This window comes from Caballeronia arationis (assembly GCF_001544975.2).
In the GTDB taxonomy this organism is placed as follows: Bacteria; Pseudomonadota; Gammaproteobacteria; order Burkholderiales; family Burkholderiaceae; genus Caballeronia; species Caballeronia arationis.
In genome coordinates this window covers 1-226386 of the sequence record NZ_FCOG02000001.1, presented here as the reverse complement: position 1 = coordinate 226386, position 226386 = coordinate 1, and the positions used below count along the sequence as shown (strand labels likewise).

Genomic DNA, 226386 nt, shown 5'->3' with positions numbered 1-226386 from the left:
GACCTCTACATCACCCTCTTCGATCACACCGCGACGCACACGTATCTCGCGCGTACGGGCCTGCTCGGCGGCGATTTTCCGAACCACAACGACGTCTTCACGCCGGTTCCAGGCCAGACGTCGCTTTCGGGCGATGCCAAGACGCTTTCCATCGCGTTCGAATCGCCGGTGAAGGGCGGCGTGAAGGTCGTGAAGACCTACACGTTCACGCGCGGCAGCTACGTGATCAACGTCGATACGAAGATCGAGAACGTCGGCACCGCGCCGGTCACGCCGAAGCTCTACATGGAACTCGTGCGCGACAACACGCCGGTGGAAACGCCGCGCTTCTCGCACACGTTCATCGGGCCGGCTGTCTATACCGACCAGCATCACTTCCAGAAGATCGACTTCAGCGACATCGACAAGAACAAGGCGACCTTCGAGCCTTCCGCCGACAACGGCTGGATTGCGATGGTGCAGCATTACTTCGCGTCGGCGTGGATTCCGCAGCAGGGCGTGAAGCGCGACATCTACGTGCAGAAGATCGATCAGTTGTATCGCGTGGGCGTGCAGATGCCGGTGCAGACCATCGCGCCGGGACAAAGCGCCAACGTGCAGGCGCGTCTCTTCGCGGGTCCGGAAGAAGAGCGCATGCTGGAAGGCATCGCTCCGGGGCTGGAACTGGTGAAGGACTACGGCATGGTGACGATCATCGCCAAGCCGCTCTTCTGGCTGCTGGAGAAGATCCACAGCTATGTCGGCAACTGGGGCTGGTCGATCGTGCTCTTGACGCTGCTCATCAAGGCCGTGTTCTTCCCGCTGTCGGCGGCGAGCTACAAGTCGATGGCGCGCATGAAGGCAATCACGCCGCGCATGCAGCAGTTGCGTGAACGCTTCAAGAGCGATCCGCAGAAGATGAACGCCGCGCTGATGGAGCTGTACAAGACCGAGAAGGTCAATCCGTTTGGCGGCTGTCTGCCGGTCGTTGTGCAGATTCCGGTGTTCATCTCGCTGTACTGGGTGCTGCTGTCGTCGGTAGAAATGCGCGGCGCGCCGTGGATCGGCTGGATTCACGATCTGTCGCAGCAGGACCCGTACTTCATCCTGCCGGTGCTGATGGCCGTGTCGATGTTCCTGCAGACGAAGCTCAACCCGACGCCGCCCGACCCCGTTCAGGCGAAGATGATGATGTTCATGCCGATCGCGTTCTCGGTCATGTTCTTCTTCTTCCCGGCCGGTCTGGTGCTGTATTACGTGGTGAACAACGTGCTGTCGATCGCGCAGCAGTATTACATCACGCGCATGATGGGGGCGAAGAAGAAGGCGGCTTGACGCGCCCGTTGCTTCGCTTGAAAAAACGCCCGGACTCAGTCCGGGCGTTTTTGCTTTTGGGCCGGCGTTTGGTTACCGTTTCCCCGCTCCATAAAACTGTTCGATCAATTGCTCGACGAGATACCGATGATGCGGCGAAAGCGCCTCGATCTTCGACGCCAGTTCGAGCATCTCTTCCGACGCCGGATACTTTTCATCCCGTGCGAGCGGCTTCGGCACGCTCTGCGGATTGCCGCTCGGCGGCGGCCCGTAATGCAGCCAGTGCTGATCGACCTTGAACCACTCGGCGAGCGTCTGCAATTTATCGACGGTCGGAATCGAGCGCGCGGTGAGCCACTTGTGGGCAGTCTGCGGCGATACCGGTTCGCCGTGATAGCGCAGATTGAAACGCAGTGCGAGGTCCGTCGCGCCCCGCATCTTCTCGGGAGCGCGGGTCATTGAGAATTTGAGCCGATCCGAGAAATCGGCCTTTTCTTTTGCGGTTGGCATGGTCGCGATTGTGCGAGGCAAACGCTGACTGGCCGTCAACCATCTACGATAGATTTTGCGAACAACGTAACCGGCTTATCCTGTTTAAGAAAATGAACTGACGAATCAGCAATGAGCGCAGCGCGAACCGGACGCCCCGTCTCTAGGCGAGATCTACGCTTGGATTGTTTCAACTATCGCTGCAACGCCTCAGCGAAAGCGTATCTCAATTAAGATAAAGACAGAAAACTCCTGCACCATCCTGAGCGCCAGGAGCGCGAAAAGCCCCGCGATACAATGCGGGCACCGTCAATCCCGCACCAGAGCCCCCGCCGACCATGTTCAACAACGACTCCGATCCGATCATCGCCATCGCCACCGCTCCGGGGCGCGGCGGGATCGGCGTCGTGCGGCTGTCGTTCGGGCGCGCGGGCGAACCGGCGGCCTCGCATGCGATGCACGCGCTCTGCGGCCAGTTGCTGACCGCGCGCCATGCGAGTTACGTGCCTTTCCTCGACGGCAACGGCGAAGCGCTCGATCGCGGCATCGCGCTGTATTTCCCGGCGCCGCATTCCTACACCGGCGAGCACGTCCTCGAACTGCAGGGCCACGGCGGGCCGATCGTGCTGCAGCTCGTTTTGCAGCGGGCGATCCAGGTCGGCCGCGAATTCGGCCTGCGCCTCGCCGAGCCGGGCGAGTTCACGCGCCGCGCGTTCCTCAATGACAAACTCGATCTCGCGCAGGCGGAAGCCGTCGCCGATCTGATCGAAGCGAGCACGGAAGCGGCCGCGCGCTCGGCCGGACGCTCCCTCGACGGCGCGTTCTCGCGCGAAATCCACGCGCTTGTCGAGGACGTGATCACGCTGCGGATGCTGGTCGAAGCGACGCTCGATTTCCCTGAAGAAGAGATCGACTTTCTCGAAGCCGCCGACGCCCGCGGCAAGCTCGCGCGCATCCGCGAGCGGCTCGCGACGGTGCTCGCCGACGCGCGGCAGGGCGCGCTCCTGCGCGAAGGACTCTCGGTGGTGCTGGCGGGCCAGCCGAATGTCGGCAAGTCGTCGCTTTTGAACGCGCTCGCGGGCGCGGAACTGGCGATCGTCACGCCGATTGCCGGCACTACGCGCGACAAGGTCACGCAGACGATCCAGATCGAAGGCATTCCGCTGCATGTGATCGACACGGCTGGCCTGCGCGAGACGGAGGACGAAGTCGAACGGATCGGCATCGAGCGGACCTGGGGCGAGATCGAGCGCGCCGATGTCGTGCTGCATCTGCTCGACGCGCGCACCGGTGTGGGGCCCGAAGACGAGGCGATCGCCGCGCGCTTTCCGGCAGGCGTTCCGGTGGTCCGCGTGTCGAACAAGGCAGATCTGGCGGGCGTGGCGGCGTCGGTGACGCAAACCGAAGGCGACGATGCACGCGACGTGCGGCTGTCCGCGAAAACCGGCGACGGCATCGCCTTGCTGCGCGGCGAACTGCTGAAGATCGCCGGCTGGCAGGCGGGCGCGGAGAGCGTTTATCTCGCGCGCGAGCGGCATTTGATTGCGTTGCGCACGGCTGCGGAACATTTCGCGCTCGCCGCGGATCATGCCGATCAGAACGCCCAGGCCCTCGACCTTTTCGCCGAGGAGCTGCGGCTCGGCCAGGATTCGCTCAATTCGATCACGGGCGAGTTCACGTCCGACGATCTGCTGGGCGTTATTTTCAGCCGGTTTTGTATCGGGAAGTGACGGGCTGGCCTACGCTTGCGGCCGTCCTGCCTCGCGTAACTCCGCGCTGAGCCGTTCGCTCGCCTCTGGGCGCCCGTGAAACGCGGCCGGTGTGTTCTGGAACATCTCGATCCGGTACACGCCGTCGCACAGCGACAGCACCATCGTCTGCACCGCGTTCAGGTCCGGGTTCAAATCGTCCGCGCCGCGCGGCCACATTCCCGCGACGCCGCGCAACATCAGCGTGTGCCCGCCTGCCATGCGCCGCACCTCGCGCACTTTCGCGACGAAGCGCGGCGTCGGATGCTGCACGAAGATCGGTGCGAGATGCGCCTCGATGGCCGTGCGTCCGTCGATGGCGCTTCCGTCGAAGCCCACCATGCTGCCGCGCTCGCGGAACAGCGCGGCCATCGCAGGCGCGTCCTGGCGGTTCCAGGCACCGAGGAGCGCGAAATATACGCGTCGCGCGGCGCCGGTCCAGTCGTCGATGTCGCTCATGTCGCCCTCTTCCATGCCGCCGCGAAAATGCCCGCGCCCATCAGAAGCGCGCCGCCCGTGCGGTTCACCGCGCGCTGCACCGCTGGCTTGCGGATCGCCCGCCGCGCACCCGACGCCACGAGCGCATAAACGAACGAATTGGCCGCCGCGATGCCGACGAAGGTCGCCTCGAAAATCGCGATCTGCGACACGCTCGCCTGATGCGGATCGATGAACTGCGGCACGAACGCGACGAAGAAAATCAAACTTTTCGGATTGAGCGTCGTGACGGCATACGCGTGGGCGACGATGCGCGAGGTGCGCAACTCGTCGGGCGCCTCCATTTCGGCGGCATCGGCGTCCACGACAGGCGCGCGCCACAGCTTGAGGCCGAGGTAGACCAGATACGCCGCCCCGACCCATTTGACCAACATGAACCATTCGGCCGATGCCGCGAGCAGCACGCCGAGGCCCAGCATCGACGCCGTCATCGCCGTCAGGTCGCCGAGCGCGACACCGAGCGTCGTCGCCAATGCGTATTTGCGTCCGTGTCCGAGCGCGTAGGACACGACCAGCAAGACGGTCGGTCCGGGAATCGCCACCAGAATCGCCGAGGCGATGGCGAATGGCAGCCATTGTGCAAGGGTCATACGCGTCTCTCCGTGATGTTCATGCGCCGATTTATCCACGAAGCGACGAAGCTGACAAGCCTCGTCGCAACTGGCATGTTTCGTGACGGCTTCGCGAGTGCGTTTGATGCAGTCGTAGTCCCGCGGCATTCCGAAATATCGCCATGTTTTTGCTGACAAAGGTTGCAATGCACCAAGCGAACTGCACGGCGTTCAGTCAATGATTGATGCGCGAAAGCGTTGAATGGGGCCGGTCTGATTATTAGCAGTCTTTTTAAAAAATACCTGCGACATTCTGTCGTGTTGCGAGCGCACACAAGATGTGCTTGTAACTTGCAATTTCTGGTCTAGGATAAACGCTGCGGATTAAGCCTATTAAATAGATAGCTAATTCCCGATACAAATCCGCTTGGAGGCAATACATGAAGAAACGCGCCAGTGCTCTCATTGCGATGGTCGGTTTGTTCGCCGCGATTTCAGCGGCACACGCAGATAGCGTGATCCAGCCCCAGCAGACTTTCAAGTTCAAGCCCAATTCATACGGCTGCCTCTCGAAGGACAAATTCGATTCTGCGGACCAGCACGCTCAGGCGGGCGAACAGCAGAAGATGCAGCAATTCTTCGAAGGCTTTGAGTGCATTTCGACGCCCGTCGAATCGCATTTCCGCGTGTTGCGTGTGGTAGGCCACGATGTCGAATTCGTCAATGCGGCGAATAACGACAAACAAGGCATGTGGACAACCGATCGCTTCATTGATCAATAGCATCAGCGCGTTTAAATCGGCGATAAAAAAACGCCGATGCGATGATTAATCGCATCGGCGAAACACCCTCGTCGGAAAACTGAATAACCGGACTCGCGAAAATATTCAGACAACGCGCTTGCTGCGCCGGAATTGATCGAACAGAACCGCGAGCAGCAGAATGCCGCCGCGAATCAGGTATTGATAGAACGTCGGCACATTCATGAGGCTCATCGCGTCCTGCACCGAGCCCATGATCAGCACGCCGACCAGCACGCCGGATATCGTCGCGACGCCGCCCGTCAGCGACACGCCGCCCAGCACGCACGCCGAAATCACGCCCAGTTCCAGTCCGACCGACGTCTTCGGATCGCCGAGACTCATGCGCGACGCGAGCATCACGCCCGCGAAGCCTGTCACAAGCCCCTGCAGCACGAACACCGCGATCTTGATGCGCGTGACGGGCAGTCCGGCGAGCAGCGCCGCCTCGCTGTTGCCGCCGACCGCAAGGACGTTCTTGCCGAACACAGTCTTCTTCAGCAGAAAGCCGAACACGACAAAACCGACGATATTCGACCAGATCGGATATGAAATTCCCAGAAACGAGCCGCTGCCGAGTTCGAAGAACGATTCCTCGGAGATCATCACCGCGTCGCCGTGCGAGGTGATGTAGGCAAGGCCGCGCACGACTTCCATCATCGCGAGCGTGACGATCAGCGAGTTGATCTTGAATCGCGCGATCAGCACGCCGTTCACGAGCCCGACCGCGCCGCCCGCGATCACGCCCGCTGCGATGCCGAGCGTGACGCTGTGCGTCGCGGTGATGAGCGTCGAGGCGGTGACGCCGGAGAACGCGACGATCGACGCCACCGACAGATCGACTTCGCCGAGCGCGAGCACGAACATCATCGTGACGGAGATGGAACCGATCAGCGTGACCGAGAGCAGCAGGCCCTGCATGTTGCGCGAACTGAGAAAGCCGGGCACCGAGAGCGAAAGCGCAACGAACAGGATCACGAACACCATCACGATGCCGGACTTGTTGATGAGATCCCAGGTCCGCGCCGCGCGTGCACGCGCGCCGACGCTTTCTTTCGGGTTCGGTTGATTGGTGACGGGCGTATTGGTGGTTTGCATAATGTCTCTTCCGTGTCAGCTTGGCAGCGCGAGCTTGATCAGTTGATCGGGCGACGCCTCTGCTTTCGGCAAATTGCCGACGATCTTTCCTTCGCGCATCACGAGCACGCGATCCGCGACGCCGATCACTTCGGCCAGATCGCTCGACACGACGATGACCGTCCGCCCTGCTTCCGCGAGTCCGTACAGCAGGCCGTAGATTTCACTGCGCGCGCCGACGTCGATGCCGCGTGTCGGTTCGTCCATCAGGAAGACGTCGATTTGTTCCGCGAGCCAGCGCGACAGGATCACCTTCTGCTGGTTGCCACCGGACAGCGTGCCGATCGGCGTATTGCCGTTGCGTGTCTTGATGGCGAGCTTCGCGATGAAATCGCTGGTGGTGGCCGCTTCCTTCTTCGCGTCGAGAATGTGCAGCGCGTTGTGATGGCGGCGGCAACTGATATTGAGGTTGTCCGACACCGACGCGATCGCGACGATGCCTTCCTGCTTGCGATCCTCGGGACACAGCGCGACGCCGGCGCGCACGGCGTCGCGCGGCGTGTTGAAACGGCGCGTCTCGCCTTTCAGGACGATCTCGCCCGCCGCCGGTTTCACCGCGCCGTAGATCAGCTTCATCAGTTCGGAGCGCCCCGCGCCGACCAGCCCGAAGAACCCGAGGATCTCGCCCTTCCTCGCCTCGAATGACGCCGGTTCAGACAGGCCCGGCCCCATCAGCCCCTTCACCTGAAGCTGGACATCGCCGATGTCACGCGTGCGGTAGCCGTACACATCGCGGATCGAGCGTCCGACCATGCAGCTGATGAGCCGGTCGCGATCGAGCCCGTCGACTTCCTCGAAGGTTTCGATGCGCCGGCCGTCGCGAAACACCGTCACGCGGTCGCACAGCTCGTAGACCTCGTCCATCCGGTGGGTGACATAGACAATCGCGCGGCCCTCGGCGCGCAGCCCGCGGATGATCCGGAACAATTGCTCGGTCTCGCGCGACGAAAGCGAACTCGTCGGTTCGTCGAAGGCGATCACGCGCGCGTTGCGCATCAGCGCCTTGCCGATTTCGATCATCTGCCGCTGGCCGATCGACAAATGCTTCACCGGCATGTTCGGATCGATCTTCTCGCCGAGGCGGTCGAGTTCGCTGATCGCGCGCTTGACCAGCGCTTTCTCGTCGAGCACGCCGAAGCGGTTGGGCATCGCGCCGAGCATCAGGTTTTCCGCGACCGTCAGTTCGGGCACGAGATGCAGTTCCTGATAGATGATCGCGACGCCTGCCGCAATCGCCGCTTTCGTCGACGAAAACTGCTGTTCGACGCCGTCGAGCGACAGGCCGCCGCCCGCCGGCTGGTTGACGCCCGAGAGCACCTTCAGCAAAGTCGACTTGCCCGCGCCGTTTTCGCCCATCAGGCCGTGGACTTCGCCGGTGCGCACGCCGAGCGAGACGCCGTCGAGCGCGAGCACGCCGGGAAAGCGCACGGTGATGTTGTCGAGCGATAGATAGGGATCGGCCGTGGCCGTCACGGTATCCGTCATGGAAAACCTCGTGGCAGGAACAGAAAGCGGGCGCCGCCGTTCAACGCAAATGAGCGAGCGACGCCCGCGCGAAGAAACTCAGATACCGAGTTCCTTGCGCACTTCCTGCCAGTTGCTGCGCACCATCAGCTTGCCGGTGGTCTGCGTGTCGGCGGCCGGTTGCTTGCCGTTCTTGATCCAGTCGACGAGATTCTGCGTGCTGTCCTTGCCGTGCATCGTCGAACTCACCGCGATCGTGCCGTAGAAGCCCGTCTGCTCCTTCTTCTGGAACTCGGCGAACGCTTCGCCCGCGCCGTTGATGCCGACGCCGATCACGTCCGCGCCGGGAATCTTCAACTGCTCGGTCGCGCGCACGGCGCCCAGCACCGTTTCCTCGTTGATCGCGTAGATCACCCACTTCTTGATGTTCGGATGCTGCGACAACACCGGTGATGCCGCGTTGAAGCCGCCTTCGTCGTCGGTGGTCTTCTGCGGGGCGTCGAAGATGTTTTCCTTCTTGAAGCCGCCCTTGACGAGCGATTCGGTGGCGCCGTCGGTGCGCAGCTTCGCGGTCGGCAGCTCGTAGTTCGTGATGCGCAGCGCGCCGACTTCTTCCGGTTTCCAGCCGCGCCGCTTCATTTCGTCGGCGATCGCCGTGCCGACCTGATTGCCGATCTTGAACGCCGACATGCCAAGATGCGGCACGTTCGACAGCGGCTTGCCGGTCGAATCGACGAGCTGGTCGTCGACCGTCACGAACTTCATGTTGTAGCGCTTCGCGCGTTGCTGGATCGCCGGTCCGAGACGCACGTCGGGTGCGCAGATCACGAAGCCTTGTGCGCCCTGCGCGCCGAGATTGTCGATGGCGGCAAGCACCTTCTCGCCGTCCGGCGTGCCGATGTTCACGACCGAGAAGTTCTCCTTCTGTCCAAGCGCGGACGCAGCCTTCTGCTCGTTGATGAACCACGCCTGCTCGGGCATTTTCACGAGAAAGCCGACCTTGACGGGCTCGTCGGCGTGAGCGGACATTTGCGTCGCGAACGGCACGGCGAGCGTGGCGGCGGCAATCGCGGAGAGGGTCAGACGGCGAAGCTTCGGGTTCATGTTGTCTCCTTGGGTTGAATACGTGTTGCGGGCGCAGGCTTGTCAGCCCGTTCGCCTGCTTTGCAGCTGCTTCTCTCGGTCCTAGCTCGCCATGTAGGCGGTTTTTGTCGTCGTGTAGAAGTCGGTATTGTCGAACGGCACGTGATGATCGACGCCCGTCGTCGGCAGGTTCACCGTCACCAGGGCACTCTGGCTGTGGCGCCTGAAATGCGTTGCGTGCTGCAGCGAGCGCGTGCAGATGCCGGCGCACAGTGCACGCGGCGTCTCATTCGCGAGGTGCAGCGCGTGGGCGTCGTCGTCGGCGCGAATCACGACTGCGACCGGCCCGAAAATCTCCTCGCGCGCGATGCGCATCTCGGGCGTTCCGGTGAACAACGCCGGCTGCATGAAAAATCCGCGCGTCGGGCGTTCCAGCGGCTCGCCGCCGTGCAGCAAGTGCGCGCCTTGCTTCCTGCCGATCGCGATGTAATCGAGGCTCTTGCGGAACTGCTCTTCGTCGGCGAGCGGGCCGATGTCGACGCCCTTCTTCAGCGCATGATCGACGTCGAGCGTGGCGAGGCGCGCGAGCATCGCGTCGACGAAACGGTCGTGGATGCCCGCCTCCACGATCAGGCGCGACGACGCCGTCGCGCGCTGGCCGGCCGCGAAATAGGAGCCGTCGATGGCGGCGTCGACAGCGGTGTTCAGATCGGCGTCGTTGAGCACGACGAGCGGATTCTTGCCGCCGATGTCGAGCTGCACGCGCGTCTGGCGCGCGGTGGCAGCTTCACGAACCGCTGCCGCCGTCGCGGCCGACCCGGCGAAACTCACGCCCTGCACGAGCGGATTCGCGACGATCCGCGCGCCCGCCTGCCGCCCGCTGCCGAGCACGAGGTTGAACACACCGGCGGGCAGGCCCGAGCGACTGATGATGTCGGCGAGCGCCCACGCACAGGCGGGTACGCGCTCCGCCGGCTTGAACACGATGCAGTTGCCGTAGGCGAGCGCGGGCGCGATCTTCGACGCCGGAATCGCCAGCGGGAAACTCCAGGGCGTGACGACGCCGATCACGCCGAGCGGCTCGCGCGTGATGTCGATATCGATATGCGGGCGCACCCAACTGCGATGCTCGCCGCCGATGCGCAGCGCCTCGCCCGCGTAAAACCTGAAGATGTGCCCGGCGCGCGTGACTTCGGCGATCGCCTCGGGCAGCGTCTTGCCTTCTTCGCGCGCGAGCAGCCGGCCGAGCTCGGCACGGCGCGCAAGCAGTTCGCCGCCGATCGCGTCGAGCGCTTCGGCGCGCCGCGTGCCGCCCGATTGCGACCACTCGGGAAATGCGGCGCACGCGGCGTCGATGGCGGCGTCGGTCTGGTGGGCATCGGCACGCACGTATTCGCCGACGGGCTCGTCGAGATCGGACGGATTCAACGAGAGGCCCACAGTCGCGCCCGTCTCCCAGCCACCGTTCAGGTAGTGCTTGAAAAGCTCCGGGAGATGGGATTCGCGTTTCATCGGCTAAAGACGTAAGCGCTCGTGGCTGGAAGTGCTCGAAGCTTAAGCAGTCGCGCGATGACTTTCCAATCAGTTTTCGGCCCATCGCCATATCAAGGCTGGTATGGCATCATCGGCGCAACTCCACCTCCGGGCGACGCAATGGCGCAGAGTTATTCGAACTGGTTCGTGCGGGCGCGGCTGAAGACGCGTCAGTTGCTGCTGCTCGCCGCGATGGAGGAAGAAGGCAACGTGCGCCGCGCCGCCGACGTGCTCGGCATGACGCAGCCGGCGGCGTCGCGCCTCTTGAAGGAACTCGAAGACGTGCTCGAAGTGCGCCTCTTCGACCGCACGCCGCACGGCATGCACGCGACGCTCTACGGTGAAGTGATGATTCGCCACGCGCGGATGGTGCTCTCGAATCTGAGCCAGGCGCACGATGAGATCTCGGCGCTGCGCTCGGGACTCGTCGGCCAGGTGCAGATCGGCTCGATCGCGACCGCCGCCGCGACGATGGTTCCCGTCGCGATCTCGCGCGTGAAGGAGCGCTATCCGCACCTGCAGATCTGGCTTCAGGTGGAGACGTCGGACGTGATGCTGCCGCGCGTCGCCGAGGGCGAACTCGACATCATGATCGGCCGCGTGCTCGAACGACAGGGCCAGTTCAAGGACGCCGTACGCTACGAGCCGCTCGCCGCCGACGAACCGCTGTGTGTCGTCGCCCGCCCCGGCCATCCGATGGAGCTCACGACCGGCCTGACGCTGCGCGCCATCGTCAACGCGAGCTGGGTCTTGCATCCGCCGGGCAGTGTGCTGCGTCACCGGTTCGATCTCGCGTTTTCGCAAATCGGCCTCAATCCGCCGCAAAATGTCGTCAATACCAACAATTTTCTGGCAATTTCGAGCCTGCTCCTGCAAAGCGACATGCTCGCCGTCGTCCCTGCGGAAGTCGCGCAGCAGTACGAGGAATCCGGCGTGCTGAAGCGGCTGGCGATCGATTTGCCGTGCCGGATGGACGCTTTCGGTATCATCACGCGGCAAACGCAATTACTGTCGCCGGCGGCGACGGTCATGCTCAACGCATTGCGCGACGCGGCCGCCGAGGTGTACGGCACGTCCTTCGATACTTCATCTGCTTGAACTTTTCCACACCGGCCCGTGCGGCCGGTTTTCCGGTGTTGCATGGCCCTCAAATCGACGATTTACAAAGCGGAACTCCAGATTGCCGACATGGATCGGCACTATTACGGCGACCATTCGCTGACCATCGCGCGTCATCCGTCCGAAACCGACGAGCGGATGATGGTGCGCGTCGCGGCGTTCGGCATGTTTGCCGACGAGCGGCTCGAATTCTGCAAAGGTCTCTCCGACACCGACGAGCCCGATCTCTGGCAGAAGGACCTGACCGGGCAGATCGAGACGTGGATCGAAGCGGGGCAGCCCGACGAGCGGCGCATCGCGAAGGCGAGCGGGCGCGCGGCGCGCGTGATCGTGATCGCCTATGCGGGCCGCACCGCCGACATCTGGTGGCAAGGCGTCAAAGCCAAGGTCGAGCGGATGCAGAACGTGACCGTGTGGTCGCTTGCGGACGGCGTGGCGGAGTCGCTCGGCAAGCTCGCCGAACGCACGATGCGCCTGCAGATGACCGTGCAGGACGGCGAGGTGTCGCTCGGCAGCGCGACGGCCGATCCCGTCGCGGTCGAATGGACGGTGCTTAAAGAGGCGTCGAAGTAAGCGGAGGCGGCTTCACGCGTCGGGCGGCCCCTTCAGTTCGATCAGGTTGCCTTCCGGATCGAACAGATACAGCGACGGGCCGTAACCTTCCGCGCCGTATCGATTGGCTTCTTCGCCGATGCGCGCGCCGTTTTCGGCGAGATGCTTGCGCAGCGCGGCCGGATCGAACGGTTCGACGCGCACGCACAGATGATCCATGTTGCGGCCCGCGCCCGGCGCGCCGCTGTCCGGCCGGTCGATCTTCGCGCCGACCGCGAGCAGGTCGATCAGCGAGCGGCCTGCCCGCAACTGTACGAGGCCGAGATCACGCTGTTCCTTTTCGATGGGGCATCCGAGCGCGGCGCCGTAGAAGCGCACCATGTTGTCGAGATCGGCGCAGCGGATCACGACGTGATCGATTTCGCGGATGGTGAAGTGCATCGTCGCTCCTCGTTCCGGTGGTGCGGACGAGTGTAACGCCGTCGCTGGAACGGCTCACGACGCCTCGTCGCGCAAAACGCGCAGGCGAAAAAAAACCCGCTCGTTGCGGAGCGGGTTGAATCCATATCAGGAGGAGACATGGAGGAGACATTTCCAATAATACACAGCAGGTTGGTGCGACGCAATAGAAATTGTAGTAAAAACCCCTATGGCGCCGATTTGTCGCTTCTGCGAGACACTTCGCGCGGGCAAGCGCGAAATGACAGCGCAAGAACCGGCGCGTACGCTTGGAGGCGGCGCTCTACAGTGATCGCGTACCCAGAGCCATCGAGGTCGTGATGAATACCGCTTACCAAATCCCTTCCGAAACCGCCTTTTCCTCTGACGAAAGCCGCTGGCAGGCCGTCGTCGACCGCGACAGCCACGCCGACGGCGCGTTCTTCTTCGCCGTGCGCACAACGGGCGTCTTCTGCCGTCCCTCGTGCGCGTCGCGGGCGCCCCGCCGCGAGAACGTCGAATTCTTCTCGACGACGAGCGCAGCCGAACGCGCCGGCTATCGTCCATGCAAGCGCTGCCAGCCGACCAGCCTGCCGCGCGAACTCGCGATCGTCGAGCGGGCGTGCAAGGCGCTCGACGCCGAACCGCAGCAGCGCATGACGCTCGCGCAACTGAGCGACGCCGTGCACGTCAGTCCGTTTCACCTGCAGCGCCTGTTCACGCGGGTAGTCGGTGTTTCTCCGCGGCAATATCAGGCGGCGCGTCGAGCGGAAGCCCTGCGCTCCGGCCTGCAACGCGGCGAGAACGTGACGCGCGCCACCCACGACGCCGGTTTCGGCTCGCCCTCGCGGATGTACGAAGCGGCGTCGGCTGAGCTTGGGATGGCACCCTCGGTGTACCGGAAAAAAGGCGCCGGGCTCGCCGTGCGCTACGCCACCGCACCGACGCCGCTTGGCACCGTGCTCGTCGCCGCGACGGAGAAGGGCATCTGCAAGATCGCGTTCGGCGACGATCCGGAGACGCTCGCGCACGAGCTGGCGGCGGAGTTGTCGCAGGCCGAGCGCATCGAGGATCGCGAGCGCATCGAGCCGTTCATTGCGCAAATCCGCGCGTATCTGAACGGCACGCGCGAGCGCTTCGACCTGCCGCTCGACATCGGCGCGACCGCGTTTCAGCAGCGCGTATGGGACGCGCTGCGCCGCATCCCCTACGGCGAGACCCGCAGCTACACCGACATCGCCGACGCGCTCGGCTCGCCGCGCGCGGTGCGGGCGGTGGCGAACGCGTGCGCGTCGAATCCGGTGGCGCTTGCGATTCCGTGCCATCGCGTCGTGCAGAAAGGCGGCGGGCTGTCGGGGTATCGGTGGGGCGCGCCGCGCAAGGCGGCGCTCCTGAAGACCGAGCGGGAGCGCGGCGAAAACAAGTGATGCAAGCAGTACGACGAGTCACGCGCCCCGCGTCTCTACGCGGGACGCGCGGCGCGTAGCAATCGAAAAAACTCCCATCGGTCGCGCGCCGGGACCATGCAAAACCGGCACTGCGGTCCGCCTCACGAAGTTCTTGTCGGAGACCGCCTTGCAAGCGGCCGCAGAGCACCCGCGAAAACCCCGCAAACCCTTGTGGGAACTGGCTTCAAGCACGCGAAACACCGAGATGTTAAAGTGCCCGCTACTCAAAATATCGTATCGGGCCTGGTTTCATCGCACCCGGTCGCACGCGTCGCTCAATGCCAAACAAGAATTCCGTCCACCCCGCCACCGACGCCTTCCGGCATCGCCTCTCGGCGCTCGCCGCAGGTTCTTGCGCCGATGCGCTGCGCCATGGCCTGCGCGGCATCGAGCGGGAGAGCCTGCGCGTCACGCGCGAGGGCAAGCTCGCCATGACGCCGCATCCGCGCGCGTTCGGCTCGGCGCTGACGCATCCACAGATCACGACCGACTATTCGGAAGCGCTCGTCGAACTGATCACCGACGCGAAAGCCGATTCGGCAGCCGCGCTCGAACATCTCGACACGCTGCATCGCTTTGTCTATGGCAAGCTCGGCGACGAATTGCTCTGGAACGATTCGATGCCCTGCGAACTGCCGCCCGACGACGAAATCCCGATCGGCTGGTACGGCACGTCGAATATCGGCATGCTGAAGTACGTGTACCGGCGCGGGCTTTCGCTGCGCTACGGTCGCACCATGCAATGCATCGCCGGCATCCACTACAACTATTCGCTGAGCGAGGACGTCTGGCGCGCGTGGCAGTCGCTGGAAAAGGGCAATACGCTGTCGGCGGTCGATTTCCAGTCGGAGCGCTACTTCGCGCTGATCCGGAATTTTCGCCGCACGAGTTGGCTCCTGATGTACCTCTTCGGCGCGTCGCCGGCGCTCGAAGCGGGTTTCGTGCGCGGCAAGCCGCACACGCTCGACACCTTCGACGCCGACACGTTCTATCTGCCGCACGCCACGAGCCTGCGCATGAGTGATCTGGGCTATACGAACAATCCGGCGCAGTCGGCGCTCCTGCCGAGCTACGACAACCTCGACGCCTACCTCGACGTGCTCGGCCGTGCCGTCAGCCAGCCGTATCCGCCGTATGAGGCGATCGGCACGCAGCGCGACGGAGAGTGGGTCCAGATCAATACGAACGTGCTGCAGATCGAAAACGAGTTCTACTCGACGATCCGTCCGAAACGCGTCATCCAGCCCGGCGAGCGGCCGCTGCATGCGCTCTCGGCGCGCGGCGTGCAGTACATCGAAGTGCGCTGTCTCGACATCGATCCGTTCGAGCCGAGCGGCATTTCGCTCGAAACGTCGCGCTTTCTCGACGCCTATCTGCTCTATTGCGCGCTCGATGACAGCCCGCTCCTGCCGCGCGAGGCGAACGCCGAAGCCAACGACAACTTCAGCCGCGTCGCGAAGGAAGGCCGCAAGCCGGGGCTCGACCTCTCTCGCGATGGGCGCGCCGTGCCGATGCAGGCGTGGGGCACCGAATTGCTCGACAGGATCGCACCGGTCGCCGAGACGCTCGACGCGCTCAACGGCACCGACGAATACATGCGCGCACTCGCCACGCAACGCGCGCGGCTCGCCGATGTGGCACTGACACCGTCGGCGCGCGTGCTGCAGATCATGCGCGACAAGCAGCAGAGCTTCGGCGCGTTCGCGCTCGATCTGAGCGAGCAGCACGCCGCATTCTTCCGCTCGCGCCCGCTTCCCGAAGCGATCACGCGCGAACTGGATGAGCTCGCGGCGAAGTCTCTCGAACAACAAGCCGCCATCGAACGTGACGAAGCCGGCTCTTTCGACGCTTTTATCGCCGCGTACCGCGCTTATACGCTCAATCGCGTGAGCGTCTGAGTTTCAGGCGCGCCCGATCCCATATCGTCTTTTTTCCTTGCCTTGCCGCCCATCGGGCGGCAAGGCTTACCCCTTTTGCAACAGAGCGCAACCTGCCGAAACGCGCGGATCGCCGGTCGGGTCGAAAATTAGTGTCTTATCGATCAACGCTCTGAGGAGAAAAAATGAAAAAGACGATGCTATCGGCATCGGCGCTGGCGGCAATGGCGTCGATTGCGCTCGTCGTCGGCTGCTCGACGCAAGGCCAGGTCAGCGGCGAGACGATGGAGCAGGCGACCTCGCCGCTCACCTGCATGAACAAGGCGGAATGCGACGCGTGGTGGGGCCGCGCGCAGGTCTGGGTCACGAACCACTCCGAATACAAGCTTCAGACCGTCACCGATTCGATCATCCAGACGGCGGGCCCCTCTGGCGGCAAGCGCGCGCTCGCCTACCAGATCACGAAGACGCCGAGCAACGAAGGCACGGCGACCATCGGCTTCGCCGCTCACTGCGACAACATGCTCGGCTGCGAGCCGAATCCGTGGAAAGCGGGCGCGGACTTCAAGCAGTTTGTGCGCGGCGGCCCGTCGCCGCAGCCCGGCGCCGCGGCGACCAATCCCGGCAATGCGCTGCCGCCCGTCACGCCAGTTGCGCCGCCGCGCGCGCAGTCGAATCCGCCGGTCCAGCCGATGCCGCGCGCACTCGAAGCGCAGCCGGGACAATCGGGCCAGACGCTGACGCCGGAATAAAGCGCGCTGTAAAGAAAAGCGGCTCGGCAGCTTGAACGCTGCGGAGCCGCTTTTAAATGGAGTAGCGCGAAGATGAGCGCTCAATGGCCCATCGATGGCCCCGCGCCCTTTTTCGGCTTGGTCAGCCAGACGAGCACCGCCAGTCCGACGAATCCATAAAACGAAATCCGGAAGAAGTCGTTCGTCGACATCATGTACGCCTGCGCCGTCACGACGCGTTCGAGTTGCGCCGTAATCGACTGTCCGGCGAGCCCGAGGTCGGACAGCGCACCCGAATAGGCGCTCGTATTTGCCGAATAGGCGGTCACCGACTCAGTCAGCACCGCGTGGTGGCGAATCATGTCGTTCTCCCAGTACGTCGTGCTGACGGCCGTGCCGATCGCACCCGAAAGCGTCCGCAGGAAGTTCGACAGCCCCGCGGCGCCCGCCAGCCGGTCGTCGGGGACGCTCGACAGCGTGATCGTCGTCATCGGGACGAAGAAGCACGCCACGCCGATCCCCTGTATCAGCCTCGGGATCACGATCTGGTTGAAAGGCGTATCGAGCGTGAATGTCGAGTTCCAGTGCGACACGAACGCAAACACCAGAAACGCGAAGCTCGCCACCACGCGCAGGTCCAGCCGATGCATGTTGCGCCCGAGAATCGGCGAGATCACGAGCGCCAGAATACCGACCGGCGCCGTCGCGAGACCGGCGAGGCCCGGCGTGTACCCCATCACCGTCTGCAACCACAGCGGCAACACGACCACCGAGCCGAAAAAAGCGAGAAATCCGAGTGACGTGATCAGCACGCCCATCGCGAAGTTGCGGTCGCGAAAGAGCGAGAGGTCGATCACCGGCTCCTTTTCGGTCAGCTCCCACGCGAACATGAACGCGAGCGCGATGGCCGCGACGATCGCCAGCGTCACGATGAAGTTCGAACTGAACCAGTCGCGGTCCTTGCCCAGGTCGAGCATCATCTGCAGGCTCGCGACGCCGATCACGAGCAGCGAAAGTCCGACGGCGTCGATCCGCTGTTTCGATGTCTTCGTTTCGTGGCCGCGCAGCAAGAAGAAAGCGATCGCCGCCGAGAAAATCCCGATCGGCACGTTGATGTAGAAAATCCATGGCCAACTGAAGTTATCGGTGATGTATCCGCCCATCACCGGGCCGAAAATCGGCGCGACGATCACCGTCATCGCCCACAGGCCGAGCGCGAGGCCGCGCTTTTCGGGCGGATAGCTGCGCATCAGGATGGTCTGCGATAGCGGCACCATCGGCCCGGAAACGAGGCCCTGAAGCAGCCGGAACGCGATCAGCGACTCGAAGTTGTGCGCAAACCCGCAAAGCGCCGACGCAATCGAAAACAGTACGACGGAGATCGTGAAGAGCTTCACTTCGCCGACGCGTCGCGCGAGCCAGCCCGTGAGCGGCACCGCAATCGCCGACGCCACCGAATACGACGAGATCACCCATGTTCCTTCGCTCGTCGCGACGCCGAGACTGCCGGAAATCGTCGGCACGGCGACGTTGGCGATCGACGTGTCGAGGACTTCCATGAACGTACCGAGCGCGAGGCCCATCGTCAGGAGCGCGAGCACGCCGCCCGTGAGCGGTGCGGGCGCGCGCGGCGGGGCGTCGCTGCCGGGATGCGCTGCGGATGCTGCCATAGTCGAAAATCTCCAGCAAAAACGTTCTTGTTTTTGATGCAACGGCATTCTCTGCTCAGACAGGCATACACGCGCAAAACTTGCCCGTGCGGCCAGCATTCAGGCGCTGTCTTCCTCGCCGACCTCACATGCAGCAGACGCCGCGCCTGCCGGCACGTTCGCGATCAGGCGCGCGAGCAGGCTCGTCAGCGTATCGAGTTCGGCACGGCTGAAGTCCTTCAACTGCTCGTTCAGCACTGCGGCACCGATGGCGGGCAGCTGCGCCGCGGCGTCCGCGCCGCGCTGCGTCAGCTTGAGCTCCACGATGCGCCGGTCCGACTCGCTGCGCTCGCGCGTCACAAAGCCCTTCTTTTCCAGCCGGTCGAGCATGCGGGTCATCGACCCGCTGTCGTAAGACATCTCGCGCGACAGTTCGAGCGGTGTATGCGCGCGGCCGTCCGCAAGCGTCAGGATCACGCCGATCTGCTGCGACGTCAGATCGAGCGGCCTGAGCGCCCGGTCCGTGCGCGCGATCAGCACGTTGCGCGCCTTCGCCAGATAGTAGCCGAGGCTCGTCTGGAGCTGGATCGTCGAGGGGTCGTAGAGAGGTTCGCTGTTCATCAGTGTCGAGAATAGGGACGCTCGTGCGTCGTCAAAACAACGATCTCAAAAATGTTGCGGCAAGTATCTTGAAAAATACTTGCACAGTCAATATTATTTAACGCAACGAGTTATGCGCACGTTGCGCCGCCCGAAACATGTCTTGACCGCTTGCCCGCATCGCTCAGTCGATGCCCCAAGGATTCCCATGACCCGCTTTGCACGCACCGCCCGCCGACGCTTCGGCCATGTCAGCAGCACGATCGCCAGCGCTTCCCGTCACGTCGTTCCGCCTAATCTGACGTCGTGGAAACTCGCGCTCTACGTATTCGTGTTCTTGCTGCCGGGTGGGTCGTTCGTGGTGCTGGGCATGGGCTGGTTCGAGAACCGGAACCGGCGCCGTGCAGTGAAGCCCCGCCAGTCGCAGGCGCAGATGAAAACGCAGACGCAAGCACGCGTGCCGAAACTGCTGCCGGGCCCGACGCCCTGTTCGCACGGCGAGTGCTGAGAAGCGACTCGTAAACCGCCGTAACCTTTTGGCGCGATCGGGTAACCCACGCGCCCTTTCCAGCCGCTACGCTAACGTCTGCCTGACGCCCGCTTTTCGCGGGCGTTCTCCCTGTTCCGTTACCATCTCGGATCGTCGCGATTCCGCCTGCTTCAGCTCCGTTCGCGTCGCTCCGACAGGATCATCACGCAGATGCCGTTCAGCCAGACTCAGTCCGCCACGCCCCGCTTCACCGTCCGCTTCCCCGCATTGGCGCTCGCCGCCGCGATGACCCTGCTCGTCGCGGGCTGCGCGGTCGGCCCCGATTATCAGCGGCCGTCCGCCGCGGTTCCGGCAACCTACAAGGAAGCGCCCGAGGGCTGGAAGGTCGCGCAGCCGGCCGATCGCGCCGATCGCGGAAACTGGTGGTCCATCTACGACGATCCGCAACTCGACGAACTCGAAGCCCGGCTGAACGCGTCGAACCAGAGCATCGCTCAATTCGCGGCGGCGTATCGGCAGGCGCGGGCGCTCGTCGGTGAAGCACGCGCGGCCTACTTCCCGACCGTCGGCCTGTCGGCGTCCGGTTCGCGCTCCGGCACGGGCACCAACGCGCGCAACACGTCGACTGGATCGAACAGCACGTCGATCGGCAACAGCTTCAGCCTCGCCCTCGACGCCACCTGGGAACCCGACCTGTGGGGCAGCGTGAGCCGCTCGGTCAACGCGCAGGAGGCCGGCGAGCAAAGCGCCGCCGCCGATCTCGCGAACGCGCGCCTTTCCGCGCAGGCCACCCTCGCGCAGACTTACTTCCAGTTGCGCTCGCTGGATGCGCAGCAAAAGCTTCTCGACGATACCGTCGCCGCCTATCAGCAATCGCTCCAGCTCACGCAGAACCAATACGCGCAGGGCATCGTCGCACGCTCGGACGTGATTCAGGCGCAGACGCAATTGCAGTCGGCGCAGGCATCGGCGATCGATAACGGCGTGGCGCGTGCGCAGTTCGAGCACGCAATCGCGGTGCTGGTCGGCGAGCCGGCTTCGACGTTCTCGCTGCCCGCGGTGCCGCTCGACGCCACGCCGCCGTCCGTGCCGGCGCAGATGCCGTCCGCGATTCTCGAGCGTCGGCCGGACGTCGCCTCCGCCGAACGCAAGGCGGCGGCGGCGAACGAACAGATCGGCGTCGCGATGGCGGCGTTCTTTCCGACGCTCACGCTCTCGGCGTCGGGCGGATTCCAGAGCTCGGTACTGTCGCAGTTGCTGCGTGCGCCGTCGCGTTTCTGGACGCTCGGGCCGGACATCGCGGCGACCATCTTCGACGGCGGCCTGCGCCGCGCACAGACCGAAGCGGCGCGCGCCGCCTACGACCAGAACGTCGCGACGTACCGGCAGACGGTGCTCACCGCGTTCCAGGACGTCGAGGACAATCTGGCCTCGCTGCGCATCCTCGAAAACGAGATCGTCGTTCAGCAGCAGGCGGTCCAGTCGGCGCAGCAGGCGCTCGCGATCGTCAACAACCAGTACAAGGCCGGCACCGTCGGCTATGTGAATGTGCTGACCGCGCAGACCACGGCGTTCGTCGCGCAGCAGAAGCTCGCAAACATCGCTGGACAGCGGATGGTGTCGTCGGTGGGCCTCGTCAAGGCGCTCGGCGGCGGCTGGGACATCGGGCAGATGAATCGCGAGACGGGCGGCGTGGAAGCGCCGGCGCCCGTGGCAGCCTCGGCTGCGGCGGCAGGCGACGCGCCCGGCCGGACGACGGCGGCGACCGGCGGCGCAACCGCAAAAACGGCAGCCACCGGCTCCTAGCGAAGGCGGTCCGGACCCGCTGACGCGCGTTGCGCATTTTCCGGCGCACCCTTCGACGATGGCGGCTGCCGCGCATCCTGTGTGCATCCGCCGTGGAAAACCGGCGGCCGCCCCGTCCCATCATCCGAATAACCCCTTTTTCCCTCCCCTTATCCCCCGATCGTCGCCCGTCGCGATTCGCAATAATCACCGTCATCGAAATTAGGCAATTTGCCGGCGAGCACGGAGCGATAGCGCAGTGGCAGAAGAAAGCGATCTCGAAAAGACCGAGTCAGCTACTCCCAAACGTCTTGAAAAGGCGCGGGAGGAAGGCCAGGTCGCGCGCTCGCGGGACCTCGCCTCGTTCGCCCTGCTGGCGGCCGGATTCTTCGGTGTCTGGGGGCTGTCCGGTTCCATCGGCACGCATCTGCAGTCCATCCTGCGCGGCGCGTTCACGTTCGACCGCGCAACGGTTCTCGACACGCACCAGATGATGATCGGCGCAGCGAATTCCAGCAAGGAAGGCTTTCTGGCGCTCCTGCCCGTGCTCGCGATGACCTGTCTCGCCGCCCTCGCCGCACCGATGGCGCTCGGCGGCTGGCTCCTCACCACCAAGACGCTCGCGCCGAACTTCGGACGGCTTAATCCGGTGAGCGGCCTCGGGAAGATCTTCTCGGTGCAGGGCCCGGTCCAGCTCGGCATGTCGCTTCTGAAGACGATCGTCGTTGGTGGCATGGCCGGCTGGGCGATATGGAGCCGCAAGGCCGAGGTGCTCGGGCTCGTCACCAAGCCGCTCGACCTCGCGCTCGCCGAAGCGATGCACATGATCTTCGTGTGCTGCGGCATGGCGATCGCCGGACTTTTCGTGATCGCCGCGCTCGACGTGCCCTATCAGATGTGGTCGCACGCGAAGAAGCTGCGCATGAGCAAGGAAGAAGTGAAGCGCGAGCACAAGGAAAACGACGGCGATCCGCATGTGAAGGGTCGCATCCGCCAGCAGCAGCGCGCCGCCGCGCGCCGCCGGATGATGCAGGCGATCCCGACCGCCGACGTGATCGTCACCAACCCGACGCACTTCGCCGTCGCGCTCAAGTACACCGACGGGCAGATGCGCGCGCCGAAGGTCGTCGCGAAGGGCGTGGACCTCGTGGCGGCGCGCATTCGCGAGCTGGGCCGCGAGCACAACGTGCCGCTGCTCGAAGCGCCGCCGCTTGCGCGCGCGCTGTATCACAACGTCGAGATCAATCGCGAGATTCCGGGCGCGCTGTACGGCGCCGTGGCGCAAGTGCTGGCGTGGGTTTATCAGCTGCGCCGCTTCCAGGAAGGCGGCGGCGCGAAGCCCGACGAGCCGTCCGATCTCGACGTCCCGAAAGAACTCGACAAGGGCAGCGTCTCCGACGCCGACGCAGAACAGGAAGCCGCTGACGCGCTTTCTGCCGACAACACTACTGATGGAGCCGCAGCATGAACGCGCGCGCTGGATTTTTCGCCAAACGGCCCGACGCGCTCGGGAGCCAGAACCTGCGGGCGCTCGCCGGCCCGATCCTGATCTGCATGATCCTCGGCATGATGATTTTGCCGTTGCCGGCGTTCCTGCTCGATCTGCTGTTCACCTTCAACATCGCGCTTTCGGTGATGGTGCTGCTCGTCAGCATGTACACGCAAAAGCCGCTCGACTTCGCCGCGTTCCCGAGCGTGCTGCTCTTCTCGACCTTGCTGCGCCTGTCGCTGAACGTCGCGTCGACGCGTATCGTACTGCTCGAAGGCCACACCGGCCCCGACGCCGCCGGCCAGGTGATCGAATCGTTCGGGCACTTTCTCGTCGGCGGGAACTTCGCGGTCGGTATCGTCGTGTTCGTGATTCTGATGATCATCAACTTCATGGTCATCACGAAGGGCGCGGGCCGGATCGCCGAAGTGGGCGCGCGCTTCACGCTCGATGCGATGCCCGGCAAGCAGATGGCGATCGACGCCGACCTGAACGCCGGCCTCATCAACGAGCAGCAGGCGAAGAAGCGCCGCGTGGAAGTCGCGCAGGAGGCCGAGTTCTACGGCTCGATGGACGGCGCGAGCAAGTTCGTGCGCGGCGACGCCATCGCGGGCCTGCTGATCATGGTGATCAACATCGTCGGCGGGCTGATCGTCGGGATGCTCCAGCACGACATGGACTTCGGCCACGCGGCCACGAACTACACGCTGCTCACGATCGGCGACGGCCTCGTCGCGCAGATTCCTTCGCTCATCATCTCGACGGCGGCCGGCGTGATCGTTTCGCGCGTTGCGACCGAGGAAGACATCGGCACGCAGCTGACCGGCCAGTTGTTCACGAACCCGCGCGTCCTGATGATCACGGGCGTGATCATCGGCATCATGGGCCTGATTCCGGGCATGCCGCACTTCGCGTTCATGCTGCTCGGCGGCGGATTGATTTACGCCGCGCGCTCGATGAACAAGCGCGCCGCCGAAAAGAAGAGGACGGGCGCCATCACCGATGTCTCGCCGGCCGCTGCCGCGCCGGTCGAGAACGCGGAAGCGTCGTGGGACGACGTCGCGCTGATCGATCCGCTGGGCCTCGAAGTCGGCTACCGGCTGATTCCGCTCGTCGACAAGAACACAGACGGCGAACTGCTCAAGCGCATCAAGGGCATTCGCAAGAAGTTCGCGCAGGAAATCGGCTTTCTGCCGCCGGTCATCCATATCCGCGACAACCTCGAACTGCGTCCGAACGGCTATCGCATCTCGCTCAAGGGCGTTGAAGTGGGCGTCGGCGAGGCGTTCCCGGGTCAGTGGCTCGCGATCAATCCGGGACAGGTCTCCGCCGCGCTGCCGGGTACGCAGACGCAGGACCCGGCGTTCGGGCTGCCGGCCGTCTGGATCGATACGAACATGCGCGAGCAGGCGCAGGTCTACGGCTACACGGTGGTCGATGCGAGCACGGTAGTCGCCACGCACTTGAACCATCTCGTCGTCACGCATGCTGCCGAGTTGCTCGGGCGTCAGGAAGTGCAGGCGCTCTTGGATCGCATCGGCAAGGACACGCCGTCGCTCACCGACGACCTCGTGCCGAAGACCGTCTCGCTCACGACGCTGCAGAAGGTGCTGCAGAACCTGCTCGACGAAGGCGTGCCGATCCGTGACATGCGCACCATCCTCGATTCGTTGCTGGAGCACGCGCCGAAGATCGGCGATGCGTACGAACTCACGGCGGCGGTGCGTCTTGCGCTGGGCCGCGCAATCTCGCAGCAGTGGTATCCGGGCGGCGGCGATCTGCAGGTGATGGGGCTTGATCCGACGCTTGAGCGGGTGTTGTCGCAGGCGCTGTCGACGGGAGCGAATCCGGGGCTGGAACCGGGGCTCGCGCAGACACTTCTGAATTCGACGCAGAATGCGATCATGCGCCAGCAGAATCTCGGCTTGCCGCCGGTCTTGCTCGTGCAACATTCGCTGCGGGCGATGCTCGCGCGGTTCCTGCGGCGCAGCCTGCCGCAGTTGAAGGTGCTTTCCTATGCGGAAGTGCCGGATACGCGGAATGTGAAGGTGGTGAATCTGATCGGCGCGTAATGTGCCTCGGGCAAGGGTTCAACACCGTTGGATGTGCTTCTGCATCAGACGGCGTTGAACATCGCGGGCAGGGCAATCAACACTCCACGATATTCACCGCCAGCCCGCCCCGCGACGTTTCCTTGTACTTGGTTTTCATATCGGCACCGGTTTCGCGCATCGTCTTGATGACCGAATCGAGCGACACATAGTGCGACCCATCCCCGCGCATCGCCATGCGCGCGGCATTGACGGCCTTGACCGATCCCATCGCGTTACGTTCGATGCACGGAATCTGCACCATCCCGCCGACCGGATCGCAGGTCAGCCCGAGGTTGTGTTCCATGCCGATCTCGGCGGCGTTTTCGACTTGCGTCGGCGTGCCGCCCATCACGGCGGCGAGCGCGCCCGCCGCCATCGAACAGGCGACACCCACTTCGCCCTGACAGCCGACCTCGGCACCCGAAATCGACGCATTCATCTTGTACAGGATGCCGATGGCCGCCGCCGTCAGCAAGAAGTCGATCACGCCCTGCTCGTTCGATCCCGGCATAAACCGGTCGTAGTAATGCAGCACCGCGGGAATGATCCCGGCAGCGCCATTGGTCGGCGCGGTCACGACGCGTCCGCCGACCGCGTTCTCCTCGTTCACCGCGATGGCATAGAGATTGATCCAGTCGATCATCGAGAGCGGATCGCGCAGCGCCTGTTCCGGCTTTCCGGCGAGCGCGCGATACAACTGCGGCGCCCGGCGCTTCACCTGAAACGGGCCGGGCAGGTTGCCGTCGGCTTCGGGATTGCCGATGCCGCATCCACGCGCGACGCACGCCTGCATCACATCCCAGATGTGCAACAGACCCGCGCGAATGTCCTCGGCGCTGCGCCAGACGCGCTCGTTCTCCCACATCAACTGCGCAATCGACTTGCCCGACTCGACGCACATCGCGAGCAACTCGTCGCCGGTCTGGAACGGATACGGCAAGTGCTCGTGCGCGGTCAGCACCGCCGTGTTCGCCGCGCCCGCCGTCACGACAAAGCCGCCGCCCACCGACAGATAGGTCGCCTCGCGAAGCAGCACGCCGCCCGCATCGAAAGCATGCAGCTTCATGCCGTTCGGATGCTCGGCGAGCGCTTGTCGATAAAAGCCGATGTGCTCCTTCTGCACGAACGGAATCTCATGTTTGCCGAGCAGCCCGAGCTTCTTCGACGTGCGGACGGCCTCCAGCCGCGGCGTGATCGTCTGGGCATCGACGGTATCCGGCGCATCGCCCATCAGGCCGAGCATCACACCACGATCCGTGCCGTGGCCCTTGCCCGTCGCGCCGAGCGACCCATAGAGCTCGCATTTCACCGACGCAACCGCGTCGAGCAGTCCGTCGCGTTCGAGTCCTTGCACGAACATCAGCGCCGCGCGCATCGGCCCGACCGTATGCGAACTGGACGGACCAATGCCGATTTTGAAGAGATCGAAAACGCTGACTGCCATGACTGCTCCTGCGGGTCTGATCGCGAGTTGGATTGATTAGCGCGCCGGCAGCGGCAGACAGACCGCAAGCCAGGCGGGTGGCGTCGCGGCGAGCCGCAGCGCGACCGGCGCATAACGGCCGTCGAGACGCGCCGCCAGATGAAACAGTTCCGCCGCATTCTTCGGGTCCCACTGGCCCGAATAGCCCGGCAGGCCGGCTTCGCGCCGCTTGGCGTCGAACGGCACCGACGAATGCACGAACTCTTCGTGCGTCTTCGTGCCGAGCGCGTACGGCGTCAGCCAGTTGAGCGCGGCGGCGAGCGTCGCGTCCGAAGGCGCGCGGTCCGCGATCCAGTTGCGGTTGTGACGCCGCGCCGCGAGCGCCGCCGTCACGAGCGGCTGAAGGTCGTAAGTGACATAGTGCAGCGCATCACGTTCCGCGAAATCGACCGTCGAGCCATCCGGCGCGATGTTGTCCCCGACGTGTTCCACAAAAAGACGCTGTGCCGCGTTGATCATCTTGCGGTCGTCGATGGTGAACGCGCCCATCGCGATCAGCTTGACGCGGTGACTCTGCCAGTTGTTGCGATATGTGCCTTCGAGCGGCCGGTTCTGCTTGTCGATGTCCTCGACATAGCCCGCCACCATCTTCGAGATGAACGCGTTCGCCGCATTGCGCGTCTTGACCGGCAGCGCGCTCGCGGTCAGGTCGTAGGCGAGGATCAGCGACTCGAAATTCGTTTCGTCGATCGGATTGAAGCTTGGCTGATAGGTCGTGACCCACGCGAGCAGGAATCGCTCGACGAGCCGCAGATAGCGTTCGTCGCCGGTCGCGCGCCAGGCGAGCGCGGCGTCGCGCATCAGTCCCAGGTCCTTCTCCGCTTCGACGCTCTCGTCGTAGATGCCCTCGTGCGGCAGCGTGCCTTCAGTATGCAGCTTCGCGCGCGCTTTGGGCTGGTCGTTTACGTGCGACTGCACCATCTTCACGAGCGCCCTCACGCCGGGGTCGGCGTTGGTCCGCTCGCTCGACTGCATCGCGGGCGCGGCGCAGAAATTCATCGCGGCGTGCGCGCCCTGCGTCGCGATCGCGGCGAGCGCTGCAATCGCGGCGAGCGCGGCCTGCATTTGCCATCGGCGGCCCGCCTCGTTCCCCACTCGCACCTTCAGCGCCATGCGAACTCCCTTGATTGGCTTTGGTTCGGGGTGAGATGTTAGCCGGGATTGGGCGGCTGAAGCAAAAACCGCCCGAAGCTTCCGGGCGGTGTTGTAACGTCCACGTCAGTCGTTGTATTCCGATACCGGCACACACGAGCACATCAGGTTGCGGTCGCCATAGGCGTTGTCCGCGCGGCCGACCGGCGGCCAGTACTTGCGCTCGACGAGCGACTTCAGCGGATACGCCGCCTGCTCGCGCGTGTACTTGTGCGTCCACTCGTCGGCGGTCACGACGGCCGCCGTATGCGGCGCATGCTTCAGCGGATTGTCCTCGCGATCGGCGCGCTCTTCTTCGACCGCGCGAATTTCTTCGCGAATCCGGATCATCGCGTCGATGAAGCGGTCGAGTTCTTCCTTCGACTCCGATTCCGTCGGCTCGACCATCAGCGTGCCGGGCACCGGGAAGCTCATCGTCGGCGCGTGGAAGCCGAAATCGATCAGGCGCTTGGCGACGTCTTCCACCGAGATGCCGCTCGACTCCTTGATCGGCCGCACGTCGAGAATGCACTCGTGCGCGACAAGTCCGCCCGGGCCGCTGTAAAGCACCGGATAGTGCGGCGCGAGACGTTTCGCGACATAGTTCGCCGCGAGAATCGCGCTTTCGGTCGCAGCGGTGAGGCCCTTCGCGCCCATCATCGCGATGTACATCCACGAGATCGGCAGGATCGCGGCCGAGCCATAAGGCGCCGACGACACCGCGCCGATGCCGCTTTCGTCGCGCTGATAGCCGGTCGAGTGCTGGTTCGGCAGGAACTTCGCGAGATGCGCGCCGACCGCGACCGGACCGACGCCCGGTCCGCCGCCGCCGTGCGGAATGCAGAACGTCTTGTGCAGGTTCAGGTGCGAGACGTCGCCGCCGAACTGGCCGGGCGCGGTCAGGCCGACCATCGCGTTCATGTTCGCGCCGTCGACGTACACCTGGCCGCCGTGGCCATGCACGATCTCGCAGATTTCGCGGACGTTGCGCTCGAATACGCCGTGCGTCGACGGATACGTGATCATGATCGCGGCAAGATTCGCGGAATGCTTCCCGGCCTTCGCCTTGAGGTCTTCGATATCGACGTTGCCATTCGCATCGCACGCGACGACGACGACCTGCATGCCCGCCATCTGCGCGGAAGCCGGGTTGGTGCCGTGCGCGGACGCCGGAATCAGGCAGACATTGCGATGCCCTTCGCCGCGCGACTCATGGTACGCGTGGATGATGAGCAAGCCAGCGTACTCGCCTTGCGAGCCCGCATTCGGTTGCAGCGAGACGGCCGCATAACCCGTGCACGCAACCAGCATCTGTTCGAGCTGATCGATCATCGTGCGGTAGCCGACCGTCTGCTCGGCCGGCGCGAACGGATGGATCTGCGCGAATTCAGGCCACGTGACCGGCAGCATTTCCGAGGTCGCGTTGAGTTTCATCGTGCAGGAGCCGAGCGGGATCATCGTGCGGTCGAGCGCGAGGTCCTTGTCGGCGAGACTGCGCAGATAGCGCAGCATTTCATGCTCGGAATGGTGACGGTTGAAGACCGGGTGCGTCAGGAAATCGCTCGTGCGATGCAGTTCGGCAGGCAGCGAATCCTTGAGCGCGCCGTCGAGCGCGTCGATGTCGAAGGTTTCCGTCTTGCCCGCGACTTCCGCGAACAGCGCGAAGAGCTTCATCAGGTCGTCGCGGGTGGTGGTTTCGTCCAGCGACACGCCCACGTGCTGCGCATCCACATGGCGCAGGTTGATGTGCACAGCGGAAGCGGCCTGATGCAGCGCGGTCGTGTTCGCGCCGCTTTCGATCGTCACGGTATCGAAGAAAGTGTCGTTAGCCAGCGCGTAGCCGAGCTTCTGCGCGCCCGCCGCGAAGATCGACGCGACGCGGTTCACGCGCAGCGCAACCGTCTTCAGTCCGTGCGGGCCGTGATAAACCGCGTACATGCTTGCCATGATCGCGAGCAGCGCCTGCGCGGTACACACGTTGGACGTCGCCTTCTCGCGACGGATGTGCTGTTCGCGCGTCTGCAGCGCGAGACGCAGCGCGTGCTTGCCTTGCGCATCGACGGTCACGCCGACGAGACGCCCCGGCATCTGGCGCTTGAATTCGTCGCGCACGGCCATGTAAGCCGCGTGCGGACCGCCGAAGCCGACCGGCACGCCAAAACGCTGCGTATTGCCGATCGCGACATCCGCGCCCCATTCGCCCGGCGGCGTGAGGAGCGTGAGCGCGAGCAGGTCGGCGGCGGCAACCACGTAACCGCCTGCCGCGTGAATCGCTTCGGTGAGCGCGCGATAGTCGCGCACGTCGCCGTTCGCGCCCGGGTATTGCAGCAGCACGCCGAACGCATTCGCCGACGCCGCGTCCGCCGCCGGTCCGACCTTCACTTCCACGCCGATGGGCTTCGCGCGCGTCTGCACGACTTCGATGGTCTGCGGGAGCACGTCGGCCGCGACGTAGAACACGTTCGACTTCGGCTTGCCGACGCGTTGCAGGAGCGTCATCGCTTCGGCGGCGGCGGTGGCTTCGTCGAGCAGCGACGCGTTCGAAATTGCGAGGCCGGTCAAATCGATGATCATCTGCTGGAAGTTCAGGAGCGCTTCCAGGCGCCCTTGCGAAATCTCGGGCTGATACGGCGTGTACGCCGTGTACCAGGCCGGATTTTCCAGCACGTTGCGCAGGATCACGGCCGGCGTGTGCGTGCCGTAATAGCCCTGACCGATGTAAGTCCGGAACACCAGATTCTGATCCGCGAGCTTCCTGAGCGAAGCCAGCGCTTCCGCCTCGCTCTTCGGCTGCGTGAACGCGCCGAGCGGCAAGGTCTCCTGGCGGCGGATCGATTCCGGGATCACCGCGTCGATGAACGCCGCGCGCGAGGCGAAGCCGAGCGCGTCGAGCATCGCGCGCTGGTCGGCGGAATCGGGGCCGATGTGCCGCTCGGCGAATGCATCGTGGCATTCGAGCGCGGCGAGGGACAGGGATGAGCGGTTCATCAGGCGATCCGGAGTGTCGAGCTTCATGTGAATTCCTGCAGGTGCGGTTTCCGGCGGCTTTTACCCGTGAAAAGCCGCACCGTCGATTAAAAGATTATTCGCCGATCGACTGGCCGTAGCCTGCGGCGTCGAGCAGCTTGTCGAGACTGGCGTCCGCGGCCGGCTTGATCTTGAAGAGCCAGCTTTCGTACGGTGCGCCGTTGATCTGGTCCGGGCCGCTCGTCAGCGCGTCGTTCGCCGCGACGATTTCTCCCGAAACCGGTGCATAGATGTCGGATGCCGCCTTCACCGATTCAATGACGGCAATCGCGTCGCCGGCCGCGACGGTCTTGCCCGCCGCCGGCAGTTCGACGAACACGATGTCGCCGAGCGCTTCCTGCGCGTGATCGGTGATGCCGATCGCGAGCGTGCCGTCAGCTTCGGTGCGGACCCATTCGTGCGATTCGGTGTATTTCAGTTCGGCCGGGATGCTCATTGGATGCTCCTGTGCGTGGTTCTTGAGGGTATGGTTCGGACATGCGCACCGCCCGTGCGACGCGGCCTCGTCAAAGGCTCGCGAGCACCTTGCCGTTGCGCACGAAGGGCAGTTTTACCACGCTCGCGGGAAGTTGCTTGTCGCGGATCACGACCTTCACGATGTCGCCGGGATTCACGCTCGCCGGCACCCGGGCGAACGCGATCGATTCCTGCATCGAAGGGGAAAACGTGCCGCTCGTGATCTCGCCCTCGCCCGCCGGCGTGACGACTTTCTGGTGAGCACGAAGCACGCCACCGGCGCGGCCATTTTCCTTGTGCAGGATCAATCCGACGAAATTCGACTTCTGGCCGTCCGCTTCGAGCGCCGTACGTCCGATGAAATCGCGCGACGATTTCATGTCGACGGTCCACGCGAGGCCCGCGTCGAGCGGCGAGACGTTTTCGTCCATGTCCTGACCGTAGAGATTCATGCCGGCTTCGAGCCGCAGCGTGTCGCGCGCGCCGAGGCCGGCCGGTTTCACGCCTTGCGCCGCAAGCGCGTTCCAGAGCGCTTCGACGTGCGCCGCCGGAACGACGATCTCAAAGCCGTCCTCGCCGGTGTAGCCCGTGCGGGCGAGCATCAGTTCGCCGAAGGGCGTCGACGGGAAGGTCACGGCGTTGAACGGCTTGATCGATTCGGTTGCGGCACGCGTCTCCGGCACCACTTGCCAGACCTTTTCGCGTGCGTTCGGACCCTGCACGGCGACGATCGCCAGATCGCGGCGCGGCGTGATCGTGAGGCCGAATTCACCTTCGGCGTTCAGCTGGCCGAACCACGCGATGTCCTTCTCGGCGGTGCCCGCGTTCACGACGACGCGGAAATGGTCTTCGGAAAAGTAGTAGACGATCAGGTCGTCGATCACGCCGCCACGGCTGTTGAGCAGGCAGGAGTAAAGCGCCTTGCCGGGCGTGGTGAGCTTGTCGACGTTATTGGCGATCGCGAGCTTGAAGAAATCGCGGACCGGGCCGCCGTTGAAATCGACGACGCGCATGTGCGACACGTCGAACATGCCCGCGTCGGTGCGCACGGCCTTGTGTTCGTCGATCTGCGAGCCGTAGTTGACGGGCATGTCCCAGCCGCCGAAGTCCACCATGCGGGCATTGAGCGCGAGGTGAGCGGCGTGGAGGGGCGTGTGTTGAAGTTCGGTCATCGGGGCCTCGGTTCGCAAAAACAAAAAAGGCCATGCATCGACTTCACCGGCGGTTTCGGCTTTTCAGGCTGCGGTTTCGACCCGGCTCGCGCGAAGTCGCAAATGCAGCATGCAAAGCCCAAACCGCGTGGCGGATCGAAGCATGACCCCTCTGTCCTCGGTACCTGAGAGATTGCGCGGACCCTAGACGTCTGGTCCATCGCGCGCCCCTTCGGTGGGCACCAGCGTGAAAGCCGTGCCGCTCTCCAGAGTGCGAAGAAAACCGCTCGATGAGCGCATTTTCCTCGACGCGGTCGGTCCTTTTGCCTGAGAGTTTGCGGGTGTGCCCCTTCGGCGGCGCGGCGCGCAAAACCTGCGGCCACACGCTCTCCCGACGCGTGCGGCCGAATTTACGCGACCGTATTGGGCTTGTCAAACAGATTAGGAAACCGCCGAGTGACGGGCGCGCGCGGGCCTGAGCCGCGCGCTTTCACGTCAGATTCGGGCGAACGGCACACGCCGCCCTTCGGCGTCGCTTTGCATCGCGAGTTCGATGATCGTCATCACATCGACGGCGTCCTGCGCCGAAACCGGGAACGGCTTCTTTTCCTGAATCGACGCCGCCAGCGCGCGGTAGTAGTCGGCGTAGGCGCCGTCGCGGGTTGCGAATTCGTGACGCAGGTCGTGATCGCCGTCCACTTCGCGCAGGAGACCGGGCGGATTCTTCGCGAATTCGGCGTCGCCGGGACGCAGGCCCGCTTTCAGCTGATCTTCCTGCGTATCGAGCCCGTTTTTCACGTAACTGCCGCGCGTTCCGTGGACGGCAAACCGCGGCGGTTCGAGCGCCGCCAGCGCGGTCGCGTGCAGGACGACTTCCTTGTCGCCGTAACCGAGCAGCAGATGCACGTAATCCGGCGCGTGCGCGTGGTCGCGATGCTCCCGGACCGTCGCGAAAACGGTCTGCGGCGTATCGAACAGCGTAAGCGCCTGATCGATCAGATGCGGCCCGAGGTCGAACAGCAGGCCGCCTCCGCGCGACGTCTCCTCGCGCCAGCGCTGCGGCACTTTCGGGCGGAAACGGTCGAAATGCGATTCGAAGTGTGTCACGCGCCCGAGTCGGCCGCTTTCGATCAGCGCGCGCAGCGTCATGAAATCGCCGTCCCAACGCCGGTTGTGAAAGGGCGCGAACAGCAGACCGCGTTGCGCCGCGAGATCGGCGAGTGTGCGAGCGTCGGCGGCCGACAGCGTCACCGGCTTGTCGACGACCACGTGCTTGCCCGCCGCAAGCGCGCGGCGCGCGAGGTCGAAGTGCGTGTCGTTGGGCGTGGCGATCACGATGCACTCGATCTCGTCGATGGCGACGAGCGCATCGAAATCGGCGACGATCGCGGCCTGCGGATAATCAGCCTGCGCGCGCTCAGCCTGGCTCGTCGCGATGGCGGCGACCGTCGCGCGTCCGCAATGCTCGATGACGGGCGCGTGGAACGTCGCGCCGGCCAGGCCGTAGCCCATCACGCCGACTTTCAGTAGTGAACTCATGCGGGCATCCTCTTGCGTAGGTGTCTCGATATTGTGGCACGGCGTGCAATGCGGGACGGCATTTTTGACCGGTCGGTGTGCGTGCACAGGGGCCAGATCGGCGGCACGATTCGCCCGATTTATCCGTGTTAACATCGCGTCTCTCGAAATTGCGCGCCTCGACGACGCCCGGTTTCGCTGTCCATCCGGCGGTGTCAGCAGCCTTCCGCCCAACGCCTCTCAAAGTCCACACACGATGTCCGCAGGTCTGAACGCCGCGCAAAGCGAAGCGGTGCGTTATCTCGATGGTCCCTGTCTCGTGCTTGCCGGCGCCGGCAGCGGCAAGACGCGCGTGATCACGCAAAAGATCGCCCATCTGATCGAACGGCGCGGTTTCGAGCCGAAGCACATCGCCGCGCTCACCTTCACGAACAAGGCCGCGCTCGAAATGCGCGAGCGCACCGCAAAGCTGCTCGAAGGCAAGACGCTCACGACGCCCGGCAAGGAAGGCCGCAAGGTGCCCGTCAACCAGTTGACGATCTGCACCTTCCACTCGCTCGGCGTCCAGATCATGCGTCAGGAGGCGGCGCACGTCGGCCTGAAGCCGCAGTTCTCGATCATGGATGCCGACGACTGCTTCGGCATGGTGCAGGAGCAGCTCGGCACGACCGACAAGGGCCTGATCCGCAAGATTCAGTCGATCATCTCGCTGTGGAAGAACGCGATGGTGTCGCCCGATCAGGCTTCCGTGCTGGCGGCGAACGAGGACGAGCATCAGGCGGCGATCGTCTATCGCAGCTATGCGGCGACGCTGCACGCGTATCAGGCGCTCGATTTCGACGACCTCATCCTGCGGCCCGCGCAACTCTTCGCGGAAAACGAGCAAGTGCGCGACAAGTGGCAGAACCGCCTGCGCTATCTGCTGATCGACGAATATCAGGACACCAACGCCTGCCAGTACGAGCTGCTGAAGCTGCTGGCCGGTCCGCGCGCAGCGTTCACGGCAGTCGGCGACGACGATCAGGCGATCTACGGCTGGCGCGGCGCGACGCTCGAAAATCTCGCGCAACTGGGCAAGGACTTCCCGAAGCTGCATGTGGTCAAGCTGGAGCAGAACTATCGCTCGACGGTGCGCATTCTCACGGCGGCGAACAACGTCATCGCGAACAATCCGAAGCTCTTCGAGAAGAAGCTCTGGTCCGAGCACGGCATGGGCGACACGATCACCGTCACCGGCTGCAACGATGAGGAACACGAGGCGGAATCGGTCGTCTTCAGGCTGTCGGCGCACAAGTTCGAGCGGCGCGCGGCGTTTCGCGACTACGCGATCTTGTATCGCGGCAACTTCCAGGCGCGCATCTTCGAGCAGGTCCTGCGCCGCGAGCGGATTCCTTATGTGCTCTCGGGCGGCCAGTCGTTCTTCGACAAGGCTGAGATCAAGGACATCATCGCGTATCTGCGCCTGATCGCGAATCCCGACGACGATCCCGCGTTCATCCGCGCGATCACCACGCCGCGGCGCGGTGTCGGCAACACGACGCTCGAAGCGCTCGGCTCGTTCGCGGGTGCGGCGAAGGTGTCGCTGTTCGAGGCGGTGTTCATGGGCGGCATCGAGGCGCGGCTTTCCGCGCGTCAGGTCGAGCCGCTGCGCACGTTCTGCGAATGGATGCAGCGCCTCTCCGACCGCGCCGCCCGCGATCCGGCCACGACCGTCCTCGACGACATGATGGAAGCCATCCACTACGAGGCGTATCTCTACGACGCGCACGACGAGCGGCAGGCGCAGTCGAAGTGGCAGAACGTGCTGGAGTTCTGCGAATGGCTCAAGCGGAAGGGCACGAAGCCGGAGCCGTCGTCTGACGCGGAGCAGACCGGCTACGACAACGCCGACGGTTTCGGCGATGAAGGCAAGAACCTGCTCGGCCTGATCCAGACGGTCGCGCTGATGTCGATGCTCGAAGGAAAGGACGAAGACCCTGACGCGGTTCGGCTCTCGACGGTGCATGCGTCGAAGGGACTGGAATATCCGCACGTGTTTCTGGTGGGCGTCGAGGAAGGGATCATGCCGCATCGGGGCGGCTCGGAAGACGGTCCGGTCGATGAGGGGCGCATCGAGGAAGAACGGCGGCTGATGTACGTCGCGATCACGCGGGCGCAGCGCAGCCTGCATCTGAACTGGTGCAAGAAGAGAAAGCGCGCGCGGGAGACGGTGGTGTGCGAGCCGTCGCGGTTCATCCCCGAGATGCTGCTCGACGACGCGCCGCCACCGACCGAAGAGGAAGCGCCGATGACGCCGAAGGATCGCATGGCGATGCTGAAGGCGATGTTGCAGAAGTCCTGACTTCGGCTCGAAAACAAAAAACCCTGCCGGACCGCGCAGGGTTTTTTGTTTGTGCGTGTCACGCCGCCTACTTCGCCGCGCTCACCATATAGTCGACGGCGGCTTTCACATCGGCGTCGGAGGCGTTCGATCCGCCCTTCGGCGGCATCGCGCCCTTGCCGTGCAGCGCGTAGTTGTAGACCGTGTCCATCGGTTCCTTCAGGCGCTCGGCCCATGCGGCCTTGTCGCCGAACTTGGGTGCGTTCAACACGCCCGCTGCGTGGCACGCCTGACACACCTGCGTGTAAAGCGCCTTGCCCGCCTGCGAAGCATCCGCGCTCTGCGCACCTGCCGCCGGCACAGCAGCGGCCTGCGGCACGGAGGCCAGCGCGGCGACCGCCGCCGCAGCCTGCGAATTCTCCTGCGCACCCGATGCGGTTGCAGCCGGCGGGGCACCGCTCGCGGGCGCCGCGGCAGCTGCCGCACCCGGCGCCGGCTGCGCCGGTTCCTCGAGCTTGCCGCCACTGTTGTTCGCCATGTAGACGATTGCGCGTCCGATCTCGAAGTCGCTGTAGTCGTCGGGGCTCGTGCCGCCGCGCGCGGGCATCGCGCCCTTGCCGTTCAGCGCGTTGTGCAGGAGCGTGTCGTAGCCCTCGGCGATGCGCGGGGCCCAGTTGCCGGCGTCGCCGAACTTCGGTGCGCCTGCGGTTCCGGCTGCGTGACACGTCGAACAGACGGCCTTGTAGACCTGCTCGCCCGTCTTGAAGACACGTGGCGCGTTGGCGTCGCGGATGTCCACTTGCGCGACCGGCGCAATGCGCGAGGCGACGGAGGCATCGGAAAACAGATCGGTGCCCGCGCCGGTGCGCGTCGTGTTGTTCACGTACACAGCGAGCAGGATGATGATGACGATGGGGACGGCGAACCCGGCGATGACCGCTGCGATAAGCTGGCCGGGTGTTTTGATCGGGGCTCCGTGGGGTGCTTCACTCATGCTTGTCTCGTCTCCCGTTTTTAGTGTGAGTCCGTTCAGCGACAGCGTGACAGCAACGGCAACTTCCGTACAGCACGGACGATTATAGACGGAACGCTTAACTGACGGCACGCGCCGCCGGACGGCGGTTGCGGGCGTTTACCCGGAGCGCTAGAAGGCGCCGCGGCTGGCTGCGAACCGCTGCCGAAGGCCGCCAGATGGACGGATCGGCGGAAAACAGGTATCCTCTCGGACTCGCATCGGCGCTGCTTTCAGGCTTCTTTACGCTGAATCGTCCAGCGCCTTCGCTCCGAAGCGCCCGTAGCTCAATGGATAGAGTACTGCCCTCCGAAGGCAGGGGTTGCTGGTTCGATCCCAGCCGGGCGCACCAAAACAGCCGCAGTCAGCCGCTCCTTCGTACGTACGGAATCGCGTACGTTTACGCGAGCCTGTCGCGCGCGCTCAGTCTCTCCCACGTTACATCCCGAAAGCTCGGCAAATCCTACTTCCACGCTTTAAAAAAGCGCTTCGCGCCAGCACCCGCACGCCCCAGCACCGTCTCAAAAAAATGCAAAATAGCGCCTCGTCCAACGGGCGCATAGAACACAAAGCAAAAAGACCAACGAGAACAATCGACGAAAGCAGGGGATTCAACCATGGAGCAGGCGCAGGAACCCGCGCGCCGACCTTTTGCGTTCGCATGGTCGGGACACGGCAATCCCGAGCAGGAACAGGCGACGCTGCGCGTCTGGATGGGCAGCGCAGTGCTCATCGCGTACCTGGGCTACACGTGGTTCCGCCCGTCCGTCGATGCGGCGATGGTCGTCGTCTTCGTCGCGCTCTATGTGGCCTTTGGCGCGCTCAGTCTCCATGCCGTGCGGAGGATGGCCGGGCCGTCGCGCACGCGGCTCGTCATCACGACAGTGGCCGATCAGGCGCTGGTCGCGATCGTGATCGCCATCGGCGGACCGATCGGTCTGCCGCTGCTGTGGGTCGTGTTCTGGTTTCTGATCGGATCGGGCTGCCGTTACGGCAAGCAGACGCTCGCCCTCTCCTGCGCGACCGCGCTTGCCGCCATCGCGGCGCTCGCGGCGTGGCAGCCGTGGTGGGTCGCCAATCGTCCGGCGGCGCTCGGGGTCGCGCTGTCCGTGCTCGGCGCGTCGGTGTATCTGAGCGTGCTCGTCGACCGGCTTGGCAACGCGAACCGCGATCTCGCGCGCCAGGCGTCGACCGATCCGCTCACCGGCCTATTCAACCGCTATGCGCTGGAACAGACCGTCGGACGCGCGATGATGTCGATCTCCGAAGGCGACGACGACATGAGCGCCCTGCTCCTGATCGACCTCGACGGCTTCAAGGAAGTCAACGACACCTATGGCCACGCGACCGGCGACCTGCTGCTCAAGACCTTCGGCGCGCTCCTCTCGAAGCGCATCCGCAAGACCGACACCGTCGCGCGCCTCGGCGGCGACGAGTTCGTCGTGCTCGCGCGCCACGTGCCCGACCGGGCGGCGGTGCTCGCCGTCGCCGATGGCATCCACGCGATCCTTGCCGCGCTGACGTCGGTCGACGACCGGCCGGTGAGCGTCTCGGCGAGCATCGGGGCGTGCCCGATCTACGGCGGCGCGCCGGCGCAATATCGCGATATCACGGCGCTCATGCGTGCCGCCGATCGCGCGATGTACCGCGCGAAGACGCTGGGCCAGGGCCAGACCGTCTTCGCAGACGGCGGCGACTTCGAATAAGCGTCCTTTAAGCGACGCTCAGGCTTCCACGCTCGACCACGCCTGTTCGCGCAGCTTCGCGCGCAAGCGGGCGACGGCCTGGCTGTGCAACTGACACACCCGCGACTCGCTCACTTCCATCACCGCGCCGATTTCACGCAGGTTCAGGCCTTTTTCGTAGTAGAGGCTCATCAGGAGCTTCTCGCGTTCGGGCAGCTTGTCGATGGCATCGACAAGCGCCGAGCGCAGACTGCCGTCGAGCAGCGCAGACAGCGGGTCCGAACGGTCGACGCAATAGCGGTCGAGGAACGGCTCGTCGTCGGCGGAGCGGTCGAAGTCTTCGTAATAGATGAGCTGGCTGCCATGCAGGTCCTGCAGCATCGACTGATATTCGTCGAGCGGCATCTTCAGATGCTCGGCGATTTCGGTCTCGCTCGCGGAGCGGCCAAGCGACTGCTCGACCTTGTGCACCGCCGATTCCACCTCGCGCGAGGTCTTGCGCATGCTGCGCGGCAGCCAGTCGTTGGCACGCAGCTCGTCGAGCATCGCGCCGCGAATCCGCTGGCTCGCGTACGTCTCGAACTGTGCGCCCTGATCTTCCTTGTAGCGGTTCGCGGCGTCCATCAGGCCGATCATGCCGGCCTGGATCAGGTCGTCGAGATCGACGCTCGCCGGCATCTTCGCGACGAGCTGGAGCCCCAGCCTGCGCACGAGCGGCGCGTAGCGCGTCAGCACTTCGGATTGCGAGAGCTTTCCCTGGGCGTTGTACATCTTGATCCCCTCTTTCCCTATGTCACATCGACGCCGTGCTGCTCAACTCGCGAGCGGCCGGTGCCCCGGCGCGGCATTCGGACTGTCCGTCCCCCGCGCCCTTCATTGCTGTCATGCCTCTTTCGATGTCGTCCCGCCGGAGTGGCGCGGGCCGCATCGGCCAGTGGAGGAGTTCTGCTGCAATCTGCCGGTAGTCGCGCGCGGCCGGTGTCGCCGGGAAGGCTTCGACGGCACAGCGCGCGAGTTCCCGCGCCCGCGATACGCGCGCATCCTCCGCCACGTATCCGGCCTGTGCGAGCGACACGGCGAGATACCGGCTCGCGACGCCCGACAGGTTTTCGAACGCGGTGACCGCGTCGGTTGCATTCTGCACGTGATTCACCAGCACGCGAAACTGCCCGATGGCGTGCGCGTAGTGCAGGCGCTTCATGCATGCATAAGCCTCGGTGATCGCCGCCGCTGCGACGCGGGTCACGATCAGGAAGTCATGCGCCTGCGCCGCGAGCGACGACAGCGCGCCATTCCGGTCGAGCTGCGAGTCGATCAGCACGATGTCGGCGGGACCGTCGAGCAGTGCCCGGCACTGGCCCGCGTCGTGGCTGATACGTTCGTCGCGCGGCGCCGCCAGCAGCGAAAATCCGAACGGCGTGCGCGTCACCGCGTCCTGCAGGAAGCGCCGGCCCGACATCACCGAGGCGAGCGCGCCCGTATCGTTCAGTCCGAGCATCTTGCTGAGCGAGCCGGCGTTCTGGCGCTCGTCGATCACGAGGACGTCCCTGCCGTGGATCGCGAGGGCTGCGGCGAGATTCGCCACCGTCGACGTGCAGCCGATGCCGGCCGGTCCGCCCGCCACCGCGACGACGCGCGATCCCGCGTTCGTCAGAAGCCGTCTCAGACCTTCCGCCTGATCGAGCACGAACTTATCCAAAGTGAACCTCATGCAGTTCGGTGGACGCACGCGCCGACAGCGCGGACAACAAGGTGGGCACTTCTTCGTCCTGCGGCACGAAGGGCGACCCGTCGCGGGGAATGCAGAACGCGCTCTTGATCAGGAAACGCTTGGTCGCGACGTACAGGTTCTCCGGGACCTTCTGTCCCGTCGATACGTAATGCACGGGCAGCTTGTAGCGGATCACGGTGTCGAGCACGCCGCCGAGGTTCGTGGCTTCGTCGATCTTCGTCAGGATGCAGCCCGCGAGCGGCGGCTGGTCCGGCGTGCTCTGGTAGGCCTGCACGACTTCGTTGAGCGTGTCGCCGTGGCTCGTCGCGTTCAGAAGCAGGAGGCGCTGCACCGGATGACCGGCGCCGCACAGCATCGCGATCTGGTCGGAGACCATGCGGTCGCGCTGGCTCATGCCGATCGTGTCGATCAGCACGATATGTTTGTTGCGCAGCTCGGAGAGCGCGAGTTGCAGATCGGCGCCGTCCTTCACCGCGTGCACCGAGACGCCGAGAATCTTGCCGAAGATGCGCAGTTGCTCATGCGCGCCGATCCGGTAGCTGTCGGTCGTCAGGAGCGCGACCTTGCTCGCGCCGAAGCGCATCACGCAGCGCGCGGCGAGCTTCGCGGTGGTCGTCGTCTTGCCGACGCCCGTCGGGCCCATCAGCGCGAACACGCCGCCGCGATTCATCATCGCTTCTTCGCTGTCCATCACCGGCAGGTTCGATTCGAGCACCTGCTGCACCCATTCCATCGCGGCTTCGACGTGCTCCATTTCCGGCATGTTGTCGATCACCATGCGCACCAGTTGCGCCGAGAAGCCGGCGGCGAACAGGCGCTTGGTCAGCGCGGCGTTGCTCGGGCTGCGGCGCTGGCGGTCACCCCACAGGAGACCCGCGAAGTGCTCTTCCATCATCTCGCGCATCGACGAGAGTTCGTTCATCACCGTGTCGTTGACAACCTGTTCCATGCGCGCACGGATCGCTTCCGTGACGGCGGCGGCCGCGCTCGCCGGCAGGCCGGCGAAGGCGCCTTCCTGCGCCGGGCGCGCCGGGGACGTCGAATGCGATGCATCGGCGGAACGCTCCGGTTGCGGCATCTGCACCGGGACGATCTTCTGCGCGGCGCGGCGCGCGGCGACCTGCGCGGCTTCGCGCGCCCAGTCGGGCGTGTCGATCTTCAGCTGCTGCGGATGGTTCGGCTGGTGCACGCGGGCGGATTCCGGGCTCTCCGTCTTTTCGACGGCAGGCACCGGAACCGGCGTGCCGAGCCCCTTCGCGATCGCGCTGGCGGGCGTCAGGACGCGGTTCGACGGCGTCGGCGCGGCGGCCTGCTGGGCGACACGCCGTGCATGCTCGATCAGCCACGGATTGGATTCGGCCATCGTGCGCGGCGCTTCGTCGATGGCGACGCGGCGCTTCGGCGCGGGTTCCGGGTGTGCTTCGGTAGCGTCGTCTTCGTCTGCTTCGGGATTCGCACCGAAGACCGACGAGAACACGTCACCGCTTGCGTAGGGATTCATCGGGGCTGCATGGGCGCTGGCCTTCGCGGCCGGAGCGGACATCGACGGCGCGGCGGCATCGTCGGCGACGGGCGAGATCTTCGCCAGATCGCTGTCGGCGACGCTCACGATCTCGACGGTGCCGTCTTCCAGCGTGCGATTCGAGAGGACGACCGCATCGGGGCCCAGGGCTTCCCGGACGAGACGCAGTGCGTCCCGACTTGTGGCGCCGACGAATTTACGAATATTCAAGCTTGCCCCCGATGAGGTTTGACGACTTCGATCTTTGCTGAGGGGCCGCAGCGGTTAAGGCCGCAACCCGTTTTCCATGGAAGTCATTATTCCGAATGTCGGACTGGGACTATCTGGCGATAAGGGGTGAGAAAGCGGGGTAATTCGGGTGATGGGGATTTTTGGTCGTGCCGGCCGCGGGCCGCGCCGCAGGCGCTCGGGCGCCGCTCCATCGGGATTTGCGCCTCTGGCTGAATGCGGGCCGGTCGGCGTAAGCTGTCGGGTCGGATCATTGCCCGAACCATTCACGGAGATTTCACCGCATGGCGTCCGCAGTCGCTTCTTCTTCCTCCGATTCCCCGCAAACCACCGGTGCCCGGCTCGTCGTCGATGCGCTCGTTACGCATGGCGTCGAGCGCGTGTTCTGCGTGCCCGGCGAGAGTTTTCTCGCCGTCCTCGATTCGCTCCACGACGAAACCAGCCAGATCCAGACCATCGTCTGCCGTCACGAAGCGGGCGCCGCGAACATGGCGGAGGCGGTCGGCAAGCTGACCGGCCGGCCGGGCGTCGCGATCGTCACGCGCGGGCCAGGCGCGACGCACGCGTCGATCGGCGTGCACACCGCCTTCCAGGACTCGACGCCGATGATCCTGCTGATCGGCCAGTGCGCACGCGAGCATATGGACCGCGAGGCGTTCCAGGAAATCGACTACCGGCGGATGTTCGGGCAGATGGCGAAGTGGGTCGCGCAGATCGACGACGCGCGACGCGTGCCCGAATACATGAGCCACGCGTTTCACGTCGCGACGTCCGGGCGTCCCGGTCCGGTCGTGCTCGCGCTGCCCGAGGACATGCTGAGCGAACCGTGCCCGGCCGTTCCGGGCGCGCCGCGCTACCAGCGTGTGGCCGCGGCGCCCGCGCCGGCGCAGATGGAGCGGCTTCACGCGATGCTGTCCGCGGCCGAGCGACCGTTTGTGATTGCAGGCGGCAGCGGCTGGACCGAAGCCGCGACGCAGGATTTCGCGCGCTTCGTCGAGCAATGGCAGTTGCCGGCCGGCTGCGCGTTCCGCTTCCAGGACACGCTGAACAACGAGCACCCGAACTATGCGGGCGACGTCGGGCTCGGAATCAATCCGGCCCTCGCCGCGCGCATCCGCGAGGCCGACCTGCTGCTCGTGATCGGCCCGCGCCTCGGCGAATCGACGACGGGCGGCTACACGCTCCTCGACATCCCGAAGACGAAGCAGACGCTCATCCACATCCATCAGGGCGCGGACGAACTCGGACGCGTCTATTCAGCTGACCTGCCGATCGTCTCGGGGATGCCGGAAATCGCATCCGCACTGGCGGCGCTCGCGGCGCCTCCGGCGCCTAAGTGGTCGGGCACGGCCGTCGCTGCTCACGATGCCTATCTCGAATGGCGCAAGCCGCGCCCCATGCTCGGCGACGTGCAGCTCGGCGAGATCATGCGTCAGCTGAGCGAGCGCCTTCCCGCCGACGCCATCCTGACCAACGGCGCCGGCAATTACGCAACCTGGCTGCATCGGCATTACGCGTACCGGCATTTCCGCTCGCAGGTCGCGCCCACCAGCGGCGCGATGGGCTACGGCGTGCCGGCGGCAATCGCTGCGAAGTCGCTGCATCCCGAGCGCACGGTCATCGCGTTCGCTGGCGACGGCTGCTTCATGATGTCGAGCCACGAGATCGCAACCGCGATGCAGTACCAGTTGCCAGTGATCTTCATCGTCGTCAACAACGGGCAATACGGCACGATCCGCATGCATCAGGAGCGCCACTACCCGAACCGCGTTTACGGCACCGGGCTCACAAACCCCGACTTTCCTGCCTACGCGCGATCGTTCGGCGCGCATGGCGAGCGCGTCGAGACGACCGCCGCGTTCATGCCCGCGTTCGAGCGCGCGGTGAATTCGGGGCTGCCGGCGGTGATCGAAATCCGCATTCCGCCGGACCAGAGCACGCCGGGCGCGACGCTCGACCAGATTCGTCAGCAAGCGCGAAAACAGGCCTGACAGCCGGCCCTCGTCCAGCTTTCGATTTACTTGCGAGCCATTCTCATTGGCAGTAGAGTAGCCGCTCGATAAACGAATGGACGAGGGCGGCAGATGTTCAAGATCCTGGCATTGATGGCGGCGGTGGGTTTTTCGGGCGCGGCGTTCGCGAAGGCCGACTGCACGGCGCATCCGAAGAGCGAGTGGATGAAGGAATCGGACGCGCGCTCGCAGCTGGAAGCGCAGGGCTACAAGATCAAGAAGTTCAAGGTCGACGGCAATTGCTACGAGATCTACGGCCACAACGAGGACGGCAAGAAAGTCGAGATCTATTACGACACGAAGACGCTCGCCGTCGTGAAGTCGGAAGTCGAATAAGCGCCCGCGATGCCCGCCACGTATCCCGGCCGGATCAAAACCTGGGACCTCTGGGTGCGGCTCACGCACTGGACGGTCGCGGGCATTGTCATCTGGAATCTCTTCGGTCCCACCGACGAGGCGCATCGCGTGCTCGGCTATATCGCGGGCGGGCTCGTCGGGCTTCGGATCGTGTGGGGCTTCGTCGGCACGCCGCCCGCGCGCTTCTCGGCGTGGTGGCCAAGTCCCTTGCATCTCGCGGACTATCTGCGCTCGCTTGCCGCCGGCAAGCCGATGCATCATCTTTCGCACAATCCGCTCGGTGGCCTGATGGCGATCGCGCTGTGGTTCCTGATTCTCGCGCTAGGCGTGACCGGCTGGCTGATGCGCCTCGACGCGTTCTGGGGCGAGGACTGGCCGCAGGACCTGCATGAATATCTGTCGATCGCGCTCGAACTGTGCGTGTATGCGCATGTCGTCGCCGCGCTCGTGATGAGCGTCTGGACGCGCGAGAACCTGGTCGTCGCGATGCTGACCGGTTTCAAGCGCGACCCGCACAGCAAAAAGGCCCCGTAGAAACGGGGCCTTTTCTCAAAGCTGAAGCAGAACGAGCTTACTTGCCGCCCACGCTTTCCAGCGTCGTCCACTTGCCGCCAACGACCTTGTACAGCGTGATGCCGCCGTTCTTCAGGTCGCCCTTCGAGTCATACGCGAGCTTCGACGTCGTCACGCCCGGCATCTCCGTCTTCGCGAGGAACGGCAGGTACTTGGCCGGATCGGTCGAGTTCGCCTTCTTCATCGCGTTGAACATGGCCATTGCGCCGTCGTAGGCGTACGGCGAGTACGTCTGCACGTCTTCGTTGAAACGCTTCTTGTACTTCGCCGTGTATTCCGCGCCGCCAGGCATCTGGTCCATCGGCAGGCCAGCGAGCGACGCGACGGTGCCGTCGGCTGCGTCGCCGGCGATCTTCACGAACGTTTCGGTCTTCACCATTTCGCCCGCCATCAGCGGCGCGCGGAAGCCGAGCGTCTTCATCTGCCTGACCATCGGCGCGGCTTGCGAATCGGCGCCGCCGTAGTACACGAGGTCCGGATTCGACGCCTTGATCTTGGTCAGAATCGCCTTGAAGTCGACGGCCTTGTCGTTCGTGAATTCACGCACGACGATCGTGCCGCCTGCCGCCTTCGCGGCTTTCTCGAACTGGTCGGCGAGACCCTGGCCGTAGGCGGTGCGGTCGTCGACGATCGCGATCTTCTTCACCTTCAGGTTCTTCACCGCGAACTCGCCCGCGACCGAACCTTGCTGCGTGTCCGAGGTCATCATGCGGAACGTGGTCTTGTAGCCTTGCGTCGTGTATTCGGGCGCCGTTGCCATCGCGATCTCGGGGATGCCGGCGTTCGCGTAGATGCGCGATGCGGGGATCGTCGTACCCGAGTTGAAGTGGCCGAGCATGCCCTTGATGCCGTCGTCCACCAGCTTCTGCGCGACGGTCGTGCCCGTGCGCGGGTCAGCCTGGTCGTCGGCTGCGTTCAGCACGATGCGCACCGGCTTGCCGCCGATCACCGGCTTGGTCGCGTTGAAATCTTCGACGGCCAGCGTGATGCCGTTCTCGAAGTCCTTGCCGTAGTGAGCCTGCGCGCCCGTCATCGGAGCCGCGAAGCCAACTTTCACATCTTCTGCCTGCTGTGCAACTGCGGTCCCCGCGAGCGACAGGCCGGCAACTGCCATCGCCGCTGCCAGCTTGTTCATCGTGTGCTTCATAGCTTCTCCTAATACCAGTGTGGATGGCAGCTTCTTGCCGGGATCGCCGTGCCCGCTGCCGTTTGTTTGAGTCGAGCGCTCGAGGGTTTCTCAACCGATCGTCATCAAATTCGCATTGCCGCCCGCGGCCGCCGTGTTCACGCTCACCGAGCGCTCCGTCAGCAGCCGTTCGAGCGCGTAGTCCTCGCCGTCGTGACTGCCGTCGGCGAACGCCCCCGCCGCGACGCCCTGCACCGACACGATCGGCCCCGCGCGTTTCGCGACATCCTTCACGAGCGACAGCAGTTCATCGCTGTCGCCTTCGAACAGCACGGCGTCGAAATCGGCCGCGGCTTCTTTTTTCACCATCACATGCGCCTTCAGCGACGCCGGCAGCGATGCCGCCAGTTGCTCGCCCGCCGCGCCGGAGAACAGCGCCTTGTTGCCGGTGGCGAGCACTGCCGCGAACTGGGCGCGCGCGCCGCTCGCCGTCGATGCCACGCACAGCACCGTGCCGCGTGCGCCGAGCGTGTACGTGTTGCGCTCGCCGGTCGGCCCGGGCAGCACGGCGGTCGCGCCGGCCAGGACGTGCTGCAAGTAACCGTCGCAACGCGCGGCCGTCTGCGGATCGCGTTCCGCGAGCGACCAGTCGCGCAAGGCGGTCAATGCGGCGGACGGCGTATCGGTCGAAGCAGCGTGATCGACGACCAGCGCCTTCGCGAGCGACTGTGGCAAGCCCGTCGGACGCTTCGCCAGCAGACGCTGCAGGTACAGCGCACCGCCCGCTTTCGGCCCCGTGCCCGACAGCCCTTCGCCGCCGAACGGCTGCACGCCGACCACCGCGCCGATCACGTTCCGGTTCACGTAGATGTTGCCGACGTGCGCGCGGGAAATCACATGCGCGATGGTTTCGTCGATCCGCGTATGGATGCCGAGCGTGAGTCCATAACCGGTCGTTTTGATTTGGTCGAGGAGTTTATCAAGAGACGCGCGGCGATAACGCACCACATGCAGCACCGGACCGAACACTTCGCGCTTGAGTTCGTCGATGGAGTCGAGTTCGATCAGCGTCGGCGGCACGAACGTGCCCTGCGCGCAGCCTTCCGGCAGCGGCAGTTGCACGACCTTGCGGCCCTTCTCGCGCATCGAGGCGACGTGCGCGTCGATGCCACGCTTCGCGTCCGCGTCGATCACCGGCCCGACGTCGGTCGACAGGCGATCCGGGTTGCCCACCGCGAGCTGCTTCATCGCGCCCGTCAGCATGTCGAGCGTGCGGTCGGCGACGTCGTCCTGCAGGCACAGCACGCGCAGCGCGGAGCAACGCTGGCCGGCCGAATCGAACGACGACTGCATCACGTCCGCAACCACCTGTTCCGCGAGCGCCGACGAATCGACGATCATCGCGTTCTGGCCGCCCGTCTCGGCGATCAGCGGAATCGGCCGGCCGTCCGGGTCGAGGCGCTCGGAAAGCGTCTTGTTGATAAGGCGCGCGACGTCGGTCGAGCCGGTGAACATCACCGCACGCGTGCGCGGATCGGCAACGAGCGCCGCGCCGACCGTCTCGCCGTCACCGGGGAGCAGTTGCACCGCGCCCGACGGCACGCCAGCCTCGCGCAGGATGCGCACGGCTTGCGCGGCAATCAGCGGCGTCTGCTCGGCTGGCTTTGCGAGCACCGGATTGCCGGCGGCCAGCGCCGCGGCAACCTGGCCCATGAAGATCGCGAGCGGGAAGTTCCACGGGCTGATACAGACCACGGGTCCCAACGGACGATGCGTATCGTTCGAGAACTCGCCGCGAATCTGCGCGGAATAGTAGCGCAGGAAATCGATGGCTTCGCGGATCTCCGACACCGCATTCGCCAGCGATTTGCCCGCTTCGCGCACGACCAGGCCCATCAGCGTATGCATCTGCGCTTCGAGCAGGTCGGCGGCGCGCGCGAGGCAGTCGGCGCGATCTTCGACGGGCGTCGCCTGCCAGATCGGCGCTGCGGCGACTGCGTGCGCGATCGCTGCGTTCACCTGTTCCGGCGAGGCCTCGACGACCGTACCGACGACGTCGCGCAGGTCCGACGGGTTGCGCACGTCGCGCGGCGTGCCGTTGCCCGCATCGTCGCCTTCGAGCATCGGGACCGCGCGCCACTGGTTGTTCGCGCTCGCAAGCAGCGCCGACGACAACGACGCCAGCCGATGCTCGTTCGACAAATCGAAGCCCATCGAATTGAGGCGCTCGCTACCGTACAGCTGGCGCGGCAGCGGAATCTTCGCGTGCGGCGCGCCGAGCGGCGTGAGCCTCGACGCCTCGTCGATCGGGTCGACGACGAGTTCGCTGACGGGAATCGATTCGTCGGCAATCCGGTTCACGAACGACGTGTTCGCGCCGTTTTCGAGCAGGCGGCGCACGAGGTACGCGAGCAGCGTTTCGTGCGTGCCGACCGGCGCGTAGACGCGGCACGGGCGGTTCAGCTTGTCGCGGCCGGTGACTTCTTCATAGAGCGGTTCGCCCATGCCGTGCAGGCACTGGAATTCGTACTGGCCGGGATAGAAGTTCTGTCCTGCGAGGTGATAGATCGCGGAGAGCGTGTACGCGTTGTGCGTCGCGAATTGCGGATAGACGGCATCCGGCGCGCCGAGCAGCTTCTTCGCGCACGCGACGTAGGAAATGTCCGTGTAGATCTTGCGCGTGTAGACCGGATAGCCTTCGAGGCCGTCGACTTGCGCGCGCTTGATCTCCGAATCCCAGTAGGCGCCCTTCACGAGCCGGATCATCAGGCGATGACGGCTGCGGCGCGCGAGGTCGATCAGGTAATCGATCACGAACGGGCAGCGCTTCTGATACGCCTGCACCACGAAGCCGATGCCGTTCCAGCCCGCGAGTTCGGGATCGAAGCACAGCGCTTCGAGCAGGTCGAGCGAGATTTCGAGCCGGTCTGCTTCTTCAGCGTCGATGTTCAGGCCGATGTCGTAGCGGCGCGCGAGTTGCGCGAGCGAACGCACGCGCGGCAGCAGTTCATTCATCGTGCGTTCCTGCTGCGAGCGCGAATAGCGCGGATGCAGCGCGGAAAGCTTGATCGAGATGCCCGGGCCTTCGTAGATACCGCGACCGCCCGCCGCCTTGCCGATCGCGTGGATCGCCTGCTCGTAGGATGCGTAGTAGCGCAGCGCGTCCTCTTCGGTGGTCGCGGCTTCGCCGAGCATGTCGTAGGAATAGCGGAAGCCGCGCGCCTCGAACTTGCGGCTGTTCGCAAGCGCTTCCGAGATCGTTTCGCCGGTGACGAACTGCTCGCCCATCAGGCGCATCGCCATGTCGACGCCCTTCCTGATCAGCGGCTCGCCGCCGCGTCCGATCAGGCGCGTCAGCGCCGACGACAACCCCGTCTCGCTATTGGTCGTCACCAGCTTGCCGGTGATCATCAGGCCCCACGTCGCCGCGTTCACGAACAGCGACGGCGCCTGGCCCATGTGCGAGCGCCAGTCGCCCTTGCTGATCTTGTCGCGGATCAGCGCGTCGCGGGTCGCGCGGTCGGGAATGCGCAGGAGCGCCTCGGCGAGGCACATCAGCGCGACGCCTTCCTGACTCGACAGCGAGAATTCGTGGATCAGCCCCTCGACGCCGCCGCCCGTGTGCTTCGCGCGCAAGGCTTCGACGAGTTTGCTCGCGAGCGCCTGCGCTTCGGTGGCGATGTTCGCGGGCAGACGCGCCTGCCCGACGAGGAACGGCACGCACTCCGGCTCCGGCCGCCGGTAGGCCGCCGTGATCGCCGCGCGCAGGACCGACTGCGGCTGCACGTTCTGCGCGAAATCGAGGAACGGATGCGGTGCGCCGTCTTCCTCGCCTTCGACCGGCAGCGGCTCGCCCAGCTCGGCGCCGCCATTGGCACCCGACAGTTCGGGCGGAAGCTGGCCGTGCTCGATGCGTTCGAGATACGCGAAGATCGCCTGCTTGATCAGCCAGTGGGGAGTGCGCTCCAGACGCGTCGCGGCATCTTTCAGCCGGGAACGCAACAGATCGTCGACTTTGACGCCAAGGGTAGTGCTCGCCATATATCCTTCGTTTGGCCGAAGTGCCACCGGCCGATGACTAAAAAGTTGGCGCATCGTACTCCGCCGCAAAAAAAGGTGCAACCAACTTTTCGGACCGGGTTGCACCTCTTTGGGGCCCTTATGCCACAAGGCTTTGCCGGATACGGACCCTGTCTGGAAATGGCGAAAATCGACTAGTAGTTTCCCTAGTCTCAATATTCTCGGAGTTGCCCTAATCAAACGCGCGTTTCCCGCCGATATAACTGCCATGCGCGCCGATTCGAGCCGCGCTGAACGCAGTTTCGGGGAGAAAGACTATGAGCACGTGGATGGTGATCGGCTGCATCTGGGCGATGTGCGCGTTGTGCGTCGTGCTGTTCATTCGCGGGGCTCAGCCGCATATCGCGCATGAACGCGCCGATGCGGGAGAATCGCCCCGCTCTCCGGGGGATGAAGCTCCTCGCCTGAAAGCCGACCGCAGCAACGCCTGAAGCGCGCGACGCGTTCAGATATCGAGCGGATCGACCTCGACGGCCCAGCGCAACACGCCCCGGAGTTCACGCAACGCGGGCTGCCAGGCGCGCAACGCCGTCTGCAGCGCCGCGCGCGAAGCGCATTCCAGCAGCAGTTGCGCGCGATGCACGTTGAACACCTTCACGATGGTGAGCGGCACGGCATCGTAGACGGTCACGCGCTCCGCGCCCGGCAGCGCCGCGAACACGGCCGCTGCCTGCGCCAGAAAGGCCAGCGCGGCGTCGAGCGTGCGGCCTTCCGCGCGCAGCATCGCCTGATAGACAAACGGCGGCAGGTGCGCGTCGCGCCGTTCAGCGAGGGTCGAATTGGCGAAGCCGACGTAGTCGTGGCGCGCCAGCGCGTGATAAAGCGCGTGACGCGGATAGCGCGTCTGGATCATCACCTCGCCGGGCAAGCCGGAGCGCCCGGCCCGGCCGCTCACCTGCATCAATTGCGCGAAAAGTCGCTCGCTCGCCCGGAAGTCATGCGAAAAGAGCGCCGTATCGGCGTTCAGCACGCCGACGAGCGTCACGCGCTGGAAGTCGTGCCCCTTCGCGATCATTTGCGTGCCGACCAGAATATCGACTTCCCCCGCGTGGACGTCGGAGAAGAGCGCCTGCGCGCTGCCCTTGCGGCGCGTGCTGTCGGCGTCGATGCGCAGCACGCGGGCGCCCGGCACCGCGCTCGCGAGCGTCTCCTCGACGCGCTGCGTGCCGCGCCCCATCGGCGCGATATCGACGTTGCCGCAATCCGGGCATGACTTCGGAATCCGCGATTCCCAGCCGCAGTGGTGGCAGCGCAGCGACTGCTCGGGCTTGTGCAGCACCACATACGCGCTGCAGCGCGGGCAGCCGGCAACCCAGCCGCACGCGTCGCACGAGAGGATCGGCGCGTAGCCGCGGCGGTTGAGGAATACGAGGCTTTGCTCGCCCCGTTCCAGACGCCCCTTGAGCGCCGCAACGAGCGGCCCCGACAAACCGTCGATCGACGCCCGCCCGCGCCTGCGCTCCTCCTCCAGATCGACGAGCTTCACGGCAGGCAGCACCGCATCCGCAACGGCACGGCGTGTCAGCGAAAGCCGCGTGTAGCGGCCCTGCTCGGCCTGCCACCAGCTTTCGAGCGACGGCGTCGCCGAGCCCAGCACCACCGGAATGCCGAGTTGCTTCGCGCGGTAGATCGCCAGGTCGCGGGCGGAATAGCGCAAACCTTCCTGCTGCTTGTACGCGGGGTCATGCTCCTCGTCGACGACGATCAGCGAAAGCTTCGGCAGCGAAGCGAGGATCGCGAGCCGAGTGCCGAGCACGATTCGCGCGCGTCCGGTGTGCGCGGCAAGCCAGTTGCGCGCGCGCTCGCCCTCGGCGAGGCCGCTGTGCATCGTGACGATCGCGCCTTCCGGCAGCGCCGCGAAGCGCGTGCGGAAAGCGGCTTCGAACTGCGGCGTCAGGTTGATTTCGGGGACGAGCACGAGCGCCTGCGCGTCCGGCCGCCGGTGGAGCAAGCCGGCGAGCGCGTGCAGGTAGACCTCGGTCTTGCCGCTGCCCGTGACGCCGTGCAGCAGGAATGGCGCGAATTGGTGCGCAGCGGTGATCGCGTCGACGGCTTCCTGCTGCTCGTGCGTCAGGCAGGGAAGCAAGGCATCGTCGGTCAATGCGGACGGCTGGGCGGCGCCGGTGCTGTCGTCGGCCGTTTCCAGCACGACCCAGCCCTTCGACTGCCAGTCGTCGAGCGTCGCGCTCGCTTTCGGATGCAACGCGCGGGCGTCGGCCGCGGCGAGCGTCGGCTGGGCCGCGAGCGCTTCCGCGAGGCGCCGCAACGCGCTCGCGCGGACGGGAAGCGCGTCCGGCAAGGCCGCGCGCCCGGCAGGCAGCAGGCGATAGCGCTCTTCAGGAGCGAAGAGACGCGCCCAGCGCGACGCATCGCGCAACGCTTGCGGTAATGCGGGGAGGGCGACTTCGCCCAGTCCGCGCTGGTAATAGTCGGCGGCGAACGCGGCGAGCGCGCGCCATTCGTCCGCAAGCGGCGCGCAGGCGTCGCAGATGGCGTCGACGGCGCGTAGTTTCTCAGCCGGGACATCGCTTCGCTCGGTGACTTCGCAAATCAGCCCGACCACGTCGCGGCGCCCGAACGGCACGCGCACCAGCAAGCCCGGCGCGGGTTCCGGCGCCAGGTCGTAGCGATAGTCGAAGAGCGTCGGCAGCGGATGATCGAGCGCGACGCGGACGAAGACGGCACTCATTTCTCGCGCCGCCCGGCCGGGCCGCCGCTGCAGCACGCCGACGACAGCACAAGGCTTTGCGCCCCGCACTTAAAGTGAAACATCACAATCGGCGCTAAGTTCAGGATTATTTTTGAGAATTCGGGGCTTTCCACAGGCCTGTGGATAACTTTGTTGAGAACTTCGGTTGACAGTTCGAAAAAGAGGCATGCCCAGTGCCTCTGCATGCCTGCCCACATTTCGGGTCGCCGCCTTGATAACTCTTTTGAATCAATGGCTTGAGCGCCAAATAGAGGGGCTTTATTGAGCCTTTTCACCGATACGTCTGATGGCGCGCCGCAACGTAAAAATTGTGCATAAGTCAAGCCTTGACATTCGGGAAATGGCTGAGGGGCGGGCTTTCGAGACACGGAAAGTGCGTCGCAACAAACGGGCCCTGACGCGCTCGAATACCGCACCGCAACAAACGAACGCTCAGACGTAACTCTTTTGTCGAATGGCGCGGCTATGGCGATGCACTTCGTCGACCAGTTCCGCGACGTGCTCCGGCGGCGTGAACTGCGAGATGCCGTGGCCGAGGTTGAAAACGTGCCCCGGATGGTTGCCGAAGCTGTCGAGCACGGCCCGCGCTTCCGTGCGGATCGCGGCCGGGGGTGCGAACAGCACGCTCGGATCGATATTGCCCTGGAGCGCCACCCGGTCGCCGACTTTCGCACGCGCCGCCCCGAGGTTGACGGTCCAGTCGAGTCCGACCGCGTCAACGCCGATCGACGCGATTTCCTCCAGCCACAGGCCGCCGCCCTTCGTGAACGTGATCACCGGGATGCGCGCGCCGTCATGCTCGCGCTTGACCCCCGCCACGACCTTCGCGATGTAGTCGAGCGAAAACCGCTGATAAGCGCCGTCCGCGAGTGCGCCGCCCCAGGTATCGAAGATCATCACGGCCTGCGCGCCCGCTTCGATCTGCGCGTTCAGGTACGCCACGACGGCTTGCGCGTTGATGTCGAGAATACGGTGCACCAGGTCCGGCCGCGCATACGCCATCGACTTGACCGTGCGATGGTCGTCCGAACCACCGCCTTCGACCATGTAGCACGCGAGCGTCCACGGACTGCCCGAGAAACCGATCAGCGGCACCTTTTGACGGCCTTCGCCGTCGGTAAGCGCGCGGCGAATCTGGCTGACGGCGTCGGTAACATAGCGGAGTGTCGCGTCGATATCCGGCACCGCGAGTTTTGCGACGTCTGCTTCCGTGCGTACCGTGCGCTCGAAACGCGGACCCTCGCCCTGCACGAAATTCAGGCCGAGCCCCATCGCGTCGGGAATCGTCAGGATGTCGGAGAAGAGGATGGCGGCGTCGAGCGGATAGCGTTCGAGCGGTTGAAGCGTGACTTCGGTCGCGTAATCGGGATTTTTCGCGAGGCCCAGGAAGCTTCCGGCGCGCGCGCGCGTGGCGTTGTACTCCGGCAGATAACGGCCCGCCTGACGCATCAGCCAGATCGGCGTGTAGTCGGTCGGCTGGCGCAGCAGCGCGCGCAGGAAGGTGTCGTTGAGAAGGGTATGGGCCACGTCGCTCGGTGCTGGAAGGCAAAGAGCCATTCTACCGGAGCGGCCTCCGCTTTTTGTGATGGGCGGACGCGGGCCGCCAAGGGCTGGTTCGAGAAATCGGGGATCGCGTGCATTGTTCAAGTACCGCCTGCGTCGCTATGATCGACGGCCATACCAACCCACAAGAAGACCAATGAAGAACCTCCTCGTTTATCTCGTCGCGGTTGCGGCAGTCTCGTTCACCGGCAGCGCGTCTGCGCAGACGGTTCAGGCCGGAACCATCTCGGGCCGGCCCGCGGCCAGCGCGACGCCGGCGGTCGCCGCACCGGCGCCCTCGCGGCTCGACGACGTCCTCGCCCGCCACACGCTGCGCGTCTGCACGACCGGCGACTACAAGCCGTACAGCTTCCTCAAACCGGACGGACAGTTCGAGGGCATCGACATCGATCTCGTCGAAAGCCTCGCAAAATCGCTCGGCGTGAAGGCGGAGTATGTGAAGACGTCGTGGTCGAACCTGATGAACGACTTCGTCGCGAAATGCGACATCGCAGTCGGCGGCGTTTCGACGACGCTCGAACGCCAGAAACGCGCGTTCTTCACACAGCCGTACATGGTCGACGGCAAGACGCCGATCGTGCGGTGCGGCGACGTCGAGAAATATCAGACCGTCGAGCAGATCGACCAGCCGAACGTGCGCACGATCGTCAATCCCGGCGGCACGAATGAGCGGTTCGCGAAGCAGTTCTTCACGCACTCGCAACTGATCGAGTATCCGGACAACGTGACGATCTTCAAACAGATCCTCGATGGTCACGCCGACGTGATGGTCACCGACGCCTCCGAAACACTGCTGCAACAGAAGCTCAACCCGGGACTGTGCTCGGTGCATCCGGACAAGCCGTTCCAGTTCGGGGAAAAGGCCTATCTCGTGCCGCGCGGCGAGGCGCCGTTCCAGCAGTATGTCGATCAATGGCTGCACCTCGCGCGATCGACCGGCGAGTTTCAGGCGGTCGTCGACAAGTGGCTGAAGTGACGCGCTAGCGCAGCATCTCGCCGATGCGCGCCGCGACGCGCTTCATATACGCCGCCGCCGCCGGCGAATACGCCTGGATGCGGCCGAAGCCGTGCGTCATGTCGATGGCGTCGATGAGTTCGACGCGCCCGCCATTGGTTTCCAGGAAGCGCGCGAGTTCGAAGGCGTCGTCGTAGAGCGGATCGTGTGCGGCGGCGACGATCAGCGCCGGCGACGGCGGGCGCTCGAACGGCTCGGCGAGCGGGAACGCGCGGACATCATCGGCGGCCGGCGCCGCGCCGGACAGAAATTGCGTCCAGTACCATTTCATTTCGTCGTTCGTGAGCCCCGGACCGTTCGCGTTCGCGATGCAACTCGCGCTTTCGAACTGGCGGCGCATCGCCGGATAAAGCAGCAACTGCGCGCTCACCAGCCCGGCCACGCGCTCATTCGCACCACGCGCCGCGACGACGGCGAGATGCGCACCTGCGCTATCGCCGCCGACGGCGAGCCTGTCGGTGACGAATCCGAGCCGCGAACGATGCTCGGCGAGCCAGATCAGCGCATCGAGCGCGTCGTCGCAAGGCGCGGGAAAGGGATGCTCCGGCGCTAGACGATAGTCGACGCTGGCGACGGCGCAATTCGCGTCGATGGCGAGGCGGCAGGCCAGATCGTCATGCGTGTCGAGATCGCCGACGACCCAGCCGCCGCCATGAAAGTAGACGAGCAACGGCAGCGCACCGCTCGCGGCCGCAGGACGATAGATATGCGCGGCCAGTTCGCGCCCTTCGAGCGGCAGCGAGGTTTCCGTCACGGCAATTTCCGTGGAACGCGGCCGTGCGAACGTACGCGCCACGTCGCGAAAACGCTGACGCACCGCTTGCGCGTCGGCGTCGGGGAGTAGCGGCGGGAAGGCTTCGGCGACCGCGCGGTAGTAGCCGAGAAGGTCTGCGTCTATGGTCAATTCTTGTCTCCGTGTTTTCGCTTGCGGCCGATTTATTCCCTGTTTCCCGAAAATGCTTTTCGATTTCATTCGACCGTACGTTCGATTTTCCCGAAATTTTAGAGTTTTTGCACTAGTCTGAAAAATAGCAATCGGAGCACAACGCCAATTGACCCGGCGGTGATTTTCGGAGGTCAAACAATTTATATTCGAATTTGCCGGGAAATGCGCTTAGATATTGCCACTGCGCCTTATGCGACGCGGGTTACAACCTGAAACACTTTGTTACGGCGACCTCAGATCAATTCGCCCACAATCTCTTCAAACGGTTTCAACACGGATGTGTTGGGTGCGGTGTGTTAGAAAAGACCACGTGCCCGATAGTCGGCAAATGCCGAAACCCTCCTCTGGGACATCTTTGTTGGGGTCGTTCTTCGGTCCAACAAGCGGTATCGAAGTCGTTCCCACCTTTGGTCTCCTCGCGCTAACCCCGTAGCGTGTGGTTTTTAGCGGGCTCCAGGCCCGCTTTTTTTTCGTCCGGACAAACGTTTGCGCGATCCGTGAAACGAATCGCGCGTTTGTTGCGTATATCGATGTAAATGGAGAACGCGGCGCGTACTCCTCAATTCAAGCCGTTTTACTCTCCGCCACCTTCAATTCTTCGATCATCCGCGCGCGCATGACGAATTTTTGCGCCTTGCCGGTCACGGTCATCGGCAACTCGTCGACGAAGCGGATGTAACGCGGAATCTTGTAATGCGCGATCTGCCCTTGGCAGAATTCGCGAATTTCCTGCTCGGTCGCGTGCTCGCCCGGCCGCACCACGATCCACGCGCACACCTCCTCGCCGTATTTCTGGTCGGGCACGCCGAACACCTGAACCGACTGTACTTTCGGATGCCGGAAGAGGAATTCCTCGATTTCGCGCGGATAGACGTTCTCGCCGCCTCGAATCAGCATGTCCTTCAGCCGGCCGACGATGTTGCAGTAGCCTTCGGCATCGACCGTCGCGAGGTCGCCAGTGTGCATCCAGCCATCGACGATCGATTCGCGCGTCTTTTCCTCTTCGCCCCAATAGCCCTTCATCACCGAATAGCCGCGCGTGCACAGCTCGCCCGTCTCGCCGACCGGCACGATTTCGCCCGTCGGATCGATCACCTTTACTTCGAGATGCGGCTGGATGCGGCCGACCGTCGTCGTGCGCTTGTCGAGCGGATCGGTGGTCGAGCTCTGGAACGACACCGGGCTCGTCTCCGTCATGCCGTAGGCGATCGTGATCTCGCGCAGGTTCATCGTCGACACGACGCGCTTCATCGTCTCGATCGGGCACGGCGAGCCGGCCATGATGCCCGTGCGCAGGCGGCTCAGGTCGTATTTCGCGAAGTCCGGATGATCGAGTTCTGCGATGAACATCGTCGGCACGCCGTGCAGCGCCGTGCAGCGCTCCTCGTGGACCGCGGCGAGCGTCGCGGCGGGATCGAAGGCTTCCCCCGGGAAAACCATCGCGCAACCGGTCGAAACGCACGCCAGCACCGCCAGCACCATGCCGAAGCAGTGATAGAGCGGCACCGGAATGCAAAGCGAATCGTTCTCGGAGAGCCGCATCGCCATCGCGATATAGCGCGCGTTGTTCACGACGTTGTGGTGCGTGAGCGTCGCGCCCTTCGGATTGCCGGTCGTGCCACTCGTGAACTGGATGTTGATCGGTTCATGGGCATCGAGCTTGGCTTCGAGCGCGTCGAGCTTCGCCGCATCGAGATGCTCGCGGCCGCGCATCATGACGTCGCCGAAATTGAGCATGCCGGGCGTTCTGGTCTCGCCCATGCGGATCACCGTGCGCAGTTCCGGCAGCTTTCCGGCGTGCAACGCGTTGGGCTCTGCGTCGGCGAGTTCGGGAGCGAGCGTTTGTAGCATCTCCAGATACTTCGACGTCTTGAACTGCTCGGCCGCGATCAGCGCACGGCAGCCAACCTTGTTGAGCGCGTATTCGAGTTCGGCGAGCCGATAGGCCGGATTGATGTTCACCAGCACCGCGCCGATCCGCGCGGTCGCGAACTGGGTCAGCAACCATTCAGCGCGGTTCGGCGACCAGATCCCGACGCGGTCACCCTGTTCGATGCCAAGCGTAAGCAGCCCGCTCGCGAGGATGTCGACTTCGTCGGCGAACTGGCGCCAGGTCCAGCGGATGTTCTGCTCGCGGAAAGTGACCGCGGGACGGTCGGGAAACCGCGCGACCGTGCCGAGCAGGAAACGCGAGACGGTGGCGTCCGAGAGGGGAATGTCGGTCGAGCCGCGGACGTAGGAAAGGCCGTCGCGCGGTTCGATTTGCGCGCCGGCTTGCGTCGGTTGAATTGCCATCGATGTCTCCGCCATGAAGTGCTGCCCGGGGTTGCAGGCATTTTGGAAGACTATTTTGCATGGCAAAAGGAATGGCGGGCATTCAGTGTTACCCGCAACGGCTTTGCGACCGGCGCACGCAAGTGGCATCAAATCAGCACGTTACGCGCGAAACGGGAGCCGACGCACAATCGATATGCAGAAATGCGCGTGCCGGTCGGGCGTGCATCGGCAAGCAAAAAACAAAAAAGCAGCCCGAAGGCTGCCTTTTCGATCACGCGATGAGACCGCGCTCAATGCTGTGCGCGAAGCTTCCGCAGACGCTGAATTGCAGCGAGCTGAGCCGTCGCGTACGCCAGCTCCGCTTGCGCGGTCGCGTACTCGAGGTTCGAATCCGTGTTCTGCAACGCCTCTTCGGCACGCTTCTTCGCCTGCTCGGCTTTCGCTTCGTCGAGGTCTGCGCCGCGGATCGCCGTATCGGCGAGCACGGTCACGACGCCCGGCTGGATTTCGAGAATCCCGCCCGCGACGAACACGAACTCTTCCGAGCCGTCTTCCGCCTCGATGCGCACCGCGCCCGGACGAATGCGCGTGATGAGCGGCGTGTGGCCCGGCAGAATGCCGAGTTCACCCGCTTCGCCCGGCAGCGCGACGAACTTCGCCTGGCCCGAGAAGATCTGCTCTTCCGCGCTGACGACGTCTACTTTGATGGTTGCCATATCGACTCCTGTCGACGAGTGTTCGCGCTTTGGCGCTTACTCTCGTCCCATGCAAGGCTGGGTGAGCGTAGTTCGAAGACGCCGGCATGTGCCATGCGTCCGCTTCTTTACACCCGACCGTTACTGGATCTTCTTGGCCTTTTCGAAGGCTTCGTCGATCGTGCCGACCATGTAGAACGCCTGCTCCGGCAGATGATCGCACTCGCCTTCGACGATCATTTTGAAGCCGCGGATCGTTTCCTTCAGCGGCACGTACTTGCCCGGCGAGCCCGTGAACACTTCAGCGACGTGGAACGGCTGCGACAGGAAACGCTGGATCCGGCGAGCGCGCGCCACCGACAGCTTGTCTTCCGGCGACAGTTCGTCCATGCCCAGAATCGCGATGATGTCGCGCAGTTCCTTGTAGCGCTGCAGCGTCTGCTGCACGCCGCGCGTGATGTTGTAGTGCTCTTCGCCGATCACGTGCGGGTCGATCTGACGCGAGGTCGAATCGAGCGGGTCCACGGCCGGGTAGATACCCAGCGACGCGATGTCACGCGACAGCACGACGGTTGCGTCCAGGTGGCCGAAGGTCGTAGCCGGCGACGGGTCGGTCAAGTCATCCGCAGGGACGTACACGGCCTGAACCGACGTGATCGAGCCGGTCTTGGTCGACGTGATGCGCTCTTGCAGCTTGCCCATTTCTTCAGCCAGCGTCGGCTGATAGCCCACTGCCGACGGCATACGGCCGAGCAGTGCCGACACTTCCGTGCCAGCCAGCGTGAAACGGTAGATGTTGTCGACGAAGAACAGCACGTCGAGGCCTTCGTCGCGGAAGTGCTCGGCCATCGTCAGGCCGGTCAGCGCCACGCGCAGACGGTTGCCCGGCGGCTCGTTCATCTGGCCGTACACGAGCGCGACCTTGTCGAGAACGTTCGAGTCCTTCATTTCGTGATAGAAGTCGTTCCCTTCGCGGGTACGCTCGCCAACACCCGCGAACACGGAATAACCGCCGTGTTCCTTCGCGATGTTGTTGATCAGTTCCATCATGTTCACGGTCTTGCCCACACCGGCGCCACCGAAGAGACCCACCTTGCCGCCCTTTGCAAACGGGCAGATCAGGTCGATAACCTTGATGCCGGTTTCGAGCAGTTCCGTCGACGGCGACAGATCTTCGAACTTCGGCGCCTTCTGGTGAATGCCGCGCGTCACATCCGAGTTGATCGGACCGGCTTCGTCGATCGGGCGGCCGAGGACGTCCATGATCCGGCCGAGCGTCGGCTTGCCGACCGGCACGCTGATCGGCTTGCCCGTGTTCTTCACGATCGTGCCGCGACGCAGCCCGTCCGAAGCACCCAGACAAATCGTGCGGACCACGCCGTCGCCCAGCTGCTGCTGGACTTCCAGCGTCAGTTCCGAGCCTTCCAGAACGAGTGCGTCGTAGATGCCCGGCATTTGCGAGCGCGGGAATTCCACGTCGATCACCGCGCCGATGCACTGTACGATCTTGCCTTCTACCAAAGCAGTAGTACTCATCGCATTTCCTTTAGATACTGTTTGATTCAGCTCACGCGGTCATCAGACCGCAGCGGCGCCGCTGACGATTTCCGAGAGTTCCTTCGTAATCGCGGCCTGCCGGCTCTTGTTGTAGACGAGCTGCAATTCGCCGATCACGGTCTTCGCATTGTCCGACGCGGCCTTCATCGCGACCATCCGGGCCGATTGCTCCGATGCCATGTTCTCCGCGACCGCCTGATAGACGAGCGCTTCGACATAACGCACGAGCAGTTCATCGACGACGGTCTGCGCATCCGGCTCGTAGATGTAGTCCCACGACGTCTTCGGCGTGACGGAACCTTCTTCGTCGGCGCGATCCTTGAAGTCTTCCGCCGACAGCGGCAGCAATTGCTCGATCACCGCATCCTGCTTCATCGTGTTGACGAAGCGCGTGTACGCCAGGTACACCGCGTTGATCTTGCCTTCCGAATACAGGTCGAGCTGCACCTTCACCGCGCCGATCAGCTTTTCCAGATGCGGCGTATCGCCGAGATGCGTGACTTCCGACACGACCTTCGCCCGCAGACGATTCAGGAAGCCGAGACCCTTGCTGCCGATGGCCGATGCTTCGATCGTCGTGCCCTGCTGCTCCAGTTCCTTGAACTTCTGAACCGACGCACGCAGGATGTTCGTGTTCATGCCGCCGCACAGACCCTTGTCGGTCGTAACGAGGATGATGCCGGCCACTTTCGCGCCTTCGTTCTTCACCATGAACGGATGGCGGTACTCGGGCGTGGCTGCGCTCATGTGCGCCGCGATGTCGCGAACCTTGTCGGCGTACGGACGAGCGGCGCGCATGCGTTCCTGCGCGCGGCGCATCTTCGACGCGGCCACCATCTCCATCGCCTTCGTGATCTTGCGCGTGTTCTGCACGCTCTTGATCTTGCCGCGAATTTCCTTCATTCCAGCCATTGCTTACTCCTTGATCGAAGTGGCGCGGGGTGCTTCATCTTGCCTTGCGGCCCGAAGCGGCCCGCGCCGCTCCAAAGTCCCGATCAATGTTGAGATCAGTAAGCGCCCGACTTCTTGAAGTCCTTCAGCGCGGCATGCAATGCGCCTTCGTCGTCCTTCGACAAGTCTTTGTTGTCTTCGATGCGCTTGACCATGTCGGCGTGGCTCGTCTTCAGGTATTCGCGCAGACCCTTTTCGAACGGCAGCACCTGGCTGACTTCGAGGTCGTCGAGATAACCGTTGTTCGCCGCGAACAGCGCGACGGCCAGTTCCCACACTTGCAGCGGCTGATACTGCGGCTGCTTGAGCAGTTCCGTCACGCGACGGCCGCGTTCGAGCTGCTTACGGGTGGCTTCGTCGAGGTCCGATGCGAACTGCGCGAATGCGGCCAGTTCACGGTACTGCGCCAGGTCAGTACGAATACCGCCCGACAGCTTCTTCACGACCTTGGTCTGAGCTGCACCGCCGACTCGCGACACCGACACGCCCGCGTTGATTGCAGGGCGGATACCGGCGTTGAACAAGTCGGTTTCCAGGAAGATCTGACCGTCGGTAATCGAGATCACGTTCGTCGGAACGAACGCGGTCACGTCGCCAGCTTGCGTTTCGATGACCGGCAACGCCGTCAGCGAACCGCTCTTGCCCTTCACTTCACCGTTGGTGAACTTCTCGACGTAGTCTTCCGACACGCGAGCCGCACGTTCCAGCAGACGCGAGTGCAGATAGAACACGTCGCCCGGATACGCTTCACGACCCGGCGGACGGCGCAGCAGCAGCGAAATCTGACGATACGCCCAGGCTTGCTTGGTCAAGTCGTCGAACACGATCAGCGCATCTTGCCCGCGATCGCGGAAGTATTCGCCCATCGAGCAGCCGGCGTACGGCGAGAGGTATTGCATCGCAGCCGATTCCGAAGCCGAAGCCGCGACGACGATCGTGTATTCCATCGCGCCGGTTTCTTCGAGCTTGCGCACCACGTTCATGATCGACGAAGCCTTCTGGCCGATCGCGACGTAGATACAGAAGAGGTTCTTGCCCTTCTGGTTGATGATCGCGTCGATCGCGACGGCGGTCTTGCCGCACTGACGGTCGCCAATGATCAGCTCGCGCTGGCCACGGCCGATCGGCACCATCGCGTCGATCGACTTCAGGCCGGTCTGGACCGGCTCCGACACCGACTTACGCCAGATCACGCCCGGTGCAATCTTTTCGACTGCGTCGGTCATCTTCGCGTTGATCGGGCCCTTGCCGTCGATCGGGTTGCCGAGTGCATCGACCACGCGGCCGAGCAGTTCCGGACCGACCGGCACTTCGAGAATGCGGCCCGTCGTCTTGACGATGTCGCCTTCCGAAATGTGTTCGTATTCACCCAGAATCACGGCGCCGACCGAGTCGCGCTCGAGGTTCAGCGCGAGGCCGAACGTGTTGCCCGGGAATTCGAGCATTTCGCCCTGCATCACGTCCGACAGGCCGTGGATACGCACGATACCGTCGGTCACGGAGATCACGGTGCCCTGGTTGCGAACGTCCGCGCTCGCTTCAAGGCCCTGGATCCGGCTCTTGATCAGCTCGCTGATCTCAGAGGGATTGAGTTGCATTATTCGCTCCTGATAGTCAATTCTGTTGCGTGCCAGCTTCGGCGCGTCAGGCGGTCAGAGCCGTCTGCATGCTGGCGAGGCGCGCGCGGACCGAGGTATCGAGCACTTCGTCGCCAACCGTCACGCGTACGCCGCCGATCAGCGACGGGTCGATTTCGACGGTGGCTTTCAGCTTGCGTTGGAACTTGCGTTCGAGACTTGCGACGAGGTCGTTCAACTGTTCGCCTTCGAGCGGGAACGCGCTCACGATCAACGCGTCGGCCGCGCCTTCGCGGGCGTTCTTCAGCTCGTCGAACTGCACGGCGACTTCGGGCATCAGCGGCAGGCGATGGTTGTCGACCAGCATATGCACGAAGTTCTTCGCCTGCGCGTTGTCCTGCGCGAACGGCGACTTCACCGCGGAAAGCAGCAGGTCGCTGATCTGTTCGCGGCTGACCTTCGGGTTCGTGGCGACCGACAGCACTTCCGGCAGACGCGCAACCTGTGCCAGCTCCTCGACGAAGTTGGACCAGGCCGCGAGATCACCGGCTTCGGCCACGCGAAACAGCGCTTCTGCGTAAGGACGGGCGATGGTTGCAAGTTCAGCCATGATCAGAGCTCGGTTTTGAGTTGATTCAGCAGATCGGAATGCGCCTTCTGGTCGACTTCGCGCTTCAGGATTTGCTCGGCGCCCTTCACGGCCAAAGCCGCGACTTCGGCGCGCAGTGCTTCGCGTGCCTTCACGACTTGCTGGTCTGCGTCGGCCTTTGCCTGCGCAATGATGCGCGCGGCTTCGGCTTGTGCGTTGGCCTTGATTTCGTCGGCGACGGAGACCGCACGCTTTTCAGCTTCGGCGATACGCTGCTGGCCGTCATTGCGGGCTTGCGCGAGTTCCTGGTCGACGCGCTTGTGCGCGGCTTCGAGTTCCGTCTTGCCCTTTTCGGCGGCGGCGAGGCCGTCGGCGATCTTCTTCGAGCGCTCATCGAGGGCGTTGATCAACGGCGGCCACACGAACTTCATCGTGAACCACGCGAGGATCAGAAACACGACCATTTGCGCAAACAGGGTTGCGTTGAGATTCACGGTGTTTCCTTAAACGTTGCTTTTTCGGGAGAGTGAAACGGTAAGGCGCTCATCGACGATCTGCATCGATAAAGCGCCCTCATCCGTTCCGTCCTGCGTCTTCACGATGGGTCAGACGCACACTTCCGAGGAACCTCAGCCTGCGAGCTTCGAGAGCAGCGGGTTCGCAAACGCAAACAGCATTGCCACACCAACGCCAATCAGGAACGCCGCGTCGATCAGACCAGCCAAGAGGAACATCTTGGTTTGCAGCGGGTTCATCAGTTCCGGCTGACGGGCGCAAGCCTCGATGTACTTGCCGCCCATCAGACCGATACCGATACAGGCGCCGATTGCACCCAGGCCGATGATGATGCCGATACCGATGGCGGTCAGACCCTGGATGTTGGCGATGAAAGCTTGCATGATCACTCCTTTGATTAAAGACTTTGGAACTGGATTTATAAAAGACGAAACCGTGAAACCTGAGCTGATTCTGGGACTACTTAAAGCGTGTTAGTGCGTGTCATGCGCCTGGCCGATGTACACCAGCGTCAGCATCATGAAAATGAACGCTTGGAGCAGAACGATCAGAATGTGGAAAATCGCCCAGACCGTACCCGCGACCACGTGGCCGAGAAAGCCAAGTACAGAGGCGTCCGCGCCGAAGTGCCACATGCTGCCGAGCAGGGCGATCAGCAGGAAGAGCAGTTCGCCCGCGTACATGTTGCCGAACAGCCGCATGCCGAGAGAAACCGTCTTGGCGACGAACTCGATGATGTTCAGTGCAAGGTTCGGGATCCACAGCAGCGGATGCGCGCCGAACGGAGCCGACAGCAGTTCGTGAACGAAGCCGCCGGCGCCCTTGATCTTGAGGTTGTAGTAAATCATCAGCGCGAACACGCCGAGCGCGATGCCGAGCGTGCCGTTCAGGTCGGCAGTCGGAACGATGCGGTGATGCGGAATGGCTTCCGACAGACCCAGCCATTCGATCACGCGGCCCGGCAGGTCGACGGGGATGAAGTCGAGCGAATTCATCAGGGCGACCCAGACGAAGACGGTCAGCGCGAGCGGAGCGATGAAGCGGCGGTTGCCGTGGATCATCGACTTCGATTGATCTTCGACCATCTCCACGAGCATCTCGATCGCGCTCTGGAAGCGCCCCGGAACGCCGGACGTCGCCTTGCGGGCGGCGATGCCGAGAATCAGGATCGTGACCAGGCCGCAGACGATCGACCAGAACAACGTATCGAGATTCCAGACGTGGATGTCGAAAATCGACGTCTGATGGTGATTGGAAAGATTCTGCAAGTGGTGCGCAATGTACTCGGACGGATCCAGAGCGCGCGTTCCTTCGCTAGCTGCCATATCGTTAAAGCCACCCAAATTGTCAAAAATCTTTCGACGCCTGTCGATTCCCCGAGCCACCGCGTAGGCTTTGCGGCTCGCAGGGCGCAGGCCCGCGTGCAGGATATGGAATCCGCACGTATTTATTTGCTCTGATACTGTCTGCCCAACTGCTGGCGCGCCTCGTCCTGACCCACGCGCTCAGCGCCACACCATCGCAATCCAGTACGTCTTCAGCGCGACCAGATAGGTGACCAGAAGCGGCACCCACAATGCGCCTTTGTACCAGTACGCGATCGCGACAAACATTGCAATCGTCGCACCCATCTTGAGCGCCTCGCCGATCATCCAGCTCATGATGGTTTCGGCGCCACTCTTCGCTTTCAGGCGTGCCGCGAACAATGCGCTCGGCACCCAGCAGATCGCTCCTCCCAGGAAGGCGGACAGCGCGGCATCACCCGGCGGACTGTAGAACAGCCACCACGCCAGCGTCGCACCCAGGGACAAAACCATTTGCGCTGCCACGACCTTGTACGGCGTGACACGCGATGGACGACTCACTTCCGGACCAAACAGCGTCTCTGCCTGAGCCCGCGTGAGCGGAACGATATTGTTATCTTGCGCTTCGGCGTCCCACGAATCGTCAAACGAGTTGTGCGGCCGATTTCCGGATGTGTTCTCGTTAGCTTCAGATGGCGACCGGCGCCCGTCTTGCCCGCCTCGCGGCGCTCGATTCTGCTCTCGCACCGTCATCACACTATCTGCCAAAAAGTCCCGGTTCTCGACTACTTTCGCCCCTGCATTCGACAGCGCCATTACGCCGCGCTTTCTGGGTCGCCAAGCTGATAAATCCGGGGGATTGTAAGCGATTGTTGTCGGGGATTCAATAGTTTAGGTGCGTCAAAAGCCAAGCAGACGACTCTTAGAAATCAGTCGATCAACTGAGAATTTTCTTGCATTTATCGCCCGTTCGTGAAGGGTTGTAAGGCGCGGTTTTAGCTCATACAAGCCAGGCGCCGATCAGCGTTGCCACGATCCAGAATGGTATCGATACGATGTGAAACGGTGTCCACATGCCCTTCTCGCCGCAGAGTCGCACGGCGATCAGGTTGGCGAGCGATCCTATTGCGATACCGAAGCCGCCGACGCTCACGCCGAACGCGAGCGCGCGCCAATCCTTCGAGAACTCGGCGAGCATGATGGCGGCCGGCACGTTGCTGATGCCTTGTGACAGCACCGCGCCCGCCCCGTATGCGCGAAGGGGTGTGTGCAGGCCGATGCGCGCGATCGCGTCATGCACCCACGGCAACGCCGCGGCGCGGCGCAATACGATGAACATCAGCACGAAGATGAGCAGCAGCAGCCAGTCGATCTTCAGCACGACCTGCCGTCGCCACACCAGGAAGCCGATGACCACCGCGGCGAGAGCCGGCCCTGCATGATGCGCATCCGCAGACGCGACGAATACGACGAACGCCAGTGCCGCCACGATGCACAGCGTGCGGTCGACGCGATGCTCCTCGACGTCGCCGGAAAGGTCCAGTGGCTCGGCGCGGAACATGAAGGCCGTCAGCACGTACAGCATCGCCATCAATACCGCACAGAGCGGCGCGAGCGCCCACACGAACGCGCCGAACGACACCCCGCTCGTCTGCCAGAGAAAGAGATTCTGAGGATTCCCGAGCGGTGTCAGGACCGATCCCGCGTTCACCGCGAGAGCAATGAAGATGACGAGCCGTTTGATCGGAAGCGGCGCCAGTTTGTGCAGCGAAAGCGCCAGCGGCACGACGGCGAACAACGCGACGTCGTTGGTGAGGAGGGTCGAAAGTCCTGCGGCGAGCGCGATCAACAGGAACGCCAGCGTCCGCTCGCTGTGAATGCGATGCACGAGGCGATGCGCCATCCACATCAGGAATCCTGACAATTCGACGGCCTTCGTCAACATGAGCAAGCCGGCGAGCGTGAGCACCGTCTGCCAGTCGATCAGCGCGGGCAACGTGCCCCAGGGACGCGGGTGCAGAACCTGCAGTCCCGCGAGCGCGAGGATCAGAATCGCGAGGACGGGCTCCTTGCTGACGAGCGCCCACGCACGCGCGAACGTACGCGGCGCGGCGGCGTCCTTCGTGTTTGCGCTCGACAAGGCGCGATCAGGCGCGAGCGGCGTCGGCGGTGCCGCGCAGCCGGCTGAGAATGCCTTCGAGCGAATCGAGATCGCCGAAATCGATGGTGAGCTTGCCGCGCCCTCGCCCGCCGACCTTGATCTTCACGTTCGCCGACAGCAGGTCGGATAGCTCCTCTTCGAGCCTGCGCGTGTCGCGTCCACCATCGTTCGCGACGCGCGCCTTGGTCGCCGGCACTTCCTTCGTCGTCGACGTGACGAGCTTTTCGGTCTCGCGCACCGACATGCGCTTGTTGACCACCTGATTGGCCAGTTGAATCTGCGTCGCAGCGTCGACGGCGAGCAGCGCGCGCGCGTGGCCCATGTCGAGGTCGCCGGCGAGCAGCATCGTCTGGACCGGCGTCGCAAGGTTCAGCAGCCGCAAAAGGTTCGACACGGCACTGCGCGAGCGCCCAACGGATTCAGCCGCTTGTTCATGCGTGAAGTCGAATTCGTCGAGCAGGCGCTGGATGCCTTGCGCCTCTTCCAGCGGATTCAGGTCCTCGCGCTGGATGTTCTCGATCAGCGCCATCGCGGCGGCCGCCTGATCGGGCACGTTTTTGACGAGCACCGGTACCTCGTCGAGGCCGGCGATGCGCGCCGCGCGGAAACGTCGCTCGCCCGCGATGATTTCGTACTGCTCCGGCCCGATCAAGCGCACGAGGAGCGGCTGCATCAGGCCTTGCGCGCGAATGCTTGCGGCAAGCTCTTGCAGGCCGCCCTCGTCCATGCGCGTGCGCGGCTGGTACTTGCCCGCCTGCAGCTTTGACAACGGGAGCACACTCGGCACGCCTTCGCTGCGAACGGCCTCCGTGATGTCGACACTGCCGCCCAGCAACGCGTCGAGCCCGCGGCCCAAGCCTTTCTTTTTCATTACAGCGCTCATCTCGGTTCCTCCGGCAGCGTGTGCCGCGTCGAATGGGTGTGGGGTCAGAGCGCGCGCACGCGCTCCATCATTTCAGTGCCGAACTGCATGTAGGCCTGCGCGCCACGAGACGACTTGTCGAACACCACGCCTGGAAGGCCGTAGCTCGGCGCTTCGGCGAGACGCACGTTGCGCGGGATAACCACGTCGAACACTTTGCCGCCGAAATGTTCCTTCAACTGATCGGAAACCTGTTGTTGCAACGTGATCCGCGGATCGAACATGACGCGCAGCAGGCCGATCACCTTCAGGTCGCGATTGAGATTGGCGTGAACTTGCTTGATGGTATTGACGAGATCCGACAGACCTTCCAGGGCGAAGTACTCGCACTGCATCGGGATGACCACGCCATGCGCCGCGCACAGCCCGTTGAGCGTCAAGAGCGACAGCGCCGGCGGACAGTCGATCAGCACGAAATCGTAGTCTTCGATCACTTCCGCGAGCGCCGCGCGCAGCACATGCTCGCGATTGTCGACACCGACCAGTTCCACTTCCGCGCCGGCCAGCTCGCGGTTGGCCGGCAGAACATCGTAATTGACGGCTTCCGGGCGCTTGCGCGCATCGCGCAACGTGACACCATCCACCAGTACTTCATAAACCGTGTTCTCGCACGCTGCCTTGTCGATACCGCTGCCCATCGTGGCATTGCCCTGCGGGTCCAGATCGATCAACAGAACCCGCTGATCGAGCGCCGCAAGGCTCGCTGCGAGATTGACCGCTGTCGTCGTCTTTCCAACGCCGCCCTTCTGATTTGCGACGCAGAAGATTTTTGCCATCGTGTAGTGTCCTCGTTTCTTCGCTGCCAGAAGATCAGCGTTGGTTCAGCGTGCGTGGAGTACTTCAATACCGTTTGCGGCGCTCATTGCGGTGCAACAGCGATTTCAATCAAATGCCGTTCCGCATCGAGCATCGGTACGCGCAGACGCTCGATGTCGAGCACTGTCGCGCCTGCGGGAAGCCGTGCAATTTCGGCTTCAGGCCGTATGCCTTTCATCGCGAAAATTCGACCTTCGTCGGCAACCAGGTGACGCGCAAGTGTAACGAAATCGGTGAGCTCTGCGAACGCGCGCGACACGATTACATCGAATTTTCCGGGTACGTCGATTCCAGGCTGCAGACTCTCCACGCGTCCGGTGACCACGGACAGATTCGTCAGACCAAGCTGCACCTTCACTTGCGACTGAAATGCGGTTTTTTTATGAACAATATCGTTCACAGTGACTTGCCAGTCCGGCAAGACGATCGCCATGACGATCCCCGGAAGGCCGCCGCCCGAACCCACGTCGAGCGCGGTTGACGGTCCGCGCTTGGACAGCGAAAGAATGATCGCGAGGGAATCGAGAATGTGCTGGATCAGCATCTGGCGCGGATCGCGAATCGCGGTCAAGTTGTAGACAACGTTCCACTTGGCCAGCAATGCGACGTAGTCGATCAGCTTCTGCTGCAGGGCGTCGGACAACGTCAACCCCAGTTCGGCCGAACCATCCCTCAACAGCGCGTGAAGGGCTTCTGTACCGGGCTCTCTGCCCGCGCGGCCCGTCATTGGGCCGCCGGCGCGTTGCCGCTGCCGGTGTCCGTGATGCCAGCCGCAGCGCGACGTCCGAGGCCGCGTTTCAGGTGAACCATGAGGAGCGAAATTGCAGCAGGCGTGATTCCGGAAATGCGCGACGCCTGGCCAATCGTCTCCGGCCGGTGTTGTGTCAGCTTTTGTCGGGCCTCGAACGACAGCCCTCGCACCTCGGCATAGTCGATTCCCTCTGGAAGGCGCGTATTTTCCTGCGAGCCGTTCCGCTGAATCTCATCGGCTTGGCGATCGATATAGCCCTGATACTTCACACCGATCTCGATTTGCTCTTTGATCTGCGCGAGCAAGACCGGATCGTCTGCGAGCGCGGATTCCGGACCGCACGCGCCATCTCGAAGTGTGCAGATTCCCTCATAGGAAACACCGGGACGACGAAGCAAGTCCGCGAGACTGTACTCGTGATCGATCGGCTTCCCAAGGAGGGCGGTCGCTTCTGCGGAGGGAAGCGTCCTAGGATTGACCCATGTGGTGCGGAGACGCTCTGTTTCACGTGAAACAGCGTCACGTTTTCGACTGAACGCGTCCCAACGCACGTCATCGACGACACCAAGCTTTCGCCCGACCTCGGTTAGTCGCATATCGGCGTTATCTTCACGCAGGGAAAGGCGATATTCAGCGCGGCTAGTGAACATCCGGTACGGTTCGGAGACTCCACGCGTCACCAGATCGTCAACCAGTACACCCAAATAGGCTTCGTCACGACGCGGAGCCCACGCTTCCTTCCCTTGGACCTGCAACCCCGCGTTAATCCCCGCCAGAAGACCTTGCGCGGCGGCCTCTTCGTAGCCCGTCGTCCCGTTGATCTGTCCGGCGAAGAACAGGCCACCGATCGCTTTCGTCTCCAGCGATGCTTTCAGCGCGCGCGGGTCGAAATAGTCGTATTCAATGGCGTAGCCCGGCCGAAGAATGTGCGCGTGCTCAAGCCCGACCATCGAGCGCACGAGTTCGAGTTGCACGTCGAAGGGCAAACTGGTCGAAATGCCGTTCGGATAAAACTCATTCGTCGTAAGGCCTTCGGGCTCGAGGAAGATCTGATGTGCATCCTTGGACGCAAAACGGTGGATTTTGTCCTCGATGGACGGGCAATATCGCGGACCCACTCCTTCGATCACACCCGTATACATCGGGGAGCGATCGAGTCCTGCGCGAATAATGTCGTGCGTGCGCGCGTTCGTATGCGTCACCCAGCACGGCACTTGCTGCGGATGCTGCTCCACTCGGCCCAAAAACGAGAAAACCGGGATCGGATCGAGATCCCCGGGCTGCTCTTCGAGCTTGGAATAGTCGATTGTTCTTCCGTCGATTCGCGGCGGTGTCCCGGTCTTTAGCCGGCCTTGCGGAAGCTTTAACTCCTTGAGGCGCGCGGAGAGAGAAACCGCAGCAGGATCTCCCGCCCGTCCACCCGTGTAATTATTCAGACCGACGTGGATTTTTCCGTCGAGGAACGTACCGGCCGTCAGCACGACAGCGCGCGAGCGGAATCGCACACCAACCTGCGTCACAGCGCCTACCACCCGATCACCTTCCATAATCAAGTCGTCGACGGCTTGCTGGAACAGCCAAAGATCCGGCTGATTTTCCAGCCGATGCCGAATCGCTTGTTTATATAGCAGGCGGTCTGCTTGAGCGCGCGTCGCGCGCACCGCCGGTCCCTTCGACGAGTTGAGAATGCGGAACTGTATGCCCGCCTCGTCCGTTGCGGCCGCCATCGCGCCGCCCAGCGCGTCGACTTCCTTGACGAGATGCCCCTTGCCGATGCCGCCAATCGATGGATTGCAGCTCATTTGGCCGAGCGTCTCGATATTGTGGGTCAACAATAGGGTCTTGCAGCCCATTCGAGCCGAGGCCAACGCTGCTTCGGTGCCTGCGTGACCACCGCCAACGACGATCACATCGAATTCTGTCGGAAAAAGCATGAGATTTCGCGTGCGAACGACGCGAGCCTTGAAGAGAAATATCTCGCAATTATATCGCTTAAGCTTTAAGCCCGAATTTAGCCCGATCGGCTAATGATAAAAAAACGGCGTGTTTCACGTGAAACACGCCGTTCGATGTCAGGATCGGTCCAATTAAACTGCCTTCTTCGCGAGGCCCAGATAAGTTTCGATGACTCTCGGATTGTGCGCCAGATCGCTCGCCGGCCCTTCCATCGCAAATTCCCCGGTTTCCAGCACATATCCGTAGTCGGAAATCTGCAGAGCGGCACGGGCGTTTTGCTCGATCAGTAACGTCGCGACACCCGTTTCCCGAAGCGCACTGATGATATGGAAGATTTCCTTCACAATCAGCGGCGCCAAGCCAAGGCTCGGTTCATCGAGCATCAGCAGCTGCGGCTTCGCCATCAGCGCGCGCCCGACCGCGAGCATCTGGCGCTCGCCGCCGGAAAGCGTGCCCGATGCCTGCTTCCTTCGCTCCTTCAGTCGCGGGAACAGCTCAAAGACGTGCGGCAACTGATCGAGAAAATCTCGCTCGCCGGCGCGCTTGCGCCGATAGGCTCCCAGGATGAGATTGTCTTCCACGCTCATGCTTGCAAAGAGTTCGCGCTTCTCCGGCACCAAGCACATTCCACGTGAAACACGGCGCTCGATCTCCAGCGATGAAATGTCGTCACCGAGATACCGGACGACACCCTTCGCGTGTCCCGTCGAAGGCAAGGCGCCCATGATCGCGTTGAGCAAAGTGGATTTCCCCGCCCCGTTCGGCCCGATCACAGAAACGATCTGACCCGCGCCGACCGAAAGCCTGCCCTGATGCAATGCCTCGACTTTCCCGTAGCGGACGGACAAATCGCTGACCTGCAGAATCGGCTCGGCCGTGTTGATTGTTTGACTCATCTCACTCCACCCCACCCAGATACGCCTCGAGAACCGCCGGATCCTTCTGCACGTCTTGCGGCAGGCCTTCTGCGATCCGCGTGCCAAACTCCATGACGACCAGCCGGTCCGTGAGATTCATCACAAAATCCATGTCGTGCTCGACAAGCAGAACGCTCATTCCTTCCGCCTTCAGCTTCCGAAGCAGATCGGCGAGTTGCAGCTTCTCCTGATAACGCAGCCCCGCCGCAGGTTCGTCGAGAAGCAGCAGCGTCGGATCGCAGCAAAGCGCCCGCGCAATCTCCAAAATGCGCTGCTGTCCCAGCGCCAGGCTGCCGGCCTCGTCGTACAGATGCTTTTCCAGACCAACACGCGTGATCTGTTTCGCAGCCTCTGCCATCAGACGCGCTTCTTCGCCGGCGTTCAGCTTTGCGATGCTCCTCCAGACCCCCGTATTGCCGCGCAAATGCGCGCCGATCGCGACGTTCTCCAGCACGGTCATGCCCGGCAGCAGCTTGACGTGCTGGAACGTACGCCCGATGCCGCGCTTCACGATTTCACGTGAAGTCAGAGAGTCGATTCGCTCGCCGTGGAAAGTGATCGAGCCGCTCGTCGCCTGAAGTACGCCTGTGACGAGATTGAATGTCGTCGACTTGCCCGCGCCGTTCGGACCGATCAGTCCGATGATGTCGCCCGCTTTGACTTCGAAGCTCACGTCGTTGACCGCGACCAGGCCGCCAAACTCCTTGCGCGCTTTGTCGACGACAAGCAGGCGTTCGCCCGTTACCGGTTTGCTGCGCTGCGGCAACGATTCCGCATGGTCCGGCACGTGCGCGCGTGGGCCACGCGGAAACAGCCGCGACACGAACGGCCAGACGCCTTGTCGCGCGTACTGGAGCAATAGAACCATCAGCACGCCGAACACGATGATTTCAAAGTTGCCGTTCGCGCCGAGCAGTTTCGGAAGCAGTGTCTGAAGGTAGTCCTGCAGAACGGTGAGAATCGTCGCGCCGAGAACCGCACCCCAAACATGCGACACCCCCCCCACCACCGCCATGAACAGGAACTCGATGCCGTGATTCAGGCCGAACGGCGTTGGATTCACCGCGCGTTGAAGATGCGCGTAAAGGAAGCCCGAAATCGCCGCAAGCACCGCCGCATAGACGAAGATCACAACGCGCATCCAAGCCGTGTTCACGCCCATCGCTTCGGCCATCGTTCCGCCGCCGCGCAGCGCGCGAATAGCGCGGCCCGGACGGCTATTAAGCAGGTTCTGAACAGACACGACCGACAGCAGCACGACCACCCAGATCAGGTAGTAAATGCTGCGACCCGATTCCAGATGCCAACCGAACAGGTTCAGCACAGGAATGCCGTTGATGCCGTCGTACTTGCCAAGCAATTCGAGATTCCCGAACAGGAAGAACAGCGACAGACCCCAGGCGATTGTGCCGAGCGGCAGGAAGTGGCCGGAAAGGCGCATTGTGACCATGCCAAGCAGCAGCGCGACGAAAGCCGTGAGCACAATGCCGACGATCAACGCTAGCCACGGCGACACGCCGAACTGCGTCGTGAGAAACGCCGTCGTGTAGGCCCCGACGCCCACGAATGCCGCCTGCCCGAAGCTCGTCATCCCGCCGATGCCGGTCAGCAGCACGAGGCCGATCGCAACGATGGAGTACAGCCCGATGTAGTTGAGCAGCGTGACCCAGTACTCGGGCACGCGGATCGGTTGCGGCAAGACCGGCAGCGCGAACACCACCAGCAGGAAAACCCAAAAGAACTTGTTCCGGATCAGGAATTTCATCGCTTCACTCCTCTTCTTCTTCCGAATGCGGACTCGCCAGACTCCGCCACAGCAGCACCGGAATGATCAGCGTGAAAACGATCACCTCCTTGTAAGCGCTCGCCCAGAACGACGAATAGGATTCGAGCAGGCCGACGAGCAGCGAACCCGCCGCAGCGAGCGGATAACTCACCAGACCGCCGACGATAGCCCCCACAAACCCCTTCAGGCCGATCAGGAAGCCGGAGTCGTAGTAGATCGTCGTGATCGGGGCCACCAGGACGCCGCAGAGCGCCCCGAGACCGGCTGCCAGCGTGAATGCCAGCCGCCCGGCCTGCGTCGTTCCTATCCCCACCAGACGCGCGCCGAGCCGGTTCACCGACGTCGCCCTGAGCGCCTTGCCCGAGATCGAGCGATCGAAATAGAAGTAAAGCGCGACGATCAGCACAATAGCCGTGCCGACCACCCACAGGCTCTGGCCCGAAACCGATACCGTGCCGAACGTGAAGTTCGCGTCCGAGAACGGCGTCGTGCGCGATCCTTCCGCACCGAACATCACGAGTCCAAGGCCGACCATCGCGAAGTGCACCGCCACCGCGACGATCAGCAGCAGGAGCGTGCTCGCCTCCGCGATCGGCTCGTAAGCGAGCCGGTACACGAACGGCCCCATCGGCACGACGATCAGAAGTGTGAGCGCGATCTGCGCGACCATCGGCAAGGTCTGCATCAAGACGCCCTGCGTGAGCGCATAGACCGCGATCGGGAACAGGAGATACTTGCCCGCGAGCGCCACGAGCGTGCGCGCGATGTGCCGATATCGCGACGGATGCCGCACGATGCGCGCGAGTTCAGCGACGAAGCAGCCCGCGCCCATCGCCAGCAGCAGATAGCACGTCGCGGGGAGCTTCTGGGTCTGCAGCGCGGCGAGCGTGAGCGCGCCATATGCGACGAACTCGCCCTGTGGAATGAAGATGACGCGTGTCACGGAAAACACGAGCACCAGGGCGAGCGCGAGCAACGCGTAGATTGCGCCCGTGGTGATCCCGTCTTGCGCGAGGATCGCCGCAATCGATAAGTCCATACTTCCTCTTTGAAATCGGCCGGCTCCCGGTTGCTGCGGATAGCAGCTGGGCGAGCGCGGCAAAACATGGGAAAGCGGCGCGCCGATCCCCCGGTGCGCCGCTTTCGACAACGAGACGCGCCTGGTCAGCGACGCGTCTAAAACGCGTCAGTCGTTCTGCAGCTTCCACTTGCCGTCGACGATCTGCACCATCACGCGTGCGCGGTCATCGAAACCGTTGTGATCGGTCGGCGTCATGTTCATGATGCCGTGCGCCACGGGCAAGTCCTTCAGGCTTTCCAGCGACGCGCGCAGCGCCTCGCGGAACGCTTCCGTGCCCGGCTGGGCCTTCTTCAGCGCCTCGGGAATCGCGCGCTGGAGCATCTGGCCCGCATCCCAGGCGTGGCCGCCGAACGTCGACAGCGAGCCTGCGCCATAGGCCTTCTCGTACGCATTCTTGTACGCAGCCGATGACTTCTTCACCGGGTTGCTGTCCGGCAACTGATCGGTCACGAGCACCGGACCGGCGGGCAGCAGTTCGCCTTCGCAATCCTTGCCGCACACGCGCAGGAAGTCGTTATTTGCGACGCCATGAGTCTGATAGACCTTGCCCTTGTAACCGCGCTCCTTGAGCGCCTTCGCCGGCAGCGCGGAAGGCGTGCCCGCGCCCGCGATCAGCACCGCATCCGGATTCGCGCCCATCGTCTTCAACACCTGGCCAGTCACCGACGTATCGGTGCGGTTGTAGCGCTCGTTCGTGACGATCTTCAGCTTGTGCGCCGTGGCAGCCGCGCTGAACACGTTGTACCAGCCGTCGCCGTAGGCATCCGCGAAGCCGATGAAACCGACCGTCTTCACGCCGTGCTTTTCCATGTAGCTCGCGATGGCGTCGGCCATCAGTGCGTCGTTCTGCGGCGTCTTGAAGACCCACGCCTTTTTCGCGTCCATCGGCGAGATGATCGCCGCCGATGCCGCCATCGAGATCATCGGCGTCTTCGCCGACGACGCCGCGTCGATCATCGCGAGCGAGTTCGGCGTCACGGTCGAGCCGATGATCGCGTCGACGTGATCTTCGTCGATCAGCTTGCGAGTGTTCTGCACGGCGCGGCTCGTGTCGGAGCCGTCGTCGAGCACGATGTATTCGACCGACTTGCCGCCGATTTCCTTAGGCAGGAGCGCAATGGTGTTTTTCTCGGGAATGCCAAGCGATGCCGCCGGCCCCGTCGCCGAAAGCGTGACGCCGATCTTCACCTGCGCGAACGCGGCGCTTGCGCCGGTGAGTGCGAAGCCCGCGACCGCGAGCGCAATGCCCGTGCATACCCAGTGTTTTGTCTTTTTCATGACCTGTCTCCAAACGCGAATTGCTGTCGCGCACCCCGACGGTGCGCTGCTGCGAGTTGTTATCGAGTTGCCGCCCTTGCTGCTGCGTCAATCTATGTAGCGCGTGAAAGCGTGCCTAGCATCGTTTTCCCTGACCGCGCACCCTTTCCATAACTGCCCTTCTCTCACTTCACGGGCCCGCTTTGCTGAATGCGTACGGGCTTCTCGTTACGCAGAAAAAAAGGCGCGTATGAAGCAACGCGCCTTGTTCTCCAGGTTCAATTCATCGTGTCGGCGTGCTCAGTTGCTGACGAGCTTCCACTTCCCGCCGACGATCTCGACCATCACGCGTGCGCGCTGATCGAGGCCCGAGTGATCGTTCGCGCTCATGTTGACGATGCCATGCGACACCGCAAGATCCTTCGTGCTTTCGATGGCCGCCCGCAGTGCCTCGCGAAACGCCGGCGTACCCGGCTGCCCCTTCTTCAGCGCGAGAGGAATCGCGCGCTGCAGGATGAGACCCGCGTCCCATGCGTGACCGCCGAAAGTCGAAACCGAGCCCGCGCTGTTCGCTGCCTCGTACGCCTTCTTATAAGTAAGCGCTGCGCTCTTCACGGGATTCGAATCGGGCAGTTGCTCGGCAACCAGCAGCGGCCCCGCCGGCAGGAACGTGCCCTCGCAATCCTTGCCGCACACGCGCAGGAAGTCGTTGTTCGCGACGCCGTGCGTCTGATAAATCTTGCCCTTGTAGTTGCGCTCCTTGAGCGTCTTCTGCGGCAGCGCGGCCGGTGTGCCGGCACCGGCGATCAGCACCGCGTCCGGATTCTGCGAGACGATCTTCAGCACCTGCCCCGTCACCGACGCGTCGTTGCGCGCAAAGCGCTCGTTCGCGACGACCTTGATCTTCGCGAGATCGGCGGCCTTGCCGAACTCCTTGAACCAGCTCTCGCCATAGGCGTCGGAAAAGCCGATGAACGCCACCGTCTTCACGCCATGATTCGACATGTGCTGCGCGATGGCCGTCGCCATCAGGATGTCGTTCTGCGGCGTCTTGAAGACCCACGCGCGCTTCGCGTCCATCGGCTCGACGATCGAGGCCGCCGCGGCCATCGAGATCATCGGCGTGGACGTTTCAGCGGCTACATCGATCATCGCGAGCGAGTTCGGCACGACGGTCGAGCCGATCAGCGCATCGACGTGATCTTCGCTCGTCAGCTTGCGCGCGTTCTTGACGGCCTGTGTGGAATCAGTGGCATCGTCGAGCACGATGTATTGCACCTTTTGTCCCGCGATTTCCTTGGGCAATAACGCAATCGTATTTTTCTCCGGAATACCGAGCGACGCAGCCGGACCCGTCGCGGAAACGGTCACGCCCACTTTCACGTCTGCGAAAACCTGCGTGCTCATGAAAACCGAACTACCCGCTGCGATCATCGCCGCCGCGGTCCAGCGCAATGCGAACTTCATGCCTTTCTGCCCCGTGATTATTCGTGTGATTAAAGACGGATTTGCGGAATTGAATCACCGACCATTCGGTCGGCGAATGGCGAGTGTAGCGGAGGCGAGCCGCGCGTAGCAAGCGTTTTGAAGGGATTCTGGCCGCTCGCAGCTGCTTTTGAAAATGCCGCGAAATCCGCCGAAAATGATAAGGGAAAACGCGCATTAACCGGCGTCGAATTCAGCCGACAAAAGATAAAACGAAAAGGCGAAAAACAAATAAAAAAGCGCTGTTGGAATCATCCAACAGCGCTTTCGGTCGGGCACTTAGTGCCTCGTTGTCTCCTCGTTCTCCACCTCAAAAATTCGGTGCAACAGAACTAGGACGCATAGTAAATTGCGAAACGGTCTGTCACAACCTAGCATTTACCCTAGTGGTGCATAAAAGCACCTTAAATGGGCGATGTTTTATCGGCACCCGCTAAACGCAGATAATCCTTTTCGGCAGTTTGATTCGGATCGCCAAAGATTTCCGGTTATCCCTGCAACGGCCGCACACGCGCGATGATCTCGCCGACGATGCCGCGCCGGAAAGCCAGCACGCACGCAATGAAGATGAGCCCGGTCACGATCGTCACGGATTCGCCGAACGAGTTGAACCAGTCGACGCCGGTGATTCTTGCGAGTGCGCTGCCGATATCGCCGAGGCGGTTCTCCAGCGCCACGATGATCGCCGCGCCGAGCAGCGGCCCGAACATCGTGCTCATCCCGCCGACGAGCGTCATCAGCACGACGAGACCTGACATCGTCCAGTAGGCGTCACCGAGCGTCTCGAATCCGAGCACGACCACCTTTAGCGATCCGGCGAGCCCGGCCAGCCCCGCCGACAGGATGAACGCCAACAGTTTGAAGCGTGCGGTGTCGTAGCCGAGCGAGATCGCGCGCGGCTCGTTTTCCTTGATCGCGATCAGCACCTGCCCGAACGGTGAGTGCACGATCCGCACGATCAACGCAAACGCCAGCACCATCACGACGAGCAGCACGTAATAGAGCGTCAGGTCGGAGCCAAGGTCGATCGCGCCGAAGAGCTTGCCGCGCGGCACGCCTTGCAGGCCATCTTCGCCGTGCGTGAACGGCGCTTGCAGGAACACGAAGTAGACCATCTGCGCGAGCGCCAGCGTGATCATCGCGAAATAGATGCCCTGGCGCCGGATTGCGAACAGCCCGACGACGAGCCCCAGTACCGTCGCGACCGCCGTCCCCGCGATCACGCCGACCTCGGGTGTGAAACCGAGTGTCTGGATCACGTAGCCTGTGGTGTAGCCGGCGCTCGCGAGGAACATCGCGTGACCGAACGAGAGCAGCCCCGTGTAGCCGATGAGCAGATTGAACGCAGCTGCGAAGAGCGCGAAACACAGCACCTTCATCATGAACACGGGATAGACGCCCGCGAACGGCGCGGCGATCAGGCCGATCAGCAACAGCACATAAAGCGCTTTTCTCTGCATCATTTTTCCTTGCCGAAGAGTCCTGCAGGGCGCACCAGGAGGACGAGCGCCATGATGACGAAGACGACCGTCGCGGACGCTTCCGGATAGAACACGCGCGTCAGGCCTTCGATCACGCCGAGCAGCAGCCCGGTAAGAATCGATCCCATGATCGACCCCATGCCACCGATCACGACGACCGCGAACACGGTGATGATCATCGACTGGCCCATCAGCGGCGACACCTGGATCACCGGCGCCGCGAGCACGCCTGCAAACGCCGCGAGCGCCACGCCGAAGCCGTAGGTGAGCGTGACCATCAACGGCACGTTGATGCCGAACGCCTCGACGAGCTTCGGGTTTTCCGTGCCCGCGCGCAGGTAGGCGCCGAGACGCGTCTTCTCGATCACGAACCAGGTCGCGAAGCAGACGATGAGCGATGCCACCACGACCCACGCCCGATAGTTCGGGAGGAACATGAAGCCGAGGTTGGTCGCGCCTGACAGGAGCGGCGGCACGTCGTAGGGCTGTCCCGAAGAGCCGTAGACGGAGCGGAACACGCCTTCGATCACGAGCGTGATGCCGAAGGTGAGCAAGAGGCCGTAGAGGTGATCGAGCTTGTAGAGCCAGCGGAGCATCGTGCGTTCGATCACCATGCCGAACACGCCGACGATCACCGGCGCGAGCAGCAGCATCGCCCAGTACGGCACGTTGAAGTACGAAAAGCCCATCCAGGTGAGCATGGCGCCCAGCATGAACAACGCGCCATGGGCGAAGTTGATCACGTTGAGCAAGCCGAAGATCACCGCGAGCCCGAGACTCAGGATCGCGTAGAACGAGCCGTTGACCAGCCCGAGCAGCAACTGGCTCATCATCGCGACGAGCGGAATGCCGAAAATTTCCATCGAATCTGCCGTCAGAGTGGTTTTGGCGCGAAAACGGCGGCAAGCGGCCAGCTACAGCCGCGCACCGTCCCGTCCCGCTCTTGCACTACCCATGCAGAGCTGTCGACCAGAGTTGGCGCTGTAGATCAGAGTTGGCGCTTCGACGCTTGCCCTGATCCCATGTGCCTGCTCTGGTCTCATGCAAAGCTACTTCCAGAGCTTGCAGCGCGACTCCGCCTTCGTGCCGAATGCCTGGTCGCCGGGAATCGTCGCAGTGACCTTGTAGTAGTCCCACGGCTCCTTCGATTCCGACGGCTTCTTCACTTCCATCAGGTACATGTCATGGATCATGCTGCCGTCTTCGCGAATGTAGCCCTTCGCGTAGAAGTCGTTGATCTTCGCCTTGTGCAGTTGCTCCATGACCTTGTCGCTGTCGGTCGTGCCCGCTGCCTGCACCGCCTTCAGGTAGGTCGTGACCGCGGAGTAGTCGGCGGCCTGCAGGCTCGACGGCATCTTCTTCATCTTGCCGAAGTAGCGTTGCGCCCACTTGCGCGCCGCGTCGTCCTTGTTCCAGTACCAGCTGTCGGTCGCGACGAGGCCTTGCGTCGTTTCGAGTCCCAGGCTGTGGATGTCGTTGATGAAGATAAGAAGCGCGGCGAGCTTCATCGTCTTCGTGACGCCGAATTCCTTCGCGGCCTTGATCGAGTTGATCGTATCGCCGCCTGCATTTGCCAGGCCGAGCACCTGCGCCTTCGAACCTTGTGCCTGCAACAGGAACGACGAGAAGTCCGACGCCGACAGCGGATGACGCACCGCGCCGAGCACCTGTCCGCCGTTGGCCTTCACCACGTCGGACGTATTCTTTTCCAGCGCCTTGCCGAACGCGTAGTCGGCGGTGAGGAAGTACCACGACTTGCCGCCCTGCTTGGTCACTGCCGAGCCCGTGCCCTTTGCCAGCGCCATGGTGTCGTAGGCATAGTGGACGGTGTACGGCGAGCACTGCTCGTTGGTCAGGTTATCCGCGCCCGCGCCGATGTTGATGTACGGCGTCTTCTTCTCTGCCGCGACCTGCGCGGTGGAAAGCGCCGTCGCCGAGTTGGTGCCGCCGATGATCACGTTGACGCCGTCGCGGTCGATCCATTCGCGCGAACGCGAGGCAGCGATGTCCGCCTTGTTCTGATGGTCAGCGTAGACGAGTTCGATCGGCTTGCCGTTGACCTTGCCACCGAAGTCGGCGATCGCCATGCGGATCGCTTCGAGGCCGCCTTGACCGTCGATGTCGGCATAGAGACCCGACAAGTCGGTGACGAAACCGATCTTTACCGTATTGCCGTCGGCGGCTTGAGCGCTGCCCGCCGTCAATGCAACGCCCGCCGCCGCAGCCGCAAAGCAAAGGGAAGAGAGGCGCGCGAGAGTCTTCTTTTTCATTCCAGTCTCCATGGGTTTATGGTTGTTGCTTGTGCGCTTCTGGCGCATGCACACATGCGATCCCGTCTGCGGGCATGCGCATGCGGCACCGGTACTGACGCTACTGCGAACCGTTGACGATCACACCCCGAGCAGTTCGTGCAGCACCGGCATCTTCGCTTCGAGTTCCCCTGCGTTGAAATGCTCGACGATATTCCCGTGCTCCATCACATAGAAGCGATCGGCGAGCGGCGCCGCAAAGCGAAAATTCTGTTCCACCATCACGATCGTGTAGCCGCGCGACTTGAGCATCAGGATCATGCGCGCGAGCGCCTGCACGATCACGGGCGCGAGTCCTTCCGAGATCTCGTCGAGCAAGAGCAGGTTCGCGCCGGTGCGCAGGATGCGCGCGACCGCGAGCATCTGCTGTTCGCCGCCCGAAAGCCGCGTGCCCTGGCTCGCGCGGCGTTCCTTGAGGTTCGGGAACATCGAATAGATCTCGTCGAGCGACATGCTGGCCTTCTCGTCGCCGACGAGCGGCGGCAACATGAGGTTTTCCTCGCACGAGAGGCTCGAAAAGATGCCACGCTCTTCAGGGCAATAGCCGATGCCGCAATGCGCGATCTTGTGCGTCGGCATGCTGATTGTCTCGCGGCCGCCGACGCGGATCGATCCGGTGCGGCGGCCCGTGAGGCCCATGATCGCGCGCAGTGTCGTGGTGCGCCCGGCGCCGTTGCGCCCGAGCAGCGTGACGACTTCGCCGCGATTCACCTTCAGGTCGACGCCATGAAGGATGTGCGACTCCCCATACCACGCCTGAAGCCCCGAGATTTCGAGTGCGGGATCGTTGCCCGCTGCACCGCGCGTATCGAGCGGGCGCCGTTCCTCCACGATCGTGCTCATGCGTGCGCTCCCGTCAGCGCGGCGTCGGCGCTGCCCATGTAGGCTTCCATCACGAGCGGATTCTTCGACACTTCCGCGTAGTTGCCTTCGGCCAGCACCTCGCCGCGCTGAAGCACGGTGATGGTGTCGGAGATGCCCGCGATCACGTTCATGTTGTGTTCGACCATCAGGATGGTGCGGCCCACCGAGACCTTCTTGATGAGCGCTGTCACACGATCGACATCTTCATGGCCCATACCTTGCGTCGGTTCGTCGAGCAGCATCAGTTCGGGCTCCATCGAAAGCGTGGTCGCGATTTCGAGCGCGCGCTTGCGTCCGTACGAGAGTTCGACCGTCTTCGTGTCCGCAAAGTCGGTGAGCCCCACTTGCGTGAGCAGGTCCATCGCGCGGTCGTTGAGGCTGTCGAGCGAGCGCTCGCTGCGCCAGAAATGAAATGACGTGCCGAGCTGCCGCTGCAATCCGATGCGCACGTTCTGCAACACGGTGAGGTGCGGAAAAACGGCGGAGATCTGGAACGAGCGGATCACGCCGCGCCGCGCGATATGCGCGGGACGCTCGCGCGTGATGTCTGCGCCGTTGAAGACGATCTGTCCGGCCGTCGGTTCGAGAAACTTCGTGAGCAGGTTGAAGCAGGTGGTCTTGCCCGCGCCGTTCGGTCCGATCAGCGCGTGGATCGAGCCGCGGCGCACGCGCAGGTTCACGCCATTCACGGCGGTGAAGCCTTTGAATTCTTTTGTGAGGCCACGCGTTTCCAGAATCGTGTCGCCGAGAATCATGTCCCCTTCCATGCGAAATGAGGCGGCAGGCAAAGTGTTCGCCCGCGCGTTATTTTTGGTTTCTTCGCGCGTGCCCGAACGTGCGTTACTCAGGATCTTCGGTGCTTTCGCCGCGGATTTCGTGCTGCACAAACACAGCACGCGACAAACCGGGTATGCATTGGCTCGGTGCCATTGTCGCGCCAATGATGCAGCGCAATCATCGGGATTTGCACTTAGTAAGATGGGACGATTAGAGCGCTTATTCCAGCCCCGGCCGTACACCTTCAGGTGTCGCCGCGCAAATGCGAGCGGCCCCTCGTGCGGGGCCGTTTTGATAGTGGCGCGACGATTGCTGACGCCAGCCGGTCAGCAACCTGTCGCGCGCGTCATGCAAGCGCGGTCGCGATCACTTCCTGCACATCGACATGGCGCCGGTCCGCGCGGATCATTTCGCTCGCGCGCTCGGCGATCATGAGCGTCGGCGAGTTGGTGTTACCCGACGTGATGGTCGGCATGACCGATGCATCCACGATGCGCAGTCCGCGAAGCCCGATTACGCGCAGGCGGCTGTCGACCACGGCCGCGGGATCGTTGTCGGCGCCCATGCGGCACGTCCCGACCGGATGGAAAATGGTCGTGCCGATCTTGCCGGCGGCTTGCGCGAGTTCCTCGTCGGTCTGGAAAGCGGTGCCCGGCAGGATCTCCTCCGGCGAATAGCGCGCGAGCGCCGGTGCGGCCGCGATGCGCCGTGTGAGCCGCAACGCGTTGGCCGCGACTTCCCTGTCGCGTTCCGTCGACAGGTAATTCGGCGCGATCAGCGGCGCCACGTGCGCATCGGGCGACCCAATGTGCACGCTGCCGCGCGAAGTCGGACGCAACGGACACACCGACGCCGTGAATGCATTGAACGCATGCAGCGGTTCACCGAAGCGATCGAGCGAAAGCGGCTGCACGTGATATTCGAGGTCCGGCCGCGTAATCGACGCGTCGTTCACATTCGACTTCGCGAACGCGCCGAGTTGCGACGGCGCCATCGACATCGGCCCGCTACGCGTGAGCGCATATTGCAGTCCGATGAAAAGCTTGCCCCACCAGTGTGCGGACAGCGTGTTGAGCGTGCGCACGCCGTTCACCTTGTAGGCCATGCGCAATTGCAAATGGTCCTGAAGGTTTTCGCCGACGCCGCGCAGATCGCGCACGACATCGATACCGAGCCGCTGCAGCCGCGCGCCATTGCCGACGCCGGACAGTTCGAGGATTTGCGGCGAATTCACCGCACCCGCGCTCAGGATCACTTCGTAGCGCGCTTTCGCGAGGTAGTCGACATCGCCGCCGCGATAGTCCACACCGACGCAGCGATTGCCTTCGAAGATGAGCCGCTGTGTGTGGGCGCCCGTGATCGTCGTCAGGTTCGGGCGCTTCATTGCGGCGCGCAGGAAGGCCTTCGACGCATTCCAGCGGATGCCGCTCTTCTGGTTCACGTCGAAATAGCCGACGCCCGTGTTGTCGCCGCGGTTGAAGTCGTCGGTGGCGGGGATGCCGGTTTGCTGCGCGGCCTCCGAAAACGTCTCGAGGACTTTCCATTTGAGCCGCTGCTTCTCGACCCGCCACTCGCCGCCCGCGCCGTGGAATTCGTTCGCGCCGCCGTGGTGATCTTCGCTGCGCCTGAAAACCGGCAGCACGGAATCCCACGACCAGTTCGGATCGCCCGTGATGTGCGCCCACTCGTCGTAGTCTTCGCGCTGGCCGCGCATGTAGATCATCCCGTTGATCGACGAGCAGCCGCCGAGCACGCGTCCGCGCGGATACGAGAGCGCGCGGCCATCGAGACCCGGCTCCGCTTGCGTCTTGTAGAGCCAGTCCGTGCGTGGATTGCCAATGCAATACAGATAGCCGACCGGCACGTGAATCCAGTGATAGTCGTCCTTGCCGCCGGCTTCGAGCAGCAACACGCTCACTTCCGGATCTTCGCTCAGGCGGTTCGCCAGCACGCAGCCGGCCGTTCCCGCGCCGACGATGATGTAGTCGAACTCGCCTTCGAGCTTTCGCACGTTCTGTTTCACCCTTGTCTCCTTCGATCCTACAGGGTTCATGCCCTTCGCCGCGCGAACAGGCGAAGGGACGTGTTCTCCTACTTCGCAACCGGCATCGTGAACTCCGCGCCCTTCGCGATGCTGTCCGGCCAGCGCTGCATCACGCTCTTGTAGCGCGTGTAGAAGCGGACACCTTCCTCGCCGTACGCGTGGTGATCGCCGAAGAGCGAGCGCTTCCAGCCGCCGAACGAGTGCCACGCCATCGGCACCGGGATCGGCACGTTGATGCCGACCATGCCCACCTTGATCTGCCGCGAAAACGCGCGCGCGACGCCGCCGTCCGACGTGTAGCACGACACGCCGTTCGCGAACTCATGCCGGTTGATCAGTTCGACTGCGCTCGCAAAGTCCGGCACGCGCACGACGCACAGCACCGGCCCGAAGATTTCTTCCTTGTAGATGGTGCTGTCGGTGCTGACATCGTCGAAGAGCGTGCCGCCGAGGAAGAAGCCGTTTTCGTGTCCATCGACCTTGTGCCCGCGGCCATCGACAACCAGCTTCGCGCCGCACTTCGCACCCGCATCGATGTAGCCTTCCACTTTCGCCCGATGCGCCGCAGTGACGAGCGGCCCCATCTCCGCGTCGCGCTCCATCCCGTTCTTGATGACAAGCGATTTCACGCGCGGCACGAGGCGCTCGATCAGCTCATCGGCGATATGGCCGACCGCGACCGCCACCGAAATCGCCATGCAGCGCTCGCCGGCCGAACCGTAGGCCGAGCCCATCAGCGCATCGACGGCCTGGTCGAGATCGGCGTCGGGCATCACGACGAGGTGATTCTTCGCGCCACCCAGCGCCTGCACGCGCTTGCCGTGTTTCGTGCCCTCCGCGTAGATGTATTCGGCGATCGGCGTCGAGCCGACGAACGACAGCGCCTCGACATCGCGATGCGCGAGCAGTGCATCGACGGCGGTCTTGTCGCCATGCACCACGTTGAACACACCATCGGGCAAGCCGGCTTCCCTGAGCAGTTCGGCAAGGCGAATCGACGCGGAAGGGTCGCGCTCCGAGGGCTTCAGCACGAAGGTGTTGCCCGTCGCGATGGCGATCGGGAACATCCAGCACGGCACCATCATCGGGAAGTTGAACGGCGTGATGCCGGCGACCACACCGAGCGGCTGCCGCAGGTTCCAGTTGTCGATGCCGCCGCCGATCTGATCGGTGAAATCGGTTTTGAGCAGGTTCGGAATGCCGCACGCAAACTCCACGATCTCGATGCCGCGCATCACTTCGCCGTAAGCGTCCGTGAATACCTTGCCGTGCTCGCGCGTGATGATTTCGGCGAGTTCGTCGTGATGCCTGTCGAGTAATTCCTTGAACTTGAACATCACGCGAGCGCGCTTGATCGGCGCGGTCTCGCTCCAGGCGTGGAACGCAGCATGGGCGGCGGCCACCGCCGCATCGACTTCGGTGACGCTCGCGAGCGGAACGCGCGATGTCACCGCGCCCGTCGCGGGATTGAAGACGTCGCCGAAGCGGTCGCTCGTACCTTCGACTCGCTGTCCGCCGATGAAATGCGTCAGCGCTGCGGCGCGCGTTTCGCTGTTATGTGTCTCGCTCATGTGCTCCTCCTTGTATCGACCATGCAGGATGATTGCTGGAAGCCGGTCTTTGTCCGATGGGTAAGAGCGTACCGCCGCAGCCGTCCCCAAATCCAATGAGATATGTTCAACAGAGATATAAGACACGCTAATATCAGCGCATGGACTACACCCTGCTCCGCGCATTCGTTACGGTGGCCCGCGAAGGCAATCTCACGCGGGCTGCGGCGCACCTGCATCTGACGCAGCCCGCCGTGAGCCTGCAAATCAAGAATCTGCAGGAGTTGCTCGGTATCGGGCTGTTTTCGAGAACCTCGCACGGGCTGCTGCTCACGCGCGACGGCGAAGCGCTCCTGCCGCACGCCGAGCGCGCGCTCGCGGCCGCGAACGAAGTTCAGCGCGCCGCTGCTGCGCTGCGGCATGAAGTGCGGGGACGGCTGCGCATCGGCACCATTCTCGATCCGGATTTTCTGCGGCTCGGCGGATTCCTGCGGCAACTCGTCGAAACCTACCCGCAGATCCAGACGGCGCTCAGGCACGGCATGTCCGGCTGGGTGCTGGAGCGCGTGAAGGCGCGCGATCTCGACGTGGGGTTCTACATCGGCGATCCCGATACGGACGACACGCGCGACGCCGGGCGGTTTCACGTCGTGACGCTGACGTCGTATCTGTACCGGGTGCTGGCGCCGGCGGGCTGGCATAACCGCGTCAACAAGGGAAAGCGCGACTGGGCGGCGCTCGCCAAGCTGCCGTGGATCTGGACGCCGCCCGAATCGGCGCACAACCGGCTGCTCTCGCGCGTGTTTGCAGCGGCGGGCGCAACGCCCGTGATCGTCGCGGAAGTGGATCAGGAGCCGTCGATGCTCGATCTCGTGAAATCGGGGGTCGGCCTCACGCTCGCCCGCGATTCGATCGCGCTCGCGCAGGCGCATGCGCACGCGCTGACGATCGTCGAAGGGATGACCGTGCCGACGCAGCTGTCGTTCATCGCGCTCGCCGAACGCCGCGAAGAGCCCGTGATCGCGGCCGCGCTGCGCCTGATCGAGGATCAATGGTCGATGTAGGCGCCGGTTCAAGCGCCGGTCATCGAAACTTTGCTAGTCTGAGTCTCTTTCTCCAACCGGCTTCGAGGAGTCCTCGCCCATGGCACGCAACATCGAAATCAAGGCCCGCGCGCATCAGTTCGACGCGCTTCGCGAACGTGCCGCTGCACTCGCCTCCGACGCGCCGCTCATTTTTCGCCAGCAGGACTTTTTCTACGACGTCCCGACCGGACGCCTCAAGCTGCGCCAGTTCGACGACGGCACGCCGTCCGAACTGATCTTCTACCAGCGCGACGACCGCGACGGCCCGAAAGTCTCCTACTACTCGCGCAGCCCGGTGACGAATGCCGAGGCGATGCACACGCTGCTCGCGCAGGCGCTGACAACGCGCGGGATCGTCTCGAAGGAGCGCCACGTCTATCTGGTCGGGCGCACGCGCATTCATCTGGACCGTGTCGACGGTCTCGGCGATTTCATCGAACTGGAAGTGCTGCTAGGACAGGACGACGACGAAGCCGCCGGCGAGCAGGAAGCGCACGACATGTTCGCGCGGCTGGGCGTCGCGCAAAACGACCTGGTACCGGTCGCTTACGTCGATCTGCTCGCGCAGCCGGCCTAGGTTCGGGAATCGGCTGCGTCGCCGGAGAGATGTCCGAGCGGCAGCGGACCGTTGCGCTTGAACGTGGTCAGCACGATGTTCGAGCGCACGCTGTCGACGCCCGGCACGCGCATCAGTTTTTTCATCACGAACGACGAGAGCGCGGAGAGGTCGGGCGCGACGATGCGCAACAGATAGTCGGCGTCACCGACGGTCGCGTGGCATTCGAGCACTTCCGGCAGCGTTTCGATCTGCTGCTGGAACTGCTCGATGACCGAATCGCCGTGATGCTTGAGCTTGAGGCTGGTGAACGCCGTCACGCCGAGGCCGAGCTTTTCCGGACGCAACATCACGCGGTATCCCTCAATCACCCCTGTCGATTCGAGCCGTTGCAGGCGACGGCCGATCTGCGACGGTGACAGCGGCACTTGCTCGCCGAGCTGCTGATGTGTTGCGCGTCCGAAGCGTTGAAGAACGTCGAGAAGCGCGAGATCGAAGTGATCGAGATCAATCATGAGGATTCTGTGCATTTATCGGCTGAATGCGCGAGTTTAATGCACTGCGGCTGTCGCCGGAGACCTCACCCTACATTCGCAAGCTTCGTAACGTCCGTATTACCAACGGTAACAAGCCTGAAAGCGTTCGAAACAGCCAATAATCAGGAAAAATGGGTGTTTCGAAAGCAAAATAGAGAGTGTTCGAAAGATTGAAATGCCGCCTGGCTTTCACCCGGAAAGGCCTGTTCTCGCTCGCTCGTAAGCTTCCCACGCCGCCCGGGCTTTAGGGTCTAATCGCTCCGCCGGCATCGATGTGGCACGCTGTACAATCAGCAGCGCATAAGGCCTGGACAGTGCGCTCGCCTCGTCGCACAGACTCAACTCGTCGCCGCTCGACGGCGAGCGATTGCGCCAGAAATTGATCGCAGCTTCGAGTTCGTGAATCGGGATGTCAGGCATGTCCGGACAGAAAGTAATCGGTGCACGACTTCTGCGGCCCTGAGCGCCGCGGCGTGCCGCCTTTGACGTAAGCGTTTTGATCTGGCCCGAACCCGCGCCGCCGCGTCGATCCTTCTCGCCGGCCTGGCGCCCGTCCGAGCTCAACCCATTGTACTTGAGCGACTTTCATGCGAATCCTTCTGATCGAAGACGACCGCCCCATCGCGCGCGGCATCCAAAGCAGCCTCGAACAATCCGGCTTCACCGTCGACATGGTTCACGACGGCATCTTCGCCGAGCAGGCGCTCGCGCAAAACCGGCATGAACTGGTGATTCTCGATCTCGGCCTGCCGGGCATAGACGGCATGACGCTGCTCGCGCGCTTTCGCCAGAGCAACCGCCATACGCCGGTCATCATCCTCACTGCGCGCGACGAACTGCACGACCGCGTGCAGGGCCTGAACAGCGGCGCCGACGACTACATGCTCAAGCCGTTCGAGCCGCAGGAACTGGAAGCGCGCATCCGTGCCGTGATGCGCCGAAGCGGTCCGCACGGCGATGTGCCGCGTCCCGAAGTCACGCTGGGTGGGCTGCGTCTGTCGGGCGTCGACCGTCGCATCTTCAACGACGAAAAGCCGCTCGAACTGTCGCCGCGCGAATTCGCGGTGCTCGAAATGCTGCTGTTGCGCCATGGCCGCGTGGTCAGCAAGGCGCAGCTTCAGGATCACCTGACGCATTTCGGCGGCGATCTCGGCGATACGGCGATCGAAGTGTATGTGCACCGGGTCCGCAAGAAGCTCGAAAACACGCGGGTCGAGATCGTGACGGTGCGCGGCTTCGGCTATCTGTTGCAGGAAATCCGGCAGGCCGCGTAAGCGCCTGTCCGTAGAACGCCTTGCGATTTCCCTCCCGGCGCGCGAGCGACGAACGTTTCGCTCGCGACGACTGGCTTCACCTGGCGCGTACGAAGGTGACCAGTAATTCCCCTCCGCCGAGCCTCCGGCGATCCCTGCTGCGCCGTCTCGCGGCGCCGCTGTCCTTGCTCGCGCTGATGAGCGGCCTGATGGCGTACTGGCTCGCGTGGCAGTACACGCAGCACGTCGTCGACCGCTCGCTCGCCGATCTCGCCACCGCCATCTCGCGGCAGATCCAGCTGGCGGGGGTCGATGCGCCCGTGACCGTGCCGCCGCTCGCGCAGGCAATGTTCTCCGATCCCGTCGAGCAACTGATCTACCGCATCAGCGACGGCGAGAACGAAATCGCCGGTGAGCCCGACTTGCCACTGACCGGCACCAGCGTGCGCCGCATCCACTACGCCTACGTCTTCGAAACGCACTATCAGGGCATGAGCGTGCGAGCGGCACAGGTGCGTGTCGACCAGCCGCACGGCAATCCGATCGTCGTGGAGGTCGCGCAGCGCGTCGGCTCGCGCTACCGGATCGCGGTCGAGTTCCTGGTCGCGATCATGATGCCGCTTTTGCTGCTGCTGCTCGCGGGCTGGGTGATCGTGTGGCGCGTCGTGAACCAGCAGCTCAATCCGCTGACCGATCTCGCCGATACGCTCAATCAGCAGACCCACACCTCGCTCGAACCCGTCGACGAAACGCTCGTGCCGGTCGAAATCCGGCCGCTCACGAGCGCGATGAACGCGCTGCTCGACCGTCTGAAGACCGCGCTCGATGCGCAGCGCAAGTTCATCGCCGATGCCGCGCATCAGTTGCGCACGCCGCTCACCGCCGTGAAGCTGCACGCCGAGCAGGCGATGATCGCCCGCGATCCGGCGAAGGCGCTCGATGCGGTGAAGGAACTGCGGGCGTCGGCGGATCGCGCGGTGCGGCTCTCCAATCAGTTGCTATCGCTCGCGCGTGCGGAGCCGGGCGAACAGGCCGCGCGCTTCGTCGATTTCGACCTCGCCGCGCTCGCGTTCGAGACCGGTGCGGAATGGGTGCCGCGCGCGCTTGCCGCCGGCGTCGATCTGGGCTTCCAGCGCCTCGACGATCCCGACAACGAAGATCCGCTGATCGTGCGCGGCAACGTCGTGCTGCTACGCGAGGTGATCGCGAACCTGATCGACAACGCGCTCAAGTACATCCCGCCGTTCCGCCAGGACGGCGCGCGCGTGACGGTGAGCGTGACTGCATGGCGCGACCAGGCGGGCCACCAGTTCGGCGAGATCGTCGTGGAAGACAACGGCCCGGGTGTGCCGCACGACCAGCAGCCCGATCTCTTCAAGCGCTTCTTCCGCGGCGATGGGCAAACCATCGAAGGCGGCGCCGGTCTCGGCCTTGCGATCGTCCACGACATCATGGTGCTGCACGGCGGCAGCGTGCATTACGAAAATGCGCCGGAAGGCGGCGCCTGCTTCATCGTGCGCATGCCGTTGAAGCCTCGCGTTCCGGCAGCGGCGCCCGCCGCATAAAAAAATGCCACGGCATCGCTGCCGTGGCATTCGCTTCCGACGAAAACCGGGAATAGCGCCGAGGGCCGAAGCCCCGGCGAAGCGCCTTACTTCTTCAACGCCAGCATCGTTCCCCGGCACTTCTTCGATCCGCAACGGCACTCGTATTCCTTCTTGAGCTTCTTCGTGATGCGACCGTCGATGACGAGACCGTAGTCGTAGTACAGCTCTTCATCCGGCTGGATGTCGCGAAGCGCGTGAATGAATACGCGGCCTTCCACTTCCTCCGCTTCGCAATTCGGCGCGCAGGAGTGGTTGATGTATTTCGCACTGTTGCCGTCGATCTTGCCGTCGATCACGCGGCCATCGTCCAGCGCGAAGTAGAACGTGTGGTTCGGTTCCTCCGGATTGTGCGGATGGCGGCGAAGCGCCTCTTTCCACGAAATGCGCTCGCCCTTGTATTCCATCACCTGCTCGCCCGCCGCAATCCGCCTCGCGGCAAACACGCCCTTGCCATGCACGCCCGAGCGGCGAACGGTGACCCTGCGTGAACTCATCGAATGAATCCTTAAATAACGATCGGTGGGGAGGGTTGAATGAAGCCCGTGCCGCCGCGTCGCGCGCGCGCCTCGTCAGGAGACGCGGAGGGCGTGCATTGGCCAGGCGGGATGAAAAAAACGCGGCGGCCTGATAGGCGCCGCGTTCATCTTGCCGGACGCATGGTGCGCCCGAACATTCGGCATCGTACACGGTAGCCGCATTTGAATTCAACCGTCCGCGGCACGGCCTCGATCGATGCGTATTGCAACGACTCAGCGTTGCCCGAACGAGATGTCGCCGAAGAGCGCCTTCTGGTCGCGCGGTTGCGAGCGCCAGTACTGCGGCGGCGCCTCGACGGTCGAGCCCAGTTGCGCGGCCGCGTGCCACGGCCAGCGCGGGTTGTAGAGCAGCGCCCGGGCGAGCGCGATGAAATCGGCCTGGCCGCTCTCGATGATCTCCTCGGCGTGCATCGGATCGGTGATGAGACCGACGGCGATCGTCGGAAGGCTCGTCGCTTCCTTCACCGCCTTCGCGAACGGCACCTGATAGCCGGGTTCGAGCGGAATCTTCTGCAGCGGCGACACGCCGCCCGACGAAACGTCTATCCAGTCGACGCCCCGCTTCTTCAGTTCGTTGGCGAACGCGATGGTGTCTTCGATTCCCCAACCGCCGTCGACCCAGTCCGACGCCGACACGCGCACGCCGATTGGCCGGTCGTCCGGAAACACGGCACGAATGGCGTCGAAGATTTCGAGCGGAAAGCGCATGCGGTTTTCAAGCGAGCCGCCGTATTCATCGGTGCGCTGGTTCGCGACGGGCGAGAGAAACTGATGCAGCAGATAGCCGTGCGCCGCGTGCAGTTCGAGACCGTCGATACCGAGCCGCGCCGCGCGTTTGGCAGACGCCACGAACGCTTCGCGCACGCGGATGAGACCAGCGGTATCCAGCGCGAGCGGCGGCGTTTCGCCGTCCTTGTGGGGAATCGCCGAGGGCGCGTGCGGCATCCAGCCGCCTTCGGACACCGGGATCAACTGCCCGCCTTCCCACGGCACGTGGCTCGAACCCTTGCGGCCGGCGTGCGCGAGTTGCATCGTGACGGCGATCTTCGAATGCTTGCGGATCGCGGCGAGCACCGGTTTCAGCGCGGCTTCGGTGGCGTCGTCCCAGAGGCCGAGGTCGCCGGGCGTGATGCGGCCATCGGGCTCGACGGCGGTGGCTTCGATGAACAGCATCGCCGCACCCGAGAGCGCGAGATGACCGAGATGGATCATGTGCCATGCCGTTGCTTCGCCGCGTTCGGCCGAATACTGGCACATGGGTGACACGAGGATCCGATTGGGAAGCGTGACGCCACGCAGCGTGGCCGGGGAAAACAACGCGCTCATGACGATATCCGGTGAGGAGAAAGACCTGAATCAGCGATCGAGAATAGCACTTCGTTTTCCTTCCTGCAGGCCACGCGTGCCTGCCTCGAAGCGCGTGCGGCACTTCAGTCGTCGTCGCTCTGGCTGCGCGGCGTATCGAGCCGGTTCGCCCACGACTCGACCTTGCCGCTTTCGAGGCGCTTCGCCGCCGTCTTGCGCCACGACGGAGTCAGTGTTTCAAGCATCGTCATCTGTTCGAGCGATGCGCGGTCGTCGCGATCGACGTAGAGCACGCGCAACAGCCTGTCGACGCTCCATTCGGGATGCGGCCGCGCCAGCCGTTCGACAGCATCGCCCGCGCCGGCAACGCCCGGCTCCAGCACGCGGTAGTACCAGCCCGTGCGGCGCGTGTCCTGCACGCGACGCGACATGTCTTCGCGAAAGAAACGCAGGTTGAGCTTCCAGCACGGCTGTCGCGGCTGCGACACCTGCACGATCGCCGTGCCGATGCGATACACATCGCCGACACAGATGCAGCTTTCATCGATACCGCGCGTCGAAAGGTTTTCGCCGAACGCGCCGGGCGCTTCGAAGCGTTCGAGTCCCGCGTGCCCGGCGCTCCATTCCTCGCGCCATGCCGCGTAGTGGTCGAATGCGTAGTGAAGCAGCGCCTTCTCCGGGCCACCGTGATGCTTGCGTTCGAACTGTTCGTCGCCGTCGATGCCGGTCTCGCCGATTTGCACGCGCTCCGGCACGGGCGTCTTGTGGATCGCACTTCGCTTGCCCTGTGTTCCGAGCGGCGCGGCTTTGCCGACGAGCACGGCATCGAGAATGATCTGCATGAACTGGCCGATGACTGAGGATTGCCTAGCGCTGGCGGGTGAAGTCGAACTGGTCGAGCCATTCGCCGAACATCGAGCGCGCCGCGCGCTCGAGCCCCGGGCCGAAGCGCGCGGTCTCTTCCCGCAGACGCGGCGCGCTGGTCCCGCTTTGCGCGATATCGCCGGGATAGGCGACGAGCCAGTTTTCGAAGCGGTCCGCGAGCACTTCCGGGTGGCACTGCAACGCGAGAACGTGTTCTCCCCACGTGAATGCCTGGTTCCGGCACGCGGGCGTCGATGCCAGATGCGTGGCGCCGTCGGGAAGATCGAAGGTGTCGCCGTGCCAGTGGAAGACCGGCGTCGAGACGCCGTCCGCTTCCAGATGCCGAAGCGGCGAAGCGCGTCCGGCTTCCGTCAGCGTGAGCGGCTGCCAGCCGAGCTCCTTTTCCGCCGCGGGATAAACCTTCGCACCGAGCGCGCGTGCGATCAGCTGCGAGCCGAGACAAATGCCGAGCGTCGGCAGCCCTGCCGACAGACGCTTTTCCAGCATCGCGAGCAGTGGTACGAGGTGCGGATAGCTAGCGTCGTCATACGCGCCGATGGGGCCGCCGAGCACGACCATCAGCGACGGATCGAGCGGATTAGGGGCATCGATGCGGCCGCGGCCGACGTCGAGATAACGCACGAAATGGCCGCGATCGCCGAGTACCAGTTCGAGATTGCCCAGATCTTCGAAATAGACGTGGCGAATCGCCAGGACTTCATGTTTCATCGGCAGGATTCCGTGGCTTTGGGGCTGCGGGTTGAGTCTGCAAGTCGGTTGGCGAATGGACAACCGGCCGCGGCCCACGAATGGGGGCGCGACCGGCACAGTCTAACCGACTCGCAGCAAGCACACATGCCTGCCGGACGGACAACGTTCTCGCCAGGCTTACGCGACCTGGGCGAAAATCTTCCAGCTCTTCTTCTGCGTGGCGATGTCCGCTTCTTCGTATACCGAACAATCCAGACGCAGGTCGGTATCGGCCATCGAAATCTGCAGAAGCGCGCAGCGATGCGGCGTCTTCTTTGGATTCTTGCTTGCCTCGAAGTGCGAACAGGACAGGCACATGCGGTGCGCCGGAATCTGCTCCTGCGTTTCCAGCTGGCGGATCGTCTTGAGCAGCGTCCGGTAGAACGCGGCCTGTTCGTCGTCGCGCAACGTGCCGACAGCCTTCGCGAGGAAGTCCGGCCATTGCAGCGCGCGCTTGGCCGCCGTGCGGCCGCGTGCCGTCAGACGAACCGCGAGCGCGCGGCCATCGTCGATCGCGCGGCGCTTTTCGACCAGGCCCTTGCCTTCCAGCGTGCTCACCGCATCGCTCGTGGTCGCGGCGGTGAGTGCCGTTTCGCGCGCGATCTCGCCAAGCCGCATCGGCCCCTTGCGCTGCATCAGCAGCACGAGAATTTCACCCTGGGTCGGCGTCAGCCCCGCGCCTTCCGCCCATTCCCATGCCTGGCTGCGCATCGCCGTGCTCAGCCGCAGCAGGCCATGGGTCACCCGCCCCGTCGCCTGCTCTCCGTAAACGCCTTCGCTCATAGTCTTCGCTTCTTGTTCCGCTTATGTGTTTTGACAGCGGGCGACCCGCAAACATCCGCCGGCGTCAAGCATGCCCGCCCGGCGAAAGACCGCTGGCTTCACCGCCAGCCGTTTCCGGCCAACGGTCCCACTGTCTCAAAATTCAGGCGTACCAATCCAACTTCGTACCGCCCGATGGGACGTTGCAACTCTCTTCGCGCCTTATCGTGCTCTTGCTGACGCTTTGCTCTGCCGGCCAGTAACGATGCCAGCAAAGTCGACATTCTAAGCGACACGGAACAAACGTACACCTTAGTTATTCACGCAACACTGTGGATAACCCGTGGGAAAACACGCTGTTCCGATGTGGGCGGATTCTTGATAACTCGCCATCCATCTCGGCGCGTTCCTGTGATATCCCTGGATCCCTCTCGCAATGCGTGCCTGTCCGGCCTACTTTTCCATGCGCTACCACTTTGACTTTACAAGGCTTTTTCCAGTTGTCCACAGAAAATGCCGAAGCTTGTTAACTACTATTACGTATGTATACGGCTTCTTGGACGTAAACCTTAAAAGCTTTCTGTCGGCAACGGCGCTTACCCTTCGGCTGGAAGAATTCGTAAAAAAACCCGCTCGAAAGCGGGTTTGTCCGTCGAGGATGCTTCGCGCCTGATGACGCTACTGGCGCCATTGCAGACACTGCTGACGCACCGCTTCGTGCAGCGACTTTTCCTTGTCGAAGACGCCGCGCAGCCACGTCGCATCGTTGTTGTTGCCGCGCGCGATGTCGCCGACCATCTTCAGCGCCTCGGTCGAGCCGAGCGCTTCGGCGTGCGGTGCGAGGACATCGAGCGTCTCGAGGATGTCTTCGGTGATAGTCCGGCGTTCGCCCGTCTGCGGGTTGATGCAGACGCCTTCCAGTCCGAAGCGGCACGCCTCGAAACGGTTGAAGGTGTAGACGAGGTAGTCGTCTTCCTTGAGCGTGAGCGGCTTGTCGAGCAGCAGGTAGCGGGAAAGCGTCTGGATGTAGCACGCGATCGCGGCCGCCCGGTCGACGGACAGCGGCGTATCCATCACCCGCACTTCGATCGTGCCGAAACCCGGCTTCGGCCGGATGTCCCAGTAGAAGTCCTTCATGCTGTTGACGACGCCCGTGCTCACCATCTTCGAGAAGTATTCCTCGAAGCTGTCCCAGGTGAGCGCGAACGGCGCGCGGCCCGAAAGCGGAAACGCGAACACCGAATTCAGGCGCGCCGAGTGAAAACCGGTATCGACGCCCTGAATGTACGGCGACGAAGCCGACAGCGCGATGAAATGCGGAATGAAGCGCGACATCGAATGGAGCAGGAACAGCGCGCTGTTCGGATCCGGGCAGCCGATATGCACGTGCTGGCCGAACACCGTGAACTGCTTCGCGAGATAGCCGTAAAGCTCCGAGATGTACTGGAAACGCGGCGTATCGAAGATCTGCCGCTCGCTCCATTGCTGGAAAGCGTGCGTGCCGCCGCCGCACAGGCCGACGTTCAACTGGTCGGCCGCGGCGACGAGCGTGTCGCGGATCTTGCGCAGGTCGGCGACCGCCTGCTCGTGCGTCGTGCAGATGCCCGTCGACAGCTCGATCATGCTTTCCGTGATCTCGGGCGTGATGTTGCCCGGAATCTTTTCGTCCTTGATGAGACGCATCAGGTCGGAAGCCGCCTTGGTCAGGTCGTAGTCGTGCGTATTGACGACCTGGATTTCCAGTTCGACGCCGAACGTGAACGGTTCAGAGTTGATGAAAGGTTCGAGTGACATGACGCCTCTTGGTTAAGCGATGCTTTTCAATGACTGCATCGGTTTCATTCGCGCCGCTCGCCGACGGCCGACAGGCTCCGGTAGACGACAAACGGCGCCACCACCTGCAGCACGACGATCGAACACAGCACGATCGCGCGAAGCTTCGGGTCGTAGTCGGGATAAAGCACATACATGTCGTCGACGAGCAGATACGCGAGCGCGGACATCGGCGTGAGCGATACGCCGAGCGCCGCGCCCTGCTTCCAGTTCAGCCCGCTCGGCTTCGCGAAGATCAGGACGCCGGCCAGCTTCCCGACGAAACGCGCCGCGATCAGCGCGAGCGCCGCAACTCCACCGAGCACGATATCGCCCCATTCGAACGCGGTCAGCGTCAACGCGAACAGAATCACCGTGAGGAGCCACCCGGCCGAGCCGAAATGCGCGGGCCAGAGCTGCGGACGCTCGTCCGCGTTCTTCACGATGATGCCGGCGGCGAGCAGTGCGAGGATCGTCGAGAGCTTGAAGAGATGCGCTACCGCGATCGCGAGCAAAACGAGCCCGAACAATGCGACGAATGAATGCTCGTCGTTCACGTTCAGGCGCCGGTACAGCAGGTTGCAGGCGCGCGCGAGCAGGAACGCGAGCACGAGCGAGCCGATCAGCAGATAGAGCGGCTGGACGATGGTCGCGAACGTGTTGCCGTAGATTTCCTGATGCAGCACGCCCGCGGCGAGCTTTTCCACGACAACCGCATACATGCTGTTGAGCGCGGTCAGTGTAAGGAGACGCTGTGTCACCTGTCCTTCGGCGCGCAGTTCGGTTTTCAACTGGATCACCATCGCAGGCGAGGTCGCCATGGCGATAGCCGCGATCACGACGGACTGCATCGTCGGGACGTTGCAGAGCATCAGCGCGATCAGGACGAAACCGAACGTGAGCGTCGATTCGGCGATGCTCGACAGGATCAGATACGGGTTGCGGCGGATCCAGCGCAGGTCGAGCCGGCTGCCGAGTTCGAACAGCAACAGGCCGAGCGCGACGTCGAGTAGCGGGCGCGACAATCCGGCGGCGCTCACGTCGATCACGCTGAATCCCGCATTGCCCGCGATCAGGCCGATCACAGCGTAGCCGGTGATGCGCGGCAGACGCCAGGCGCGCCACAGCAGCTCGCCGCACAGGCCTGCGGCGACGAGCGCGACGCCGGCCCAGAAGATGGCGTCGGGCACGAGCGGCCAGGCGGGTAGAAACGAAAATGCCGAATTCATCGTGTTGGCTTCTCCTTCACAGCTTCCAGCAGATGGAGCACGTGCGCTTTCTGGTGACTTGCGCGTGTACGGCGAAACGCCCGCGGACAAACCGACTCGTCCGGCATATCGAGCGTTGGTTCAGAGCGTTGGTTCACTCAGGCGAAACGAAATTCGAACCGAACACGGCGTCACGGACAGGCCGTGCGTTGATTAGGGTGTGCGTCGGCCGCGCTGCGAGACCAGAGGCGCCTTTCGTCGACACGACGGCGGCAACGCACGGTCCCGGCTCGGAATGCATGGCCGGACACAGTGAACGATGGCGTCGGCATTGGTGATCAGATTCTGACCGCACGACCATCGTTCCGTTGAAGGCGGACACCGCGCGAACGGTATGCCGCAGGAAGAAGGGCGATTGTGCCATAGGTCGAAACGCATGACAGCGCGCTGCCAGCTGATTGAATCGATGCGGTAAAACGGACCGTTTCTCGCGACTGAAACAGGGAAAAAGGACCGCACACCGATGCGAATCGCTGGTTTGTCCCTGCCGATACCCCTCGCTTTAGAGGTTTACATGTTTACCGTATGTATACGTAGTAGCAGTTAACAAGGATCTCCCATTTCTGTGGATAACTCGGGTTTACCGCGTCCGATCAATGGTTTGGAGAAAGCAAAAGCGGATCGCGAAGTTGTGAGCCGACACCCCGCAACTCGGAACAACTTTGTCGCGCGGCGCGGTGCGCGCAAGTTGTCCCGTTTACGCCCACACGCAGTTCACAGCGCTTTCGATTCTTCTTCGCACGGTTATCCACAGGTCGTGGTGGATAACTCCGTATCACAGCTTCGCACCGTTATGTCAAATCGCCGTGGCGCAGCGCGCGCAAGAGAAAACGCGCGGGATCGAGCGCTTCGGCCAGTTCGCGTTCGATCGGCCAGGGATCGCCTTCGATCTGCGAGGCGATCAGTTCCGCAGCGAGCGCCGACCACACGAGACCGCGCGACCCGAACGCAAATGCGCCATAAAGACCCGCGGCGCGCGGCAAATCGAGCGGCCACGCGCCCGAGAGGCGTTTTGCATCGGCACGCGCTGCGGTTTCGTCGGCGAGCTGGCCGATCATCGGCATGCGGTCGCTCGTCACGCAGCGAAACGCGACGCGTCCTTCGACGTGCCGCGTCGGGTCGATGCTGGCTGCAGGCAGCATCCGCGCGATGCGCTCGATGTTCTCCCGATGACCGGCCGCGCGGATTTCGCGGTCGGTGCTGTCGATGTCGTAGGTCGCGCCCGTCAGCGTGCGACGCGGCGCGAGGGGCACCGCGTAGCCGTCGCCGATCACCGGCACCCGCAATGCGTCGAGCGGCGTGTCGTCGAGCACGGTCAGCTGGCCGCGCACGCTGCGCGTCGGATCGCAGTGGAGGGCGGCGAGGCGCTTAGCATCGTGGGCGTTCGCGAGCACCACGACCGGCGCCTGCGCGATCAGCGCTCCGGCGGTATCGAAGGCGCGCCACGCGTTGCCGTCATGCTCGATGCGCGCGACTTCCGTGCCGAAGCGGCGCGTGAGCCGTTCGCCCGAGATCGCGCATTGCGCCGCGCAGACCGCAGCCGGCGAAATGGCGCCGCCGTGCGGGAAGAACCAGCCGCCGCGCGCGACCTCGACGCCCGCGATCAGCGACGCGTCCGTCGGCGTCGTCGCGACGGCGTAATCCTGCGGTAAGCCGAAGCGTCCGATCGCATCCGCGATGGCGAGTGCGTCATCGGGCGAATCGGCGATCTGGAGCAGTCCGTCGCGCGTGCGCCGGAGTTCGTGGCCCGCGCCTTCGAGTTCGGTCCAGTGGCGCAGTGCGTAGAGAAACGCCGCCCGCGTGAGCCGCGCGGCGATGCTGTCGTCGCGCCAGACGATCGGATGAAACACGCCCGCCGGATTGCCGGACGCGTCGCGGGCGACCTCGGTGTTGCGGTCGACGAGCGTCACGCGCCAGCCGCGCGCAGCGAGGCGCGCGGTCACCGCACAGCCGGCCAGACCTGCGCCGATCACGACGGCGTGGCGGTCGCTGTCGATACTGGCCGGAGCCGGCGGCTCGTGACGACGCACGCGCCAGCGCGGCGCGAAGCGGGCGGTCAGGATCGCTTTCACCGCAGGATCGCAGACGAAACCGGCCGCTTCCAGCGAGCGCTGCAACATCGGCTGCGGTTCGGCGGCAAGCGTCGCGTTATCGCCGGCGATGCGCGCCAATGGCTTGCAGACCGCGCGCGGATCGACGCTGTGCTCGGTTCGGAGATTGAAGGCGTCCGCGCGCAGCCAGAGCTTGCTCAGCACGTCCGGGTTCTCGCCGATGGCAAGCGTCAGCACGACGCGTCCAGCTTCGAACTCCAGGCGATGCACGCCAGCGACGCGCATCGGCCATGCGTTCGAAAGCAAGTCCGTCAATGGTTCGAAGTCCGCGGTCGGTGCGTGGTCGAGCGTTGAGAGCGACCCGGCCGATACGAAATGCAAACGCTCGCATCGCGCGGGATCGGCGCGCCATGCGGCCCACGCTGCGAGGAACGCGCGGCCATCGCCGAACTGCGTATCGACGATCGCGAAAGTGCGTCCTCGCGCCCAGGCGCGCGGCAAATCATGGGCTTCCAGGAGGGTATCGGTCATTCAATCGGTGCGATGCGGCGCGCGGGCCGCGTGGAAGGTGGGAAGCAGGGCGGCTTCACGAAGAAGCCATGCGCTGCATCGCGTCGCGTGCGGCGGCATCGATCAGCAAGGGCTCGAGCGCGTAGCCCGCCGCGCGCCATGCGGACAGGCCGCCCGCGAGCGGCGCGACATCGGCGAAGCCATGCGCCTTCAGCGCTTCGCTCGCGAGTGCGGCCGAGATCTCGTTGGGGCAGTCGCAATACATCACGAGCTTGCGGTCCCGCGGCAGAGAGGCGAGTTGCGGCACGACGTCGCCATCGCGCAGCGCGAGGGCACCGGGAATCACGAACGGATCGACCGCGCGTCCCATCTCGCGGCGCACATCGACGATCACGGGCGGCGGCTCGCCTTCGAGCAGCGCGCGCAACTCGCCGATGTCGATGCGTGTCACGCGCAGGCGACGGATCAGCGACATGCGGCGCCACCAGCGCACGGCGACATACAGCGCGAGCGCCACGCCGACGACCGCGATCGCACCGCGTCCGAGCCAGTCGAGCCACGCGAGGATCGTATCGACGGCGGTCGCGAACATCGTCCCGAGCGCGACGCCGAGCACGGCCCACAGCGCGCAGCCGATCGCATCGTAGAAAAGGAAGGTGGCGAAGCCGACGCCCGTCGCGCCCGCCACGGGAATCGCGAGAGTCGAGAGGCCGGGGATGAACTTGGACACGGTCAGGACCCGCACGCCGAAACGTCCGAAGAAGCCGAGGCTGCGCGCAACGCAGGTATCGCGCGACATCGAGAGCGTGCAGAGAAAGCGCAGCACGCGCGAGCCATAGCGCTGGCCGAGCCAGAACCAGAGGATGTCGCCGATCAGCGCCGCCACGACAGCGACCACGACGATGGCGATCAAAGGCAATTGGGGAAGCCACGCAAAGGGCGAAACGGGGCCTGGATCGAGGCTTGCTGCAGCGGTGATCGCACCCGTCAGAACCAATGTGGGTAAGGCTGGGAGGGGTAGTCCCAGTGACTCCAGCAGAACGTTGGCAAAAACCAACGGCAATCCGTATTCGACGATCAGCTCGCGTAGCATGGACTGGACCCAGGGACAAAACGGCTGCCAAAAGGCAAAACAGGCTCAAAAATTAAGGGTAAATCTTTGAAACCCTTATCCTGATTGGGTTTGCGCTGCGTTATGATACCAAGCGCCGCATGGAGAGACGGCAGTACGGGAATGGTGTGAAGCGCGAAGCCAGATCAGTGGCCGGGGGCGCCGCAATGCCGCTACCACTCGACTGCATGGCCCGCGCACGTATAATCGGCGCGTTCGCGCTGTTCGTGTCAACCTAAACTGATAAAGGAACCTTAATGAACAAACAGGAACTGATCGACGCCGTGGCCGCTCAGACCGGCGCCAGCAAGGCTCAAACCGGCGAAACGCTGGACACGCTGCTCGAGGTGATCAAGAAGGCTGTATCGAAGGGTGACGCAGTGCAGTTGATCGGCTTCGGCAGCTTCGGCTCGGGCAAGCGCGCAGCGCGCACCGGCCGCAATCCGAAGACCGGCGAATCCATCAAGATTCCGGCGGCCAAGACCGTCAAGTTCACGGCTGGCAAGGCGTTCAAGGACGCAGTAAACAAGCGTTAAGGTCTATTGCCGATCGTCGGCGACCGGCTGTCGGTTGACTGACCGGGCCGCCCTGACGGGCGCCAGGCAGCAAGTTGTACCAGTTGGAAATGACCCGCCGCAGCCGGCGGGTTTTTTTTGCCTGCGAATCGGCGCGAGCGAGTCCTTGCACTGGCGTTAGCGCCTAGTGCATGGGATGTCCGCAATCGCAGTCGTCGCCATGATCGTGATCGTGCTCATGTTCCTCGATGTCCCATGAAGGGAACGGGTCGCTGAACTGCTTCCATCCCTCGGGCCCAAGTGCCCATTCCTCGTCGGTGAGAACGCAGGCATCGAACTTGTCGTGCCACGCGTACACATCCAGATCGATGCCGATCAAAACCAGTTCCTGACGACGGTCGCCGACTGTCATGTCGTCGGGATCGCCGTGCCAGTCGGCGACGATTTCCGCTTCCAGTTCTGCATCGCCCGTCGGCCATTCGCTGCGATCCTGCGCCGCCCACCAGATGCCCGCCGGATCCTGACGGCATACGCCACCGGCTTGCGACAGCGACCCGCCGATATCGTTGCGCGTCGCGAGCCAGAAGAATCCCTTGGCGCGCAACACGTGCGGCCATTCTTCGTTCAGCAGCGCCCACAACCGTTCTGGATGAAACGGCCGGCGCGCGCGATAGACGAGATGCGCGACGTCTGCCTGCCCGGCCTCGGGGTCCGTGTCGAGCTGATCGTGCAGCGTCATGAGCCAGCCGGCAGCGCTCGCGGTTTCGTCGAAATCGAAGCGCTCGGTATTCACGACCTCGCTTACCGGCACATCGGCGAAGCGCGCGTCGAACAATACGGCGCGCGGGTTCAGCGCCTGCAGGACCTGCTTGAGTCGCGCAAGCGCTTCGGTCGAGACGAGATCGACTTTGTTCACGACGATCACATCGCAGAATTCCACCTGCTCGACGAGCACCTCGACGATCGTGCGATCGTCGTCTGCGTCGTGATCGCTGTCGCGCTCGATGAGCGATCCCGTGTTTGCGTAGTCGCGCAGAAAGCTCGATGCATCGACGACCGTCACCATCGTGTCGAGGCGTGCGATGTCCGGGAATGCGACTTCGCCTTCGCTCTCGGCAAGCGCGAGATGCTCGGCGACGCGAATCGGATCCGTCGCGCCCGACGACTCGACGACGATCGCATCGAAACGGCCTTGCGCAGCGAGCCGTTCGATCGTGACGGCGAGATCGTCCGCGAGGACATGGCGCTCGCATCCTTCCGACATCTCGGCTTGTCCGGCATCGCCCCGATCGCTGACGATCGCAGCGATTCGCACACCCTCGCCGTTGGTGAGCAGGTGATTCAGGAGCGAGGTTTTGCCCGCGCCGAAGAATCCGGAGAGCACGGTGACTGGCAATGGCAGAGAGTTCATCGCAATGAGGGAAGTGAGAGTGGGGCAAAGGCGCGCAGGGTGGACGCGTGGCGTCGCCGGGCGCGAGCGCGCGTCAGGGCTCGAAGAGGGAATTGTGCATCAAAACGCGGGGGACGCAGTCGCCTGAAATCGCGCAATCTCCCGCAAGGCCGTGGCGGCCTTTCTGTCAGCGCGAAGCCTGGAGCAGCTTCCAGCGGCTCAGGATGTCGATGATCTGGCGGGAGTACTTGTCGCGCAGCGCCGGGGTCTCGGAATGGTAGGCGCCGACGGCCTGCCACGTATTACCGTACTTGTTCATCTTCTGGCGCAGGTGCCACGCCGCGACGTAGACGCTCTTGCACGGCTCCATCAGCGTGCCGCTCGAAATGCCGTACTGCGAAAGCGTGTTGAGATGGATCGAGTTGATCTGCATCAGGCCGTAGTCGGTCGAACCGTTGGCGTTCTTGTTGATGGCATCGGGCTTGTTGTGTGATTCCTGCCACGCGATGGCCCGCAAGATGAGCGGGTTGACCTTCTGATACTTGGCGGCTTCGTCGAAACAGTCCGCGTGCGCGGATGCGGCCGCCGTCCAGGCGCCGAAACCTATCGCAAACCATCGCAGGAATTTTTTCATCGTATTTCCATCCACTCGCCCGCTCGGAGCGCAACACCATCTCTGCCGCACGGAGGAACGCCGGGCAACACTGCCGCCGCGCGTCGTGCGCCATCGGGAAAAACCCGCCTCGACACCCGCCTCCTGTGAACTGCATCCGCCCGTATCATAACGGCAGACTATTGCCCGGATAAGTTAGCCATCAGACATACGCAGGGAGTCGCGCGCCAAAACCCGGCAGGGGGGCCCAGGGGGTGGATGAAAGATAGCCGATCCATCGGGAAAAAGCTGGTCTGGCGCGCACCAGTTGTAAACGTCTGAATAATAAGCCCTCCGGAGCGGTTAAAATTCACGCTTTCGGCATAAATGCGTGGCAAATCCGCAAGGCCTTCCAGTTGTCTGACGGCAATCTTCGCGGAAGCTTGAGGCGTTTCAGTGGTTTGGAAGCGGCCGCGCACAGCCGACTCATTGTGACAATGCAGACATTAAAAGCTGCTAAGGTTCACGTTTTTAGGATGCGGGCAACGACGGCGGATCAGGCCTGAAATCGTTGTCGGCTGGCGCTTTCGGCAGGTTTGACGGCACGTTGCAGCCGGCTTCGGGCGTAGGCGCCCTGGCCTTGAAATCACACTCCATGAGAAGAAAACGTATGGCACTGCGTCGCACCGCGACGGCACTGCTGGTGGCAGGACTTGTCACGGCGCAAATTGCACACGCGCAGGTGACGCTGAATTTCGTCAACGCGGATATCGATCAGGTCGCCCGCGCGATCGGAGCGGCGACCGGCAAGACGATCATCGTCGATCCGCGCGTGAAAGGGCAGTTGAATCTCGTGTCGGAAAATCCGGTTCCCGAAGATCAGGCGTTGAAGACGCTGCAGTCCGCATTGCGGATGCAGGGCTTCTCGCTCGTGCAGGATCATGGCGTGCTGAAGGTCGTGCCCGAAGCCGACGCGAAGCTGCAAGGCGTGCCGACTTTTGTCGGCGACTCGCCGTCCGCGCGCGGCGACCAGGTGATCACGCAGGTTTTCTCGCTGCGCAACGAGTCGGCGAACAACCTGCTGCCGGTCTTGCGCCCGCTGATCTCGCCGAACAACACGATCGCCGCCTATCCGGCCAACAACACGCTCGTCGTGACGGATTACGCCGACAACGTGCGGCGCATCGCCAGCATCATCGCGGGCATCGATACGGCCGCCGGCCGCTCGGTCGATGTCATCCAGCTGAAGAACGCGAACGCGATCGATATCGCCGAGCAGTTGAACAAGCTGCTCGACCCGGGCGCGGTCGGCAGCAACGATGTCACGCTCAAGGTGACCGTCACGCCCGACCCGCGCACCAATTCGCTGATGCTGCGCGCATCGAGCGAAACGCGCCTGCGCGCGGCCAAGCAGCTCGTGATGAAACTCGACTCGCCGACGACGCAGCCCGGCAACATGCACGTCGTCGCGCTGCGCAATGCCGACGCCACGCGCCTCGCGAAAACGCTGCGCGGCATGCTGGGCAAGGGCGGCGGCGGCAACGACACGTCGAGCAATACGTCCGGCGGCTCGAATGCGTCCAACGCGTTCAACCAGAATTACGGGTCGTCGAACTCGACCGGCGTCTCCGGCACGCCGCCGCTGCCGGGCGGGTTGTCGGGCAGTTCCGGCTCGGGCTCGGGCAACAATCCGATGTCGGGCGGCGGCACGACGAAGGACAGCGGCTTTTCGAACAAGGACAGCGACACGAGCGGCGACCAGCAGGGCGGCATGATCCAGGCCGACTCCGCGACCAATTCGCTGATCATCACCGCATCCGAGCCGGTTTACCGCAACCTGCGCTCGGTCATCGACCAGCTCGACGCGCGCCGTGCGCAGGTGTACATCGAGGCGCTGATCGTCGAACTGTCGGCGACGACGAGCGCGAATCTCGGCATCCAGTGGCAGGGGCTCCTGATGTCGAATGGCGGCAACAACGCGATCTACGGCAGTTCGAGCTTCGGTTCCGGCAATTCCAACATCGTCGACCTGACGCTTTCCGGCAACGCGATCGCGCAGAACCCGTCGGCGCTGTCGGGCACGACCGGGCTGCTCGCGCAGGGCCTGAACGTCGGCCTGCTGCACAAGTTCGGCAACTTCTTCGGGCTTGGCGGCCTCTTGCAGGCGCTGTCGACGTCGTCGGACGCGAACATCCTCTCGACGCCTAACCTGATCACGCTAGACAACGAGGAAGCGAAGATCGTCGTCGGCCAGAACGTGCCGGTGGTGACGGGCTCGTACGCGACGCCGACCGCCAACACGGCCACGTCCGTGACGGCGTTCAACACGTTCGACCGGCGCGACGTCGGCGTGACGCTGCACGTGAAGCCGCAGATCACCGATGGCGGCATCCTCAAGCTGCAGCTCTATCAGGAAGATTCCACCGTCGACGCGACGACGACCAACAATCCCGGCGGCGTGACGATCAACACGCGCTCGATCCAGTCGACCATCCTCGCGGACGACGGCGAGATCGTGGTGCTCGGCGGCTTGATGCAGGACCAGTACAACGCGGGCAACAGCAAGATTCCGCTTCTCGGCGACATTCCGTGGATCGGCAGCCTGTTCCGCAGCGAAAACAAGACGCGCACGAAGACCAACCTGATGGTGTTCCTGCGCCCGGTGATCGTGCGAGACCAGGCGACGTCCGGGCAGATCGCGACCACGCGCTACGACTATCTGCGCCAGCAGCAATACGGCTCGACGACCGACAACCGCCTCATTCGCGACAAGGACGTGCCGGTGATTCCGCCGCCGCCGCCGGGTCCGAGCCAGGGCGCGGTACCCGCGCAGAATCTGTTCAACTGGAACGACACGACGCGTTCGCAGAACGGCAGCACGACGCTGCCGCAGGACCCCCACGCAGGACCGGCGCCCGGCGCGCCGCAGATGCAGCAGGCGCCACAGGCGCCGCAAGGCCAGCCGCTGACGCCGGGCGCGAACGGTGTAAGCAACTACGCGGTGCCGAACAACAACTCGGTCCCTGGCATGCCAATCAATAACGACGTGGGGGCGCGGCCGTGAGCACGGCACAGGCGCCGGGCGGCGCGACCGTCACCGGCAGCGGCGTTCCGTCGCCGCTTGCCGCGCGGCTCGTGCCGTACGGCTTCGCGCGCACCGGGCAGATTCTGGTCGCGCACCAGCACGCGGAAAGCATCGAAGTCTGGATCAGCGACAAGACCAGCGACGCCGCACTCGCCGAAGTCGCCCGCAATTTCGGTGCGCTCACGATCGTGCGCGTGAAGAGCGACGAACTGTCGGCGGCGATCAATTCGGCGTATGCGCGCAACGACGGCAGCGCGGCGCAGGTGGTCGGCGAGGTGGAAGGCGAGGTCGACCTGTCGCGCCTGATGCAGGACATCCCGGAAGTAGAGGACCTGCTCGAATCGGAAGACGACGCGCCGATCATCCGCATGATCAACGCGCTCCTCACGCAGGCCGCGCGCGAGCAGGCGTCGGACATTCATATCGAGCCGTTCGAAAATGCGTCGGTGGTGCGGTTTCGCGTCGACGGCACGCTGCGCGACGTCGTGCGCCCGAAGAAAGCGCTGCATGGCGCGCTGATCTCGCGGATCAAGATCATGGCGCAGCTCGACATCGCGGAAAAGCGGCTGCCGCAGGACGGGCGGATCACGCTGCGAGTCGGCGGCCGGCCGGTCGACGTGCGCGTCTCGACGCTGCCGACCGGCCACGGCGAGCGCGCTGTGCTGCGTCTGCTGGAAAAGGATGCGCAGCGCCTGAATCTCGAAACGCTCGGCATGGCACGCGACACGCTCGTCCATTTCGACAAGCTGATCGGCCGTCCGCACGGCATCGTGCTCGTGACCGGCCCGACCGGCTCCGGCAAGACGACCACGCTCTACGCCGCGATGTCGCGCCTGGAGACGACCACCACCAACATCATGACGGTGGAAGATCCGATCGAATACGACTTGTCGGGCATCGGCCAGACTCAGGTGAACGAGCGGATCGGCATGACGTTCGCGCGCGCACTGCGCTCGATCCTGCGGCAGGACCCGGACATCATCATGATCGGCGAAATCCGCGACCTCGAAACGGCGCAGATTGCCGTGCAGGCATCGCTGACGGGCCACCTCGTGCTCGCGACGCTGCACACGAACGACGCCGCGTCGGCCGTCACGCGTCTCACCGACATGGGCGTCGAGCCGTATCTGCTGGCTTCGTCGCTGCTCGGCGTGCTGGCGCAGCGGCTCGTGCGGCAGTTGTGTCCTGTGTGCAAGGAAGCGCGCGTCGAAAACGGCGTGACGCACTGGCATCCGGTCGGCTGCGATCGTTGCGGGCAGTCGGGTTACTCGGGACGTCGCGGCGTGTACGAACTGCTGCTGATCGACGACGCCCTCCGGCCGCTGATCCACCGCAACGCCGCCGACGCCGAGATTCTCGCCGCCGGCCGCGCGCAGGGAATGCGCACGCTGCGTGAGGACGGCAATCGCTGGCTCGAATCGGGCGTGACGTCGCTGGAAGAAGTGCTGCGCGTGACGGGCGGAGACTAGCGCGATGCCGGCTTTTCGTTTCGAAGCGATCGATCAGGCGGGCAAGACGCAAAAAGGCGTGCTCGATGCCGACAGCGCCCGCGCCGCGCGTGGCCACCTGCGCACGCAGGGGTTGACGCCGCTCGTCGTCGAGCCAGCGGGCAGCCGGACGCGCGGCGAACGCCAGCAGCGTTTGTCGCTTGGACGGCGGCTGTCGCAGCGCGAACAGGCCATTCTGACGCGCCAGCTCGCGAGCCTGCTGATCGCCGGGCTGCCGCTCGGCGAGACGCTCGCGGTGCTCACCGAGCAGTCGGAACGCGACTACATCCGCGAACTGATGGCCGCGATTCGCGCGGAAGTGCTCGGCGGCCATTCGTTCGCGAACGCGCTCGCGCAGCATCCGAAGGATTTTCCCGAGATCTATCGCGCGCTGGTCGCGGCGGGCGAACATACCGGCAAGCTCGGGCTCGTGCTGTCGCGTCTCGCGGACTACATCGAGCAGCGCAACGCGCTCAAGCAGAAGATCATCCTCGCGTTCACCTATCCGGCGATCGTCACGCTGATCGCGTTCGGCATCGTCACGTTCCTGCTGAGTTACGTGGTGCCGCAGGTCGTCAATGTGTTCGCCAGCACCAAGCAGGCGCTGCCGGTCCTGACCGTCATGATGATGGCGCTCTCCGGCTTCGTGCGCAGTTACTGGTGGGCGGTGCTGATCGGCGTCGTGCTGCTTGCGTGGATCATCAAGAGCATCCTTGCGCGCCCCGGTCCGCGGATGGCGTTCGACCGGTGGCTGCTCACCGCGCCGCTCGTCGGCAAGCTCGTGCGCGGCTACAACACGGTGCGCTTTGCGAGCACGCTCGCGATCCTGACGGCCGCCGGCGTGCCGATCCTGCGCGCGCTGCAGGCGGCGGGTGAAACGCTCAGCAACACGGCGATGCGCGAAAATGTCGACGATGCGATCGTGCGCGTGCGCGAAGGCACGTCGCTGTCGCGCGCGCTCGGCAACACGAAGACGTTTCCGCCGGTGCTCGTGCACCTGATCCGCTCGGGCGAAGCAACCGGCGATGTCACGACGATGCTCGACCGCGCGTCCGAAGGTGAAGCGCGCGAACTCGAACGTCGGACGATGTTCCTGACGAGCCTGCTCGAGCCGCTCCTGATCCTCGCGATGGGCGGCGTCGTGCTGGTGATCGTGCTCGCGGTGATGCTGCCGATCATCGAACTGAACAATATGGTGCAGTAATGAACGCCCTGCAAACCCGCCTTCTCACGCTCGCCGCTCTGGCCCTTTTCTGCGTGACGATGACCTACTGGGTCGTCACGCTGAGTTCGCGCAAGACCGCGCCGTCGCCCGCCGCCGAAGCGGCGCGCGCGCCATCGGTAGAACAGGCGGCGACGATTTTCGGCGGACAGTTGCAGACGCAGGCCAACCAGGACGTGCATCTGTTCGGCATTCTGGCGCTGCAGCACGGCGCGGCCGCGATCGTCAGCTACGGCGGGGAGCCGGCGCGTGCGATCTCGCTTGGCGGGCCGCTCACGCAGGGCGTGAAGATTTCCGAAGTGCGCGCTCGCTCGATCATCATCGACCGCAACGGCGTGAAATCCGAGGTCTTTCTGCCCCAAAACGCCCCCGGTCCGACGATTTATGTGCGCTGACAAGACCCGGGTCAAGGCGTTTGAAAGCGGGCGCCGGCCGGACCTATAGAATGCTCTCCTGCCCACGCGCGCAAATCCGCGCGGGGCGTTTCCCTGGCGCATCGGGCGCCCTTCGAACGAACAACATCTTCATCGAAACGAGGTAGTAGTCATGCAAATGTGGACGAAACGCCGCATGGAACTTTCGACGGCGCAGGCACGCCGCCAACGCGGGTTCACGTTGATCGAGATCATGGTGGTGATCGCGATTCTCGGCATTCTCGCCGCGCTGATCGTGCCGAAGATCATGAGCCGTCCGGACGAAGCCCGCCGAGTCGCGGCCAAGCAGGACATCGGCACGATGATGCAGGCGCTCAAGCTGTATCGGCTGGACAACGGCCGTTATCCGACCCAGGAGCAGGGCTTGCGCGCGCTGATCGAAAAGCCGAGCACCGAACCTGTGCCGAACAACTGGAAGGACGGCGGCTATCTGGAGCGCCTGCCGAACGACCCGTGGGGCGGCCAGTATCAGTATCTGAATCCGGGCGTGCACGGCGAAATCGACGTATTCAGCTACGGCGCCGACAGCAAGGCGGGCGGCGAGGGCAACGACGCCGACGTCGGGTCCTGGCAGTAAGCATCGGCGAGCGAGTGTGAGTGAACGGGTAAGGCCCATCCGCGTGACAGGCAAGGCGCTCCGGCACACCGGGGCGCGGGGTGAGGCTCAACCTCAGGCCGGCTTCACGCTCCTGGAAATGCTCGTCGTGCTGGTGATTGCGGGCTTGCTCGTGTCGCTCGCCTCGCTGCAGCTCACGCGCAATCCGCGCACCGATCTCAACGAAGAGGCGCAACGGCTCGCGCTCCTGTTCGAATCCGCCGGCGACGAAGCGCAGGTGCGTGCGCGGCCGATCGCGTGGCAGCCGGTCAACGGCGGCTTTCGCTTCGACGTGCGCACCGACGACGGCTGGCGTCCCTTGCGCGACGATCTGTTTCGCGCGCGCCGCTGGGAAGGCGGCGTGACGAACGTCGAAATCCAGTTCGCCGGCACCGACAAGTCGGTCGGCCGGCTCGTTTTCGGTACCGAAGCCATCGACGCGCCAATGGAAATCACGCTCGTCTCGCCGGTCGGGCGCGCGACGATCGTCGGCACCGGCAACGGCCGCTATCAGGTGCGGTGATGCGAGCCTCGACGCCCGTCCGTGCCCCTTCCCGCGGCTTCACGATGATCGAGGTGCTGGTCGCGCTCGCGATCATCGCGGTGGCGCTCGCGGCGTCGCTGCGCGCGGTCGGCTCGCTCGCAACCGGCGAGGCGGACCTGCATCGGCGGCTGCTCGCCGGCTGGAGCGCGGACAACGAACTCGCGCAGTTGCGGCTTTCGCGCGCGTGGCCCCCGATCGGCTCGCGCAGCTTCGACTGCTCGCAGGGCAATCTGCGGCTCGTCTGCACGCAGCGCGTCTCCGCGACGCCGAATCCGATCTTCCGACGCGTCGAGATGTTCGTCGCGACGCCGGGACGCCCCGGCAATCTCGCGCAAATGGTTACGGTGGTGGCGAATGAAACGAACCGTTCGCTCTGACGTCCGCGCCCGCGGTTTCACGCTGATCGAGATGATGATCGCGATCGCGATTCTCGCGGTGATCGCGGTGCTGTCGTGGCGCGGGCTCGACCAGGTGATTCGCGGCCGCACCACGATCACGAATGCGATGGAGGACGAGCGCGTCGTCGCGCAGCTGTTCGACCAGATGCGCATCGACGCGCGTCAGGCCGCGACCGACGACCAGGCCGGCCAGCCGGCGATTTCGATGAGCGCCAACCGCCTGCAGGTCGTGCGCGGCATGTATACGCCGGGCGGGCCGCCGCGGCTGCAGGTCGTGCGCTACCGGCTGACGGACGGGCGCATCGTGCGTTTCGCGTCGGCGCCGCTTGCGAACGTCGGCGAGGTGCGCCGGGCGCTCTTGGCCGCCGACAGCGCCGACGGCTGGAGCGCCGTGCCGCTGATGGGCGGCGTAGGATCGTTCGCGACGCGCGTCTACATCACGCAGCAAGGCTGGACGACGCAGATGGGCGAAGTGGCGTCCAAGGTCACAGAGAACGACAACAACGTGAAAGTGCCGCAACTCGGCGACGGCCCGCTTCCGCGTTCCGTCACGGGCGTTCAGGTCGCGGTCGGCGCGGGCAATCTGCAGGCGCCGATCACGCGCGTCTTCCTGGTCGGAGAATGACGATGACGGGCAGAACGCGTTCGGACAAACAGAGCGGCGTCGCGATCATCAGCGCGCTGCTGGTGGTCGCGCTTTCCGCGATTCTCGTCTCGGGCATGCTGTGGCGGCAGGAAGTGCAGATTCGCCGGATCGAGAATCAGCGGCTGCTCGCGCAGGCCAACTGGATCTCGCGCAGTGCGCTCGACTGGACGCGGCTGATCCTGCGCTCGGAGGCGGACACGTCGCCGACCGTGACGTATCTTGGCGGCGTGTGGGGCGTGCCGATCGCGAAGACGCGACTTTCGGACTTCCTCGGACAGATCGGCGAGGTGCGGGCGCAGCAGGGCGCGCAGACGTATCTGTCAGGCTCGATCGAGGACGCGCAGGCGAAGTTCAACCTGCGCAATCTGGTTTCGACGCCGACGCCCGGCGTGCTGACGATCAACGTCCAGCAGATCGCGGCGTTCCAGCGGCTCTTGACGCTCCTCGGGCTGAACGGCTCGCTGGCGAAGACCACCGCGCTGCAGATTCGCGCGGGGCTCGCGCAGTCGGCGACGCGGTTTCAGGTGGCGTCGGGGGCGGCGGCTTCGTCGCCGGAAGCGGCCATGGCGGCGATTGCGCAGGGCGGGGGCACGGGCGGCGGCAATTTTACCGACGATCCCGGCCTGAAGGACGCCGACAGCAACGCGCCCGTCGCGCCGTTGCAGGTGATCAGCGTCGATTCGCTGCTCGACGTGCAGGGTTTCACGCCGGACGCGGTCGAGCGCCTGCGCCGGTTCGTGACCGTGCTGCCGACGACGACGGCCGTCAATATGAACACGGCGCCGCCCGAGGTGATCGCGGCGGTGGTGCCGGGGATGAATTTGTCGCAGGCGCAGGCGTTCGTCGCGCGCCGCGAGACCGTGTTTTTCCACGATGTCGGCAATGTTCAGCTCGCGCTGAACGGGGCAGGCGTCAAGACAACGTCGATCGATCCGATCCTGCTCGACGTCACGACGCGCTATTTTGTGATCCACGGGCGCGTCGAGCACGAGCGCGCGCAGGTGGATCGCACGACACTGATTTATCGCGACCCGACGACGCACACGACGCGCATCGTCTATGTCCGCGACCAGCAATGACTGATTCACCGCATGTTTGAACGTCCAATGATGAGAGAGAGCGGCCCTTGAGCACACTGATCGTCCAACTTCCGCCGCGCGATCCGGCGGTGCGCTCGGAAGAGTGGCAACTGCCGGAGCTGCCGTTTTTGCTCGTCGACAAGCGCGGCGAGACGCAGCGCGCCGGCCGCGCGTCGCTCGGGCTCCTGCCGCGCGCGAGCGCGACGGTGCTGATCGTCGCCGCGCGCGACCTCTTGCTGCTTGCCGCGGCGCTGCCGCCCCTCAAGGGGCAGAAGCTGCGGCAGGCGTTGCCGAACGTCGTCGAGGATCAGCTGATCCAGGATCCGCAGACCTGCCATATCGCCGTCGATCCGGTCGCGCTCGAAGGCGGCCGGCGCGTGGTCGCAATCATCGATCGCGGCTGGTTCCGCTTCGTGCTGAGCGCGTTCGCGGCAAGCGGGCATCGCAACGTGAAAGCCGTACCGGCGATGCGCTGCCTGCCGGCGGCGGCGACGGCGGTGCCGGTAACAGCGGAAGGTGCGGAAGCGGACGCACCCGCTCAAACCGCGCCGCTCGCGCTCGATCCGTTCATCGCCGGCGTGCTCGGCCACGTCGTCTCGACAGCGCCGGCGCTGCTTGCCGAGGTCGCCACGCCTGCTGCCGCCGCGCCCGCCGCGACGGCGGCGGCGTCACCGCTCGTCGAGATCGCGATTGCGCGCGGCGAGCACTCGGCGCTCGGCGAAGGTCTCGCGCTGCCTGCAACCGCCGTCATGCAGACGCTTGCCGCGCTAGCAGGCGATCACCCGGGCGCCCTGTACACGCTTTCCGATCTGCCTGGCGACGAGCCGCGCCTGGCCGCTGCATCGGCGACGGGCGCTTTCCATGGCGCGCAAGCGCTTCCGTTCGAGCAGTTCGCGCGCAACGCGCTCGCCAGCCGCTTCGATCTGTGTCAGTTCGAGTTTGCCGCGCAGCCGTGGCGCCTCGACCGCGCGACGATGCGGCGCCTGCGCGTGCCGATCGCGCTGGTGGCGGCGTCAGTGATCGTGTCTGTCATTGGTGTGAACGCGCAGTGGCTGCAGCTCGCGCGCCAGCGCGACGCGATCCAGGCGCAGGAAACCGAGCTGCTGCTCAACGCGTTCCCGAAGACGACGGTCGTCCTCGATGCGCCCGACCAGATGTCGCGGCAGCTGGAACGCATGAAGGTCGCGGCGGGCGAGCTTTCGCCTACCGACTTTCTGTCGTTGACCGACGGCCTCGCGCGCTCGCTCGGCCCGGTGCCGGTGAACGGCATCGTAGGGCTCGACTATCGCGACCGTCGGCTGGAAGTGACTTTCAAGCCCGAAACGAAGGTGGACCCGGACCTGCAGAAGCGCCTTGCGGCGAACGGTTTCTCGGGCAGCATGGACAGCGGCACCGGCAAATGGACGATCAGGAGCGGTCAGTGAAAAAGCAAATCGGCGATTTGTGGGCCGAATTCTGGGACGGCCGGACGCAGCGCGAAAAAACATTGCTGATGTGGGGCGGGCTCGTGGGGGCCATCGCGATCGTGTATCTGGTGCTGTGGGCGCCGGCTTACGAGGGGCGCGCGCGTCTGCGGGAAAGCCTGCCCGGCATGCAGCGCCAGCTCGCGCAGATGACCGCGCAGGCGAACGAGGCGCGCTCGCTTGCCGGCGTGGTCGAAGGCGTGATGCCGACCGGGCAGGTGCTGAAGGATGCGCTCGCGAAGTCGCTCGCCGACAGCGGCATGCCGCCGACGCAGGTCCAGCTTGTCGGCGCGGCGATCCAGATCCAATTGAAGAACGCGTCGTTCCCGATGTGGACGGCGTGGCTCGACGACGTGCGCCGCCAGTACAAGGTGCAGGTCGCCGAGACGCACATCCAGGCGCTCAAGCCGGACGGGCAGGTTGACCTGACCGCGTCGCTGCAGCCGGCGAGCGCGAAATGAGGGACGGCAACGCGAGCGGCAGCAACGAGAGGCCGCGCCCATGAGCTACTGGACGCGCCGCGCGCGCGCCGCGCTGCCGCCCATCATGGTGGCGGTGCTGTCGGTGCTTTTCACGCTGCTCGCAATGATGCCGGCCGCCTGGATCGTGCCGCAGTTCTCGAAGACGACGGGCGGCCACGTCAATCTCGTCGATCCGGCCGGCTCGCTCTGGCAAGGGTCCGCCTCGCTGATGCTGGCGGCGGGCCCGGACGGCAGCGGCGCAACGCTGCTGCCGGGGCGGATCGAATGGACGACGGCCTTCTGGCCGCTTTTCACCGGCCGCGTGCACATGACGATGCGCCAGACGCAGGCGATGCCCGATGCCGTCACGGTCGACGCGGCGCCGCGTGGAGCGACGGTGTCGCCGGGCGCGATCGTCGTGCCGGCGGCGCTTTTGAGCGGGCTCGGGGCGCCGTTCAACACGCTCGACATCGACGGCGACGTGCGCCTTTCGTGGACCGACTGGCGCGTGCTCGGGCGCAAGACGTATGGCCAGCTCGTCGTGTCGCTCAACGACATCGGCTCGCGCGTGTCGCGCGTGAAGCCGCTCGGGTCGTATCGGGTGGTATTGCAGGCGCAGGGAGCCTCCGCGACGATCGATCTCTCGACCGGCAAAGGCCCGCTGATGCTCGACGGCCACGGCACGCTTTCGCCGCAGTCGACCGAGTTCCACGGCACGGCGAGCGCCGCGCCGGAAGCCCGCGAAAACCTCGCGGGCCTGCTCAATCTGCTTGGACGGCACACGGACCCGAATACGGTCGCGCTGGCGTTCGTGCGCTGACGGAAACGGCAAGGCGCGTTCGATAAGCGAGCGCGCCGACGCCGTTTCAGAGCCCCATCACGCCCGGCACGCGCCCGTCGGGCCCGTAGAAGCCCGATTTCGCAGGCGCGATGCGCAGTTCCGCGAGCGCGCGCCGGTTGTATTCCATGCGCGTGCGGATCAGGACGCCATTGCTGTTATTGCCTTGCCGCGCGCGTGTGGCGGCGGCCCGCAGCAGATTCCAGTGGTCGACGAGCCGTTCGTCCGCGGCGACCGCCGCTTCCATTCCCGCAAAGCCGGTGGCGAATCCGAGCGCGGCAAGCTGCGCGTCGCGCTGCTTCTCCAGCCCGGCGATCTGCTCGGTCAACGCGGTTTTCTGCTCGATGATCGGCGGCAGTGCCTCTAGCGGCGACGCCGCGATCAACGCCTTCTCTTCAAAGGCAAGGAGCGACTCGAACGCCTCGACGGCGGCGAGTTCATCGATAACAGTGGCAAGCAGGGCGTCTTTCATTGCGACTCGCTAAAACGCTCGACCGCAATCGCGCGGTCAGGGTCAAAAAAGCCGCCCGGCAGCACCGTCATGACGATGCGAGAGAGTCTTGCTTCACCGCGCGCGTTTTACCGCTCGCGGCGCTTTCGCTCGTCTCAGCCGCCGGTCGGCGGGGTTTTCGTTTGCAGCAGGTCGCGGGCGTTGCCGAGCAAGCCGTCGGCGATCTTGCCCGAGTCGATCGAGTAGCTGCCGTCGCGAAGCGCGGCCTTCATCGACGCGACTTTCGCCGTATCGACGTCAGACGCGTTCGAAGCGCGCAGGTCCGCCGACAAGGGCGACAGGCTCACCGTCGACTGCGGCGTGCTCGCCGTACCCGACTGCTGCGTGGTGCTCACGGCACCTTTTGCATCGCTTTGCGATGCGCGTTGCGTACCTTCTTGAAGGGCCGCGAGACTGGTGTTGCTATTCGAATCGATTTTCACGATGTGCATTCCCGAACGAGTTGATTCCTTTATCGGCGTGACAGTGTAAAAACTTTAACCTGCCTCGCGTCCCGGAACCGCCCGGTCGGACACCGCGTCCATCAAAGCCTTGTCCAGTAAGGCTTTCGCGCATTTTTAACCATTTGCAACAAATTGCAACAAATGCGCGGTACCGCTCATTCGAAGCCTTCAGAGCCGGATTTCGACCGTCTGGCTGTCCTTCACGACGCCGGTGATGATCTGCCCGGCGGACGTTTTCACGCGAACCTGCTGGCCGGGCGCGGCGTTGTTCATTGCGCTGCCCTCGGCGGAAATGGAGAAGCCGGAGCCGTCGGCTACGACGCGCACGTTCTGCCCGATCGACACCGATGACGCGCCGCGCAGCATGTCCGTACGCAGCGGCAGGCCGGCGGGCACGCGCGAGAGCGCGACAGCGCCGACGGCCTGGGTCGGATCGGTGACGACGGCCTGCGGCATCGAGGTCAGGTCACCGTCGCGGGCGAGCAGGTCGGCGCTCGACAGCACTTCGCCCGGCGCGATGGCGCGTGCGGCGAGGTAGTAGGTCGCGTTGATCGAGACGCGCACTTGTAAATAGAGCGTCCAGGGATGCTCGCCTGCGCAGCGCACGCCGACGGTCGTGCGGCCCCAGAGGCGGGCGCCCGTCGGCATGAACGGATCGAGCGACGTGCAGGGCGCGAGGCCGCGCGGGAACACCGGCATCACCGTGATATCGGGCTTGCCGGGCAGGCCCGCCGCCTGTTGCTGGACGAAGGCAAGCGCAGCGGCGCGAATGGCCTCGCCGTCCTGCGTGGCCTGGGCGTTCGGATTCGGATTCGGATTTGGGCTGGCCGCGCTGGCCGTGGCGATGCGTGCGGGGACCGGAGCCGCGCGCGTCGCGACGGGCGCTGCCGCCGCGGCAGCAATCGGCCGCGCCGCGTTGGAGCCGGCAGCCTTCCCGGAAGCCTGCGCGCTGTCGGGCACGACCACCACGGGCGTCACCTCGCGCGCTGCCGAGACGGACTGCACGCGCGGCAGGCTGGCGGGAGTGGCGGAACTTGCGTTCGGTGCCCGATTTGCGACGGCCGGCGGGCTTTTCGCCTCGCCCGGTCCCGGAATCACGATCATGCCGTTCGCGTCCGACATCGTGTCGTCGGCGGCTTCGGCGTGCGCGTCGAGCGCGCGGGCGGCGCTCTGCATGGCGGCGTCGGCCGCGGTCGCGGCGGCCGTGTAGCCGCGCGGCCGCGGCGTATTCATCGCAGACACGGCCGGAGCGTTCGATACCGCAGGCGTCGTCGCCGTCTCCGACATGCCCGCGTTCTTCGCCATGGCGGTCAGCGCGGCTGGATTCGTTTCGGCGTTGCCGGGAATCATGATCGGCCCGCCTTCCTGCGCGATGACCTGTCCGGCCATGCCGAAGGCCAGCGCGACGCCGCTCGCGAGCGAACGCGCCGAACGGAGCGACCGGCCGGACTTGTGCCCGGCGTGGCGCGAAGCCATCCCGACGATAACCCCGGCGTCCGGCCGATGCGAAGCGGACCTGCTCATTACATCTCTCCCTCGGCACAAGCGGCCAAACCATCACTTCCCGGGTCTTCCCATCCATGCGGCGAAAGCGGAACCCGGGCCACGAGAAGAATTCTAGATATCGGCCGCCGCGCTCAAGCCCCGAATAGAGGCCCGCTTCCCCGGTTATTCGTCTGATTGGATCTTGCGGTGCGCTCCTAAGATTCGTCACATGCAAAAAGGTCTCGCGAGCCGCATCGACGTGAGACCGGATGAGGAAAAGGTCTAGGAAACGCGAAAGGAGCGACCCGGGAATGCTGGACAAACTCGACAAGGAACTGGCGTTCGGCCGCGAAGCGCTGAACGTGCGCGCTTACCGGCAGGAATTGCTGTCGTCGAATATTGCGAACGCCGACACGCCGGGCTACAAGGCCCGCGACGTCGACTTCGCGAGCTCGCTCGCGGGCGCGCTGAAGAAGACGGGCGGCTCGACGGCGGGCACCGCGACATCGAACTCGGCACCGCTCGCGATGGCGCAGCCCGTCAGCGTGTCGAGCGGGATGTCGATGGCGGCGACCGCGACCGGCCACATGGCGGGCACGACGACGCTCAAGTCCACGGGCGGCTCGACGGACGACTACGGCCGTCTCGCGTACCGGATTCCGAGCCAGCCGTCGCTCGACGGCAACACGGTCGACCTAGACGCCGAGCGCGTCCAGTTCGCCGACAACGCACTGCACTTCGAAGCCGGCATGACGGTGATCTCGGGGCAGATCAAGTCGATGCTCTCGGCGATCACGTCGAACGGCGGACAGTAAAGGAAGGAAAAGCGATGCCATCCCTGATGAACATTTTTAACGTTGCCGGCTCGGCGATGTCCGCGCAGGCGCAGCGCCTGAACGTGACGGCGTCGAACCTGGCGAACGCCGACAGCACGACCGGCCCCGACGGCCAGCCGTACAAGGCGAAGCAGGTCGTGTTCGCGGTCGATCCGCTCGGTGGTGCGCGCACGGCGTCCGGGCAACAGGTCGGCGGCGTGCAGGTGACGGGCGTCATCGACGATCCGACTCCGATGAAGACGAGCTACGACCCGAGTAATCCTGCCGCCGACGAAAACGGCTACGTGACGCTGCCGAACGTCGATCCGGTGCAGGAAATGGTCAACATGATTTCCGCGTCGCGTTCGTATCAGGCGAACGTCGAGACGCTCAATACCGCCAAGCAGCTGATGCTCAAGACCCTGACGATCGGCACCTGAACCCAAGGACAACCACGTGACTACCAGCACCTCGATCGGCAGCAACGGCACCACTGTGTCGCAGACGCTGCTCGACACCATGAACGGCACTTCGTCGTCTTCTTCGACTTCGTCGACGACGAGTTCCAAGACCGGTACCCAATCCGCGTCGGATTTGCAGAACACGTTCCTCACGCTGCTCGTGACGCAGCTGAAGAACCAGGACCCGACCAACCCCGCCGACAGCTCGCAGATGACCTCGCAGCTCGCGCAGATCAACACGGTGACGGGCATCGGCCAGTTGAACACGTCGCTCAGCTCGCTCGCGACGCAGCTTTCCGCGGGCCAGTCGACCCAGGCGGCGCTCCTGATCGGCTCGACCGTGCTGGCTTCGGGCAGCGACGTGACGGTGTCGAGCGGCAAGTCGTCGAGCTTTGGCGTGCAGCTCGCGAACGATGTCAGCGACCTGAACCTCGTGGTGAAGAACTCGGCGGGCCAGATCGTCAACACGATCAAGCTCGGCGCGCAGTCGGCCGGCGTGGTGCCGGTCACGGGCTGGACGCCGACAGATACGACCGGCGCGACGCTGCCGGACGGCAGCTACACGATCACCGCGCAAGGGACGATCAACGGCGTCGCGGCCACCGCGACGACGCTCTCCGCCGCGCAGGTGCAAAGCGTCGTGCAGCAGGCGGACGGCACGACCGGGCTCAAGCTCGCGAACGGCAAGACCGTCGGGCTGACGAGCGTCGCGTCGATCCTCTAAACCTCATCAACCGAATTTTCGAAATTTCCGAGCGGAGACCGTCATGGGTTACCAACAGGCATTGAGTGGATTGTCGGGCGCATCGAGCGACCTCGACGTCATCGGCAACAACATCGCGAACGCGAACACCGTCGGCTTCAAACAGGGCCAGGCGCAGTTCGCGGACATGTACGCCAGTTCGATGGCGACGGCCGTCAGCAACCAGATCGGCATCGGTTCGCGCCTTTCCGAAGTGCAGCAGCAGTTCTCGCAAGGCACGATCACGACCACCAACCAGGCGCTCGACGTCGCGATCAACGGCAACGGCTTCTATCAGCTGTCGAACAACGGCTCGACCGTCTACTCGCGCAACGGCGTGTTCCACCTCGACAACACCGGCAAGATCGTCAACAGCGCCGGCCTGCAGCTGATGGGCTACGCGGCGGATTCGAAGGGCGTCGTCAACAGCGCGAGCACCGTGCCGCTGACCGTGCCGACCTCGAACATCGCGCCCTCGGCGACCACCAAGGTCCAGACCCAGTTCAACCTGAATTCGCAGGACGCGACGCCGACCACCACGCCGTTCGACGCAACCGACGCGAAAAGCTACAACACGTCCACTTCGGTTGATGTGTACGACTCGCTCGGCGGCACGCAGAAGGTGTCGGTCTACTTCGTGAAGAACTCGACCGGCTCCTGGGACGCGTACTCGGGCTCGGGCGATCCGGTCACGAACGCCACCAAGATCAGCACGCTCGCCTTCGACACCTCCGGCAACCTGACCTCGGGCGGCAAGGTCTCGTTCTCGATTCCGAACGGCGCGGACGGCGGCGCGACCAACCAGACGATGACGATGGACTTCACGGGCACGACGCAGTACGGCGCGAAGAGCGGCGTGACGAACGTGATCCAGGACGGCTACACGTCGGGCGAACTGACGGGCTTCTCGGTCGGCACCGACGGCACGCTCACCGGCAATTATTCGAACGGCAAGACGCAGGCGCTCGGCCAGATCGCGATCGCCAACTTCAACAACCAGAACGGCCTGCAGAACCTCGGCGGGAACGTGTTCGCACAGACTTCCGCTTCGGGCGCGCCGCAGGTGTCGGTGCCCGGCTCGACCAACCACGGCACGCTGCAGGGCGGCGCGGTCGAGAATTCGAACGTCGACCTGACGAGCGAACTGGTGAACCTGATCACCGCGCAGCGCAACTATCAGGCGAACGCGCAGACGATCAAGACGCAGCAGACCGTCGACCAGACGCTAATCAACCTGTAAGCAGCACGGCTGACACGAGAGAGAGCTTCACATGGACCGTCTGATCTACACCGCGATGACGGGCGCCGCACAGGCGCTCGAGCAACAGAGCGTGGTGGCCAACAATCTCGCGAACGCATCGACGACGGGTTTTCGCGCGCAACTCGCCGCGTTCCGCTCGGTGCCGATGACGTTCGAGAACGAGTCGGCGGATGGCACGACGCGCAGCTTCGTGCTGTCGTCGACGCCCACGGCGGACTACACGCCGGGCCCGATCCAGCAGACCGGCAACCCGCTCGACGTCGCGGTCCAGGGTCCGGGCTGGCTCTCCGTGCAGGCCGCAGACGGCAGCGAGGCGTACACGCGCGCAGGCAACCTGCACGTCGACCAGAACGGCCAGCTCGTCACGGCGAACAACCTGCCGGTACTCGGCAACGGCGGTCCGCTCTCGATTCCGCCGGGCGCCCAGGTGACGATCGGCAAGGACGGCACGGTCTCCACGCTGATGCCGGGCGATCCGCCGACGGCGATTGCGATCGTCGATCAGCTCAAGCTCGTGAACCCGGATTCGTCGACGCTCTCGCGCAGCGACGACGGCCTCTTTCGCACCGCCAGCGGCGATCCGGCCGATGCCGATCCGAGCGTCGTGGTGGCGCCGGCATCGCTCGAAGGCAGCAACGTGAACCCGGTCGCGGCGATGGTCTCGATGATCACCAACGCGCGGCAGTTCCAGATGCAGACGAAGCTGATGGAATCGGCGGACCAGAACGAGCAGTCGGCCAACAAGCTGCTCAACTTCAGCTAATCGCTGACCAAGCGCACACAGGACATAACGCAACATGAACCGCTCTCTTTATATCGCCGCGACTGGCATGAATGCGCAGCAGTCGCAGATGGACGTGATTTCGAACAACCTCGCCAACGTAAGCACCAACGGCTTCAAGGGCTCGCGCGCGGTGTTCGAAGACCTGCTGTACCAGACCGTCCGTCAGCCGGGCGCGAACTCAACGCAGCAGACCGAACTCGCTTCCGGCAGCCAGCTCGGCACCGGCGTGCAGCAAGTTGCGACCGAGCGTCTCTACACGCAGGGCAACCTGCAACAGACCGGCAACTCGAAGGACGTCGCAATCAACGGCCAGGGCTTCTTCCAGGTGACGATGCCCGACGGCACGACCTCCTACACGCGCGACGGATCGTTCCAGACCAACGCACAGGGCCAGCTCGTGACGTCGAGCGGCTACCAGGTCAACCCGGCCATCACGATCCCGCAGACCGCGACGTCGATCACGATCGGTTCCGACGGCACCGTCTCGATCACGCAGCAGGGCAGCACGGCGAGCGTGCAGGTCGGCGCAATCCAGGTCGCGACCTTCATCAACCCGGCCGGTCTCAATGCGCGCGGTGAAAACCTGTTCGCGGAGACGGGCTCGTCGGGCGCGCCGAACGTGACGCAGCCGGGCCTGAACGGCGCCGGTACGCTGCAGCAGGGCTATGTGGAAGCGTCGAACGTGAACGTCGTGCAGGAGCTGGTCAACATGATCCAGACCCAGCGCGCGTACGAGATCAACAGCAAGGCCGTGACCACCTCGGACCAGATGCTGCAGACGCTTTCCCAGATGCAGGTTTAAGGCTCGCCGGTTTCGAGCCTCGCAAGATCAGACGGACCATCAAGATGTCGCTTACCTTTTCAATTGCCCGCGCTTCACGTCGTGCTGCGCGCCTCGCCCCGGCGCTCGCGCTCGGCGCGGCGCTCGCCGCGTGCGGCCTCGTGCCGAAGGAGCCGATCGTGCAGCAGCCGATGACGGCCCGCCCGCCCGCGCCGCCCGCGAACACGCAGAGCCCCGGCGCGATCTACAACGCGGGCTATGCCGGCCGGCCGCTGTTCGAAGACCAGCGTCCGCGCAATGTCGGCGACATCCTGACCATCGTGATCTCGGAGAACGTGAACGCGACGAAGTCGTCGGCGGCCAACACCAACCGCGCGGGCAACGGCTCGTTCGCGGTGCCGGTCTCGCCGGGCATCTTCGGCGGCCTCTTCAACAACACCACGCTTTCGGCGTCGGGCGCGAACAAGTTCACCGCGACCGGCGGCGCCAGCGCGGCCAACACGTTCAACGGCACGCTGACGGTGACCGTCACCGGCGTGCTGCCGAACGGCAACCTGCAGGTGAGCGGCGAAAAGCAGATGCTCATCAACCAGGGCAACGAATTCGTGCGCTTCTCCGGCGTCGTCAACCCGACGACCATCTCCGGAAGCAACACGGTCTTCTCGACGCAGGTCGCGGACGCGAAGATCGAGTACTCGGCGAAGGGCTATATCGACGAAGCGCAGAACATGGGCTGGCTGCAGCGCTTCTTCCTCAACCTGGCGCCGTTCTGATCATGAATATCCTCACCAAACTTCTCGCCGTTGCGCTCGCTGCGCTCGCCGTGGCGGCCGCCTTGCCCGAGCGGGCGCATGCCGAACGCCTGAAGGACCTCGTGTCGTTCCAGGGCGTGCGCGATAACCCGCTGATCGGCTACGGCCTCGTCGTGGGCCTCGACGGCACCGGCGACCAGACGATGCAGACGCCGTTCACCACGCAGAGCCTGACCAACATGCTAGGCAACCTCGGCATCACGCTGAATTCGGCCAGCACGCAGAACATGCAGCTTAAGAACGTCGCGGCCGTGATGGTGACGGCGACGCTGCCGCCGTTCTCGCGTCCCGGCGAAGCGATCGACGTGACGGTTTCTTCGCTCGGCAACGCGAAGAGCCTGCGCGGCGGCACGCTCCTGATGGCGCCGCTGAAGGGCGCCGACGGCCAGGTCTACGCGATGGCGCAGGGCAACCTCGTCGTCGGCGGCGCGGGTGCGAGCGCGAACGGCAGCAAGGTACAGGTGAACCAGCTCGCGGTCGGGCGCATCTCGGGCGGCGCGATCGTCGAGCGCGCGGTGCCGAACGCCATCACGCAGGCTGGCGGCACGATGCAGATGGAACTGCGCGAGATGGACTTCGACACGACGCAGAAAATCGTCGCCGCGGTGAACAACCAGTTCGGCATGGGCACGGCGATCGCGCTCGACGGCCGCACGATCCAGTTGCGCGCGCCGAGCGACGCGTCTGAACAGGTGTCGTTCATGGCGCAGTTGCAGAACATCGACGTGAAGCCGGCGCAGGCCGCCGCGAAGGTGATCCTGAACGCGCGCACCGGTTCGATCGTGATGAACCAGATGGTCACGCTGCAGAACTGCGCGGTGGCGCACGGCAACCTGTCAGTCGTCATCAACACGCAGACGGCGGTGAGCCAGCCGGGCGCGTTCTCGAACGGCCAGACCGTGGCCGCCAAGCAGTCACAGATCCAGTTGAAGCAGGAAAGCGGCGCGCTGAAGATGCTGTCGGCGGGCGCGAATCTCGCGGATGTCGTGAAGGCGCTCAACGCGCTCGGCGCGACGCCGGCCGACCTGATCTCGATTCTGCAATCGATGAAAGCGGCGGGCGCACTGCGCGCCGACCTCGAAATCATTTAAGGACGACAGCCCATGAACTCGAACGCGAGCGGTATCGCCAGCAGTGCCCTGGCATCCACCGACACGAACGGCGGCATCGGCAATCTGTCGAATCGTTTTGCACTCGACGTGCAAGGGTTCGACGCCATGCGCGCGCAGGCGAACGCATCGCCGCAGCAGGGGCTGCAGGCGGCGGCCAAGCAGTTCGACGCCGTCTTCACGCAGATGATTCTGAAGAGCATGCGCGACGCGACACCGTCAGACAGTCCGTTCGATTCGAATGAAAGCAAGTCCTTCACGTCGATGCTCGACCAGCAGTTGTCGCAGCAGATGTCGTCGAAGGGAATCGGCGTCGCGGACATGATGCTCAAGCAGCTGATGCGCAATGCCGGGACCTCGGACGGCGGCGCGGGTGCCGGCAGCATGTCGGGCGGCGCGGGCGGCGATCTCAACGCCAATGCCGGCAACATCGCGGCGATGAACGCGATGGCGAAGGCCTACGCGAGCGCGGCAGCGTCGAAGAACAACTCGCTGCAGTCCGGCTCCGGCTACACGGCGAACAGTGCGCTCGAACCGCCCGCGCGCGGGAACGGTTCGGACAAGGTCAATGCGTTCGTTGACCGCCTCGCCGTGCCGGCGCAGGCCGCGAGCGCGGCGACGGGCATCCCGGCGCGCTTCATCATCGGCCAGGCGGCGCTGGAATCGGGCTGGGGCAAGCGCGAGATCAAGAATTCCGACGGCTCGACGAGCCACAACATCTTCGGCATCAAGGCGACGAAGGACTGGACCGGAAAGACCGTGAGCGCCGTAACGACCGAATATGTGAACGGCCAGCCGAAAAAAGTGGTCGAGCGGTTCCGCGCGTACGATTCGTACGAGCACGCGCTCACCGATTACGCGAGCGTGCTGAAGAACAATCCGCGCTATGCGCCGGTCGTCGAAGCGTCCCGCGACGCTGCCGGGTTCGCGCACGGCATGCAGAAAGCAGGCTACGCAACCGATCCGCAGTACGCGAAGAAGCTGATTTCGATCATGCGGCAGATCGTGTGATTGCGAGTATTGGCGTGACGCTTGCTTTATTGGCGCTGCACCATGATGGATTCGGCGAGGCGCAGCGGTATTAGTCGGACGTGACAGTCCGTATCGGCACGCGGGCCGGGCGTGCTGCAACGGGCCTTGCGAGTCGGGCAAAATATGGACGCGCAAACGTTACACGTCCAATCGGCGTCGAAAAGAGAGAATTTTTCGCGGCAGGCCCTTAATTTTCTATCGGATCTGCCGCTAATCCTGAATACCGAGGTACCGGATCGACACAATCCGGCCTGACGCGCGATGCCTGAAAACGTGGCCCCGCGCGAGCAAAACGAACACGGCTCGCACCATGAACAACAATCAGACGCACGATCACAACGTAGCTGACCAGGTCGACCCAGTCGATTTCGGCCGGCGCACGCCGCTCGAAATCGGCGTATCGCTACGCAATCTGGTCAATCGCGGGGATTTCCTGACGGCCGAATATGTCGGCGGTCAGATCGTCACGCGCCTTCTGGATGTCGACGTGACGGCGCATACGTTCACCTTCGACTGGGGCGGCGTGGCCGACCAGAATCACGTCGTGCTCGCTGCACCGAAGCTCATTTTTCACGCGACGCCGGACGGCGTTCGCGTCGAGTTCTCGACGGGCACGCCGCGCCAGACCATGTTCGACGGCCGTCCGGCCTTCGAGGCCGATTTTCCGACGGTGCTCTACTACATGCAGCGTCGCGAATATTTCCGCGTCGAGGCGCCGGTGCTCGATCCGTATATCTGCAGCGGCGAATTGCCGAGCGGCGAGCGTTTTCGCTTCGAAGTGCACGATCTGTCGCTCGGCGGTGTCGCGCTGCGCACCATGGACGATCGCGTCGCCGACCTGGAGATGGGCATTACGCTGCACGACGTCGACCTGCATTTCAGCACGCCGGGAAAGGTGACGCTCGATCTCAAGCTCGTGTCGCATCGCGAATCGACGACCGCGAAGGGTGATCGACGCTTTACGCTCGGATTCAAGTTCGTTTCGTTGCCGGGATCGGCGGAGAATACGCTGCAGCGGTTGATCACGCAGCTGGAAATGAAGCGACGCTCGCTGGCGAAGTGAGGGAAGCGTCCGGCTTTGGGCGCCGTTCCATATGCTCGAAGTCGATGACGAATTGCGCGCCGGGCGACTCATGGGGTTGACCGGCTTTCCAGCAGGTTTTCGAGTTTCGCGGCCGACAGCGCGGCCATTCCTTGATTCGCCATCCGAAGTAATCGCGGCACGTGTCAGCGTCGCGCGCCATCTCGCCAAAACGCGCCTGACCACCGTCATTTGCGCGAATTAGCCTCACATTCCCCCTTTTTTTCCCGAATTGCCCGCCCGCCACGGTGCAGATAATGGCTCTATCGCGTCTTGCGCTCTGAATCAGCGAGAGCCATGCGCGGCGGTTCAGGACCCGGAGCGAGGCATCACCGTTCGCGCTCAACTTTGTACGCATCCGGCCGATATATAGAGCAGTTCTCGTCAAGCGGCGGCCGAGTGACGCCGCCCCACCAGGATTCACGCATGTCCAACAACATTTTCAACATCGGCGTCAGCGGTCTCAACGCAGCCCAGTGGGGGCTGACGACGACGGGACAGAACATCAGCAACGCTGCCACGCCCGGCTATTCGCTCGAAAAGGTTTCGTACCAGGAAGCGTCCGGCCAGTACACCGGCTCGGGCTATCTCGGCAGCGGCGTGCAGACGGCCACCGTCACGCGCTCGTACAGCCAGTACCTGACGACGCAACTGAACAACACCACGTCGACGAGCAGCGCCGCCAGCACCTACTACTCGCTGATCTCGCAGTTGAACAACCTCGTCGGCGATCCGACCAAGGGAATCTCCGCGGGCATCAGCAGCTACTTCACCGGCATGCAGTCGGTGGCAAGCTCGCCGAGCAGCACGTCGGCGCGTCAGGTGCTCGTGAGCTCGGCGCAAACGCTCGCTGACCAGATCACCACGGCCGGCACCCAATACGACCAGTTGCGCCAGAGCGTCAACACGCAACTGACGAGCGCCGTCACGCAGATCAACAGCTATACGCAGCAGATCGCGGATCTGAACAAGCAGATCAACATCGCGAGCGCGCAGGGCCAGCCGCCCAATCAGCTGCTCGATCAGCGCGACCTCGCCGTGCAGAACCTCAGTTCGATGGTCGGCGTGCAGGTCGTGCAGACCGACGGAAACTACAATGTGTACATCGGCAACGGGCAGCCGCTCGTCGTCGGTGCCAAGCAATACGGCTTGCAGGCGGTGACGTCGGCGTCCGATCCGAGCGAACTGGCGATCGCGTTCAAGAGCAGCGACGGCTCCGCCCAGACGCTCGCGCAGACGCAGTACGTTTCGGAGTCGGCGCTGTCGGGCGGAGTCGTGGGCGGCCTGCTCGATTTCCGCAGCCAGACGCTCGACCCGGCGCAGGCGCAGCTCGGCGCGATCGCGACGAGCTTCGCCGCGCAGCTGAACCAGCAGAACGAACTCGGCATCGACCTGACCGGCAACAAGGGCGGCGCGCTCTTCACGGCCGGCAGCCCGACCATCTACGCGAACGCGCGCAACACCGGCACGGCGGACGTCGGCGTCTCGTTTGCCGATGACACCCAGCCCACGACGGGTGATTACACGCTCTCGTTCGACGGCTCGAAGTACACGCTTGCGGACCGCGCGACCGGCACGGCCGTCGGCAGCTTCAGCTCGCCGGCGACGAGCGGCACGATCAACGGACTCAAGATCTCGGTGTCGGGCGCGATGAACGCGGGCGACTCGTTCACGATCCAGCCGACGCGCGCGGCGCTCGACAACTTCGCGCTCTCGAACAGCAGCCCTTCGGCGGTGGCGGCGGCGTCGCCGGTGCTCACGTCGGCGGCAACGGGCAACGCGGGGTCGGCATCGATATCGTCGCCGAAGGTGGTCGCGGGCTACACCGCCAGCGCGATCAACCTGACGTATGACTCGGCAGCAGGCGGATTCACGTCAAACGTCGATGTCACGCTGCCCGACTCTACCGTCATGACGGCGGGCCAGACGATTCCCTACGATTCGTCGAAGGGGTTGACGGTGACGTCGAACGGCGTCACGGCGACCATCACCGGCAAGCCTGCCGACAACGACGAGTTCGACGTAACGCCCAACGCGGGCGGCACGAGCGACGGCAGCAACGCGCTCGCAATGTCGAATCTCATCACGACGAAGTCCATGAACGGCGGCACCGACACGCTCACGAGTTCCTACGCGAACTACGTGAACCAGATCGGCAACGACACGAACCAGCTGAAGAGCTCGAGCACGGCGCAGACCGCGCTGCTCAACCAGGCGACGTCGGCGCAGCAAGCGGTTTCCGGCGTGAACCTGAACGAGGAAGCGGCGAATCTGATGCAGTACCAGCAGCTCTATCAGGCGAACAGCAAAGTGATCCAGACAGCGTCGTCGCTGTTCCAGACGCTGCTCGGCATCTTCAACTGAGGCACATAGCGATGCGCATTTCCAGCTCCCAGTACTTCACGATGAACGTCCAGACGATGAGCGATCAGCAGAGTTCGCTCGCGTCGATGTACGCGCAGATTTCATCCGGCAACCGGCTGCAGACCTCGTCCGACGATCCGCTCGGCGCGGCGCAGGCGGTGCAGTTGACTATCAAGACCGCGGCGCTCTCGCAGTACGCGACGAACCAGAGCACGGCGCTGTCGTCGCTGCAGCAGGAGGACTCGACGCTCTCCAGCGTGAGCGACGTGCTGCAAAGCATCCAGACGCAGATCGTGCGCGCGGGCGACGCTTCGCTCAACGACTCGAACCGTTCGTCGATCGCCGACCAGATCAAGGGTTACCGCGATCAGTTGATGAACCTCGCGAACACCACCGACAGCAACGGCAACTACATATTTGCCGGATTCAAGAGCGGCTCGGCGGCGTTCACGGACAACCCGTCGGGGGTCGGCGCGAGCTATTCGGGCGACCTCGGACAGCGTCAGGTGCAGGTGAACGACGGCCGCACGATCAGCGTCGGGGATACTGGCGCGTCGATTTTCCAGAGCGTGTCACCGACGGAAAGCACGCCCGTGTCGGCTGCGGGCAGCGCGAACAAGGGCTCGGGCACGATCAGCAGCGTCAGCGTGACCGACACGTCGAACGCGGCTAACGCCAATAGCTACACGATTTCGTTCGCGGTTTCGTCGACGGGTAACACGACGTACACGGTGAACCCGTCGCCGGACGGGTCGCCGGTCACCCCGGTGGCGTACACGGGCAAGACGGATGTCACGCTCGGCGGTGAGAAGGTGACGCTGGACGGCACGCCGTCAGATGGCGACACGTTCAGCGTGGGGCCGGCCGCATCGTCGGGCACGGATATCTTCGCGACGCTCGACAATCTCGTGAACGCGCTGAAGCAACCCACCGGCACGGACGCGCAGAAGGCCACGCTTTCCAACGCGCTGACCACGGCGAGCACCAAGGTCGACAACTCGTTCAACAACGTGCTTTCCGTGCAGGCGACGGTGGGTGGACGCGAGCAGGAAGTCACGGCGACGCAAAGCTCGATGCAGACCACGGCAACGCAGACGGCGAGCAATCTCGCGGATCTGACGAGCATCAATCTGGTGTCGGCGATCAGTCAGTACGAGTTGACGCAGAACGCGCTGCAAGGAGCCCAGATGGCGTTCTCGCAGATTCAGAAGATGTCGTTGTTTGATTACATCAGCGGGTAAGGGGTTTCGCTGGCGCTCGGGGGTGTTGAACGCCGTTTGATGCGCCAGCGTTTTTGGGGAACTTGCTTTCTTGGCGGTCTATTAGCTCTGCCCCTGTCCGGGGCGGGACTTACTTTCTTTGCTGCTGCAAAGAAAGTAAGCAAAGAAAGCAGCTTTTCAGACATCGGTATTAGGAGGTGACCACAGTTGCGGTACCGAGTGGACCAGCACCTAAGTGTCGCCCTCAAAAGACCCAAGCAGCTGGGCGCGCGCACGCACTGACACCACTCGCATTCCAACAAAGTGGTATGCACTTCGCTCCGGTCCGCCCGCGCTTCGCTCGGACGTAGGGCACAACAGAACACCATCGGATAGCAACGCTTCCAGATCACAATAATCAATCAAAAGCCCCCGGCCCCAGGCCGCGAGCCTGAACCGCGGGGCCAAAGGCACGTGACGTCTGAGCGAAGCGAGGACGGATGAATGATGGCTGTGCCAATCTGTTCACTGCGCAATGACGCAGTGCGTGCCGCGCACCAAGCCCGGTTAGTCCTTGAGGGCGACACTTAGGCGCTGGGCCACTCAGTACCGCAACTGTGGTCACCTCCTAATACGAATGCCTGAAAAGCTGCTTTCTTTGGTTACTTTCTTTGCAGCAGCAAAGAAAGTGACTGCCGCCCCGCACAGGGGCAGAGCTAATAGACCGAAGGCAAAGCAAGTTTCATAGAAGCGGAAGCGCATCAAACCAAGACCAGTGCCCGGACGAACCCAAGCCCTCACATAGCCCCGGCAACGCGCCCCATCTGCCCGATACCACTTTCAAAAACCCGCTGAAAGAACGGAATCAGATTGGGAATCATGAGCTGGATAAGCAGCAATCCGACGAGCATCGTCACCGGAAACCCGACCTGGAAGATACCGATCTGCGGCGCCGCTCGATTGAGAATGCCGAGGGCAAGATTGGAGATCAACAGCGCGGCGACAACGGGCAACGAAAGCAGCAGACCCGTCGAAAACACGCTCGATCCATATGACGCCACAGTCCGCCAGCCCTGCGCGTGCACGGCCGCGCCAAGCACGTTGGCCCCGATCGGCACGCTCTGGAACGAATTGACGAGCGCACTCATCATCTGCAGATGGCCGTCGAAAAGAAGAAAGGCGAGCGTCGCAATGGTGTTCAGATAGCGCGAAATCACCACCGCATTGCCTCCGGCGCGCGGATCGTAGAGCGACGCGAACCCGAGCCCCATCTGCTGCCCGATGAACTCGCCCGCCGCATCGATCGCGGCGAACGCAATCTGCATCGTCATGCCGAGCGCCGCGCCGATCAGGAACTGGTTGATGATGATCCACACGCCATCCGCCGAGAACACGGTGACTTGCGGCATCGCCTCGAGCGTCGGCGCGACGATCAGCGCAATGAAACCGGCCAGGCCGATCTTAACGCGCATCGGTGTCGCCAGATGGCTCAGAACCGGCGCCGTCGCGATCAACGCGAGAATGCGCACGAACGGCCACAGGAAGGACGTGAGCCAGACGTTGAGCTGCGCGTAGGTGACGGAGAACATCGGAGCGGGATCAGCCGGTGATCGCCGGCGTGATCGTGAAGACGTGGCGCATGTAGTCGAGCAGCGTCGCGAGCATCCACGGTCCGGCGATCACGAGCGTCACCGCCACCGCGATCAGCTTCGGAATGAACGAGAGCGTCGATTCGTTGATCTGCGTGGCCGCCTGAAAAAGACTCACCACCAGACCGACGACCAGCGCGACCAACAGAAGCGGCGAGGCGAGCAAGAGCGCAACGTACATCGCCTGATGCGCCATCGACATGACGGATTCGGGTGTCATCGTCCTTCTTCCTTGATTTGAAACCTAAACAAAACTCTGTGCCAGCGAGCCGATCAGCAACTGCCAGCCATCGACGAGCACGAACAGCATCAGCTTGAACGGCAGCGCGATCGTCGCGGGCGACACCATCATCATGCCCATCGACATCAGCACGCTCGCCACCACCATGTCGATGATGAGGAACGGAATGAAGATCGTGAAGCCGATCTGGAAGCCCGTCTTCAGCTCGCTCGTGACGAACGAGGGCACGAGCAGCGAAAGCGGCACGTCTTCGGGACCGTTCATCGGCGGCGCCTTCGAAATCTTCGCGAAGAGCGCGAGATCGGTCTCGCGCGTCTGGCGCAGCATGAATTGCTTGAACGGCCCGACGCCGCGCTGCATCGCCTGGTCCATCGTGATCGTGCCGTCGGAAAAGGGCTTGTACGCGTCGTTGTAGGCGCGGTCGAGTACCGGCGACATCACGAAAATCGACAGGAAGAGCGCAAGGCCAACCAGCACCTGGTTCGGCGGCGTGCTCGACGTGCCGAGCGCCTGCCGCAACAGCGAGAGCACGATGATGATGCGCGTGAAGCTCGTCATCATCAGCACCATCGCGGGCAGGAACGACAGCATCGTGAGCAGCAGCATCGTCTGGACGCTGAGCGAATACGTCGTGCCGCCGTTCGGACCCGGGCTCGTGTTGAAGGCGGGCAGGCCCGCCGTGCTTTGCGCGAACGCCGCGTAGGGAAGGGCGGCGATCACCACCGGCAACGCCAGCTTTACACCACGCGCGATAAAACGACTGACCTGCATTTACTTGCTCCCGCCCGCGAATTTTTGCAGACGTTTTGTGGCTTCGCCCGCGAGGGCGTCGCGAAACCGTTGACCGAACGTGCCTTGCAACGTTTGCGTGGGCGCCGGCGTTTCGCCGCCGGTCGCGAGTGCGTCGGCCGATCCCGCGGGCATCGTGTGCAAGATCCGCACGTTGCCCGGACCCGCGCCGACGACGAGCCACGTATCGCCGATCTCGACGACCGCGACGCGCTCCTTGTTGCCGAGCGACGCACCGCCCACCACCTTCACGAGCCCGGTGCGCTTGCCGCCGTGATAGCCGAACTTGCGGGCGAGCCACGCGCAGCCGAACACGAAGCCGATGACGATGACGAGACCGAAGAGCGTCTGCAGCACCGCGCCGAAACCGAGCGACGGCACAGCCGTGCCCGCGCCGACGCTCGATGCGATCTGCGCGGCATGGTTGACGGCGTTCATGTCGGCGGCACGTGCGAGGAGCGGCACGGCAGCGGCGAGCGCGACGGCGAGGCGTTTCATCGATTCAGCTTCCGGATGCGTTCGGACGGCGTGATGATGTCGGTCAGGCGAATGCCGAACTTGTCGTTCACCACGACCACTTCGCCCTGCGCGATGAGGCAGCCGTTCACGAGCACGTCCATCGGCTCGCCGGCCATGCCGTCCAGTTCCACGACCGAGCCCTGCGCCAGCTGCAGCAGGTTGCGGATCGCAATCTTCGTGCGCCCGAGTTCCACCGTCATCTGCACGGGGATGTCGAGGATCATGTCTATGTCGTTGCGCGTCGAGGGCGCAGCGGCCTTCGAGAGCGGCTGGAACACGCCGGCCGTCGATGCCGCCGGCGTCTCGTTGCCATTCTGCTCGGCAAGCGCGCTTGCCCAGTCGTCCATCGCCATTTCGTCCTCGGTCTTCAGCGTATTCAGCGTGTTGCCAATACCGGCCGCGCCGGGCAACGTGCCTTCTTCCATCAAGTCACTCATATCCACCTTCCTTCAGCGTGTCCGTTGCGCTGATCATCTTTTGCACGCGCAACGCATATTGACCATTGAAAATTCCGTAACCGCATTCCATCACCGGCACGCCATCCACCTTCGCGACCACGGTTTCGGGCACGTTGATCGGCAGCACGTCGCCGACCCGCATGTTCAGGAGCTGCTCGAACGAGGAGCGGATTTCCGCGAGATCGACGGTCACTTCGACTTCGGCCGTCTGCACCTGCTGCGAGAGCACGCGCACCCAGCGGCGGTCCACTTCGAGCGCTTCGCCCTGGATCGGCGAGGAGAGCACGTCGCGGATCGGCTCGATCATCGAGTACGGCATGCAGATGTGCAGCGTGCCGCCCGTCGTGCCGAATTCGATCGAGAACTGCGTGACGATCACGATCTCGTTGGGCGTTGCGACGTTCGCGAACTGCGTGTGCATCTCCGAACGCACGTGCTCGAACTGCAGCGGCCGCACGCTCTTCCACGACGCGGAGTAGTGCTCGAACACGAGGCTCAGCAGCTTGCTGATGATGCGCTGCTCGGTCTGCGTGAACTCGCGGCCTTCGACGCGCGTGTGAAAGCGACCGTCGCCGCCGAACAGGTTGTCGACGACGAAGAACACGAGGTTCGGGTCGAAGACGAAGAGCGACGTGCCCCGCAACGGCTTCACATGAACCAGGTTCAAGTTGGTCGGGATCGGCAGGTTGCGGGTGAATTCGCTGTACTTCTGCACCTTCACCGGACCGACGGAGATTTCCGCCGAACGCCGCATGAAGTTGAAGATGCCGACGCGCATGAGTCGCGCGAAGCGGTCGTTGATGATTTCGAGGCCGGGCATCCGGCCGCGGACGATGCGTTCCTGCGTCGCGATGTTGTACGGGCGCACGCCGGCCGGCTTGGTTTCGTCGGAAACCTGGTCGACTTCGCCGGTGACGCCCTTGAGGAGGGCATCGACCTCCTCCTGCGACATGAACTCTTCGTGGCCCATCGATGTTCCTTTGCGCTGTGCTGTGCTGTTCGCGGGTGCCGTCGGCTTACTGGACGACGAATTCGGTGAACAGCACGTCGTCGACGCGCACAGGCTGCTCCGCCGTGCCAGCCGTCATTTCGATCGCGGTGCGCAGTTCGCCCGCGAGGGTGCGCTTGCCTTCGACGGTCGCGAGGTCGTCCGGGCGCTTGCCCGAGAGCAGCAGCAGCACGCGGCTGCGGATTTCGGGCATGCGCTCGGTGAGCGCCGCCTGGATTTTTTCGTCGTGCAGCTTGAGCGTGAGGCCCGTGCGCAGGTAGTGCATCGCGCCGTCGTCGGACTGCAGGTTGACGGTCAGCGATTCGAGCGGGAAGAACACGGGCGGCGGCACCGGCGCGGGTTTCGCGGGTCCGTGCGAGCCGAACTTGTTGATCGCGAAATACGCGCCGCCTGCGCCTGCGCCGAGCAGCACGGCCGCGCCGACCGCGATGACGATAATGCGCTTGAGCTTGCCGCTCTTCGCGGGAACGATGGATTGCTGGTTTGCGGTGGTGGTTGCCATGAGTGCGTACCTCTTTCTGTAGCCTGCATTGTTCGCGAAAGAGGCTGGCGGCGATGGGTCGAACAGAAGGGAGATTTGGGGCTAACTCGCGCGTTTAAGGTTTGCTGGCGCTTTGGGGACGCTGAGCGGCCGGTTTCGCCGTGCGCGTTCGGGGAGACGCGGGCTGCGCCGGTCGCCGGGCAGCTCAAACGACAATGGGCGCCTCGGCGCCCATTGTCGTTTGCAAATCGGATTGCGGCCTGCAGGCGCCGCGTCGATCAGGCGAAGGTATCCACCAGTCCGACCGTGCGGCGCAGCGGCATACTCGCCGTCGATCCGGCTTCGCCCGCGCCGCCGAGCGCCCCGACGCCGCGGCCATCCCGGCCGCCACGGCCCGAGCCCTGGTTCGCCTGCTGGTTTGACTGGCCCGACTGGCGCGCGAAACCGTCGTTCACGCTCGCGCTGCCGAGGCTGATGCCGTTCGCTTCCATCGCTTCGCGCAACTTCGGCAACGCCGCTTCCACCGCCTCGCGCACCTGCGCGTGCTGCGACACGAAGAGCGCGTGCGCATGGTTGTCGGCGACTTGCAGCGTCACCTGCAACGGTCCGAGATCCTTCGGATTCAACGTCAGTTCCGCACTCTGCTGGTGCGCATTCGACAGGAACACGACCTTCTGGCTGAACGCGTCGTCCCAGCCGGAACCGCCGACATGCGGCGCAATCGCCGCGCTCGTCGCGGATGCCAGCGTTCCTTGCACGCCCGACGCGCTCGTATTCGCGGTCGCTGTCGCCGACGCCGCCGCCAGCGCGCTCGCGTGCGCCGCTGCGTCAGCGGTCTGCTTGTAGGCTGCCGTGCCGTCGTCGGGCTGGATTGCGAGCGCCGCTGCCTGCGTGTTCGCGACGGCCGCCGCGTCGGCGGGTGTGGCCATAGCGGCGCTCTTGCCGTCGCCAAGCGCATTGCCCAGGCCGGTCGTCCGGTTCGAGCGGGCGAAGCCCGTGCCGGCGCCATCGGCAGTATTGGCGGAAGCCGTCGACGCCGCAGCGTTCGCCGGCGCCGCAGCCGGTGCATTGTTCAGCGCGGCGAGCGCCGCCTGCAACGCGTCCTGCGCGGATTTCGGATCGGCGGCGGATTTGCGTGTCGCGGACGTCGCTTTCGTGTCGCCGGTGGCGGTCGCATCGGCCGGTGCCGTCGCGGTGGTCGTCGTCTCGTCCGCCGTGCTCGCCAGCTCGGCCAGCGCCGCGTTCGCATCGGCTGCGGCGTCCGCGCGATTCTTCGCCGCCGCGGCCTGGGCGGCGGCCTTCGCCTGCGCATCGCCAGCGGCAGGCGGGGCGTCATCCTTCGCGTTCGCGCTGTCGGCGGACGACGGCTTGTCGCTCTTTTGTGCACCCTCGCTCTTGCCGGTCTGATCGCTCTGGCCGGCGGCTTGCGCCTGATCCGCGTCGCTCGTCGAATCCGACGCGGCGGTGTCGTCGTCGGGCTTGGGCGCGTCGTGCACGCTGCTGCGAGGCGCCGACGACATCGCCGACGATGCCGCGTCACGCGCCGCCTGGGCCTGCGCGTTCGCCTTGTCGGTCATGCTCTGCAGCGTCAGGCCGAAGGACGCGGATGCGCTGTTGTCGCGCGACGACGACACCGCTTTGCTCTTCGACACTGGCGACGCCGCGCCAACCGGCGCGCTGCCAAACGATACGGACGACATGTTTTCCCTCTTGAATTCTGTTTGATTATTCAGCCGCGTCCTGCGCGTCAGGCCTTTTCGGCCCGCATGCGCAGGATCTTTGCGGCGTGTTCGTCGGCGTCGCGCTGTTCGACGCGCGCCGCCTTCTTCTGGAGCACCGCTTCGCCGCGGGCCGCCAGCACTTCGTACGAGCCGAGCTTCTGCTTCTTCATGCGCCACTCGGGCTTGGCCGCCTCCAGCCGCTGCTCGCCCGCCGTGAGGAGCCCGCGTTGCTGGCCGATCGCGGCGTCGAGCGTATCGACGAAAGCCTGGAAGTTGCGCAGCGTCTGCGCCGTGGTCCCTTGCTGTGCCGACGCCGTGAACCGCGCGTGATACTCGTCGCGATAGGCGATGAGCGAATTCAGCTGCGCCTCGATCTCGTTGCGCTCCTGCTGGAGCTTGCCGAGTTTCTTGGTGGCGGCATCGAGTTCTTCTTCCGCGAGATTGATCAGCGTCTTGATCGGCAGATGTTTGGACATGAGCTTCAGTTTCCTCAGCTTCCTTGGTCGAATAACTGGTCGAGTTGGGCGAGGCTCGGCTCGAACGGCGCCTGTTCGCGGAATCCTTGCTGCAGGAACGCTTCCATGCGCGGATAGAGCGCGATCGCGCGGTCGAGCAGCGCGTCGCGGCCGCTCGAATATGCACCGACGTTGATCAGATCGCGATTGCGTTGATAACGCGAGAGCATCTGCTTGAACATGCGCACCCGGTCGAGGTGCTGGTCGTCGATCAGCGCGGTCATGGCCCGGCTGATCGACGCCTCGATATCGATGGCGGGATAGTGGCCGGCTTCCGCCAGTGAACGCGACAGCACGATGTGGCCGTCGAGAATGGCGCGCGCCGAATCGGCGATAGGGTCCTGCTGATCGTCCCCTTCCGTCAATACGGTATAGAACGCAGTGATGGACCCGCCGCCTTCCGGTCCGTTCCCCGTCCGTTCAACAAGTGCCGGCAATTTGGCGAAAACAGACGGCGGGTAGCCCTTCGTGGCGGGCGGTTCGCCGATCGCGAGCGCGATCTCGCGCTGCGCCATCGCGTAACGTGTGAGCGAGTCCATCAGCAGCAGGACATGCTTGCCCTGGTCGCGGAAATACTCGGCGAGCGAGGTCGCGTAGGTCGCGCCCTGCATCCGCAGGATCGGCGAGACATCCGCCGGAGCCGCCACGACCACCGACCGCGCGAGACCGTCCTCGCCCAGAATCTGTTCGATGAATTCCTTCACTTCGCGGCCGCGTTCGCCGATAAGGCCAATCACGATCACTTCGGCGCTCGTATAGCGCGCCATCGTGCCGAGCAGCACCGATTTACCGACGCCCGAGCCCGCGAACAGGCCCATGCGCTGCCCGCGTCCGACCGTCAGCAGCGAATTGATCGCGCGCACGCCGACGTCGAGCACCTTGTGGATCGGCTCGCGATTCAGCGGGTTGATGGTCGGCGCGGAGAGCGGCGCATCGACGCGGGCGCCGAGCGGCCCAAGCCCGTCGAGCGGACGGCCCGACGCGTCTACCACGCGGCCGAGCATTTCCCAGCCGACCGGCAGACGCTTCGCGCCCGCCATCGGATCGTCGATCGGCGCGCTTTCCAGCGGATAGACGCGCGCGCCGGGCAAAAGGCCCGCGACTTCGGTCGTCGGCATCAGGAAGAGCTTGTCACCCGCGAAGCCGACCACTTCGGCTTCGGCCATCGGAATCGAACTGCCGGCGGGCAGCTCGATCATGCATTCGGAGCCGACGCCGAGCTTCAGCCCGACCGCTTCCAACACGAGGCCGGCTGCGCGCGTGAGGCGTCCGCACGGACGCAGCGGGCGGGCGATGCCGCTCCGTGCCTTGAGCGCGTCGAGCTGCGCGCGCCAGCCGTCGAGATGCGGATTGCCGGCCAGATCGGCCAGTTGCACGATGGTTTGCGCCGCGCGTTCCTCGACGCTCGGTGCGGCGGCTTCGCCTTCGTTCAGAAGGGGCCCGAACGACGCGCGCGCGATTTCCTGTTCGAGTTCGCTCAGTCCGTCCTGCGTGATGCGACGCGCAGGTGCGCTCGGATGCAGATGTGCGTGCTGATGCGAGTTCACCACGGCTGGGTCCTCCCGAGTGCCGCCGCGACGCGCTCCCAGCGCGTGACGTTGGTCGCGTCGATTTCGCCGGTCGCGGCGTGCGCGCGGCAACCGCCGCGTTCGATCGCGGGATCCGTGCGCACGCTCCAGCCGGCGGCCTGAAGTTCTTCCTGCAAATACGCCTCGACGACCGGCAGATCCGCCGGATTCACCGTCAGGTGTGGCGCGCCGGCGAGCGCCGGTTCGGCGGCGATCACTTCGCGGGCAACGGCGAGAAGCGCCGTCGGATCAAGCGCGATATGCTGCTGCACGACCTGTTGCGCGATGTCGAGCGCGAGCGCAGTCAGCGATTCCGCGACCACTGCGTCGGCGGCCTGGAGCGCCGTCTTGAACGTGTCGGCGAGATCGGCGAGGCGCGCGGCTTCTGCCAGCGCTTCCTTGCGTCCTTCCTCGAAGCCCTTCGCGAGGCCCTGCTCGTAGCCGGCCTGATATCCCATCGCCTGTCCGGCGACATGCCCCTGCGCGAGCCCTTGCGCATGCGCGTCTTCCTGCACGCGGCGCAGATGGGCTTCGAGCGCGGCCTGCTCGGCGGCGCTGTTGTCGACCGTCACCGGATCGAACGACGCCATCTCCCAGCGCTGGTACGCCGAAAGTTGCGGCTTGTGCGCTTTCTGCGCGCGAGCAGTATCAGACATATGCATCCTCCGCCTTGCCGCCTAGCTGGATCTGGCCGTTTTCGGCGAGATTGCGCACGATCTGCAGGATCTTGCGCTGTTGCTGCTCGACTTCCGACACGCGCACCGGGCCGCGCGAATCGAGGTCTTCCGCGAGCAGTTCGGCCGCGCGCTGCGACATGTTCGACAGGAACTTCTGGCGTAGCGCGGGCTGCGCGCCCTTCAGCGAGACGATCAGCGTCTCGGATTCCACTTCCTTCAGCAGCAACTGGATCGCGCGGTCTTCGAGGTCGAGCAGGTTCTCGAACACGAACATCTGGTCGATGATCTTCTGCGCCAGTTCCGCGTCGTATTCCTTGACGTTCTCCAGCACGCCTTCCTCGTGATTGCTCGACATGAAGTTGAGGATTTCCGCCGCCGTGCGGATACCGCCCATCGGCGCGCGCTTCAGGTTGTCGGAACCGGAGAGGAGCGTGGTCAGCACGTCGTCGAGTTCGCGCAGCGCCGCCGGCTGGATGCCGTCGAGCGTCGCGATGCGCAGCAGCACATCGTTGCGCAGGCGTTCGGTCAAAAGCGACACGATTTCCGACGCCTGGTCGCGGTCGAGGTGCACGAGGATCGTCGCAATGATCTGCGGGTGCTCGTTCTTGATCAGTTCCGCGACGGCGCCCGAGTCCATCCACTTCAGGCCCTCGATGCCGCTCGTGTCGCTGCCCTGCAAAATGCGGTCGATCAGCGCGCCGGCCTTGGTTTCGCCGAGCGCCTTCGTCAGCACGGAGCGGATGTACTCGTTCGAATCGAGCGAGAGCGCCGTGTGTTTCTCGGCTTCGCTGACGAATTCCGTCATCACGTTGTCGAGCTGCTCGCGCGTGACGTTCTTGAGCGCCGCCATAGTGGCGCCGATCTTCTGCACTTCGCGTGGCGCGAGGTACTTGAAGACTTCGGCGGCTTCTTCCTCACCGATCGACATCAGGAGGAGGGCGGATTTGTTCAGGCCTTCAGCGTTCATCGGACACCCAATTCTTTACGACCGTCGCAACGATTCTCGGATCCTGGCGCGCGACCATGCGTGCGTAGTCGAGATTGCGTTCGAACTTGGCCTTGCTGCTTTCATGACCGAGGAGACTGACCTCGGCATCCTTGTCTTCTTCCGCCGTCTTGGTGTCGGGCATCGAAGGGCCGTCGAGCAGCGACAGCTCGTCCGGCGGCGTGAGCGCGGCGGGCGGCTCGGGCGGCGGGAACGCGCGACGCATCGCCGGCTTCACCATGCTGAAGTACAGGAACAGCGCCACGATGCCGATGCCGAGATACTTCGCGAGCTGGATGCCGCGCGCGATCATGTCCGGCGTACGCCACCACGGCACGTCCGGCATGACGTTGGTGTCGCCCGAGAAGGTGCTGTTCACGACGTTCACCGAGTCGCCGCGCTTCTCGTCGTAGCCCATCGCGTCCTTCACGAGTTGCTGGACCTGCGCGAGTTTCTCGGCCGACAGCGGGGTCATCGTGACGTTGCCCTTCGCGTCGACCTGCTTCTGGTAGTTCACCACCACCGCCACCGACAGCCGCTTGATGCCGCCCGTCGCCTGTTCGAAGTGGCGCACGGTGCGGTCGACTTCGTAATTGGTGGTCGTGTCCTTGCGCAGGTTGGTCGGCGTGGTTTTCACGGCCGCGCCCGTCGCGTCGGACGCCGGCGCCACGATCGGCGCGGAGGCAGGCTGTGGCGGCTGGTTCGACAGCGCGCCCGGCACGCCCGAGGCGCCGGCGCCCGAACTCTCGCTCGATTCGCTCGATTGCTGGCTGCGGATCGACGTCGCCTGCGGATTGGCGTTCGGGCCGTAGCTCTCGGCGGTCTGCTCGAGTTTCGAGAAATCGACGTCCGCGCTCACCTGCGAACGGGCGTTGCCCGACCCGAAAAGCGGCGCGAGGATTGCATCGATGCGCTTTTGCGTGTTGTGCTCGATCTGCTGGACGTATTTGAGCTGCGAGGCGTCGAGACCGCTGACGGCGCTTTGCTGCGTGAGCAGGTTGCCGTCCTGATCGACGATGTTGACGTTTTTTACCGGCATGTCCGGCACGCCGGAGGAAACCATGTGCGCAATCGCCAGCACCTGGCCTTCGTCGAGCACGCGTCCCGGATACAGGTTCACCATCACCGAGGCGGTCGGCAGTTCCTTCTCGCGGACGAAGACGGTGGGCTTCGGAATCGCGAGATGCACGCGCGCCGTCTTCACCGACGAGATCGAACCGATCGTCTTTTCGAGCTCGCCTTCCAGCGCGCGCTGATAGTTGACTTGCTCGGCGAACTGGCTGATGCCGAACTTCTGGTTGTCCATCAGCTCGAAACCCACCGAGCCGTTTTTCGGCAGGCCCTGGCTCGCGAGCCGCAGTCGCGTCTCGTGGACCTGCTCGGACGGCACCAGGATCGCGCCGCCGCCGTCGGACAGGCGGTACGGGATGTTGCCCTGCTGGAGCGCGGCAACGATTGCGCCGCCGTCGCGATCCGACAGATTGGAAAACAGCACGCGGTAGTCGGGCTGGCGCGACCACAACACGAGGCCGGCCACCACTGCCGCCAGGAAGGCGACCGCGACGATCAGCGGCATGCGCGGGTTCGAGCGGAATTGCGACAGCATCGGCATGCGCTGCGCGAGGCCGCCGAAATCGGCGCCGCCGAGGCTTGCGGCGGGCGCAGCGCTCCCGAGCGCGCCGGGCTGGGCGCCGGCCAGGCCCATTCTGGCGTCGGGCGTGATCAGGGAATTGTTGGGCGTATCCATTGCGTCGATGCTCTCCGAATCTTGTCGTCGTCCCGGTCGCGCCTTGAATCACGCGCCCATTGGAGACTTTCACGACAGGATTATCCGCAGACGGAAGCAAGTCGATTCGGCAAACAGAGCCGGGTTTTACCCCTTCTTTCACCGCTTTGGAAAACGCCCCGCTGCTATTCTTTTTTGCAATCGGTCGTACCGTATCGACGAACCGCCCAGACAGCGAGCAGATGTATACGCATTCCTCGTCTGCGGCTCGGGACAGCCCCGGTTCGAAGTCCTGCTTCACCCTCGATATGCCGCGTCCGGTTCCACTGTCATTCGGAGCAAACATGAATTCTTCCATCAACCCGCTGGGTTCCGCGCTCGCAGCACTGCATTCCATGGCCGCGCAGGCAACCGGCGGTACCGGCGCAACTGTCGCCACGGGCAGCGTGACGGGCACTTCGTCGTCGGGCGCGGTCAGCGCGGGCGGTTTTGCCGACGCGCTCAAGTCGTCGATCGAAAAGATCAGTGACAACCAGACCAAGGCACTCGGCGAGGCGCACGCGTTCGAAGTCGGCGCGCCGAACGTGTCGCTCAACGACGTGATGGTGGACATGCAGAAGGCGAACGTCGGCCTGCAGTTCGGTCTGCAGGTCCGTAACAAGCTCGTTTCCGCTTACAACGACATCATGCAGATCTCGGTCTGAACGTTCGCCCCGGGGACTCGCCGCGCCTCGCGCCGAGAGCCGGTTCGCCTTGTGGCCTAAAGCTTTTGCGCGTTTTTCCGATAACCCCGATAACAGCACGATGAACGGCAACGCAGGCGGCGCGCGGGGCCCGGCATCGGCGGCATCGATTCACACCGGGAACGCCCCGGCCGGCGCCTCGCAAAGCACGTTCGTTCGTGCGGCGAGACGCAAGGATCGCGGTGAGGCGTATCGGACGCATAAGGAGAACCACAGATGTATTCCCCAGGACACGCTGGAGCCAGCGCCTATGCGCGCGTCGGCCTTCAGACAGGAGTGACCGGCGCAAGCCCGCACCGGCTGATCGTGATGCTCTATCAGGGCGCACGTCAGGCGATCGCGCAGGCGCGAATGCATCTGCAGCAGGGCAATGTCGAGGGGCGGGGCATCGCCATCGGCAAGGCGATCAGCATCGTCGAGACCGGTTTGCAGCAGGCGTTGAACAAGGAGGCGGGCGGCGAGATCGCCGAGCGGCTGGACGCGCTGTATACATATATGACGCACCGGCTTCTGGAGGCGAACATGCGCCAGGACGAGCGGTTGCTGGTGGAGGTCGACGGCCTTCTCGCGACGCTCGAGGAAGCGTGGATAGGAATCGGACCGGAAGTGGCTCAGGCGGCCGCGGCGAACGCGGCGGCGCATGCCATATAAGAATGAAGACAACTGAAGAATATTTCGAGCATTACGAGGCCATTGCGGCACTTTCCGGCCAGATGCTCGTTGCCGCACGCAGCGGCGAATGGGGCGAGCTGAAGTCGATGCAGGTGGCGTACCGCCAGCTCGTCGATCGCCTGAAAGAAGTGGACAGCGGCTCCGAACTCGACGAAACCGCAAAGGCGCGCAAGCTCGATCTGGTGAAGCGGATTCTCGCCGACGACGCCGCCATCCGCGATCTGACGTCGCCGTCGCTCGCGCGCCTGTCGGCGCTGTTCACGACGAACAGCCCGGCGCGCGTGCTCAAGAAGATCATCGGGTTGCGCTAGACAACGCGGCAGCGGCGCCGCCACGCGGCTCCGCAGTCGAGCGCAACCCTGTTGCATGGGACCAGAGCAAGCGCTCAAGCGCCAGCTCTGGTCGACAAGGAAACCGGCATGACGGGACTGGACAACGCGATTTCGACGCTCCTCGCCAGCCGGGCCGAGCTGCTCCTGTCCGCGATCCGTCCGTCGCCGGGCGCCACCGCCGGCCAGACGACGACCCAGACCGGCACGTCCGAACTGCTCGTCGAGGCGCAGCCAGGCACGGGCGGTGCGCAGAACGGCGCGTCGGGCGCGGCCGGGGCGTCGGCGCAGACGGCGCTCAGCACCGTCGCGCGCACGCTCGATGCCATCTCCCGCTTCGGCGGCGGCGCCACGCCGGCGCTTACCGGCAACACCCCCCTCTGGCCGACCGCGCCGCGTGCAGCGAGCGCCTTCGCCGCGCTTTCCAGCGGCTTCTTCGACCAGGCATTTTCCTCGCCTTCCACGCTCGGGGCAGTCGCGAATGCGGCCGCCGCCCGCGCCGCGAGCGAGCCGGCGCCGCCGCTGCCCGCCAGCGTGCTGGCCGCGGCGCTCTCGAAGACGGTCGGCGAAAGCGGTCTTTTCTACGAATCCCATCTCGTCGAGTGGCTAGCTGGCCAGCGCCCGGCGGCCTCGCTCGTGGGCGAGCCGCAAGCGCGCGTCGATCCGCGCGCACTGGCGCTTCCTCTCGACGTCCCCGATCAGCCCGCCGACGCCGATGTCTGGCTCGACGACCCGGCCGCGCCGCAACGTTTTCCCGGTGCGGCCGGCCTGCCCGACGGCGCCGACCTGCCGTCCCTGCAGGGGACGGCGCACGCTTTCGTGCCGCCGCGCAACGCGGAACAGGCTGCGGCGCTCGCGCATTCGTTGCGCGATGCGCCCGCTTCGGTGTTTTCTCCGGCGGGATCGACGGCGGGGAGCGCGGCGGCGCCGGCGCCGAAGGAGTCGGCCGTGCAGGCCGCGCTGATGGCGGGAATCCATCCATCGACGATTCCGCTCGTGCGCCAGCAACTTGACCTGCTCGCGAACGACCAGTTTCGCTGGTCCGGCGAGGCGTGGCCGGGCGCGCGCCTCGAATGGGAAATCGCGCCGCAGGAACGGGACGCGCGCGCACCGGACGCCGGCGTGTCTGCCGAGCGGCCGTGGCGCACGCGCGTGACCTTGTCGCTGCCGACGCTCGGCACCGTCGACGCCGATCTGGTGCTGACCGGCGACAAGCTCGTGGCTCGGATCAACGCGGGCGCGCACGGCGCGGCGCGCCTTGTCGCGGACGGCGAGGCGTTTCGCGAGCAGCTCGCGGCGGCGGGCATCGGACTGGCGGGGCTGTCGATTCGCGCGGTGGGCGGTGCGGGCGAGGGCATCGACGCCGGGACGTCTCCGGGCGCTGCTCGCCCATCGAAGCCGGTGCCGTCGCCGCTCGAGCATCTGTTTCGGGCGCCGGGCCGTTCCAGAGGGGCGGGATCGTGAGCGCCCCGAACTATCCGTCCGACGTCCGCAAGCAGGCGACCGCGCTTGCCTATGACAACCCCAACCGCGATGCGGCCCCGCGCGTGGTCGCGAAAGGCTACGGGATCGTTGCGGAGATGATCGTGCAGCGCGCGAAGGAAGCGGGGCTGTATGTGCACGAATCGCCGGAGATGGTGTCGCTGTTGATGCAGGTCGATCTCGACGCGCGCATTCCGCCCGCGCTGTATCAGGCCGTGGCCGAATTGCTGGCGTGGCTGTATCGGCTGGAAAACGGCGATGCGGCGGGGGAGTCCGCGCCCTCGCCTGCACCCTTGTCCCCGACGAGAAACCCCCGCTTGCCGCGCTGACGAGCCGCTCGTCGCGCGCCTACGCCGTAAACACCCGCGCGACCTGCGACGCGTGATCGAATCGTCCGGGCAGCGTGCCGTAGACACGACCCGTTTGCCCGCACGTATGCCCAAGCCTCGTCTCGATGAACGCGTCGGCGACCGCTTCCGGCGCATGTCGCGCGAGCAGCACCGCCTGCGCCGTCAAAACCAGTTGCTGGGCGATCCGCCGCGCCGATGCCTCGCGCGTCGCCGGATCGTCCGTGAGTGCGCGCACGAGCGCGTCGAGCGCCGGAGCCAGGGCCGGATGCTCGCGCGCCGTTTCCTGCCACGACGCGAACAGCGCGTGCGCGGCCTCGGTCTCGCGCTCGAACGCCCGCAGCACGTCGAGACACATCACGTTGCCCGAGCCCTCCCAGATCGAGTTGACGGGCGCCTCGCGATAGAAGCGCGCCATCGGCCCGGTTTCGACGTAGCCGTTACCGCCCCACACTTCCATCGCCTCGCCGGTGAATTCGAGCGCGCGCTTACAGACCCAGAACTTCGCGGCGGGCGTGACGAGCCGGCGCCACGCCCGCTCCTCGGGCGCGCCGCCGGCCGTGGCGCTCGTCCCGAACGCGCTCGCGAGCCGCATGAAAAGCAGCGTGGCGGCTTCGGATTCGAGTGCCAGGTCGGCAAGCACGTTGCGCATCAGCGGCTGGTCGACGAGCTTCGCGCCGAACGCGCTGCGATGTCGCGCGTGGTGGATCGCCTGCACGAGCGCGGCGCGCATCAGCGCCGCGCTGCCGATCACGCAGTCGAGCCGCGTGTAGTTCGCCATTTCGATGATCGTCGGCACGCCGCGCCCTTCTTCGCCGATCATCACGCCGTATGCGTCGAGAAATTCCACCTCGCTGCTCGCGTTCGACCGGTTGCCGAGCTTGTCCTTCAGGCGCTGCACTTCCACCGTGTTCCTGCTGCCGTCGGGGGCGAAGCGCGGCACGTAGAAGCACGAGAGCGCGTCGCTTTCGCCCGCGCGCGCGAGCACCAGGTGCGCGTCGGATTGCGGCGCGGAAAAGAACCACTTGTGCCCGATCAGCCGGTATTCGCCGCCGCGCCCGGGCGTGCCGGCCGCGTGGGCGCGGGTGCGGTTGCTGCGCACGTCCGAGCCGCCCTGTTTCTCCGTCATGCCCATGCCGACCAGCATCGAACGCTTGCCTTCGGAAAGCGGAATGTCGCGCGGATCGTGCTCGCGCGACAGCAAGGCGTCGCGCAGGGTCGCATAAAGTGCCGGCTCCTTTTGCAGCACCGGAATGCTGGCGAAAGTCATCGTTGGCGGACACAGCGAGCCGGATTCGAGTTGGCCGTGCAGGAAATAACCGGCGCAGCGCGCGGCCATCGCGCCCGCCTTTTCCCGATGCGCCGCCTCGAACGGAAGCGCGTGGAGCCCCTCGCGCCGCAAGAGCGCGAGCAGTTCGTGCCACGCGGGATGAAACTCTATGGCGTCGATGCGCTCGCCGCGCGCGTCGTGGGTGTGCAGTTCGGGCGAATGGCGGTTGGCGAGATCGGCGAGCGCGAGCACGTCGGGCTGCGTCAGCGCGCGGCCGTGACGCGAGAGCGCTTCTGCATGCCATTCCGCGCCTTCGCGCGCGAGCGCGGCGACGAGCGCCGGATCGGCCGAAAACATGTCGTAGCCGGCGAGCGGCGGACTCTGGTTGAAGACATCGTGCGTCTCGCCGAAGCGCGGCGGTCGTGAAGGCGTGCTCATCGTCGGTCTCCCGTCGGCAAGAGTGGGCGCTGACTCCGGTCCCATGCGCCTCACTTTGGTCCCATGCAAGGTAGTGGCTGTCTTTGCGAGAAACGCCGCGCTGCCATGCCGGCAATGTCACGGCGCCTGAAAAGATTCACGCATCGCCGTGATCAAACGGACTTAATGCGCGCGACCGTTCATCTCGAATTTAAGAATCATAGGCGGCGCATTCGTTCGATGCCTAGAGGAAAGACTCGCCGAAAAGCCTTTCGAAATCCATGCGCCGCGCGGGCGCTGAGCCCCGTCGCTGAAAGGCGTGGCGCACGCGAATGCGAAGTTGAGGTAAATCCGATTTTTTATTTAGACAACCTGAACTAAGGAATGCCGATCCTATAATCAGCGCCGCTTAAATGGGGCTGCTGTGCAATCACGCATTTCGAGGAAAGCATTTCATGAGCATTAACGTTATTCAATTGGTACAAGGCGCTTTGACCGAAAGCGTGTTGCAGCAGCTCGCGACACGCATCGGAGTGGCTCCCGAGTCTGCGAAGCGTGTGGTCGGCCTGGTGGCCCCGGCGCTGGTCGGGTCGCTGATGAACAAGGCGGCGTCGCCGGAAGGTGCGCGGGGGCTGTTCGCCGCGGTCATGTCGCCGGACACGAACGCGAACATCGTCGAGCAGTTGCCGGCGCTCGTGCAGGGCGACGGCCTGCAGAAGCTGCTCGGCCTCGGTACGCGTCTCGCGGGCGCGGTGGCGCCGGCCGAGCGTCTCGAAGCGCTGAGCGGCTCGGTCGCTCAGCAGACCGGCGTGGCCGCCAGCGCGACGCATGCGCTGACGGGCGTGGTCGGCACGACGCTGCTCGGCATCCTCAAGCACTACTTCACGCAGCACAACGGTAATGTCGGCGCGTTGCCCACGCTGCTCGGCCATCAACTGCCGTTCGTGAAGCCGAACCTGAACGACTCGGTCGCGAGCGCACTCGGTCTCGGAAGCGCAGGCAGTTTCCTCGCCGGCGTGGGCGCGCAGATGAAGGCGGTGTCGTCGCATCTGGAGCATCCGTCGGCGCAGAACGCGCGCGTGTCGGCCGTGAACAACTCGATCGACAAGATCGTCGTGCAGGAAAAGGCCAGCAAGAAGAAGTGGTGGTGGCTCGCGGTGCTCGCCGCGCTCGCGCTTCTGGCGGCGCTGCTCGGCCGCGGTTGTGTCGGCGAGAAGCAGCAGACCGCGGCCGAGCCGGCTCCGGCGCCAGCAGTCACCGCTTCGGAAGCATCTGCAGTGGCGGCCGCGTCGGCGGCTGTCGCTGCGGCGCCCGCTTCGGAAGCCGCTTCGCAACCGGCCGTCGTGCCGACGAAGGACGCGACTCTCACGTTCTCCGTCGACAAGGCCGGCATGCCCGCGCTCAACGCGACGGTTGGCAGCGAAGGCGAGAAGAAGACCCTGCTCGACGCGCTGACGGCGAAGTTCGGCGAGGGCAAGTTCACCGCGAACGTGACGGTCGATCCGGAGACGAAGCCGGCATCGTGGCTCGACAAGCTGGACGGCCTGCTTCCGCTGATGGCGCTGCCGGGCGCGGAAGTGAAGCTCGCGGGCGAGAAGATCGAACTGAGCGGCACGGCGGCGGATGCGAAGCTCGGCTGGCTCGACAAGCTGAAGAACCTGTTCGGCGCGGGCTTCACGATCGGCACGTTCGACGTGAAGCAAGCCGTGGCGAGCGCGAAGGACTCGTTCCTGAACGCGTTCAGCACATTCAAGGCGGACGACTGCGCGGCAACGGATGTCGCCAAGGTGCTGAACCTCCAGGTCATCAACTTCTCGACGGGCTCGGACGTGCCGCCGCAAGACGCGCAACTGGCGCTCGCGAAGTCGGCTGAACTGCTGAAGAACTGCACGACGGCCGGCAAGACCGTGAAGATGGAAATCGGCGGCTATTCGGACAACGTCGGCCGTGCCGAGTCGAATGTTGCGCTCTCGAAGAAGCGTGCGGAAGCGGTGCGCGCGTACCTCGTGAAGCACGGCGTTCCGGCCGAATCGCTGATGGCGCAAGGCTACGGCGACGCCAACCCGGTCGCGGACAACTCGACGGCAAGCGGCCGCTTTGCAAACCGCCGCATCGAGTTCAAGGGACAGGAATAAATAGCCAGACGGGCGATGCTTCGCATTGCGCGTGATTGAAAACGCCGTCCGCGTCGAGCGGGCGGCGTTTTTTCGTTCAGCGCGGCTTTGGGCTCGGATTGCGCGACGGAAACCGTTCCGCCGACAGGAAATCCTGACCCAGATTCGCGGGCAAAGTCTCGCGCACGACATCGAGCCACGCGCGCGCCGCATGCGACAGATAGCCGTTGCGCCTCCAGCCGACGGCCATGTCCCAGTGAATCTCTGGCGCGACGACCGGGCGGCAGGTGAACGTGTCTGCGTCGAGGCGGCGGCAGTAGGGCGCCGGCAGCAGCGCGATACCGACACCCGCCTGCACCAGCGCCGCCATGAAGTCCCAGTGGCCGCTGCGCCCGACGATCGTCGGCGAGAAGCCCGCTTCGCGGCAGGCGTTCAGCACGACGTCAGAGAGCGCGAGGCTTTCGCCGTAGAACACGAACGGCTCGCTGGCGAGGTCCGCGAGCGCGACTTCCGCTTCCTGATCCCAGCGCGAGCCTTTCTGCGCGACTAGCCAGAGAAGCTGTCGGCTGACCGGCAGCACGTCGAACATCGCGAGGTCGACGGGTTGCAGCACGCCACCGAGTTCCAGTTCGCCGTCGAGGAGCGCGGCCTCGATCGCTTTCGATCCGCGTTCGAACAGCTTCAGCTCCACCTTCGGATAACGCTGCCGGAACGCCGCGATCGCGGGCGTGAAGAGCGAGCCGCCCATCGGCGGGATGCCGATCGTCAGCGTGCCGCGTCCGAAGGTGCCGAGATCGTTGAGCTCGGCTTCGAGAAGCGCGTGCGCGGCAAGGACGTCGAGTCCGCGCTGATAGACGATCTGGCCGGCGTCGGTCAGCACCATCTGGCGCCCTTCGCGCAAGAGGAGCGGCGAGCCGATTTCGTCCTCGAGCGCCTTCACCATCTTGCTGATGGTCGGCTGCGTCACGAACATCTGCTCCGCCGCGACGGTAAAGCTTTTCTGCTTCACGACTTCGACGAAATATCTCAGCGCCCGCAGCTCCATTCAGCTCTCCATGATTCCGAAATGGAATGTTTCAGATAAGTTTAAGTCATTTTTATTATGTTTAAGGGCACTCTATACTCGGCCTACAGGTTAACCCTAATCCGACGTATCGAGGCCCCACCATGTCCTTTGTCATCGCTGTCTTATCGAACGCCATCGGCTCACAGGGCGCGATCGGCCGTTTCATGCGGATCGCGCTGCAGAGCGCGGCGCTTGCGGCCATCTGGTTCGTCGCCGATGTCGTCGCGCGCAAGCTGGCGCTGCCGGTGCCGGGGGGCGTCGTCGGCTTGCTGGCGCTGCTCGCGCTCCTCTTTTGCGGCGGCGTCGCGCCGCGCTGGGTGAAAGCCGGCGCCGACTGGCTGCTCGCCGACATGCTGCTGTTTTTCATCCCCGCTGCGGTGGCGGCCGTGCAATACGGCGGTCTCTTCATGGAAGACGGCTGGCGCCTCGCGCTCGTCGTGGTCGGCGGAACGCTGATGGTGATGGTCGCGGTGGCATTCGCCGTCGATCGCGCTGCGCGCCTCGAACGACGTCTTGCACTGCGCCGCGCGATCGTCGCGCGCCACGCGGCGCGGGCGTGATGCTTGATTGAGCACCGGAACCAGCCAGCCATGAGCCACTTCTACGCCTCCCTGTTTGCCGACGACGCCGCGCGTCTCATCGCAGCGGGCTGTTTCGTGCTGACGATCGCGCTCTATTTCGGGTCGAAGCGTCTCTACGCACGTTTCCGGAGTCCGTGGCTTACGCCGATGCTGGCCGTTCCGGTCGTGCTCGCGTTCGTCGTGGTGCTCGCACGGATTCCGTATCCGGTCTACTTCGCCGACACGCGCTGGCTCATGTGGCTGCTCGGACCGGCGACCGTCGCGTTCGCCGTGCCGATCTACGAATACCGCCATCTTCTGAAACGGCACTGGATTTCGCTCTCGGTCGGCGTGACGGTCGGGATTCTGGTCGCGGTCGGCGGGTCGCTCGCGCTCGCGAAGCTGCTGCATCTGTCGCCGGAATTGCAGCGCAGCCTCGCGACGCGTTCGGTATCGACGCCGTTCGCGCTCGCCGTCTCCGACAAGATTCACGCGCCCAAGGATCTCACCGCGCTTTTCGTGATCGCGACGGGCGTCTGCGGCATGCTCTTCGGCGAGATCGTGCTCGCGCTCGTGCCGCTGCGCACGCGGCTCGCGCGCGGCGCGCTGTTCGGCGCGGCGGCGCACGGCGTCGGCACCGCGAAGGCGCGCGAGCTCGGCAGCGAGGAAGGCGTCGTCGCGAGCCTGACGATGATGATCGCGGGCGTCGTGATGGTGCTGATCGCGCCGCTGCTTTCCATCCTGCCGTTCTGAGCGGCGCGCTTCGCGCCCTCAAACACGCCGCGCATTTTTGCTACAATCGCCATTCGCTTCCGAGGAGCGTTGCGACGGTTTCAGCATCAGCGAAGCCGCCAGGCTCGGAGCATTCAATCCGGACGGTTCGAAGGCGTGTTAAGCGCTCGTTGACCCGCCGCATCGAACGGCGCTCACGTCAACATTTCTAGCTTATTTAGAAAGGAGGGCGTGATGAACGCCGCAGTCATCGATTCCAAGACTTCCAACGATTACGTCGTCGCCGACATGGCGCTTGCCGCCTGGGGCCGCAAGGAACTCAACATCGCCGAGACGGAAATGCCCGGTCTCATGCAGACGCGCGAAGAGTACAAGACGCAGCAGCCGCTGAAGGGCGCGCGCGTCGCCGGTTCGCTGCATATGACGATCCAGACGGGCGTCCTGATCGAAACGCTCAGGGCGCTCGGCGCCGACGTGCGCTGGGCATCGTGCAACATCTTCTCGACGCAGGATCACGCCGCCGCCGCTATCGCCGCGGGTGGCACGCCGGTGTTCGCGTTCAAGGGCGAATCGCTCGACGAATACTGGGAGTTCTCGCACCGCATCTTCGAATGGCCGAACGGCGAATTCGCCAACATGATCCTCGACGATGGCGGCGACGCCACGCTCCTGCTGATTCTGGGCTCGAAGGCCGAAAAGGACCGCTCGGTCATCGCAAAGCCGACGAACGAAGAAGAAGTCGCGCTGTACAAGTCGATCGCGAAGCATCTGGACGCAGATCCGGTGTGGTACTCGACGCGCCTGAAACACATCCAGGGCGTGACCGAAGAAACCACGACCGGCGTGCATCGCCTGTACCAGATGGAAAAGGAAGGACGCCTGCCGTTCCCGGCGATCAACGTCAACGATTCGGTCACGAAGTCGAAGTTCGACAACCTGTACGGCTGCCGCGAGTCGCTCGTCGACGGCATCAAGCGCGCCACGGACGTGATGATCGCGGGCAAGATCGCGGTCGTCGCGGGTTACGGCGACGTGGGCAAGGGCTGCGCGCAATCGCTGCGCGGCCTGGGCGCGACCGTGTGGGTCACGGAAATCGATCCGATCTGCGCGCTGCAGGCGGCGATGGAAGGCTATCGCGTCGTGACGATGGAATATGCCGCCGACAAGGCCGACATCTTCGTGACGGCCACCGGCAACTATCATGTGATCGCCCACGATCACATGAAGGCGATGCGCAACAACGCGATCGTCTGCAACATCGGCCACTTCGATTCGGAAATCGACGTCGCGTCGACGCGCCAGTACACGTGGGACAACATCAAGCCGCAAGTCGACCACATCATTTTCCCGGACGGCAAGCGCATCATCCTGCTGGCCGAAGGGCGCCTCGTGAACCTCGGCTGCGCGACCGGCCACCCGTCGTTCGTGATGTCGAACTCGTTCACGAACCAGACGCTCGCGCAGATCGAACTGTTCACGCGCGGCGGCGAGTACGAGAACAAGGTCTACGTGCTGCCGAAGCATCTCGACGAAAAGGTCGCGCGCCTGCACCTGTCGCGCATCGGTGCGGACCTGACCGTGCTGTCGGAAGAACAGGCGGGCTATATCGGCGTCGACAGGAACGGCCCGTTCAAGCCGAACCACTACCGTTATTAAGCGGTTTACGGTAGCGCCGACGTAGGCAAAAAGCGGGCGAGGGCGGCAAGCCTTCGCCCGTATTCACGAATGCCGTAGACAACAATTCACCGGAGAATCATCGATGACCGTGCTGCTGACCTGGCTGATCAATGCGCTCGCGCTCCTGATCATCACCTATCTCGTGCCGTCGATCCACATTCGCAATTTCGGCACGGCGCTGATCGTCGCGATCGTGCTGGGCCTGATCAACGCGGTACTGCGCCCGGTGCTGATCCTCTTGACGCTGCCAGTGACGGTGCTCACGCTCGGGTTCTTCATCCTCGTCGTGAACGCGCTCTGTTTCTGGCTGTGCGCGACGCTGCTGAAAGGCTTCGAGGTGTCGGGATTCTGGTCGGCGTTCTTCGGTTCGATTCTCTACAGCATCGTGTCGTGGCTGCTGTCGGCGCTGATCTTCGGGCAGCGCAACTTCGGGTGACGTGACGTCTATGTCGCCCGTACATTGATCATCATGAAACCGATCGAACTTTCATTCGAATTCTTCCCGCCGAAAACGCAGGAAGGCGTCGACAAACTACGCGCTTCGCGCGCGCAACTCGCGCTTCTCAAGCCGAAGTTCGTCTCCGTGACGTTCGGCGCGGGCGGCTCGACGCAGCAAGGCACGCTCGACACCGTGCTCGAGATGAAGCAGGAAGGACTGGAGGCGGCGCCGCATCTGTCGTGCATCGGGTCGTCGAAGGAGAGCCTCAAGGCGATCCTCGGACAGTACCGGGAAAACGGCATTCGCCATATTGTCGCGCTGCGCGGCGATTTGCCTTCGGGCATGGGCGAGGTCGGCGAACTGCGCTACGCGTCGGAGTTGGTGAGCTTCATCCGCGCGGAACATGGCGACTGGTTCAACATCGAAGTGGCCGCGTATCCGGAATATCACCCGCAGGCGCGAACGCCCAAGAGCGATCTCGAGAACTTCGTGCGCAAGGTGCAGGCGGGCGCGAACTCGGCGATCACGCAGTACTTTTATAACGGCGACGCGTATTTCCGGTTCATCGACGAAGCGCGCAAGCTGGGTGTCGATGTGCCGATCGTGCCCGGCGTGATGCCGATCACGAACTTCACGCAGCTAATGCGTTTTTCGGAGATGTGCGGCGCGGAAGTGCCGAAGTGGATCGCGCGCCGGCTGGAAAGCTATGGCGACGACCGCGAGGCGATTCGCAATTTCGGACTGGATGTGGTGACGGATTTGTGTCGCCGCCTCATCGACGAAGGTGCGCCGGGGCTGCATTTCTATACGCTGAACGGCGCGGCTGCGACGAAGACGATTTGTGAGCGGTTGAATCTGAAAGGGGTTTGACGCACTGCCAGTTTTGCCCGCGCGGCGTTCGCCGCGCGGTTCCTGTGTTCTCTCGTTTCCGTTCCAATTCCCCCGCTCGTTTCACTTTTTCAGCCCGTCGTATCGCACGCCGCAACCGATATTTCGCGCTCCGACCTATCACCTCCGCGCATCGTCGATAACACAACCGTATCGAAAAGCGCTGCCACGAAAAAATCCTCGAAAAATCAACCGCACGCGCGTAATTTGTTCGTGCTACGGTAGCGCCCGAATTCGCCGTCGAGCCCGTTTTTCGCGCACCTATCCGCGCACCGGGGCGCTTGAAAATCTTCGATAAGAAAGCGTTCCTTACAGATGCCCGCGGAAAAACGCCACGCGCGGAAGACCCGGAGCCGGACGGCATTCACCGCGTATGTTTCGCACATCGCCCTGTTAGCCGTACTTTGCCGCGCCAGGACAGGTCACTGCGGATTTCACGCGAAATCCGCTGCCTTGTTCGGGTCGGTAAAGCTCAGTAATATCGCGTCACGCTGGAACAAAGCCAGCACCGAACCTGGAGGAAACATGAAAAAAGATGGCCTGTTGCGAGCCGCTCGTGTGTCGATGCTCGTAGGCGCCGCCGTCACGGCATCGCTCTTTGCAGCGACCGCCGCCAACGCCGCAATCCCGAACAAGACGCTCGTGTATTGCTCGGAAGGCAGCCCGGCCGGTTTCGATCCCGCTCAATACACGACGGGCGTCGATTTCACCGCGAACACGTTCACCGTGTACAACCGCCTCGTCGAATTCGAGCGCGGCGGCACGAAAGTCGAGCCCGGTCTCGCGGAAAAGTGGGAAGTCTCGTCCGACGGACTGACTTACACCTTCCATCTGCGCCACGGCGTGAAGTTCCAGACGACGTCGTTCTTCAAGCCGACGCGCGAATTCAACGCGGATGACGTGCTCTTCACGTTCAACCGCATGCTCGATCCGAACCAGCCGTTCCGCAAGGCGTACGCCGTGCAGTTCCCGTACTTCACCGACATGGGCCTCGACAAGCTGATCACGAAGGTCGAAAAGGTCGATCCGTACACGGTCAAGTTCACCCTGAAGGAAGTCAACGCGCCGTTCATCCAGAACCTGGCGATGGAATACGCGTCGATCCTCTCGGCCGAGTACACCGACAAGCTGCTGAAGGACGGCAAGGCCGCCGACATCAACCAGTATCCGGTCGGCACGGGCCCGTTCATCTTCCGCAGCTACACGAAGGACGCGACGATCCGCTTCGATGGCAACCCGGACTACTGGAAGCCGAGCGAAGTGAAGGTGTCGAAGCTGATCTTCTCGATCACGCCGGACGCCGCCGTGCGCGTGCAGAAGATGAAGAACAACGAGTGCCAGGTGATGAGCTATCCGCGTCCGGGCGACATCGAGACGCTGAAGGCCGCATCGAATCTGGACACGCCGTCGCAGCCGGGTTTCAACGAGGGCTACGTCGCGTACAACGTGACGAAGAAGAACCTCGGCAACACCGACGTGCGCCGCGCGCTCGACATGGCGATCAACAAGAAGGCGATCATCGAATCGGTGTATCAGGGCGCGGGCCAGGCAGCCACCGCCCCGATGCCGCCGACGCAGTGGTCCTACGACAAGAACCTGAAGGCGCAGGCCTACGACACCGCGAAGTCGAAGGAACTGCTCGCGAAGGCAGGCTTCCCGAACGGCTTCGAAATCACGCTGTGGGCGATGCCGGTCCAGCGCGCGTACAACCCGAACGCGCGCCTGATGGCGGAGATGATCCAGGCCGACTGGGCGAAGATCGGCGTGAAGGCGAACATCGTCTCGTATGAATGGGGCGAGTACCTGAAGCGCGCGCACGCGGGCGAGCACGACGCGCTCCTGATCGGCTGGACGGGCGACAACGGCGACCCCGACAACTGGCTCGGCACGCTGCTCGGCTGCGACGCGGTGAAGGGCAGCAACTTCTCGAAGTGGTGCTACAAGCCGTTCGACGACCTCGTCTCCAAGGGCCGCGTGACCAACGACGTCGCGCAACGCACGAAGGCGTACACCGACGCACAGCAGATCTTCGGCCAGCAACTGCCGTTTTCGCCGATCGCGCACTCGACCGTCTACCAGCCGGTCAGCAAGAAGGTGACGGGCATGAAGATCGAGCCGCTCGGCTACGTCCGTTTCGACGGCGTCGGCATGCAGTAAGCTTGAGAGCGGTACGCTTTTTGCACTAACTCATAACTAGTCGAAAAGGTCCGGCGACAAGGGTCACGAGCCCGCGTCGCCGTTCGCATTTTTCCTCCCCCAAAGAGACGACCATGTTCCGATTCGTTTTGCGGCGCATTGGGATGGTGATTCCGACGTTCATCGGCATCACGATCCTCGCGTTCGCACTCATCCACCTGATCCCGGGCGACCCCATCGAAGTGATGATGGGCGAGCGCGGCGTGGACCCGGCGGCACACGCCGAAGCAATGAAGCGGCTCGGGCTCGACCAGCCGTTGCCGCTTCAATATCTCCACTACGTCGGACATGCGCTGAAGGGCGACCTCGGCATGTCGATCATCACGAACACGAGCGTGATGGGCGAGTTCATGGCGCGCTTTCCCGCCACCGTCGAGCTGTCGATCTGCGCGATGATCTTCGCGCTCGTGGTCGGCCTTCCGGCGGGCGTGATCGCGGCACTGAGGCGCGGCACCGTCGTCGATCACGGCGTGATGGGCACGGCGCTCACCGGCTATTCGATGCCGATCTTCTGGTGGGGCTTGATCCTCATCATGTTCTTCTCCGCGAAGCTCGGCTGGACGCCGGTGTCGGGCCGCATTGCGGTCGAATACGACATTCCGCACGTCACGGGCTTCATGCTGTGGGACGCGCTCTTCTCCACCGACGAAGGCGCGTTCAGGTCGGCCGTGAGCCACCTGATCCTGCCGACCATCGTGCTCGGCACGATCCCGCTCGCGGTGATCGCGCGCATGACGCGTTCGTCGATGCTCGAAGTGCTGCGCGAGGACTACATCCGCACAGCGCGCGCGAAGGGTCTCGCGCCCGCGCGGGTCGTGGTCGTGCATGCGCTGCGCAACGCGCTGATTCCCGTCGTCACCGTGATCGGCCTGCAGGTCGGCACGCTGCTCGCGGGCGCCGTGCTGACCGAAACGCTGTTCTCGTGGCCGGGCGTCGGCAAGTGGCTGATCGACGCCATCTCCCGGCGCGATTATCCGGTCGTGCAGGGCGGCATCCTGATGATCGCGACGCTCGTGATTCTGGTGAATCTGGTCGTCGATCTGCTCTACGGCGTGTTGAACCCGCGCATTCGCCACACGAGGTAAAAACATGTACCCCCACGCTCACATTCGTTCGCTGCCCCCCAAGGGGGCGCATGTCTCCCTTGAGACGGCTCGGCGGGAGGCATGATGGCCGACATCCAAAACAATCTCCCCCCGCAAGCCGTCACGCCGCCGCCGAGCGGACGCCTCGTCGCGGGCCGCGAGTTCTGGGCGAACTTTTCGCGCAATCGCGGCGCCGTCGTGGCCGGTTTGATCGTGCTCGTGCTGATCTTCGTCGCGATCTTCGCGCCGCTGATCGCGCCTCATAGCCCGATCGAGCAATATCGCGACTACGTCAAGATTCCGCCCGCGTGGATTCAAGGCGGCAATCATCAGTTCCTGCTCGGCACCGACGAAGCCGGCCGCGACATCCTCTCGCGCCTGATGTACGGAGCGCGGCTATCGTTCTGGATCGGCTTCGTGTCGGTCGTGCTCGCGCTGATTCCGGGCGTCGTGCTCGGCCTCTGCGCCGCGTTCTTCAACTGGCTCGACACGCCGATCATGCGCGTGATGGACGTGCTGCTTGCGCTGCCGTCGCTGTTGCTGGCGGTGGCTGTCGTCGCGATCATCGGACCGGGACTCGTCAACACGATGCTCGCAATCGCGATCGTCGCGCTGCCGGGTTACGTGCGGCTCACGCGCGCGTCGGCGCTCGGCGAACTGCAGAAGGAATACGTGACGGCATCGCGCGTCGCGGGCGCGGGCACGGTGCGGCTCATGTTCTCGCAGGTGCTGCCAAACTGCGCGGCACCGCTGATCGTGCAGGCCACGCTGGGCTTTTCCTCCGCGATCCTCGACGCCGCCGCCCTCGGCTTTCTCGGCCTGGGCGTTCAGCCGCCGGCCGCGGAGTGGGGCGCGATGCTCGCCTCGGCGCGCGACTACATCGAAAGCGCCTGGTGGATCGTCACGATGCCGGGTCTCTCGATCCTGGTCTCGGTGCTCGTCATCAACCTCCTCGGCGACGGGCTGCGCGATGCGCTCGATCCGAAACTCAAACGGATGGCATGACATGAGCGATCTACTGACTATCCGCAATCTCGAAGTTCGCTTTGGCGGCACGCAGGCGGTCGACCGCATCGACCTGTCGGTCAAGCCGGGCGAAGTGGTGGGCGTGGTCGGCGAATCCGGCTCGGGCAAGAGCGTCACGATGATGGCGCTGATGGGCCTGATCGATGCGCCGGGCGTCGTCACCGCCGACGAGATCACCTTCGACGGCAAGAATCTGCTGAAGGCGTCGGCGCGCGAGCGTCGCCGGATCATCGGCAAGGACATCGCGATGGTGTTCCAGGACGCGCTGTCGAGTCTGAATCCGAGCTACACCGTCGGCTATCAGATCAAGGAAGTGCTGAAGCTGCACGAGGGCCTGCGCGGCGACGCGCTGAACCGCCGCACGCTGGAGCTGCTCGACCAGGTCGGGATTCCCGACGCGAAGAGCCGCGTCGATGCGTTTCCGCACCAGATGTCGGGCGGCATGAACCAGCGCGTGATGATCGCAATGGCGGTCGCGTGCAACCCGAAGCTTCTGATTGCCGACGAGCCGACCACCGCGCTCGACGTCACGATCCAGGCGCAGATCATGGAACTGCTCGTGCAGTTGCAGAAGGAGCGCGGCATGGCGCTCGTGCTGATCTCGCACGATCTCGCCGTTGTGTCGGAAGTGGCGCAGCGCGTGGCTGTGATGTACGCGGGCGAGATCATCGAGACGAATTACGTGCCGACGATCTTCAGCGAGCCGCATCATCCGTACACGGAAGCGCTGCTCGCCGCGATTCCCGAGCACAGCCGCGGCGCCGAGCGTCTCGCGGCGTTGCCGGGCATGGTGCCGGGACGCGACGACCGTCCGAGCGGCTGTCTTTTTGCGCCGCGATGCAAGTATGCTGTCGATGATTGCTGGAAAGGCCGTCCGGCGCTGTTCCAGCTCGACCCGAACGACCCGGCCGTGCGGGCGCGCTGCATCAAGCCGCTCAACATGCAGGCCGTAGAAGCCTAGGAGGCGCGCGATGAACGCGGTCCCTCAAGACCTCACTCACAACAAAGACATCGTCCTCGCCGCCGACAAGCTCGCGAAGCACTATAGCGTCAAGCGCAGCATGTTCACGCAGGGCACGGTGAAGGCGCTCAACGGCGTGTCGTTCGCGCTCGAACGCGGCAAGACGCTCGCCGTGGTCGGCGAATCGGGCTGCGGCAAGTCGACGCTCGCACGCCAGCTCACGATGATCGAACTCCCGACCGCGGGCCGTCTGCTGATCGACGGAGAAGACGTCGCCGGCGCCGATGCCGCGAAGATCGCCGCGTTGCGCCAGCGCGTGCAGATGGTGTTCCAGAACCCGTTTGCATCGCTCAATCCGCGCAAGACGGTTGCGCAGACGCTCGGCGAGCCGCTCGCAATCAACACGAAGCTCACGGCCAACGAACGCGCAGAGCGCATCGCGCACATGATGCGCACCGTCGGGCTGCGGCCCGAACACGTGTCGCGCTATCCGCACATGTTCTCGGGCGGCCAGCGCCAGCGCGTGGCGATCGCGCGGGCGATGATCCTCGAACCGCAGATCGTCGTCGCGGATGAGCCGGTGTCGGCGCTGGACGTATCGATCCAGGCGCAGATCCTGAATCTCTTCATGGATCTGCAGGTCCAGTTCGGCACGAGTTATGTGTTCATCTCGCACAATTTGTCCGTCGTCGAGCATATCGCCGACGACGTGATGGTCATGTACTTCGGCGGCGTCGCTGAACTCGGCGACAAGAAAACGATCTACGCGCACCCCCGTCATCCGTACACGCGCGCATTGATGTCGGCGACACCTGCGATCTTCGAGGAAGACCGCACGATCAAGATCAAGCTGCAGGGCGAGATGCCGTCGCCGCTCAATCCGCCGTCGGGCTGCACGTTCCACCAGCGCTGCCCGTATGCGATCGAGCGATGCCGCAATGAAGAGCCGGTCCTGCGCTACGTGGATGGACGGCACGTCTCGTGTCACCGCGCCGAGGAGGTGGGGGAAGCCGATGCCTGAATTGCGGGCGGCGCGCACGATCACGCGCCGCTTCGCGTTTGGCGCAGTGGCAGCGGTGCTGGCGCTGGCCTGCGCGCCATTTGTGCTTTTCGCGCCTGACGCGTGGGCCGTGGGTGGCACGCCTCCCGCGGCCGTGCAGCCGCGCGGCGCGTCCCCGGTACAGGCGCCGCCGCCCGCGCGCACCGACCGTTCCGATGGCACCACGGCAAGCGGCCCGGTGCGCGCCCAGCCGCCGCGGATGCCGTTCTACGTCGCGACCAAGGGTCAGACGACGCTCTATCTGCTGGGCACGCTGCACGTCGGCTATGCGAACGACTATCCGCCGGACCAGCCGTTTCGCAAGCCGATTCTCGCGGCACTCGATGCCTCGCCGGTTCTGGCGCTCGAAATCTCCCCCGACGATCTGCTCTTCTCGCAGGAAGATGTGCAGCGCTACGGCATGTGCCGCAGCGAGTGCCTGCTCGACTATCTGCCCGATTCGATGTGGAAGGAGGTCGAGGCACGCATGCGCAGCAATCCGGCTGCGCTCGCGCAACTGCGGCACACGCGGCCGTGGCTCGCGTCGATGCTGGTCGAGACCTACGACACGCTCAAGGCCGGTTTCCTCAGCGAGTACGGCACCGAGGCGCAATTGCAGAACGTCTATTTGCGGGCGAAGGGAAGGATCGTCGGACTGGAGACGCTCAACGAGCAAATATCGACGTTCACGCGGCTAACGTCGGCGCAGCAGCGGGAAATGCTCGCGCAGGATCTGGTGCAGACACCGGCGGAGAATGTCGCCGACGTGAAGGAGCTGCATCGGCTATGGCGCGTCGGTGATGCGGATGCGCTCAAGGCCTGGGACGACACCAAGGGGCAGAAGCTCGCGCGGTCGAAGGCGCTCGCGGCTGCTGTCGACAACCGCGTGGTGTATGAGCGCAACCGGCGGTTCGTCACGCGCATGCTGGCATTGGCCGCGCCGAACAAGCCGTTGTTCGTGGCCATCGGCGCGCTGCATCTCGGCGGGCAGCGCGGCGTGCTCGAATTGCTCAGGCGGCATGGGTTTGTGGTGGAGTCGGGTTAGAACGATCGCTGCATTGCCTCGAGAGGACCATTTGCTGGCGTCATTTCGTCCATTTAGGACGATACGTATGGATATGACTAATTTGGACGATGACCGTGGCGAACATTCAGCGCGCGTCTATCTAACCAAGGAGTCTCGTTCATGCCTGAAGTGATTACGGACAGCCCGGATCGGCAAGGACACCGCGGGGGTTTCGTGCCGGTCAGATGCTCGACCTTGACGCGGTAGCGAGCGACCATGATTCGCACTTTTCTGTGTATGGGCGACAGGGCCGGAGAGGCAGTAATCGTTGAGGGATTGGAAACCAGCACCTATTCGCACGACGGCGCGCGCCTGAAACTCGTCACCGTCTACATGCAGACGTACTGTCACGCGTGCAAGAAGACGGGCTTCATTTGCCCGTCCGGCCCGCGGCTGCCTGGAACAGCTGAAAACGGAAAACTCTGGGCGTTGAGCGGCGATATCAATATTTGCGACTGCAAGCCAGCGCCGGTATTTTGGGCGCAGCGCAATATGACAATGCGCCTTACCGGGGAAGACATAGCGCACTTGAGCATGTCCTCTGCGGCTTCGCTGGATGAGCGCAGTGCCCGTCATGAATTCAACGAGAAGTTTGTGTTGCTCGACGAGAGTGGCGTTCCGGTCGCGTTCACAGCTTATGCAGTCGAGCGCGAATCCGGACATGTTGAACATGGCGTGAGCGATGCGGATGGGCACACGCATGTGCTCGCGCAAACGCAGTCTGCCGAGCGCGTGAAAATCTATGTGGAGTAGATGAAATGAGCGCAGTCATGGGGCCGAATGGCAAGCCGTTGCGATGGGTTGCGGACATGTTCACCACGCCCGTGATCGATCACCGTCCGAAAGAGGTTTTGATCTGTGCTCATCCAGATGTCGCCGTCCAGGTGGCTGATTTCATCGTCGGTGAAATGAAGCGAAATCCGTTCACCGAAGCTGGACGCGAGATTGCGGAGGCGAACAGTTACGATGTGGCAAAGGAAATGAAGGAATGGAATGCCTTGCCGTGGTACGCCAAATTGGGTGGGTCACCTGATTTCGGGAGCACCGCCGTAGGGAAGAAAGCCGAAGCTTATGCGCTATGGGCGGAATGGGTGGGACCAAAATGCAAATGGGATCACAAGCCGCAAATAAAAAACATGCTCGAAGGCCGAGGCGGAAGCGCGTTATTTAATCGTGGCTGGCAAAAGTATGGACAGCACGATTATTTTTACGACATTTGGTCGAACATTCACTTTGGCTATGTAGGGATCGCAATTGGCTTCGATGAGGCCGAACTTATTAACGGAGCCGGTCTGGCTCAGATTGGAAGCGATGCGATTCGCGATTTAGGCCGGCGACGCTGGCCAACGACGCAAGACCATCCGAAAAACGGACCTTGGCCCGCAAGCGCTGACGACGTTCCCGATCATATTTCGATTCAGTTGGGCATCGATTTGTTCGCCGAGACGAAGCCGCATGCGCTTACGGCGGATAGCTTGTTGCGAAAGGTCTCTGCCGTACCCGTTCCTTGGGGAAAGGGGCAGGATGTAGCGAAGCGGTTGCATCGGTGCTCCCAATGACCACGCGGAGGGTTCTGTCCCACTTGTTCGTGGCGCTGTGCGTTGCCTTCTTCCTGTGGACGCTGTTCTGGCTCATTTGCCGTCCAGTAGTGATATTGCATTACGACGAAGGCGCCCGCGAACCTGTGGTGTATTTTTTCAATAACAACCACAGCATAACCAAAGACGAACTTCGCCCAGGACAAGTCGAGCGCTTTTATTCAGAGCTTTTCCCAGAAGCGGATTCATTCATGGACATTAGTCTTCCGATGTCGAGTCGCGATGGCGTCGAGATAAAACCGCCCTTTAGCCGTGTTGATGTCTACATCAATGGCGCGGCGAAGATCGAAAAGGTGGAAACCAAGTTTGGATTCTTCGACCGGTTCGGGGCACGATGAGCGCGCGCCGGGTCGCGCGCCATCTATTCCCGGCGCTCTGCACCGCACACCTGGTATGCGTCCGGTTCTTGTTGAACGAGTCGAGATGAAATATGAATTTCTTGACCGGTTCTAGCGGAGCCTCAGTGGTAATCGATGTCTTGTGAGAGCCTTTCGCCCCTTTCGGGGCGAACCGCGCAACCTACAAAAACATCAACCAGTTCAACAACAAAATATTCACAACCAGCAAAGACAAAGCCGTCGGCACCTGCACCTTGATTACGGCATTCTTGTCAGGCAACTCCAGCAATGCAGCCGGCACGATATTGAAGTTCGCGGCCATCGGCGTCATCAGCGTGCCGCAGTAGCCGGAGAACATGCCGATCGCGACCATCGTCGCCGGATTGCCGTGGAACACGCCCACCAGAATCGGCACGCCGACACCGCCCGTCATCACCGGAAACGCGGCGAAGCCGTTGCCCATCACCATCGTGAAGAGCGCCATGCCGACGCAGTACACGGTCACCGCGACCAGCCGGTAGTCGAGGTTCACATAGGCCGTCGTCACGTGCGCGACCGCCTTGCCGACGCCCGCATCCGAGAAAACCAGCCCGAGCATGCCGAGCATCTGCGGCAGCACGGCCGCCCACGAGAGCGCATCGATCAGCCGTCGCGCTTCCTGCATCGATTGCCCGACGGTATCGCGCGTCATCACACAGGCAATCGCGAGCGCGATCACGCAGCCGATGCCGAAACCGATCAGCGTCACGTTCTTCAGTTCGATCAGCGGCGTGCCGCCGAACACGAGATGGCTCGCGCCAAGCGTCACGATCACGGTCACGACCGGAATCGTCAGCGCGGGAATGAAGAGCTTGTTGCCGAGGCGCACCGCGCTCTGGCGGCGCGTCTCTTCGGAGAGCATCCTGGGCTTTGCGCCGGTCACGCCGCCAAGGCCGGCGATCAGCGCCATCGCGATCACCAGCACGCCGACCACTGCAGGCGGCAGCAGGTCGCCGATCAGGAAGACGAGTGCATAAACCAGCCAGAACGTGCCGGCCGTGAGCCGCCGCGGATGCGACTTGTCCGTCAGGATCATCCCGCCGACGACCACCAGCACGATGCCGACCAGATAGAACAGATAGTTGATCGTGAGCGTCATGCCTTTTCTCCCGCGACGTTCCGGGTCAGCGCATCGAGTTCGCGCGCGAGTTGCCGGTCCAGCAGCCACAGCCGGAAGCCGTGGATGAGAAACGCGCAGATCGCGGTCGGGATGCCCCACACGGCCACATGCAGCGGCTCGACGACGATCCCCGCTTCCTTCAGGAAGGTGACCATCAGCACGATCGCGCCGAACGCGACGAAGATGTCCTCCCCGAAGAAGAGTCCGACGTTGTCGGTTGCGGCGGAATATGCGCGCAGCTTGAAGCGGATCTGGTCGGAGAGCTTGCCGTAGCGCGCTTCGGTCGCGCCCTCGGCCATCGGCGCGAGGAGCGGCCGCACCATCTGTGGATGACCGCCAAGCCCGGTCAGGCCAACGGCCGCCGTCAGTTCGCGAATCAGCAGATAGACGATCAACAGGCGCCCTGCCGTGGCCGCCTTGATGCCGGAAATCCAGATTTGCGCGCGTTCGCGCAGTCCGTGGCGCTCCAGAAGGCCGATCACCGCGAGCGGCAGAAGAATGATCAGCGGGATGTTGCGGGTCTTGAGAAAGCCGGTGCCGATCGCAGCGAGAATGCGGTCGAGCGGAAAATGCGCCGCAAAGCCAGTGACGATCGCGGCGGCAGCCACGATCAGCATCGGATTGAAGCGCAGGATGAAGCCTGCGATGATGACGGCCACGCCTATCAGCGGCCATAGATTGACTGCGGTTGCCATGAGATCTCCAAACGGTTCGACGTCATGTCCCGGACACGGGACGCGTTCCCGATGCGAGCGCACGAGCCACGCGCCGCACCGGTGTGCCAAGCAGCTCTGACGGCCGCTTTTTGCTAAAACGCCCCGCGAAACCGGCGGGGCGTTCAATGCTTCATTGCCTCGTGACTTCCGTACCGGGCAATCAGTTGCCGTGCGCGGCGCGCACGTCGATACCCGCGTGGGCGAGCGCCGAGCGGATGCGCCGCGCGAACGCTAGCGCGTGCTCGCCGTCCCCGTGCAGGCAGATGGTCTGTGCGTGGAGCGGCACCCATTCGCCACTCACGGCCTTCACGCGCTGCTCGCGCACCATCGCGAGCGTGCGGTCGAGCACGATGTCTTCGTCGTCGAGCAGCGCGCCCGGCTCCTTGCGCGGCACGAGCGATCCGTCCGCGCGGTAGCCGCGATCGGCGAACACTTCTTCGATCGCGACGATCCCCGACTTGCGTGCGGCCTCGACGAGCCCGCTGTTCGCAAGCCCGAACACCATCAGCGAAGGGTCGAAGTCGTGCACGGCGGAGACGATGGCGTCGGCGATTTGCGGGTTGCGCGCGGCCTGGTTGTAGAGCGCGCCATGCGGCTTGACGTGCGCGATGCGTCCGCCTTCGGCCTGTGCGATCGCCGATAGCGCGCCGAGCTGGTACAGCACACCCGCGTAGATCTCTGAGGGCGGCAGGTCCATTTCCTTGCGGCCGAAGTTCTCGGGATCGTTGAAGCTCGGATGCGCGCCGATCGATACGCCCTTTTCGACCGCCCAGCGCACGCAATCGCGCATCGCGGTGGCGCCGCCCGCGTGCCAGCCGCACGCGATGTTCGCGGAACTGACGAGGTCGAGCAACGCTTCGTCGGAGCCGCAGCCTTCGCCGAGATCGGCATTGAGATCGATTTCCATGACGTTCACCTGGTCCTTTCCGTTCATCGGGGGCTCCGCGCGCACCGCTCTTCGTGCATCGCGATCGCGGTCTGCACCTGTTTCACGTACATCCGTTCGTCGGCGAGCGCGTGGCGCGCTTCCTCCACCGACGTCTCGATGAACCGTACGCCGCTATTCAACCGCGCTTGCGCGAGCTTCCACAGGTCGGCCTGGATCACGGCGCCGATCTTCGGATAGCCGCCGGTTGTCTGCGCATCGCCCATCAGGACGATCGGCTGGCCGTTCGGCGGCACCTGGATCGTGCCGGGCAGCACCGCGTGAGAAAGCAGGTCGGTCCCGCCCTTGCGCTCGAGCGCCGTGCCCGCGAGGCGAAAGCCCATGCGGTTGCTGTTCGGCGTGATCGTCCACTCCTCGTTCCAGAAGTTCGCCTGGGCCGCGTCGGTGAAGCTCTCGTATTCCGGACCGCGCAGGACGCGGATCGGAATCGACCATGCGACACCCGCCGCATGCCGCCCGCGCCGCAACGGTTCGTCGACGAGCACGAACTTGCACCACGCGGGCGCCTTCACGCCGAACGCAGGTTCCTCCGGCGAAAACGCGATGCCCTGATGCGGCAGCGGCACACCGACCGGCAGCCGGTCGCCGTCGGTGAGTGCGCGGCCGCCGAGTCCGCCGAAGCACGCGCCGAGGTCGGTGCTGCGCGAGCCGAGCATCGGCAGCACGTCGATGCCGCCCGCCACGCACACGTAACCGCGCATGCCGCGCTTCGCCACCCGCAAGGTCAGTTCCTGTCCCGCCCGCACCGGCAGGCTCCACCACGAAAAGACCGGTTCGTCGTCGAGCGTCGCGCCGAAATCCGTGCCGGTGATCGCGACACGCGTCGCGTGCCTGAAGCGCAGCACGGTTGGCCCGAACGTCACTTCGATGCCCGCCGCGTCCGGAGCGTTGCCGACGATCCGGTTGCCGATTTCGAGCGACAGCGCGTCGAGGGCCCCGCCCGAACTGACGCCCAGATGCCGGTAGCCGTGCCGGCCGAGGTCCTGCACGGAGGTGAGCATGCCTGCGCGAATCACGTCGATCATGCCCGCACCTCCAGCGCTGTGAAGCGCACGCGGTCGCCGGGCTGCATCAGCGTCGGCGGGTTGCGCGCCGGGTCGAAGAGTTTCAGGTCGGTGCGCCCGAGCAACTGCCAGCCGCCCGGCGACGCCGCCGGATAAATGCCCGTCTGCTCCCCGCCGATGCCGACCGATCCGGCCGGCACTTCGAGCCGCGGCTCTGCGCGGCGCGGCATGCAGAGCGACCGGTCGAGTCCGCCCATATACGCGAAGCCCGGCTGGAAGCCGAGGAAGAAGACGACGTACTCCGCCTGCGTGTGCCGCTTCACGACTTCATCGACCGACAAGCCCACGTGCTTAGCTAGGGTCCCGAGATCCGGTCCGTCGGTCCCGCCGTAGCGCACCGGGATCTCGATCTCCGCCGCGCCGGATTCGACGACGGCCACGGTGTCCCAGCCGTCGTCCAGCTGCTGCGCGAGACTTTGGTAGTCGGCTTCGAGCGGATCGAACACGATGGTCAGATTGTTCATGCCCGGCACGACTTCGACGACGTGCGGCCACAGCCGCGCGCTGTCCGCGAGCGCCCACATGCGGCGCTGGCAGTCGAGCGTCGCGGGCGGCGGTGTCGTGCAGACGAGGGCGGTGTCGCCGAGCGGATGAATGCGTGGTCGTGTCATGCGTGCTTTTCGGGTGAGCGGGGCGCACATGAGGATGCAGAGCGCCGTCGCAGAATGTACATTATCAATAAATTATCAACAAATTATCTATCAGCGTTTCTTCCGATGCGCTTCGAATTCAGTCGATACGCTACACTCCAACGCACAGAAAACCGGTCGAGAACCATGCCGCGCCATCCCACCAAGATCGTTTCCTCCGAGCATCTGGTCTCTGAATCGAGCGCCGAACTGTCCGAACTCGAGTACGGACTCATCATGGCGAGCAACGCGTTCAACCGCTGGATGGTGCGTTGCATGTCGGCGGCGGGCGCGAAGGACATGACCGCGGTCGAGGTATCGCTGCTGCACCACGTGAGCCATCGGGACCGCAAAAAAAAGCTCGCCGACATCTGCTTCGTGCTGAACATCGAGGACACGCATGTCGCTACGTATGCGCTCAAGAAACTGGTGGCGCGCGGCTACGTCAAGAGCGAAAAGACCGGCAAGGAAGTGTTCTTTTCCGCGACGCCCGCCGGCCGGGAGCTATGCGGCAAGTATCGCGAAGTGCGCGAGAGTTGTCTGATCACGACGCTGCGCGAAAGTGGCCTGACGAACGAACAGATCGGCGAAGCGGCGCAACTGATGCGCAATGCGTCGGGTCTTTACGACACCGCCGCGCGCGCCGCTGCCTCGCTTTGATCTTTGATGCAAGTGCTCCGGTCATCACCGGAGCAAACGCTTCAATAAATCGCGGCTTCGGTGACGACCGTATCGAGCGGCATGTCGTGCGCTTCATGCGGCAGCGAATCGCACTTGCCCGCTTCGAACGCAACGCCGATTGTCACCGGCTTCTTCGACGCCGGCCACGCGGCGAGCGTTCGATCGTAATAGCCGCCGCCATATCCCAGCCGATACCGGTCTCCATCGAAGCCCACGCAGGGTATCAATAACAGATCCGGCACGACCGCGCGCTCTTCGAGCGGCACCGGAATGCGATAGCGGCCCGCTTTCATCGGCGCATGCTCGCGCCACGCGTGAAAGAGCATCGGCGCATGCTTCTCGACGACAACCGGCAGCGCCGCACTGCGCGACTCATCGAGCGCGAGCCACACGGCGAGCGCATTGCGCGCATCGAACTCGCCCGCAACCGGCCAGTAAAAGCCGATGCACGACGCCTCCGGATGCCGCGCGATTGCCGCCATCAGACGGCGCGCGAGCGCCTCATTTCGCGCCGCGTGATCGGCCTCTTCGCGTTGCGCTTCGCGGCTTGCGAGCAGCGTTGCGCGCAGCGCGCTTTTCGGTTCTGGAGAAGGGTTGCGTGCTATGCTTTCGACCAATTCGCGCTCCTGAAATAACGATGTCAAAACGCCTCAATCGAGTATATCTCGCGGTCGGTTCGGCGCTCGCGACGCTCAGTTTCGTCGCTTGCAGCACCGCTTCCGCCGTCCGCCCGGACGCCGACTTCATTCCCTCGTCCGACGACCGCCTCTTCATGCAGCTGCGCGAAGCTGCGCGCAACAACGACGCGGGCAAGGCCGCTGCGCTCGCGGCGCAGATTCCGGAGTATCCGGCGCCGGGATATATCGAATACTTCACGATCAAGCCGCAGCTGTTCGACTCGCAAGGCCACGCACGCGTCGATGCGCCCGACGAGCCGGTGCTCTCGTTCCTGCAGCGTTACGATGGCCAGGCCATCGCGGACCGCATGCGCAACGACTATCTCGTGGTGCTCGGCGGCCGTCACGACTGGCGCAACTTCGAGCAGCAGTATTCCCGCTTCGTGCTCAATGACGACACGCAGGTGAAATGCTACGCGCTCGAAGCGCGCGCGGCACGCGGAGAAAATGTGGCGGACGCCGCGCGCGCCTTGCTCATCGATCCGAAATGGTATGGCGATGGCTGTGTCGATCTGATCGGCGCGCTGGCTCGCAACCAGCAATTCTCAAGCGATGACGTCTGGCAACAGATTCGTCTCGCGTACGAGCAGAACTATACGAACACGGGCGCGAAGATCGTCGATGCGCTCGGACAGGAACGTCCCGATCCGACACTCTTAGACAACGCCACGAGCACGCCGCCGCTCTATCTCGCGCGCGGCGTGATGCCGAACACGCCGGCGCACCAGTTGACGCTCGTCGCGATCACGCGCATGGCCCGCAACGATCCCGCGATGGCCGCCGCCACGTTCAGCTCGGTCGCGCCGAGCCTGACCGCGCCGGAGCGCGCGATCGGCTGGGGCACCATCGGCTATCAGGCAGCGATCAAGCGCATGCCGGGCGCGGCGGACTGGTACCGGCTGTCGGTGAATGCGCCGCTGTCGGTTCCGGCTTATGAATGGCGCACGCGCAGCGCGTTGCTCGCCGGCGACTGGAACATGGTGCGCTGGTCGGTCGAACAGATGCCGCCCACGCTGCGCAGCCAGCCCGCGTGGATCTACTGGCACGCCCGTGCGCTGAAGCAGGCCGGCGACGCCGCGACGGCCGCACAGGAATTCCAGTCCATCGCGGACCGCTTCGACTTCTACGGTCAGCTGGCTTCGGAAGAACTCGGCCAGAAGATCACGATCCCGCCGCGCACGTCCGTCTCCGACGCCGAGATCGCGCAGATGCAATCGGTGCCGGGCTTCGCGCTGTCGCAGCGTTTCTACGCGATGAACCTGCGCCTCGAAGGCAACCGCGAATGGAACTGGCCGCTGCGCACGATGAGCGACCGGCAACTGCTCGCCGCCGCGCAGTACGCGCGCCGCATCGAACTGTTCGACCGCACGGTCAACACCGCCGACAAGACCAAGACTGAGCACGACTTCTCGCTGCGCTATCTGTCGCCTTTCCGCGAGATCGTCGAGCGCGATGCGCAGAACACCGGACTCGACGTCGAATGGGCGTACGGGCTGATCCGGCAGGAATCGCGCTTCATCATCAACGCGCGCTCGGAAGTCGGCGCGGGCGGACTGATGCAACTGATGCCGGGCACGGCGCAGCTCGTCGCCAAGAAGATCGGCCTCGGGACGGTTTCGCGTGCGCAGATGAACGACATCAATACGAACATCCTGCTCGGAACCAACTATTTGTCGATGATCTACAATCAATTCGACAACTCCCCGGTGCTCGCCACAGCGGGCTACAACGCCGGTCCGGGACGTCCGAACAAGTGGCGCGGCGACCTCACGGCGCCAGTCGAAGGCGCGATTTTTGCTGAAACGATTCCGTTCTCCGAGACGCGCGACTACGTGAAGAACGTGCTGTCGAACACCGTCTACTACGCGGCGCTGTTCGAAGGCCGTCCGCAATCGCTGAAGGCACGGCTCGGCTACATCGCGCCATAAGCCTTTCTCACGAAGGCCGCGCGTTTGAACACTCCGTTCAACGGAAAGACGCGCGGCCCGATTCTCGCGTAAAGCCGCCGCCATCCATCAGAGGCGAATATGCGACATCAGAAAGTAGCGCTGATCGGCGGTTCGGGCTTCATCGGCAGTCATCTCGTCAACGCGCTCGTCGAGCTCGGCAAGAATGTGCGCGTCGCGACGAGGCGGCGAAACAATGCCGCGCATCTCACCCTGCTTCCCGTCGATGTGATCGAAACCGATGTGTACGATCCGGCGCAGCTTGCCGCGTTCGTCGCGGAGGCCGACGCGGTGATCAATCTCGTCGGCATCCTTCAGGGGCGGCGCGGCGATCCCTACGGCCCCGATTTCGCGAAGGCGCACGTCGAATTGCCGAAGCGGATCGTGGCGGCCTGCGAGTCGAAGGGCGTGCGGCGCCTGTTGCACATGAGCGCCATCGGCGCCGACCCGAACGGCCCGAGCATGTATCTGCGCTCGCGCGGCGACGGCGAGAAGGTGATCCGCGAATCGTCGCTTGCCACGACCATCTTCCAGAGTTCGGTCGTGTTCGGTCCCGAGGACAATCTGCTGAACCAGTTTGCGTTTCTTGAACGCATGTTCCCGGTGATTCCGCTCGCCTGCGCCGATGCGCAGTTCCAGCCGGTATTCGTCGGCGACGTGGCGAAGGCGATCGTCAACGTGCTCGATCTCGATGCCGCGAACGGCCGCACCTATGAGCTTGCGGGGCCGCGCGTCTACACGCTCGCAGAACTCGTGCGCTTCAGCGGCGCGACGATCGGCAAGCATGCGAAGATCATCAAGCTGCCGGACGGCCTCGGCCGCCTGCAGGCGATGACGCTCGAAATGGCGCCCGGCGAGCCGATGATGTCGCGCGACAATCTCGATTCAATGAAAACGCCGAGCATCGCGAGCGGACCGCTCGCGCCGGAACTCGGCATCGACGAGCCAGCGAGCATCGAGGCCATCGCGCCGATGTACCTGACCGGCAATTCGTCGCGCTCGCGCTTCAGCACGTTTCGCGCGTCGGCGCATCGTTAAAACATCATTGGTTTCTTTCTTCAAGCGTGCCCATGAAACTTCTTATCGGTGACAAGTCTGTGTCGTCCTGGTCGATGCGGCCCTGGCTCTTGCTGACGCACTTCGACATTCCCTTCGACGAAATCCCGGTGCGCCTCGACCGCCCCGACACGAAGGAGCAGATTCTGCGCTATTCGCCGTCGGGCAAGGTGCCGTGCCTGATCACCGATGCGGGCGAGCCGGTCTGGGAATCGCTCGCGATCGTCGAGACGCTCGCCGAACAATATCCGCAGCACGCCATGTGGCCGCGCGACGCCTCAGCCCGCGCACGCGCGCGCAGCATCAGCGCGGAAATGCACGCGGGTTTCGCGGACCTGCGCAGCGACATGCCGATGGACGTCCACAAGCGCGCGCCCGGCACCGGCCACACGCCCGGAGCGCTCGCGAACGTGGCGCGCATCGAGGCGATCTGGCAGGAATGCCTGAACACGCACGGCGGGCCGTTCCTGTTCGGCGAATTCGGTATCGCCGACGCGATGTTCGCGCCGGTCGTCATGCGCTTCAATTCCTACGCGCCGCCTCTCTCCGACGTGGCCCGCGCCTACGCCGAGCGCGTGACGGCGCTGCCGGCGGTCGTCGCGTGGATCGCCGCCGCGGGCAGCGAGCGATGAACATCTACGCCGTGGGCGGCGCGATTCGCGACGAACTGCTCGGCGTGCCGGTGGTGGATCGCGATTACGTCGTGGTCGGCGCGACGCCCGAGCAGATGGTCGCGCAGGGGTATCGGCCGGTCGGAAAGGACTTTCCAGTGTTCCTGCATCCGGTGACGCACGAGGAATACGCGCTCGCGCGCACCGAACGCAAGACGGCGGCCGGCTATCACGGCTTCCAGTTCTACTATTCGCCAGACGTGACGCTCGAAGAGGATCTGGCGCGCCGCGACCTGACGATCAACGCGATGGCGCGAGAGCTGAGCCCGGACGGCGAACTCACCGGCCCCGTCATCGATCCGTTCAATGGTCGCGCCGATCTCGCGCAGAAGCTGTTCCGCCATGTCGGCGAAGCGTTCGTCGAAGATCCGGTGCGCATTCTGCGGATCGCGCGCTTCGCGACGCGTTTTGCGGATTTCACTGTCGCCGACGAAACGCGCGCGCTGATGAAGAAGATGGTCGCGGCGGGCGAAGTCGATGCGCTCGTGCCCGAGCGCGTGTGGCAGGAAGTGTCGCGCGGATTGATGGAGCGCACGCCGTCGCGGATGTTCGACGTGCTGCGCGAAAGCGGCGCGCTAGCGCGCATCCTTCCGGAAGTCGAGGCGCTCTGGGGCGTGCCGCAGCGCGCCGACTATCACCCCGAAGTCGATACCGGCGTGCACGTGATGATGGTGCTCGACTACGCGGCGTCGCAGAATTTCGCGCTGCCGGTGCGCTTTGCCGCGCTCACGCACGATCTTGGCAAGGCGACCACGCCCGAAGACATCCTGCCGCGCCACGTCGGCCACGAAGGACGCAGCGTCGATTTGCTCAGGCCCTTGTGCGAGCGGCTGCGCGTGCCGAACGAGTGTCGCGATCTCGCACTGCTCGTCGCGCGCGAACACGGCAACATTCATCGCGTGATGGAGATGGGTCCGGCCGCGCTCGTGCGCCTGTTTGAGCGATGCGACGCGCTGCGCAAGCCCGCGCGTTTCGCGGAGGCGTTGCAGGCGTGCGTCGCGGACGCGCGCGGACGGCTCGGAATGTCGCAGCAGGCGTATCCGCAGGCAGAGCGGCTGCGGGAAGCGCTGGTGGCGGCGCGCGCGGTCGATGCGGGCGCCGTCGCGCAGCAATACGCGAGCGAGCCCGCGAAGATCAAGGACGCGGTGCATCATGCGCGCGTCGAGGCGGTCAAGGCGGCGCTGGAGAAAGCGGCGGGCTGAGTGGGCGGGCGAAGCGGCCGAAAATCAGAGCGCCCGGGCGATCAGCGAAAGCAGCATCGAAAGAATCAGCGTCGACATGAACGGGAACGGATACTCGCGCCCGAACAGACGCAGCGTGAAATCGCCGGGCAGTCTGCCGATGCCGAACTTCCTGAGCCACGGCCAGCAAGCCGACAGGATCGACAGGGCGACGAAGGTGGTGAGCAGCCAGCGGATCATGTCGGCGTCCCTACAGCGTGTGCGAGCGGTCGCCGGCCGCGAAGGCGTCGAGCGTCTCTTCGATGCCGCGCGAGAACGCGATCACCTTGAACAGTTCGCCCATCTCCGATTCCGACAACAGCTTCTGGACGGCGTTGGCCGCCGGCAGGTAGCGGCGGGCGTCGGCGGGATCGATGTCGGTGAGGACATCGGTGATGCCCGCATTCATCAGGAAGCGCGCCTGCGACGTGAAACCGAGCAGGTCCGCGCCGCCGTCCACGCCCGCTTCGGCGATGCCGGTGAATTCGACATGCGCGGTAATGTCCTGCAAGCCAGGGTACAGGAACGGATCGGCGTGCGCGCGATGCCGGTAATGGCACATCAGCGTGCCGCCCGCGCGTTGCGCGTGATAGAACTCGTGACGCGGAAACCCGTAATCGATGAAAAACGCCGCGCCGCGCGTGAGCATCGTGCAGACCGTCTTCGTGAACGCGAGCGCCGCTTCGTGCGTCTCGGTGACGTATTCGGCAAAAGGCTCGTCGTTGACGGCGTCGATGGCGGTGTCGATCGTCGCGACGAGCGGATCGTCGGAGAGCGGCTTGTCGTCGAAGGCGAAACGGCCATCCAGTTCCACCACGCCGCGCTCGTGCCACGCGCCGAGCTTGCGCACGACGAGGCGCACCGGCATCGCATCGAGCACTTCGTTGCCGATCACCACGCCCGTGAATGCTTCCGGCAGCGCATCGAGCCATTTCACCTTCGACGCGAGCACGGGCGCGTCGGCTTCCAGCGTCGCGCTCTGGCGCTCGCGCAATTCGCCGGACAAATCGATGATCGAATAGCTGTCGAACGGGACGTCGAGGTCGGCGAGTGCTTTCAGGAGCCCCGCCGCCAGCTTGCCCGTGCCCGCGCCGAATTCCATCAGGTGGCGTGTGCCGCTTTTCCGTAGCGCTTGCGCAACAGGCCGCGCAAGCGTGGCCGCAAAGAGCGGCGACAGTTCCGGCGCCGTCACGAAGTCGCTGCCGTCGTCCGCGCGCCGGCCGAATTTCATCGCGCCGCCGCTGTAATAGCCGAGGCCCGGCGCATACAGCGCCAGTTCCATATAGCGGTCGAACGGCAGCCAGCCGCCCGCGTCGGCCATGCGCTCACGGATCAGCGCCGTGAGCGCCGCGGATTGCGCCAGCGCGTCGGCGCCGGGAGCAGGTAAACTGTCGGATTGTCGAGCATTCGGATTCATCCCAGTATTGTAAATGAGCGCCTCTTCTTCAGTTTCCGCGCCCGGCGGGCCCAAGTCGGCTGAGAAGCCGCGCGTCGTGCTCGTCACCGGCGCGGCGAAGCGCATCGGCCGGGGCATCGCGCTCGGTTTTGCGTCGCGCGGCTGGGACGTCGCCGTGCATTTCGGCGAATCGGAGCGGGACGCGCGCGAAACGGTCGCCGAAATCGCCGCGCTCGGCCGCCGGGCGGTCGCGCTACAGGCGGATCTCGCGGTCGAAGCGCAGGTCGCTGCGCTCGTGCCGGCGTGCATCGAGGCGCTCGGCGGGCTTGCTTGCGTGGTGAACTGCGCGTCGCGTTTTGTCGAAGATACCGCGCAGGATTTCGGCTACGCCAAACTGCTGGAAATGACCGCCGTCAACCTGGCGGCGCCGCTGACGCTGGCCCGCGCGCTGTACGAAACGGTGCCGGAAGCGGCCGTCGAGGACGAGAAGCAGCGCGGCGTCGTGATCAACGTGCTCGATCAGAAGCTGTACAACATGAATCCGGATTACCTGTCGTACACGCTGACGAAGGCCGCGCTCGACAACGCGACCGTCGCGCTGGCGCAGGCGCTGGCGCCGAAACTGCGCGTTGTCGGACTCGCGCCCGGGCTCACGATGATCTCCGCGGGACAGACGCCCGCCGCGTTCGAAGCGGCGCACCGCGTGACACCGCTCGGACGGGCGTCGCGCGTGGAAGACCTCGCCGAGGCCGCGTGCTATCTGGCGACGGCGCACGGCGTGACGGGCACGACCCTTGTAGTCGATGGCGGGCAGCATCTCGTGCCGAGCCCGCGCGATGTGATGTTCATCATCGGCAACCAGCACTGAATTTGCGCGTTTTTCCGCCGAAACGCGCGGAAAAATCGCAAGAAGCACGCAACACCTAACGGAAAACACCATGCTTGCCGCACTTTCGCATCCCCGGCTCGCCGACTGCCGGCGGCTCTTTCTGCGCAATTACGAAGTGCGCATCAACATCGGCGTGCATGACTTCGAAAAGCAGGGCGAGCAACGCGTCGTCATCAATGTCGAGCTGTTCGTGCCGCTCGCGCTATCGACCCCTGTCGAGGACAAACTGCGCGAAGTCGTCGACTACGACTTCATGCGATCGACCATCGCGGAGCGTGTGAAGCGTGGCCACATCCATCTGCAGGAAACGCTCTGCGACGATGTCGCCGCTGCGCTGCTGGCGCATCCGCGCGTGCTGGCGGTCGCCGTGTCGACGGAAAAGCCCGACGTTTATCCCGACTGCGACGCCGTGGGCGTCGAGGTCTTTCGCATCAAAGAGGAACGAGCATGACCACGCCCGCTCAAGCCGGCCTGCACGCCGATCCGCAGACGCCCGAGCGCGCAGCGCTCACGCGCCGCGAGCAGAAGGAAGCCTACGAGAACAACAAGCTGTTCAAGCGCCTCGCGCGGCAAGTGGGCCAGGCAATCGGCGACTACAACATGATCGAGCAGGGCGACAAGGTGATGGTCTGCCTGTCGGGCGGGAAGGACAGCTACGCCATGCTCGACGTCCTGATGCGCCTGCGCGAGCGCGCGCCGATCGACTTCGAGATCGTCGCCGTCAATCTCGACCAGAAGCAGCCGGGTTTTCCGGAGCACGTTCTGCCCGACTATCTGAGCAAGCTCGATATTCCGTTCCACATCGAGAACCAGGACACCTACAGCATCGTGAAGCGCCTCGTGCCCGAGGGCAAGACGACGTGTTCGCTCTGCTCGCGGTTGCGTCGCGGCATCCTGTACCGCGTCGCGGGCGAACTGGGCGCGACGAAGATCGCGCTCGGCCATCATCGCGACGACATCCTGCAGACGCTTTTGCTCAACATGTTCTACGGCGGCAAGCTGAAGGGCATGCCCCCGAAGCTGCAATCCGACGACGGCAAGAACGTCGTGATCCGGCCGCTCGCCTATGTGAAGGAAACTGATCTGGAGAAATACGCCGACCTGCGCGAATTCCCGATCATTCCGTGCAACCTGTGCGGCAGCCAGCCGAACCTGAAGCGCGCCGAAATGAAGGCGCTGATCCGCGAATGGGACAAGCGTTTTCCGGGGCGCGTCGAGAACATGTTCAACGCGCTCGGCAACGTGGTGCCGTCGCATCTGATGGATCACAAGCTGTTTCCGTTCGCTGGCCTCCGGGCGACGGGCGAGGCGGATCCGCAGGGCGATATCGCATTCGACGAGGAACCGTGCGCGAGCGAACCGTCAGGCACGCCGAACACCGTTTCAATCGTCCAGTTCGACGACATTTGACGCACTGCGCAATAAGGTTCCCAGCAAGGCCGCGCGGGCTTCCCGCGGCCCTGGCCGCTGCGGCCACCATGCTATATTGGCCGCTCGATTTTCCTCACATGATTCGACGCGATGAACATAGTCATCCTGGCTGCAGGTATGGGCAAACGCATGAATTCCGCCCTGCCGAAAGTGCTGCATCCGCTGGCCGGCAAACCGCTTCTGTCGCACGTGATCGATACTGCGCGGACGCTCAAGCCGACGCGGCTCGTCGTCGTCGTGGGACATGGCGCTGAACGGGTTCAGGCCGCCGTCGGCGCGCCGGACGTGCAGTTCGCCGTGCAGGAGCAGCAGCTCGGCACGGGCCACGCCGTGCAGCAGGCGCTGCCGTTGGTCGATCCGGCGGTGCCGACCCTCGTGCTTTACGGCGACGTGCCGCTTACCCGCGCGAGCACGCTCGAACGTCTCGTCGATGCTGCGAACAACGGCCGCTACGGCGTGCTGACCGTCACGCTCGACGATCCCACGGGATACGGGCGAATCGTGCGCGATGCTGCGGGCGCCGTACAGCAGATCGTCGAGCAGAAGGACGCTAGCGCCGACGAACGCAGGATCGCCGAGATCAACACCGGCATCGTCTTCACGCCGACGCAACAGCTCGCGGACTGGCTCGCGTCACTGAAGAACGACAACGCGCAGGGCGAGTTCTATCTGACCGACGTGGTGGAGCGCGCGCTCGAAGCGGGCGTCGAAGTCGTCACCGCGCAGCCGGACGAAAAGTGGGAAACGCTCGGCGTGAACAGCAAGCAGCAACTCGCCGAACTCGAACGGGTTCATCAGCGCAACGTCGCGAACGCGTTGCTCGTCGCGGGCGTGACGCTGCTCGACCCCGCGCGCATCGACGTGCGCGGCACACTCCAATGCGGCCGCGACGTGTCGATCGACGTGAACTGCGTGTTCGAAGGTCAGGTGACGCTGGCGGACAACGTGACGATCGGCCCGAACTGCGTGATCCGCGATGCACAGATCGGCGCCGGCACGCGTGTCGATGCGTTCACGCACATCGAAGGCGGCACGACAGGCGCGAATGTCGTGCTCGGACCGTACGCGCGGCTGCGCCCGGGCGCGACGCTCGGCGACGAAGCGCATGTCGGCAACTTCGTCGAAGTGAAGAATGCGGTGCTCGGGCGCGGTTCGAAGGCGAATCACCTGGCGTATGTGGGCGATTCGGACGTCGGCGCGCGCGTGAACATCGGCGCGGGTGTCATTACCTGCAACTATGACGGCGCGAACAAGCATCGCACGGTGATCGAAGACGACGTGTTCGTCGGCTCCGACACGCAACTCGTGGCGCCGGTGCGCATCGGCCGCGGCGTGACGATCGCGGCGGGCACGACGGTCTGGAAGGACGTCGCCGAGGGCGAACTCGTGCTGAACAAGAAGACGCAGGTGAGCCGCCAGGGTTATGTGCGGCCGGCAAAGAAAAAGGCCTGAACGCGAGAACAGCGTCGGCTCGGAACAAACTTTTGAGGGACGGTCAACCATGTGTGGAATTGTCGGCGCGGTCGCGCAACGCAACATCGTATCGGTGCTGGTCGAAGGCCTGCGCCGGCTTGAATATCGTGGTTACGATTCCTGCGGCGTCGCCGTGCTGAGCGACGGCGAGCCGAAGCGCGCACGCAGCGTCGCGCGCGTGTCGGACCTCGACGCGCAAGTGCGCGAAACACATCTCGACGGCGTAACGGGTATCGCCCACACGCGCTGGGCGACGCACGGCGCACCCGTCACGGACAACGCCCACCCGATCTTTTCGCGCGAAGCGGTGGCGCTCGTTCACAACGGCATCATCGAGAACTACGAGTCGCTGCGTGAAATGCTGCGCGGCAAGGGCTACGTGTTCGTCTCGCAGACCGATACAGAAGTGATCGCGCACCTGATCCACAGCATGTATCAGGGCGACCTGTTCCAGACCGTCCGCGATGCCGTCAAGCAACTGCATGGCGCCTATGCGATCGCCGTCGTTCACAAGGACCAGCCGCACACGGTGGTCGGCGCGCGCCAGGGTTCGCCACTCGTCGTCGGTGTGGGTCAGGGCGAGAACTTCCTGGCTTCGGACGCGCTCGCGCTCGCGGGCAGCACCGACCGTTTCTCGTTCCTCGAAGAAGGCGATGTGGTGGAGATCACGCTCGACGGCGTGAAAATCGTCGATCGCGAGGGCATCCATGTCGAGCGCGAAGTGCGCACGGTCGCGGCCTACGGCGGCGCGGTGGAACTCGGGCCGTACCGGCATTTCATGCAGAAGGAAATCTTCGAGCAGCCGCGCGCGATCACCGACACCATTCCGCAAGCGGACCAGTTCGATGCATCGCTCTTCGGCGATCGCGCGAGCGAGGTGTTCGGCGATATCGACAGCCTGCTGATCCTTGCGTGCGGCACGAGCTATTACTCCGGGCTGACGGCGAAGTACTGGCTCGAATCGATCGCGAAGATTCCGACGCAGGTGGAGATTGCGAGCGAGTATCGGTATCGCGAGTCGGTGCCGAATCCGAAGGCGCTGGTTGTGGTGATTTCCCAATCGGGCGAAACCGCCGATACGCTCGCGGCGCTCAAGCATGCGCAATCGCTGGGGCACAAGCACACGCTCGCGGTATGCAATGTCGCGACGAGCGCGATGGTGCGATTGACCGACATGTCGTTCCTCACGCATGCAGGGACGGAAATCGGCGTCGCATCGACGAAGGCGTTCACGACACAGCTCGCGGGATTGTTCGTATTGGCCGTGACGCTCGGCAAGCTGCGCGGACACGTCGATACGCAGCAGGAAGCCGCGTATCTAGCGCAATTGCGGCATTTGCCGGCCGCGTTGAACAGCGTGCTGGCGCTGGAACCGCAGATCATCGCGTGGGCCGAGGAGTTTGCCCGCAAGGAGAACGCGCTGTTTCTGGGCCGCGGGCTGCATTACCCGATCGCACTGGAAGGGGCGTTGAAGCTCAAGGAGATTTCGTATATCCACGCGGAAGCGTATCCGGCGGGCGAGTTGAAGCATGGACCGCTCGCGCTGGTGACGGAGGCGATGCCTGTCGTGACGGTAGCGCCCAATGACACGCTCCTGGAAAAGCTCAAGTCGAACATGCAGGAAGTCAGGGCGCGCGGTGGTGAACTGTATGTGTTCGCCGATACGGATACGCGCATCGTCAGCGAAGACGGGATTCACGTGATCCGCATGCCCGAGCACTATGGGTTGCTGTCGCCTATTCTGCATGTGGTGCCGTTGCAGTTGCTGGCGTATCACACGGCTTGCGCGCGAGGGACTGATGTCGACAAGCCTAGAAATCTGGCGAAGTCGGTGACTGTAGAGTGAGGGTGATTTGTTGGCTTGCGGCGGGGCGCACGATATTCAGCGCATCAAGGTAAGCCATCTTCACTATCGATCGAAATAGCATCACAACACGGCCACCATTCGGTGGCCGTTTGCATTTGTGCCATTGCCACGCAATGAGTCCGGTCTTGTCGACCGCTTCGCGATGAAATGAATTTCGCTGAGACGACGTGCGGAACTCCTGTGCGCAGAATGTGCATAACTTCGAGGCCGTCCTGAATGCAGAAAAGTTGTCCCAGCCTCACGCTCGCCATCCTGTGTTTCTACGCAAGTCATTCGGTCTGCAACGTCCTGAGCGCAAAGCCGATTCGCCTGTTGTCCACAGAAATGCGGCGGCCTTGTTAACTGCTACTACGTATACATACAGAAGCTGTAAACACCAGTGAGCAAAGTTGTGGACGGGATAACTTCAAAAGCGCGTTGCAAAGTGCGGGATCTGCGAGTCGGTCAAACATGACATCGCGTCGAGCAAGCGCGACCGCCATTCGAAGCGCAAAGCAGAGACTTCGCGCTCATACTCCTCAACCGAAAACGCACTATAGTGACAAGCACGCACTTCATGGAGGTACTCAGCATGAAACTTAGTGCATGCCGCACCACTGCAACGGTTCTGATCGCAGTCGCGAGCCTGTCGGCATCCGTCGCCTACGCTCAACTCAGCGACCTCTTGAAAAACAGCGGCGGCACCACCGGCGGCGCAGGCGGCCTGGGTGGCCTCAGCAGTGCACTGTCCGGCAGTTCGCTTAGCTCGGGGAGCCTCGGCAATGTCACCGGCATCATCGAATACTGCATCAAGAACAACTACCTGAGCGGCAACGGAGCGTCGTCGGTGAAAGACTCGCTGATGAGCAAGCTAGGCGGTTCGCCATCGTCCGACAGCGGCTACACAGACGGAGCCAAGGGCATCCTGAACAGCGGCAGTGGTCAAAAGGTCGACTTGAGCGCTGGCGGTCTGAAGGAACAAGTCACGAAGCAGGTCTGCGACAAGATCCTCGAGCAAGGTAAATCGATGTTGTAAGCACCGGTCATTCGTTGAGAGGCAACTCCGTCTGCCCTTCCGCGCGCATGCCGAACGTATTGAGGGTCATCGCGACGAGCGAGTAGTAGCCGAGCAACCCGACGAGATTGATCACCGTCACGTGCCCGAACCGCTCGGCCGCGCGTTCATAGGTTCGATCGCTTACGCGTTGCGTTTCGTAGAGCTCGGTCGCGAAGTCGTGGATGAGGGCGTCGTCGGCATCGTCGAACGAAGGCGTCCTGCCTTCGCGCAACGCATCCGCCGTTGCAGACGGCACGCCCGCCTTCACCGCGATCGGATGGTGGATGAACCACTCCGCCTGCGAGCGCCACCGCGCCGCGGTCACCAGGATCGCGAGCTCCGACAACCGCAACGGCAGCCCCGTTTCGTAGCGGCAAAACGCGCCGAGTCGCTGCGCATGCTGCGCAAACTCGGGGCTGTGAATCCAGCCGAGGAACGGCCCGTTCAGATTCCCGCGCGGACCGCTCAGGATTTCCTGCAAGACGGCTTTCTGTTCACCGGTTGCGTTGTCGGCATCGAAGTCGGGAAGGCGCTTGTTCATGTCTTACTCCACGGTCGTTAGATGCAACGCGGCGTCGATGGCATCCGCCAGCCGCTCCACGATGGTCTCGATCTGCCGCTCCGTGCAGATGAACGGCGGCGCCAGAAGTACATGATCGCCGATACGGCCGTCCACTGTCCCGCCCATCGGATACACCATCAGACCGCGCTGCATCGCCTGATTCTTGATGACCGCATGCAGCTTGTGCTTCGGATCGAACGGTGTCTTGCTCGCGCGGTCCTTCACGAGTTCGACGCCGACGAACAAGCCGCGTCCACGAATGTCGCCGATATGCGGATGTTCCGCGTAACGTTCGCGCAGCAGCGAACGCAATTGCTCGCCGCGCGCCTTCACGTTGTCGAGCAGCCTTTCTTCTTCGATCACCCGTTGCACTTCGAGTGCCGCCGCGCATGCGCTCGCGTGGCCGATATACGTGTGCCCATGCTGAAAGAAACCCGAGCCGCCGACGATCGCGTCATAGATCGTGTCGCTTACGAGCGTCGCGCCGATTGGCTGATAACCCGCGCCGAGCCCCTTGGCGATCGTGAGGATATCCGGCGCGACGCCGTCTTCCTCGCATGCGTAAAGATAGCCGGTGCGCCCCATGCCCGACATGATTTCATCGAGGATCAGGAGCACGCCGTACTTGTCGCAGACCGCGCGAATTTTCCGGAAGTACTCGCGCACGGGCGGCACGGCGCCGGCCGTCGCGCCGACCACCGTTTCCGCGACGAACGCCGCCACCGACTCCGCGCCGAGTTCGAAAATCTTGCGCTCGAGTTCATCGGCGAGCCGTTGCGCGAACGCTTCGTCGCTTTCGCCGTCGAGTTGCTCGCGATACGCGTAGCACGGACTCACGTGATGCGCCTCGATCAATATCGGCAGGAACGGCTCGCGGCGCCACGCGTTGCCGCCGATCGCGAGCGCGCCGAGCGTATTGCCGTGATAGCTCTGCCGGCGCGCGATGAAGTGCCGCCGCTGCGGCTCGCCGGTTTCGACGAAGTATTGCCGTGCAAGCTTCAGCGCCGCTTCGATCGCCTCCGACCCGCCCGACACGAAGTACACATGTCCGAGGCCTGCGGGCGCGGCATCGACGAGACGTTCGGCGAGTTCCTCCGCGACCTCGGTCGTGAAGAACGACGTGTGCGCATACGGAAGTCGTCGGGCCTGCCGTTCGATCGCGTCGATCACGCGCGCGTTGCTGTGTCCGAGACACGAGACGGCGGCGCCTCCGCAGGCGTCGATATAGCGCTTGCCTTGCGAGTCGATGATTTCGATACCGTCGCCCGCGACGGCGACCGGCAGCGTCGCGCGCGGGGCGCGGTGAAAGACGGTGGTCATGGAGTGTGAGTCTCTTTGAAAATGATTTGCCTGTGGCGAAGCGCGCCTTGCTGGTGAACCTCAAAATCCACGCCCGTTTCAACGATCGTGAAGAACGCGGTCGCCAGCGTGTTTTCGTCGTCGGGGTCGGCGGCCCTTCGGAATACGCGCATGGAACAACAGATGATGTAACGCAACATTTGGTATTTTATCCATACTATATACAACAGGTGTTGTTTAAAGAATATCGCGCTGCTAAAACCGAATGTCAAGCGAAAAACCGGGGGCGCAGTAGACAGCGATGACGCGGCCCGCCGCGAAGAGAATCAGGACACGTAGGCGCCCTTGTCGTGCAGCGCTGCTTCGGCTTCTTCGAGCTGCTTCACGGCGGCGCGTCCTTCGAGCGCGAGAAGATGGGCGACGAGCGCTTCCGCAATCGCCGAGGCTGCCACGAGCGACGGAAAGAACGACGGGCTCTCGTGCGCGAACAGGAGCACGCAATCGGCGTGAAGCGCGATCGGAGAGACCGCGCTGTCAGTGATGGCGACGAGCTTGCTGCCTTGCTCCTTCGCGGCCTGTGCGACCCGCACGGCTTCCGTCGAATACGGCGCGAAGCTCGTGACGACCGTCGCGTGCGACTTGCCGATGCCGCGCAACTGCATTTCGAGCGTACCGGCGTCGCCCGATACGAGGCTCACCGAGGGACGGAACAGGCGATAGCCGTAGACCAGCCCGAACGCCACCGGATAGCACGAGCGAAACCCCGCGACGTGCACGTGCGGCGCCTTGCGCAACAGCTTCGCCGCATCGATGCAGCGGCTGCCGTTCTGCGCCAGCGTCGTTTCGAGGTTGTGTTGCTGCGCCAGCGCGAGGTCGTTCGCGAGCGTTTCGCCTGAGCGGCCCGCGACGAGTGTTCGCGCCCGCGTCGCGAGCGGCTCGGGCCGTGTGCGCAGGCGCGCGACGAACAGCTCCCTCAGTTCGTTCCAGCCGGGAAAACCGAGTTGCTGGGCGAGGCGCACGAGCGCGGCAGGCTGGACGCTCGCGCGCTCGGCGACCTTGCGCATCGAGGAGACAGCGACTTCGTCGGGATAGTCGAGCAGGAACGCGGCGCCTGCCTGGAATTGCGGGCTCAGCGTGGAAAAGGTGGCGCGGATCGCGACGGCGAGGTCGTCGAAGGAGTGATACACGGTGCCGCCTACACTTGTTTTGACAACAAATGTTACGCAGCGGGCGGGAGTGTTGGCAAGGACAGATTGATCGCGCCAAACGCAAAGGCGCCGCGGAGATTCACTTCCGGCCCACCAGATAGGTCACGCCGTCTGGTCCGTAGCTTTCCGAATGCGGTGCGTTGGTTGGAAGGTGAAACACGTCGCCCGGCCGGTAGTTCCGTTGCGATTCGCCTGCGCGGATCGTCAGATCGCCGTCGATGATCAGCGCCTTGGCTTCGAACGGATGCGCATGGATGTCCATCGCCTGGTTCGGTTCGCGCGTGACGGTCACGATTTCCTGGAAGCCTTCGCGCGAGAGTTCGGCGAGAAATTCGTCGCGTGTCATGTCGTGGATGGAGGTTGATTCTTACAATCGAAAAGGAGAATCCGCCAATTTGAAAGCTCCTCGCGGATTCTCCTGATTGCGTACTTCACTGGCCGAAGAAAATGTCGCATCCCGGGCCGCGCACGCACGGCTTCGATACCATGCCCGCCGCGCTGCGAGTCGACGGCGTGCCGCCATATGCGCTGCTGTCGGCAGGCTGCCCGGGCGCGTTCGCGTCCTGTTGCATGCCGGGCTGGGCCATCGATTGCCCGGTCGTGTCGGCGCCCTGCATCGGCGGCTGCGCCGTGCGGTACGTTTCCTGGGCGGAGGCGAGGCCGCCTACTGCGACGAGAGATGCGACGACCGCCGTCAATACCAAACGTGATTTCATATCGACTCCTTCATCTATAAGCGCTGATCACTGAGACCCGCACGTGACCGATGTCGGGTCCGATTTCCGTTCGCAAGGCGCGTGCCGCATCCTCGGACGGCGTGGTCATGCAGAGCGGCTGGCGTCGGTTCTGCGCCGGTTTGGCCGGCGTGCCGAACTAGTTGGACTGGTACGCAAATTACGCAGTTGCGGATGCGAGCAGCGCGGTGCGCCGGCGATCTGACCGGCGATGGGACCCGCAGGTCCGAGACTGACCCCGAACGCGTCGGGAACCGCACTGCATTTTCGTTATAGCGCGCGGATGGGGGAATTGACAGCACATTCTCGCGGCGAGCCGCGCTGGCTTTCGATGTGGCGTCCGAGATGACAGTCCTGCCATGTTGCCGCCGATAGCCGGACATCTTTCGACACCGGTTGCGGCATGCTCGTGCGCTTCGACGGTCCGCCGTGACGGCACTAGAATGTCGACTGACAGGGCCTTCATGCAGGCTCGAAACCCGAAGGAAGACATCATGACCGTCACGATCTACCACAACCCTCAATGCGGCACGTCGCGCAACACGCTCGCGCTGATCCGCAATGCCGGCATCGAGCCGCAGGTCATCGAATATCTGACTGCGCCGCCGGATCGTGCAACGCTCACTGCGCTGATCGCGCGCGCGGGCCTCTCGGTGCGCGACGCGCTGCGCGAGAAAGGCACGCCCTACGCCGAACTCGGCCTGGCAGATTCCGCGCTCACCGACGACCAGTTGATCGACGCGATGCTCGCTCATCCGATCCTGATCAACCGGCCGTTCGTCGAGACGCCGCTTGGCGTGAGACTGTGCCGGCCCTCGGAACAGGTGCTGGACATCCTGCCGTCGGCGCAGCAAGGACCGTTTGCGAAGGAAGACGGCGAAGTCGTCATCAATGACAAAGGGCAGCGCGTGCGCTGAAGCCGCGGCAAAGCCCGGTTACGACGAGTTACCTTTCTGCCATTCCTGTTGCACCTGTGTCCGGACTCGCCCCCTAGACTGCGCTCGTGGTCACACATTGCACTCGGTGCAAGGAGAAGCGAGATGAACAAGAAAATCCTCGGGGCGGTTCTGGGCGTGACGGTGCTGGCGGCGTCGACGGTGGCGTCGGCGCATGTGGATGTGGCGGTCGGCATCGGCGTGCCGGGCTACTATGCGGCGCCGCAGCCGGTGTATGTCGCGCCGCCGCCCGTCGCGGTGGCCTACGGCTACGGCGGTTATGACGACGGGCGTGACCGTGAGTGGCGCGAGCGTCGCGAATGGCGCGAACGTCACTGGCGTCACGAAGAACGTCGCGAGGAGCGCTGGCGCGAACGTCACGGCTGGAATTGAGGCCGGCAGAGTATCGACGGCAGACAGACACGGCGGCGGAGCCTGACGGCCTCGCCGCCGTTTGCATTTGGGCGTGGCGCGGCTCGCGCGATCAAGTTTGCGCCGCAATTGCCGATATTCCGATGAGAGTGTCTGCACGACGCTCGCGCTGACCGACGCCGGAAAGCGTCGCTCACAAGACGGTCGCAAGGGCCGAATCCACTAACCTGTAACGATGTTCAGTCCTGTCAGCATCCTCGTCGTCACCGCGCTGTCGAGCATTCTCTCGATTCTGGTGCTGATCTCGCTTCTGCCGAACGCGATAGCCGGCGTGCCGCGCTGGATCTGCGCCAATATGCTGGCGCTGTTCTCGATCGTGCTGTTCGCGATGCAGGGCGCGTTGCCGCCGGTGTTCGGCATCCTGCTGGCAAACCAGTTGCTCGCCGCGACCGTCCTCCTGATCTTCGAAGGCTGCAACCAGTTCTTCGATTCCGGGGCGCGGCAGGCGCGCTCGAACGTCGGCTGGTTCGCATGGCTCGCGGTGCTCGCGGGCATCGCGTATTTCACATACAAGGCGCCCGATGTAAACGTGCGGGTGGTGATCGTCTCGGCGTTTCATGCGGCCTGCGATCTCGCCATCATGGCGCGCGTGCTGATCTCCCGGCCGCGCGAGCGTCCGCGCTACAACTACTTCTTTGCAGCGGGCGCGGCGGGGCTCGGCGGTATCGGGCATCTCGTGCGCGGCTTGATCTACGTGGTCGCGCCGCCCTCGCAGACGGCGCTCCTCCAGCCCGGGGCGATGCAGATCGCGTTTCTCGCGCTCGGCATCCTCGTTTTGCCGTCGCTGTCGATCGGTCTCGTAATGATGGCGCACGACCGGCTCGCGCAGCGTCTCGAAAGGCTCGCCCGTTTCGACGACCTGACCGGCACGCTCTCGCGCAAGGCGTTTCTGGAACTCGCCGCCGCCCGGCTCGCGCGCCCGGCGCAGGACGGCACGCGTGAATACGTCGCTGTCGTCGATATCGATCACTTCAAGAGCGTGAACGACCGCTACGGTCACGCCGCAGGCGACGAAGTGTTGCGCCACTTTGCCGGGCTCGTGGCGGCGCGCATCGGCGAGGCGGGGTTCGGCCGGATCGGCGGCGAAGAGTTCTGCCTGATCCGCGCCGCGCGAAATCGCGGGGAGTTCGCGGCGCTCGTCGAAATGCTGCGGCAGACGGTCGAAAGCACGCCCTGCCCGCTGCCGGGGGTGATGCTGCGCTACACGTTCAGCGCGGGGATCGCCTGCCGGGACGGCTCGGAGTCGCTCGCGACGCTGCTCGCGCGCGCAGACGCGCGGCTCTATGCGGCGAAGGTCGGGGGGCGAAACCGGGTCGAATCGGAGGTGGCGAGCGTCGCCGCGTGAAAGCCGGGGCGGGACGCGCACGCGCCGACTCCGGAAGCCTCGTGTCCACGATTCGTTCCGGTACGAACCCGATAACGCTGCTACGATCGGGTCTCGAACAATTCGAGATGACCACGATGATCGGTTCGGACCAGCCGGCTTCAAAGAGTCTTCCATGTCGAGACCTGACGTCGCCCGACGTCACTTCGACGTCTTCGTACTTCACCCATGTCAGGCGAAATAGCAGGCGCTTCTGCATGGCGCTCGGCGCGATTCTTCTGACCGCCTCCAGTGCGCTTCACGCGCAGGAGATTTCGCTGCTCGGGGGCGTGGAGCGCAGCATCGGCGAGCACACGTATTCCTGGGCCGCCTCGTACGAGGAAGGACTCGGCGAATACTTCTCCGCGAGCTTTACCTGGCTCAACGAGGGCCATGTCACCGGCCACCATCGCGATGGCCAGCTGATCCAGGGCTGGGCGCGCCTGCCGCTCGCCAACCGGCGCCTGGTGCTCTCGGCGGGCATTGGACCGTACCGCTATTTCGATACATCGACCGATCAGGACGACGGCAGCTACTCCGATCTGCACGGCTGGGGCGTCGTGTACAGCCTTCGCGCGCAGTACTACTTTGCGAATCGCTGGATTGCGCAACTGCAGTTGAACCGCGTGCAGGTGCAGCACGGGCCGAACACCAGCGCCGCGCTGATCGGCATCGCGTACCAGCTCGACGCGCCGGACGTGCCCGGTCCGCGCGACTGGGCGCCGAGCCGCGCAACGCGCGTGACCGGCAACGAAGTGACGGCCTTTCTCGGCCAGACGGTCGTCAACAGCAACGAATCGCAGACGTCGCTCGCAGCGGCGCTCGAATATCGTCGAGGCCTCGCGAAATACCTCGACTGGACGATCGGCTACCTGCACGAGGGCAACACCGATCTCGTGCGCCGCGACGGCCTCACGACGCAGTTGTGGGCGACTCGCGCCTTCTTCGAGGATCGCCTCACGCTGGGCCTCGGCGCGGGCGTGTATTTCGCGATCAGGCAGCGCTCGAACACCGACGTCACCGGCGACAACGACACCGATGACCGCTTTGCCGGCATCGTCTCGATGTCGGCGTCTTACCGGCTCGGCCAGCACTGGACGACACGCGTCACCTGGAACCGCATCGTCACGCGCTACAACCGCGACGCTGACGTGATTCTCGCGGGCGTCGGGTATCGGTTCTAGGTTCCGCCTCAGGCGGAGTGGTCAGTCGTCGTCGGGGAGGCTTCGTGCCTCGCGCTCGGCGGGCGGCTTTTGCAGCCACTGCCGATGCAGCGATTTCTCGATCACGCGACCGGCGGTCATCAGCACGATCAGGATCGCGGTCGCGGCGAGTGCCACGCTCCAGAGCCCGAGGCCGCACACGATCCCGACCGCCGCCGTCACCCAGATCGACGCCGCCGTGGTGAGTCCGCGCACGCGGTTCTGGTCCGGATTCTGGATGATCACGCCCGCGCCGAGAAAGCCGATGCCGGTGACGATCCCCTGCACGACGCGCGACACGTCGGCGTTCGGGGAAGGCGCGCCCATCGCGAAACCCAGCGCCGACATCGTCGCGAGACACGCGCCGAGCGAGACGAGTCCGAGCGTCTTCATGCCGGTCGGCTTGCCGTGCAGGTCGCGGTCGATGCCGACGATGCAGCCGATCGCCACCGCCACGAGCATGCGGATCACGACTTCCATCAGGACGGGAAAAGGGAGCATGGCGGATTCCGGTTTTGTCGGGGCGCGGTTCGGTCGCTCAGAACAGCAATTGTCCGTCGAGTTTGACCTCGTTCATCACGAAGAAGGTGCGCACCTGCCGGACGTTGGGCAGGCCGAGGATTTTTTCGCTGTGAAAGACGTTGAACGCGGCCAGATCGCGCACGCGCACCTTCAGGAAGTAATCGACGTCGCCCGCGACCAGCACGCATTCGAGCACCTGCGGCAGTTCGCGCGCGGCGCTTTCGAACAGCGCGAAGCTTTCCTGCGTGGAGCGGTCGAGCACCACGCCGACCAGCACCAGCACCGGTCGCTGAACGGCCGCCGGATCGATGCGCGCGTGCACGCCCTGGATCACGCGCAGGTCGAACAGGCGCTTCGTGCGGTTCCAGCACGCGGCCGCGCTCAGCCCGACGAGTTTCGCCAGCTCGGCATTGCTGAGGCGGCCGTCATTCTGGAGGGCGCGGAGGATCTTGCGATCGGTCGGATCGAGCGGAGTGTCCTGATCGGGCATGGGTGAAGATTGTTTTGCTATGAGCGTCTGTTTCAGAATGATAATTCGAAAGGCGCATCAGATTTGAAAATACTACGTCAAACAAGGTTTTTGAACAAAGCACATTCAGCGAGCAAATTTCTAGAATGAAATCTCCTTTCGTCGCCTTCCAACAGGAACCTCATTCATGGCACTCGATCTCGAAAAGCGCTTCGGCCGCGTCACGCTCGGCTTCTTTCCCTCGCCGATCCACAAGCTGGAGCGGCTGTCGAAGGCGCTCGGCGTTTCAGTGTGGGCGAAGCGCGACGATGTCTCGTCGGGGCTTGCGTTCGGCGGCAACAAGATCCGCAAGCTCGAATGGCTCGCCGCCGACGCCGTGAAGCAGGGTGCCGACACGCTCGTCTCGATCGGCAACATCCAGTCGAACCACACGCGGCAGGTCGCGGCCGTCGCCGCGGTGCTCGGCATGCGCTGCCGGCTCGTGCAAGAGGAGTGGACGCACTGGGAGGACCCGGTGTACGACAAGGTCGGCAACATCCTGCTGTCGCGCCTGATGGGCGCCGAAACGCTGCTGGAGGGCGAAGGCTATTCGACCGAAGTGAAAAAAACCTGGGAGCGCGCGCTCGAACAGGTGCGCCGCGACGGCGGCAAGCCGTATGCGATTCCGGCGGGCGCGTCGGATCATCCGCTCGGCGGCCTCGGCTACGCGAATTTCGCCGATGAACTCGAACGCCAGGAAAAGGACATAGGCGTGTTCTTCGACACCGTCATCACCGCGACCTGCACTGGTTCGACGCAGGGCGGCATGGTCGCCGGTTTCAAGGCGCAGGAGCGGCCCCGCCGGCTGATCGGCATCGATACCGCGTGCGACGAGGCGATGACCCGCCGCGCCGTCACGAAGATCGCGCGGCAGACGGCGGAACTGATCGGCATCGACAAGCCGATCGACGACGCCGACGTGATCATCGATCCGCGTTTCGCCGGTCCGGATTATGGTTTGCCGGACGAGCAGACGATCGATGCGATCCGCACGGCCGCGCGACTCGAAGCGATGCTGAATGATCCGGTGTACGAGGGCAAATCGATGGCCGGCCTGATCGCGATGGCGAAGGCGGGTGAGTTCGCCCTCGGCGCAAACGTGCTGTATGTGCATCTGGGGGGCGCGCCTGCGCTCAACGCCTATCACAAGGCATTCGCGTAAGAGGAAGCGCGCATTTTGGCGCGATAACGTGACAGCTTTTCATTGTCAGCGCAGCGATCACGCTGCATGGGACCGGAGTAAGCGTTGAAGCGCTATCTCTGGTCGACACACAGGAGCCGACTTGAGCCTGCCCAAATTCACGATGGTCGACGCCGCGCCGACGCCGGTCGGTCCGTTCTCTCACGCCGCGGAAGCCGACGGCTGGGTGTTCCTGACCGGCCAGATGCCGACCGATCCCGCCGACGACAACGCTCCACTGCCGGAAGGCGTCGCCGCGCAGACGCACCGCGTGATGGACAACCTGATTCTCGTGCTCGGCGGACTCGGTCTCACGCTCGACCACGTGGTCAGCGTGCGCATCTTCCTCACCGAGTTCAAGCGCGACTACGGCGCGATGAACGCCGTCTACAAGTCGTATTTCCTGCCGAAGCCGTTGCCGGCGCGCACCTGCATCGGCGTGACCGGACTCGCGCGGGATGCGCTCGTCGAGATCGACTTCGTCGCAAAGCGGCCGTAAATGCTCAGGCGCGACGCGTCTTGCCTTTCGGCGCGGCCGCGGCATCGACCCACCGAAAGGTGAGGTTGATGCGCTCGCCGCGCGCGGCAGGCTCCTTCGGCACGCGATGCACCCATTCCTGCTGCGTGCGTCCGCGCATCACGAGCAGGCTGCCGTGCGCGAGCGACAGCGTGTGCGTCGTATGCGTGCGCGCGTGGCGGAACTCGAACGTGCGCGTCGTGCCGAGGCTCACCGATGCGATCACCGGCTCCGGTCCGAGTTCGCGCTCCTTGTCGGCATGCCAGCCCATGCTGTCCTGGCCGGTGCGGTAGCGGTTGAGCAGCACGCTGTTGAAGCGCGTCTTCGACGCCTCCTCGGCACGCTCGCGCAATTCCGCGACGGCGGGCGTCCACGGCTGCGGCACGTTGCGAATTCCCGAGTAGACATAGACGGCATCCGGCTCGCCCTGCCATGCGGTCAGGCGTGGCAGCGGCACGCGGCCGCCGGGCGTGGTCATCGTGTCCTGCTGCCAGCGGACTTCGTCGATCAGCGCCGCCATCAGGTCTGACGCGATGTCGGCGGGGAGCCAGTCCGGCAGCCAGTCGATGTCGGGCTTGGGGATGTCGTCGAAGAGGTCGAACATGGTGCGTCACGCGGGAAGGCGGCCGCGCGCTGCGGCCTGAAGTTTCACCATAGCAGAGGCGGGCCACGCAAGGTTTGCGCATCCATTTTTCGGCGCGTCACGACGCGGTTTCGACCACGGGCGGCCGGTCCGCAAGTCGACAGAACTGCGCGGTCTGGCGAATTTACTCGGCCCGAACGCCTGTGCTACAGTCGGCCGGACTTATCTCAAAAACGCGTCGATTCGGGGCGCGCCCATCTTGCAGACCACGGGGAACGACATGGACACGACCGGCGCGGACGATCGCACGGCGCTTGCGCGCCGCGTGCTCGTCGTCGATGACAGCGTCGATGCGGCGGAAGCGTTGTCGATGCTGATCGAAACGCTCGGCCACGAAGTGCGCATGGCATACGACGGCGCGAGCGCGCTCGCCACCGTCGATGGATTCAGGCCGCAAGTGGTCATTCTCGACATCGCGCTGCCGGACATGGACGGCTTCACGCTCGCGCGCGAACTGCGTCAGCGCGACTCGACGCGCGACGCGCTTCTGATCGCGCTGACCGGCTTCGGCGGCGGTGCGGACCGGCAGCGCTCGCTCGATGCCGGCTTCGACCATCACCTCGTCAAGCCGGTTTCCTTCTCCGAACTCGAAACGCTGATCGCGTGATCGGCGGTCGTCATTCCACGCGCAGCCGCGCCATATACGGAAGGTGATCCGAGAGCCACGCGGTGTCCTGCGTCGGCGTGATCCATTCGACCGGCCTCATGCCGCGCACGAACATCTTGTCGAGCGCGAGCGCCGGTGAAAACGCCGGGAACGTCCGCCCCGATTCGCCGAGCAGCGTCGCAACTTCATGCATGCCGAGTTCGCCGAAGAGCGGCACGGAATCGTTGCGCCAGTCGTTGAAGTCGCCCGCGAGCACGAGCGGACCGTCCGGCGCCTCTTTCGCGATCCAGTGCGCGATCCAGTTCATCTGGCGCAGCCGCGCCTGGCGCGTGAGTGCGAGGTGCGCGCAGAGCAGCGTGATCGAGCGGCCGGCGAACGTCGCGCGTGCGACGAGCAGGCCGCGCCGCTCGAAGCGATGCGCCGAGATGTCCCAGCGGCCTGAGAGATCCAGCGGATGCGGGGAAAGGATCGCATTGCCGTGTCGCCAAGACGGCTTGAACACGTTCGGCCCGAGCGCGATCTGAAGCTCGAGCGCCTGCGCGATTTCGGTTGCCTGGCAATGCCAGATGTCGTCGGGCGGGCCGGCGAGCGGATTGCCGAAGCCCGTGGCGAGCATCGGCTGGGGCATGCGCCGCGCCATCGCTTCCTGGAGGAAATAGGCGTCGGCGTTGGTGGACTGAACCCAGCGCTGCATGGCGCTCCAGGCCTGCAGCCCGAGCGGCGAGCGGCCCTTGTGCAGATTCCAGCTCACCGCGATGAAATCGGGCGTTTCATGCGCTGAAGGAAGGCTCGGCGGGAAATGGTCGGGGTTTCGCATGCGTTTGGTGTTGTCGTGCGGCTCGGATCGGTTCGATCAGGCCGTCATTGGGCCGCCGCAGTGGTGTTGAGGCTGGCACGTACGCGATAAGCGAGCGACGGGTCTTTGTCGATGATCTGCCAGCTCGACCATTCACCGGGCTTGAGGATGAGTCCCGGATGCGACGCGTTCACGACGCGCGGCTGCGGCGGCAGCTTGCAGCCCTGCGTGGTCGCGCGCGACGCGTCGTCCTGGAGCGTTTCCTGGGCATCGATCGAAAGGGTGATGTCGTCGGCGCTCGCGTGGATCGGCGAGACCGTGAGGGTGCGTTGCAGGTCGATGTCGCCGGCGGGTTTGTCGGCACAGCCCACGCTGTTCTTCACCACGTTGTGATGCGTGTCGGTGCGCGCCTGGCCGACGTTGGTGGTCGCTGAGAAAGAGTCAATCTGCTCGCCGTCGCGCATTACCTGCAATTCCCATTTCACCGGCTGCGAGGTGCTCTGCGCGTGGGCGGTAAGCGCCGCGGCGAGCGACGCGCCGGCGAGCAGCAGAATCGGCAGACGGATGGCGCGCGGGTTCAGCATCGGAAGTCTTCTCCAGGAAAGCGAGCGTTCGCGCGGCTTTCGCCAGCGCGGCCCGTTGGTCGGGAACGTATTTGTGACACCGCGACGGTCGGCGGGTTCAGCCGGACGCCTGTTGCGTGTCCTCCCGTAATTTGGTCCGGATGCCCGCAATGCAATCGCCGAGGGCGCTTCGCTTGCGGGAGCACGATCCGAACCCGATGGCTGGCGGTTCGATCCGGGTCAGAACGTGTCGATGATACTAGCGCTTGGCGGGAAGTGTTTTCTCCATACTTTATGACGTGATCAGGGATATTTATCGCGTCAGAGTTGATCAGGGCTGGCCGGCCACGCAAGCACCCATTTTCTGCCCGGGGCGCTGTAACGATATCCTCAGGGCCGGGCAGGTCCCCCCACAATTAGCAGCAAACCCCTCCGACTGCTCGCTTGCGCCGCCTTTTGTCGTCGATACACTGGCCTTATCGACTACAGAAAACGACGGGGTGTGACATGACGACAGCCGTGGTCAAACAGGAACTCGCGGTCGCATCGTTCAGCAAGGTCTACAGTCTGGACGACGTCGAGACCGCACTCAACGATCTCTCCGACGGCGCCAGCGAAGCGCTGCGCGCCACCTATGAAAAGATGCTCAAGGTCGGCAACCTGCGCTTTTGCGTGAAGCCGAACCGCATGCCGTCGATCGACGATCTGGTCGCCAGCCTGCCGAACTTCGAGGAACCACTCGCCGACATTCGCAAGCAGATCGCGCTCTGCCTCGAAACCGACGATCGCCTCGAACTCATGCCGATGCTGCTGCTCGGCGAACCCGGCATCGGCAAGACGCACTTCGCGAAACAACTCGCGCGCCTGCTCGGCACGACCTGCCACTACGTCGCGATGAGTTCGCTCACGGCGGGCTGGATCCTGTCGGGCGCGTCGTCGCAATGGCGCAACGCCAAGCCGGGCAAGGTCTTCGACGCGCTCGTCAACGGCAGCTACGCAAACCCCGTCATCACCGTCGACGAAATCGACAAGGCCACCGGCGACGCCCAATACGATCCGCTCGGTGCGCTCTACGCGCTGCTCGAACACGATACGGCGCAATGCTTCATCGACGAATTCGCCGAAGTGCCGATCAACGCGGGCAACGTCGTCTGGATCGCGACCGCGAACGACGCCCGCGCGATCCCCGAGCCGCTTTTGAACCGCATGAACGTCTACGAGATTCCGCCGCCCGACCGCGACGGCGCGCGGCGCATCGCGCAGGCGATCTACGACGAGATTCGCAATGCGCACGCTTGGGGGCGGTGCTTCCCGGAAACGCTCGGCGACGCCCCGCTCGACGCGCTCACGAAGGCGTCCCCGCGAGCGATGCGCCGGGCGATGTTGAACGCGTTCGGCAACGCGCGCATCGGCGGGCGGCATCATGTCGAAGCTGGCGACATCCAGATCGACACGCACTCACGTAAGAAAGCGATCGGATTCTGAAAGGGCGTGATTTTTAAAACTTGCCAAAAAGGCCATCTAAACCCGGATCTTTTGGCACCAATCCCGTTATTTCTTGCCTTTTCGTGAATCATTTCATAACGCGGTGTAATTCACGTTCCGTTGTTGTGCAACACGCAATAGTCCAGAAAGTAGAATGGATTGATTGAACCTGCGACGGAAAAGACATGGACCAGATCGAATGTGTAGTCATCGGTGCGGGCGCCGTCGGGCTCGCCATCGCCCGGGCGCTCGCAGCGCGCGGGCGCGAAGTCGTCGTACTGGAAGGAGAGGAAGGCATCGGGATCGGCACGAGCTCGCGCAACAGCGAAGTGATCCACGCTGGCATCTACTACCCGCGCGGTTCGCTCAAGGCGGAACTCTGCGTGCGCGGCCGCGCAATGCTCTATGAATTCTGCGAGTCGCACGGCGTGCCGCATCAGCGCTGCGGGAAGCTGCTGGTGGCCACCGCGCGCAATCAACTGCCGCAGCTCGCAGCGATCGAGCAAAAGGGCATCGAAAATCACGTCACGGGGCTGGAGCGTCTCTCCGGCGCCGAGGCGGCGGCGATGGAGCCGCAGCTCCAGTGCGTCGCGGCGGTGTATTCGCCGCAGACCGGCATCGTCGACAGCCATCAGTACATGCTCGCGCTGCAAGGCGACGCGGAGCGCGACGGCGCGAACATCGCGTTTCGCACGCCCGTCACCGCGATCGACGCGCGCGAGGGCTGCTTCATCATCGATACCGGCGGCGAGTCGCCCGCGCGGCTGCGCGCGGCGCAGCTCATCAACAGCGCGGGCCTGCACGCGAACGACATCGCCCGGAAAATCCACGGTCTCGACGACCGCCACGTCCCGCCGCTCTACTTCGCGAAGGGCAACTATTTCAGCGTGAGCGGGCGCGCGCCGTTCGACCGCCTGATCTATCCGATGCCCAACGAAGCGGGCCTGGGCGTGCATCTGACCATCGATCTCGGCGGCCAGGCGAAGTTCGGGCCGGACGTCGAATGGGTGCAGTCGATCAGTTACGACGTCGATCCGCAACGCGCGAACGCGTTCTATGCGGCGATCCGCGCGTACTGGCCGGGCCTGCCCGACGGCGCGCTGCAGCCGGCCTACGCGGGCATCCGGCCGAAGCTCTCGGGGCCGGGCCAGAGCGCCGCCGACTTCATGATTCAGGGGAAATCCGCACATGGCGTGCGCGGGCTCGTGAATCTGTTCGGCATCGAGTCGCCGGGGCTGACGGCGTCGCTCGCGATCGCCGAACGGGTCGCCGACATGCTCCCGCCGCCCTGATCCTGCATTCCCTTATCTATAACATTTGGGCTGTCTGTTGCCGCTTCGCGTTGTTATGCTCGGACGTCGCCGTCGTCAGAACGGCACGTCCCCCCAATACAAGGAGCGAGCATCATGAAGACATCCCGTCGAACGTTTCTGATTTCGAGTATCGGTGTGGCCTCGACGCTGGCGCTTGGCCCCGCCGCCTTCGCCGCCGACGCCGCCAAGGTCGAGGAAAGCGATCCGACCGCTCAGGCGCTCGGCTACAAGCACGACGCGAGCAAGGTCGACAAGGCCAAGTACACGAAATTTGTTCCCGGGCAGGATTGCGGCAACTGTTCCTTCTACCAGGGCAAGGCGACCGACGCTTGGGCGCCGTGCCCGATGTTCGCCAACAAGCAGGTGGCATCGAAGGGATGGTGCAGCGCGTACAACAAGAAGGCCTGATTTAGCGAGTTGGCCGTTGCAGACCTGAGAGCACTAGAGAAGCAAAAAAAGAAAAGAATGAAAGCGCGCCGGCCTTGCGGTCGAGCGCGCTTTTTTCGTCGCTTGATAACGTTGCGCGCCCTATTTACACTCGCCAAGGCACAAAACCGTCAGGCGCCGAATTCGCGCCCGGTGGACAATACAACCGAGGCAGTGCGCCCGACGGGCGGGGAGAATTCATGGGAACGGTGAATCGCAAGGCAGTCCGGCCACCCAATGTCCGCGCCGTCGCGGCCGCTGTCATCGGCAATGCGCTCGAGTGGTACGACTTCACGGTGTTCGGTTTCATGACCGTCGTGATCGCGCAACTGTTCTTCCCGAGCCACAGCGACTATTCGTCGATTCTCCTGACCACCGCGACCTTCGGCGTCGCCTTCGTTATGCGTCCGGTGGGCGGCATCGTCCTCGGACTCTACGCTGATCGCGCCGGCCGCAAGGCGGCGCTTACGCTCGTCATCGCGCTGATGACGCTCGGCATCCTGCTGCTCGCGATTGCGCCGCCCTATTCGGCGATCGGCGTCGGCGGGCCGCTCATCATCGTGTGTGCGCGGCTTCTGCAGGGTTTCTCGGCGGGCGGCGAGTTCGGCAGTTCGACCGCACTTCTGATCGAAGCCGCGCCGTTCTCGAAGCGCGGCTTCTACGGCAGCTTCCAGATGGCGAGCCAGGCGGCGGCGTTGTTGCTCGGCGCGGTCGTCGGTGCCGCGATCTCGCGCGGCATGTCGCCAGAAGCGCTCAATTCGTGGGGATGGCGCGTGCCGTTCGTTCTCGGCCTCGTCATCGGGCCGGTCGGCTTCTACATCCGCCGCAACATGACGGACACGGAAGCGTTCCTCCACGCGAAGAAGACGGCCCGGCGCGCGACGCTCGGCGAAGTCTTTCGCGGACACACCCGCGAAGTGCTGTGCGGACTCGGCTCGGTGATCGCGCTGACGGTCACGGTCTATGTGTTCATCGGCTATCTTCCGACCTTCGCCGTCAAGCAACTGAAGCTGCCGTTCGGGCAGTCGTTCACGGCGCTGATCGTCGGCAACCTGCTTTTGACCGTGCTCTCGCCGATCGCGGGCGCGTGGTCCGACCGCATCGGCAGGAAGGGGCTGTCGCTGTGGTCCCTGTTCGTCAGCCTTGTGATCATCTATCCGCTTTTCGCGTGGCTCGCCGCCGAGCCGAGCGTGCTGCGGCTCGTGATCGTACAGGCGGTCCTGTCGATTACGCTGTCCGGCTACTACGGGCCGTTCGGCGCGCTGATCGCGGAGCTTTTCCCCACGCACATTCGCTCGACCGGCCTCTCGCTCGCGTACAACGTCGCGGTGATGATCTTCGGCGGCTTCGGACAGTTCATCGTGACGTGGCTCATCAACACGACAGAATCGCAGCTCGCGCCGACGTTCTACGTGATGGCGGGCATCGCACTGTCACTGATCGCGGTGGCCTGCATTCCTGCGACGCGTCATGTCGACGTCGACGAGGCGCGCGAACTTACCCGATGAATTGACAGCCATGAAAGTAATCGAAAGCGAACGATTTACCGCCGGGCGCGCCTGGGGCGCACTCGATGTCTGCACGATGAACGGCATTACGTGCCGCCTTCACTGGACGAACAAGCCGTACAAGTGGCACGTCAACGACGGCGAGGAAGTCTTCGCCGTGATGCACGGCGAAGTGAAGATGCACGTGCGCCGCGAGGGACGCGAAGACACGCTGACGCTCAAGGCCGGCGACATCTTCCACGCGCAGGCGGGCGACGAGCACTTCGCCGAGCCGGTCGGTGAAGCGCGCATCCTGGTGATCGAAAAAGAGGGCAGCGTCTGAGCGACGCTGCGCCTTTCAGCGCGTCAGTCCGGCTGCGACCAGCAGTTCGGCGAGCGCTTCCGGCATGCCGCCTTCATGCGTGGCGGCGCGTTCCTGCAACTGCCTGACGAGCGTGGCGTCGAGCTTGCAGGCGAACGGCACGAGGCCCTTTTCCTGATCGATGCGGCGCTGCTCGCGGCGATCCAGCTTCGGCTGCGCGCCAGCGACGCCGAATTTCGCGGCGCTGCTGTGCTTCAGGTCGTTGGCGAGCTTGAGCGCCTTGTTCTTTTCGAGGTCGAATTTCTTCACGCGAAGCTCCGGGCAATAGGTTGAACGTCTGGGAGGACGCGTATTGTACGTAAGGTTGCGCCGCGCTCATCATCGCGACTCATTCGCAACTCACGCGCGGCTCGTGTCCGCAAGCGACGCGACGCGCTCGCACATCCGCTTCCAGTGCGAGCCTTCCCAGAATACGCGCCGGCAAACGTCGCACGTGACGAAGCGCGTGTGCCGCTCGCGCACGCCTTCCGGCACGCGGCCAACGAGATCGTGGGAATGCGCCGGCCGCAGCGGTGCGTTGCACATCAGGCACAGCCGGAACGCGCGCACATGCGGCAGCAAGTCGAGCCGTTCGGCGATTTCGCGCCACTGTGCGTCGGCCTGCAGCGCGCGCACGTAGCAGCCGTGCACGACCGAGCGGCGCTTGAGCAACTCGCGGTCGCGCGTCAGGACGACGCGCTCTTCGTCGAGCGCCAGACGCTCGATTTCGTCGTCGGGGAAGTTGTTGTCATAGCGCGTGTCGAAACCGGCGAGCCGCAACAGTTGTGCGAGCGCACCCAGATGCGCATCCGCGACGAAACGAATGCGCGCGGGATCGAGCGGCGGCCGCAACAGCAGCGAGCCCGCGCGCATATCGTTGGGCACGGCGCGCTTCGGATAGACCTCGATCAGGTCGCCTTGCGCGATGGGCGCGTCGAAACCGGCCGGCCGGCCGTTCTGCACGATCAGCTCGACTTCCGTATGCGGCACGCCGAGCGCCTCGATCATGTGCTTTGTCGACGAAGCCTTTGCGCACGCGCAGTCGAACGCGCGCTCGCGCTGCGGCCGCGCGAGGAATTCGTTCAGATCGCGGTGGAAACGAAAGCGTGCATGAACCATGCGACGAGTATCGCATCGCTCGGCGCTGCATGCTTCGAATCGATGTGCTCTACTGGCGCTCCAGCTTTCTTCAACGGTTTGTGCAAGAAAAGAAAGGAGCACGACATGGACATCGGTTTCATCGGACTCGGCGAAATGGGCGGCGCGATCGCGGGCAACGCGCTGAAGGCGGGCCACACGGTGCGCGTCTGGAATCGCTCGCGCGATCGCACGAAGGCGCTGGCGGACCAGGGCGCAACCGTGGTCGATACGCCTGAGCAGGCCTTCGCCGGCGACGCCGCGTTTTCCATGCTCGCCGACGATTCCGCGCTGCGCTCGGTGCTGATCGATGGTGGCTTGCTCAAGCACGCGCCGAAAGGGCTCGTCCACGTGAACATGGCGACGATCTCGGCCGCGCTCGCGGGCGAACTGGCCGAACTTCACGCGCAGCATGGCGTCGCGTATGTGGCGGCGCCGGTGCTCGGCCGGCCGGACGTCGCGGCGGCGGGCAAGCTCAACATCCTCGCCGCGGGCGCCGACGACGCGATAGAGCGCGTCCAGCCCATCTTCGATGCGATCGGCCAGAAGACCTGGCGTGTCGGCCGGGAGCCGCAGCACGCGAACGTGCTCAAGCTGGCGGCCAATTTCATGCTGGCCTCGGCGATCGAAACCTTCGGCGAGGCGGCGGCGCTGGTGTCGGGGCACGGCATCGAGACGCAGTCGTTCCTCGACATCATCACGAACACGCTCTTTCCCGGACCGGTCTATCAGGGCTACGGGAAGATGATCGCGGAGCGCCGTTACGAACCGGCGCTCTTCAAGGCGCGGCTCGGGCTGAAAGACGTGCGGCTCGCGCTCGCGGCGGCGGAAGCCGTTGACACGCCGCTGCCGATCGGCAGCCTCCTGCGCGACAGCCTGATCGATGCCATCGCGCACGGCGGCGGCGACAAGGATTTCGCCGTGCTCGGCGAAGTGGCAGTACGGCGCGCCGGACGCTGAATTGTCAACTAACGTGAATCGGCGCGGCATTTCATAGTCGGCGGCGCGTACAACCGGCATAATCCGGTCCTATCTCAATATTTGTGCGCGCCGCGATGAACCTGCATACCTGGTGGCTTTTTGTTGCCACCGTCTTCGTGATCGCGGCGATTCCCGGGCCGAACATGCTGCTCGTGATGACGCACGGCGCGCGCCACGGCTTGCGGCGATCCAGCGCGACGATGGCCGGCTGTCTGACGGCGCTGGTGCTGATGCTGTCGGTGTCGGCGGCCGGGCTCGGGGTGTTTCTCGAAGCGTGGCCCGCGATGTTCGACACGCTGCGCTTCGTCGGTGCGGCTTATCTGGTGTGGCTCGGCGTGAAAAGCTGGCGCGCGAAGGTCCAGGAGGCAGAGATGCCTGTCGTCGATCCCGCCGCCCGGTCGCCGCGCGCGCTTTTTCGCAACGGCTTTCTCGTCGCGAGCAGCAATCCGAAGTCGATCCTGTTCGCGGCCGCGCTGCTGCCGCAGTTCATCGATGCCAGCCGTCCTACGCTGCCGCAGTTCGGCATGCTCGTCTCGACGTTCGCGGTGATCGAAGTGAGCTGGTATTTGCTTTACGCCGGGCTGGGCACGCGCATCGGCGCGACGCTCAAGAATCGCAACGTTGCGAAGGCATTCAATCGTCTGACGGGCGGTGTCTTCGCCGGTTTCGGCGCGATGATGGCGCTCGTGCGGCACTGACGCGCGTGAGCGGAGGTGTGGCAACAAAGATGTGATGATTTGCCCCGACGGCGCGTAAATCACGCGGGCGTCGTGCCTATCGTGCGTGGTTCGCGCCTTGCTACTGGCATGATGTGTTTCATTCGCTTGCGAACATACGCGGTTCCGGCCCGAGCGCAAAGTGGCCGTCGGTGAAGTCTTGCGTCGAGCGCAGAAGAACAGCAAGAAAAGGGAGGCGCCCCATGTTTCCATCCACGCGAACGATCGCCCGGTTGGCGGTTGCGTCGGCCGTCGGTGCGTCGATCGCGCCGGCCACAGCGCTCGCCGACGACACGCCGAGTCCCTGCGACGCTCTCAAGCGCATCGTTGCGGCGGCGCCCGGATTTTCGGCGCTTGCGCCCGAGGACGGCAGGGCAGCCGCGCTTCCCTACGGCGACGATGCCGCGTGCTCCGCGACACACGGCAGCTATCAATGCACGTGGACGTCGCGCGGCGGTTCGAGCGCAGAAGCGCTGCAGGGCGTCGCGGCTGACATTGCGTCATGCCTGCCGGATGCCACTCACGATCAGAATTCTCCATCCCGCCAGCACTTCTATCTGGGCGCGCGCGGTCAGCGCACGCAGATCGTCGTGGCTACGGCGGGCGCCAACAAGCTCAAGCTCGTCGTTTCGGGCAACAAGTGAGACTGCCGTGACCAAACGCATCCTGATTGCCGACGATGACGACGACGCGCTCGTCGGACTTTCGAATTTGCTCAACGGAATGGGCCATGAGGTCGCGCTCGCGGCGAACGGCGCGCAGGCTGTCGAGGTCGCGCAGCAGTTCGAACCGGAAGTCGTGATCCTGGATCTCGGCATGCCGCTCATGGATGGCCTCGCGGCCGCGCGGGCGCTTCGAAGTCTGCCGAACGGCCGCGCGTTGCTGATCGTCGCACTGACCGGCTGGGGCCAGCCGCAGCATCACGAGATGACACAGCTCGCAGGATTCGACGTGCATCTCGTCAAGCCTGTGTCGGCGGATCAGCTCGGCTTCATTCTGTCGATGACACAGTCCTAGTGACATCAGCGTAGACCGTTGTAAGAGCGAGACAGATCGACGCACCGCGCTGCGGGATGTTGCGGCGCACCAATTGTTTTGGTAGAGTCGTTCTTGTCTCCTCCATGTCTCCACTGATATGGATTCAGCCCGCTCCGCAACGAGCGGGCTTTTTTTCGTCTGTCCGTTTTGTGCCCTCCGTTCGGACGAGAAGAAAAAAGGCCGGTCCGCCAAACTGGCGAAACCGGCCTTCAGTTCGAGTGTTTTTGTCTACTACCGCTTCAATCCCGCTTCTTCGTCCGCTCCGATGTGCAGGTTCATGCACTGGATCGCCGCGCCCGATGCGCCCTTGCCCAGATTGTCGAGCCGCGCGACGGTCACGAAGCGCTCGTCATTGCCGAACACGAAGATGTCCACGCGATTCGTGTCGTTGCAGGCCTGCACGTCGAAGAAACCGTCGTCGAGATTGCTTTCCGCGTTGAACGGCAACACGCGCACGAACGGCTCGTTCGCGTAGTACTCGGCCAGCATCGACTGCACGTCCTGCGGTTTGGCGGCGCGCGCAAGCTGGTTCGGCGAGAAATACGTCGTGACGGCGAGACCCTTCAGGAAGTTGCCGACGATCGGCGTGAAGACCGGCGCACGCTTGAGTCCCGAACGCACCGCCATTTCCGGAAGATGCTTGTGCGTGAGTCCGAGCGCATACGGACGCGGGCTCGTGAGCTTCGCGTTGCCGCCGGCTTCGTAGTCCGCGATCATTTTTTTGCCACCGCCGCTGTAGCCCGTGATCGAGTACGCGTGCGCGTCGAAATCGGCGGGAATGAGCCCGCCTGCGACGAGCGGCTGCACCGACAGCACGAACGCCGACGCGTGGCACCCCGGCACCGCGATGCGATGGGCCGTGCGCAGCCGTTCGCGCTGGGCGCGGGTCAGTTCCGGCAGGCCGTAGGCCCAGTCGTCCTGCGTGCGAAAAGCCGTGCTCGCGTCGATCACACAGGTGTTGTCGTTGTCGACGAGCGACACTGACTCGCGCGATGCCACGTCGGGCAGGCACAGAAACGTCACATCCGAAGCGTTGATCAGGCGCCGGCGCTCCTCGATGTCCTTGCGCTTCGCCTCGTCGATGCGCAACACCTCGATGTCACGGCGCTCCGACAGGTATTCGAAAATCTTCAGGCCGGTAGTGCCTTCCTGTCCGTCGACAAATACTTTCGTGGTCATCTCGATCTCGCTGGTTCAGCCCGTGCGCGCGGCGCGCGCGGGGAGCAAAAGCGTCATTTTAATGCGCTTCGAAGACAGCGTGATGGCACGCGGGCCGGATTGGCCGATCGGACGATGCAATCACTACTTTCCGGCCCAGCGCGCGGTCACGGCCGCGACGCGCGCGCCGAACGTCTTCGCGGTTTCGAGATCGCCCGGCGGCGGCGCTTCTTCCGGCGATGCATCCGCGGGCGACTGCGCCAGCAGCCCCGTAAAGCCGCCGACGAAATTGAGGTCGTTGCGTGTCGCCGCCTTGGTGTTCGACGGCATCATGCCCGTGCCCGCCCAGATCATGCCGTGCTGCATCGCGAGGGTGACGAGATAGGTGATCGTGTTGAACTTGTCGCCGTTCATCGTCGCGGAATTGGTGAAGCCGGCCGCGACCTTGTCTTTCCACTTCTGCGCGAACCACGGTTTCGAGCTCGCGTCGGCGAATTTCTTGAAGTCGGCCGACGGTCCGCCCATGTAGGTCGGCGCGCCGAAGATGATGGCGTCGGCGGCGTCGAGTTCGGCCCAGCCGGCGTCGTCGAGATCGCCTACCGGCATCAGTTTCGCCTCGGCGCCCGCGTCCTGCGCGCCGGCGAGAACGGCTTCGGCGACTTTCTTCGTGTGACCGTACCCACTGTGATAAACGATGACGATCTTCGGCATTGTGATGTCCTTGGCCTGCGGTGGGGCGCCCGTTGTCGCGTCACGGGCGCGGCCTGGGCGCTTTCCGGTGACGATGGGCGCCGGGAATGACTCGGCCGGGCCAGTCTAGCAAGAACAAATTGGGGCGCTCGGTTCGCCAGCCAACGGCGGCGCGCGCCCCGTCTTGGTGCGCCTAGCGCCCGTAGGTGAAGACGAGCTGCGCGCTCGCGATCGTCGTCGCGCGGATTTCGTGCTCGAACATCAGCGCCGGGCGGCCCTGGCGCAGGCGCAGGTCGTCGCTGTTGAGCGCGTAGACCGTGATCACGTAGCGATGCGGCTTGCCGGGCGGCGGACAGGGGCCGCCGTAGCCGTCGGTGTCGAAATCGTTGCGGGCCTCGACGGCGCCCATTGTCCGCAGCGCGCCCGACGCGCTCGCGTTTCCGGGCAACTGCGTGACGCTGGCGGGAATCCCGGCGACGGCCCAATGCCACCAGCCGCGGCCGGGCGCGTCCGGATCGACGATCGTCACGGCGAAACTGCGCGTCTCGGCGGGGGCGCCGCGCCACGAGAGTTGTGGCGACCGGTTGCCGCCCTTGCAGTCGGTCTGGTCGAAAAGAAGCGACGGCGACACGGGCTTGCCGGCGATCAGATCGCTGCTTTTGGCGGTGAATGCGGATTCCGCGAGCGCGTGAGGAGACCTGGATGCGATCGCCACCGCGCACAGCAGGACGAAAACGATGGTGGAGCGGCCGGAACTGGGGTCGGCAAGACGCGCGGCGAGGCGTGTCAGGCGCATGGTGCGGATTCTCCTTATTTTTTCGACATCGTAACTGACATCGTTACCAATCGCGTAACGATGTAATTTGTCTCAAACTGCACCATATGTCACTTTCGAGTTTAACATTGCAACAAAGGATTAACCTTTTGTCGGCGTAGATTCGGATGTCATGGTCATCGTAGCTATCCTGTCTGTCAGAGAAAGACTAAAGTAGAGTGTGGATCCCGGATCTGGTATGGATCAGCAAATGAAAAACTTCAGTTCACCGCTTATTCGCGCGGTATCAAGTCAATTGCAACGGCTGGGGAAATAATGAACCAGAGAATAAGGGTTATTATTGCCGACGACCATCCGGTTATTCTGTTTGGCGCTGCACAGGCGCTGGTCCGCTTTCCGGAAATCGAGGTGGTGGGGCAGGCGCGGCAGTCTACGGACCTGATTCAGCTATTACAGAAAACGCCTTGCGACGTTCTGGTGTCCGATCTTGCGATGCCGGGCGGTCAATTCGGCGACGGCATGCCGCTGCTCGGATATATCGGCCGGCAGTTTGGCTCGGTGCGAATCGTCGTCCTGACGATGCTCGAAAATCCGGCACTGCTCAAGCGTTTGCGCGAAGTAGGCGTCAATGCGGTCATTAGCAAGGCCGACGACCTGAGTCATATCGGCCTCGCGATCGTGCAGGTCATGCGCGGACAGGAGTACATCGGACCGTCGGTGCAGGCGGCGCTCGACAGCATGGGGCTGAGCGCGAGCGGGCAGCAGCGCGACGTCGTGCTGTCGAAGCGGGAACTGGAAGTCGTGCGGCTTTTCGTTTCGGGAATGACGATCACCGAAATTGCCGCGCATTTACGTCGCAGTATAAAAACAATCAGTACGCAGAAAAATACGGCAATGCGAAAACTTGGTATCGACCGCGAATCCGAATTGTTTCAATATGCGCAAAGTAATGGCTTATTGAATCTGGCATCGTATGTCGGAGACGGTAATCCGGACACGCCCTCCGAGCCGCGGCCGGAACACCGTTAATTATTTCCCGCGTCACGCACAAAATAAAAAACCGCTGGTATGTGCCAGCGGTTTATTTATTGCAAGCCAGTAACCGGTTTATTGCGGCGCCGAGGTCGCGCCGCCGTGCGCCGCCGACCATTCGGCCGGCGCGTGCAGGAATTTTTCGACTTCGTCGAGCGTCTTCGCTTCGAAATAACCCGCCTCCTTCGCGACGCGCAGCACGTCCCACCAAGTGGCGAGCGCGTGCAGATCGACGTCGATGTCCTTCAGGACCGAGACGCTTTCCTTGAATATGTTGTAGTGAAACAGCACGAAGCAGTGGTTGACTGTCGCACCCGCCGTGCGCAGCGCATTGATGAAGTTGATCTTGCTGCGGCTGTCGGTGGTCAGGTCCTCTACCAGCAGAACTCGCTGCCCTTCGGTCAGAAGGCCTTCGATCTGCGCATTGCGGCCGAAACCCTTCGGCTTTTTGCGGACGTACTGCATCGGCACCATGAGGCGGTCCGAAAGCCATGCGGCGAACGGGATGCCGGCGGTTTCGCCGCCCGCGACCGCGTCGATCTGCTCGTAGCCGACGTCGCGCAGAATGGTCGCTTCGGCCATTTCCATCAGGCCGCGGCGCACGCGCGGATACGAAATCAGCTTGCGGCAGTCGATATAGACCGGGCTCGCCCAGCCGGACGTGAAGATGTACGGTTTTTCCGCGTTGAAGTGCACCGCCTGGACTTCCAGGAGCATTTTTGCGGTGGTGTCGGAGATCGTCTGGCGATCGTTGCCTGTCATGGGCGAATCCTTGGACTTGAGTGGCGCAGAGCGCGGAGGCGGCCCGTGGGCCCGTGGCGCAGCGGGTCAGGCGGACGAGCGGCGGGAGATCCGGCGTGTCCGACGATTGCTGCGCGCGTAGCCCGCGATTTTACCCGACTTCCGTGTCCCGGAGCGAATGCCGGGTCCATCCGTAACACGCCTGAAAGCCAGCCCGGGAAGCGATTTTTCGCGAGTTGTGAGGGGTCCACGCCCCACGTACACTCGCGGCTCTTTAACGAGATGCCGCGCGCATTCGCTGCTGCCATGACTCCTGCGTCCCCTTCCTCCGCCGAATCGAACGTTCCGCCCGATCGCCACGCCGCGCGCGCGCTCGTCGCCTCGATGCTCGGCTACGCGATGGACGGCTTCGACCTGCTGATTCTCGGCTTCATGCTGCCCGCGATCGCCGCCGACCTGCATCTCACCTCGACGCAGGCCGGCTCCCTCGTCACATGGACGCTCGTCGGCGCGGTGGCGGGCGGGCTGATTTTCGGCACGCTGTCCGACTACTACGGCCGCGTGCGGATGCTCACCTGGACGATCCTGCTGTTTGCCATCTTCACCGGCCTCTGCGCGCTCGCGCAGGGTTTCGGCGACCTGCTGTTCTACCGGACCGTGGCGGGCATCGGGCTTGGCGGCGAGTTCGGCATCGGCATGGCGCTCGTCGCCGAGGCGTGGCCGGCCGAGCAGCGCGCGCGGGCGTCGTCGTATGTCGGGCTTGGCTGGCAGGCGGGTGTACTCGCCGCCGCGCTCCTCACGCCGCTCCTCTTGCCGCTGATCGGCTGGCGCGGCATGTTCGCGGTCGGACTACTGCCGGCGGTTGTGTCGTTCGCGGTGCGGCGGCGCGTCGAGGAACCGGCGCTCTTCACGGAGCGCGCGAAGGCGAGCCGCGGGTTTCCGCTCAGGCGTCTGTTCCACGATGCCCGCACGACGCGCGCGAGTCTCGGCGTCGTGATCCTTTGTTCGGTGCAAAACTTCGGCTACTACGGCCTGATGATCTGGTTGCCGAGCTATCTGTCGAAGACCTTCGGCTATTCGCTGACGAAGTCGGGCGTCTGGACGGCCGCGACCGTGCTCGGCATGGCGCTCGGCATCTGGCTCTTCGGCATCGCCGCCGACCGCTTCGGCCGCAAGCCCGCATTTCTCGCGTACCAGATCGGCGCGGTCGTGATGGTGTTCGTCTATTCGCATTTGACGACGCCGTTCGCGCTCCTGATCGGCGGCGCGGTGATGGGCGTCTTCGTGAACGGGATGATCGGCGGCTATGGCGCGCTCATCTCCGAGCTTTATCCGACCGAAGCGCGTGCGACCGCGCAAAACGTGCTGTTCAACATCGGACGCGCGGTCGGCGGCTTCGGGCCGGTGGCCGTGGGCGCGCTTGCTGCGCGCTACTCGTTCGCGGCGGCGCTCGCGCTTCTTGCGTCGATCTACGTGCTAGACATCCTCGCGACGCTCTTCCTGATCCCCGAGCGGCGCGGCGCTCAATTGCAGTGAACCGCGCGTGAAAAGCGTACGCATCGCGAGTGCTTTCGTCGAAGGAAAGCCCGTCCGATAAGGGTTTCACCCTGTCCTTCAACTGCGCGATTCCGCGATTGCTGCTTCGCGTCAATGCATGCGCGGGGTGTACACTAATTCTCCCAAAAAAAGAGCTCTGTCCGCCGCTGCCATCCCGCAACGGCGAGACGACGCGCCTACCGGCGCGCCGGGTGCCGCCGTATCCCATCGATCGATCCATCGATTTACACCCCGCGGCTGCGTGCAGGCAGCGAGGCCCTTCTCGAAAAATTTCCAACGTCTCCAGGCTAATCATGGACGAACAACTGAAGCAAAGCGCCCTCGCATATCACCAGAATCCCCGGCCCGGCAAGATTTCCGTCACGCCGACCAAGCCGCTCTCCAATCAACTCGACCTTTCGCTCGCGTACTCGCCGGGCGTGGCGGCCGCGTGCATGGCGATCTTCGACGAACCGCTCGACGCGCAGAAGTACACCTCGCGCGCGAACCTCGTCGGCGTGGTGACGAATGGCACGGCCGTGCTCGGACTCGGCAACATCGGGCCGCTCGCCGCCAAGCCGGTGATGGAAGGCAAGGGGTGTCTGTTCAAGAAGTTCGCGGGCATCGACGTGTTCGACATCGAACTCGCCGAGACCGATCCGGACAAGCTCGTCGAAGCGATCGCGATGCTCGAACCGACTCTCGGCGGCATCAACCTGGAGGACATCAAGGCGCCCGAGTGCTTCTACATCGAGAAGAAGCTGCGCGAGCGCATGAAGATTCCCGTTTTCCACGACGACCAGCACGGCACGGCGATCATCGCGTCGGCGGCGATTCTCAACGGCCTGAAGGTGGTCGGCAAGAAGCTCGATGAAGTGAAGCTCGTGTGCTCGGGCGCGGGCGCGGCGGCGATTGCATGTCTGGATTTGCTCGTCGACCTCGGGCTCAAGAAGTCGAACACGCTCGTCGTCGATTCGAAGGGCGTGATTTACGAAGGGCGCGGCAACCTGGACGTGTCGAAGGAGCGCTATCAAGCGAGCACCAACGCGCGCACGCTCGCCGACGCCATCGATCAGGCAGACGTGTTCCTCGGCTGCTCGAGCGCGGGCGTGCTCAAGCCCGAGATGGTCAAGGTCATGGCCGACAAGCCGCTGATCCTGGCGCTCGCGAATCCGGAGCCGGAAATCCGTCCCGAAGATGCGAAGAAGGTGCGCCCGGACTGCATCATCGCGACGGGCCGTTCGGACTATCCGAACCAGGTCAACAACGTGCTGTGCTTCCCGTTCATCTTCCGCGGCGCTCTGGATGTCGGCGCGACCACGATCACCGAGGAGATGAAGCTTGCGTGCGTGCGCGCGATCGCTGAACTCGCGGAAGAAACCGATCAGGGCGACGAAGTCGCGAAGGCGTACGAAGGCCATTCGCTGGAATTCGGCCCCGAGTACCTGATTCCGAAGCCGTTCGATCCGCGTCTCATCATCAAGATCGCGCCGGCCGTCGCACAGGCCGCGATGGACTCGGGCGTCGCGACGCGCCCGATCCAGGACATGGACGCCTATCGCGAGACCCTTGGAGCGACGGTCTATCGCACCGGCATGGTGATGCGGCCGGTGTTCCAGGCGGCGAAGGCGGCGCCCGCGCGCATCGTGTTCGCCGAGGGCGAGGACGAACGCGTCCTGCGCGCCGCGCAGTTCGTGCTGCTGGAGAAGATCGCGAAGCCGATCATCGTCGGGCGGCCGGCGGTCGTCGAGATGCGGCTAAAGAAGATGGGCTCGAAGCTGAAGGCGGGCACCGACTTCGAGATCGTCAATCCCGAGGACGATCCGCGCTATCAGAAGAGCTGGCAGGAATATCACACCATCTCGGCGCGCGAGGGCGTGACGCCGGAGAGCGCGAAGGCGGCGCTGCGCAAGTTCAACACGCTGATTGGCGCGATCCTGGTTCGCATGGGCGACGCCGACGGCATGATCTGCGGCCTGATCGACACGTATCACGATCACCTGAAGTTCGTCGAACAGGTACTGGGCAAGGCGAAAGGCGTGGAGAACTTCGCCGCGATGAACCTCCTGATGCTGCCGGGCCGCAACCTCTTCATCAGCGATACGTACGTGAACGAAGTGCCGACACCCCAACAACTCGCCGACATGACGATTCTCGCGGCGAGTGAAATCGAGAAGTTCGGCATCCAGCCGAAGGTGGCGCTGGTGTCGAATTCGAACTTCGGCAGCGTGCCGACCGCTTCGGCGAAGCGCATGGCGGAAGCGCGCAAGCTGATCGCGGAGCGGGCGCCGCATCTCGAAGTCGACGGCGAAATGCACGGCGACGCGGCGTTGTCTGAAGCGGTGCGCAAGGCGTCGTTCCCCGGCACGACGCTGCATGGCGAGGCGAACCTGCTGATCATGCCGAACGTGGAAGCGGCGAACATCACGTACAACCTGCTCAAGATGGTGAGCGGCGAGGGCGTGACGGTCGGGCCGATCCTGCTCGGGACCGACAAGCCGGTGCATATCCTGACGCCGGCCGCGACCGTACGGCGGATCATCAATATGACCGCGGTGGCTTCGGCGAACGCGCGAGTGGGGAAGTGATCGAAGGCTGATCGCGCGTCGAGTGGTGCGCGTGAGGTGATGGTCGCGAACGGCGATCCGGAGAAATCCGGTTCGCCGTTTCTTTTTCGAGCGTGCTGGCAGAACGAAAAAGGGCGGTCCGCAAGGACCGCCATTGTTTTTCCTGAAGCGGGAACTTCAGGCCACTTGCCGCGCCTCGCCACCACGCCCATCGCGCCACCGAGCGAGCAGCGCGTCCCACTTCGTCTTCGCCGCCCGCACGTTGTTGTCCTTCACGTGGCCGTAGCCGCGCATCGAATCGGGCAGACTCGCCAGTTCGATCGCCAATGCGAGCTTCTGCGGCGTCAACCCGGCGACCAGTTCCTTCACGAGCGCCTCATACTCGACGATCAGCGAACGCTCCATCTTCCGTTCCTCGGTCTTGCCGAACATATCGAATGCCGTGCCGCGCAGGAACTTCATCTTCGCGAGCACTCGCATCGCGGGCAGCACCCACGGGCCGTACTGCTTCTTGACGAGGTGTCCCTTCGCGTCCTTCTTCGAGAACGCCGGCGGCGCGAGGTGGAACTTGATCTTCCAGTCGCCTTCGAAACTGCTCTTCACCTTTTCGACGAACGCCGGATCGGCATAGAGACGAGCCACTTCGTACTCGTCCTTGTAGGCCATCAGCTTGTGCAGGTTCTTCGCGACAGCTTCGGTCAGCGCATACTGCCCGTCGCCGATGTCAAGCTCCGCTTCCGCCGAGCGAACCTGCGCGACGAGACGTCCGTACCGCGCAGCATATGCCTCGTTCTGATAGTCCGACAGATACGCGAGACGCTTTTCAATCAGCTTGTCGAGCGCCTTCGGCGAGTGCAGCGCGATGATCTTGCTCGACCCTTCCTGTGACGGCGCGCGTCCCAGCGAACCCACGATACGTCGAACGGATTCGAGATCGTGCGCGGCGCGACGTCCCCATTCGAACGCCGCGAGATTCTTCTCGACCTGCACCGCGTTCAGTTCGATCGCGCGCACGAGCGATTCGTGACGCAGCGGCACCCAGCCGCGCTGCCACGCGAAGCCGAGCACGAACGGGTTCGTGTAGATCGCATCGCCGAGCAGCGCCACGGAGAAGCGGTTCGCGTCGACCATCGCGACGTGCTCGCCCGCCGCCGCGCGGATGTCGGCTTCGGCGCTCGCACCCGGGAAGCGCCAGTTCGGGTTCTTGATGAATTCGGCAGTCGGCGTCTGCGCGCTATTCACGACGACGCGCGTGTGATCCGGCTGCATCCGCGAACCGCATTCGTCGCTGGCGGTCACGATCGCATCGCAGCCGATCACAAGATCCGCCTCGCCCATCGCGATACGCGTCGCGTGGATGTCGGCGGGCTTGTTCGCGATCTGCACGTGGCTCATCACGGCGCCGCCTTTCTGCGCGAGGCCGGTGACGTCGAGCACGGTCACGCCCTTTTGCTCCAGGTGCGCGGCCATGCCGAGCAGCGCGCCGATGGTCACGACGCCCGTCCCGCCGACGCCCGTCACGAGCACGCCATAGGGCCGTGCAATCTCGGGCAAGTCCGGTTCGGGCACGGCGGGCATCGCGTCGCCCGCGACGCTCGACGCCTGCGGCTTCTTCAACTGCCCGCCTTCGATCGTCACGAAGCTCGGACAGAACCCGTTGAGGCACGAATAGTCCTTGTTGCACGTCGACTGGTTGATCTGGCGCTTCGTGCCGTACTCGGTGTCGAGCGGTTCGACCGACAGGCAATTCGACTTCACCGAGCAATCGCCGCAGCCTTCGCAGACTGCCTCGTTGATCACCACGCGCTTCGCCGGATCGGGGAACGCGCCGCGCTTCCTGCGGCGGCGTTTTTCGGTCGCGCAGGTCTGGTCGTAGATCAGGATCGACGTGCCGGAAATCTCGCGAAGCCCGCGCTGGATCTCGTCGAGCTTGTCGCGATGATGCACGTCGATGCCCGGCGCCAGTCCGACGCTCGCCGTGTATTTCTCCGGCTCGTCGGTGACGATCACGATCTTCGCCGCGCCCTCTGCCGCGAGCTGGTGCGTGATCTGCGGCACGGTCAGGACGCCGTCGACCGGCTGGCCGCCCGTCATCGCGACCGCGTCGTTGTAAAGAATCTTGTAGGTGATGTTCGCCTTCGACGCGATCGCCGCGCGGATCGCGAGCAGGCCCGAGTGGAAATAGGTGCCGTCGCCGAGGTTGGCGAATACGTGCTTGTCGTTGGTGAACGGCGCCTGGCCGATCCACGCGACGCCTTCGCCGCCCATCTGGCTGAACGTGCTCGTGCTGCGGTCCATCCACACGGTCATGTAGTGGCAGCCGATGCCCGCCATCGCACGCGAACCTTCCGGCACGTTCGTCGACGTGTTGTGCGGACAGCCCGAGCAGAACCAGGGCTTGCGTTCCGCTTCGACGCGCGGCTTCGCCAGCGCGCGCTCCTTCGCCTCGATCACCGCGATGCGCGTCGCGATGCGCGCACGCACTTCGGCGGGCAGGTCGAACTTGTCGAGGCGGGTGGCGATCGCCTTCGCGATGATCGCGGGTGACAGTTCATAGTGAGCAGGCAGGAGCCAGTTGCCCATCGGCACTGACCATTCGCCGCCTGCGCCGTCCTTCTCGTCGAACTTGCCGTACACGCGCGGACGCTGCGCATCCGGCCAGTTGTACAACTCTTCCTTGATCGCGTATTCGAGAATCTGGCGTTTCTCTTCGACCACCAGAATCTCTTCGAGCCCGTGCGCGAACTTGTGCGCGCCCTGCGCTTCGAGCGGCCACACGCAACCGACCTTGTACAGACGAATGCCGATGCGCGAGCAGGTTTCGTCGTCGAGACCGAGGTCCGCGAGCGCCTGACGCACATCGAGATAGGCCTTGCCCGCCGTCATGATGCCGAAGCGGGCGTTCGGCGCATCGATCTCGATGCGATCCAGCTTGTTCGCACGTACGTAGGCGAGCGCCGCGTACCACTTGTAGTCGAGCAGGCGGGCTTCCTGGACGAGCGGCGGATCGGGCCAGCGGATGTTCAAACCGCCGTCGGGCATCGTGAAGTCGGTCGGCAGGACGATTTGCGTGCGATGCGGATCGATGTCGACCGAAGCCGACGATTCCACCACGTCGGTCACGCACTTCATCGCGACCCAGAGGCCGGAATAGCGGCTCATCGCCCAGCCGTGCAGGCCGAAGTCGAGATATTCCTGCACGTTCGACGGAAACAGCACCGGCAGGCCGCAGGCCTTGAAGATGTGTTCCGACTGGTGAGCGAGCGTCGAGGATTTCGCGGCGTGGTCGTCGCCGGCGAGCACCAGCACGCCGCCTTGCGCGGACGAACCCGCCGAATTGCCGTGCTTGAAGACGTCGCCGGAGCGGTCGACGCCCGGGCCCTTGCCGTACCACATCGAGAACACGCCGTCGTATTTGGCGCTCGGGTACAGATTCACCTGCTGCGATCCCCAGACAGCCGTGGCCGCGAGGTCTTCGTTCACGCCCGGCTGGAACACGACCTGATGCGCGGCGAGATGCTTCTTCGCCTTCCAGAGCGACTGGTCGAGACCACCAAGGGGAGAACCGCGATAGCCGGAGATGAAACCGGCGGTGTTGAGCCCGGCGGCCTTGTCGCGTTCCTGCTGCAGCATCGGCAGGCGAACCAGCGCCTGGATGCCGCTCATGTACGCGCGGCCGCGTTCGAGCGTGTATTTGTCGTCGAGTGTGACGGATTTCAGCGCGGCTTCTAGCGAAGCTCTTTGTTCTGCGTCTAGCGGGGCATTCATTATTTGTACTCCTCCACCCAGTTTGGGATCACCAAAGCATTCTGTGGGCCGCTGCATCTTGTGGACGCGTTGGCCGGGATTGTGAGTGTGCCGAGTCGCGCGCGTTTCGGGCAGTGGTAAAAACCCGCTGAAAAATCGCACGCTTCTTTCAGTTTATGTCGGTTTGTTGACGTCTTCGAGTGCTTTTGCGCACCGATGTTACGAGAAGTAAAAACGACCGGTCGATGGAACTGACCGACGGTATCCTGTCTAACCTCCCGCTTGCGCACCTTTTTGCGTACCGAATTTCGGAGTCAGGCTTCACGAAGCAGCACTAGCAGTACCCATGTAGCACGCAGTCAGAAGGAGAAAACAATGAAGCAGCGCCATATCCAGAGCTTTTTGATGGTTTCGGCCGCCTTTTTCGCAATGAACGCACCCATTCGCGGCGGCAACGCCAGCCCCTCGCAGATCAACGCATCGCCCGCGCAGCAGGTCGCGCAGTTGCGCGTGCAGGTGGCGGACGCCCGCAGCATCAGGCAGGACGCGTCGCAAGCCGACGACGAAGCGGAAGACTAATCACCCGGCGGCCTGCTCGACACCTGTTCTGTCAGCATGAGCCGTCAAAAACAAAAAAGGCGAGGATCGATTCGATCGCTCGCCTTTTTTTGTGTGTCCAGCTTTAGCTGGTCGTCGTGTCTTTCAGCACGCCGCGGCGCATCTGGTCGAGTTCGATCGATTCGAAGAGCGCCTTGAAGTTGCCTTCGCCGAAACCCTGATTGCCCTTGCGCTGGATGATCTCGAAGAAGATCGGTCCGATCTGGTTCTCGGTGAAGATCTGCAGCAGGATTTCGTCCGAGACTCCGTCGATCAGAATTCCGCGCTTCTTCAGTTCGGCCACTGATTCGCCGTGATTCGGCACGCGACGGTCGACGAGCTCGTAATACGTGTCGATGGTGTCGAGCAGCGCGATCTTCGCGACGTTCAGGCCGTCAACGGTGTGGTAGATGTCGTCGGTGCCGAGCGCGATGTGCTGGATGCCTTCGCCGCGATAGGCGTCGAGATATTCCTGGATCTGGCCGGCCGTCTCCGAGCCTTCCTCGTTGATCGGGATACGGATCTTGCCGCAGGGCGACGACATCGCCTTCGATTTCACCGCCGTCACCTTCCCTTCGATATCGAAATAGCGCGCTTCGCGGAAGTTGAAGAGCCGTTCGTAGAACTCGGCCCATTCGATCATGCGGCCGCGATGCACGTTATGCGTCAGGTGATCGATGTAGGTGAGTCCGTGGCCGACCGGATTCTGTTCGGCGCCGGGAATCGGCTCGAAGTCGACGTCGTAGATGCTGATATCGCCAATGCTGCCCGGCTGCGCGCCGTTTTTGCCGCGCCAGCGGTCGACGAAATAAATCAGCGAGTCGCCGATGCCCTTGATCGCCGGGATGTTCAGTTCCATCGGGCCGGTCTTGTTGTCGAAGCCCCACGCGCCGAGTTCGAGCGCGCGTTGGTACGCCTTGCCCGCATCGGCGACGCGAAACGCAATCGCGCAGATCGACGGTCCATGCAGGCGCGCGAAGCGCTGCGCGAACGAATCGGGCTCGGCGTTGATGATGAAGTTGATCTCGCCCTGGCGATACAGCGTCACGTTCTTGTGACGATGACGCGCGATTGCGGTGAAGCCCATCTGCTCGAAGAGCTTGCCGAGTGCGACCGGATCCGGTGCGGTGTATTCGATGAACTCGAAGCCGTCGGTGCCGACGGGGTGGTCCCAGCCCTGAAAAGTCATCTCGTCTCCTTCATCTCTGCGCAGAAATAATGAGATGAAGTGTACGCAAGCCGGCCCGACGAAAGCTTGCGAAATAAATCGCCGATGAATACGATTGCGCAAGTTGCTGCTGCATTCTAAAAAAACGGAGACAGAAAATGGCCGATACCGAACTTGACGCGATCGATCGCAAGATTCTCGCCATTCTTCAGGAGAACGGGCGGCTGTCGAATCAGGAAATCGCGGAGAGGGTGAATCTGTCGCCCAGTCCGTGCCTGCGACGCATTCGGCGGCTGGAGGAAAGCGGCGTGATTCGGGGCTACGTGGCGTTGCTCGATCCGCAAAAGCTCGGGCTCGGGCTGCTGGCCTATGTGAACGTGCGGCTGGAGAAGCGCGGCGGGACGGCCGGAACGCGCTCGCCGAATCCCGCGACACACGCCGACCTGTTTCGCGAGGCGGTGCGCGCATGGCCGGAAGTCGTCGCCTGCGACGCGATGACGGGTGACATGGACTACCTGCTACGCGTTCAGGTGGAAGACATGGCGCACTTTTCGCGCTTCGTGCAGGACCAGCTGCTGCACCATCCGTCGGTGATCGACGTCAAGACGAGCTTTTCGCTCGAACGCATCAAGGAAACGACCGCGCTGCCGCTGCTCTGACGCCGTCGCCGGTTGTTGTCGGTGCAGCACAAAAAGAAGAAGGGCGGTCATGGCCGCCCTTTTGTCTGGTCCCGCTCACAACGCCAACTCCGCGTTACTTTACGCAGCGTCCGCCGTGGGCATGAACGCATTGAACATTTGCGACGCACGGCGCGCCTGGCGCTTGATCGCGTAGTCGAACGAGGCTGCCTGCTCCTGCAGCATTTCCGCGATGAGGCTCGACTGATCGGCTGGCGTGAGCGACAGATACGCGTCCGCTTCGCCGTAGGCGTACTCGATCTTCATGCCCGATTTCTTGGCGATGTGCATCATCGTGGAGTTGCGCGACAGGCAGTGCATGTAGAGCATCGATACCTGCGTGTTGCGACTGCGGATGGCGGCGCGCTCGAACAGCTTCGTGCCGATGCCGCGGCCGCGCGCGCTCTCCAGCACGGAGACGCCGAATTCGGCGGTGCGCTTGTCGCCTTCGGCCGGCAGGTAAGCCAGATGGCCGACGCCGATCAGTTGCAGTTCGTTGTCGAAGACGCCGAACACGGTGTCGCGCGCGAAATCGATGTTGCGCACGTAGTTGTCGATCACGTGGTCCGGCACGATCTGACCGAAACGCAGTAGGCGGTCGTCTTCGTCGAGCGTGAGAAAGTGGGTGAGGAGACGCTCGCGGTCGCCCGAAGACAGCTCGCGAACCAGAACCGGCCGGCGACCGGCATCCGGCAGCGCGCGGTCGGCTGCGACGATGGGTGCGGCAAAGCGGTTGAAAGTGATGTTCACGTTGGGTTCTCCTTGATTCGTCATGCGACGCGTGCTGCATCGCAAAACGAATTTTACCCGATTAGTGAACTTCGGATACGGGAAAACCCTTAAAACGACCTCGAAGCGACCTTCTAAAAAGGTGCACAAATATAAAAATATCGCTATAAATCAATGATTTATTGGATGTGTCTCAAAACAACGTTCACAATTTGTAACACCGTGCTGTAGCGCAGCAAATCACTGATCGCCGATGAGCCCGTGCTCGATCACGTCGACGACCTGCTCCGCGAACTCGCGATAGCCCAGTTTTCCACCCGGCTTGAGCCAGGTGAATGTCCAGTTGATCATGCCGAACACCATCATCGTCAGCGCGGTCTGGTTTTCCTTCGTCGCGCGCTTCGGATAGGCGCGCGCCAATTGTCTGGCGAATGCGGCCACGATATCGCGCTGCCGGTCGAGCACGATCGTGCGCTGGACGTCTTCGAGATACTTCACGTCGTTGAGCAGCGCCACGTGCCGGCTGTGCGACGTCTCGTACTCCGCGAGAAACGCGCGGACCAGTTCGGCAAACGCTTCCCGCTCCGAGAGGCCGCGTCGCTGGCTCGCGCCTTCCACCTCCGCGATGATCAGCATCAGGCGCTTGGTGTAGCGGTCGAGCAGATCGAAGAGAATCGCTTCCTTGCTCTCGTAGTAGTGGTACAGGCGCGCCTTCGACGTGCCGCTCGCCGCGGCGAGGTCGGCCATCGAGGTGCTCGGATAGCTCGTCTGGGCGAATTTGGCGGCGGCGAGTTCGAGAATCTGTTCGCGCTGGGTGTCGTGATCGGGCGCTCTTGTGCGGGCCATTGAGAAGTCGAATACGTTTTTAGTCGGAGTTGCCGGCGCTGCGCCGGAGGTCTGCGTTGACGATGTCGCCGGGTTCGCCGCGAAGTTTAAGCCGTCCCGCCATCGCCAGCTCGCGGCAGCGCCAGAAGGCGATCGAATCGCTGACCATGAAGCCGGATTCGGCGCCCATCACCTGTCCGGCGATGCGGCGCGCCGGCTGCCAGTCCGGCGTGACGATGACGAGAATCGCCTCATCGATCTCCGCGTAGGTGCCCGCGACGAACGTGTTGTCCTGCCAGCGCCGCGTTTCTGCGTTCACGTGCTTCGCCTCTTGCCATTCGAGCGCGAGGCGTCCGATGCGCAGCACCGAGATCGGCGCGGCACACGGCAGCTTCGCGAGCAGTTCCTCGGCCGAGAACATGCCGACGGCCGTCGCGCCGTCCTTGCGGCCGCGACGCCGCTCGTGGCCCTCGGCGTCGGTGACGAAGGGGAGATCGCGTTCGGACAGTTTCGCTTCGTTCAGCCGCTGCGGCGCATTGCGCAGATGATAGGCGACGCGCCTGAGCGCAAGCTGATCCGACGCGCTCTGGCCGTGCCAGACAACGATCTGCGCCTCGTTGCGCACGAGGCCTTGCAACTGCGTTTCCTGCTGCTCGAACTCGGCCTCGAAGTCGATGCCGTCGCGCGCGAGCACGTGACGCCAGAACGCGGCGCGCGTGTCGGGCGCGTCGTCGACGTTGCGGATCGGGCCGATCGCGAGATCGTCCTTCAGCGCGACGACGCGTTCGTCGCGGCCCGCGAGCTTCAGCGCTTCGCGAAGGGTGTCGGCGGCGTGATCGCCGTTGGTGACGTGGATGATGCTCATCGTAGGGATGTCCGCTGACGAAAGCTGGCCGGAGGCAGGCGTGCGAAACGCAGGCCACAAAACAAAAGGACCGCACGAAGCGGCCCTAGTGTAAGCCAACCTTCATGTCGATCAACGTTCGTCGTAACTCACGACTATGCGATCGCTCACCGGATGGCACTGGCACGTCAGCACATAGCCATCGTCGATTTCGTGCTGTTCCAGCGTGTAGTTCTTTTCCATCTTGACCTCGCCTTCGAGCACCTTCGCTCG

214 protein-coding genes, 1 tRNA gene, 2 pseudogenes and 3 riboswitches (1 of these 220 only partly in view) are annotated in these 226386 nt (G+C 64.1%); of the genes and pseudogenes, 101 read left to right on the top strand and 116 right to left on the bottom strand.

What is annotated here, in order from left to right; genetic code table 11:
* Positions 1-1314, top strand: partial view of a membrane protein insertase YidC gene (gene yidC / locus AWB81_RS01075; RefSeq protein ID WP_062632048.1) — the 3' portion only. The gene continues 354 nt to the left of window position 1, outside the view; 1314 of the gene's 1668 nt are visible here — the last part of the coding sequence; its start codon lies off the left edge, out of view; it ends in the stop codon at positions 1312-1314.
* Positions 1315-1386: 72 nt separating this feature from the next.
* Here the strand turns inward: yidC and AWB81_RS01070 are convergent, their stop codons facing one another.
* Positions 1387-1803 (bottom strand): hypothetical protein, encoded by a 417-nt coding sequence (locus tag AWB81_RS01070; protein WP_062632047.1) that lies wholly within the window; start codon positions 1801-1803, stop codon positions 1387-1389.
* Positions 1804-2120: 317 nt separating this feature from the next.
* On the opposite strand from AWB81_RS01070, the gene mnmE reads away from it, so the two are divergent.
* A complete protein-coding gene (gene mnmE, locus AWB81_RS01065) occupies positions 2121-3512 on the top strand; it encodes a tRNA uridine-5-carboxymethylaminomethyl(34) synthesis GTPase MnmE (protein WP_062632046.1) in 1392 nt (463 codons plus the stop codon).
* 9 nt (positions 3513-3521) lie between these two features.
* On the opposite strand, the gene AWB81_RS01060 is transcribed toward mnmE, so the two are convergent.
* Together AWB81_RS01060 and AWB81_RS01055 are read right to left on the bottom strand one after the other, a co-directional pair.
* A complete protein-coding gene (locus AWB81_RS01060) occupies positions 3522-3989 on the bottom strand; it encodes an SgcJ/EcaC family oxidoreductase (protein WP_062632083.1) in 468 nt (155 codons plus the stop codon).
* A complete protein-coding gene (locus tag AWB81_RS01055) occupies positions 3986-4618 on the bottom strand; it encodes a LysE family translocator (protein ID WP_062632045.1) in 633 nt (210 codons plus the stop codon). The genes AWB81_RS01060 and AWB81_RS01055 overlap by 4 nt, the downstream gene beginning before the upstream one ends.
* A gap of 401 nt (positions 4619-5019) precedes the next feature.
* On the opposite strand from AWB81_RS01055, the gene sap1 reads away from it, so the two are divergent.
* Positions 5020-5361, top strand: a complete 342-nt coding sequence (gene sap1 / locus AWB81_RS01050; RefSeq protein WP_062632044.1) for a surface attachment protein Sap1 — start codon at positions 5020-5022, stop codon at positions 5359-5361.
* A gap of 105 nt (positions 5362-5466) precedes the next feature.
* On the opposite strand, the gene araH is transcribed toward sap1, so the two are convergent.
* From araH to AWB81_RS01030, 4 genes are all read right to left on the bottom strand, one after another.
* Positions 5467-6477 (bottom strand): L-arabinose ABC transporter permease AraH, encoded by a 1011-nt coding sequence (gene araH / locus AWB81_RS01045; RefSeq protein ID WP_062632043.1) that lies wholly within the window; start codon positions 6475-6477, stop codon positions 5467-5469.
* Positions 6478-6492: 15 nt separating this feature from the next.
* Positions 6493-8001, bottom strand: coding sequence for an L-arabinose ABC transporter ATP-binding protein AraG (gene araG, locus AWB81_RS01040; RefSeq protein WP_062632042.1), 1509 nt, complete (start codon positions 7999-8001; stop codon positions 6493-6495).
* Between the two features lie 78 nt (positions 8002-8079).
* Entirely contained in the window at positions 8080-9084 is a 1005-nt protein-coding gene (locus AWB81_RS01035; protein WP_062632041.1) for an arabinose ABC transporter substrate-binding protein, read from the bottom strand.
* Positions 9085-9165: 81 nt separating this feature from the next.
* A complete protein-coding gene (locus tag AWB81_RS01030; protein WP_062632040.1) occupies positions 9166-10575 on the bottom strand; it encodes an aldehyde dehydrogenase family protein in 1410 nt (469 codons plus the stop codon).
* Between the two features lie 141 nt (positions 10576-10716).
* On the opposite strand from AWB81_RS01030, the gene AWB81_RS01025 reads away from it, so the two are divergent.
* Together AWB81_RS01025 and AWB81_RS01020 are read left to right on the top strand one after the other, a co-directional pair.
* Positions 10717-11694, top strand: coding sequence for a LysR family transcriptional regulator (locus tag AWB81_RS01025; RefSeq protein ID WP_062632039.1), 978 nt, complete (start codon positions 10717-10719; stop codon positions 11692-11694).
* A 42-nt stretch (positions 11695-11736) separates the two neighbouring features.
* A complete protein-coding gene (locus AWB81_RS01020) occupies positions 11737-12288 on the top strand; it encodes a YaeQ family protein (RefSeq protein ID WP_062632038.1) in 552 nt (183 codons plus the stop codon).
* A 12-nt stretch (positions 12289-12300) separates the two neighbouring features.
* Here the strand turns inward: AWB81_RS01020 and AWB81_RS01015 are convergent, their stop codons facing one another.
* Positions 12301-12708, bottom strand: a complete 408-nt coding sequence (locus tag AWB81_RS01015) for a VOC family protein (protein ID WP_062632037.1) — start codon at positions 12706-12708, stop codon at positions 12301-12303.
* 338 nt (positions 12709-13046) lie between these two features.
* Here AWB81_RS01015 and ada point away from each other — a divergent pair, with 338 nt between their 5' ends.
* The 3 genes from ada to AWB81_RS01000 all read left to right on the top strand — a co-directional run bounded on the left by ada (position 13047) and on the right by AWB81_RS01000 (position 16782).
* On the top strand, positions 13047-14132 hold the full coding sequence (gene ada / locus AWB81_RS01010) for a bifunctional DNA-binding transcriptional regulator/O6-methylguanine-DNA methyltransferase Ada (RefSeq protein WP_062632036.1): 1086 nt from the start codon (positions 13047-13049) through the stop codon (positions 14130-14132).
* Between the two features lie 299 nt (positions 14133-14431).
* Positions 14432-16051 (top strand): glutamate--cysteine ligase, encoded by a 1620-nt coding sequence (gshA, locus tag AWB81_RS01005; protein WP_062632035.1) that lies wholly within the window; start codon positions 14432-14434, stop codon positions 16049-16051.
* A gap of 164 nt (positions 16052-16215) precedes the next feature.
* On the top strand, positions 16216-16782 hold the full coding sequence (locus AWB81_RS01000) for a hypothetical protein (RefSeq protein ID WP_062632034.1): 567 nt from the start codon (positions 16216-16218) through the stop codon (positions 16780-16782).
* A gap of 80 nt (positions 16783-16862) precedes the next feature.
* Here AWB81_RS01000 and AWB81_RS00995 read toward each other — a convergent pair whose 3' ends face one another.
* A complete protein-coding gene (locus AWB81_RS00995; protein WP_062632033.1) occupies positions 16863-18431 on the bottom strand; it encodes a DHA2 family efflux MFS transporter permease subunit in 1569 nt (522 codons plus the stop codon).
* Between the two features lie 99 nt (positions 18432-18530).
* Positions 18531-19031, bottom strand: a complete 501-nt coding sequence (locus tag AWB81_RS00990) for a MarR family winged helix-turn-helix transcriptional regulator (protein WP_062632032.1) — start codon at positions 19029-19031, stop codon at positions 18531-18533.
* Between the two features lie 187 nt (positions 19032-19218).
* Here AWB81_RS00990 and AWB81_RS00985 point away from each other — a divergent pair, with 187 nt between their 5' ends.
* The 4 genes from AWB81_RS00985 to flhA all read left to right on the top strand — a co-directional run bounded on the left by AWB81_RS00985 (position 19219) and on the right by flhA (position 24846).
* Positions 19219-19518 (top strand): hypothetical protein, encoded by a 300-nt coding sequence (locus AWB81_RS00985; RefSeq protein WP_062632031.1) that lies wholly within the window; start codon positions 19219-19221, stop codon positions 19516-19518.
* 192 nt (positions 19519-19710) lie between these two features.
* The gene (locus AWB81_RS00980) at positions 19711-21306 is read left to right on the top strand and encodes an efflux transporter outer membrane subunit (protein WP_062632030.1); all 1596 of its coding nucleotides are present in this window, start codon (positions 19711-19713) and stop codon (positions 21304-21306) included.
* Positions 21307-21544: 238 nt separating this feature from the next.
* A complete protein-coding gene (gene flhB, locus AWB81_RS00975) occupies positions 21545-22753 on the top strand; it encodes a flagellar biosynthesis protein FlhB (protein ID WP_062632029.1) in 1209 nt (402 codons plus the stop codon).
* Positions 22750-24846, top strand: coding sequence for a flagellar biosynthesis protein FlhA (flhA, locus tag AWB81_RS00970; protein ID WP_062632028.1), 2097 nt, complete (start codon positions 22750-22752; stop codon positions 24844-24846). Before flhB ends, flhA begins: the two co-directional genes overlap by 4 nt.
* Positions 24847-24922: 76 nt before the next feature.
* On the opposite strand, the gene AWB81_RS00965 is transcribed toward flhA, so the two are convergent.
* From AWB81_RS00965 to AWB81_RS00940, 6 genes are all read right to left on the bottom strand, one after another.
* Entirely contained in the window at positions 24923-26311 is a 1389-nt protein-coding gene (locus tag AWB81_RS00965; protein ID WP_062632027.1) for an L-serine ammonia-lyase, read from the bottom strand.
* Between the two features lie 36 nt (positions 26312-26347).
* Entirely contained in the window at positions 26348-27463 is a 1116-nt protein-coding gene (locus AWB81_RS00960; RefSeq protein WP_062632026.1) for an alginate lyase family protein, read from the bottom strand.
* 105 nt (positions 27464-27568) lie between these two features.
* Positions 27569-30496 carry an aminomethyl-transferring glycine dehydrogenase gene (gcvP, locus tag AWB81_RS00955; RefSeq protein WP_062632025.1) on the bottom strand — a complete coding sequence of 976 codons (2928 nt, stop codon included), beginning with the start codon at positions 30494-30496 and terminating at the stop codon, positions 27569-27571.
* Positions 30497-30563: 67 nt separating this feature from the next.
* Positions 30564-30944: a glycine cleavage system protein GcvH gene (gene gcvH, locus AWB81_RS00950; protein ID WP_062632024.1), complete on the bottom strand. Its 381-nt coding sequence runs from the start codon at positions 30942-30944 to the stop codon at positions 30564-30566.
* Positions 30945-31014: 70 nt separating this feature from the next.
* Positions 31015-32136 carry a glycine cleavage system aminomethyltransferase GcvT gene (gene gcvT / locus AWB81_RS00945; protein WP_062632023.1) on the bottom strand — a complete coding sequence of 374 codons (1122 nt, stop codon included), beginning with the start codon at positions 32134-32136 and terminating at the stop codon, positions 31015-31017.
* Positions 32137-32277: 141 nt separating this feature from the next.
* Positions 32278-32395, bottom strand: a riboswitch (glycine riboswitch).
* 24 nt (positions 32396-32419) lie between these two features.
* Positions 32420-32519, bottom strand: a riboswitch (glycine riboswitch).
* Positions 32520-32610: 91 nt separating this feature from the next.
* Positions 32611-33654 (bottom strand): oxidoreductase, encoded by a 1044-nt coding sequence (locus tag AWB81_RS00940; protein WP_062632022.1) that lies wholly within the window; start codon positions 33652-33654, stop codon positions 32611-32613.
* 235 nt (positions 33655-33889) lie between these two features.
* Between AWB81_RS00940 and AWB81_RS00935 the strand changes: the two genes are divergently transcribed.
* Positions 33890-35974, top strand: coding sequence for a UvrD-helicase domain-containing protein (locus AWB81_RS00935; RefSeq protein ID WP_062632021.1), 2085 nt, complete (start codon positions 33890-33892; stop codon positions 35972-35974).
* 67 nt (positions 35975-36041) lie between these two features.
* Here the strand turns inward: AWB81_RS00935 and AWB81_RS00930 are convergent, their stop codons facing one another.
* Positions 36042-36947 (bottom strand): c-type cytochrome, encoded by a 906-nt coding sequence (locus tag AWB81_RS00930; protein WP_062632020.1) that lies wholly within the window; start codon positions 36945-36947, stop codon positions 36042-36044.
* A 294-nt stretch (positions 36948-37241) separates the two neighbouring features.
* Here AWB81_RS00930 and AWB81_RS00925 point away from each other — a divergent pair.
* A tRNA-Arg gene (locus AWB81_RS00925) sits at positions 37242-37317 on the top strand.
* 265 nt (positions 37318-37582) lie between these two features.
* Positions 37583-38671 carry a GGDEF domain-containing protein gene (locus AWB81_RS00920; RefSeq protein WP_062632019.1) on the top strand — a complete coding sequence of 363 codons (1089 nt, stop codon included), beginning with the start codon at positions 37583-37585 and terminating at the stop codon, positions 38669-38671.
* 18 nt (positions 38672-38689) lie between these two features.
* Here the strand turns inward: AWB81_RS00920 and AWB81_RS00915 are convergent, their stop codons facing one another.
* The 3 genes from AWB81_RS00915 to flhF are packed head-to-tail and all read right to left on the bottom strand — an operon-like array spanning position 38690 to position 42114.
* Positions 38690-39421 (bottom strand): RNA polymerase sigma factor FliA, encoded by a 732-nt coding sequence (locus tag AWB81_RS00915; RefSeq protein WP_062632018.1) that lies wholly within the window; start codon positions 39419-39421, stop codon positions 38690-38692.
* Between the two features lie 22 nt (positions 39422-39443).
* Positions 39444-40349 (bottom strand): MinD/ParA family ATP-binding protein, encoded by a 906-nt coding sequence (locus AWB81_RS00910; RefSeq protein WP_062632017.1) that lies wholly within the window; start codon positions 40347-40349, stop codon positions 39444-39446.
* Positions 40342-42114, bottom strand: a complete 1773-nt coding sequence (gene flhF, locus AWB81_RS00905) for a flagellar biosynthesis GTPase FlhF (protein ID WP_062632016.1) — start codon at positions 42112-42114, stop codon at positions 40342-40344. Before flhF ends, AWB81_RS00910 begins: the two co-directional genes overlap by 8 nt.
* 302 nt (positions 42115-42416) lie before the next feature.
* On the opposite strand from flhF, the gene AWB81_RS00900 reads away from it, so the two are divergent.
* The 3 genes from AWB81_RS00900 (at position 42417) to AWB81_RS00890 (ending at position 45035) form a co-directional block, all read left to right on the top strand.
* Positions 42417-44123: a thiamine pyrophosphate-binding protein gene (locus AWB81_RS00900; protein ID WP_062632015.1), complete on the top strand. Its 1707-nt coding sequence runs from the start codon at positions 42417-42419 to the stop codon at positions 44121-44123.
* A gap of 93 nt (positions 44124-44216) precedes the next feature.
* Positions 44217-44480 (top strand): PepSY domain-containing protein, encoded by a 264-nt coding sequence (locus AWB81_RS00895; RefSeq protein WP_062632014.1) that lies wholly within the window; start codon positions 44217-44219, stop codon positions 44478-44480.
* A gap of 9 nt (positions 44481-44489) precedes the next feature.
* Positions 44490-45035 carry a cytochrome b/b6 domain-containing protein gene (locus tag AWB81_RS00890; protein ID WP_062632013.1) on the top strand — a complete coding sequence of 182 codons (546 nt, stop codon included), beginning with the start codon at positions 44490-44492 and terminating at the stop codon, positions 45033-45035.
* 37 nt (positions 45036-45072) lie between these two features.
* Here AWB81_RS00890 and AWB81_RS00885 read toward each other — a convergent pair whose 3' ends face one another.
* The 6 genes from AWB81_RS00885 to hemE all read right to left on the bottom strand — a co-directional run bounded on the left by AWB81_RS00885 (position 45073) and on the right by hemE (position 54517).
* The gene (locus AWB81_RS00885; protein ID WP_062632012.1) at positions 45073-46221 is read right to left on the bottom strand and encodes a branched-chain amino acid ABC transporter substrate-binding protein; all 1149 of its coding nucleotides are present in this window, start codon (positions 46219-46221) and stop codon (positions 45073-45075) included.
* 90 nt (positions 46222-46311) lie between these two features.
* On the bottom strand, positions 46312-50241 hold the full coding sequence (gene putA / locus AWB81_RS00880; RefSeq protein WP_062632011.1) for a trifunctional transcriptional regulator/proline dehydrogenase/L-glutamate gamma-semialdehyde dehydrogenase: 3930 nt from the start codon (positions 50239-50241) through the stop codon (positions 46312-46314).
* A 211-nt stretch (positions 50242-50452) separates the two neighbouring features.
* Positions 50453-50602 carry a hypothetical protein gene (locus AWB81_RS45590; RefSeq protein ID WP_159938806.1) on the bottom strand — a complete coding sequence of 50 codons (150 nt, stop codon included), beginning with the start codon at positions 50600-50602 and terminating at the stop codon, positions 50453-50455.
* A 123-nt stretch (positions 50603-50725) separates the two neighbouring features.
* Positions 50726-52969: a primosomal protein N' gene (locus tag AWB81_RS00875; protein WP_062632010.1), complete on the bottom strand. Its 2244-nt coding sequence runs from the start codon at positions 52967-52969 to the stop codon at positions 50726-50728.
* Complete coding sequence (locus AWB81_RS44500) at positions 52966-53313, bottom strand: hypothetical protein (RefSeq protein WP_144444076.1); 348 nt, start codon at positions 53311-53313, stop codon at positions 52966-52968. The genes AWB81_RS00875 and AWB81_RS44500 overlap by 4 nt, the downstream gene beginning before the upstream one ends.
* A 109-nt stretch (positions 53314-53422) precedes the next feature.
* The gene (hemE, locus tag AWB81_RS00865; protein WP_062632008.1) at positions 53423-54517 is read right to left on the bottom strand and encodes a uroporphyrinogen decarboxylase; all 1095 of its coding nucleotides are present in this window, start codon (positions 54515-54517) and stop codon (positions 53423-53425) included.
* 172 nt (positions 54518-54689) lie between these two features.
* On the opposite strand from hemE, the gene AWB81_RS00860 reads away from it, so the two are divergent.
* Positions 54690-55529 (top strand): transporter substrate-binding domain-containing protein, encoded by an 840-nt coding sequence (locus tag AWB81_RS00860; RefSeq protein WP_087134718.1) that lies wholly within the window; start codon positions 54690-54692, stop codon positions 55527-55529.
* A 4-nt stretch (positions 55530-55533) separates the two neighbouring features.
* Here AWB81_RS00860 and AWB81_RS00855 read toward each other — a convergent pair whose 3' ends face one another.
* Together AWB81_RS00855 and AWB81_RS00850 are read right to left on the bottom strand one after the other, a co-directional pair.
* Positions 55534-56472, bottom strand: a complete 939-nt coding sequence (locus AWB81_RS00855) for an alpha/beta hydrolase (protein WP_062632007.1) — start codon at positions 56470-56472, stop codon at positions 55534-55536.
* 606 nt (positions 56473-57078) lie between these two features.
* Complete coding sequence (locus tag AWB81_RS00850) at positions 57079-58809, bottom strand: AMP-binding protein (protein WP_062632006.1); 1731 nt, start codon at positions 58807-58809, stop codon at positions 57079-57081.
* 42 nt (positions 58810-58851) lie between these two features.
* Here AWB81_RS00850 and AWB81_RS00845 point away from each other — a divergent pair, with 42 nt between their 5' ends.
* On the top strand, positions 58852-59073 hold the full coding sequence (locus tag AWB81_RS00845) for a hypothetical protein (RefSeq protein ID WP_062632005.1): 222 nt from the start codon (positions 58852-58854) through the stop codon (positions 59071-59073).
* A gap of 8 nt (positions 59074-59081) precedes the next feature.
* Here the strand turns inward: AWB81_RS00845 and AWB81_RS00840 are convergent, their stop codons facing one another.
* From AWB81_RS00840 to AWB81_RS00715, 26 genes are all read right to left on the bottom strand, one after another.
* Positions 59082-59507, bottom strand: coding sequence for a F0F1 ATP synthase subunit epsilon (locus AWB81_RS00840; protein WP_062632004.1), 426 nt, complete (start codon positions 59505-59507; stop codon positions 59082-59084).
* Between the two features lie 120 nt (positions 59508-59627).
* Entirely contained in the window at positions 59628-61022 is a 1395-nt protein-coding gene (gene atpD, locus AWB81_RS00835; protein ID WP_062632003.1) for a F0F1 ATP synthase subunit beta, read from the bottom strand.
* A 42-nt stretch (positions 61023-61064) separates the two neighbouring features.
* Positions 61065-61955 (bottom strand): F0F1 ATP synthase subunit gamma, encoded by an 891-nt coding sequence (gene atpG / locus AWB81_RS00830; RefSeq protein WP_062632002.1) that lies wholly within the window; start codon positions 61953-61955, stop codon positions 61065-61067.
* Positions 61956-62050: 95 nt separating this feature from the next.
* Entirely contained in the window at positions 62051-63592 is a 1542-nt protein-coding gene (atpA, locus tag AWB81_RS00825) for a F0F1 ATP synthase subunit alpha (protein ID WP_062632001.1), read from the bottom strand.
* Between the two features lie 46 nt (positions 63593-63638).
* A complete protein-coding gene (locus AWB81_RS00820) occupies positions 63639-64181 on the bottom strand; it encodes a F0F1 ATP synthase subunit delta (RefSeq protein ID WP_062632000.1) in 543 nt (180 codons plus the stop codon).
* A gap of 2 nt (positions 64182-64183) precedes the next feature.
* Positions 64184-64654, bottom strand: a complete 471-nt coding sequence (locus AWB81_RS00815) for a F0F1 ATP synthase subunit B (RefSeq protein ID WP_062631999.1) — start codon at positions 64652-64654, stop codon at positions 64184-64186.
* 135 nt (positions 64655-64789) lie between these two features.
* Entirely contained in the window at positions 64790-65059 is a 270-nt protein-coding gene (gene atpE / locus AWB81_RS00810) for a F0F1 ATP synthase subunit C (RefSeq protein WP_007180033.1), read from the bottom strand.
* Positions 65060-65149: 90 nt separating this feature from the next.
* Positions 65150-66001, bottom strand: coding sequence for a F0F1 ATP synthase subunit A (atpB, locus tag AWB81_RS00805; protein ID WP_062631998.1), 852 nt, complete (start codon positions 65999-66001; stop codon positions 65150-65152).
* A 180-nt stretch (positions 66002-66181) separates the two neighbouring features.
* Positions 66182-66733, bottom strand: coding sequence for an ATP synthase subunit I (locus tag AWB81_RS00800; RefSeq protein ID WP_062631997.1), 552 nt, complete (start codon positions 66731-66733; stop codon positions 66182-66184).
* A gap of 247 nt (positions 66734-66980) precedes the next feature.
* Positions 66981-68120: an SLC13 family permease gene (locus AWB81_RS00795; protein ID WP_062631996.1), complete on the bottom strand. Its 1140-nt coding sequence runs from the start codon at positions 68118-68120 to the stop codon at positions 66981-66983.
* Positions 68121-68127: 7 nt separating this feature from the next.
* Positions 68128-69024 carry a ParB/RepB/Spo0J family partition protein gene (locus AWB81_RS00790; RefSeq protein ID WP_062631995.1) on the bottom strand — a complete coding sequence of 299 codons (897 nt, stop codon included), beginning with the start codon at positions 69022-69024 and terminating at the stop codon, positions 68128-68130.
* Between the two features lie 44 nt (positions 69025-69068).
* On the bottom strand, positions 69069-69839 hold the full coding sequence (locus tag AWB81_RS00785; RefSeq protein WP_062631994.1) for a ParA family protein: 771 nt from the start codon (positions 69837-69839) through the stop codon (positions 69069-69071).
* An 83-nt stretch (positions 69840-69922) separates the two neighbouring features.
* Entirely contained in the window at positions 69923-70606 is a 684-nt protein-coding gene (rsmG, locus tag AWB81_RS00780; RefSeq protein ID WP_062631993.1) for a 16S rRNA (guanine(527)-N(7))-methyltransferase RsmG, read from the bottom strand.
* Positions 70603-72564 (bottom strand): tRNA uridine-5-carboxymethylaminomethyl(34) synthesis enzyme MnmG, encoded by a 1962-nt coding sequence (mnmG, locus tag AWB81_RS00775; RefSeq protein ID WP_062631992.1) that lies wholly within the window; start codon positions 72562-72564, stop codon positions 70603-70605. The genes rsmG and mnmG overlap by 4 nt, the downstream gene beginning before the upstream one ends.
* A 153-nt stretch (positions 72565-72717) precedes the next feature.
* Positions 72718-73482, bottom strand: coding sequence for an ABC transporter ATP-binding protein (locus AWB81_RS00770; RefSeq protein WP_062631991.1), 765 nt, complete (start codon positions 73480-73482; stop codon positions 72718-72720).
* A gap of 1 nt (position 73483) precedes the next feature.
* Positions 73484-75268, bottom strand: coding sequence for a branched-chain amino acid ABC transporter ATP-binding protein/permease (locus tag AWB81_RS00765; RefSeq protein WP_062631990.1), 1785 nt, complete (start codon positions 75266-75268; stop codon positions 73484-73486).
* A 4-nt stretch (positions 75269-75272) separates the two neighbouring features.
* Positions 75273-76328, bottom strand: coding sequence for a branched-chain amino acid ABC transporter permease (locus AWB81_RS00760; protein WP_062631989.1), 1056 nt, complete (start codon positions 76326-76328; stop codon positions 75273-75275).
* 147 nt (positions 76329-76475) lie between these two features.
* On the bottom strand, positions 76476-77648 hold the full coding sequence (locus tag AWB81_RS00755; protein WP_062631988.1) for an ABC transporter substrate-binding protein: 1173 nt from the start codon (positions 77646-77648) through the stop codon (positions 76476-76478).
* A 279-nt stretch (positions 77649-77927) separates the two neighbouring features.
* Positions 77928-79094 (bottom strand): ABC transporter substrate-binding protein, encoded by a 1167-nt coding sequence (locus AWB81_RS00750; protein WP_062631987.1) that lies wholly within the window; start codon positions 79092-79094, stop codon positions 77928-77930.
* A gap of 506 nt (positions 79095-79600) precedes the next feature.
* Positions 79601-80572 carry a branched-chain amino acid ABC transporter permease gene (locus tag AWB81_RS00745; RefSeq protein WP_062631986.1) on the bottom strand — a complete coding sequence of 324 codons (972 nt, stop codon included), beginning with the start codon at positions 80570-80572 and terminating at the stop codon, positions 79601-79603.
* Positions 80572-81456, bottom strand: a complete 885-nt coding sequence (locus AWB81_RS00740; protein WP_062631985.1) for a branched-chain amino acid ABC transporter permease — start codon at positions 81454-81456, stop codon at positions 80572-80574. The genes AWB81_RS00745 and AWB81_RS00740 overlap by 1 nt, the downstream gene beginning before the upstream one ends.
* A 186-nt stretch (positions 81457-81642) precedes the next feature.
* On the bottom strand, positions 81643-82863 hold the full coding sequence (locus AWB81_RS00735) for an ABC transporter substrate-binding protein (RefSeq protein ID WP_062631984.1): 1221 nt from the start codon (positions 82861-82863) through the stop codon (positions 81643-81645).
* Between the two features lie 120 nt (positions 82864-82983).
* Positions 82984-83745 carry an ABC transporter ATP-binding protein gene (locus AWB81_RS00730; protein ID WP_062631983.1) on the bottom strand — a complete coding sequence of 254 codons (762 nt, stop codon included), beginning with the start codon at positions 83743-83745 and terminating at the stop codon, positions 82984-82986.
* Positions 83742-84521 carry an ABC transporter ATP-binding protein gene (locus AWB81_RS00725; protein ID WP_062631982.1) on the bottom strand — a complete coding sequence of 260 codons (780 nt, stop codon included), beginning with the start codon at positions 84519-84521 and terminating at the stop codon, positions 83742-83744. The genes AWB81_RS00730 and AWB81_RS00725 overlap by 4 nt, the downstream gene beginning before the upstream one ends.
* Before the next feature lie 368 nt (positions 84522-84889).
* Positions 84890-86596: a GMC family oxidoreductase gene (locus AWB81_RS00720; protein ID WP_200822466.1), complete on the bottom strand. Its 1707-nt coding sequence runs from the start codon at positions 86594-86596 to the stop codon at positions 84890-84892.
* Positions 86597-86634: 38 nt separating this feature from the next.
* The gene (locus AWB81_RS00715) at positions 86635-88158 is read right to left on the bottom strand and encodes a CoA-acylating methylmalonate-semialdehyde dehydrogenase (RefSeq protein WP_062631980.1); all 1524 of its coding nucleotides are present in this window, start codon (positions 88156-88158) and stop codon (positions 86635-86637) included.
* A gap of 140 nt (positions 88159-88298) precedes the next feature.
* Here AWB81_RS00715 and AWB81_RS00710 point away from each other — a divergent pair, with 140 nt between their 5' ends.
* Positions 88299-89201 carry a LysR family transcriptional regulator gene (locus AWB81_RS00710; RefSeq protein ID WP_062631979.1) on the top strand — a complete coding sequence of 301 codons (903 nt, stop codon included), beginning with the start codon at positions 88299-88301 and terminating at the stop codon, positions 89199-89201.
* 79 nt (positions 89202-89280) lie between these two features.
* A complete protein-coding gene (locus tag AWB81_RS00705) occupies positions 89281-89799 on the top strand; it encodes a class IV adenylate cyclase (RefSeq protein WP_062631978.1) in 519 nt (172 codons plus the stop codon).
* Here the strand turns inward: AWB81_RS00705 and AWB81_RS00700 are convergent.
* Both AWB81_RS00700 and AWB81_RS00695 read right to left on the bottom strand, forming a co-directional pair.
* Entirely contained in the window at positions 89796-90293 is a 498-nt protein-coding gene (locus AWB81_RS00700; protein WP_062631977.1) for an Lrp/AsnC family transcriptional regulator, read from the bottom strand. The genes AWB81_RS00705 and AWB81_RS00700 overlap by 4 nt on opposite strands.
* A 210-nt stretch (positions 90294-90503) precedes the next feature.
* The gene (locus AWB81_RS00695; protein WP_087134727.1) at positions 90504-90734 is read right to left on the bottom strand and encodes a DUF3717 domain-containing protein; all 231 of its coding nucleotides are present in this window, start codon (positions 90732-90734) and stop codon (positions 90504-90506) included.
* Positions 90735-90901: 167 nt separating this feature from the next.
* Here AWB81_RS00695 and AWB81_RS00690 point away from each other — a divergent pair, with 167 nt between their 5' ends.
* Positions 90902-91588, top strand: coding sequence for a response regulator transcription factor (locus AWB81_RS00690; protein WP_062631976.1), 687 nt, complete (start codon positions 90902-90904; stop codon positions 91586-91588).
* Between the two features lie 80 nt (positions 91589-91668).
* A complete protein-coding gene (locus tag AWB81_RS00685; RefSeq protein ID WP_062632081.1) occupies positions 91669-93132 on the top strand; it encodes a sensor histidine kinase in 1464 nt (487 codons plus the stop codon).
* A gap of 86 nt (positions 93133-93218) precedes the next feature.
* Here AWB81_RS00685 and AWB81_RS00680 read toward each other — a convergent pair whose 3' ends face one another.
* The 9 genes from AWB81_RS00680 to AWB81_RS00640 all read right to left on the bottom strand — a co-directional run bounded on the left by AWB81_RS00680 (position 93219) and on the right by AWB81_RS00640 (position 104125).
* On the bottom strand, positions 93219-93668 hold the full coding sequence (locus tag AWB81_RS00680; protein ID WP_087134711.1) for an SET domain-containing protein: 450 nt from the start codon (positions 93666-93668) through the stop codon (positions 93219-93221).
* A gap of 255 nt (positions 93669-93923) precedes the next feature.
* A complete protein-coding gene (locus AWB81_RS00675) occupies positions 93924-95036 on the bottom strand; it encodes an NADH:flavin oxidoreductase/NADH oxidase (protein ID WP_062631975.1) in 1113 nt (370 codons plus the stop codon).
* Between the two features lie 104 nt (positions 95037-95140).
* Positions 95141-95857 (bottom strand): MOSC domain-containing protein, encoded by a 717-nt coding sequence (locus AWB81_RS00670; RefSeq protein WP_062631974.1) that lies wholly within the window; start codon positions 95855-95857, stop codon positions 95141-95143.
* Positions 95858-95882: 25 nt separating this feature from the next.
* On the bottom strand, positions 95883-96608 hold the full coding sequence (locus tag AWB81_RS00665) for a glutamine amidotransferase (protein WP_062631973.1): 726 nt from the start codon (positions 96606-96608) through the stop codon (positions 95883-95885).
* A gap of 159 nt (positions 96609-96767) precedes the next feature.
* Positions 96768-97412, bottom strand: a complete 645-nt coding sequence (locus AWB81_RS00660; protein WP_062631972.1) for a MarR family winged helix-turn-helix transcriptional regulator — start codon at positions 97410-97412, stop codon at positions 96768-96770.
* 657 nt (positions 97413-98069) lie between these two features.
* On the bottom strand, positions 98070-99185 hold the full coding sequence (locus tag AWB81_RS00655) for a YbdK family carboxylate-amine ligase (RefSeq protein WP_062631971.1): 1116 nt from the start codon (positions 99183-99185) through the stop codon (positions 98070-98072).
* Positions 99186-99229: 44 nt separating this feature from the next.
* The gene (locus AWB81_RS00650; protein ID WP_062631970.1) at positions 99230-100432 is read right to left on the bottom strand and encodes a cation:proton antiporter; all 1203 of its coding nucleotides are present in this window, start codon (positions 100430-100432) and stop codon (positions 99230-99232) included.
* Between the two features lie 830 nt (positions 100433-101262).
* Positions 101263-103053, bottom strand: a complete 1791-nt coding sequence (mnmC, locus tag AWB81_RS00645) for a bifunctional tRNA (5-methylaminomethyl-2-thiouridine)(34)-methyltransferase MnmC2/FAD-dependent 5-carboxymethylaminomethyl-2-thiouridine(34) oxidoreductase MnmC1 (RefSeq protein ID WP_062631969.1) — start codon at positions 103051-103053, stop codon at positions 101263-101265.
* Between the two features lie 55 nt (positions 103054-103108).
* Positions 103109-104125: a VTT domain-containing protein gene (locus AWB81_RS00640; protein WP_062631968.1), complete on the bottom strand. Its 1017-nt coding sequence runs from the start codon at positions 104123-104125 to the stop codon at positions 103109-103111.
* A 275-nt stretch (positions 104126-104400) separates the two neighbouring features.
* Between AWB81_RS00640 and AWB81_RS00635 the strand changes: the two genes are divergently transcribed.
* Entirely contained in the window at positions 104401-104679 is a 279-nt protein-coding gene (locus AWB81_RS00635) for an HU family DNA-binding protein (RefSeq protein ID WP_008352404.1), read from the top strand.
* 163 nt (positions 104680-104842) lie between these two features.
* Here the strand turns inward: AWB81_RS00635 and AWB81_RS00630 are convergent, their stop codons facing one another.
* Positions 104843-106069 (bottom strand): GTP-binding protein, encoded by a 1227-nt coding sequence (locus tag AWB81_RS00630; RefSeq protein WP_062631967.1) that lies wholly within the window; start codon positions 106067-106069, stop codon positions 104843-104845.
* A 166-nt stretch (positions 106070-106235) separates the two neighbouring features.
* Positions 106236-106682, bottom strand: coding sequence for a lytic transglycosylase domain-containing protein (locus AWB81_RS00625; RefSeq protein WP_062631966.1), 447 nt, complete (start codon positions 106680-106682; stop codon positions 106236-106238).
* Between the two features lie 628 nt (positions 106683-107310).
* Between AWB81_RS00625 and gspD the strand changes: the two genes are divergently transcribed.
* From gspD to AWB81_RS00565, 12 genes are all read left to right on the top strand, one after another.
* Positions 107311-109704: a type II secretion system secretin GspD gene (gene gspD, locus AWB81_RS00620; RefSeq protein ID WP_062631965.1), complete on the top strand. Its 2394-nt coding sequence runs from the start codon at positions 107311-107313 to the stop codon at positions 109702-109704.
* On the top strand, positions 109701-111194 hold the full coding sequence (gene gspE / locus AWB81_RS00615; RefSeq protein WP_062631964.1) for a type II secretion system ATPase GspE: 1494 nt from the start codon (positions 109701-109703) through the stop codon (positions 111192-111194). The genes gspD and gspE overlap by 4 nt, the downstream gene beginning before the upstream one ends.
* Before the next feature lie 4 nt (positions 111195-111198).
* Entirely contained in the window at positions 111199-112416 is a 1218-nt protein-coding gene (gene gspF / locus AWB81_RS00610) for a type II secretion system inner membrane protein GspF (RefSeq protein WP_062631963.1), read from the top strand.
* Positions 112416-112829, top strand: a complete 414-nt coding sequence (locus AWB81_RS00605) for a hypothetical protein (RefSeq protein WP_062631962.1) — start codon at positions 112416-112418, stop codon at positions 112827-112829. The genes gspF and AWB81_RS00605 overlap by 1 nt, the downstream gene beginning before the upstream one ends.
* Before the next feature lie 151 nt (positions 112830-112980).
* Positions 112981-113445, top strand: a complete 465-nt coding sequence (gene gspG / locus AWB81_RS00600; RefSeq protein ID WP_062631961.1) for a type II secretion system major pseudopilin GspG — start codon at positions 112981-112983, stop codon at positions 113443-113445.
* Positions 113446-113488: 43 nt separating this feature from the next.
* The gene (locus AWB81_RS00595; protein WP_235025679.1) at positions 113489-113986 is read left to right on the top strand and encodes a GspH/FimT family pseudopilin; all 498 of its coding nucleotides are present in this window, start codon (positions 113489-113491) and stop codon (positions 113984-113986) included.
* Positions 113986-114384, top strand: a complete 399-nt coding sequence (gene gspI / locus AWB81_RS00590; RefSeq protein ID WP_062631959.1) for a type II secretion system minor pseudopilin GspI — start codon at positions 113986-113988, stop codon at positions 114382-114384. Before AWB81_RS00595 ends, gspI begins: the two co-directional genes overlap by 1 nt.
* The gene (locus AWB81_RS00585; protein WP_087134707.1) at positions 114362-115030 is read left to right on the top strand and encodes a prepilin-type N-terminal cleavage/methylation domain-containing protein; all 669 of its coding nucleotides are present in this window, start codon (positions 114362-114364) and stop codon (positions 115028-115030) included. Before gspI ends, AWB81_RS00585 begins: the two co-directional genes overlap by 23 nt.
* Before the next feature lie 2 nt (positions 115031-115032).
* Positions 115033-116130 carry a type II secretion system minor pseudopilin GspK gene (gene gspK / locus AWB81_RS00580; RefSeq protein ID WP_235025678.1) on the top strand — a complete coding sequence of 366 codons (1098 nt, stop codon included), beginning with the start codon at positions 115033-115035 and terminating at the stop codon, positions 116128-116130.
* A 47-nt stretch (positions 116131-116177) separates the two neighbouring features.
* On the top strand, positions 116178-117554 hold the full coding sequence (gene gspL, locus AWB81_RS00575; protein ID WP_062631957.1) for a type II secretion system protein GspL: 1377 nt from the start codon (positions 116178-116180) through the stop codon (positions 117552-117554).
* A complete protein-coding gene (locus AWB81_RS00570) occupies positions 117530-118054 on the top strand; it encodes a type II secretion system protein M (protein ID WP_374730462.1) in 525 nt (174 codons plus the stop codon). Before gspL ends, AWB81_RS00570 begins: the two co-directional genes overlap by 25 nt.
* Before the next feature lie 40 nt (positions 118055-118094).
* Positions 118095-118874 carry a type II secretion system protein N gene (locus tag AWB81_RS00565; protein ID WP_062631955.1) on the top strand — a complete coding sequence of 260 codons (780 nt, stop codon included), beginning with the start codon at positions 118095-118097 and terminating at the stop codon, positions 118872-118874.
* Between the two features lie 46 nt (positions 118875-118920).
* Here AWB81_RS00565 and AWB81_RS00560 read toward each other — a convergent pair whose 3' ends face one another.
* From AWB81_RS00560 to flgA, 3 genes are all read right to left on the bottom strand, one after another.
* On the bottom strand, positions 118921-119364 hold the full coding sequence (locus tag AWB81_RS00560; protein ID WP_062631954.1) for a flagellar protein FlgN: 444 nt from the start codon (positions 119362-119364) through the stop codon (positions 118921-118923).
* A gap of 134 nt (positions 119365-119498) precedes the next feature.
* The gene (gene flgM, locus AWB81_RS00555) at positions 119499-119825 is read right to left on the bottom strand and encodes a flagellar biosynthesis anti-sigma factor FlgM (protein ID WP_062632079.1); all 327 of its coding nucleotides are present in this window, start codon (positions 119823-119825) and stop codon (positions 119499-119501) included.
* A 189-nt stretch (positions 119826-120014) separates the two neighbouring features.
* Positions 120015-121370, bottom strand: coding sequence for a flagellar basal body P-ring formation chaperone FlgA (gene flgA, locus AWB81_RS00550; RefSeq protein ID WP_087134705.1), 1356 nt, complete (start codon positions 121368-121370; stop codon positions 120015-120017).
* A 272-nt stretch (positions 121371-121642) separates the two neighbouring features.
* On the opposite strand from flgA, the gene flgB reads away from it, so the two are divergent.
* From flgB to flgL, 12 genes are all read left to right on the top strand, one after another.
* The gene (flgB, locus tag AWB81_RS00545) at positions 121643-122146 is read left to right on the top strand and encodes a flagellar basal body rod protein FlgB (RefSeq protein ID WP_062631952.1); all 504 of its coding nucleotides are present in this window, start codon (positions 121643-121645) and stop codon (positions 122144-122146) included.
* Positions 122147-122160: 14 nt separating this feature from the next.
* Positions 122161-122586 (top strand): flagellar basal body rod protein FlgC, encoded by a 426-nt coding sequence (gene flgC, locus AWB81_RS00540; protein ID WP_062631951.1) that lies wholly within the window; start codon positions 122161-122163, stop codon positions 122584-122586.
* 16 nt (positions 122587-122602) lie between these two features.
* Positions 122603-123331: a flagellar hook assembly protein FlgD gene (locus tag AWB81_RS00535; protein ID WP_062631950.1), complete on the top strand. Its 729-nt coding sequence runs from the start codon at positions 122603-122605 to the stop codon at positions 123329-123331.
* A gap of 43 nt (positions 123332-123374) precedes the next feature.
* The gene (gene flgE, locus AWB81_RS00530) at positions 123375-124589 is read left to right on the top strand and encodes a flagellar hook protein FlgE (protein ID WP_062631949.1); all 1215 of its coding nucleotides are present in this window, start codon (positions 123375-123377) and stop codon (positions 124587-124589) included.
* 31 nt (positions 124590-124620) lie between these two features.
* Positions 124621-125373, top strand: coding sequence for a flagellar basal-body rod protein FlgF (gene flgF, locus AWB81_RS00525; RefSeq protein ID WP_062631948.1), 753 nt, complete (start codon positions 124621-124623; stop codon positions 125371-125373).
* 34 nt (positions 125374-125407) lie between these two features.
* On the top strand, positions 125408-126196 hold the full coding sequence (flgG, locus tag AWB81_RS00520; protein ID WP_062631947.1) for a flagellar basal-body rod protein FlgG: 789 nt from the start codon (positions 125408-125410) through the stop codon (positions 126194-126196).
* A 44-nt stretch (positions 126197-126240) separates the two neighbouring features.
* Entirely contained in the window at positions 126241-126948 is a 708-nt protein-coding gene (locus tag AWB81_RS00515) for a flagellar basal body L-ring protein FlgH (RefSeq protein ID WP_062631946.1), read from the top strand.
* A 2-nt stretch (positions 126949-126950) separates the two neighbouring features.
* The gene (locus tag AWB81_RS00510; protein WP_062631945.1) at positions 126951-128078 is read left to right on the top strand and encodes a flagellar basal body P-ring protein FlgI; all 1128 of its coding nucleotides are present in this window, start codon (positions 126951-126953) and stop codon (positions 128076-128078) included.
* Between the two features lie 12 nt (positions 128079-128090).
* Positions 128091-129107, top strand: a complete 1017-nt coding sequence (flgJ, locus tag AWB81_RS00505) for a flagellar assembly peptidoglycan hydrolase FlgJ (RefSeq protein ID WP_087134703.1) — start codon at positions 128091-128093, stop codon at positions 129105-129107.
* Between the two features lie 331 nt (positions 129108-129438).
* Positions 129439-130191, top strand: a complete 753-nt coding sequence (locus AWB81_RS00500) for a flagellar brake protein (protein WP_062631944.1) — start codon at positions 129439-129441, stop codon at positions 130189-130191.
* A gap of 444 nt (positions 130192-130635) precedes the next feature.
* Positions 130636-132573, top strand: a complete 1938-nt coding sequence (flgK, locus tag AWB81_RS00495) for a flagellar hook-associated protein FlgK (RefSeq protein WP_062631943.1) — start codon at positions 130636-130638, stop codon at positions 132571-132573.
* Between the two features lie 11 nt (positions 132574-132584).
* Entirely contained in the window at positions 132585-133814 is a 1230-nt protein-coding gene (flgL, locus tag AWB81_RS00490) for a flagellar hook-associated protein FlgL (protein ID WP_062631942.1), read from the top strand.
* Positions 133815-134569: 755 nt separating this feature from the next.
* Here the strand turns inward: flgL and fliR are convergent.
* The 13 genes from fliR to fliF all read right to left on the bottom strand — a co-directional run bounded on the left by fliR (position 134570) and on the right by fliF (position 146131).
* A complete protein-coding gene (gene fliR, locus AWB81_RS00485) occupies positions 134570-135361 on the bottom strand; it encodes a flagellar biosynthetic protein FliR (RefSeq protein WP_062631941.1) in 792 nt (263 codons plus the stop codon).
* A 10-nt stretch (positions 135362-135371) separates the two neighbouring features.
* Positions 135372-135641, bottom strand: a complete 270-nt coding sequence (fliQ, locus tag AWB81_RS00480) for a flagellar biosynthesis protein FliQ (protein ID WP_062631940.1) — start codon at positions 135639-135641, stop codon at positions 135372-135374.
* Between the two features lie 24 nt (positions 135642-135665).
* Positions 135666-136433 (bottom strand): flagellar type III secretion system pore protein FliP, encoded by a 768-nt coding sequence (fliP, locus tag AWB81_RS00475; RefSeq protein ID WP_062631939.1) that lies wholly within the window; start codon positions 136431-136433, stop codon positions 135666-135668.
* Entirely contained in the window at positions 136434-136949 is a 516-nt protein-coding gene (fliO, locus tag AWB81_RS00470; protein ID WP_062631938.1) for a flagellar biosynthetic protein FliO, read from the bottom strand.
* The gene (gene fliN / locus AWB81_RS00465) at positions 136946-137395 is read right to left on the bottom strand and encodes a flagellar motor switch protein FliN (RefSeq protein WP_374730463.1); all 450 of its coding nucleotides are present in this window, start codon (positions 137393-137395) and stop codon (positions 136946-136948) included. Before fliN ends, fliO begins: the two co-directional genes overlap by 4 nt.
* 4 nt (positions 137396-137399) lie before the next feature.
* Complete coding sequence (gene fliM, locus AWB81_RS00460) at positions 137400-138398, bottom strand: flagellar motor switch protein FliM (RefSeq protein WP_062631937.1); 999 nt, start codon at positions 138396-138398, stop codon at positions 137400-137402.
* Between the two features lie 46 nt (positions 138399-138444).
* Complete coding sequence (gene fliL, locus AWB81_RS00455; RefSeq protein ID WP_062631936.1) at positions 138445-138939, bottom strand: flagellar basal body-associated protein FliL; 495 nt, start codon at positions 138937-138939, stop codon at positions 138445-138447.
* 257 nt (positions 138940-139196) lie between these two features.
* Entirely contained in the window at positions 139197-140618 is a 1422-nt protein-coding gene (locus tag AWB81_RS00450) for a flagellar hook-length control protein FliK (RefSeq protein ID WP_062631935.1), read from the bottom strand.
* Between the two features lie 47 nt (positions 140619-140665).
* Positions 140666-141115: a flagellar export protein FliJ gene (gene fliJ / locus AWB81_RS00445; protein WP_062631934.1), complete on the bottom strand. Its 450-nt coding sequence runs from the start codon at positions 141113-141115 to the stop codon at positions 140666-140668.
* A 14-nt stretch (positions 141116-141129) separates the two neighbouring features.
* A complete protein-coding gene (gene fliI, locus AWB81_RS00440; RefSeq protein ID WP_327371176.1) occupies positions 141130-142701 on the bottom strand; it encodes a flagellar protein export ATPase FliI in 1572 nt (523 codons plus the stop codon).
* Positions 142698-143378, bottom strand: coding sequence for a flagellar assembly protein FliH (gene fliH, locus AWB81_RS00435; protein ID WP_062631933.1), 681 nt, complete (start codon positions 143376-143378; stop codon positions 142698-142700). Before fliH ends, fliI begins: the two co-directional genes overlap by 4 nt.
* The gene (fliG, locus tag AWB81_RS00430; RefSeq protein WP_062631932.1) at positions 143371-144366 is read right to left on the bottom strand and encodes a flagellar motor switch protein FliG; all 996 of its coding nucleotides are present in this window, start codon (positions 144364-144366) and stop codon (positions 143371-143373) included. Before fliG ends, fliH begins: the two co-directional genes overlap by 8 nt.
* Positions 144356-146131 (bottom strand): flagellar basal-body MS-ring/collar protein FliF, encoded by a 1776-nt coding sequence (gene fliF, locus AWB81_RS00425; RefSeq protein ID WP_062631931.1) that lies wholly within the window; start codon positions 146129-146131, stop codon positions 144356-144358. The genes fliG and fliF overlap by 11 nt, the downstream gene beginning before the upstream one ends.
* Before the next feature lie 323 nt (positions 146132-146454).
* Here fliF and fliE point away from each other — a divergent pair, with 323 nt between their 5' ends.
* The 5 genes from fliE (at position 146455) to AWB81_RS00400 (ending at position 149665) form a co-directional block, all read left to right on the top strand.
* Positions 146455-146814, top strand: coding sequence for a flagellar hook-basal body complex protein FliE (gene fliE, locus AWB81_RS00420; protein WP_062631930.1), 360 nt, complete (start codon positions 146455-146457; stop codon positions 146812-146814).
* 255 nt (positions 146815-147069) lie between these two features.
* Complete coding sequence (fliS, locus tag AWB81_RS00415) at positions 147070-147504, top strand: flagellar export chaperone FliS (protein WP_062631929.1); 435 nt, start codon at positions 147070-147072, stop codon at positions 147502-147504.
* 2 nt (positions 147505-147506) lie between these two features.
* Positions 147507-147836 carry a flagellar protein FliT gene (locus AWB81_RS00410; RefSeq protein ID WP_062631928.1) on the top strand — a complete coding sequence of 110 codons (330 nt, stop codon included), beginning with the start codon at positions 147507-147509 and terminating at the stop codon, positions 147834-147836.
* Between the two features lie 108 nt (positions 147837-147944).
* On the top strand, positions 147945-149318 hold the full coding sequence (fliK, locus tag AWB81_RS00405) for a flagellar hook-length control protein FliK (protein ID WP_062631927.1): 1374 nt from the start codon (positions 147945-147947) through the stop codon (positions 149316-149318).
* Positions 149315-149665 carry an EscU/YscU/HrcU family type III secretion system export apparatus switch protein gene (locus AWB81_RS00400; RefSeq protein WP_062631926.1) on the top strand — a complete coding sequence of 117 codons (351 nt, stop codon included), beginning with the start codon at positions 149315-149317 and terminating at the stop codon, positions 149663-149665. The genes fliK and AWB81_RS00400 overlap by 4 nt, the downstream gene beginning before the upstream one ends.
* A 19-nt stretch (positions 149666-149684) precedes the next feature.
* Here AWB81_RS00400 and AWB81_RS00395 read toward each other — a convergent pair whose 3' ends face one another.
* A complete protein-coding gene (locus AWB81_RS00395; RefSeq protein WP_062631925.1) occupies positions 149685-151391 on the bottom strand; it encodes an isovaleryl-CoA dehydrogenase in 1707 nt (568 codons plus the stop codon).
* 434 nt (positions 151392-151825) lie between these two features.
* Between AWB81_RS00395 and AWB81_RS00390 the strand changes: the two genes are divergently transcribed.
* Positions 151826-153505 (top strand): OmpA family protein, encoded by a 1680-nt coding sequence (locus AWB81_RS00390; protein ID WP_062631924.1) that lies wholly within the window; start codon positions 151826-151828, stop codon positions 153503-153505.
* A 76-nt stretch (positions 153506-153581) separates the two neighbouring features.
* On the opposite strand, the gene AWB81_RS00385 is transcribed toward AWB81_RS00390, so the two are convergent.
* On the bottom strand, positions 153582-154529 hold the full coding sequence (locus tag AWB81_RS00385; protein WP_062631923.1) for a LysR family transcriptional regulator: 948 nt from the start codon (positions 154527-154529) through the stop codon (positions 153582-153584).
* A 122-nt stretch (positions 154530-154651) separates the two neighbouring features.
* On the opposite strand from AWB81_RS00385, the gene AWB81_RS00380 reads away from it, so the two are divergent.
* The 14 genes and pseudogenes from AWB81_RS00380 (at position 154652) to AWB81_RS00315 (ending at position 168155) form a co-directional block, all read left to right on the top strand.
* Positions 154652-155110 (top strand): CidA/LrgA family protein, encoded by a 459-nt coding sequence (locus AWB81_RS00380; RefSeq protein WP_062631922.1) that lies wholly within the window; start codon positions 154652-154654, stop codon positions 155108-155110.
* 30 nt (positions 155111-155140) lie between these two features.
* Positions 155141-155863 (top strand): LrgB family protein, encoded by a 723-nt coding sequence (locus AWB81_RS00375; RefSeq protein ID WP_062631921.1) that lies wholly within the window; start codon positions 155141-155143, stop codon positions 155861-155863.
* Between the two features lie 55 nt (positions 155864-155918).
* A riboswitch (S-adenosyl-L-homocysteine riboswitch) is annotated at positions 155919-156045 on the top strand.
* A 31-nt stretch (positions 156046-156076) separates the two neighbouring features.
* Positions 156077-157498 (top strand): adenosylhomocysteinase, encoded by a 1422-nt coding sequence (ahcY, locus tag AWB81_RS00370; protein WP_062631920.1) that lies wholly within the window; start codon positions 156077-156079, stop codon positions 157496-157498.
* A gap of 103 nt (positions 157499-157601) precedes the next feature.
* The gene (locus tag AWB81_RS00365) at positions 157602-157955 is read left to right on the top strand and encodes a phage holin family protein (RefSeq protein ID WP_062631919.1); all 354 of its coding nucleotides are present in this window, start codon (positions 157602-157604) and stop codon (positions 157953-157955) included.
* Positions 157956-157988: 33 nt separating this feature from the next.
* Positions 157989-158828, top strand: coding sequence for a methylenetetrahydrofolate reductase [NAD(P)H] (gene metF, locus AWB81_RS00360; RefSeq protein ID WP_062632075.1), 840 nt, complete (start codon positions 157989-157991; stop codon positions 158826-158828).
* A 543-nt stretch (positions 158829-159371) separates the two neighbouring features.
* Positions 159372-161003 (top strand): ABC transporter substrate-binding protein, encoded by a 1632-nt coding sequence (locus AWB81_RS00355; protein WP_062631918.1) that lies wholly within the window; start codon positions 159372-159374, stop codon positions 161001-161003.
* A 113-nt stretch (positions 161004-161116) separates the two neighbouring features.
* The gene (locus AWB81_RS00350; RefSeq protein ID WP_062631917.1) at positions 161117-162127 is read left to right on the top strand and encodes an ABC transporter permease subunit; all 1011 of its coding nucleotides are present in this window, start codon (positions 161117-161119) and stop codon (positions 162125-162127) included.
* 84 nt (positions 162128-162211) lie between these two features.
* Entirely contained in the window at positions 162212-163132 is a 921-nt protein-coding gene (locus AWB81_RS00345) for an ABC transporter permease subunit (protein ID WP_062632074.1), read from the top strand.
* Position 163133: 1 nt separating this feature from the next.
* Positions 163134-164128, top strand: a pseudogene (locus tag AWB81_RS00340) (ABC transporter ATP-binding protein).
* Positions 164125-165135 (top strand): peptide ABC transporter ATP-binding protein, encoded by a 1011-nt coding sequence (locus tag AWB81_RS00335; protein WP_062631915.1) that lies wholly within the window; start codon positions 164125-164127, stop codon positions 165133-165135. Before AWB81_RS00340 ends, AWB81_RS00335 begins: the two are co-directional and overlap by 4 nt.
* The gene (locus tag AWB81_RS00330; RefSeq protein WP_062631914.1) at positions 165128-166198 is read left to right on the top strand and encodes a TraB/GumN family protein; all 1071 of its coding nucleotides are present in this window, start codon (positions 165128-165130) and stop codon (positions 166196-166198) included. Before AWB81_RS00335 ends, AWB81_RS00330 begins: the two co-directional genes overlap by 8 nt.
* A 237-nt stretch (positions 166199-166435) precedes the next feature.
* Complete coding sequence (locus AWB81_RS00325) at positions 166436-166972, top strand: PAAR domain-containing protein (protein ID WP_143753599.1); 537 nt, start codon at positions 166436-166438, stop codon at positions 166970-166972.
* A 5-nt stretch (positions 166973-166977) separates the two neighbouring features.
* Positions 166978-167778 carry a polymorphic toxin type 44 domain-containing protein gene (locus tag AWB81_RS00320; protein WP_062631912.1) on the top strand — a complete coding sequence of 267 codons (801 nt, stop codon included), beginning with the start codon at positions 166978-166980 and terminating at the stop codon, positions 167776-167778.
* A gap of 29 nt (positions 167779-167807) precedes the next feature.
* Positions 167808-168155: a hypothetical protein gene (locus tag AWB81_RS00315; protein ID WP_235025684.1), complete on the top strand. Its 348-nt coding sequence runs from the start codon at positions 167808-167810 to the stop codon at positions 168153-168155.
* A 181-nt stretch (positions 168156-168336) separates the two neighbouring features.
* Here the strand turns inward: AWB81_RS00315 and AWB81_RS00310 are convergent, their stop codons facing one another.
* The 5 genes from AWB81_RS00310 to pxpB all read right to left on the bottom strand — a co-directional run bounded on the left by AWB81_RS00310 (position 168337) and on the right by pxpB (position 172651).
* Positions 168337-169293, bottom strand: a complete 957-nt coding sequence (locus AWB81_RS00310) for a DUF979 domain-containing protein (protein WP_062631910.1) — start codon at positions 169291-169293, stop codon at positions 168337-168339.
* The gene (locus tag AWB81_RS00305; protein ID WP_062631909.1) at positions 169290-170009 is read right to left on the bottom strand and encodes a DUF969 domain-containing protein; all 720 of its coding nucleotides are present in this window, start codon (positions 170007-170009) and stop codon (positions 169290-169292) included. The genes AWB81_RS00310 and AWB81_RS00305 overlap by 4 nt, the downstream gene beginning before the upstream one ends.
* A 181-nt stretch (positions 170010-170190) precedes the next feature.
* Positions 170191-170937 (bottom strand): 5-oxoprolinase subunit PxpA, encoded by a 747-nt coding sequence (gene pxpA / locus AWB81_RS00300; protein WP_062632073.1) that lies wholly within the window; start codon positions 170935-170937, stop codon positions 170191-170193.
* Between the two features lie 23 nt (positions 170938-170960).
* Complete coding sequence (locus tag AWB81_RS00295) at positions 170961-172001, bottom strand: 5-oxoprolinase subunit C family protein (protein WP_062631908.1); 1041 nt, start codon at positions 171999-172001, stop codon at positions 170961-170963.
* Positions 171998-172651 carry a 5-oxoprolinase subunit PxpB gene (gene pxpB / locus AWB81_RS00290; protein ID WP_062631907.1) on the bottom strand — a complete coding sequence of 218 codons (654 nt, stop codon included), beginning with the start codon at positions 172649-172651 and terminating at the stop codon, positions 171998-172000. The genes AWB81_RS00295 and pxpB overlap by 4 nt, the downstream gene beginning before the upstream one ends.
* A gap of 165 nt (positions 172652-172816) precedes the next feature.
* On the opposite strand from pxpB, the gene AWB81_RS00285 reads away from it, so the two are divergent.
* Positions 172817-173329 carry a winged helix DNA-binding protein gene (locus AWB81_RS00285; RefSeq protein WP_062631906.1) on the top strand — a complete coding sequence of 171 codons (513 nt, stop codon included), beginning with the start codon at positions 172817-172819 and terminating at the stop codon, positions 173327-173329.
* 41 nt (positions 173330-173370) lie between these two features.
* Here AWB81_RS00285 and AWB81_RS00280 read toward each other — a convergent pair whose 3' ends face one another.
* The gene (locus AWB81_RS00280; RefSeq protein WP_062631905.1) at positions 173371-173967 is read right to left on the bottom strand and encodes a 5-formyltetrahydrofolate cyclo-ligase; all 597 of its coding nucleotides are present in this window, start codon (positions 173965-173967) and stop codon (positions 173371-173373) included.
* Between the two features lie 20 nt (positions 173968-173987).
* On the opposite strand from AWB81_RS00280, the gene AWB81_RS00275 reads away from it, so the two are divergent.
* From AWB81_RS00275 to AWB81_RS00260, 4 genes are all read left to right on the top strand, one after another.
* Positions 173988-175955: a lytic transglycosylase domain-containing protein gene (locus AWB81_RS00275; RefSeq protein ID WP_062631904.1), complete on the top strand. Its 1968-nt coding sequence runs from the start codon at positions 173988-173990 to the stop codon at positions 175953-175955.
* Positions 175956-176054: 99 nt separating this feature from the next.
* Complete coding sequence (locus tag AWB81_RS00270) at positions 176055-177011, top strand: complex I NDUFA9 subunit family protein (protein ID WP_062631903.1); 957 nt, start codon at positions 176055-176057, stop codon at positions 177009-177011.
* Between the two features lie 32 nt (positions 177012-177043).
* Positions 177044-177661, top strand: a complete 618-nt coding sequence (locus AWB81_RS00265; RefSeq protein ID WP_062631902.1) for a glutathione S-transferase family protein — start codon at positions 177044-177046, stop codon at positions 177659-177661.
* Positions 177658-178902 carry a multifunctional CCA addition/repair protein gene (locus AWB81_RS00260; protein ID WP_062631901.1) on the top strand — a complete coding sequence of 415 codons (1245 nt, stop codon included), beginning with the start codon at positions 177658-177660 and terminating at the stop codon, positions 178900-178902. The genes AWB81_RS00265 and AWB81_RS00260 overlap by 4 nt, the downstream gene beginning before the upstream one ends.
* 24 nt (positions 178903-178926) lie before the next feature.
* Here the strand turns inward: AWB81_RS00260 and AWB81_RS00255 are convergent, their stop codons facing one another.
* Both AWB81_RS00255 and AWB81_RS00250 read right to left on the bottom strand, forming a co-directional pair.
* Positions 178927-179121 (bottom strand): DUF2905 domain-containing protein, encoded by a 195-nt coding sequence (locus AWB81_RS00255; RefSeq protein WP_062631900.1) that lies wholly within the window; start codon positions 179119-179121, stop codon positions 178927-178929.
* Positions 179122-179131: 10 nt separating this feature from the next.
* Positions 179132-180337: a class I SAM-dependent methyltransferase gene (locus AWB81_RS00250; RefSeq protein ID WP_062631899.1), complete on the bottom strand. Its 1206-nt coding sequence runs from the start codon at positions 180335-180337 to the stop codon at positions 179132-179134.
* 13 nt (positions 180338-180350) lie between these two features.
* Between AWB81_RS00250 and AWB81_RS00245 the strand changes: the two genes are divergently transcribed.
* The 6 genes from AWB81_RS00245 (at position 180351) to AWB81_RS00220 (ending at position 186991) form a co-directional block, all read left to right on the top strand.
* Positions 180351-181184, top strand: a complete 834-nt coding sequence (locus AWB81_RS00245) for an SDR family oxidoreductase (RefSeq protein ID WP_062631898.1) — start codon at positions 180351-180353, stop codon at positions 181182-181184.
* 70 nt (positions 181185-181254) lie between these two features.
* On the top strand, positions 181255-181656 hold the full coding sequence (locus tag AWB81_RS00240; protein ID WP_062631897.1) for a dihydroneopterin aldolase: 402 nt from the start codon (positions 181255-181257) through the stop codon (positions 181654-181656).
* Positions 181653-182615: a tRNA 2-thiocytidine(32) synthetase TtcA gene (gene ttcA / locus AWB81_RS00235; RefSeq protein WP_062631896.1), complete on the top strand. Its 963-nt coding sequence runs from the start codon at positions 181653-181655 to the stop codon at positions 182613-182615. Before AWB81_RS00240 ends, ttcA begins: the two co-directional genes overlap by 4 nt.
* A 111-nt stretch (positions 182616-182726) precedes the next feature.
* Complete coding sequence (gene glmU / locus AWB81_RS00230; protein ID WP_062631895.1) at positions 182727-184088, top strand: bifunctional UDP-N-acetylglucosamine diphosphorylase/glucosamine-1-phosphate N-acetyltransferase GlmU; 1362 nt, start codon at positions 182727-182729, stop codon at positions 184086-184088.
* Between the two features lie 49 nt (positions 184089-184137).
* Positions 184138-185955 carry a glutamine--fructose-6-phosphate transaminase (isomerizing) gene (gene glmS / locus AWB81_RS00225; protein ID WP_062631894.1) on the top strand — a complete coding sequence of 606 codons (1818 nt, stop codon included), beginning with the start codon at positions 184138-184140 and terminating at the stop codon, positions 185953-185955.
* A gap of 592 nt (positions 185956-186547) precedes the next feature.
* Positions 186548-186991: a DUF2501 domain-containing protein gene (locus AWB81_RS00220; protein ID WP_062632072.1), complete on the top strand. Its 444-nt coding sequence runs from the start codon at positions 186548-186550 to the stop codon at positions 186989-186991.
* A gap of 7 nt (positions 186992-186998) precedes the next feature.
* On the opposite strand, the gene AWB81_RS00215 is transcribed toward AWB81_RS00220, so the two are convergent.
* The 6 genes and pseudogenes from AWB81_RS00215 to AWB81_RS00190 all read right to left on the bottom strand — a co-directional run bounded on the left by AWB81_RS00215 (position 186999) and on the right by AWB81_RS00190 (position 190797).
* Positions 186999-187553 carry a carboxymuconolactone decarboxylase family protein gene (locus AWB81_RS00215; protein ID WP_062631893.1) on the bottom strand — a complete coding sequence of 185 codons (555 nt, stop codon included), beginning with the start codon at positions 187551-187553 and terminating at the stop codon, positions 186999-187001.
* 3 nt (positions 187554-187556) lie between these two features.
* Positions 187557-188894 carry an aspartate aminotransferase family protein gene (locus tag AWB81_RS00210; RefSeq protein WP_062631892.1) on the bottom strand — a complete coding sequence of 446 codons (1338 nt, stop codon included), beginning with the start codon at positions 188892-188894 and terminating at the stop codon, positions 187557-187559.
* Positions 188891-189025: pseudogene (locus AWB81_RS48680) on the bottom strand (peptidase C45); the annotation flags it as partial. The pseudogene AWB81_RS48680 and the gene AWB81_RS00210, both read right to left, overlap by 4 nt.
* Positions 189026-189199: 174 nt before the next feature.
* Positions 189200-190060, bottom strand: coding sequence for a MurR/RpiR family transcriptional regulator (locus AWB81_RS00200; RefSeq protein WP_062631890.1), 861 nt, complete (start codon positions 190058-190060; stop codon positions 189200-189202).
* A 100-nt stretch (positions 190061-190160) separates the two neighbouring features.
* A complete protein-coding gene (locus AWB81_RS00195; RefSeq protein ID WP_062631889.1) occupies positions 190161-190427 on the bottom strand; it encodes a cupin domain-containing protein in 267 nt (88 codons plus the stop codon).
* 85 nt (positions 190428-190512) lie between these two features.
* Positions 190513-190797, bottom strand: coding sequence for a hypothetical protein (locus AWB81_RS00190; RefSeq protein ID WP_062631888.1), 285 nt, complete (start codon positions 190795-190797; stop codon positions 190513-190515).
* A 512-nt stretch (positions 190798-191309) separates the two neighbouring features.
* Between AWB81_RS00190 and arsC the strand changes: the two genes are divergently transcribed.
* From arsC to AWB81_RS00170, 4 genes are all read left to right on the top strand, one after another.
* Positions 191310-191732, top strand: coding sequence for an arsenate reductase (glutaredoxin) (gene arsC, locus AWB81_RS00185; protein ID WP_062631887.1), 423 nt, complete (start codon positions 191310-191312; stop codon positions 191730-191732).
* A 123-nt stretch (positions 191733-191855) separates the two neighbouring features.
* Positions 191856-192143 (top strand): hypothetical protein, encoded by a 288-nt coding sequence (locus AWB81_RS00180; RefSeq protein WP_062631886.1) that lies wholly within the window; start codon positions 191856-191858, stop codon positions 192141-192143.
* A 214-nt stretch (positions 192144-192357) separates the two neighbouring features.
* The gene (locus tag AWB81_RS00175; RefSeq protein WP_062631885.1) at positions 192358-193527 is read left to right on the top strand and encodes a GGDEF domain-containing protein; all 1170 of its coding nucleotides are present in this window, start codon (positions 192358-192360) and stop codon (positions 193525-193527) included.
* A 236-nt stretch (positions 193528-193763) separates the two neighbouring features.
* Entirely contained in the window at positions 193764-194729 is a 966-nt protein-coding gene (locus tag AWB81_RS00170; protein ID WP_062631884.1) for a hypothetical protein, read from the top strand.
* Between the two features lie 21 nt (positions 194730-194750).
* Here the strand turns inward: AWB81_RS00170 and AWB81_RS00165 are convergent, their stop codons facing one another.
* Positions 194751-195248, bottom strand: a complete 498-nt coding sequence (locus AWB81_RS00165; RefSeq protein ID WP_062631883.1) for an MgtC/SapB family protein — start codon at positions 195246-195248, stop codon at positions 194751-194753.
* A 37-nt stretch (positions 195249-195285) separates the two neighbouring features.
* Positions 195286-195759, bottom strand: coding sequence for an Lrp/AsnC family transcriptional regulator (locus AWB81_RS00160; RefSeq protein ID WP_062631882.1), 474 nt, complete (start codon positions 195757-195759; stop codon positions 195286-195288).
* A gap of 166 nt (positions 195760-195925) precedes the next feature.
* Between AWB81_RS00160 and AWB81_RS00155 the strand changes: the two genes are divergently transcribed.
* A complete protein-coding gene (locus AWB81_RS00155) occupies positions 195926-196939 on the top strand; it encodes a 1-aminocyclopropane-1-carboxylate deaminase (RefSeq protein WP_062631881.1) in 1014 nt (337 codons plus the stop codon).
* Positions 196940-197081: 142 nt separating this feature from the next.
* On the top strand, positions 197082-197456 hold the full coding sequence (locus AWB81_RS00150; RefSeq protein WP_200822468.1) for a RidA family protein: 375 nt from the start codon (positions 197082-197084) through the stop codon (positions 197454-197456).
* A gap of 4 nt (positions 197457-197460) precedes the next feature.
* On the opposite strand, the gene AWB81_RS00145 is transcribed toward AWB81_RS00150, so the two are convergent.
* A complete protein-coding gene (locus AWB81_RS00145; protein WP_062631879.1) occupies positions 197461-198078 on the bottom strand; it encodes an alpha-ketoglutarate-dependent dioxygenase AlkB family protein in 618 nt (205 codons plus the stop codon).
* Positions 198079-198337: 259 nt separating this feature from the next.
* Here AWB81_RS00145 and AWB81_RS00140 point away from each other — a divergent pair, with 259 nt between their 5' ends.
* Positions 198338-198724, top strand: coding sequence for a response regulator (locus tag AWB81_RS00140; RefSeq protein ID WP_062631878.1), 387 nt, complete (start codon positions 198338-198340; stop codon positions 198722-198724).
* Between the two features lie 10 nt (positions 198725-198734).
* On the opposite strand, the gene AWB81_RS00135 is transcribed toward AWB81_RS00140, so the two are convergent.
* A complete protein-coding gene (locus AWB81_RS00135) occupies positions 198735-199541 on the bottom strand; it encodes an endonuclease/exonuclease/phosphatase family protein (RefSeq protein WP_062631877.1) in 807 nt (268 codons plus the stop codon).
* Between the two features lie 44 nt (positions 199542-199585).
* Positions 199586-200104 carry a hypothetical protein gene (locus AWB81_RS00130; protein WP_062631876.1) on the bottom strand — a complete coding sequence of 173 codons (519 nt, stop codon included), beginning with the start codon at positions 200102-200104 and terminating at the stop codon, positions 199586-199588.
* Between the two features lie 486 nt (positions 200105-200590).
* Between AWB81_RS00130 and AWB81_RS00125 the strand changes: the two genes are divergently transcribed.
* The 5 genes from AWB81_RS00125 to AWB81_RS00105 all read left to right on the top strand — a co-directional run bounded on the left by AWB81_RS00125 (position 200591) and on the right by AWB81_RS00105 (position 205137).
* Positions 200591-201568, top strand: a complete 978-nt coding sequence (locus tag AWB81_RS00125) for an AAA family ATPase (protein WP_062631875.1) — start codon at positions 200591-200593, stop codon at positions 201566-201568.
* Positions 201569-201753: 185 nt separating this feature from the next.
* On the top strand, positions 201754-202860 hold the full coding sequence (locus AWB81_RS00120; protein ID WP_062631874.1) for an NAD(P)/FAD-dependent oxidoreductase: 1107 nt from the start codon (positions 201754-201756) through the stop codon (positions 202858-202860).
* 114 nt (positions 202861-202974) lie between these two features.
* On the top strand, positions 202975-203289 hold the full coding sequence (locus tag AWB81_RS00115) for a high-potential iron-sulfur protein (RefSeq protein ID WP_062631873.1): 315 nt from the start codon (positions 202975-202977) through the stop codon (positions 203287-203289).
* A gap of 218 nt (positions 203290-203507) precedes the next feature.
* Complete coding sequence (locus tag AWB81_RS00110; protein WP_062631872.1) at positions 203508-204815, top strand: MFS transporter; 1308 nt, start codon at positions 203508-203510, stop codon at positions 204813-204815.
* 10 nt (positions 204816-204825) lie between these two features.
* Positions 204826-205137, top strand: coding sequence for a cupin domain-containing protein (locus tag AWB81_RS00105; RefSeq protein WP_062631871.1), 312 nt, complete (start codon positions 204826-204828; stop codon positions 205135-205137).
* A 15-nt stretch (positions 205138-205152) separates the two neighbouring features.
* On the opposite strand, the gene AWB81_RS00100 is transcribed toward AWB81_RS00105, so the two are convergent.
* On the bottom strand, positions 205153-205425 hold the full coding sequence (locus AWB81_RS00100; RefSeq protein ID WP_062631870.1) for a hypothetical protein: 273 nt from the start codon (positions 205423-205425) through the stop codon (positions 205153-205155).
* A gap of 90 nt (positions 205426-205515) precedes the next feature.
* Positions 205516-206274 carry a Mut7-C RNAse domain-containing protein gene (locus AWB81_RS00095; protein WP_062631869.1) on the bottom strand — a complete coding sequence of 253 codons (759 nt, stop codon included), beginning with the start codon at positions 206272-206274 and terminating at the stop codon, positions 205516-205518.
* A gap of 105 nt (positions 206275-206379) precedes the next feature.
* On the opposite strand from AWB81_RS00095, the gene AWB81_RS00090 reads away from it, so the two are divergent.
* The 4 genes from AWB81_RS00090 (at position 206380) to AWB81_RS00075 (ending at position 209006) form a co-directional block, all read left to right on the top strand.
* Positions 206380-207252: an NAD(P)-dependent oxidoreductase gene (locus AWB81_RS00090; RefSeq protein ID WP_062631868.1), complete on the top strand. Its 873-nt coding sequence runs from the start codon at positions 206380-206382 to the stop codon at positions 207250-207252.
* A 95-nt stretch (positions 207253-207347) separates the two neighbouring features.
* Complete coding sequence (locus tag AWB81_RS00085; RefSeq protein ID WP_062632071.1) at positions 207348-207971, top strand: LysE family translocator; 624 nt, start codon at positions 207348-207350, stop codon at positions 207969-207971.
* Between the two features lie 221 nt (positions 207972-208192).
* Complete coding sequence (locus AWB81_RS00080) at positions 208193-208633, top strand: hypothetical protein (RefSeq protein ID WP_062631867.1); 441 nt, start codon at positions 208193-208195, stop codon at positions 208631-208633.
* A gap of 7 nt (positions 208634-208640) precedes the next feature.
* Positions 208641-209006, top strand: coding sequence for a response regulator (locus AWB81_RS00075; protein ID WP_062631866.1), 366 nt, complete (start codon positions 208641-208643; stop codon positions 209004-209006).
* Between the two features lie 252 nt (positions 209007-209258).
* Here the strand turns inward: AWB81_RS00075 and argC are convergent, their stop codons facing one another.
* The 3 genes from argC to AWB81_RS00060 all read right to left on the bottom strand — a co-directional run bounded on the left by argC (position 209259) and on the right by AWB81_RS00060 (position 211671).
* The gene (argC, locus tag AWB81_RS00070; RefSeq protein WP_062631865.1) at positions 209259-210206 is read right to left on the bottom strand and encodes an N-acetyl-gamma-glutamyl-phosphate reductase; all 948 of its coding nucleotides are present in this window, start codon (positions 210204-210206) and stop codon (positions 209259-209261) included.
* Positions 210207-210329: 123 nt separating this feature from the next.
* On the bottom strand, positions 210330-210896 hold the full coding sequence (locus AWB81_RS00065; protein ID WP_062631864.1) for a flavodoxin family protein: 567 nt from the start codon (positions 210894-210896) through the stop codon (positions 210330-210332).
* Between the two features lie 172 nt (positions 210897-211068).
* Complete coding sequence (locus tag AWB81_RS00060) at positions 211069-211671, bottom strand: YbhB/YbcL family Raf kinase inhibitor-like protein (protein WP_062631863.1); 603 nt, start codon at positions 211669-211671, stop codon at positions 211069-211071.
* Between the two features lie 294 nt (positions 211672-211965).
* Here AWB81_RS00060 and AWB81_RS00055 point away from each other — a divergent pair, with 294 nt between their 5' ends.
* Positions 211966-212679: a response regulator gene (locus AWB81_RS00055; protein ID WP_062631862.1), complete on the top strand. Its 714-nt coding sequence runs from the start codon at positions 211966-211968 to the stop codon at positions 212677-212679.
* 78 nt (positions 212680-212757) lie between these two features.
* Here the strand turns inward: AWB81_RS00055 and AWB81_RS00050 are convergent, their stop codons facing one another.
* Positions 212758-213444 carry an orotate phosphoribosyltransferase gene (locus AWB81_RS00050; protein WP_062631861.1) on the bottom strand — a complete coding sequence of 229 codons (687 nt, stop codon included), beginning with the start codon at positions 213442-213444 and terminating at the stop codon, positions 212758-212760.
* A gap of 285 nt (positions 213445-213729) precedes the next feature.
* On the opposite strand from AWB81_RS00050, the gene AWB81_RS00045 reads away from it, so the two are divergent.
* Entirely contained in the window at positions 213730-214959 is a 1230-nt protein-coding gene (locus AWB81_RS00045) for an MFS transporter (protein ID WP_062631860.1), read from the top strand.
* A 314-nt stretch (positions 214960-215273) separates the two neighbouring features.
* Entirely contained in the window at positions 215274-217547 is a 2274-nt protein-coding gene (locus AWB81_RS00040) for an NADP-dependent malic enzyme (RefSeq protein ID WP_062631859.1), read from the top strand.
* Positions 217548-217703: 156 nt separating this feature from the next.
* On the opposite strand, the gene AWB81_RS00035 is transcribed toward AWB81_RS00040, so the two are convergent.
* Entirely contained in the window at positions 217704-221294 is a 3591-nt protein-coding gene (locus tag AWB81_RS00035; RefSeq protein ID WP_062631858.1) for an indolepyruvate ferredoxin oxidoreductase family protein, read from the bottom strand.
* Positions 221295-221648: 354 nt separating this feature from the next.
* Between AWB81_RS00035 and AWB81_RS00030 the strand changes: the two genes are divergently transcribed.
* A complete protein-coding gene (locus AWB81_RS00030) occupies positions 221649-221852 on the top strand; it encodes a hypothetical protein (protein WP_062631857.1) in 204 nt (67 codons plus the stop codon).
* A 103-nt stretch (positions 221853-221955) separates the two neighbouring features.
* Here the strand turns inward: AWB81_RS00030 and hppD are convergent, their stop codons facing one another.
* On the bottom strand, positions 221956-223059 hold the full coding sequence (gene hppD, locus AWB81_RS00025) for a 4-hydroxyphenylpyruvate dioxygenase (RefSeq protein WP_062631856.1): 1104 nt from the start codon (positions 223057-223059) through the stop codon (positions 221956-221958).
* A 137-nt stretch (positions 223060-223196) separates the two neighbouring features.
* On the opposite strand from hppD, the gene AWB81_RS00020 reads away from it, so the two are divergent.
* Positions 223197-223697, top strand: a complete 501-nt coding sequence (locus AWB81_RS00020; protein ID WP_062631855.1) for an Lrp/AsnC family transcriptional regulator — start codon at positions 223197-223199, stop codon at positions 223695-223697.
* 99 nt (positions 223698-223796) lie between these two features.
* On the opposite strand, the gene AWB81_RS00015 is transcribed toward AWB81_RS00020, so the two are convergent.
* The 4 genes from AWB81_RS00015 to AWB81_RS44200 form a co-directional block, all read right to left on the bottom strand.
* The gene (locus AWB81_RS00015) at positions 223797-224489 is read right to left on the bottom strand and encodes a GNAT family N-acetyltransferase (RefSeq protein WP_374730461.1); all 693 of its coding nucleotides are present in this window, start codon (positions 224487-224489) and stop codon (positions 223797-223799) included.
* Positions 224490-224684: 195 nt separating this feature from the next.
* On the bottom strand, positions 224685-225290 hold the full coding sequence (locus AWB81_RS00010) for a TetR/AcrR family transcriptional regulator (RefSeq protein WP_062631854.1): 606 nt from the start codon (positions 225288-225290) through the stop codon (positions 224685-224687).
* Positions 225291-225309: 19 nt separating this feature from the next.
* On the bottom strand, positions 225310-226134 hold the full coding sequence (locus AWB81_RS00005; RefSeq protein WP_062631853.1) for a DUF1835 domain-containing protein: 825 nt from the start codon (positions 226132-226134) through the stop codon (positions 225310-225312).
* Between the two features lie 111 nt (positions 226135-226245).
* A partial coding sequence (locus AWB81_RS44200; protein ID WP_327371244.1) for a 2Fe-2S iron-sulfur cluster-binding protein occupies positions 226246-226386 on the bottom strand: 141 nt, incomplete at its 5' end.

What these genes read in the sequence shown, in the direction of transcription:
- AWB81_RS00410 (WP_062631928.1), top strand. Translation starts at nt 147,507, where the DNA reads ATGAAGACAACTGAAGAATATTTCGAGCATTACGAGGCCATTGCGGCA.
- AWB81_RS00140 (WP_062631878.1), top strand. Translation starts at nt 198,338, where the DNA reads ATGGACACGACCGGCGCGGACGATCGCACGGCGCTTGCGCGCCGCGTG.
- AWB81_RS00250 (WP_062631899.1), bottom strand. Translation starts at nt 180,337, where the DNA reads ATGAATCCGAATGCTCGACAATCCGACAGTTTACCTGCTCCCGGCGCC.
- AWB81_RS00385 (WP_062631923.1), bottom strand. Translation starts at nt 154,529, where the DNA reads ATGGAGCTGCGGGCGCTGAGATATTTCGTCGAAGTCGTGAAGCAGAAA.
- fliM (WP_062631937.1), bottom strand. Translation starts at nt 138,398, where the DNA reads ATGGGCCACGAAGAGTTCATGTCGCAGGAGGAGGTCGATGCCCTCCTC.
- pxpB (WP_062631907.1), bottom strand. Translation starts at nt 172,651, where the DNA reads ATGACACGACCACGCATTCATCCGCTCGGCGACACCGCCCTCGTCTGC.
- AWB81_RS00265 (WP_062631902.1), top strand. Translation starts at nt 177,044, where the DNA reads ATGAAACTTCTTATCGGTGACAAGTCTGTGTCGTCCTGGTCGATGCGG.
- AWB81_RS01055 (WP_062632045.1), bottom strand. Translation starts at nt 4,618, where the DNA reads ATGACCCTTGCACAATGGCTGCCATTCGCCATCGCCTCGGCGATTCTG.
- fliS (WP_062631929.1), top strand. Translation starts at nt 147,070, where the DNA reads ATGTATTCCCCAGGACACGCTGGAGCCAGCGCCTATGCGCGCGTCGGC.
- AWB81_RS00565 (WP_062631955.1), top strand. Translation starts at nt 118,095, where the DNA reads ATGAGCTACTGGACGCGCCGCGCGCGCGCCGCGCTGCCGCCCATCATG.
- gspI (WP_062631959.1), top strand. Translation starts at nt 113,986, where the DNA reads ATGCGAGCCTCGACGCCCGTCCGTGCCCCTTCCCGCGGCTTCACGATG.
- putA (WP_062632011.1), bottom strand. Translation starts at nt 50,241, where the DNA reads ATGGCGAGCACTACCCTTGGCGTCAAAGTCGACGATCTGTTGCGTTCC.
- AWB81_RS00080 (WP_062631867.1), top strand. Translation starts at nt 208,193, where the DNA reads ATGTTTCCATCCACGCGAACGATCGCCCGGTTGGCGGTTGCGTCGGCC.
- fliJ (WP_062631934.1), bottom strand. Translation starts at nt 141,115, where the DNA reads ATGTCCAAACATCTGCCGATCAAGACGCTGATCAATCTCGCGGAAGAA.
- AWB81_RS00295 (WP_062631908.1), bottom strand. Translation starts at nt 172,001, where the DNA reads ATGATCGACGTGATTCGCGCAGGCATGCTCACCTCCGTGCAGGACCTC.
- AWB81_RS00305 (WP_062631909.1), bottom strand. Translation starts at nt 170,009, where the DNA reads ATGGCAACCGCAGTCAATCTATGGCCGCTGATAGGCGTGGCCGTCATC.
- AWB81_RS00260 (WP_062631901.1), top strand. Translation starts at nt 177,658, where the DNA reads ATGAACATCTACGCCGTGGGCGGCGCGATTCGCGACGAACTGCTCGGC.
- AWB81_RS00395 (WP_062631925.1), bottom strand. Translation starts at nt 151,391, where the DNA reads ATGAGCACGCCTTCACGACCGCCGCGCTTCGGCGAGACGCACGATGTC.
- AWB81_RS00175 (WP_062631885.1), top strand. Translation starts at nt 192,358, where the DNA reads ATGTTCAGTCCTGTCAGCATCCTCGTCGTCACCGCGCTGTCGAGCATT.
- gcvT (WP_062632023.1), bottom strand. Translation starts at nt 32,136, where the DNA reads ATGACCGAACTTCAACACACGCCCCTCCACGCCGCTCACCTCGCGCTC.
- gcvH (WP_062632024.1), bottom strand. Translation starts at nt 30,944, where the DNA reads ATGAGCATCCCGGCCGAACTGAAATACACCGAATCGCACGAATGGGTC.
- AWB81_RS00790 (WP_062631995.1), bottom strand. Translation starts at nt 69,024, where the DNA reads ATGAGCGCTGTAATGAAAAAGAAAGGCTTGGGCCGCGGGCTCGACGCG.
- AWB81_RS00715 (WP_062631980.1), bottom strand. Translation starts at nt 88,158, where the DNA reads ATGAGCGAGACACATAACAGCGAAACGCGCGCCGCAGCGCTGACGCAT.
- AWB81_RS00960 (WP_062632026.1), bottom strand. Translation starts at nt 27,463, where the DNA reads ATGGCGCTGAAGGTGCGAGTGGGGAACGAGGCGGGCCGCCGATGGCAA.
- AWB81_RS00690 (WP_062631976.1), top strand. Translation starts at nt 90,902, where the DNA reads ATGCGAATCCTTCTGATCGAAGACGACCGCCCCATCGCGCGCGGCATC.
- glmU (WP_062631895.1), top strand. Translation starts at nt 182,727, where the DNA reads ATGAACATAGTCATCCTGGCTGCAGGTATGGGCAAACGCATGAATTCC.
- mnmE (WP_062632046.1), top strand. Translation starts at nt 2,121, where the DNA reads ATGTTCAACAACGACTCCGATCCGATCATCGCCATCGCCACCGCTCCG.
- AWB81_RS00380 (WP_062631922.1), top strand. Translation starts at nt 154,652, where the DNA reads ATGTCCTTTGTCATCGCTGTCTTATCGAACGCCATCGGCTCACAGGGC.
- AWB81_RS00635 (WP_008352404.1), top strand. Translation starts at nt 104,401, where the DNA reads ATGAACAAACAGGAACTGATCGACGCCGTGGCCGCTCAGACCGGCGCC.
- AWB81_RS00270 (WP_062631903.1), top strand. Translation starts at nt 176,055, where the DNA reads ATGCGACATCAGAAAGTAGCGCTGATCGGCGGTTCGGGCTTCATCGGC.
- flgK (WP_062631943.1), top strand. Translation starts at nt 130,636, where the DNA reads ATGTCCAACAACATTTTCAACATCGGCGTCAGCGGTCTCAACGCAGCC.
- gshA (WP_062632035.1), top strand. Translation starts at nt 14,432, where the DNA reads ATGCCAAACAAGAATTCCGTCCACCCCGCCACCGACGCCTTCCGGCAT.
- fliF (WP_062631931.1), bottom strand. Translation starts at nt 146,131, where the DNA reads ATGGATACGCCCAACAATTCCCTGATCACGCCCGACGCCAGAATGGGC.
- AWB81_RS00920 (WP_062632019.1), top strand. Translation starts at nt 37,583, where the DNA reads ATGGAGCAGGCGCAGGAACCCGCGCGCCGACCTTTTGCGTTCGCATGG.
- AWB81_RS00035 (WP_062631858.1), bottom strand. Translation starts at nt 221,294, where the DNA reads ATGAATGCCCCGCTAGACGCAGAACAAAGAGCTTCGCTAGAAGCCGCG.
- AWB81_RS00800 (WP_062631997.1), bottom strand. Translation starts at nt 66,733, where the DNA reads ATGACGGTGCGAGAGCAGAATCGAGCGCCGCGAGGCGGGCAAGACGGG.
- flgF (WP_062631948.1), top strand. Translation starts at nt 124,621, where the DNA reads ATGGACCGTCTGATCTACACCGCGATGACGGGCGCCGCACAGGCGCTC.
- AWB81_RS00115 (WP_062631873.1), top strand. Translation starts at nt 202,975, where the DNA reads ATGAAGACATCCCGTCGAACGTTTCTGATTTCGAGTATCGGTGTGGCC.
- AWB81_RS00365 (WP_062631919.1), top strand. Translation starts at nt 157,602, where the DNA reads ATGACCGTGCTGCTGACCTGGCTGATCAATGCGCTCGCGCTCCTGATC.
- fliH (WP_062631933.1), bottom strand. Translation starts at nt 143,378, where the DNA reads ATGTCTGATACTGCTCGCGCGCAGAAAGCGCACAAGCCGCAACTTTCG.
- fliQ (WP_062631940.1), bottom strand. Translation starts at nt 135,641, where the DNA reads ATGACACCCGAATCCGTCATGTCGATGGCGCATCAGGCGATGTACGTT.
- araG (WP_062632042.1), bottom strand. Translation starts at nt 8,001, where the DNA reads ATGACGGATACCGTGACGGCCACGGCCGATCCCTATCTATCGCTCGAC.
- AWB81_RS01060 (WP_062632083.1), bottom strand. Translation starts at nt 3,989, where the DNA reads ATGAGCGACATCGACGACTGGACCGGCGCCGCGCGACGCGTATATTTC.
- fliP (WP_062631939.1), bottom strand. Translation starts at nt 136,433, where the DNA reads ATGCAGGTCAGTCGTTTTATCGCGCGTGGTGTAAAGCTGGCGTTGCCG.
- AWB81_RS00680 (WP_087134711.1), bottom strand. Translation starts at nt 93,668, where the DNA reads ATGAGTTCACGCAGGGTCACCGTTCGCCGCTCGGGCGTGCATGGCAAG.
- AWB81_RS00030 (WP_062631857.1), top strand. Translation starts at nt 221,649, where the DNA reads ATGAAGCAGCGCCATATCCAGAGCTTTTTGATGGTTTCGGCCGCCTTT.
- AWB81_RS00650 (WP_062631970.1), bottom strand. Translation starts at nt 100,432, where the DNA reads ATGAATTCGGCATTTTCGTTTCTACCCGCCTGGCCGCTCGTGCCCGAC.
- fliG (WP_062631932.1), bottom strand. Translation starts at nt 144,366, where the DNA reads ATGAACGCTGAAGGCCTGAACAAATCCGCCCTCCTCCTGATGTCGATC.
- AWB81_RS00605 (WP_062631962.1), top strand. Translation starts at nt 112,416, where the DNA reads ATGAACGCCCTGCAAACCCGCCTTCTCACGCTCGCCGCTCTGGCCCTT.
- flgG (WP_062631947.1), top strand. Translation starts at nt 125,408, where the DNA reads ATGAACCGCTCTCTTTATATCGCCGCGACTGGCATGAATGCGCAGCAG.
- AWB81_RS00935 (WP_062632021.1), top strand. Translation starts at nt 33,890, where the DNA reads ATGTCCGCAGGTCTGAACGCCGCGCAAAGCGAAGCGGTGCGTTATCTC.
- flgB (WP_062631952.1), top strand. Translation starts at nt 121,643, where the DNA reads ATGCTGGACAAACTCGACAAGGAACTGGCGTTCGGCCGCGAAGCGCTG.
- AWB81_RS00730 (WP_062631983.1), bottom strand. Translation starts at nt 83,745, where the DNA reads ATGAGCACGATCGTGGAGGAACGGCGCCCGCTCGATACGCGCGGTGCA.
- AWB81_RS00120 (WP_062631874.1), top strand. Translation starts at nt 201,754, where the DNA reads ATGGACCAGATCGAATGTGTAGTCATCGGTGCGGGCGCCGTCGGGCTC.
- AWB81_RS00125 (WP_062631875.1), top strand. Translation starts at nt 200,591, where the DNA reads ATGACGACAGCCGTGGTCAAACAGGAACTCGCGGTCGCATCGTTCAGC.
- AWB81_RS00165 (WP_062631883.1), bottom strand. Translation starts at nt 195,248, where the DNA reads ATGCTCCCTTTTCCCGTCCTGATGGAAGTCGTGATCCGCATGCTCGTG.
- fliN (WP_374730463.1), bottom strand. Translation starts at nt 137,395, where the DNA reads ATGGAAGAAGGCACGTTGCCCGGCGCGGCCGGTATTGGCAACACGCTG.
- AWB81_RS00985 (WP_062632031.1), top strand. Translation starts at nt 19,219, where the DNA reads ATGACCCGCTTTGCACGCACCGCCCGCCGACGCTTCGGCCATGTCAGC.
- metF (WP_062632075.1), top strand. Translation starts at nt 157,989, where the DNA reads ATGAAACCGATCGAACTTTCATTCGAATTCTTCCCGCCGAAAACGCAG.
- AWB81_RS00980 (WP_062632030.1), top strand. Translation starts at nt 19,711, where the DNA reads ATGCCGTTCAGCCAGACTCAGTCCGCCACGCCCCGCTTCACCGTCCGC.
- AWB81_RS00990 (WP_062632032.1), bottom strand. Translation starts at nt 19,031, where the DNA reads ATGAACAGCGAACCTCTCTACGACCCCTCGACGATCCAGCTCCAGACG.
- AWB81_RS00930 (WP_062632020.1), bottom strand. Translation starts at nt 36,947, where the DNA reads ATGAGTGAAGCACCCCACGGAGCCCCGATCAAAACACCCGGCCAGCTT.
- AWB81_RS00890 (WP_062632013.1), top strand. Translation starts at nt 44,490, where the DNA reads ATGCCCGCCACGTATCCCGGCCGGATCAAAACCTGGGACCTCTGGGTG.
- AWB81_RS00720 (WP_200822466.1), bottom strand. Translation starts at nt 86,596, where the DNA reads ATGAACCCTGTAGGATCGAAGGAGACAAGGGTGAAACAGAACGTGCGA.
- fliL (WP_062631936.1), bottom strand. Translation starts at nt 138,939, where the DNA reads ATGGCAACCACCACCGCAAACCAGCAATCCATCGTTCCCGCGAAGAGC.
- AWB81_RS00710 (WP_062631979.1), top strand. Translation starts at nt 88,299, where the DNA reads ATGGACTACACCCTGCTCCGCGCATTCGTTACGGTGGCCCGCGAAGGC.
- AWB81_RS00095 (WP_062631869.1), bottom strand. Translation starts at nt 206,274, where the DNA reads ATGGTTCATGCACGCTTTCGTTTCCACCGCGATCTGAACGAATTCCTC.
- gspD (WP_062631965.1), top strand. Translation starts at nt 107,311, where the DNA reads ATGGCACTGCGTCGCACCGCGACGGCACTGCTGGTGGCAGGACTTGTC.
- mnmG (WP_062631992.1), bottom strand. Translation starts at nt 72,564, where the DNA reads ATGCTTTTTCCGACAGAATTCGATGTGATCGTCGTTGGCGGTGGTCAC.
- AWB81_RS00020 (WP_062631855.1), top strand. Translation starts at nt 223,197, where the DNA reads ATGGCCGATACCGAACTTGACGCGATCGATCGCAAGATTCTCGCCATT.
- AWB81_RS01000 (WP_062632034.1), top strand. Translation starts at nt 16,216, where the DNA reads ATGAAAAAGACGATGCTATCGGCATCGGCGCTGGCGGCAATGGCGTCG.
- AWB81_RS00375 (WP_062631921.1), top strand. Translation starts at nt 155,141, where the DNA reads ATGAGCCACTTCTACGCCTCCCTGTTTGCCGACGACGCCGCGCGTCTC.
- AWB81_RS00940 (WP_062632022.1), bottom strand. Translation starts at nt 33,654, where the DNA reads ATGAGTTCACTACTGAAAGTCGGCGTGATGGGCTACGGCCTGGCCGGC.
- AWB81_RS00740 (WP_062631985.1), bottom strand. Translation starts at nt 81,456, where the DNA reads ATGGAAATTTTCGGCATTCCGCTCGTCGCGATGATGAGCCAGTTGCTG.
- AWB81_RS00170 (WP_062631884.1), top strand. Translation starts at nt 193,764, where the DNA reads ATGGCGCTCGGCGCGATTCTTCTGACCGCCTCCAGTGCGCTTCACGCG.
- gspG (WP_062631961.1), top strand. Translation starts at nt 112,981, where the DNA reads ATGCAAATGTGGACGAAACGCCGCATGGAACTTTCGACGGCGCAGGCA.
- AWB81_RS00090 (WP_062631868.1), top strand. Translation starts at nt 206,380, where the DNA reads ATGGACATCGGTTTCATCGGACTCGGCGAAATGGGCGGCGCGATCGCG.
- AWB81_RS00750 (WP_062631987.1), bottom strand. Translation starts at nt 79,094, where the DNA reads ATGAAGTTCGCATTGCGCTGGACCGCGGCGGCGATGATCGCAGCGGGT.
- AWB81_RS00325 (WP_143753599.1), top strand. Translation starts at nt 166,436, where the DNA reads ATGATTCGCACTTTTCTGTGTATGGGCGACAGGGCCGGAGAGGCAGTA.
- AWB81_RS00570 (WP_374730462.1), top strand. Translation starts at nt 117,530, where the DNA reads ATGGACGATCAGGAGCGGTCAGTGAAAAAGCAAATCGGCGATTTGTGG.
- atpE (WP_007180033.1), bottom strand. Translation starts at nt 65,059, where the DNA reads ATGCAAGCTTTCATCGCCAACATCCAGGGTCTGACCGCCATCGGTATC.
- AWB81_RS00010 (WP_062631854.1), bottom strand. Translation starts at nt 225,290, where the DNA reads ATGGCCCGCACAAGAGCGCCCGATCACGACACCCAGCGCGAACAGATT.
- AWB81_RS00860 (WP_087134718.1), top strand. Translation starts at nt 54,690, where the DNA reads ATGAAGAACCTCCTCGTTTATCTCGTCGCGGTTGCGGCAGTCTCGTTC.
- AWB81_RS00055 (WP_062631862.1), top strand. Translation starts at nt 211,966, where the DNA reads ATGAACCAGAGAATAAGGGTTATTATTGCCGACGACCATCCGGTTATT.
- AWB81_RS00695 (WP_087134727.1), bottom strand. Translation starts at nt 90,734, where the DNA reads ATGCCTGACATCCCGATTCACGAACTCGAAGCTGCGATCAATTTCTGG.
- AWB81_RS00515 (WP_062631946.1), top strand. Translation starts at nt 126,241, where the DNA reads ATGTCGCTTACCTTTTCAATTGCCCGCGCTTCACGTCGTGCTGCGCGC.
- AWB81_RS00900 (WP_062632015.1), top strand. Translation starts at nt 42,417, where the DNA reads ATGGCGTCCGCAGTCGCTTCTTCTTCCTCCGATTCCCCGCAAACCACC.
- AWB81_RS00310 (WP_062631910.1), bottom strand. Translation starts at nt 169,293, where the DNA reads ATGACGCTCACGATCAACTATCTGTTCTATCTGGTCGGCATCGTGCTG.
- AWB81_RS00450 (WP_062631935.1), bottom strand. Translation starts at nt 140,618, where the DNA reads ATGTCGTCCGTATCGTTTGGCAGCGCGCCGGTTGGCGCGGCGTCGCCA.
- atpG (WP_062632002.1), bottom strand. Translation starts at nt 61,955, where the DNA reads ATGGCTGGAATGAAGGAAATTCGCGGCAAGATCAAGAGCGTGCAGAAC.
- fliE (WP_062631930.1), top strand. Translation starts at nt 146,455, where the DNA reads ATGAATTCTTCCATCAACCCGCTGGGTTCCGCGCTCGCAGCACTGCAT.
- arsC (WP_062631887.1), top strand. Translation starts at nt 191,310, where the DNA reads ATGACCGTCACGATCTACCACAACCCTCAATGCGGCACGTCGCGCAAC.
- AWB81_RS00145 (WP_062631879.1), bottom strand. Translation starts at nt 198,078, where the DNA reads ATGTTCGACCTCTTCGACGACATCCCCAAGCCCGACATCGACTGGCTG.
- AWB81_RS00105 (WP_062631871.1), top strand. Translation starts at nt 204,826, where the DNA reads ATGAAAGTAATCGAAAGCGAACGATTTACCGCCGGGCGCGCCTGGGGC.
- AWB81_RS00705 (WP_062631978.1), top strand. Translation starts at nt 89,281, where the DNA reads ATGGCACGCAACATCGAAATCAAGGCCCGCGCGCATCAGTTCGACGCG.
- AWB81_RS01020 (WP_062632038.1), top strand. Translation starts at nt 11,737, where the DNA reads ATGGCCCTCAAATCGACGATTTACAAAGCGGAACTCCAGATTGCCGAC.
- AWB81_RS00785 (WP_062631994.1), bottom strand. Translation starts at nt 69,839, where the DNA reads ATGGCAAAAATCTTCTGCGTCGCAAATCAGAAGGGCGGCGTTGGAAAG.
- AWB81_RS00585 (WP_087134707.1), top strand. Translation starts at nt 114,362, where the DNA reads ATGAAACGAACCGTTCGCTCTGACGTCCGCGCCCGCGGTTTCACGCTG.
- AWB81_RS00050 (WP_062631861.1), bottom strand. Translation starts at nt 213,444, where the DNA reads ATGACAGGCAACGATCGCCAGACGATCTCCGACACCACCGCAAAAATG.
- AWB81_RS00110 (WP_062631872.1), top strand. Translation starts at nt 203,508, where the DNA reads ATGGGAACGGTGAATCGCAAGGCAGTCCGGCCACCCAATGTCCGCGCC.
- AWB81_RS01035 (WP_062632041.1), bottom strand. Translation starts at nt 9,084, where the DNA reads ATGAACCCGAAGCTTCGCCGTCTGACCCTCTCCGCGATTGCCGCCGCC.
- AWB81_RS00355 (WP_062631918.1), top strand. Translation starts at nt 159,372, where the DNA reads ATGAAAAAAGATGGCCTGTTGCGAGCCGCTCGTGTGTCGATGCTCGTA.
- AWB81_RS00675 (WP_062631975.1), bottom strand. Translation starts at nt 95,036, where the DNA reads ATGAGCGCGTTGTTTTCCCCGGCCACGCTGCGTGGCGTCACGCTTCCC.
- AWB81_RS00560 (WP_062631954.1), bottom strand. Translation starts at nt 119,364, where the DNA reads ATGAAAGACGCCCTGCTTGCCACTGTTATCGATGAACTCGCCGCCGTC.
- fliO (WP_062631938.1), bottom strand. Translation starts at nt 136,949, where the DNA reads ATGAAACGCCTCGCCGTCGCGCTCGCCGCTGCCGTGCCGCTCCTCGCA.
- AWB81_RS00015 (WP_374730461.1), bottom strand. Translation starts at nt 224,489, where the DNA reads ATGACGAATCAAGGAGAACCCAACGTGAACATCACTTTCAACCGCTTT.
- AWB81_RS00625 (WP_062631966.1), bottom strand. Translation starts at nt 106,682, where the DNA reads ATGAAAAAATTCCTGCGATGGTTTGCGATAGGTTTCGGCGCCTGGACG.
- AWB81_RS01030 (WP_062632040.1), bottom strand. Translation starts at nt 10,575, where the DNA reads ATGAAACGCGAATCCCATCTCCCGGAGCTTTTCAAGCACTACCTGAAC.
- AWB81_RS00840 (WP_062632004.1), bottom strand. Translation starts at nt 59,507, where the DNA reads ATGGCAACCATCAAAGTAGACGTCGTCAGCGCGGAAGAGCAGATCTTC.
- AWB81_RS00085 (WP_062632071.1), top strand. Translation starts at nt 207,348, where the DNA reads ATGAACCTGCATACCTGGTGGCTTTTTGTTGCCACCGTCTTCGTGATC.
- AWB81_RS00875 (WP_062632010.1), bottom strand. Translation starts at nt 52,969, where the DNA reads ATGAGTGCCGTCTTCGTCCGCGTCGCGCTCGATCATCCGCTGCCGACG.
- AWB81_RS00765 (WP_062631990.1), bottom strand. Translation starts at nt 75,268, where the DNA reads ATGAAATTCCTGATCCGGAACAAGTTCTTTTGGGTTTTCCTGCTGGTG.
- AWB81_RS00735 (WP_062631984.1), bottom strand. Translation starts at nt 82,863, where the DNA reads ATGAAAAAGAAGACTCTCGCGCGCCTCTCTTCCCTTTGCTTTGCGGCT.
- AWB81_RS01015 (WP_062632037.1), bottom strand. Translation starts at nt 12,708, where the DNA reads ATGCACTTCACCATCCGCGAAATCGATCACGTCGTGATCCGCTGCGCC.
- flgA (WP_087134705.1), bottom strand. Translation starts at nt 121,370, where the DNA reads ATGAGCAGGTCCGCTTCGCATCGGCCGGACGCCGGGGTTATCGTCGGG.
- AWB81_RS45590 (WP_159938806.1), bottom strand. Translation starts at nt 50,602, where the DNA reads ATGAACAGCACGACGCACAACGCGCACATCGCCCAGATGCAGCCGATC.
- AWB81_RS00640 (WP_062631968.1), bottom strand. Translation starts at nt 104,125, where the DNA reads ATGCTACGCGAGCTGATCGTCGAATACGGATTGCCGTTGGTTTTTGCC.
- AWB81_RS00350 (WP_062631917.1), top strand. Translation starts at nt 161,117, where the DNA reads ATGTTCCGATTCGTTTTGCGGCGCATTGGGATGGTGATTCCGACGTTC.
- AWB81_RS00885 (WP_062632012.1), bottom strand. Translation starts at nt 46,221, where the DNA reads ATGAAGCACACGATGAACAAGCTGGCAGCGGCGATGGCAGTTGCCGGC.
- AWB81_RS00700 (WP_062631977.1), bottom strand. Translation starts at nt 90,293, where the DNA reads ATGATTGATCTCGATCACTTCGATCTCGCGCTTCTCGACGTTCTTCAA.
- AWB81_RS00065 (WP_062631864.1), bottom strand. Translation starts at nt 210,896, where the DNA reads ATGCCGAAGATCGTCATCGTTTATCACAGTGGGTACGGTCACACGAAG.
- AWB81_RS00755 (WP_062631988.1), bottom strand. Translation starts at nt 77,648, where the DNA reads ATGAAAAAGACAAAACACTGGGTATGCACGGGCATTGCGCTCGCGGTC.
- AWB81_RS00285 (WP_062631906.1), top strand. Translation starts at nt 172,817, where the DNA reads ATGCCGCGCCATCCCACCAAGATCGTTTCCTCCGAGCATCTGGTCTCT.
- hppD (WP_062631856.1), bottom strand. Translation starts at nt 223,059, where the DNA reads ATGACTTTTCAGGGCTGGGACCACCCCGTCGGCACCGACGGCTTCGAG.
- AWB81_RS00510 (WP_062631945.1), top strand. Translation starts at nt 126,951, where the DNA reads ATGAATATCCTCACCAAACTTCTCGCCGTTGCGCTCGCTGCGCTCGCC.
- AWB81_RS00995 (WP_062632033.1), bottom strand. Translation starts at nt 18,431, where the DNA reads ATGGCAGCATCCGCAGCGCATCCCGGCAGCGACGCCCCGCCGCGCGCG.
- AWB81_RS00220 (WP_062632072.1), top strand. Translation starts at nt 186,548, where the DNA reads ATGAAACTTAGTGCATGCCGCACCACTGCAACGGTTCTGATCGCAGTC.
- gspF (WP_062631963.1), top strand. Translation starts at nt 111,199, where the DNA reads ATGCCGGCTTTTCGTTTCGAAGCGATCGATCAGGCGGGCAAGACGCAA.
- AWB81_RS00500 (WP_062631944.1), top strand. Translation starts at nt 129,439, where the DNA reads ATGAACAACAATCAGACGCACGATCACAACGTAGCTGACCAGGTCGAC.
- AWB81_RS00135 (WP_062631877.1), bottom strand. Translation starts at nt 199,541, where the DNA reads ATGCGAAACCCCGACCATTTCCCGCCGAGCCTTCCTTCAGCGCATGAA.
- flgE (WP_062631949.1), top strand. Translation starts at nt 123,375, where the DNA reads ATGGGTTACCAACAGGCATTGAGTGGATTGTCGGGCGCATCGAGCGAC.
- glmS (WP_062631894.1), top strand. Translation starts at nt 184,138, where the DNA reads ATGTGTGGAATTGTCGGCGCGGTCGCGCAACGCAACATCGTATCGGTG.
- AWB81_RS00275 (WP_062631904.1), top strand. Translation starts at nt 173,988, where the DNA reads ATGTCAAAACGCCTCAATCGAGTATATCTCGCGGTCGGTTCGGCGCTC.
- AWB81_RS00045 (WP_062631860.1), top strand. Translation starts at nt 213,730, where the DNA reads ATGACTCCTGCGTCCCCTTCCTCCGCCGAATCGAACGTTCCGCCCGAT.
- AWB81_RS00150 (WP_200822468.1), top strand. Translation starts at nt 197,082, where the DNA reads ATGGTCGACGCCGCGCCGACGCCGGTCGGTCCGTTCTCTCACGCCGCG.
- rsmG (WP_062631993.1), bottom strand. Translation starts at nt 70,606, where the DNA reads ATGACGGGCCGCGCGGGCAGAGAGCCCGGTACAGAAGCCCTTCACGCG.
- mnmC (WP_062631969.1), bottom strand. Translation starts at nt 103,053, where the DNA reads ATGACCGATACCCTCCTGGAAGCCCATGATTTGCCGCGCGCCTGGGCG.
- sap1 (WP_062632044.1), top strand. Translation starts at nt 5,020, where the DNA reads ATGAAGAAACGCGCCAGTGCTCTCATTGCGATGGTCGGTTTGTTCGCC.
- AWB81_RS00215 (WP_062631893.1), bottom strand. Translation starts at nt 187,553, where the DNA reads ATGAACAAGCGCCTTCCCGACTTCGATGCCGACAACGCAACCGGTGAA.
- AWB81_RS00190 (WP_062631888.1), bottom strand. Translation starts at nt 190,797, where the DNA reads ATGAAATCACGTTTGGTATTGACGGCGGTCGTCGCATCTCTCGTCGCA.
- AWB81_RS00770 (WP_062631991.1), bottom strand. Translation starts at nt 73,482, where the DNA reads ATGAGTCAAACAATCAACACGGCCGAGCCGATTCTGCAGGTCAGCGAT.
- AWB81_RS00210 (WP_062631892.1), bottom strand. Translation starts at nt 188,894, where the DNA reads ATGACCACCGTCTTTCACCGCGCCCCGCGCGCGACGCTGCCGGTCGCC.
- AWB81_RS00335 (WP_062631915.1), top strand. Translation starts at nt 164,125, where the DNA reads ATGAACGCGGTCCCTCAAGACCTCACTCACAACAAAGACATCGTCCTC.
- AWB81_RS00180 (WP_062631886.1), top strand. Translation starts at nt 191,856, where the DNA reads ATGAACAAGAAAATCCTCGGGGCGGTTCTGGGCGTGACGGTGCTGGCG.
- flhA (WP_062632028.1), top strand. Translation starts at nt 22,750, where the DNA reads ATGAACGCGCGCGCTGGATTTTTCGCCAAACGGCCCGACGCGCTCGGG.
- AWB81_RS00895 (WP_062632014.1), top strand. Translation starts at nt 44,217, where the DNA reads ATGTTCAAGATCCTGGCATTGATGGCGGCGGTGGGTTTTTCGGGCGCG.
- ahcY (WP_062631920.1), top strand. Translation starts at nt 156,077, where the DNA reads ATGAACGCCGCAGTCATCGATTCCAAGACTTCCAACGATTACGTCGTC.
- flgJ (WP_087134703.1), top strand. Translation starts at nt 128,091, where the DNA reads ATGAACTCGAACGCGAGCGGTATCGCCAGCAGTGCCCTGGCATCCACC.
- AWB81_RS00345 (WP_062632074.1), top strand. Translation starts at nt 162,212, where the DNA reads ATGGCCGACATCCAAAACAATCTCCCCCCGCAAGCCGTCACGCCGCCG.
- AWB81_RS00915 (WP_062632018.1), bottom strand. Translation starts at nt 39,421, where the DNA reads ATGTACAACGCCCAGGGAAAGCTCTCGCAATCCGAAGTGCTGACGCGC.
- gspK (WP_235025678.1), top strand. Translation starts at nt 115,033, where the DNA reads ATGACGGGCAGAACGCGTTCGGACAAACAGAGCGGCGTCGCGATCATC.
- ada (WP_062632036.1), top strand. Translation starts at nt 13,047, where the DNA reads ATGAATACCGCTTACCAAATCCCTTCCGAAACCGCCTTTTCCTCTGAC.
- AWB81_RS00240 (WP_062631897.1), top strand. Translation starts at nt 181,255, where the DNA reads ATGCTTGCCGCACTTTCGCATCCCCGGCTCGCCGACTGCCGGCGGCTC.
- AWB81_RS00725 (WP_062631982.1), bottom strand. Translation starts at nt 84,521, where the DNA reads ATGATTCTCGGCGACACGATTCTGGAAACGCGTGGCCTCACAAAAGAA.
- AWB81_RS00670 (WP_062631974.1), bottom strand. Translation starts at nt 95,857, where the DNA reads ATGCAGATCATTCTCGATGCCGTGCTCGTCGGCAAAGCCGCGCCGCTC.
- AWB81_RS00850 (WP_062632006.1), bottom strand. Translation starts at nt 58,809, where the DNA reads ATGGCAATTCAACCGACGCAAGCCGGCGCGCAAATCGAACCGCGCGAC.
- AWB81_RS00255 (WP_062631900.1), bottom strand. Translation starts at nt 179,121, where the DNA reads ATGATCCGCTGGCTGCTCACCACCTTCGTCGCCCTGTCGATCCTGTCG.
- AWB81_RS00665 (WP_062631973.1), bottom strand. Translation starts at nt 96,608, where the DNA reads ATGAAACATGAAGTCCTGGCGATTCGCCACGTCTATTTCGAAGATCTG.
- argC (WP_062631865.1), bottom strand. Translation starts at nt 210,206, where the DNA reads ATGACCACGAAAGTATTTGTCGACGGACAGGAAGGCACTACCGGCCTG.
- flgL (WP_062631942.1), top strand. Translation starts at nt 132,585, where the DNA reads ATGCGCATTTCCAGCTCCCAGTACTTCACGATGAACGTCCAGACGATG.
- gcvP (WP_062632025.1), bottom strand. Translation starts at nt 30,496, where the DNA reads ATGAAGCTCGACACTCCGGATCGCCTGATGAACCGCTCATCCCTGTCC.
- AWB81_RS00760 (WP_062631989.1), bottom strand. Translation starts at nt 76,328, where the DNA reads ATGGACTTATCGATTGCGGCGATCCTCGCGCAAGACGGGATCACCACG.
- AWB81_RS00820 (WP_062632000.1), bottom strand. Translation starts at nt 64,181, where the DNA reads ATGGCTGAACTTGCAACCATCGCCCGTCCTTACGCAGAAGCGCTGTTT.
- AWB81_RS01070 (WP_062632047.1), bottom strand. Translation starts at nt 1,803, where the DNA reads ATGCCAACCGCAAAAGAAAAGGCCGATTTCTCGGATCGGCTCAAATTC.
- AWB81_RS00330 (WP_062631914.1), top strand. Translation starts at nt 165,128, where the DNA reads ATGCCTGAATTGCGGGCGGCGCGCACGATCACGCGCCGCTTCGCGTTT.
- AWB81_RS00160 (WP_062631882.1), bottom strand. Translation starts at nt 195,759, where the DNA reads ATGCCCGATCAGGACACTCCGCTCGATCCGACCGATCGCAAGATCCTC.
- AWB81_RS00745 (WP_062631986.1), bottom strand. Translation starts at nt 80,572, where the DNA reads ATGCAGAGAAAAGCGCTTTATGTGCTGTTGCTGATCGGCCTGATCGCC.
- atpB (WP_062631998.1), bottom strand. Translation starts at nt 66,001, where the DNA reads ATGGCAGCTAGCGAAGGAACGCGCGCTCTGGATCCGTCCGAGTACATT.
- AWB81_RS00245 (WP_062631898.1), top strand. Translation starts at nt 180,351, where the DNA reads ATGAGCGCCTCTTCTTCAGTTTCCGCGCCCGGCGGGCCCAAGTCGGCT.
- fliR (WP_062631941.1), bottom strand. Translation starts at nt 135,361, where the DNA reads ATGTTCTCCGTCACCTACGCGCAGCTCAACGTCTGGCTCACGTCCTTC.
- AWB81_RS00655 (WP_062631971.1), bottom strand. Translation starts at nt 99,185, where the DNA reads ATGTCACTCGAACCTTTCATCAACTCTGAACCGTTCACGTTCGGCGTC.
- AWB81_RS00195 (WP_062631889.1), bottom strand. Translation starts at nt 190,427, where the DNA reads ATGACACGCGACGAATTTCTCGCCGAACTCTCGCGCGAAGGCTTCCAG.
- atpA (WP_062632001.1), bottom strand. Translation starts at nt 63,592, where the DNA reads ATGCAACTCAATCCCTCTGAGATCAGCGAGCTGATCAAGAGCCGGATC.
- araH (WP_062632043.1), bottom strand. Translation starts at nt 6,477, where the DNA reads ATGCAAACCACCAATACGCCCGTCACCAATCAACCGAACCCGAAAGAA.
- AWB81_RS00005 (WP_062631853.1), bottom strand. Translation starts at nt 226,134, where the DNA reads ATGAGCATCATCCACGTCACCAACGGCGATCACGCCGCCGACACCCTT.
- fliK (WP_062631927.1), top strand. Translation starts at nt 147,945, where the DNA reads ATGACGGGACTGGACAACGCGATTTCGACGCTCCTCGCCAGCCGGGCC.
- pxpA (WP_062632073.1), bottom strand. Translation starts at nt 170,937, where the DNA reads ATGGAAATCGATCTCAATGCCGATCTCGGCGAAGGCTGCGGCTCCGAC.
- AWB81_RS00390 (WP_062631924.1), top strand. Translation starts at nt 151,826, where the DNA reads ATGAGCATTAACGTTATTCAATTGGTACAAGGCGCTTTGACCGAAAGC.
- AWB81_RS00320 (WP_062631912.1), top strand. Translation starts at nt 166,978, where the DNA reads ATGAGCGCAGTCATGGGGCCGAATGGCAAGCCGTTGCGATGGGTTGCG.
- flgC (WP_062631951.1), top strand. Translation starts at nt 122,161, where the DNA reads ATGCCATCCCTGATGAACATTTTTAACGTTGCCGGCTCGGCGATGTCC.
- AWB81_RS00660 (WP_062631972.1), bottom strand. Translation starts at nt 97,412, where the DNA reads ATGAGCGAAGGCGTTTACGGAGAGCAGGCGACGGGGCGGGTGACCCAT.
- AWB81_RS00130 (WP_062631876.1), bottom strand. Translation starts at nt 200,104, where the DNA reads ATGCTGAACCCGCGCGCCATCCGTCTGCCGATTCTGCTGCTCGCCGGC.
- AWB81_RS00630 (WP_062631967.1), bottom strand. Translation starts at nt 106,069, where the DNA reads ATGAACTCTCTGCCATTGCCAGTCACCGTGCTCTCCGGATTCTTCGGC.
- AWB81_RS00965 (WP_062632027.1), bottom strand. Translation starts at nt 26,311, where the DNA reads ATGGCAGTCAGCGTTTTCGATCTCTTCAAAATCGGCATTGGTCCGTCC.
- AWB81_RS00060 (WP_062631863.1), bottom strand. Translation starts at nt 211,671, where the DNA reads ATGCGCCTGACACGCCTCGCCGCGCGTCTTGCCGACCCCAGTTCCGGC.
- AWB81_RS00155 (WP_062631881.1), top strand. Translation starts at nt 195,926, where the DNA reads ATGGCACTCGATCTCGAAAAGCGCTTCGGCCGCGTCACGCTCGGCTTC.
- AWB81_RS00040 (WP_062631859.1), top strand. Translation starts at nt 215,274, where the DNA reads ATGGACGAACAACTGAAGCAAAGCGCCCTCGCATATCACCAGAATCCC.
- atpD (WP_062632003.1), bottom strand. Translation starts at nt 61,022, where the DNA reads ATGAGTACTACTGCTTTGGTAGAAGGCAAGATCGTACAGTGCATCGGC.
- ttcA (WP_062631896.1), top strand. Translation starts at nt 181,653, where the DNA reads ATGACCACGCCCGCTCAAGCCGGCCTGCACGCCGATCCGCAGACGCCC.
- AWB81_RS01025 (WP_062632039.1), top strand. Translation starts at nt 10,717, where the DNA reads ATGGCGCAGAGTTATTCGAACTGGTTCGTGCGGGCGCGGCTGAAGACG.